Origin of the sequence: Brenneria izadpanahii (assembly GCF_017569925.1) — a bacterium.
Classification (GTDB): domain Bacteria; phylum Pseudomonadota; class Gammaproteobacteria; order Enterobacterales; family Enterobacteriaceae; genus Brenneria; species Brenneria izadpanahii.
Map to the genome: position 1 here is coordinate 746848 of NZ_CP050854.1, position 230686 is coordinate 977533.

At 54.2% G+C, this 230686-nt stretch carries 194 protein-coding genes, 6 pseudogenes, 1 CRISPR repeat array and 1 riboswitch (2 of these 202 running past the window's edge); of the genes and pseudogenes, 108 read left to right on the forward strand and 92 right to left on the reverse strand.

Going from position 1 to position 230686, the window contains the following annotated elements:
- The 3 genes from pdxA to lptD form a co-directional block, all read right to left on the reverse strand.
- A protein-coding gene (gene pdxA, locus HC231_RS03340) for a 4-hydroxythreonine-4-phosphate dehydrogenase PdxA (protein ID WP_208229718.1) crosses the window boundary here: on the reverse strand, positions 1 to 284 show its start. 718 nt of this gene lie to the left of the window's left edge; the window shows 284 of its 1002 coding nt (coding positions 1-284); the start codon lies at positions 282 to 284; the stop codon falls past the left edge of the window.
- Complete coding sequence (gene surA, locus HC231_RS03345; protein WP_208229719.1) at positions 284 to 1579, reverse strand: peptidylprolyl isomerase SurA; 1296 nt, start codon at positions 1577 to 1579, stop codon at positions 284 to 286. The genes pdxA and surA overlap by 1 nt, the downstream gene beginning before the upstream one ends.
- A 97-nt stretch (positions 1580 to 1676) precedes the next feature.
- Positions 1677 to 4037, reverse strand: coding sequence for an LPS assembly protein LptD (gene lptD, locus HC231_RS03350; protein WP_246494675.1), 2361 nt, complete (start codon positions 4035 to 4037; stop codon positions 1677 to 1679).
- Between the two features lie 186 nt (positions 4038 to 4223).
- Between lptD and djlA the strand changes: the two genes are divergently transcribed.
- The gene (djlA, locus tag HC231_RS03355) at positions 4224 to 5090 is read left to right on the forward strand and encodes a co-chaperone DjlA (protein ID WP_208229721.1); all 867 of its coding nucleotides are present in this window, start codon (positions 4224 to 4226) and stop codon (positions 5088 to 5090) included.
- 104 nt (positions 5091 to 5194) lie between these two features.
- Here djlA and rluA read toward each other — a convergent pair whose 3' ends face one another.
- From rluA to HC231_RS03375, 4 genes are all read right to left on the reverse strand, one after another.
- Entirely contained in the window at positions 5195 to 5848 is a 654-nt protein-coding gene (gene rluA, locus HC231_RS03360; protein ID WP_208229722.1) for a bifunctional tRNA pseudouridine(32) synthase/23S rRNA pseudouridine(746) synthase RluA, read from the reverse strand.
- 156 nt (positions 5849 to 6004) lie between these two features.
- Positions 6005 to 8908 (reverse strand): RNA polymerase-associated protein RapA, encoded by a 2904-nt coding sequence (gene rapA, locus HC231_RS03365; protein ID WP_208229723.1) that lies wholly within the window; start codon positions 8906 to 8908, stop codon positions 6005 to 6007.
- Positions 8909 to 9298: 390 nt separating this feature from the next.
- Complete coding sequence (locus tag HC231_RS03370; RefSeq protein WP_208229724.1) at positions 9299 to 11665, reverse strand: DNA polymerase II; 2367 nt, start codon at positions 11663 to 11665, stop codon at positions 9299 to 9301.
- Positions 11666 to 11795: 130 nt separating this feature from the next.
- Entirely contained in the window at positions 11796 to 13382 is a 1587-nt protein-coding gene (locus HC231_RS03375) for a sensor domain-containing diguanylate cyclase (protein WP_208229725.1), read from the reverse strand.
- 800 nt (positions 13383 to 14182) lie between these two features.
- Here HC231_RS03375 and HC231_RS03380 point away from each other — a divergent pair.
- From HC231_RS03380 to HC231_RS03405, 6 genes are all read left to right on the forward strand, one after another.
- On the forward strand, positions 14183 to 15247 hold the full coding sequence (locus tag HC231_RS03380) for an ABC transporter substrate-binding protein (protein ID WP_425490548.1): 1065 nt from the start codon (positions 14183 to 14185) through the stop codon (positions 15245 to 15247).
- A 228-nt stretch (positions 15248 to 15475) separates the two neighbouring features.
- Entirely contained in the window at positions 15476 to 16375 is a 900-nt protein-coding gene (locus tag HC231_RS03385) for a branched-chain amino acid ABC transporter permease (protein ID WP_208229727.1), read from the forward strand.
- Positions 16376 to 16434: 59 nt separating this feature from the next.
- Positions 16435 to 17418 carry a branched-chain amino acid ABC transporter permease gene (locus HC231_RS03390; protein WP_246494785.1) on the forward strand — a complete coding sequence of 328 codons (984 nt, stop codon included), beginning with the start codon at positions 16435 to 16437 and terminating at the stop codon, positions 17416 to 17418.
- Entirely contained in the window at positions 17408 to 18187 is a 780-nt protein-coding gene (locus HC231_RS03395; RefSeq protein WP_208229729.1) for an ABC transporter ATP-binding protein, read from the forward strand. Before HC231_RS03390 ends, HC231_RS03395 begins: the two co-directional genes overlap by 11 nt.
- A complete protein-coding gene (locus HC231_RS03400; RefSeq protein WP_208229730.1) occupies positions 18180 to 18875 on the forward strand; it encodes an ABC transporter ATP-binding protein in 696 nt (231 codons plus the stop codon). The genes HC231_RS03395 and HC231_RS03400 overlap by 8 nt, the downstream gene beginning before the upstream one ends.
- A 288-nt stretch (positions 18876 to 19163) precedes the next feature.
- Positions 19164 to 19934 (forward strand): DedA family protein, encoded by a 771-nt coding sequence (locus HC231_RS03405; RefSeq protein WP_208231203.1) that lies wholly within the window; start codon positions 19164 to 19166, stop codon positions 19932 to 19934.
- A gap of 50 nt (positions 19935 to 19984) precedes the next feature.
- Here the strand turns inward: HC231_RS03405 and ilvN (HC231_RS03410) are convergent, their stop codons facing one another.
- From ilvN (HC231_RS03410) to HC231_RS03450, 9 genes are all read right to left on the reverse strand, one after another.
- On the reverse strand, positions 19985 to 20278 hold the full coding sequence (gene ilvN / locus HC231_RS03410) for an acetolactate synthase small subunit (protein WP_208229731.1): 294 nt from the start codon (positions 20276 to 20278) through the stop codon (positions 19985 to 19987).
- A gap of 4 nt (positions 20279 to 20282) precedes the next feature.
- The gene (gene ilvB / locus HC231_RS03415) at positions 20283 to 21947 is read right to left on the reverse strand and encodes an acetolactate synthase large subunit (protein ID WP_208229732.1); all 1665 of its coding nucleotides are present in this window, start codon (positions 21945 to 21947) and stop codon (positions 20283 to 20285) included.
- Positions 21948 to 22061: 114 nt separating this feature from the next.
- Positions 22062 to 22166, reverse strand: a complete 105-nt coding sequence (locus tag HC231_RS24300) for an ilvB operon leader peptide IvbL (protein ID WP_208229733.1) — start codon at positions 22164 to 22166, stop codon at positions 22062 to 22064.
- Positions 22167 to 22281: 115 nt separating this feature from the next.
- Positions 22282 to 22962, reverse strand: coding sequence for a fumarate hydratase C-terminal domain-containing protein (locus HC231_RS03425; RefSeq protein ID WP_208229734.1), 681 nt, complete (start codon positions 22960 to 22962; stop codon positions 22282 to 22284).
- On the reverse strand, positions 22938 to 23891 hold the full coding sequence (locus HC231_RS03430) for a fumarate hydratase (protein ID WP_208229735.1): 954 nt from the start codon (positions 23889 to 23891) through the stop codon (positions 22938 to 22940). The genes HC231_RS03425 and HC231_RS03430 overlap by 25 nt, the downstream gene beginning before the upstream one ends.
- Positions 23891 to 25663: an L-aspartate oxidase gene (locus HC231_RS03435; protein ID WP_208229736.1), complete on the reverse strand. Its 1773-nt coding sequence runs from the start codon at positions 25661 to 25663 to the stop codon at positions 23891 to 23893. The genes HC231_RS03430 and HC231_RS03435 overlap by 1 nt, the downstream gene beginning before the upstream one ends.
- Before the next feature lie 2 nt (positions 25664 to 25665).
- The gene (sdhC, locus tag HC231_RS03440; RefSeq protein WP_208229737.1) at positions 25666 to 26022 is read right to left on the reverse strand and encodes a succinate dehydrogenase, cytochrome b556 subunit; all 357 of its coding nucleotides are present in this window, start codon (positions 26020 to 26022) and stop codon (positions 25666 to 25668) included.
- A complete protein-coding gene (locus tag HC231_RS03445; protein ID WP_208229738.1) occupies positions 26019 to 26354 on the reverse strand; it encodes a succinate dehydrogenase/fumarate reductase transmembrane subunit in 336 nt (111 codons plus the stop codon). Before HC231_RS03445 ends, sdhC begins: the two co-directional genes overlap by 4 nt.
- 2 nt (positions 26355 to 26356) lie before the next feature.
- Positions 26357 to 27076 (reverse strand): succinate dehydrogenase/fumarate reductase iron-sulfur subunit, encoded by a 720-nt coding sequence (locus tag HC231_RS03450; RefSeq protein WP_208229739.1) that lies wholly within the window; start codon positions 27074 to 27076, stop codon positions 26357 to 26359.
- 872 nt (positions 27077 to 27948) lie between these two features.
- Between HC231_RS03450 and HC231_RS03455 the strand changes: the two are divergent.
- Positions 27949 to 28901 (forward strand): annotated as a pseudogene (locus HC231_RS03455) (ABC transporter substrate-binding protein).
- Positions 28902 to 29189: 288 nt separating this feature from the next.
- Here the strand turns inward: HC231_RS03455 and adhE are convergent.
- The 5 genes from adhE to sgrR form a co-directional block, all read right to left on the reverse strand.
- Positions 29190 to 31871 carry a bifunctional acetaldehyde-CoA/alcohol dehydrogenase gene (gene adhE, locus HC231_RS03460; RefSeq protein ID WP_208229740.1) on the reverse strand — a complete coding sequence of 894 codons (2682 nt, stop codon included), beginning with the start codon at positions 31869 to 31871 and terminating at the stop codon, positions 29190 to 29192.
- 974 nt (positions 31872 to 32845) lie between these two features.
- Entirely contained in the window at positions 32846 to 33511 is a 666-nt protein-coding gene (gene thiQ, locus HC231_RS03465; protein WP_208229741.1) for a thiamine ABC transporter ATP-binding protein ThiQ, read from the reverse strand.
- A complete protein-coding gene (gene thiP / locus HC231_RS03470; protein WP_208229742.1) occupies positions 33495 to 35105 on the reverse strand; it encodes a thiamine/thiamine pyrophosphate ABC transporter permease ThiP in 1611 nt (536 codons plus the stop codon). The genes thiQ and thiP overlap by 17 nt, the downstream gene beginning before the upstream one ends.
- Complete coding sequence (thiB, locus tag HC231_RS03475) at positions 35081 to 36067, reverse strand: thiamine ABC transporter substrate binding subunit (RefSeq protein ID WP_208231204.1); 987 nt, start codon at positions 36065 to 36067, stop codon at positions 35081 to 35083. The genes thiP and thiB overlap by 25 nt, the downstream gene beginning before the upstream one ends.
- A gap of 94 nt (positions 36068 to 36161) precedes the next feature.
- A riboswitch (TPP riboswitch) is annotated at positions 36162 to 36280 on the reverse strand.
- A 42-nt stretch (positions 36281 to 36322) separates the two neighbouring features.
- Entirely contained in the window at positions 36323 to 37981 is a 1659-nt protein-coding gene (gene sgrR / locus HC231_RS03480; protein WP_208229743.1) for an HTH-type transcriptional regulator SgrR, read from the reverse strand.
- 90 nt (positions 37982 to 38071) lie between these two features.
- On the opposite strand from sgrR, the gene sgrT reads away from it, so the two are divergent.
- A complete protein-coding gene (sgrT, locus tag HC231_RS03485) occupies positions 38072 to 38236 on the forward strand; it encodes a glucose uptake inhibitor SgrT (protein ID WP_208229744.1) in 165 nt (54 codons plus the stop codon).
- A gap of 99 nt (positions 38237 to 38335) precedes the next feature.
- On the opposite strand, the gene phnE (HC231_RS03490) is transcribed toward sgrT, so the two are convergent.
- From phnE (HC231_RS03490) to phnD, 4 genes are read right to left on the reverse strand one after another with little or no spacing between them, the layout of a single operon-like run.
- The gene (gene phnE, locus HC231_RS03490) at positions 38336 to 39154 is read right to left on the reverse strand and encodes a phosphonate ABC transporter, permease protein PhnE (protein ID WP_208229745.1); all 819 of its coding nucleotides are present in this window, start codon (positions 39152 to 39154) and stop codon (positions 38336 to 38338) included.
- The gene (gene phnE, locus HC231_RS03495; protein WP_208229746.1) at positions 39154 to 39960 is read right to left on the reverse strand and encodes a phosphonate ABC transporter, permease protein PhnE; all 807 of its coding nucleotides are present in this window, start codon (positions 39958 to 39960) and stop codon (positions 39154 to 39156) included. Before phnE (HC231_RS03495) ends, phnE (HC231_RS03490) begins: the two co-directional genes overlap by 1 nt.
- Positions 39960 to 40796, reverse strand: a complete 837-nt coding sequence (phnC, locus tag HC231_RS03500; RefSeq protein WP_208229747.1) for a phosphonate ABC transporter ATP-binding protein — start codon at positions 40794 to 40796, stop codon at positions 39960 to 39962. Before phnC ends, phnE (HC231_RS03495) begins: the two co-directional genes overlap by 1 nt.
- A 54-nt stretch (positions 40797 to 40850) precedes the next feature.
- Positions 40851 to 41813, reverse strand: coding sequence for a phosphate/phosphite/phosphonate ABC transporter substrate-binding protein (gene phnD, locus HC231_RS03505; RefSeq protein WP_208229748.1), 963 nt, complete (start codon positions 41811 to 41813; stop codon positions 40851 to 40853).
- Positions 41814 to 42238: 425 nt separating this feature from the next.
- On the opposite strand from phnD, the gene HC231_RS03510 reads away from it, so the two are divergent.
- Positions 42239 to 42739 (forward strand): P-loop NTPase family protein, encoded by a 501-nt coding sequence (locus HC231_RS03510; protein ID WP_208229749.1) that lies wholly within the window; start codon positions 42239 to 42241, stop codon positions 42737 to 42739.
- A gap of 118 nt (positions 42740 to 42857) precedes the next feature.
- Here HC231_RS03510 and leuD read toward each other — a convergent pair whose 3' ends face one another.
- From leuD to leuL, 5 genes are all read right to left on the reverse strand, one after another.
- Entirely contained in the window at positions 42858 to 43460 is a 603-nt protein-coding gene (gene leuD, locus HC231_RS03515; RefSeq protein ID WP_208229750.1) for a 3-isopropylmalate dehydratase small subunit, read from the reverse strand.
- A 13-nt stretch (positions 43461 to 43473) separates the two neighbouring features.
- Positions 43474 to 44874 (reverse strand): 3-isopropylmalate dehydratase large subunit, encoded by a 1401-nt coding sequence (gene leuC / locus HC231_RS03520; protein ID WP_208231205.1) that lies wholly within the window; start codon positions 44872 to 44874, stop codon positions 43474 to 43476.
- A gap of 2 nt (positions 44875 to 44876) precedes the next feature.
- A complete protein-coding gene (gene leuB / locus HC231_RS03525) occupies positions 44877 to 45968 on the reverse strand; it encodes a 3-isopropylmalate dehydrogenase (protein WP_208229751.1) in 1092 nt (363 codons plus the stop codon).
- Entirely contained in the window at positions 45968 to 47548 is a 1581-nt protein-coding gene (leuA, locus tag HC231_RS03530) for a 2-isopropylmalate synthase (protein ID WP_208229752.1), read from the reverse strand. Before leuA ends, leuB begins: the two co-directional genes overlap by 1 nt.
- Positions 47549 to 47639: 91 nt before the next feature.
- On the reverse strand, positions 47640 to 47723 hold the full coding sequence (leuL, locus tag HC231_RS24305; protein ID WP_208231206.1) for a leu operon leader peptide: 84 nt from the start codon (positions 47721 to 47723) through the stop codon (positions 47640 to 47642).
- 257 nt (positions 47724 to 47980) lie between these two features.
- Between leuL and ilvI the strand changes: the two genes are divergently transcribed.
- From ilvI to def, 5 genes are all read left to right on the forward strand, one after another.
- Entirely contained in the window at positions 47981 to 49699 is a 1719-nt protein-coding gene (ilvI, locus tag HC231_RS03540; RefSeq protein ID WP_208229753.1) for an acetolactate synthase 3 large subunit, read from the forward strand.
- A gap of 2 nt (positions 49700 to 49701) precedes the next feature.
- Positions 49702 to 50193 carry an acetolactate synthase small subunit gene (gene ilvN / locus HC231_RS03545; RefSeq protein ID WP_208231207.1) on the forward strand — a complete coding sequence of 164 codons (492 nt, stop codon included), beginning with the start codon at positions 49702 to 49704 and terminating at the stop codon, positions 50191 to 50193.
- Positions 50194 to 50566: 373 nt separating this feature from the next.
- Entirely contained in the window at positions 50567 to 51571 is a 1005-nt protein-coding gene (cra, locus tag HC231_RS03550; RefSeq protein ID WP_208229754.1) for a catabolite repressor/activator, read from the forward strand.
- A gap of 83 nt (positions 51572 to 51654) precedes the next feature.
- On the forward strand, positions 51655 to 52887 hold the full coding sequence (locus HC231_RS03555; protein WP_208229755.1) for a DUF2075 domain-containing protein: 1233 nt from the start codon (positions 51655 to 51657) through the stop codon (positions 52885 to 52887).
- Between the two features lie 2 nt (positions 52888 to 52889).
- Positions 52890 to 53411 carry a peptide deformylase gene (gene def / locus HC231_RS03560; protein WP_208229756.1) on the forward strand — a complete coding sequence of 174 codons (522 nt, stop codon included), beginning with the start codon at positions 52890 to 52892 and terminating at the stop codon, positions 53409 to 53411.
- 28 nt (positions 53412 to 53439) lie between these two features.
- On the opposite strand, the gene HC231_RS03565 is transcribed toward def, so the two are convergent.
- Positions 53440 to 53913 carry an L-alanine exporter AlaE gene (locus HC231_RS03565; protein ID WP_208229757.1) on the reverse strand — a complete coding sequence of 158 codons (474 nt, stop codon included), beginning with the start codon at positions 53911 to 53913 and terminating at the stop codon, positions 53440 to 53442.
- Positions 53914 to 54806: 893 nt separating this feature from the next.
- On the opposite strand from HC231_RS03565, the gene mraZ reads away from it, so the two are divergent.
- The 16 genes from mraZ (at position 54807) to lpxC (ending at position 72630) form a co-directional block, all read left to right on the forward strand.
- The gene (gene mraZ / locus HC231_RS03570; protein ID WP_208229758.1) at positions 54807 to 55265 is read left to right on the forward strand and encodes a division/cell wall cluster transcriptional repressor MraZ; all 459 of its coding nucleotides are present in this window, start codon (positions 54807 to 54809) and stop codon (positions 55263 to 55265) included.
- 2 nt (positions 55266 to 55267) lie between these two features.
- A complete protein-coding gene (gene rsmH / locus HC231_RS03575; protein ID WP_208229759.1) occupies positions 55268 to 56209 on the forward strand; it encodes a 16S rRNA (cytosine(1402)-N(4))-methyltransferase RsmH in 942 nt (313 codons plus the stop codon).
- Positions 56206 to 56526 carry a cell division protein FtsL gene (ftsL, locus tag HC231_RS03580; RefSeq protein WP_208229760.1) on the forward strand — a complete coding sequence of 107 codons (321 nt, stop codon included), beginning with the start codon at positions 56206 to 56208 and terminating at the stop codon, positions 56524 to 56526. The genes rsmH and ftsL overlap by 4 nt, the downstream gene beginning before the upstream one ends.
- Before the next feature lie 23 nt (positions 56527 to 56549).
- Positions 56550 to 58313: a peptidoglycan glycosyltransferase FtsI gene (locus HC231_RS03585; protein WP_208229761.1), complete on the forward strand. Its 1764-nt coding sequence runs from the start codon at positions 56550 to 56552 to the stop codon at positions 58311 to 58313.
- Positions 58300 to 59787: a UDP-N-acetylmuramoyl-L-alanyl-D-glutamate--2,6-diaminopimelate ligase gene (gene murE, locus HC231_RS03590; protein ID WP_208229762.1), complete on the forward strand. Its 1488-nt coding sequence runs from the start codon at positions 58300 to 58302 to the stop codon at positions 59785 to 59787. Before HC231_RS03585 ends, murE begins: the two co-directional genes overlap by 14 nt.
- Complete coding sequence (gene murF, locus HC231_RS03595) at positions 59784 to 61145, forward strand: UDP-N-acetylmuramoyl-tripeptide--D-alanyl-D-alanine ligase (protein ID WP_208229763.1); 1362 nt, start codon at positions 59784 to 59786, stop codon at positions 61143 to 61145. Before murE ends, murF begins: the two co-directional genes overlap by 4 nt.
- Positions 61139 to 62221, forward strand: coding sequence for a phospho-N-acetylmuramoyl-pentapeptide-transferase (gene mraY, locus HC231_RS03600; RefSeq protein WP_208229764.1), 1083 nt, complete (start codon positions 61139 to 61141; stop codon positions 62219 to 62221). Before murF ends, mraY begins: the two co-directional genes overlap by 7 nt.
- A 3-nt stretch (positions 62222 to 62224) precedes the next feature.
- Entirely contained in the window at positions 62225 to 63541 is a 1317-nt protein-coding gene (gene murD / locus HC231_RS03605) for a UDP-N-acetylmuramoyl-L-alanine--D-glutamate ligase (protein ID WP_208229765.1), read from the forward strand.
- Positions 63541 to 64743 carry a cell division protein FtsW gene (gene ftsW / locus HC231_RS03610; protein WP_208229766.1) on the forward strand — a complete coding sequence of 401 codons (1203 nt, stop codon included), beginning with the start codon at positions 63541 to 63543 and terminating at the stop codon, positions 64741 to 64743. Before murD ends, ftsW begins: the two co-directional genes overlap by 1 nt.
- Positions 64740 to 65831, forward strand: coding sequence for an undecaprenyldiphospho-muramoylpentapeptide beta-N-acetylglucosaminyltransferase (gene murG / locus HC231_RS03615; RefSeq protein ID WP_208229767.1), 1092 nt, complete (start codon positions 64740 to 64742; stop codon positions 65829 to 65831). Before ftsW ends, murG begins: the two co-directional genes overlap by 4 nt.
- 66 nt (positions 65832 to 65897) lie before the next feature.
- Positions 65898 to 67358 (forward strand): UDP-N-acetylmuramate--L-alanine ligase, encoded by a 1461-nt coding sequence (gene murC, locus HC231_RS03620; protein ID WP_208229768.1) that lies wholly within the window; start codon positions 65898 to 65900, stop codon positions 67356 to 67358.
- Positions 67359 to 67366: 8 nt separating this feature from the next.
- Complete coding sequence (locus HC231_RS03625) at positions 67367 to 68287, forward strand: D-alanine--D-alanine ligase (protein WP_208229769.1); 921 nt, start codon at positions 67367 to 67369, stop codon at positions 68285 to 68287.
- Position 68288: 1 nt separating this feature from the next.
- The gene (gene ftsQ, locus HC231_RS03630; RefSeq protein ID WP_208229770.1) at positions 68289 to 69140 is read left to right on the forward strand and encodes a cell division protein FtsQ; all 852 of its coding nucleotides are present in this window, start codon (positions 68289 to 68291) and stop codon (positions 69138 to 69140) included.
- Positions 69137 to 70393 carry a cell division protein FtsA gene (gene ftsA, locus HC231_RS03635; RefSeq protein ID WP_113864971.1) on the forward strand — a complete coding sequence of 419 codons (1257 nt, stop codon included), beginning with the start codon at positions 69137 to 69139 and terminating at the stop codon, positions 70391 to 70393. Before ftsQ ends, ftsA begins: the two co-directional genes overlap by 4 nt.
- 68 nt (positions 70394 to 70461) lie before the next feature.
- Entirely contained in the window at positions 70462 to 71610 is a 1149-nt protein-coding gene (gene ftsZ / locus HC231_RS03640) for a cell division protein FtsZ (protein WP_208229771.1), read from the forward strand.
- A 102-nt stretch (positions 71611 to 71712) separates the two neighbouring features.
- Positions 71713 to 72630 carry a UDP-3-O-acyl-N-acetylglucosamine deacetylase gene (lpxC, locus tag HC231_RS03645; RefSeq protein WP_208231208.1) on the forward strand — a complete coding sequence of 306 codons (918 nt, stop codon included), beginning with the start codon at positions 71713 to 71715 and terminating at the stop codon, positions 72628 to 72630.
- A 12-nt stretch (positions 72631 to 72642) separates the two neighbouring features.
- Here the strand turns inward: lpxC and HC231_RS03650 are convergent, their stop codons facing one another.
- On the reverse strand, positions 72643 to 73170 hold the full coding sequence (locus tag HC231_RS03650; protein WP_208229772.1) for a DUF721 domain-containing protein: 528 nt from the start codon (positions 73168 to 73170) through the stop codon (positions 72643 to 72645).
- Positions 73171 to 73198: 28 nt separating this feature from the next.
- Here HC231_RS03650 and secM point away from each other — a divergent pair, with 28 nt between their 5' ends.
- The 3 genes from secM to mutT all read left to right on the forward strand — a co-directional run bounded on the left by secM (position 73199) and on the right by mutT (position 77038).
- Positions 73199 to 73711: a secA translation cis-regulator SecM gene (gene secM, locus HC231_RS03655; RefSeq protein ID WP_208229773.1), complete on the forward strand. Its 513-nt coding sequence runs from the start codon at positions 73199 to 73201 to the stop codon at positions 73709 to 73711.
- 97 nt (positions 73712 to 73808) lie between these two features.
- The gene (gene secA, locus HC231_RS03660; RefSeq protein WP_208229774.1) at positions 73809 to 76511 is read left to right on the forward strand and encodes a preprotein translocase subunit SecA; all 2703 of its coding nucleotides are present in this window, start codon (positions 73809 to 73811) and stop codon (positions 76509 to 76511) included.
- A gap of 131 nt (positions 76512 to 76642) precedes the next feature.
- Entirely contained in the window at positions 76643 to 77038 is a 396-nt protein-coding gene (mutT, locus tag HC231_RS03665; RefSeq protein ID WP_208231209.1) for an 8-oxo-dGTP diphosphatase MutT, read from the forward strand.
- Positions 77039 to 77081: 43 nt separating this feature from the next.
- On the opposite strand, the gene yacG is transcribed toward mutT, so the two are convergent.
- The 4 genes from yacG to HC231_RS03685 form a co-directional block, all read right to left on the reverse strand.
- Positions 77082 to 77279, reverse strand: coding sequence for a DNA gyrase inhibitor YacG (yacG, locus tag HC231_RS03670; RefSeq protein ID WP_208229775.1), 198 nt, complete (start codon positions 77277 to 77279; stop codon positions 77082 to 77084).
- Positions 77280 to 77367: 88 nt separating this feature from the next.
- The gene (zapD, locus tag HC231_RS03675) at positions 77368 to 78120 is read right to left on the reverse strand and encodes a cell division protein ZapD (RefSeq protein ID WP_208229776.1); all 753 of its coding nucleotides are present in this window, start codon (positions 78118 to 78120) and stop codon (positions 77368 to 77370) included.
- The gene (coaE, locus tag HC231_RS03680; RefSeq protein WP_208229777.1) at positions 78113 to 78739 is read right to left on the reverse strand and encodes a dephospho-CoA kinase; all 627 of its coding nucleotides are present in this window, start codon (positions 78737 to 78739) and stop codon (positions 78113 to 78115) included. Before coaE ends, zapD begins: the two co-directional genes overlap by 8 nt.
- A 289-nt stretch (positions 78740 to 79028) precedes the next feature.
- Positions 79029 to 80606, reverse strand: coding sequence for an alpha-N-arabinofuranosidase (locus tag HC231_RS03685; protein ID WP_208229778.1), 1578 nt, complete (start codon positions 80604 to 80606; stop codon positions 79029 to 79031).
- A gap of 430 nt (positions 80607 to 81036) precedes the next feature.
- Here HC231_RS03685 and HC231_RS03690 point away from each other — a divergent pair, with 430 nt between their 5' ends.
- Positions 81037 to 82077, forward strand: coding sequence for a GMP reductase (locus HC231_RS03690; RefSeq protein WP_208229779.1), 1041 nt, complete (start codon positions 81037 to 81039; stop codon positions 82075 to 82077).
- 67 nt (positions 82078 to 82144) lie between these two features.
- On the opposite strand, the gene hofC is transcribed toward HC231_RS03690, so the two are convergent.
- The 4 genes and pseudogenes from hofC to nadC form a co-directional block, all read right to left on the reverse strand.
- Complete coding sequence (gene hofC, locus HC231_RS03695) at positions 82145 to 83350, reverse strand: protein transport protein HofC (RefSeq protein ID WP_208229780.1); 1206 nt, start codon at positions 83348 to 83350, stop codon at positions 82145 to 82147.
- Positions 83347 to 84791, reverse strand: a pseudogene (gene gspE, locus HC231_RS03700) (type II secretion system protein GspE). Before gspE ends, hofC begins: the two are co-directional and overlap by 4 nt.
- 2 nt (positions 84792 to 84793) lie before the next feature.
- Positions 84794 to 85240 carry a prepilin peptidase-dependent pilin gene (ppdD, locus tag HC231_RS03705; protein WP_208229781.1) on the reverse strand — a complete coding sequence of 149 codons (447 nt, stop codon included), beginning with the start codon at positions 85238 to 85240 and terminating at the stop codon, positions 84794 to 84796.
- A 293-nt stretch (positions 85241 to 85533) separates the two neighbouring features.
- Positions 85534 to 86424, reverse strand: coding sequence for a carboxylating nicotinate-nucleotide diphosphorylase (gene nadC, locus HC231_RS03710; protein ID WP_208229782.1), 891 nt, complete (start codon positions 86422 to 86424; stop codon positions 85534 to 85536).
- Between the two features lie 421 nt (positions 86425 to 86845).
- Between nadC and ampD the strand changes: the two genes are divergently transcribed.
- Together ampD and ampE are read left to right on the forward strand one after the other, a co-directional pair.
- Complete coding sequence (gene ampD / locus HC231_RS03715; protein WP_208229783.1) at positions 86846 to 87421, forward strand: 1,6-anhydro-N-acetylmuramyl-L-alanine amidase AmpD; 576 nt, start codon at positions 86846 to 86848, stop codon at positions 87419 to 87421.
- Positions 87418 to 88272: a beta-lactamase regulator AmpE gene (gene ampE / locus HC231_RS03720; RefSeq protein ID WP_208229784.1), complete on the forward strand. Its 855-nt coding sequence runs from the start codon at positions 87418 to 87420 to the stop codon at positions 88270 to 88272. The genes ampD and ampE overlap by 4 nt, the downstream gene beginning before the upstream one ends.
- 73 nt (positions 88273 to 88345) lie before the next feature.
- Here ampE and HC231_RS03725 read toward each other — a convergent pair whose 3' ends face one another.
- Complete coding sequence (locus HC231_RS03725) at positions 88346 to 89704, reverse strand: amino acid permease (RefSeq protein ID WP_208229785.1); 1359 nt, start codon at positions 89702 to 89704, stop codon at positions 88346 to 88348.
- Positions 89705 to 90364: 660 nt separating this feature from the next.
- Here HC231_RS03725 and pdhR point away from each other — a divergent pair.
- From pdhR to HC231_RS03755, 6 genes are all read left to right on the forward strand, one after another.
- A complete protein-coding gene (gene pdhR, locus HC231_RS03730) occupies positions 90365 to 91129 on the forward strand; it encodes a pyruvate dehydrogenase complex transcriptional repressor PdhR (protein ID WP_208229786.1) in 765 nt (254 codons plus the stop codon).
- 199 nt (positions 91130 to 91328) lie between these two features.
- On the forward strand, positions 91329 to 93992 hold the full coding sequence (gene aceE, locus HC231_RS03735) for a pyruvate dehydrogenase (acetyl-transferring), homodimeric type (RefSeq protein WP_208229787.1): 2664 nt from the start codon (positions 91329 to 91331) through the stop codon (positions 93990 to 93992).
- 14 nt (positions 93993 to 94006) lie between these two features.
- Positions 94007 to 95881 (forward strand): pyruvate dehydrogenase complex dihydrolipoyllysine-residue acetyltransferase, encoded by a 1875-nt coding sequence (gene aceF, locus HC231_RS03740; protein WP_208229788.1) that lies wholly within the window; start codon positions 94007 to 94009, stop codon positions 95879 to 95881.
- A gap of 271 nt (positions 95882 to 96152) precedes the next feature.
- Complete coding sequence (gene lpdA / locus HC231_RS03745) at positions 96153 to 97580, forward strand: dihydrolipoyl dehydrogenase (protein WP_208231210.1); 1428 nt, start codon at positions 96153 to 96155, stop codon at positions 97578 to 97580.
- Between the two features lie 418 nt (positions 97581 to 97998).
- A complete protein-coding gene (locus tag HC231_RS03750; protein ID WP_246494678.1) occupies positions 97999 to 100290 on the forward strand; it encodes a hypothetical protein in 2292 nt (763 codons plus the stop codon).
- Positions 100291 to 100470: 180 nt separating this feature from the next.
- Positions 100471 to 101643: a dienelactone hydrolase family protein gene (locus tag HC231_RS03755; protein WP_208229789.1), complete on the forward strand. Its 1173-nt coding sequence runs from the start codon at positions 100471 to 100473 to the stop codon at positions 101641 to 101643.
- A 108-nt stretch (positions 101644 to 101751) separates the two neighbouring features.
- On the opposite strand, the gene HC231_RS03760 is transcribed toward HC231_RS03755, so the two are convergent.
- The 4 genes and pseudogenes from HC231_RS03760 to HC231_RS03775 form a co-directional block, all read right to left on the reverse strand.
- Entirely contained in the window at positions 101752 to 102180 is a 429-nt protein-coding gene (locus HC231_RS03760; protein ID WP_208229790.1) for a hypothetical protein, read from the reverse strand.
- A 64-nt stretch (positions 102181 to 102244) separates the two neighbouring features.
- Complete coding sequence (locus HC231_RS03765) at positions 102245 to 102817, reverse strand: hypothetical protein (RefSeq protein WP_121590030.1); 573 nt, start codon at positions 102815 to 102817, stop codon at positions 102245 to 102247.
- 23 nt (positions 102818 to 102840) lie between these two features.
- Positions 102841 to 103326, reverse strand: a pseudogene (locus tag HC231_RS03770) (Hcp family type VI secretion system effector).
- A gap of 294 nt (positions 103327 to 103620) precedes the next feature.
- Positions 103621 to 104607 carry a helix-turn-helix transcriptional regulator gene (locus HC231_RS03775; RefSeq protein WP_208229791.1) on the reverse strand — a complete coding sequence of 329 codons (987 nt, stop codon included), beginning with the start codon at positions 104605 to 104607 and terminating at the stop codon, positions 103621 to 103623.
- Between the two features lie 383 nt (positions 104608 to 104990).
- On the opposite strand from HC231_RS03775, the gene HC231_RS03780 reads away from it, so the two are divergent.
- Positions 104991 to 107279 (forward strand): TonB-dependent siderophore receptor, encoded by a 2289-nt coding sequence (locus tag HC231_RS03780; RefSeq protein ID WP_208231211.1) that lies wholly within the window; start codon positions 104991 to 104993, stop codon positions 107277 to 107279.
- 342 nt (positions 107280 to 107621) lie between these two features.
- Entirely contained in the window at positions 107622 to 108488 is an 867-nt protein-coding gene (locus tag HC231_RS03785) for an alpha/beta hydrolase (protein WP_208229792.1), read from the forward strand.
- Positions 108489 to 108535: 47 nt separating this feature from the next.
- Here HC231_RS03785 and HC231_RS03790 read toward each other — a convergent pair whose 3' ends face one another.
- Positions 108536 to 110155 carry a methyl-accepting chemotaxis protein gene (locus HC231_RS03790; RefSeq protein ID WP_208229793.1) on the reverse strand — a complete coding sequence of 540 codons (1620 nt, stop codon included), beginning with the start codon at positions 110153 to 110155 and terminating at the stop codon, positions 108536 to 108538.
- A gap of 487 nt (positions 110156 to 110642) precedes the next feature.
- Here HC231_RS03790 and acnB point away from each other — a divergent pair, with 487 nt between their 5' ends.
- Positions 110643 to 113240, forward strand: coding sequence for a bifunctional aconitate hydratase 2/2-methylisocitrate dehydratase (acnB, locus tag HC231_RS03795; RefSeq protein WP_208229794.1), 2598 nt, complete (start codon positions 110643 to 110645; stop codon positions 113238 to 113240).
- 304 nt (positions 113241 to 113544) lie between these two features.
- Positions 113545 to 114615: an alkene reductase gene (locus tag HC231_RS03800; RefSeq protein ID WP_208229795.1), complete on the forward strand. Its 1071-nt coding sequence runs from the start codon at positions 113545 to 113547 to the stop codon at positions 114613 to 114615.
- A gap of 110 nt (positions 114616 to 114725) precedes the next feature.
- On the opposite strand, the gene HC231_RS03805 is transcribed toward HC231_RS03800, so the two are convergent.
- From HC231_RS03805 to fepB, 4 genes are all read right to left on the reverse strand, one after another.
- On the reverse strand, positions 114726 to 115535 hold the full coding sequence (locus HC231_RS03805; RefSeq protein ID WP_208229796.1) for an ABC transporter ATP-binding protein: 810 nt from the start codon (positions 115533 to 115535) through the stop codon (positions 114726 to 114728).
- A 36-nt stretch (positions 115536 to 115571) separates the two neighbouring features.
- The gene (gene fepG / locus HC231_RS03810) at positions 115572 to 116606 is read right to left on the reverse strand and encodes an iron-enterobactin ABC transporter permease (protein WP_208229797.1); all 1035 of its coding nucleotides are present in this window, start codon (positions 116604 to 116606) and stop codon (positions 115572 to 115574) included.
- 11 nt (positions 116607 to 116617) lie between these two features.
- Positions 116618 to 117622 (reverse strand): Fe(3+)-siderophore ABC transporter permease, encoded by a 1005-nt coding sequence (gene fepD / locus HC231_RS03815; protein ID WP_208231212.1) that lies wholly within the window; start codon positions 117620 to 117622, stop codon positions 116618 to 116620.
- 245 nt (positions 117623 to 117867) lie between these two features.
- Positions 117868 to 118884: a Fe2+-enterobactin ABC transporter substrate-binding protein gene (gene fepB, locus HC231_RS03820; RefSeq protein WP_208229798.1), complete on the reverse strand. Its 1017-nt coding sequence runs from the start codon at positions 118882 to 118884 to the stop codon at positions 117868 to 117870.
- A gap of 113 nt (positions 118885 to 118997) precedes the next feature.
- On the opposite strand from fepB, the pseudogene HC231_RS03825 reads away from it, so the two are divergent.
- From HC231_RS03825 to yacL, 3 genes and pseudogenes are all read left to right on the forward strand, one after another.
- Positions 118998 to 119588 (forward strand): annotated as a pseudogene (locus HC231_RS03825) (Rpn family recombination-promoting nuclease/putative transposase); the annotation flags it as partial.
- Positions 119589 to 119633: 45 nt separating this feature from the next.
- Positions 119634 to 119822 carry a hypothetical protein gene (locus tag HC231_RS03830; RefSeq protein ID WP_208229799.1) on the forward strand — a complete coding sequence of 63 codons (189 nt, stop codon included), beginning with the start codon at positions 119634 to 119636 and terminating at the stop codon, positions 119820 to 119822.
- A gap of 130 nt (positions 119823 to 119952) precedes the next feature.
- The gene (gene yacL / locus HC231_RS03835; protein ID WP_208229800.1) at positions 119953 to 120315 is read left to right on the forward strand and encodes a protein YacL; all 363 of its coding nucleotides are present in this window, start codon (positions 119953 to 119955) and stop codon (positions 120313 to 120315) included.
- A 118-nt stretch (positions 120316 to 120433) separates the two neighbouring features.
- On the opposite strand, the gene HC231_RS03840 is transcribed toward yacL, so the two are convergent.
- The 5 genes from HC231_RS03840 to HC231_RS03860 form a co-directional block, all read right to left on the reverse strand.
- A complete protein-coding gene (locus tag HC231_RS03840; RefSeq protein WP_208229801.1) occupies positions 120434 to 121312 on the reverse strand; it encodes a metal ABC transporter substrate-binding protein in 879 nt (292 codons plus the stop codon).
- Between the two features lie 40 nt (positions 121313 to 121352).
- Positions 121353 to 122207, reverse strand: coding sequence for a metal ABC transporter permease (locus tag HC231_RS03845; RefSeq protein WP_095835636.1), 855 nt, complete (start codon positions 122205 to 122207; stop codon positions 121353 to 121355).
- Positions 122204 to 122908, reverse strand: coding sequence for a metal ABC transporter ATP-binding protein (locus HC231_RS03850; RefSeq protein ID WP_208229802.1), 705 nt, complete (start codon positions 122906 to 122908; stop codon positions 122204 to 122206). Before HC231_RS03850 ends, HC231_RS03845 begins: the two co-directional genes overlap by 4 nt.
- Before the next feature lie 292 nt (positions 122909 to 123200).
- Complete coding sequence (locus HC231_RS03855; RefSeq protein ID WP_246494679.1) at positions 123201 to 124802, reverse strand: ABC transporter substrate-binding protein; 1602 nt, start codon at positions 124800 to 124802, stop codon at positions 123201 to 123203.
- A 20-nt stretch (positions 124803 to 124822) separates the two neighbouring features.
- On the reverse strand, positions 124823 to 125191 hold the full coding sequence (locus HC231_RS03860; RefSeq protein WP_208229804.1) for a hypothetical protein: 369 nt from the start codon (positions 125189 to 125191) through the stop codon (positions 124823 to 124825).
- Positions 125192 to 125748: 557 nt separating this feature from the next.
- Between HC231_RS03860 and HC231_RS03865 the strand changes: the two genes are divergently transcribed.
- Entirely contained in the window at positions 125749 to 126906 is a 1158-nt protein-coding gene (locus HC231_RS03865) for a metallophosphoesterase (RefSeq protein WP_208229805.1), read from the forward strand.
- 297 nt (positions 126907 to 127203) lie between these two features.
- On the opposite strand, the gene ssb1 is transcribed toward HC231_RS03865, so the two are convergent.
- The gene (gene ssb1 / locus HC231_RS03870; RefSeq protein WP_208229806.1) at positions 127204 to 127734 is read right to left on the reverse strand and encodes a single-stranded DNA-binding protein; all 531 of its coding nucleotides are present in this window, start codon (positions 127732 to 127734) and stop codon (positions 127204 to 127206) included.
- Positions 127735 to 127968: 234 nt separating this feature from the next.
- Here ssb1 and uvrA point away from each other — a divergent pair, with 234 nt between their 5' ends.
- From uvrA to cas6f, 9 genes are all read left to right on the forward strand, one after another.
- A complete protein-coding gene (gene uvrA, locus HC231_RS03875; RefSeq protein WP_208229807.1) occupies positions 127969 to 130806 on the forward strand; it encodes an excinuclease ABC subunit UvrA in 2838 nt (945 codons plus the stop codon).
- Positions 130807 to 130831: 25 nt separating this feature from the next.
- Positions 130832 to 131251, forward strand: coding sequence for a secondary thiamine-phosphate synthase enzyme YjbQ (locus tag HC231_RS03880; RefSeq protein WP_208229808.1), 420 nt, complete (start codon positions 130832 to 130834; stop codon positions 131249 to 131251).
- 408 nt (positions 131252 to 131659) lie between these two features.
- Positions 131660 to 133333, forward strand: coding sequence for a methyl-accepting chemotaxis protein (locus HC231_RS03885; protein ID WP_208229809.1), 1674 nt, complete (start codon positions 131660 to 131662; stop codon positions 133331 to 133333).
- Positions 133334 to 133950: 617 nt separating this feature from the next.
- Positions 133951 to 134931 (forward strand): type I-F CRISPR-associated endonuclease Cas1f, encoded by a 981-nt coding sequence (gene cas1f, locus HC231_RS03890; RefSeq protein ID WP_208229810.1) that lies wholly within the window; start codon positions 133951 to 133953, stop codon positions 134929 to 134931.
- The gene (gene cas3f / locus HC231_RS03895; protein WP_208229811.1) at positions 134928 to 138197 is read left to right on the forward strand and encodes a type I-F CRISPR-associated helicase Cas3f; all 3270 of its coding nucleotides are present in this window, start codon (positions 134928 to 134930) and stop codon (positions 138195 to 138197) included. Before cas1f ends, cas3f begins: the two co-directional genes overlap by 4 nt.
- Positions 138198 to 138633: 436 nt before the next feature.
- A complete protein-coding gene (csy1, locus tag HC231_RS03900) occupies positions 138634 to 139953 on the forward strand; it encodes a type I-F CRISPR-associated protein Csy1 (protein WP_208229812.1) in 1320 nt (439 codons plus the stop codon).
- On the forward strand, positions 139950 to 140897 hold the full coding sequence (gene csy2, locus HC231_RS03905; RefSeq protein ID WP_208229813.1) for a type I-F CRISPR-associated protein Csy2: 948 nt from the start codon (positions 139950 to 139952) through the stop codon (positions 140895 to 140897). Before csy1 ends, csy2 begins: the two co-directional genes overlap by 4 nt.
- A 17-nt stretch (positions 140898 to 140914) precedes the next feature.
- Positions 140915 to 141919 carry a type I-F CRISPR-associated protein Csy3 gene (gene csy3 / locus HC231_RS03910; protein ID WP_208229814.1) on the forward strand — a complete coding sequence of 335 codons (1005 nt, stop codon included), beginning with the start codon at positions 140915 to 140917 and terminating at the stop codon, positions 141917 to 141919.
- A 10-nt stretch (positions 141920 to 141929) separates the two neighbouring features.
- Entirely contained in the window at positions 141930 to 142484 is a 555-nt protein-coding gene (cas6f, locus tag HC231_RS03915) for a type I-F CRISPR-associated endoribonuclease Cas6/Csy4 (protein WP_208229815.1), read from the forward strand.
- Positions 142485 to 142613: 129 nt separating this feature from the next.
- A CRISPR array of direct repeats spans positions 142614 to 143901; the repeat unit is 28 nt; unit sequence GTTCACTGCCGTACAGGCAGCTCAGAAA.
- 185 nt (positions 143902 to 144086) lie between these two features.
- On the opposite strand, the gene HC231_RS03920 is transcribed toward cas6f, so the two are convergent.
- The 4 genes from HC231_RS03920 to HC231_RS03935 all read right to left on the reverse strand — a co-directional run bounded on the left by HC231_RS03920 (position 144087) and on the right by HC231_RS03935 (position 148576).
- A complete protein-coding gene (locus HC231_RS03920) occupies positions 144087 to 145493 on the reverse strand; it encodes a glycoside hydrolase family 30 protein (RefSeq protein ID WP_208229816.1) in 1407 nt (468 codons plus the stop codon).
- Positions 145494 to 145847: 354 nt separating this feature from the next.
- Positions 145848 to 147041: an amino acid aminotransferase gene (locus HC231_RS03925; protein WP_208229817.1), complete on the reverse strand. Its 1194-nt coding sequence runs from the start codon at positions 147039 to 147041 to the stop codon at positions 145848 to 145850.
- Between the two features lie 186 nt (positions 147042 to 147227).
- Positions 147228 to 147842, reverse strand: coding sequence for a YitT family protein (locus tag HC231_RS03930; RefSeq protein WP_208229818.1), 615 nt, complete (start codon positions 147840 to 147842; stop codon positions 147228 to 147230).
- Positions 147843 to 148096: 254 nt separating this feature from the next.
- Entirely contained in the window at positions 148097 to 148576 is a 480-nt protein-coding gene (locus HC231_RS03935; protein WP_208229819.1) for an Lrp/AsnC family transcriptional regulator, read from the reverse strand.
- 363 nt (positions 148577 to 148939) lie between these two features.
- Between HC231_RS03935 and HC231_RS03940 the strand changes: the two genes are divergently transcribed.
- Complete coding sequence (locus HC231_RS03940) at positions 148940 to 150325, forward strand: amino acid permease (protein ID WP_208229820.1); 1386 nt, start codon at positions 148940 to 148942, stop codon at positions 150323 to 150325.
- 39 nt (positions 150326 to 150364) lie between these two features.
- Positions 150365 to 151129, forward strand: coding sequence for a transporter substrate-binding domain-containing protein (locus tag HC231_RS03945; RefSeq protein ID WP_208229821.1), 765 nt, complete (start codon positions 150365 to 150367; stop codon positions 151127 to 151129).
- Between the two features lie 65 nt (positions 151130 to 151194).
- Here HC231_RS03945 and alr read toward each other — a convergent pair whose 3' ends face one another.
- Both alr and dnaB read right to left on the reverse strand, forming a co-directional pair.
- Positions 151195 to 152274, reverse strand: coding sequence for an alanine racemase (alr, locus tag HC231_RS03950; protein ID WP_208229822.1), 1080 nt, complete (start codon positions 152272 to 152274; stop codon positions 151195 to 151197).
- Between the two features lie 96 nt (positions 152275 to 152370).
- Complete coding sequence (gene dnaB / locus HC231_RS03955) at positions 152371 to 153777, reverse strand: replicative DNA helicase (RefSeq protein ID WP_048637554.1); 1407 nt, start codon at positions 153775 to 153777, stop codon at positions 152371 to 152373.
- A 149-nt stretch (positions 153778 to 153926) separates the two neighbouring features.
- Here dnaB and HC231_RS03960 point away from each other — a divergent pair, with 149 nt between their 5' ends.
- Complete coding sequence (locus tag HC231_RS03960) at positions 153927 to 154916, forward strand: quinone oxidoreductase (RefSeq protein WP_208229823.1); 990 nt, start codon at positions 153927 to 153929, stop codon at positions 154914 to 154916.
- Between the two features lie 546 nt (positions 154917 to 155462).
- Here HC231_RS03960 and HC231_RS24310 read toward each other — a convergent pair.
- On the reverse strand, positions 155463 to 155618 hold the full coding sequence (locus tag HC231_RS24310) for a hypothetical protein (protein ID WP_183092097.1): 156 nt from the start codon (positions 155616 to 155618) through the stop codon (positions 155463 to 155465).
- Positions 155614 to 155823, reverse strand: a pseudogene (locus HC231_RS03970) (DUF4158 domain-containing protein); the annotation flags it as partial. The gene HC231_RS24310 and the pseudogene HC231_RS03970, both read right to left, overlap by 5 nt.
- Positions 155824 to 156193: 370 nt before the next feature.
- On the opposite strand from HC231_RS03970, the gene HC231_RS03975 reads away from it, so the two are divergent.
- Both HC231_RS03975 and HC231_RS03980 read left to right on the forward strand, forming a co-directional pair.
- Positions 156194 to 157630: a radical SAM protein gene (locus HC231_RS03975; RefSeq protein WP_208229824.1), complete on the forward strand. Its 1437-nt coding sequence runs from the start codon at positions 156194 to 156196 to the stop codon at positions 157628 to 157630.
- Between the two features lie 4 nt (positions 157631 to 157634).
- Entirely contained in the window at positions 157635 to 158243 is a 609-nt protein-coding gene (locus tag HC231_RS03980) for a LysE family translocator (RefSeq protein WP_095835646.1), read from the forward strand.
- Between the two features lie 296 nt (positions 158244 to 158539).
- Here HC231_RS03980 and pspG read toward each other — a convergent pair whose 3' ends face one another.
- The 3 genes from pspG to HC231_RS23825 all read right to left on the reverse strand — a co-directional run bounded on the left by pspG (position 158540) and on the right by HC231_RS23825 (position 160794).
- Positions 158540 to 158761, reverse strand: coding sequence for an envelope stress response protein PspG (gene pspG, locus HC231_RS03985; protein WP_208229825.1), 222 nt, complete (start codon positions 158759 to 158761; stop codon positions 158540 to 158542).
- Positions 158762 to 158962: 201 nt separating this feature from the next.
- Complete coding sequence (gene dusA, locus HC231_RS03990) at positions 158963 to 159961, reverse strand: tRNA dihydrouridine(20/20a) synthase DusA (RefSeq protein WP_208229826.1); 999 nt, start codon at positions 159959 to 159961, stop codon at positions 158963 to 158965.
- Between the two features lie 629 nt (positions 159962 to 160590).
- Positions 160591 to 160794, reverse strand: coding sequence for a YnfU family zinc-binding protein (locus tag HC231_RS23825; protein WP_343073012.1), 204 nt, complete (start codon positions 160792 to 160794; stop codon positions 160591 to 160593).
- Between the two features lie 302 nt (positions 160795 to 161096).
- On the opposite strand from HC231_RS23825, the gene HC231_RS03995 reads away from it, so the two are divergent.
- Positions 161097 to 161228 (forward strand): entericidin A/B family lipoprotein, encoded by a 132-nt coding sequence (locus HC231_RS03995; protein WP_121589180.1) that lies wholly within the window; start codon positions 161097 to 161099, stop codon positions 161226 to 161228.
- A gap of 253 nt (positions 161229 to 161481) precedes the next feature.
- On the opposite strand, the gene HC231_RS04000 is transcribed toward HC231_RS03995, so the two are convergent.
- Positions 161482 to 162414, reverse strand: a complete 933-nt coding sequence (locus HC231_RS04000) for a LysR family transcriptional regulator (RefSeq protein ID WP_208229827.1) — start codon at positions 162412 to 162414, stop codon at positions 161482 to 161484.
- Between the two features lie 280 nt (positions 162415 to 162694).
- Between HC231_RS04000 and lysA the strand changes: the two genes are divergently transcribed.
- The 5 genes from lysA to HC231_RS04025 all read left to right on the forward strand — a co-directional run bounded on the left by lysA (position 162695) and on the right by HC231_RS04025 (position 171442).
- On the forward strand, positions 162695 to 163957 hold the full coding sequence (lysA, locus tag HC231_RS04005) for a diaminopimelate decarboxylase (protein WP_208229828.1): 1263 nt from the start codon (positions 162695 to 162697) through the stop codon (positions 163955 to 163957).
- Between the two features lie 1653 nt (positions 163958 to 165610).
- On the forward strand, positions 165611 to 166456 hold the full coding sequence (gene licT, locus HC231_RS04010) for a BglG family transcription antiterminator LicT (protein ID WP_208229829.1): 846 nt from the start codon (positions 165611 to 165613) through the stop codon (positions 166454 to 166456).
- Positions 166457 to 166568: 112 nt separating this feature from the next.
- Positions 166569 to 168488, forward strand: a complete 1920-nt coding sequence (locus HC231_RS04015; protein ID WP_208229830.1) for a beta-glucoside-specific PTS transporter subunit IIABC — start codon at positions 166569 to 166571, stop codon at positions 168486 to 168488.
- A gap of 10 nt (positions 168489 to 168498) precedes the next feature.
- Positions 168499 to 169971, forward strand: coding sequence for a glycoside hydrolase family 1 protein (locus tag HC231_RS04020; protein ID WP_208229831.1), 1473 nt, complete (start codon positions 168499 to 168501; stop codon positions 169969 to 169971).
- A gap of 73 nt (positions 169972 to 170044) precedes the next feature.
- Positions 170045 to 171442 carry a glycoside hydrolase family 1 protein gene (locus tag HC231_RS04025; protein ID WP_208229832.1) on the forward strand — a complete coding sequence of 466 codons (1398 nt, stop codon included), beginning with the start codon at positions 170045 to 170047 and terminating at the stop codon, positions 171440 to 171442.
- 363 nt (positions 171443 to 171805) lie between these two features.
- Here HC231_RS04025 and HC231_RS04030 read toward each other — a convergent pair whose 3' ends face one another.
- Positions 171806 to 172687 carry a LysR family transcriptional regulator gene (locus HC231_RS04030; protein ID WP_208229833.1) on the reverse strand — a complete coding sequence of 294 codons (882 nt, stop codon included), beginning with the start codon at positions 172685 to 172687 and terminating at the stop codon, positions 171806 to 171808.
- 120 nt (positions 172688 to 172807) lie between these two features.
- Between HC231_RS04030 and HC231_RS04035 the strand changes: the two genes are divergently transcribed.
- The 4 genes from HC231_RS04035 (at position 172808) to HC231_RS04050 (ending at position 178660) form a co-directional block, all read left to right on the forward strand.
- A complete protein-coding gene (locus HC231_RS04035; RefSeq protein WP_208229834.1) occupies positions 172808 to 174340 on the forward strand; it encodes an MFS transporter in 1533 nt (510 codons plus the stop codon).
- A 235-nt stretch (positions 174341 to 174575) separates the two neighbouring features.
- A complete protein-coding gene (gene aas / locus HC231_RS04040; RefSeq protein WP_208229835.1) occupies positions 174576 to 176732 on the forward strand; it encodes a bifunctional acyl-ACP--phospholipid O-acyltransferase/long-chain-fatty-acid--ACP ligase in 2157 nt (718 codons plus the stop codon).
- Positions 176729 to 177940, forward strand: a complete 1212-nt coding sequence (gene lplT / locus HC231_RS04045; RefSeq protein ID WP_208229836.1) for a lysophospholipid transporter LplT — start codon at positions 176729 to 176731, stop codon at positions 177938 to 177940. The genes aas and lplT overlap by 4 nt, the downstream gene beginning before the upstream one ends.
- A gap of 264 nt (positions 177941 to 178204) precedes the next feature.
- On the forward strand, positions 178205 to 178660 hold the full coding sequence (locus HC231_RS04050; RefSeq protein ID WP_208229837.1) for a GNAT family N-acetyltransferase: 456 nt from the start codon (positions 178205 to 178207) through the stop codon (positions 178658 to 178660).
- Between the two features lie 27 nt (positions 178661 to 178687).
- Here HC231_RS04050 and HC231_RS04055 read toward each other — a convergent pair whose 3' ends face one another.
- Complete coding sequence (locus tag HC231_RS04055; RefSeq protein WP_208229838.1) at positions 178688 to 180637, reverse strand: glycoside hydrolase family 3 protein; 1950 nt, start codon at positions 180635 to 180637, stop codon at positions 178688 to 178690.
- Positions 180638 to 180889: 252 nt separating this feature from the next.
- Here HC231_RS04055 and HC231_RS23830 point away from each other — a divergent pair, with 252 nt between their 5' ends.
- Complete coding sequence (locus HC231_RS23830) at positions 180890 to 181168, forward strand: hypothetical protein (protein ID WP_246494680.1); 279 nt, start codon at positions 180890 to 180892, stop codon at positions 181166 to 181168.
- Between the two features lie 81 nt (positions 181169 to 181249).
- Here the strand turns inward: HC231_RS23830 and HC231_RS04065 are convergent, their stop codons facing one another.
- From HC231_RS04065 to HC231_RS04095, 7 genes are all read right to left on the reverse strand, one after another.
- Positions 181250 to 181378: an entericidin A/B family lipoprotein gene (locus HC231_RS04065; RefSeq protein ID WP_208231213.1), complete on the reverse strand. Its 129-nt coding sequence runs from the start codon at positions 181376 to 181378 to the stop codon at positions 181250 to 181252.
- A gap of 280 nt (positions 181379 to 181658) precedes the next feature.
- On the reverse strand, positions 181659 to 182795 hold the full coding sequence (gene hemW, locus HC231_RS04070; RefSeq protein WP_208229839.1) for a radical SAM family heme chaperone HemW: 1137 nt from the start codon (positions 182793 to 182795) through the stop codon (positions 181659 to 181661).
- Positions 182788 to 183381, reverse strand: coding sequence for an RdgB/HAM1 family non-canonical purine NTP pyrophosphatase (gene rdgB / locus HC231_RS04075; RefSeq protein WP_208229840.1), 594 nt, complete (start codon positions 183379 to 183381; stop codon positions 182788 to 182790). The genes hemW and rdgB overlap by 8 nt, the downstream gene beginning before the upstream one ends.
- 16 nt (positions 183382 to 183397) lie before the next feature.
- Positions 183398 to 183688: a DUF167 family protein YggU gene (gene yggU, locus HC231_RS04080; RefSeq protein WP_208229841.1), complete on the reverse strand. Its 291-nt coding sequence runs from the start codon at positions 183686 to 183688 to the stop codon at positions 183398 to 183400.
- Positions 183685 to 184239: a YggT family protein gene (locus tag HC231_RS04085; RefSeq protein WP_208229842.1), complete on the reverse strand. Its 555-nt coding sequence runs from the start codon at positions 184237 to 184239 to the stop codon at positions 183685 to 183687. Before HC231_RS04085 ends, yggU begins: the two co-directional genes overlap by 4 nt.
- A gap of 47 nt (positions 184240 to 184286) precedes the next feature.
- Positions 184287 to 185108, reverse strand: coding sequence for a pyrroline-5-carboxylate reductase (proC, locus tag HC231_RS04090; RefSeq protein ID WP_208229843.1), 822 nt, complete (start codon positions 185106 to 185108; stop codon positions 184287 to 184289).
- A 68-nt stretch (positions 185109 to 185176) separates the two neighbouring features.
- Entirely contained in the window at positions 185177 to 185890 is a 714-nt protein-coding gene (locus HC231_RS04095) for a YggS family pyridoxal phosphate-dependent enzyme (protein WP_208229844.1), read from the reverse strand.
- A 20-nt stretch (positions 185891 to 185910) separates the two neighbouring features.
- Between HC231_RS04095 and HC231_RS04100 the strand changes: the two genes are divergently transcribed.
- Entirely contained in the window at positions 185911 to 186906 is a 996-nt protein-coding gene (locus HC231_RS04100) for a type IV pilus twitching motility protein PilT (protein WP_208229845.1), read from the forward strand.
- A 58-nt stretch (positions 186907 to 186964) separates the two neighbouring features.
- Here HC231_RS04100 and HC231_RS04105 read toward each other — a convergent pair whose 3' ends face one another.
- Positions 186965 to 188026, reverse strand: coding sequence for a YopJ family acetyltransferase (locus HC231_RS04105; RefSeq protein WP_208229846.1), 1062 nt, complete (start codon positions 188024 to 188026; stop codon positions 186965 to 186967).
- On the opposite strand from HC231_RS04105, the gene HC231_RS04110 reads away from it, so the two are divergent.
- The 7 genes from HC231_RS04110 (at position 188025) to HC231_RS04140 (ending at position 196833) form a co-directional block, all read left to right on the forward strand.
- Positions 188025 to 188300 carry a hypothetical protein gene (locus tag HC231_RS04110; protein WP_208229847.1) on the forward strand — a complete coding sequence of 92 codons (276 nt, stop codon included), beginning with the start codon at positions 188025 to 188027 and terminating at the stop codon, positions 188298 to 188300. The genes HC231_RS04105 and HC231_RS04110 overlap by 2 nt on opposite strands.
- A 233-nt stretch (positions 188301 to 188533) precedes the next feature.
- Complete coding sequence (locus tag HC231_RS04115) at positions 188534 to 190144, forward strand: ABC transporter substrate-binding protein (RefSeq protein WP_208229848.1); 1611 nt, start codon at positions 188534 to 188536, stop codon at positions 190142 to 190144.
- A gap of 55 nt (positions 190145 to 190199) precedes the next feature.
- Complete coding sequence (locus HC231_RS04120) at positions 190200 to 191657, forward strand: aminoacyl-histidine dipeptidase (protein ID WP_208229849.1); 1458 nt, start codon at positions 190200 to 190202, stop codon at positions 191655 to 191657.
- 89 nt (positions 191658 to 191746) lie between these two features.
- Positions 191747 to 192460, forward strand: a complete 714-nt coding sequence (locus HC231_RS04125; RefSeq protein WP_208229850.1) for a FadR/GntR family transcriptional regulator — start codon at positions 191747 to 191749, stop codon at positions 192458 to 192460.
- The gene (locus HC231_RS04130) at positions 192447 to 193625 is read left to right on the forward strand and encodes an aminotransferase class I/II-fold pyridoxal phosphate-dependent enzyme (RefSeq protein WP_208229851.1); all 1179 of its coding nucleotides are present in this window, start codon (positions 192447 to 192449) and stop codon (positions 193623 to 193625) included. Before HC231_RS04125 ends, HC231_RS04130 begins: the two co-directional genes overlap by 14 nt.
- A 281-nt stretch (positions 193626 to 193906) precedes the next feature.
- A complete protein-coding gene (locus HC231_RS04135; protein ID WP_208229852.1) occupies positions 193907 to 195472 on the forward strand; it encodes a PTS transporter subunit EIIC in 1566 nt (521 codons plus the stop codon).
- A gap of 11 nt (positions 195473 to 195483) precedes the next feature.
- Positions 195484 to 196833, forward strand: coding sequence for a class-II fumarase/aspartase family protein (locus HC231_RS04140; RefSeq protein WP_208229853.1), 1350 nt, complete (start codon positions 195484 to 195486; stop codon positions 196831 to 196833).
- Positions 196834 to 196980: 147 nt separating this feature from the next.
- Here HC231_RS04140 and HC231_RS04145 read toward each other — a convergent pair whose 3' ends face one another.
- Together HC231_RS04145 and HC231_RS04150 are read right to left on the reverse strand one after the other, a co-directional pair.
- On the reverse strand, positions 196981 to 198528 hold the full coding sequence (locus HC231_RS04145) for a BglG family transcription antiterminator (protein ID WP_208229854.1): 1548 nt from the start codon (positions 198526 to 198528) through the stop codon (positions 196981 to 196983).
- 347 nt (positions 198529 to 198875) lie between these two features.
- Entirely contained in the window at positions 198876 to 200432 is a 1557-nt protein-coding gene (locus HC231_RS04150; protein ID WP_208229855.1) for a methyl-accepting chemotaxis protein, read from the reverse strand.
- A 521-nt stretch (positions 200433 to 200953) separates the two neighbouring features.
- On the opposite strand from HC231_RS04150, the gene HC231_RS04155 reads away from it, so the two are divergent.
- The 13 genes from HC231_RS04155 to HC231_RS24315 all read left to right on the forward strand — a co-directional run bounded on the left by HC231_RS04155 (position 200954) and on the right by HC231_RS24315 (position 212112).
- A complete protein-coding gene (locus tag HC231_RS04155; protein ID WP_208229856.1) occupies positions 200954 to 201646 on the forward strand; it encodes a glutamine amidotransferase in 693 nt (230 codons plus the stop codon).
- A gap of 103 nt (positions 201647 to 201749) precedes the next feature.
- Positions 201750 to 202145 carry a type II toxin-antitoxin system RelE/ParE family toxin gene (locus HC231_RS04160; RefSeq protein WP_208229857.1) on the forward strand — a complete coding sequence of 132 codons (396 nt, stop codon included), beginning with the start codon at positions 201750 to 201752 and terminating at the stop codon, positions 202143 to 202145.
- Complete coding sequence (locus tag HC231_RS04165) at positions 202135 to 202464, forward strand: helix-turn-helix domain-containing protein (RefSeq protein WP_208229858.1); 330 nt, start codon at positions 202135 to 202137, stop codon at positions 202462 to 202464. Before HC231_RS04160 ends, HC231_RS04165 begins: the two co-directional genes overlap by 11 nt.
- Before the next feature lie 415 nt (positions 202465 to 202879).
- On the forward strand, positions 202880 to 203707 hold the full coding sequence (gene nifH / locus HC231_RS04170; RefSeq protein WP_208229859.1) for a nitrogenase iron protein: 828 nt from the start codon (positions 202880 to 202882) through the stop codon (positions 203705 to 203707).
- A 196-nt stretch (positions 203708 to 203903) separates the two neighbouring features.
- On the forward strand, positions 203904 to 205472 hold the full coding sequence (gene anfD, locus HC231_RS04175) for a nitrogenase iron-iron protein, alpha chain (protein WP_208229860.1): 1569 nt from the start codon (positions 203904 to 203906) through the stop codon (positions 205470 to 205472).
- A gap of 11 nt (positions 205473 to 205483) precedes the next feature.
- Positions 205484 to 205834: a Fe-only nitrogenase subunit delta gene (gene anfG / locus HC231_RS04180; RefSeq protein WP_208229861.1), complete on the forward strand. Its 351-nt coding sequence runs from the start codon at positions 205484 to 205486 to the stop codon at positions 205832 to 205834.
- Positions 205835 to 205846: 12 nt separating this feature from the next.
- The gene (gene anfK / locus HC231_RS04185; RefSeq protein ID WP_208229862.1) at positions 205847 to 207235 is read left to right on the forward strand and encodes a Fe-only nitrogenase subunit beta; all 1389 of its coding nucleotides are present in this window, start codon (positions 205847 to 205849) and stop codon (positions 207233 to 207235) included.
- Positions 207214 to 207717: a hypothetical protein gene (locus tag HC231_RS04190; protein WP_246494681.1), complete on the forward strand. Its 504-nt coding sequence runs from the start codon at positions 207214 to 207216 to the stop codon at positions 207715 to 207717. The genes anfK and HC231_RS04190 overlap by 22 nt, the downstream gene beginning before the upstream one ends.
- 38 nt (positions 207718 to 207755) lie before the next feature.
- Positions 207756 to 208262, forward strand: coding sequence for a pyridoxamine 5'-phosphate oxidase family protein (locus HC231_RS04195; protein WP_246494682.1), 507 nt, complete (start codon positions 207756 to 207758; stop codon positions 208260 to 208262).
- Positions 208263 to 208290: 28 nt separating this feature from the next.
- A complete protein-coding gene (gene anfO, locus HC231_RS04200) occupies positions 208291 to 208911 on the forward strand; it encodes a Fe-only nitrogenase accessory protein AnfO (RefSeq protein ID WP_208229863.1) in 621 nt (206 codons plus the stop codon).
- 285 nt (positions 208912 to 209196) lie between these two features.
- A complete protein-coding gene (locus HC231_RS04205; RefSeq protein WP_246494683.1) occupies positions 209197 to 210807 on the forward strand; it encodes a sigma 54-interacting transcriptional regulator in 1611 nt (536 codons plus the stop codon).
- Positions 210808 to 210810: 3 nt separating this feature from the next.
- A complete protein-coding gene (locus HC231_RS04210; RefSeq protein ID WP_208229864.1) occupies positions 210811 to 211965 on the forward strand; it encodes a sigma 54-interacting transcriptional regulator in 1155 nt (384 codons plus the stop codon).
- Between the two features lie 45 nt (positions 211966 to 212010).
- The gene (locus tag HC231_RS24315) at positions 212011 to 212112 is read left to right on the forward strand and encodes a hypothetical protein (RefSeq protein WP_208229865.1); all 102 of its coding nucleotides are present in this window, start codon (positions 212011 to 212013) and stop codon (positions 212110 to 212112) included.
- A 149-nt stretch (positions 212113 to 212261) separates the two neighbouring features.
- On the opposite strand, the gene HC231_RS04220 is transcribed toward HC231_RS24315, so the two are convergent.
- Positions 212262 to 212483 (reverse strand): helix-turn-helix domain-containing protein, encoded by a 222-nt coding sequence (locus tag HC231_RS04220; protein WP_208229866.1) that lies wholly within the window; start codon positions 212481 to 212483, stop codon positions 212262 to 212264.
- A gap of 7 nt (positions 212484 to 212490) precedes the next feature.
- Entirely contained in the window at positions 212491 to 213054 is a 564-nt protein-coding gene (locus HC231_RS04225; protein WP_208229867.1) for a DUF2975 domain-containing protein, read from the reverse strand.
- Positions 213055 to 213594: 540 nt separating this feature from the next.
- Here HC231_RS04225 and nsrR point away from each other — a divergent pair.
- The 4 genes from nsrR to HC231_RS04245 all read left to right on the forward strand — a co-directional run bounded on the left by nsrR (position 213595) and on the right by HC231_RS04245 (position 217924).
- Positions 213595 to 214020, forward strand: coding sequence for a nitric oxide-sensing transcriptional repressor NsrR (gene nsrR, locus HC231_RS04230; RefSeq protein WP_208229868.1), 426 nt, complete (start codon positions 213595 to 213597; stop codon positions 214018 to 214020).
- 41 nt (positions 214021 to 214061) lie between these two features.
- Positions 214062 to 216524, forward strand: a complete 2463-nt coding sequence (gene rnr / locus HC231_RS04235) for a ribonuclease R (protein ID WP_208229869.1) — start codon at positions 214062 to 214064, stop codon at positions 216522 to 216524.
- 199 nt (positions 216525 to 216723) lie between these two features.
- The gene (gene rlmB / locus HC231_RS04240) at positions 216724 to 217455 is read left to right on the forward strand and encodes a 23S rRNA (guanosine(2251)-2'-O)-methyltransferase RlmB (protein ID WP_208229870.1); all 732 of its coding nucleotides are present in this window, start codon (positions 216724 to 216726) and stop codon (positions 217453 to 217455) included.
- 70 nt (positions 217456 to 217525) lie between these two features.
- Positions 217526 to 217924: a DUF350 domain-containing protein gene (locus tag HC231_RS04245; RefSeq protein ID WP_208229871.1), complete on the forward strand. Its 399-nt coding sequence runs from the start codon at positions 217526 to 217528 to the stop codon at positions 217922 to 217924.
- Positions 217925 to 217990: 66 nt separating this feature from the next.
- On the opposite strand, the gene bsmA is transcribed toward HC231_RS04245, so the two are convergent.
- Positions 217991 to 218296 (reverse strand): biofilm peroxide resistance protein BsmA, encoded by a 306-nt coding sequence (gene bsmA, locus HC231_RS04250; RefSeq protein ID WP_208229872.1) that lies wholly within the window; start codon positions 218294 to 218296, stop codon positions 217991 to 217993.
- Positions 218297 to 218589: 293 nt separating this feature from the next.
- Between bsmA and HC231_RS04255 the strand changes: the two are divergent.
- The 6 genes and pseudogenes from HC231_RS04255 to rplI form a co-directional block, all read left to right on the forward strand.
- Positions 218590 to 218889 (forward strand): annotated as a pseudogene (locus HC231_RS04255) (peptide chain release factor-like protein); the annotation flags it as partial.
- 213 nt (positions 218890 to 219102) lie between these two features.
- Positions 219103 to 219867, forward strand: coding sequence for an esterase (gene yjfP, locus HC231_RS04260; RefSeq protein WP_208229873.1), 765 nt, complete (start codon positions 219103 to 219105; stop codon positions 219865 to 219867).
- Between the two features lie 236 nt (positions 219868 to 220103).
- The gene (gene rpsF, locus HC231_RS04265) at positions 220104 to 220496 is read left to right on the forward strand and encodes a 30S ribosomal protein S6 (RefSeq protein ID WP_208229874.1); all 393 of its coding nucleotides are present in this window, start codon (positions 220104 to 220106) and stop codon (positions 220494 to 220496) included.
- Between the two features lie 5 nt (positions 220497 to 220501).
- Positions 220502 to 220822, forward strand: a complete 321-nt coding sequence (gene priB / locus HC231_RS04270; RefSeq protein ID WP_208229875.1) for a primosomal replication protein N — start codon at positions 220502 to 220504, stop codon at positions 220820 to 220822.
- Between the two features lie 4 nt (positions 220823 to 220826).
- A complete protein-coding gene (rpsR, locus tag HC231_RS04275) occupies positions 220827 to 221054 on the forward strand; it encodes a 30S ribosomal protein S18 (RefSeq protein ID WP_048637617.1) in 228 nt (75 codons plus the stop codon).
- A 41-nt stretch (positions 221055 to 221095) separates the two neighbouring features.
- Complete coding sequence (rplI, locus tag HC231_RS04280; RefSeq protein WP_208229876.1) at positions 221096 to 221548, forward strand: 50S ribosomal protein L9; 453 nt, start codon at positions 221096 to 221098, stop codon at positions 221546 to 221548.
- Positions 221549 to 221668: 120 nt separating this feature from the next.
- Here rplI and HC231_RS04285 read toward each other — a convergent pair whose 3' ends face one another.
- Complete coding sequence (locus HC231_RS04285; protein ID WP_246494685.1) at positions 221669 to 222247, reverse strand: OapA family protein; 579 nt, start codon at positions 222245 to 222247, stop codon at positions 221669 to 221671.
- A gap of 229 nt (positions 222248 to 222476) precedes the next feature.
- Between HC231_RS04285 and bamJ the strand changes: the two genes are divergently transcribed.
- The gene (bamJ, locus tag HC231_RS04290) at positions 222477 to 223097 is read left to right on the forward strand and encodes a BamJ family beta-barrel-assembly machinery protein (RefSeq protein WP_208229878.1); all 621 of its coding nucleotides are present in this window, start codon (positions 222477 to 222479) and stop codon (positions 223095 to 223097) included.
- A 164-nt stretch (positions 223098 to 223261) separates the two neighbouring features.
- Here the strand turns inward: bamJ and HC231_RS04295 are convergent, their stop codons facing one another.
- The 8 genes from HC231_RS04295 to HC231_RS04330 all read right to left on the reverse strand — a co-directional run.
- Positions 223262 to 225004: a nitrilase-related carbon-nitrogen hydrolase gene (locus HC231_RS04295; protein WP_208229879.1), complete on the reverse strand. Its 1743-nt coding sequence runs from the start codon at positions 225002 to 225004 to the stop codon at positions 223262 to 223264.
- 151 nt (positions 225005 to 225155) lie between these two features.
- Positions 225156 to 225788 carry an ANTAR domain-containing response regulator gene (locus HC231_RS04300; RefSeq protein ID WP_208229880.1) on the reverse strand — a complete coding sequence of 211 codons (633 nt, stop codon included), beginning with the start codon at positions 225786 to 225788 and terminating at the stop codon, positions 225156 to 225158.
- The gene (locus tag HC231_RS04305; RefSeq protein WP_208229881.1) at positions 225778 to 226944 is read right to left on the reverse strand and encodes a transporter substrate-binding domain-containing protein; all 1167 of its coding nucleotides are present in this window, start codon (positions 226942 to 226944) and stop codon (positions 225778 to 225780) included. The genes HC231_RS04300 and HC231_RS04305 overlap by 11 nt, the downstream gene beginning before the upstream one ends.
- A 66-nt stretch (positions 226945 to 227010) precedes the next feature.
- Positions 227011 to 228003 carry an acetamidase/formamidase family protein gene (locus HC231_RS04310; protein ID WP_208229882.1) on the reverse strand — a complete coding sequence of 331 codons (993 nt, stop codon included), beginning with the start codon at positions 228001 to 228003 and terminating at the stop codon, positions 227011 to 227013.
- Positions 228004 to 228058: 55 nt separating this feature from the next.
- Positions 228059 to 228781: an ABC transporter ATP-binding protein gene (locus HC231_RS04315; RefSeq protein ID WP_208229883.1), complete on the reverse strand. Its 723-nt coding sequence runs from the start codon at positions 228779 to 228781 to the stop codon at positions 228059 to 228061.
- The gene (locus HC231_RS04320; protein ID WP_208229884.1) at positions 228781 to 229503 is read right to left on the reverse strand and encodes an ABC transporter ATP-binding protein; all 723 of its coding nucleotides are present in this window, start codon (positions 229501 to 229503) and stop codon (positions 228781 to 228783) included. Before HC231_RS04320 ends, HC231_RS04315 begins: the two co-directional genes overlap by 1 nt.
- Positions 229500 to 230558, reverse strand: coding sequence for a branched-chain amino acid ABC transporter permease (locus tag HC231_RS04325; protein WP_208229885.1), 1059 nt, complete (start codon positions 230556 to 230558; stop codon positions 229500 to 229502). The genes HC231_RS04320 and HC231_RS04325 overlap by 4 nt, the downstream gene beginning before the upstream one ends.
- Before the next feature lie 9 nt (positions 230559 to 230567).
- Positions 230568 to 230686 carry the end of an ABC transporter permease subunit gene (locus HC231_RS04330; protein WP_208231217.1) on the reverse strand. It continues 745 nt past the right edge of the window, so only the last 119 of its 864 coding nucleotides appear in the window; its start codon lies beyond the right edge, outside the window — the gene reads right to left on this strand; it ends in the stop codon at positions 230568 to 230570.

Below are 230686 nucleotides of genomic sequence, written 5' to 3' on the forward strand. Positions count from 1 at the left end.
CTGACGTTAAGCTGACCGGCCACCGTGGTCGCCCGGGTGGGGATCGACAGTACCGTCAAACTCCCCGCCTGTTGGGGACGGGCGGGCTGCCCTGGCTGGTAGTATTGCAACGTCAGCGGCAAATGCAGTTGCAGCGCGCGGCTCAGCAGCAGGTCGGGATCGGCGCACACCACCAATTCAACCGGCCACGACTGCTGCGCCAGCGTAATTACCAGATCCGGGCCGATCCCGGCGGGTTCGCCGGGAGTAATCACAACACGCTGCGTACCGCTTTCAGTTTGCATTAGTCATTTGCGCCATCAAGGATTTTAACGTAGGCCGCGGCCCGCTGTTCCTGCATCCAGGTTTGCGCTTCCTCGGCGAATTTCCGGTTAAATAGCATCCGGTACGCGCGTTCTTTCTGCGCGGCATCGGTTTTATCAACCTGACGAGTATCCAACAACTGAATCAGGTGCCAGCCGAAAGAAGAGTGCACCGGTTGGCTGATTTCGCCTTTTTTCAGTTTCAGCAGCGCGTCACGGAAAGCCGGATCGTACATGTCGGGAGACGCCCAACCCAAATCGCCGCCCTGATTGGCGGAGCCGGGATCCTGCGACAGCTGTTTGGCCTGAGAAACAAAATCGGCGCTGCCGTTTTTAATCTGCTGGGCGACTTCTTCCAGTTTCGCCTGCGCCTGGCTGTCCGTCATCACCACTGATGGTCTCAGCAGAATGTGGCGGGCATGAAATTCGGTGACGGACACGGTTTGATCGCCGCCGCGAATATCGTTGACGCGCAGAATATGGAAACCGACGCCGGAACGAATAGGCCCGACAATTTGTCCTTTCTGGACCTGCATCAGCCTTTCAGCAAACAGCGTCGGGATCTCTTGCAATTTACCCCATCCCATTTGTCCGCCGTTCAAGGCCTGGGAATCGGCGGAATAGGCGATGGCCAGCTTGCCGAAATCGGCGCCTTCGTTGAGCTGTTTCACCAAGGATGCCGCCAGATTTTCAGCTTCGTCCACCTGTTGCTGGCTGGGATTTTCCGGTAGCGGAATGAGAATATGGCTTAAGTTCAGTTCGTCGTCTTCGCCGGTTTGGTTGGCAATCTGTTTCGCCAGCGCATCGACTTCCTGCGGCAGCACGCTAACGCGGCGGCGAACCTCGTTATTACGCACCTCGGCGATCAGCATTTCTTTACGGATCTGCTGGCGATAGGTGTTGTAGTTAAGACCTTCATAAGCCAGCTGGCTTTTTAAATCGTTAAGCGACATGCGGTTTTGCGCCGCGATATTGCTGATGGCTTGATCCAGTTGTTCGTCTGTAACCTGGATACCCATTTTTTGCGCCATTTGCAGAACGATGTTATCCATAACCAGACGATCGATGATCTGGTGACGTAACGTGGCATCGTCCGGTAATTGCTGACCGGCATGTTGCGCATTCAGCTTGACGGACTGAAATAGACTGTTTACGTCGCTTTCCAGTACAACGCTGTTATCTACCACTGCTGCGACTTTATCAACCACCTGTGGTGCTGCGAACGCGGTAGAGGCCGTTAGTGCCAATCCGAAAATAAGCGTTCTCCAGTTATTCATACCTTTCCCATTTATCTCATCCGCAAGGCGGGTTAAAAGTTTCATTGACACAGCCTGCCTGCCGCATTTGTAACGTTGCCGCATTCCGCCCTATGTATCAGAACGCACGTTGGTAAGGCAAAATGCCTGAACGCAGCATTTTTTCGGAGCCCAGACTGTAGTTATTGCTTAAACCACGTAACTCGATATTAAACGACACCTTATTATCGTACACGCTGTTGGCGGTGGCGCTATTCCAGTCGGTGATCTTACGTTCATAGCCGATGCTGACTGCCCAACAGCAGGTGTTGTATTGCACGCCAATCAACTGGTTAGCCGGCTGATTGGCTTTGGTGTCATAGTAATAGGCGCCCACAACGGCCCAACGGTCGGCGATAGGCCAACTGGCCATAACGCCCACCTGAGAGATCCCCTGCTGAAAACCGGGGTTCTGCACGTTTGGCAACATTGCGCGAATATATTGGGGGCTGGCGTAGCGGTAGTTTAACTGTACCAGACGCTCCGCGTCTTTACGGTATTCCACCACGGCATCACCCAACGCCACTTCGTTGATACGGGCGTCGTACTGCAATCCTCCCCGTAGACCCCAATTGTCGTCAACCCTCAGATAAGAATCCCCGGCCCATACCATGCTGCCGTTATCATTGTTTTGGTCGAGCGTCATATTACTGTCGCCGGTACGGGGGCGATCAAAGTAATAGATTTGACCTACGGAGGCATTAAAACGTTCAACCAATGCATCATCATAAATGCGGGATGTTACCCCGGTTGCGATTTGGTTGGCGGAAGCAATGCGATCCAGGCCGCTGTAGCTACGGTCGCGGAACAGCCCCGAGTAGTCGGACTGCAACAATGTCGAATCATAGGTATGAATGCTGCTTTGATTGCGATATGGCACATACAGGTACTGCGCCCGCGGTTCCAGCGTCTGGGTATAGCCTTGCGACCAGTTCATTTCACGCTCGAACACCATCTTGCCGTCCACTTTGAACTGCGGCATCACGCGGTTTACCGAGCTTTTCAGATCGTTTTTGGCGCTGTCGGTGACCGAGGCATCGGCCTGATAACGATCGATTTTGGTCTGTTGATAATGCGTCGCCAACAGCTTGGCTTCGGTGTTCAGGCTGCCCCAGCGGTTGGAGAGCGGCAGGTTTAACGAGGGTTCAAAATGCAGACGCGTCGCTTCCGGCCGGTTAGCGTTAATATTGGTGAATTTTACCGCCTGACCATAAAGCTGCATATCAAACGGGCCGATATCATTCTGATAATAATTGATATCGAGCTGCGGTTCGGCGCGGTAGACGTCCCGGCTGTTTGCGCTGGAAAATACCTGGAACTGTTTGGTGGATAGCGTGGTGTTCCAATTTTGGTTGGCATAACCCAGACTGAATTTCTGCGTGGCGTAACCGTCCGTGGTCGAACCGTAAGTGGAGTCCAGATCGGTGAAGTAGCGATCGTCGCTGACTTTGGTATAGTCGGCGTTGAAACGCCACACCTGATCCATGACGCCGTTATGCCCCCAATAGAACAGCCAGCGGGTGGCGTTATCGTCGTCCGGGTAGTCTTTGGCGTATTTATTGTCGCTGGGAAGCCAGTCAAGTTCTATTGTCCCGCGGCCAGGGGAAGTCAGGTAACGGAATTCGTTCTGCCATTGCATGCCGCGTTTGGTTTGCAGGTGCGGCGTAATCGTGGCGTCGAAGTTCGGGGCGATATTCCAGTAGTAAGGGGTGATGAGCTCAAAGCCGTTGCTGCTGCCGTATTTGGCGTTGGGGATCAGGAAACCCGAGCGCCGCTTGTCGCCAATGGGCAATTGCAGATAAGGGCTGTAGAAAACCGGGACATTGCCGATCTTGAAGCGGGCATTCCAGATTTCGGCAACCTGCTCTTCACGATCCTGAATCACTTCCGAACCAACGACGCTCCAGCTATTATCTCCCGGCAGGCAGGATGTGAAGGAGCCGTTTTCCAAAATGGTATAGCGGTTGTTATCGCGTATTTTCATTTTGTCGGCCGCGCCGCGCCCTTGACGGCCGACCATCTGATAGTCGCCTTCATACACATCGGTATCTTTGGTATTGAGGTTCGACCAGGCTTTCGGACCTTTCAGGATGACTTGGTTATCATCATAGTGCACATTGCCGGTGGCGGTCACGGTGCGGGTGGGCGTGTTTTGATCGCCGGATTCGATCTGGTTAAGTTCCACATGCTCGGCGGTCAGGATGCTGTTGCCCTGTTCGATATTCACATTGCCGAGGAAGCGGGCGTTCTGCGGATAGTCGGCTTCGGTTTTATCGGCCTGAATATGAACGGGCAATTGATTTGGCTCGCCCGTTACCAGCGGCCTGTTGTACATGGGTACGCCCAGCATGCACTGTTCGGCGAGATCGGCCAGCGATTGTTGACTGTATAGCGCCGACCAAACCAAAGTGGCCAGCAGAGTTGGGAAACTTTTTTTCATACGCTGTATCGGATGTTCCGTTATCAGAGGCATCATGCCGGCAAACGGTCAGAGACTATATTAGTCGCCAGCGTTGCGCCAGTGTTAAATCCCCACTGTTTTATACGCGCTGCCGTTAGGTGCAAAGATAAATGACGGGTATGATAAAGCAATTTTTAGCCGACGGCATGAGGATTTGAGGAGTATATGCGGTATTGGGGAAAGATGCTGGGGCTTATCCTGGGGATAATGTCTAACGGCGGCATCTGGGGAATACTTATGGGATTGCTGATGGGCCACTGGGTCGACAAGGCCAGGGCATTGCGTCGCCGCAACTTTTTTTCCGCCCAGTCCACCCGCCAGTCGCTGTTTTTCCTCACCACTTTTCAGGCGATGGGGCATCTAACCAAATCCAAGGGACGGGTAACGGAAGCCGATATCCGCATCGCGACCAAAATCATGGATCGGCTGGAGCTGTTTGGCGAAGCGAGAACGGCGGCGCAACAGGCGTTTCGCGAAGGCAAAGCCAGCCATTTCCCATTGCGTCTTAAGCTGCGGAAATTGCGTGATGCCTGCCTCGGCCGTTTTGATTTAATTAAGATGTTTCTGGATATTCAACTCCAGGTCGCGCTTGTCGACGGGGCGCTTCATCCGAACGAAAGACGTTTGCTGTATGTCATCGCCGACGAACTTGGCGTGAGCCGCGAGCAGTTCGAGTTTTTTCTGCGCTCGATGGAGGGCTCCGCCAATCGGTCCGAATCCGGCGCCAAGCAAGGCGGGAAGTCTTATCAGCGCCGCAGCCAGTCGTCTGGCGGCCACTCTTACGGCGGTCATCGGCAGCCGGCCGCGCCGCGCGGGCCGACGCTGGAAAGCGCCTGCCGTACGCTGGGCGTCAGCCGCAGCGATGATGCGACGACGATTAAACGCGCCTACCGTAAGCTGATGAGCGAGCATCACCCAGACAAACTGGCGGCGAAAGGGCTATCGCCCCGAATGATGGAAATGGCGAAACGCAAGGCGCAGGATATTCAGGCCGCCTACGAATTGCTTAAAAACGTCAATCAATTTAAATAGTTATTTCCTTTTCCCTTTCACGTTTCCCTTTTCAATCGCTTTTTATCTCCATGCCCGCTCATTTGGCCCGAACCGTTTATCGCGCCGGCGTGATTAGCAGACGCTTAGAAATCCGCTTCACAGCGAAAATGCATGGGCGTTTTGAATTCAGGATGCGTGATGCGCAATTCTTGCGCATGGAGCAACAGGCGCGGCGCCAGGGCTTTGGCTTGCGGATGGGCGTAGAAGCCGTCGCCCAGAATCGGGTGGCCGAGGGCCAGCAGGTGGACGCGCAACTGATGGGAGCGCCCGGTGATCGGCATCAGCTTGACGCGCGTGGTCCCATCGCTATCGCGGGATAGCACCTGATATTCGGTTTGCGCTGATTTACCCTGTTCAAAACAGACTTTCTGTTTCGGACGATTCGGCCAGTCGCAAATCAGCGGCAGGTCGATTAATCCTTCGTCGCATTCCATTAATCCCCATACGCGGGCAACGTAGGATTTTTTGGGTTCGCGTTCGCGAAACTGGCGTTTTAACTCACGCTCGGCGGCTTTGGTCAGCGCGACGACGATGACGCCGCTGGTGGCCATATCCAGACGATGAACGGACTGGGCGTCAGGGTAATCCGCCTGAATACGGCTCATTACGCTGTCTTGGTGTTCCGGCGCGCGGCCGGGCACCGAGAGTAAGCCGCTGGGCTTATTCACCGCCATGATGTGCCGATCCTGATACAGAATATGCAGCCAGGGGTCGGTGGGGGGATTGTAAGGTTCCATCGCTACTGCCTTTCTCCAGGCTATTGATCACGTGTGATGCTTTATCGCCACCCTACGGATTCCCCTTTGTCAGAGGCGTCGTGGCGCGCAATATTCGCTTTTCTCCCTCCCCTGCGAAGGGGAGGGACGGGGTGGGGTTAATCAATAAAAATACGCTTACTGATGCGTGACCACCACCAGACGGATCGCATCTAAACGCCAGTTTGCCTGATGAAGATTGGTTAATACCTGCTCGCGCTGGCTTTCCAGCGCGCTCAACTCATCTTCACGAATATTCGGGTTCACCGCCTTGAGCGCTTCCAGACGTTCCAGTTCATGGCGTAGCCGCCGATCGGCCTGATTCTGGGCGTCGGCGATAAGCTGGCGGGCCTGGGCCTCCACCAGCGGTTCAGCCTGTTGCAGCATGGCATGAACATCAGCCTGTACGGCGTTCACCAGTTTGCTCGACGTATGGCGGTTCACCGCGTTGAGCTGGCGGTTGAAGCTTTCGAACTCCACCTGTCCGGCCAGATCGGTTCCTTTACGGTCCATCAGCAAGCGGATTGGCGTCGGCGGCAGGAAGCGCGTCAGTTGCAGGTGCTTCGGCGCCTGCGCTTCCACCACGTAGATCAGCTCCGCCAGTAGCGTACCGACCGGCAATGCCTTGTTTTTCAACAAGGATACGGCGCAACTGCCTATATCGCCGGATAGAATCAGGTCGAGTCCGTTGCGGATCAGCGGATGTTCCCAACTGATAAACTGCGCGTCTTCGCGGGACAGCGCCTGTTCGCGATCGAAGGTGATGGTACAGCCGTCCTGCGGCAGGCCGGGAAAATCGGGCACCAGCATATGATCGGAAGGCGTCAGGATAATCAGGTTGTCGCTGCGATCTTCCTGATTGATGCCCACGATATCGAACAGATTAAGCGCAAAGGTGACCAGATTAACGTCGTTGTCCTGTTCGGCAATGGCCTGAGCCAGCAATTGCGCCTGTTCGCCGCCGTTCGAGTGCATCTCCAGCAGACGATCCCGGCCTTGCTCAAGCTGCTGTTTCAACTGCTCATGCTGCTGCCGGCAAGCGCGGATAAATTCATCCAGTCCCTGCTGTTCGCCCTGCGTGGTTAACCGTTCGATCAATTGATCGTAATGGGCGTCGTAAATGGCGCGGCCGGTCGGGCAGGTGTGCTCAAAGGCGTCCAACCCTTCATGATACCAACGCACCAGCAGCGCCTGAGCGGTATTCTCCAGATAAGGGATCATGATCTGGATTTGCTGTGTCTGGCCGATACGATCCAGACGGCCGATACGTTGTTCCAGCAGATCGGGATTGAACGGCAGATCAAACATGATCAACTGGCTGGCGAACTGGAAGTTACGGCCTTCTGAACCGATCTCCGAGCAAATCAGCACCTGCGCGCCTTCTTCTTCGGAAGCGAAATAGGCGGCGGCGCGATCGCGCTCCAGAATCGATAACCCTTCGTGGAATACGGCGGCGCGAATGGCTTCGCGGGTACGCAGCACCTGTTCCAACTGTAGCGCGGTCGCGGCCTTTGCACAGATCACCAGCACTTTTTCGCCACGGTTGGCGGTCAGATAATTGAGCAACCACTCGACGCGGGGATCAAAATTCCACCAGGTGGCGTCATCCCCTTCCAACTGCTGATAAATCTGTTCCGGATACAACATGTCGCGCGCGCGGGCTTCAGGCGCTTTTTTCGCGTTCATAATGCCGGAAACCTTGATGGCCGTTTGATACTGGGCGGGCAAAGGCAGGCGGATTTGATGCAGAACGCGCTGCGGGAAACCTTTCACGCCCTGACGGGTATTACGGAACAGCACGCGGCTGGTGCCGTGCCGATCCATCAGCATGGCGATCAGTTCCTGACGCGCTTTCTGGTTATCTTCGCTGTCGCTGTTAATCGCTTTCAGCAGCGGCTCGATATCCTGTTCGCCCAGCAATTCGCTCAGCGCATTGAGCTCGGCGGGGGCGGCTTTTTCTCCAGACAGCAGGGAAGTCACCGCATCGGCAACCGGACGGTACTGGCGCTGTTCATCAACAAATTCACGGTAATCATGGAAGCGATTCGGATCGAGCAATCGCAGGCGGGCGAAGTGGCTCTGCTGCCCCAATTGTTCCGGCGTGGCGGTAAGCAGCAACACGGCCGGGATATGCCGGGACAGTTTTTCGACCGCCTGATATTCCGCGCTGGGCGCATCCTCGCTCCAGGCCAGATGGTGGGCTTCATCCACCACCAGCAGATCCCAATCGGCATTTACCAGTTGCTCGAAACGCTGCGTATTGCGCTGCATAAAGCTCAGCGAACAGATAACCAGTTGCTCTGTTTCAAAGGGGTTGCTGCTGTCCAGCTTCGCTTCGGTATAGCGTTCATCGTCAAACAGAGAAAACAGCAGGTTGAAGCGGCGCAGCATTTCCACCAGCCACTGGTGTTGCAAGGTTTCCGGCACGATGATCAAGACGCGTTCGGCGCGGCCGGCCAGCAGTTGCTGGTGAATAATCATCCCGGCTTCGATGGTTTTGCCCAGGCCGACTTCATCGGCCAGCAATACGCGAGGCGCGTGGCGTTGTCCGACTTCGTAAGCAATATGCAGCTGATGAGGGATCAGGCTGGCGCGCATGCCGCGCAGCCCGCCCCATTGCTGAAGCGCTTGTTCGTGCTGATTTTTGCGCGCGCGGTAGCGCAGAGCAAAGCGATCCATGCGGTCAATCTGACCGGCAAACAGGCGATCCTGCGGTTTGTTAAACGTCAGTTTGCTGTCCAGCAGAATTTCACGCAGTTCGGCCGGCGCGTCGTCGTCCAGACGCCGGCCGATATAGACCAGCAGGCCATTCTCATCGCGTACGTCCTCTACCTTGAGCTGCCAGCCTTCGTGACTGGAGACGGTATCGCCGGGGTTAAACATGACGCGGGTGATGGGGGCATCGCTACGGGAATAGAGTCGGTTTTCACCGCTGGCCGGGAAAAGCAGGGTGACCATGCGGTTATCGACGGAAACCACCGTTCCTAATCCAAGTTCGCTTTCCGTATCGCTGATCCAGCGCTGACCAAGTGTAAAAGGCATAAATTCTTTGCTCGATTTTTGTCTGTGTCGGGATTGTTTCAGGCCATACTTGCGGAATATCAACCACGCATCTTATGCGGCGTTACGATATTCCGGCTTGCCATTCCTGCGTTCACTTCGTCATTCCTGCGAAGGCAGTATCGCGCGAGGCTTCAGAATCCGGCCCCCGCGTTCTCGATAACGACGGCAGGAATGGAGCCTGCGCAGAGATGTCATTGGCGGTACACGGGAATGACTATGGTGATAAATACTGTCATCGCTCTGATGTGTTTTCGGCATCTTTCCGCCAATGAAAACTCATGCTGAAGATGCCAATCTAGAAAGGGCGCTATGGTAATGGATGGCGGCGCGTTCGTCACCTGATCAAACGCCTTGAACTGATGCAGATTATCAAAATAGTCCCATCTGACCGGTAACCAGCGTAGAAAAGTCATCGTGCAAAAAGGGGAGAATGGCATCGGCCACCGGCTGTAGCTGGCGCTCCACATAGTGTTGGTAATCCAGGGGCGAATGCTGAGTTTCCAGCGGTTCCGGCCCGTTGGTGGTGATCACGTAGCTAATCCAGCCGCCATTTTGATATTGCAATGGCCGTCCTTGCCGGCGGTTATAATCATCGGCGATTTTGGCGGCTCTGGCGTGGGGCGGCACGTTGCGCTGATAGTCGTCAAGGCGGCGGCGCAGCCGCTTACGGTAGATTAGCAGTTCATCAAATTCGCCGTTCAAAGTTTTACTGACGTAGTCCCGCAGCCATTCCTGATAGGGTTTCTGTTGAAAGATCAGCAGATAGAGCTGCTGTTGAAACTGTTGCGCCAGCGGCGTCCAGTCTGTTCGCACGGTTTCCAGCCCTTTGAACACCATTTTCTCCTCCTGAGACGTCGCAATCATACCGGCGTAGCGCTTTTTGCTCCCTTGTTCCGCTCCGCGGATGGTCGGCATCAGAAAACGGCGGAAGTGCGTTTCAAACTCCAGTTCCAGAGCGCTGGTCAGCCCGTGGGTTTGGCGTAAATGTTTCCGCCACCATTGATTCACCAGCCCTACCAGCGAGTTGCCGATACGCGCGGCTTCTTCTTCCGTATGCGCGCGTTTCAGCCACACGAAAGTGGAGTCGGTATCGCCATAGATCACCTGATAACCCTGCGCTTCGATCAATTCCCGCGTTTTCAGCATGATTTCGTGACCGCGCAAGGTAATGGAAGACGCCAGCCGGGGATCGAAAAACCGGCAGCCGCTGGATCCCAGTACGCCGTAAAAGGCGTTCATGATGATTTTCAGCGCTTGCGACAGCGGTTTATTGTTGGTGCGTTTGGCGGCTTCGCGTCCCTGCCAGATATGTTCGACAATCGCCGGCAGACAGTGATGCTCGCGGGAAAACCAGGCGCCGCGGAACCCTTCGACGGCGTGCCGTTCGTCAGGGTGCGACATGCCGACGGCCAGACCGACCGGATCGATCAGAAAGGTACGGATGATCGACGGATACAGGCTTTTGTAATCCAGCACCAGCACCGAATCGTACAAGCCGGGACGCGAGTCCATCACAAAGCCCCCCGGACTGGCCTCCGGCGCGATTTCTCCCAGATTCGGCGCCACATAGCCGATACGGTGCATGCGCGGCAGATAAAGGTGGGTAAACGCCGCCACCGAGCCGCCGCTGCGGTCGGCCGCCAGGCCGGTCACGCTCGCGCGTTCCAGTAAAAAAGAGATCAGCGAGGTTTTGGCGAAAATACGCGTCACCAGTTCGCAATCTTGCAGGTTATAGCGGGCGAGGGCGGGTTTATCTTCGGCGAAGCGGCGGTCGATTTCGTCCATTCGCTGATAGGGCGTATCGATGGCCTTGCCTTCGCCCAATAACGATTGCGCGACGAATTCCAGGCTGAATGAGGCGAAGTTCCAGGTCGCTGATTTCAGCGCTTCGATTCCGTCAATGATGAGACGGCCTTCCGCGCCGGCGAAAAAATGCCCCGCCCTGAAGCCGTGTTCCCGCCACTCCATTTCCGTATTGTTGCGCCCCAGCCGCAAGGGGATTCGGTAGCGTTCGGCATGTTTTTGTAATACTCGCAGGTCGAACTGCACCAGATTCCAGCCGATGATGGCGTCAGGATCGTGCCGTTGCAGCCAATGGTTCAGCTTTTCCAGTAACTGCGGGCGGCTGGCGACATACTCCAGTGCGAAATCGTCAGCGTCGTCGGCATGGCCGTTTTCCGGCCCAAGCATATAAACCTGGCGCTGACCGCAGCCTTCCAGACCGATGCAGTAAAGTTCGCCGTGGCGATTGGTTTCGATATCCAGCGAAACCAGCTTGAGGTTGGGACGATAATCCGGATTGGGCTTCATGCGCACCTGGGTCAGCAGGTTTGATGAGGCGGGTTCGCCGCTCAGCCAGACTGAAGCGGTAATAAAGCGCTCCATAAGAAAACGGTCGGGCGGGCGGATATCCGCCTCGTAAACCTGAACGCCGCCTTCGCGCAGTATCTTTTCCAGCTTCAGAAGCTGACGGTATTGAGCGCAATACAGCCCCAGCAAGGGCTGGTGATGAAAGTCCTGTAAGGGCAGCGGCCGTAATTGCCAGTGCTTCTCATGGCGCAGCAGCGCGGCGGCCAGGGCCTGCTGCGGAGCTGGAATAAACGCGACGGCCTGCTGCACGGGCAGGCGGGCCTGTAGCGGACCATCATCGGTCGCCAGCCAAAATTCCACCTGCGTGCCTGCGGGAGTATCATGCCAGTGGCGGGTAAGGATAAAGCCCTGACGCGTTTGGGTCACTAAAGCCGCCTTCTTTCATACGCAATAATGAGATAAAGTATGGTTATTTATACAGTGATTGTCCAGCCGTTTGCGAACATCCCTGTCGGCTGGCGAAAAAGAGGCTGCCGCGGTTATTAAAGAACATCGCCTATCTTATTAAGGCCGGCGTCGGGGCGGCGATCACCCGGTTGCGTCCTTCCTGTTTGGCTTTATACAGCGCTTCATCCGCCATTTTAAACGCGTGTTCCATAGTGACGTCGTTCGTGCCCGGAGCCCACTGCGCGACGCCGAGAGAAATGGTGATGTTGCCGACCGACGGAATAGTCGCTTCCTGCGTCGCGCTGCGCAGGCGTTCCGCAATGCATACCGCTATTTTCATATCGGTATCCGGCAATAAAATCAGAAATTCCTCCCCGCCGTTACGGCATAAAATATCGCTTTCCCGGGAGCTGGAGCGAATGATCTGAGCCAGGTATTTTATGACGCTATCGCCGATATCATGGCCATAGGTGTCGTTAACGCTTTTGAAATGGTCGATATCCAGCGAGATGATGGCGAAGTTTTTCTGGCCGAGCTGCCAGTATCGCAAAATGCCTTCCAATCCCCGGCGGTTGAGCAGGCCGGTCATCGGGTCGGTTTGCGCTTCAGAGCGTAGTTGGCCGATTTTCTTTTGCAGCAGATCGATGCCGATCAGCAAGGCTTGTTTAAGCTGCGTGGCTTCAAAATACCAGGCATGAATTTTCCTGATATCGTCGGAAACGGTCAGCGAATCCATTTTATTGGCGCTTTGCGCCAGCAGCCACAGCGGCTGGGCGATGAATCTAGCCAGCAGCCAAACGCAGAATATCGTTAGAATCGCCAGGGGCAGGGTGTGGCGCAACACGCTCATCATCAGGCTATCCAGGGGTTTTAATGTTTCCCCGGTTGAGCGCACCACCACCACTTCCCAATGATTCGCGGGAACCACGGCGTATCCGACAAGCACTTGTTCACCCTGGCTATTGGTTAGCTTCCGGCTACCGTTGCTGTAGGTGTGGCTGTCAATTATCGGACTATGGCTGAGAACCTCTCCGATCCGGGCGGAATCCTTGTGGTACAGGATTTTTCTATAGTGGTCGGTAACATAGATGTAAGAACCGTCCCGATAATAGTGTTGGTCAAGCAATGTGTTGAGAATACTGGGTTTTTCCAGGTGGATGGAGCCGCTGATAAATCCTTTGTAGCGCCCGTCCCGGGTAAATATCGGCGCTGAGATCAGTACGATCAGGTTATTGGCCACGGAAACGTAAGGTGAACTGATCAGCGGGCTTTTTTCCTGTAAAGCCTGCCTCACGCCGGCCGTGGTGACTTTTTTCCCCACCCATTTAGAGATATAGGGGAAACTTGACTTGAGTACGCCATGTTCATCCACGATAGACACGGTGTTAAAACTACGGCTCTGCGATCCGATACGCTTGGTTTCCTGGTTCAGAGCGTCGCCGTCATCCATTCGGCTTGCGACCTCGCCGGCGCTGTAAGCCAATTGTTGCAACGATTCTTTGAAGAAAACATCGGTTGTGGCCGCCATCTTCGCGGCGTAAACGCGATTAGCCTCCAGAGTATTATCGATCAGAAGCTGACGTTGTACGTGGTAACTGGCATAAAGACTGTTGCATAGCATGATTAACGCGCTTGTAACGGCCAACAGCAATATCAGCCGGCGTAATCCGATGTGATGGAATAGTTTTAATGACATTATTTCGTTTTAGCAGATCGGGGCAGTGATGAGAAATGGCCGCTATCATAGGTGCAGATGCATAGCCTGTAAAATAATTATCCCGAAAACTATTATTAATGTAATTATATTATTGAATATTACATGTCATAACGACGGATAACCTTAGGTGTTGAGTTCAGTATCTATGGCGCGGTTAAAAGCGCGTGTTCGGGGAATCTGAAACCAGCGAAAACTTATTATAGCCACCTCACGGAAGAATTATAAATTTTTCTACAACTTCCTAATTATACAGATATCCTGGCCGACGTTTTTTAGCATAAAAATTGGCTAATTACATGTTTAAAGAAATTATCACTATAAAAACAGTCTACAGGGATGTTTGGGTAGAATATAAATAATACCCGATGCTTATAACGGGGGCGCAGCGCCAATCCGCGGTGGGTGACTGATTTACTTATAGAATTTTGTCATTCGCGCCAACGCACTTTTTAAAAGCAACGGCGAAACAAATTGGTGCATTCCATTTCCCATCTTCTCTTCTCTGCTATTTCATTCGCCGGAATAAATCAATTTTTCTTTTATTTATTAAATCGTTAAAGATAATTTAATCGTTTTGGCACATTTATTGCTGAATTTTATTCGGCCAACAGAATATATCCCTGTGGCACTTCTTGGACTCTCACAATCAGGCATACGGCTTTATCCCACTACTGGGATTTGAATCTCTCATTATTAAAGAGGCGATCATGAATAACAAAATTGTCAGGATAACTGTAGCAGCAGCATTTGTTTCCTCAGTCATCTGCGCCGGCAACGCAATGGCGGCTGAAGTGAAGATCGGGGTGGTTCTGCCTTTGAGTGGTGCGCTTAGCGGTTATGGGCAGCCTTCTCAAAAGGGGGTTGAGCTGGTGAATAGCATGGAATCGACGCTGAAAAACGGCGATACGGTCAAACTTGTTATTATTGATGATAAGAGCGATAAGGTTGAAGCGGCTAACGCCATGCAGCGGCTGGTTTCCAGCGATAAAGTCGACGCGGTGATCGGCGAGGTGACTTCAACCAATACCATGGCGATGACCAAAATGGCGGAAGATACTAAAACGCCGCTGGTCTCTCCAACCGCAACCAACGACCGCGTTACCCGCAACCGTGAATACGTCAGCCGCGTATGCTTTTCCGATAGTTTTCAGGGCGTGGTGGGAGCCAACCTCGCATCACGTGATTTAGGCGCTAAAACCGCCGCCATCATGTTCGACAGCAGCAACGATTACTCCGTCGGTCTGGCGAAATCCTTCCGCACCCAGTTCCTCAAAAACGGCGGCACCATTCCGATCGAAGTTCAGGCTCCCGGCGGCAGCAAGGATTTCAAGGCCCAGCTTTCCACCATCAAGGCTAAAAACGTCGACATGATCTATATGCCGATTTATTACACCGAAGGCGCACTGATTGCGGTGCAGGCCAAACAGCTGGGTCTGAAGGTGCCGGTCGTCGGCGGCGACGGTCTGGCGGCCGACCCGGTATTCTTTAAGCTCGGTCAGGATGCGGTTGAAGGTTATATGACCACCGACTACTACTCGCCGAATGCGAAAGAACAGACGCCAGAAGGCGAGAAATTCATTAAAGCCTGGGAAGCGAAATATAAGGAACCGACGCATACCTGGGGGGCAATGACGGCCGACGCTTACAAAATGATCGTCAACGCGATGAATCAGTGCAGCGATCCAAAAGACCGTGTTTGCGTTAATGAGAAAATCCGCGCCACCAACAACTTTGAAGGCATTACCGGCACCTTGACGTTGAAAGATGGTGATGCAATCCGAAACGCCGTTATCAATGAAGTCAAAGATGGACAATTGGCCTTTAAAACGGTGGTTAATCCTTAAGTTATCTCCTTCATTTTTCAAGTCGCAGCGATGCAGGCTCCCTTAACTTACCCGGCTCCGGTGCGGAGCCGCTGTAAGCCGCGTTTGGGCCTGTTTGTTCTCCCGTCGCCTGCGCGCCGGGAGAGCGCCGCGCCTTGAGAAAACCGCCGGGAGCCTCGGCCCCCGGAGGCGGGCGGGATAGTCCGCATAAATCTATTGGGTAGAGCAAGGTAAATAAGGATTGAATTTATGGATGCTGCCATTTTCCTTCAGCAAGTGGTTAACGGCATGAGCCTGGGCAGTATGTATGCGCTGATTGCCATCGGTTACACCATGGTGTACGGCGTATTACGACTGATCAACTTTGCTCACGCCGATATTATGATGGTCGGGGCGTTTCTGGCGCTGTTCGGCTCAACCACCTTTGAGCTGCCTTTCGGCGCGGCTATTTTATTCGCTATTCTCTTCTCGGCTTTGCTGGGCGTCTGTATCGATCAGATTGCCTATCGACCTTTGCGTCAGGCCTCTAAAATTTCCATGCTGATTACCGCGATTGGCGTGAGTTTCTTTCTGGAGAACCTGTTCAACGTGCTGTTTGGCGGAAGCCCGCGCTTCTTCGCCGCTCCCGAATTCTTTAATCAAACCGTTTCATTGGGCAGCATCATTATCACCAATGTGGCCTGGCTGGTGCCGTTGGTTACGCTGGTATTGCTGGGATGCATTCTTTTCATCCTGTACCGGACGCGGCAAGGGATGGCGATTCGCGCGGTCGCTTTCGACGTCAACACCGTTCGCCTGATGGGGGTGGACGCCAACCATATTATTGCTTTTGTCTTTGCTTTGGGCAGTTCGCTGGCGGCGCTGGGCGGTATTTTCTACGCCACCAGCTATCCGACCATCGATCCGTTAATGGGGATACTTATTGGCCTGAAGGCGTTTGCCGCCGCCGTGTTAGGCGGTATCGGCAGCGTAACGGGGGCGGTGATCGGCGGCTTTATACTGGGATTTACCGAAGTGGTCGCCGTGGCGGTATTCCCGGAACTGGGCGGATATAAAGATGCCTTTGCGTTTATGTTTTTGATCCTGGTTCTGTTATTCAGACCGGTAGGCATTATGGGTGATGAAAGACTGGAAAGGAGCCGTTTTTGATGAGAATGCCAACAAACTCATTTTCGCTGCTAATAGGCTATATCGGGTTATTTGTCATCATGCTTCTGATGCTGTTCGCGCTACAGAATGTTTTTGACGATTATATTATCCGTATTGTCTGTAATATTTTTATTTTTATGATCCTGGCGGTGAGTTATAACCTGATTAACGGCGTAACCGGTCAGCTTTCACTCGAACCCAATGGTTTTGTCGCCGTCGGCGCTTATATTACCGCGCTGCTGTTATTAAGCGCGGATACTAAAATGGATATGTTCGAGATGGCGTCTCCCAGCCCGGTGATCCTGGCCGTACATACCACTTTTTTACCGGCGTTGATTATCAGCGGCATTTGCTCCTCGATACTGGCGGTATGTCTGGCGTTTCCGGTTTTCCGGGTGCGGGGCGATTATCTGGCGATTGTCACATTGGGCTTCGGCTTTATTATTAAAATCCTGGCGATTAATAATCCGCAGTTCACCAATGGCGCGATTGGTTTGAATGAAATTCCCCAGGCCAGCCATATGCTGTATTGGTGCGGATTTATCGCCTTAATCGCCGTGCTGCTTATTTTGCAAATCGTCTATTCGAAATACGGGCGGGCGATGAAAGCCGTTCGCGATGATGAAGATGCGGCGATTGCGATGGGGATTAATACCTTCAAAATTAAAACCTGCGCTTTTGCCACCAGCGCTTTCTTAGAAGGTATCGGCGGGGGGTTATTGGCGTCGCTGTTGACGATTATTTCTCCCGATCTGTTTGATTTCATGCTGACGTTCCAACTGCTGATCATCATCGTTCTAGGCGGGCTTGGCAGCACCACCGGCGCTATTTTAGGGACCGTGGTGGTGGTGGGAAGCGGCGAGTGGCTGCGTTTCCTCGATCAGCCGTTAAGTTTCTTCGGCGAGGATTTGGGATCGTATCCCGGCTTGCGCATGGTCGTATTCTCATTGGTGTTGCTCATTATTATGTTGTTTGCCCGTGAAGGGTTATTGGGTAAACAGGAGATTTGGGAAGTTAATAGGAAGCGCCGTTATGGAAAATAAACCTATCCTCAGCGTGGATAATATCATCATGCAATTCGGCGGATTGCGCGCCATTGATGGTGTTAGCTTTACGCTTAATCAGGCTGAAATATTCGGTTTGATTGGTCCGAATGGCGCGGGAAAAACCACGTTATTTAATGTTATTACCTCAAACTATAAACCGACTTCGGGAACGGTAATGTTGGGTAATGAAAAAATTACCGGATTAAAACCGAACCTTGTGGTTAATCGCGGTATCGCCCGTACCTTCCAGAACATTCGTTTGTTTAATTCGATGACGGTACTGGAGAACGTATTAATCGGTTTCGATCGCTCGATTCATTATTCTTTTATTGAAGCGGCATTGCATATGGGGCGGTTTTTCTCGGCGGAAAAACGGGCGAAAGCAAAAGCGATGGAGATCCTTGAATATATCGGTATCGCTGAACATGCCGAGGCGCTGGCGAACAACCTGAGCTATGGGAATCAGCGTAAAGTGGAGATCGCCAGGGCATTGGCGACTTCGCCGACCTTGCTGCTGTTGGATGAGCCCGCGGCTGGTATGAACCCCAGAGAAACGAATGAATTGGCGCAGCTGATTTTTAGAATGCGTGAGGATTACAAGTTAACGGTTTTACTGATTGAACATGATATGTCTTTCGTTAATACCCTGTGCGAGCGGGTATTGGTGCTGGATTATGGTAAACCGTTATTCAGCGGCGCTACCTATGAGGCGATTAATAATAAAGAGGTGATTGCCGCGTATCTTGGAGATGTCGATTATGCTTAAGGCCGAGGATCTACAGGTATTTTATGGATTGATTCAGGGATTAAAGGGGATCGACATCGAGGTGAATAACAGCGAGATCGTTACGCTGATTGGCAGTAACGGCGCGGGGAAAACCTCAACGCTGAACGGTATTATTAACCTGGTGAAATCGACCGGGCAGGTCAATTTCCTGAATGAAGATATTTCCAACAGCCTGACGCATCAGATAGTCAGGAAAGGGCTGGCGCTGGTGCCGGAAGGACGCAAGGTTTTCACCAACCTGACCATTGAAGAAAACTTGCGTATGGGGGCGTACAACAACCCGGTTAATTTCAACTATCTGAAAGATAAAATGTACACGCTGTTTCCGCGTTTGAAAGAGCGTCGTAGCCAACTGGCGGGGACGATGAGCGGCGGCGAGCAACAGATGCTGGCGATCGCCAGGGCGTTGATGAGCGAGCCGGTGTTGCTGATGCTGGATGAACCCAGCCTGGGGCTGGCGCCGAAGATCGTTGGCGAAATGTTCAATATTATTAAGCAATTGCAGAAGGACAATATTACCATCCTCCTGGTTGAACAGAACGCGACCGCCGCCTTGAAGATCGCCGATCGCGCCTACGTGCTGGAGAACGGCAAGATAGTCCTGAAAGGAAACGCGAAGGAGATTCTGGCCAACCCCGAAGTGAAGAAGATGTATTTGGGGGGATAAATCCTCCTAACCCATCGTCCCTTACCGCGTATGCCCGGCCATCCGCGCCGGTTGCCCCGCCGTCCCCGCGCAATCGGCGGGGTCGACGGGGGCTCGGCGTTGCCGAGATTTCCGGTTGCTCGCCCCATCCTGGGGCTGGCCTTCGGGCCGCCGCAAGCGCCATTCAAAAACACTCCCGATGTTTTTGTGCGCGGCAATGGCGAAGTCTATGTATATGAAAATGACCTGTTGACGGCCGCCGCCAAGATCCAGACAATCCTCTTTTTCATCAAGAGCGGGCAGGAATCTATGGAAGCATGGCTGGATCATCTGGTGACGCAATCATTAACCTATGCGCTGATCGCGGTCATGCTGGTCGCTTTTCTGGAGTCTCTTGCGGTCGTGGGACTATTGCTGCCGGGGACGCTGATGATGGCGACGCTGGGGGCATTGATCGGCAGCGGCAAACTGGGGCTGTATCCGGCGTGGGGCGTGGGAATTATCGGCTGTCTGCTGGGCGACTGGATCTCTTACTTTATCGGCCGGAGCTTTAAGACGCGGCTGCATCAATGGTCTTTCCTGAAAAAACATCAGACGATGCTGCGCAAGACGGAGCATGCGCTGCATCAGCATCATATCGCAACGGTGCTGATTGGCCGCTTTGTCGGCCCGACGCGTCCGCTGATCCCGATGGTTGCCGGCATGCTGGAACTGCCGCCCTATAAATTCGCGTTACCGAACATTATCGGCAGCCTGACCTGGCCGCCGCTGTACTTTTTGCCCGGCATACTGGCCGGCGTCGCCATTGATATTCCCGCCGCAACCAATAGCGCCGGTTTCAAATGGCTGCTGCTGACGGCGGCGTTGCTGGCGTGGAGTGCGGCGTGGCTGTGCTGGCGCTGGTGGCGGGGCGATAAGCGCAAGAAAAGCGACTGGTTCAGCCGGCGGCTGCCGATGCATCGTTTACGCTGGGTTGCGCCGCTGTCGCTGACGGCGGCGGGAGTCAGCCTGATACTGCTGATACAGCATCCGTTAATGCCGGTTTATCGCCATCTGTTGTGGCAGGTGCTGAATGGGTGATATCCAACGAGAGGGCGGGAATATCGCTCGCTCCTCTCGTTCGTATCCCGCTAGCGGTAAAACTCCGCTACCTGCTCGAAGATTCGCATTTCATCGCCGTGACGGCGTACCTGAAGAACATCCTCCAGTTTTTCCACCTGACTGATCATCTGTTGCAGGCGCCGATCGTTTTGCACCAGCAGCCAGATCCGGCTTTCGTCGCCGCTCGCCAGCGGCATACATAAGATCCCTTCGACGTTAAATGCGCGGCGGGCAAATAATCCGCACACGTGGGACATCACGCCGGGATGGTTGCGCACCGAGAGTTCCAGCGTCACCTGGTTTGAAGTAGATTGATTCGGCATGGTATTAGTCTCCAATCATATCGATGTTGGCGGCGCCCGGCGGCACCATCGGATAAACTTTTTCATTCGCGTCAATGAGCACATGGATCAACGCCGGACCAGGGCGGTTCAACGCTGCGGAGAGCGCCGCGCAAGGATCTTCCGCGGCGTTCAGATCGCAGGTGGCGAAGCCGAAGCCGGCGGCGATAGCCAAAAAGTTGGTGCGGTAAGGATAATCGGCCGCAAAGATACGCTGCTGGAAGAACAGCTCCTGCTGTTGGTGCACCAGGCCAAGAGACTGGTTGTTCATCAGGATGATTTTAACGTTCAGTCCGGCTTCCGCGGCGGTCGCCATTTCCTGAATATTCATCATCAGGCTGCCGTCGCCGGAAAAGCAAATCACGGTGCGTTCAGGTTCGGCCAGCGCCGCGCCGATGGCGGCGGGCAGACCGAATCCCATGGTGCCCAATCCGCCGGAGGTCAGCCACTGGCGCGGCCTGCGCAATGGGTACGACTGTGCGACCCACATCTGATGCTGTCCGACGTCGGTGGCGATAATGGCGTCATCGCTCAGCGCCTGAGCGGCGGCCCGTATCAGCCCGTAGTGGCTCAGCGGGTTGTCCGCGTCCGGCATATTGAAAGGAAACTCGCGCTGTAGCGCATTGACCGCATCAAGCCAGACGCCGCGCCGGCGCGGTTCGATCAGCGGCAGCAGTTGCTCCAGCGCCTGTGCGACGTCCGCGTTCAAGGCCACGTGAGGCTGCCTGATTTTGCCCAATTCAGCCGGATCGATATCTATATGAATAATGCCGGCCTGCGGACAGAACTGCTCGGCCTTGCCGATTGCGCGATCGTCAAAGCGCGCGCCCAGCACAATTAACAAATCCGCCTGTTGCAGGATCAGATTGGTTGATCGTGCCGCGTGCATGCCCAGCATACCCAGCGACAGCGGATGATCGGCCGGCATGGCGCCTAATGCCATCAGCGTCATGGTGGTGGGCAAACTGGCGCGTTCCGCTAACTGGATCGCCTGCTGGTGCGCCGACGCGTTGATGACGCCGCCGCCCAGATAGAGTACCGGACGCCGGGCCGCGTTGATCATGGCGGCGGCCTGCTCGATTTTCTGCCGATCGATAGCCGGCGGGGGCGTGTTCTCTCTTATCGGCGGAAGTTCATCCAATTCGATTTCTGCGGTCTGCACATCTTTGGGAATATCAATCCATACCGGACCGGGGCGGCCAGACTGGGCGATGCGAAACGCCTCGGGAATAACGCGCGGCAATTCCCTGATATCCCTGACCAGATAGTTGTGCTTGGTTACCGGTATGGAAATGCCATAGGTATCCACTTCCTGAAAGGCGTCGGTGCCGATCATGCAGGAGGACACTTGCCCGGTGATGCAAACCAGCGGAATGGAGTCGAGTTTGGCATCGGCGATAGCGGTCAACAGGTTGGTGGCGCCAGGTCCGCTGGATGCCAGACACACCGCGGCGCGTCCGCTGGCTCGCGCCATACCCTGCGCCATGAAACCGGCGCCCTGCTCATGGCGAGCCAGTACATGACGGATGGTTTTACTTTGGCCGAGCGCGTCGTAAAGCGGCAGAGCGGCGCCGCCGGGAATACCTGCCACGGTTGTGATGCCCTGTTGTTCAATCAGCCGGATAATCAGCTGAGCTCCTGTATAGCGCATGATCGTATCCTTCATCGGGGCCGGTGCGGGTTTCGGAGCGGGGAAGGCAGAAACAAGAAACCCCGCTCGGCTTGCGCCGGCGGGGTTTGGGAATCTTATCTTGATTCGGACCCGTTACGGCGCGTTGCCGACGACCACCACGACGACCACGCGCACGACGACGACCGCGTCAACGTGCGCGGTGCTTAGTAGTGCTGAAGTGGAAGAGGCGTGTCTCACGGAGTACCTTTATCAAGTTTGGGTGTAAACGGCATTATCTAAACACGTTTAACCGACAGGGAACAAGCCCCAATGTATTAAAAAGATAAAAATCGGCGGCGGCTCACATTTGCTATCACATCAGTTCTTCTTTGCGATCGTCGGATTCGCCGTAGCGGTGCAGTATGGGCGGCGGTAGTCCGTGATAAAGAGAGGCGAGTCCGGCGTTGATAATCTGGTTTTGTTGGTCAAACAGCGAGTTGCCGTGCAGATCGCTTTCGACGATAAAGGGACCGAACGCCTCCGTTTCGAACAGCCACAAGGCCTGGGCGATGCCGAGCTCTTCAAGCCAGAAAACGTCGATAACGCGTTTTATCCCTCGTCCCAGCAGCGCGCCGGTGCCGTAGCCCACCGTGGTCAGGTAGACCGCCCCTGCCGGCGCCAGCACCTGCCGATATTGCTCCAGCGGCATGCCGCCTTTCCCCAGGATAATGTTGCTGCCGCTGAGTTTGATCCAGGCGGCCATCCATTTAGCGAAACGGAAGCTGGCGGTCGCCGTTACGGCGCCGATCTGGTAACCGCCCGCCGCATCCGGCGCGGCGGCGGGCGAACAGTGGAAATTGACGCGGCTGATGGCCGGCAGATCGACCGGCAGCGAGCGGCCTTCGGTCAATATCCGGTTATAGACGCCTTCGCGCGCCGTATAGACCGCGCCGCTCAGGTAAACCACGGTACCTGGGGTCAGACTGGCGAGATCCCGGTCGGAAACCGGCAATGTCAGATAAACAATATTCAGATCGTCGTATTTTCCGGCCATTCAACCGTCTCCCGGCGCATGTAGGGGGTGAACCATAAAGGATTGGTGCGATAGCTTATCGCGCCGCTGGCGTGAATACGCGCCGTTGCGCGGCGCGAAGCCAGACAGAAGGTATGGACGCTGACCGGCATCCCGCCGGTATGGGTGTAGCCGACTTCGATATGGCAATCCGCCGCCATCGACGAACCGCTAAAGCCCATCGCTCCAATGCCCAGCGTATTAGCGAGCGTTTGCAGTTCCAGCTCCAGTTCGGCGATGCGCGGATCGGGATTGCGATCGCCGATAATGCGCAGGCAGGCCGCCTGCTTGCCCAGTTGCATACAGGTATCTTTCGAGCCGCCGATGCCGATGCCCACGATGGCGGGCTGACAGGCAAGCCCCCGTTTGCCGAAGGCGATAAGCGTATCCAGCACAAAACGCTTAATGCCGTTAATTCCGTCGCCGGGGAACAACATGCGATAGTCGGAGCCGAATAATCCCCCCTTATGCACGGTGGTTATTTCGATCCAGTCCGCGTCAGGTTCAAACGACCACTCAATTTCCGGCGCGTTGATCCCGACGTTATTGTTATGCTCGGTCCGCCACAGCGGGTGCACGCGGTTGGGCCGCAGCGGGATGGTTTGGGTCGCTTGCGCGGTGGCCCGGCGGACGGCCCGCTCCACGCCGATAAAACCGCTCTCTACGCTGGCCTCGTTGCCCACTTTGATGTAGTAACGGGGAAGCCCGGTATCGGCGCACATGGGGCGCCGATCCTGCCCCGCCGCTTGCCAGTTTTCGATCATGGTGTCCAGTACGAAACGCGATAGCTGACTGCTTTCCGTGCGCCGCATCGCCTGGATTCTTTGCCGGTAATCCGGCGGGATATCAATCGCCGCGCGTTTCATTATTTCGCCCGCGGCGGCTTCAATGCGTTCGATGGCGATAGTCATTACGATGCCTCCTGTCCTGCGGGCGCTCTCTGGCGCGCATCGGCGGGCGTTTCGCTCAGCAGCGACTGTCCCGGTTTTACCCTGGTAAATGAAACCGGCACCATCTCCAGCGACAGATGAGCGCCGTCGCCGGATGCCTGAATACTGGTGTAGCGGGTATGGTTGAGATCGCCGGTTTCAGGGAAGTCTTCCCGGAAGTGGGCGCCGCGGCTATCGTTGCGGGCCAGCGCCGCAGTGGCGATAACGCGTGAAATAAGAAGCTGGCTGTCGAGATTCAGCCAGTCGTGCCAGCTCAGATTATACTGGCGCAAACCGTCGCGAACGCCGATGCCGGCCATTTCGGCGGTATGATCGTCGAGCGCGTCGAGGCCGCGCCGGATCCCGGCATGGGTGCGCAACACGCCAATGTCGTTCCACATGGTTTCCGCCAACGCGTCGCGCAACGGGGTCAACGCGCCGGCCGGGCGGGAAAAGGGCGCTTCGACGCGGGCAATCGCGCGATCGATACTCGCTTGTTCCGGCGCGCGCCAGCTTGCCCCCCGTTTTACCCGCGCGGCCATGGATTCGCCGGCAATGCCGCCGAAAACCGTCGAGCAGGCGACGCCGTTGCCGCCTAAACGATTAGCGCCGTGCACGCCGCCGCTGTCTTCTCCCGCGACATAAAGACCGGGAACCGCCGTGGAGCAATCGGCCTCGAATTCGATGCCGCCCATCAGATAATGGGCCGTGGGGACGATTTCGACGCTGCCTCCGGCCAGGTCGAAACCGCAGTCGGCGCAGCGGTTGACCATGCCGGGGAAGGTTCGGCGAACCGCATCCTCTCCCAGGTGCTTCATCTGAATAAATACGCCGCCCATCGGGCCGGTTCGCCCCGCGCGCATTTCCGCGTAAATGCCGCGGCTGACCACATCACGCGTGGCGCGCTCCCCGCGCGCATCGTAGCGCTGCATAAAACGTTCGCCCAGGCCGTTGAGCAGATAGCCGCCCGCGCCGCGCAAGCCTTCTTCAAGCACCGTTCCCGTCATTCGGGTATCCGGGCCGCCGAGCAGCCCGGTTGGATGGAACTGCACCATTTCCATGTCGCGCAGCTTCAGACCATAGCGCAGCGCCATCGCCAGCCCGTCACAGGCTTTTTCGCCGGAAGGCGTGTGGTAACGGTACATGGTGGGGCCGGCGCCGGTGGCAAGCAACACCGCCTTCGCCTGAATAAAACGGTAGGCGCCGCGGCGTATATCGATAAACAGTACGCCGGCGATGCCCGAACCGTCCGATGCCGGGATCAGTTCTATCGCCCGGTGTTCTTCCAACTCCCGTACGCCGGCGACCCGCACCTGTTCCATCAGACGGTTAATGATCTCAATGCCCGTCAGATCCGATTTGTGTACGGTGCGATCAAACGTCTGACCGGCGAACGCTTTTTGATGCAGCGTGCCGTCGGGATTACGGTCGAAAAAACAGCCCAGCTCATTCTCCAGTTCCTGGACGCGTTCAACGGCGCCTTCGACCAGACGCCATACCAGATCCTGGCGCGGCAGCCATTTGCCGCCGTTGATGGTATCCATAAAGTGGCGTTCTACGGAGTCGCCTGCCGCCAGCGCCACGTTATAACCTCCCTGTACCATGCGGGTACAGCCGCTTTTCCCCAGCAGCCCTTTGGTGGCGACGATGACTTCCAGCTCCGGGGCGGCCTGTCTGGCATGCAGCGCGGCAAACAGACCCGCGCCGCCGGAGCCCAGAATCAGGATATCGGTTTTCAGCGACTCAATTTGCATACTCAGAGCACTCCCAGAAGAAACGCCGCGCCGACGGCGAGGGAAAACGCGCTTCCCCAGCCGAGCCAGTTAAGGCGCGTGGCCCGGATACTGCTCCAGTCCAGGCACTCCAGCGCCAGCAGACGCAGGCCGAAGCAAAAATGCAGGCTAAGCAGCATCACCAGCCCCCATTCGGCGGCTTTCACCAGCGGGTTATCGCTGAACCGGATAAATCGTTCCAACTGCGCCTCGCTTTCCAGCGCCAGACCCAGCACCAGAAAGTGAACCGGCAAAAACAGGGCGAGCAACAGCCCGGACAGGCGGTGTCCGACAAAAGCCAGCCAGGATTTATGATGATGAAAAGACTGTATTTTTATCATGTCGCTACGCCTCCAACGGCGATTACCGCGCGGATGCCCAACAACAACAGCAGCAGACTAAAGCTCAGGCTAACCCAGCCCGCGCGGCGGTAGGTAAGTCCGGCCCATTCGATCAGCACGCTGCGTACGCCGGCCAGCGCGTGGAGGGCGGCGCAAATGACGAAGCCGGAATAGAAAAAAATCCAGCCCCAGCTTCCCTGCGTTCTGCCCAAAATCGCCGAGGCGCTCAGGCCGTGATGTACGGCGTAGATCATCACCCCAAGGTGGATGAGCACAAAGGGGATCAGCAACAGGGTGGTGAGGCGCTGTAGTATGAATAGGAACCGTTCCATGGCTACTCCTTTAGGAACCACTGGAACAAGGTGACTTTTTTCAGACCGGCGATGCTGCGAGTGGGGCTAAGGCCGATAGGACAGCACTGTATGCAATTCCCCTCGGTATGGCAGGCGCTGATGCCGCCCGCCGATCCAACCCGTTTTTTAACGTAACTTCTGTTGGCGTGCCGTTCATCGTTAATCTGCGTCCAGGCGCGGTTAAGCGCCGCCGGGCCGAGATAACTCTTATCCCATGCCACAACATCGCAGGCGGCATAGCAGATAGCGCAGTTGATGCACTCGATGGCTTCACTGGCGCGCTGGCGCGGCGCGCTTTGCGGATCGACGCGGGCCGGCGCCTCGGTCCGCGTGGTTGAGGCGTGAAAATCGCCGCCCGCCGCTTGCCATTTAGCAAAGAATTCGCGCATATCCACCACCAGGTCTTTGATGCGCGGCAGATTCCTCAACGGCGCCAGATGCAGCACGCCCTGTTTTTCGATGCGGCTGACGTGCGTGCGGCAGGCCCAGCGGGGAGAACCATTGACCATCATGGCGCAGGAGCCGCAAACGCCGACCCGGCATGAAAAACGATAGGCCAGAGAGGGGTCGATACGTTGCTGAATCTCCGTCACCACATCAAGCACGGTTTGGTTGTCGCGCCAGGGAACAAGATACGTGGCGTCGGCGTCATGCCTATCGCCGCGTGATATTTTTACTGTTAGGTGTTTTTTAATGTCCATTCTTTTTCTGATTTATATTCTCCTGTTCTTAACGGTAAGCGAACAGGAATAAACGACGATGATAACCGGCTTGATTACCAAACTTTAATATTACGCGGCCTATAGCATGTTGATTGCTATTATGTTGCTTGTGTTTATTACCTGTTTTCCGGCTGCATATGATTTGATGCCTGTTTATTTTCCCAATGAAGGATGAATAGCAGGCTATTAGAAATTGACTATACATGCATAAAAAGTGTGGTTAACAATAAAATATAGATAAGTAAAATCAAAAAATAGAAATAGATGCGTGTGATATTAAATGTGATCGGGGTTGCACTTTATTGTCTTGTCGGCGCTTGCAATAGTGTTGGTATTTTTATTGATTTAAAATCAATTGTTTAAGTTTGTTTTTTTTCTGCCGCTTACGCGATTTTCCGATATGGCGGGACGATTGTTCAGGCTGAATTGAATCATCATGGTTAATGTAATGGGTTTTTATAACTAAATTCATTAGAAAAATAAAAGTTATTTTTATGATCGCCGGATACGCATAGCTTATTCCAAAATGCTATTTATTAATAAGCGGTGAGTTATTTATTCTCTTCCTGATATCGGTAGTCTATGCCACGGGGAATAACCGTCTCCTGCCGTATGGCGTTATTACGATAAAATGAGTATCTCATTATTTTCATTTTCCGGAAAAGCAATTTCCTTCTTAGTCGTTACCGACGCAGAAGAAAACAGGGCTGATTAAATTATTATTTAACTTTCGTTAACAGGTACTGTCCATGAAAAACAACAGCAATAATACCGTTAATCCGGCTAAGCGTTTACATAATAAGGTATTGAGTATCGCCACGGCGTTCAGCCTGCTGCTTGTCGGGCTGGGAATGCCGGCGTATGCGCAGGCGGAGGGGCATTTACGTATCGCCCAGCAGTTTGGCATTGTCTACCTGTTGTTGAATGTCGCGCAGGAAAATAAGCTGATTGAAAAGCACGGCAAGGCCGAAGGGCTGGATATCAAGGTGGAATATCTGCAACTTTCCGGCGGCTCGGCCGTGAATGACGCGCTGCTCTCCGGTTCGGTTGACATTGCCGGCGCCGGAATCGGGCCTTTGTTTACCATCTGGGATCGCACCAAGGGCCGTCAGAATGTCCGCGCCGTCGTGGCGACTGGGAATTTCCCTTACTATCTGATCAGCACTAACCCAAATATAAAAACCATTGCCGATTTTACCGATAAAGACCGTATTGCCGTGCCGGCCATCAGCGTATCGGTGCAATCGCGTTTCCTGCAACAGGCGTCCGCAAAGCTATGGGGGATAAGGAATATAACCGTCTCGATAAGTTACAGGTAGCCGTGCCCCATCCGGACGCGACCGCCGCCATTATTAGCGGCGGTACGGAAATCACGGCGCATTTCGGCAATGCGCCGTTCCAGGAACAGGAACTGGCCGGCAACCCCAATGCGCACATCGTGCTTAACTCCTACGATGTTTCCGGCGGCCCCTCTTCTCCAGTGGTGCTGTATTCCACGGAAAAGTTCCGCAAGGAAAACCCCCGCACCTATCGCGCTTTCGTGAACGCCATTGCGGAAGCGGCGGATCTTGCCGCCAACAATCCTGATGCGGCGGCCGACGCCTTTATCAACATCACAAAGTCTAAAATCGATCGTCAACTGTTGCTCAGCATTCTCAAGAGCCCGGAGACGAAGTTTACCGTTACGCCGCGCAATACGCTGCAGCTTGGCCAGTTCCTGCATCAGGTCGGCGCCATTAAAAATAAACCGGAGACGGTGCAGGATTATTTCTTTGAAGATCCGCACGTGGCGTCCGGAAGCTGAGGCGAATCTGAGTATTTCCCGTTACCTGTCAGAGGGAAAAAGATCGGAATAGGCAAGTTCTCAAACGAGGCGTAGGCGGGTTTTTACTTTGGCTGGAAGCCGATTGGACGGCGCTGGCGGGTAAATATATTCCTCATCTTGCGGCTGGAATTTGCAGTAAGACGGAACGGCATGAATATCCAGACTGATTGGCGTCTGTCCATTCCTGCCGTATTCGCCGGACGAGGGCTCAATGCTTTTTCAGCATGTGAGCCCTCCAGGGTTAGCGGTCAGCCTACTTGGTCGTCGTCAGTTCTTTGCTTTCCCCTTTTTGCCATTGGTGGTGGCTTTAGGCCCATCGGCCTGCTTAGATGCGGCGGGGGTATTGCTATAGGCGCGGCCGTAGTAGGTATCCAACAGGATCTGCTTCAGTTCGGAGATCAGCGGATAACGCGGGTTGGCTCCGGTACACTGGTCGTCGAACGCGTCTTCGGACAGCTTATCGACCTTGGCCAGAAAATCCGCTTCCTGCACGCCGAAATCGCGAATGCTGGCTGGAACGTCCAGCGCCGCTTTGGTTTCTTCCAGCCAGGCCAGCAGTTTGTCGATTTTCTGTCCCACGTCGTCGCCAGGAGCGCTGAGGGCAAGATAATCAGCAATTTCCGCGTAGCGTTTGCGAGCCTGCGGATAGCCGTATTGGCTGAATGTCGTCTGCTTGGTCGGTTTATCGGTCGCGTTATAGCGAATGACATTACAGATCAGCATGGCGTTGGCCAGTCCGTGCGGAATATGGAATTCGGAACCCAGCTTATGCGCCATGGAATGGCACACGCCCAGGAAGGCATTGGCGAAAGCGATGCCGGCGATGGACGCCGCGTTGTGAACCCGTTCGCGGGCAACCGGATTTTTTGCCCCTTCCTGATAGCTGGCGACCAGATAGCCATGCAGCAGTTTCAGCGCCTGCAGTGCCTGGCCGTCGCTGAATTCATTGGCCAGCACCGACACATAGGCTTCCGTTGCGTGAGTGATCGCATCCAGGCCACCGAATGCGCACAGCGATTTAGGCATACTCATGACCAGATCGGCGTCCACGATCGCCATATCCGGGGTTAGCGCATAGTCCGCCAGCGGATATTTCACTCCGGAGGCATCGTCGGTCACCACCGCAAACGGCGTGACTTCGGAACCGGTGCCTGAGGTGGTGGGAATGCAGATCATCCGCGCTTTTATCCCCATTTTCGGGAACGTGTGGACACGTTTGCGGATGTCCATAAAGCGCAGCGCCAGATCTTCGAAGCGGGTTTCCGGATGTTCATACATAACCCACATCAGCTTGGCGGCATCCATCGGCGAACCGCCGCCCAGCGCGATAATGACGTCAGGGTTGAACGCATTAACCTGCTCGGTTCCCTTGCGGACAATGCTTAGCGTCGGGTCCGCCTCTACTTCAAAGAACACTTCAGTGGCGACGCCCTGTTGTTTCAGACGCGAGATCACCTGATCGGCATAACCATTATTGAACAGGAAGCGGTCGGTCACGATAAAGACGCGTTTGGCGCCGTCGCGCACGACTTCTGCCAGCGCGACGGGAAGCGAGCCGCGCCGGAAATAAATGGATTTTGGAAGTTTATGCCACAACATATTTTCCGCTCGCTTGGCTACGGTTTTCACATTGAGAAGATGCTTGGGCCCCACGTTTTCCGAGACGGAGTTGCCGCCCCAGGAGCCGCAGCCCAGCGTCAGCGATGGCACCAGCTTGAAGTTGTACAGATCGCCAATACCGCCGTAAGAGGTCGGCGAGTTGATCAGCACGCGGGAGGTTTTCATCCGTTCGCCGAAATACAGCACCCGATGGGCATGATTATCCTGATCGGTATACAAGCAGCTGGTGTGGCCGATACCCTCCATATTGAGCAGTTTTTCAGCGATATCGACCGCCTCGCTAAAATTCTGCGCCCGGTATAGCGCCAGCGTGGGAGACAGTTTTTCGTGCGCGAAAGGTTCGGTTTCGTCCGCCTTGGTAACCTCGCCGATCAGCACTTTGGTATCCGGTGGGACGCTGATCCCGGCCATTTCGGCAATTTTCACCGCGGACTGGCCAACGATAGCTGCATTTAACCCGCCGTTCTTTCTCAGGACACTTCCTACGGCCGCCAGCTCATCGCCTTGCAGAATATAGCCGCCCTGATCGAGGAAGTTGGCGCGAACGTCGTCATAAATACTCTTGACGACGATGGCGGATTGTTCGGATGAACAGATCATGCCGTTATCGAAGGTTTTTGACATCAGAATAGAGGCGATGAAGCGTTTGACGTCGGCGCTTTCATCCACCACTACCGGCGTGTTGCCGGGACCGACGCCTAACGCCGGTTTGCCGGAGCTATAGGCGGCTTTGACCATTCCTGGTCCGCCGGTGGCGAGAATCATGTTGATGTCGGGGTGGTGCATCAACTGGTTGGTCAGTTCAATGGTCGGTTCGGTAATCCAGCCGATGATATCTTCCGGAGCGCCGGCGGCGATCGCCGCTTTCAGGACGATTTCCACCGCCTTGTTGGTGGAGTTTTTCGCGCGCGGGTGCGGCGAAAAGATAATGCCGTTACGCGTTTTCAGGCTGATGAGCGCTTTGAAAATCGCGGTAGAGGTTGGATTGGTGGTAGGCACGATGCCGCAGATCAGACCGACGGGAGCCGCGATCCTGATCGTGCCGTAGGCGTCGTCTTCAGACAGGATGCCGCAGGTTTTCTCGTTTTTATAGGTATTGTAGATGTATTCGGATGCGAAGTGGTTCTTAATCACTTTATCTTCCACTACGCCCATACCCGATTCTTCCACTGCCATTTTCGCCAGCGGAATGCGGGCGGCGGCGGCGGCAAGCGCGGCGGCGTGGAAGATGTTATCCACCTGCTCCTGCGTATAATCGGCATAGATAAGTTGGGCCTTTTTCACCCGGGCAACCAAGGAATCAAGATCATCAATTTGTGCAACGGTCATGGTGGTCTCCAATTAAGCAATATATCTGCCAGGGGCTTTCCCTGAATAAGGCGGCAAGAACCCACGAGCCTAATACCTGACTACTGACGCATCGCGTACTCTTGCCTGGGCTTTTGCTTCCACCTCTACGGCATTGGATGCCGAGAGAAATATATTCCGTATCAAATTGGTGACTTTGATTGAGATTGATAACAAACGTATTGATGGCGATTCTGTTAACTGATTGCCCTTTATTTCGGGCGGAAATTAACAATAGCACGCTAATTATTTGATGTTTGCTATTGCTAATAGAGATAACATCAGAGAAAAACAGATCTTTTATTATCAATCTCTATCAAAGTAATATGTTTAATTTTTGTTAATGATATTTTACTTTATGTGATAATTTATTCTGCTGCCAACATTGATATCGCTTTAGCTGCTATGTGACAATAGAAAAATAGGGTTAGAAATATGGATTTATACCCGTTATGTTGCAAGTTGCAGCGGCGTTGGTTTTATCGCTCGCCCCATCCAGAGCCTGGTTCGTAAAGGACTGATGCTTCGCTCTGTTCAATACGGCAACGATTTGTCCTGCATCGTGAAATCTATTGGGTATAACGAATAAAATCAAAAACGTTCTTATTATTTCCAATTAAAGACGGCGGTTTTGTTACTGCTATTTGTGATGATGATCTCATGATTATGTCAGGTGATAATCATGATTACCTATATTGATTATTTGTTAGCATATTTTATTTTTTGTTGTGTTTCACGCATCAATTTAAAGTTTTTGCCAGAATAACCGGATAGATCACAATATGGTGTGGAGTGTGGTTTGCTGATATCAAAAAATAGCGTTTTTATTTCATTCTGAATTCTCGATTATCTTTTTGGCGCGTATTCAAACGAAAATCAGAAGTGACGCGCCATACTTCAAGTTGCGTGCGCGCAGGCCGCCTTCCTGCAACCCGAATTATTGAGAGTATAGTCTATTATCGCGGGCGAACGGATTGATTCAGCGGGCGATTGTCGATAATGCAGCCCTCATTAACGGTCACCGCCCGGTCGGCGATGTACTCCGCATCATCCAGATTGTGCGACACCATCAGCAGCGTGAGCCGACGTTCGTCGCAGACCTTTTCCAGCAGTTGCAGCATCTCCTGGCGCAAGGCCGGATCGAGCGCGGAAAACGGTTCATCCAGCAGCAAAATAGGCTGACGGCGAACAAGACAGCGGGCCAGCGCGGCGCGCTGCCGCTGACCGCCTGAAACCTGAGACGGCAGGCGATGGAGCAGCTCGGTTAACCCGACCCGATCGGCAATTTTTATCAGCGTTTCCCGCTGTTCGTCATTAAGCCGCAGGCCGGGGTTCAGCCCTAGCGCGATATTCTTCTCGATGGTCAAATGGGGGAAGAGATTGTTTTCCTGAAACAGAATGGATACCGGCCGCTTGGATGGCGGAGTATCGCGGTGATTTTTCCCGTTCAGACGCAATTCACCGCTATCGGCCATCAGAAAACCGGCTATCAGATTCAGGAGCGTGCTTTTTCCCGCGCCGCTGGGGCCGAGAATCGCCACGCGTTCCCCAGGCTCGACCCGTAAATCAAAACGCATGGGAAAATCTTGATAGAGATAGGTCAGTTTATCGAGAAAGATCATCGCGATCCGCCAGTTTTTCAATCAGGGTGAACAGCGTGAAGCAGAGCAGCATCAGTAACAGTGCGGTAACGGCACCATCGACGCTGCGATAGGCTCCAATTTGCTGATAAAGGTAAAAAGGCAAGGTGCGGAACTGCTCATTGCCGAATAGCGCGATAACGCCAAAGTCGCCGATGGACAGCACGCTGGCAAACGCCAGCGCCTGGGCCAGCGGCTGTTTCAGCGCTTGCAGCTCAATAATTTTCAGCCGTTGCCAGCCGCGTAGATCCAGCGACAGGCAGAGTCGATTATAGCGTTCGGCGACATCCAGCATGGGATTTTCCAGTATTTTGAGCGCATAGGGGATCGCCATCAGCGCGTTGGTCATCACCACCAGCCCATAAGGCGATTCCGGCAACCCCACGGTATTGTTCAGCAACAGGAAAAAACCGGTTGCCAGCACAATGCCGGGCATGGCGAGGATCAGCATTCCGCTCAGGTTCATCAACTGACCATAGAACTGCTGGCGGCGTAGCTTGAGTTCCCGGCTGCTCCATAGCAGCATCATCGTCAGGATGATGCAAATAACGCCCGCCGCCAACGCGATACGCAGCGAGGTAAACAAGGTTTTCCATAGCGCCGGCTGTTGCAGTACCGTGAACAGAGACCGGTTGACGCCGTCTACCACGACGGCCAGCAACGGCGGCACGATCAGCAGTAATGCCGCGCCGATCAGCAGCGTATCGCATACCCGGCTGAACAGGCTGTCCTGCGGGTTGCGCCACGCCAGTTGCTGAGTGCTGCCGACCGGCAGCACTCGGCCTAGCCGCTGGCTCAGCAGCACCAGCCCAAGACAGCACGTCATCTGAATCAGCGCCAGCAACGCGGCGCGCGACGGGTCGTAATCAAAGCTCAGCGCCTGGTAGATCGCCAGTTCGATGGTGGTCGCCCGCGGTCCGCCGCCCAGCGATAGCACGGTGGCAAAGCTGGCGAAACAGAGCATGAAAATAAGCGCGGCGACCGGCGGGATCTGCCTGCGCAGCCAGGGCCATTCGACAATACGAAAATGCTGCCAGCCGTTCATCCCCAGTTGGGCCGCCAACTGACGCTGTTCGGTGGCGATGTTTTCCAGCGATTGCAGCAGCAGGCGGGTCGCCAGCGGCAGGTTGAAAAAAATATGCGCCAGCAGAATGCCCTGCAGCCCATAGGGTGAAAAATGGTATGGCAGGCCAAAGATCCCCAGCAGATGCGCCAGCCATCCCTGACGGCCATATATGCTCAACAGGCCGAAAACCGCCACCAGAACCGGCAGCACCAGCGTCATGGCGCATAAGCGCAATAGCAGGCGATGACCGGGAAAGCGTCTGCGGTAAAGCGCCCTGGCAAGGAAAATCGCCGGCATGGTGGACAGCAGGGCGGACAAAAACGCCTGCCAGAAAGTAAAACGGATAACATGCCACAGATAGCCGTCATGCCAGAGCATTCGCCACTGGTTCTCCGGCGCCTGTAGCCACAATGCGCCGAAGGCCAGCGCAGCTACCGCGATCAACAGTAGGGTGGCCAGCAATCCCGGCCACAAACTTCCGGCGCTTAACGGCTGACGGCTTGTTGCCATGCCTGGATCCAGTTATTTCTCTGTTCCGCAACCTGCTGCGCGCTGTATTGCAAGGTTTTCTCAGGAAGGGCGAGACTGGCGAATCCGGCCGGCAGATCGGTTTTGATCGCCGGATACATCCAGTTGGTGGTCGGGATCGCCTGTTGGAAGGCGGGCGTCAGGATGAACTGCATAAAGCGTTGCGCCAGCGCCGGATTTTTGCTGGTCGCCAACTGCCCGGCGACTTCGATTTGCAGATAATGTCCTTCGCTAAAGTTTGCCGCGGCGTAGTTGTCTTTCTTCTCTTCAATGATGTGGTATGCCGGAGATGTGGTGTAGCTGAGCACCAGATCGGCCTCGCCTTTCAGGAATAATCCATAGGCTTCGCTCCAGCCTTTGGTCACGGTAACCGTTTTTTTAGCCAGTTTTTGCCATGCCTGCGGAGCCTGGTCGCCATATACTTTCTGCATCCATAGCAGCAGCCCTAATCCCGGCGTGCTGGTGCGCGGATCCTGATAAATTATTTTCCACGGCTCCGTACTGTCGACCAGTTCATGCAGGCTTTTGGGCGGATTTTTCAGGCGGTTTTTGTCATAGACGAATGCGAAGTAGCCATAGTCATAGGGAACGAACGTCGTATTGTCCCAGCCGCCGGGGACATCAACGACGGCTTTGGCATCCAGATTGTGTTTGGCGAATAATCCGGTCTGTTCCGCCGCCTGCAACAGGTTGTTATCCAACCCCAGAATGATATCCGCTTTGCTGTTCTTCCCTTCCATTCGCAGACGGTTCAGCAGCGAGGCGCCGTCTTCCAGGGCGACAAAATTCAGCTCGCAGCCGCACTCTTTTTCAAACGCCGTTTTAATAACCGGCCCAGGCCCCCATTCGGAAGCGAAAGAATCATAGGTGTAAACCGTAAGCGCCGGTTTGGCGAATGAGGAAGCCGACACCAGCAACAGGCAGGGAAGGATTTTTTGCAGGATTGACGCTGAACGTTTGAATAACGGTTGTTTGAGTAATGTGATATTTAACACTTTGCACTCCTGTCATCATAGGGTGGCAAAGGTCTTTGAGTCAGCGATAAACACTCCCAAATCCCTTCGCCGGTATTAACCGGATCAGGTTCGACGGGTATTTTCTCAGCGAAAAACGTGTCGCGTAGGCGTTAAACGTTTTCCGCACCCCGTTGAGAACGCCCCTATTGTAAAGACTTATGGCAGGCGGCGAAAGTGAGACGCTTAGTTTTCCGGCGGCGCGAACCAGGCGGACTTAAAGTCAAACCACCCCAGGGTGTTCATACGGATGCCTCGCATACTGCGTTGCCCCTGAAGTTGCAGCCAGTTGTGAAACAGCGGATGTAACTGACAACTGCCGATAAGTTTTTCACTCCATTCCGCTATCGGCAGCGCTTTGCTGCGCCACAGGCCGGCGTCCTCATGCAGATCTTCATTAAGGCAATGCTGGATCAGCGGTTGCTCGTAAAATATGGCGAACAGCGAGAACTCCAGCGGCAGGTAGCAGTTGTTGCTGCACAGCCAGATATCGCTTTCCGCTTCGCCCCGATACCACTCTTCGTAACTGACCCTCTGTAACTCGAGCTGCACGCCTTGTTCCGCCAGCACCTTTTTCATAAGGTCGCCAATTACCTGATATTCAGGGTGTTCCCGGTAGAGCGTCAGGGTAATGCGCCGCAGATCCTGGGGCTTCTCCTGGGCGTCGACATGGCCGCGGTGATGCCAGCGCGGGAGCAGGCCGTAGGCTGGCGACCAGTCGCGCTGATGCGAAACATCCGTATGACGGAGCAGGGCGATCGGATTGAATATCTGGCACAGCCAGCGGCGCACCTCCAGCCGGCTAGCCTGCGCCGAGCGGGTGTCAAACAGCAGGAAATAGCAGCCTTCCTCCATGCGGCTTTCCAACTGGTTATGAGATGAATCATCCGATTCCAGATGCAAGGAGCAGGGATACATCTCGGTTGCGTCGGGAATAACCCAGATGTTGACCTCGTCAATCAGCGCCCGATAGCCGAAATAGTCATCGAACGCTTTGATTTTTAATTGATTATCGTTGTTGCGCGTTACCGCGTAAGGACCGGTTCCGATAGGCTGCCTGGCGAAATCGGGCAGGGTTCGCCACTCCTCAGGCAGAATCATCGCCGGAACGCTGCCGAGCAGCCAGGGCAACCAGTCGTCGGGGCTGCTCAGGCGGACATCAATCACAAACGGCATAGGGGAAGTCACCTTCTCAATATGCGAAAACAGCGGGAATTCGGTGAGCCGGGTAAGCGAGGTGATGACATCCGCCATAGTGAGTTCCCGTCCGTGGTGAAAACGAATGGAAGGGCGCAGATAAAACCGCCAGTGCAGCGGCGACAACATTTGCCAGTGATGGGCTAAATCGGGTTTTAGTTCCCCGTTTTCCTCATTTATGTTGGTCAGCGCGCTGAATATCTGGCGGGCAATATGCATTTCCGAACGGCGCAGCGCCGAGCCCGGCAGCAGATTGCGCAGCGGGCGATAATAAAGAATACGCAGGATATGTTTGCCCTGACGAAAGCTGCGGCCAAGATGCGAAAGCAGCATCTGCCGTACGGTTTCCTTATCGCCCACCAGTTGTACCAGTTGGTCGATGCGGTCCTGCTCCAGCAGATCTTCGGCCCGCTGCTGCTGCAGCGCCAGCCCGGTGTAAATAAAGGTCAGTTGTGAGCGCTTACTCCGACCGGCCTCCGCCTGCCAGATAAGCCACCCTTGTTTTTGCATGGCGCCGAGCAGCGAGCGGATATGGCGGCGAGAACAGCTTAATACCCCAGCCAGCTCTTGCAGCGTCGTTTCGGTGGTCTGCCCTTGATAGCGCTGCCACAGGCGAATGAACTGTTGTTGCAGACGAGATGAAGACATAAAAGAGGAACTCCCGGCGCTAAAGTCATCAATTTATCTTTCCTTATATTACGTTGATACTTTCATTCAATGAAAGCGGGGAGGTGGATTATGAAAGTTTCATCATTGTATCGGTTCTATCAGACCTATCTTTCTACGACCAAAGCCAAATGGTTGCGCGGCGTGTCCGCGCGGCAGCGAATCGAACTATTGCAGCAGGCTACGCAGTGGCAAATAGAAGATATGTCGGAAGAAGAGTACCGCCACTGGATATAACACCAGGTTCCGGGTAGACAAACATTCTGAGTAATGGTGCTATTTCACCAGCCAGCGAAACTTTCCGCTGGCTTTTTTTTCGCCTCAGGCTTCGTCCGTTCAGGTTATGGCCTTTCTTACCACCGCCGACACCCATTCCGACACCACGACGGTCAGCAGAATCACCAGAAATATTATCGTGATTTGCGGCCATGCCAGCATATTGAGCGAAGATTGAAGGTTAAGGCCAAGGCCGCCGGCTCCCACCAGGCCGAGAATGGCGGATTCGCGGATATTGATGTCCCAGCGGAATACGGTAATGCCAAACAGACTGGGCAGAATCTGCGGGACAATGGCGTAGTCAATGACCTGTAGCTGACTGGCGCCGGTCGCCATAACGGCTTCGACCTGCGTTTCATCTATCTCTTCGATCGCTTCATACAGCAGTTTTCCAATAAAACCAATGGAACGCAGCGCGATGGCGATAGTTCCGGCCATCATGCCGGGACCGAGTATCGAAACCAGCAGCAGCGCCCAGATCAATGAGTTGATGGAGCGTGACGAGACGATGATCAACAGCGCGATAGGGCGAATAAACGCTGCCGCCGGGGTGGTGTTGCGCGCCGCCAGAAAAGCGATGGGCACGGCGATAAGGGTGCCGCCCAGGGTGCCGAGCGTCGCCATATTCAGCGTATCCCACAGCGGAATAAGCAACTGCGGCAAATATGACCAGCGCGGAGGGAACGCGCGCGCCAGAATATCCTCGCCCTGGGCCGGCGCGTCGTAGACAAATGACCAAATGGTATCTTGGGTCATTAACTGCCAGCAAAAGAGGAAGAAGGCGGTAAGCGCCAGCCAACCCGCCCATTGCAGCAGTTCCGCGCCGGTTGTCTGATGACGCCATTCGGGGGACGGTGTTTTCGTCTTGAAGTCTGACATTATTGGATCCGTTTGCGGATAAGACTGGAAAAGTATTCCGCCGCCATAACGATGGCGATGATGATGATCAGGATGGCGCTGGCGCTATCATATTCGTAGCGGTCGATTGCCGTATTCAGCGTAGCGCCGATGCCCCCGGCGCCGACAATGCCGATGACGGCGGATTCGCGGAAATTGATATCGAACCGATAGAGCGAAAGCCCGATCAGCCGCGGCATCACCTGCGGTTGCACCGCATAGTTCAGCAGTTGCGGCCATGACGCGCCGGTCGATCGGATCGCTTCGATCTGCGCGGCGTCGGTTTCTTCAATATCTTCCGCCAGCAGTTTGGCGATAAAACCGATAGTGGCGAACGCCAACGTCAGGAATCCGGCGAACGGGCCGAAACCAAACATGGCCACCAGCAGGATGGCGATGATGATTTCCTGAAAGGCGCGCGAAACGGCGATAATGCTGCGGCAAATCATATAGATCGGCATCGGCGTCAGGTTGCGTGCGGCGCCTACCCCAATCGGAATCGAAAGCAGAATACCGACAATCGTCGCGCATACCGTCATGGTCAGGCTTTCCTGAAGGCCGGGAAGAATATCGCGCCAGCGTGAAACGAAATCCGGTTGCAGGAATCCCTGCAAGAAGCGCCAGCCCCGGTCAACACCTTCCCAGACGCGCCGCCAGTTCACTTCCATGGAGGAGAGCGCGGCCAACAGGTAGAGCGCGCATCCGCTATAGGCGAATCCGCGCACGGTTCTATTGCGGATAAAGCGGGGCGGCCGCCGCCAGGTAGTGGGGTGAGTTGTGGTAGTCATTACAGGCTCTCGACCATTTTTCCGGCAGGAAGATCCATATGGGCCGAAGGTTCCCCGGCTGCGTCATCCTTCGCCTGCTGGCGCATCGCCGCCCAGTCTTCTTCACCGTAAATGTGCGTCAGCGCGCTGTTGTCCAGCCGATCGGGCGATCCGTCAAAGACAATCTCTCCGGCGCGCAGGCCGATGATCCGTTCGACGAAATTCTGCGCAAGAACCACATCATGAATATTGATGATGGCCGGCAGCCCGCGTTCCCGGCAAATCTCGCTAATCAGCCGCATAATCTGCCGGGACGTTTTAGGATCGAGCGATGCCGTCGGTTCGTCGATCAGCAGCAGCTCAGGATCTTGCGCCAATGCGCGGGCGATGCCGACGCGCTGGCGCTGACCGCCTGACAGGGCGTCGGCGCGCTTGTCGACATGTTCTGACAGCCCCACCCGTTCCAGCAGCGCAAACGCATTCGCCACATCCTGCGGCGGATAACGGCGGAAAAAGCTGCGCCAGAAGGGCACATATCCCAAGCGGCCGGATAGTACGTTTTCCATCACGGTAAGCCGTTCGACCAACGCATATTCCTGAAAAATCATGCCGATACGCCGACGCAAAATCCGCAGCCGGGTACGCGAAATGTCGGTAATCTCTTCATTTTTCAGAAAAATACGGCCGTCGCTGGGTTCGACCAAACGGTTGATGCAGCGAATCAGCGTCGATTTACCCGCGCCAGAGGGACCAATCAGCCCGATAATCTGCCCGGCAGGCACCTCCAGGCTGACGTTTTTCAGCGCGTTATCGCCGGCGCGGTAAGTTTTGCTCAGGTTAGCGATGCGTAGCATCATGACCTCCGATACAGGTGGTGAGGCTGGCGTAGGCCAGCCCATCTTCATGTCGGGTCATTTGCATGTATAGGTGACGCCGTTGGCTTCATCTATCTGGCGAATTACCTGCCAGGTATCCTTGAAGGTGATGGGAATGAACGCTTCCTGCGGCGGCTCGGAGTGCTTGAACTCTTCAAGCAGTTTCGATCCTTCCCACTGGTAAGTGAAAAACGCTTTCTTAATCTTTTCCTGTAGTTCCGGCGTCAGGTTATGCGCCATGCCGTAACCGGTGGTGGGGAAAGTCTGGGACTTGTAGATCGACTTAACCTGATCGGCTTTCACCACGTCGCGCGCGATCATGCGGTTCAACACGGAGTTGGCGACGGCGGCGGCGGGGTAGTCATGGTTGGCGACGCCGAGGATGGAGTTGTCGTGCTTGCCGGAGAATACCGGTTCAAAGTCTTTGCCCGGCACCATTTTATATTCGGCTTTGAGAATTGCGGAGGGCGCTTTGTATCCGGAGTTCGAGGTTTCGGAAGTGAAGGCCAACTGTTTTCCTTTAATGTCCTCAACCTTTTCGATACCGGAACCCGGCCAGGTGATGATCTCCATTTCGTAGCCGAAAGCGCCTTGTTTGGAAGCCATCATCGCAAAGGGGTGGAAACCGGCGCAGGCTACGGCAATCGGGTTGCCGCCGGTATTGAATCCGGCCACATGCAGGCGGCCTGCCCGCATCGCTTCTATCTGCGCGGCATTGGACTGTACCGGGAAGAACTGAACCTTTTTCCCGGTCACGTTTGCCATATGATCGAGGAAGCCCTGCCAGATATCGGCGTACACCGCAGGATCTTCAACCGGGGTGTAGGCGAAGATCAGCGTATCGGGATCGACCTGCAGTTTCTTATCTGTCGGGGTATCGGCGACCATATCGCCATCCGCGTCGGTATAACGACTGTCCAGTTTGAATTCCGCCTGGGCGGGAAGGGCAAATGTGACTATAGACAGTGACAGCGCCAATGCTGCGTAACGCATTTTCATGACGTTCTCCATGTAGCCAGAAGTTAAATAAATTAAGTCGTAACAAGTTAAAGCTATCGATATTGGGTAAATTTAATCAGGGTGATTATTCGGCAGGTTTAATACGACTCGGTGATCGTTTAGCGACAGTTCTATGACAAGGGGCGGGGCTGAAAAGGGAACCTAACCGTTGAAAAGGATACATAGAGCCCAACTCTATGGCGTATGGATAAATTATGGGACTGTGCGTATCGAAATTTTCCGCATCCGATTTTATGCCCGCTGGCGTTGGCGGCGCGGCGGGACGTTCAGGCGTTTGCGGCAATTGTAAATCGTGGTCTGACATTGTATCGAATATCAGAAATCCGGATGACGACAGCAGGGTAGATGCGCTGATCAATATGATAGGAGTGATCTATGAGGCATCAAAAACGCTTCGCGAGCGAATGAATATTATCGATCGCGAGGGCGGGGTCGCCCTGCGCATTGTGCCTGACGGCGATATCCAGCATAGTTTTGGACATGCGGAGACGCTCATTGCGCAGCGGGAAGCGGTAATTGCGCAATCCACGGCGCAAAATGTGAAAGGCGGTCATTTTCGTCCGCTGAACATCATGCTGGTTGAGCTGACCAACATGAGCCGCGCCAATGACTTCCAACGGGTTATGACAAAATTCGATCGGGGCTATTGCAGTGTGGAAAGGGCCGCACATGATTTAGAGCAGGTTGAATATCAAACCACGCTGAATATGGGCCGATATTACAAAGAGGCGAGATCGGTTATTCAGAACCTGGATTACGGCGCTCCCTCTTTATGGTATTTGCAGGCAAACGGAGACGCATACTATCCCACCTTTGAGGATTACTTTATTAACATGTGCGATAGCGGACATACCGATGCTTACAGAAACAATTTGCATAAAATTATGAATGAGCGCTCTGCGTAAGGCGGGTGTTCCCCGGCTCTGGTCAGCCTGTTACCGGAGGTATTCAGCGCGGGTTATCGGACAAGATATCATTCCGCTCGCCGTCGATTCGGCGGGCGGAATGATTGTCAGATGACGATCAGTGGAGGAAAGACGGCTGTTTCAGTTCATAATCGGCGATGGCCGATTCGTGCTGCAACGTCAGTCCGATGCTGTCCAGTCCGTTGATCATGCAGTGGCGGCGGAAGGCGTCGATTTCAAACGGATAGCTTTTACCGCCGGCCAATACGGTCTGATTCTCCAGATCAACGGTGAAAGTCATGCCTTCTTCACCTTCGACCAGTTTGAACAGCGTATCAATATCCTCTTCGCTCAGCGTTACCGGCAACAGTTGGTTATTGAACGCGTTGCCGTAAAAAATATCGGCAAAACTCGGCGCGATCACCACCTTGAAGCCGTAATCGGTCAGCGCCCACGGCGCATGCTCGCGCGAAGAGCCGCAGCCGAAGTTTTCCCGCGCCAGCAGAATACTGGCGCCTTTATAGCGCGGCTTATTCAGCACGAAATCAGGATTAGGCTGTTGGCCGGACTCATCCAGAAAACGCCAGTCGTTGAACAGGTGCTGACCGAAACCGGTACGCGTCACCTTTTGCAGAAATTGCTTGGGAATAATCGCATCGGTATCAACGTTAGCGGCATCCAGAGGAACCACCAGACCAGTATGTTGAGTAAATTTAGTCATGTCGGCTTCTCTCTTAATTCAACTCGCGGATATCGGCAAAACGGCCGGTGACGGCGGCGGCGGCGGCCATCGCCGGGCTCACCAGATGCGTGCGTCCCGCGCGGCCCTGCCGGCCTTCGAAGTTACGGTTGCTGGTGGACGCACAGCGTTCGCCGGGGTTCAGGCGATCGTTGTTCATCGCCAGACACATGGAGCAACCGGGTAAACGCCATTCGAAGCCGGCTTCGATAAACACTTTATCCAGCCCTTCCAGTTCGGCCATGGTTTTTACCGGGCCGGAGCCTGGCACCACGATGGCCTGCACGCCGTCGGCGACTTTACGCCCTTTGGCGATTTCCGCCGCCGCACGCAAATCTTCGATACGCGAGTTGGTGCAGGAGCCGATGAACACTTTATCGATCGCCACCTCGGTCAGTTTGATGCCGGGCTGCAAATCCATATACGCCAGCGCTTTGGCGGCGGAAGCGCGTTCTACCGGATCGCTGAAGGATTCCGGCGCGGGGATCGTCTCATTGACGGCAATCACCTGGCCGGGGTTGGTTCCCCAGGTTACCTGCGGGGCGATATCGGCGGCGTTCAGCGTAACCACCGTGTCGAAAACGGCGTCGGCATCGGATTTCAGCGTGCTCCAGTAAGCGACGGCCGCATCCCAGTCCGCGCCTTTAGGCGCGAACTGACGTCCTTTCAGATAGGCGAACGTCGTTTCGTCGGGCGCGACCAAACCGGCCTTGGCGCCCATTTCAATCGCCATATTGCACAGCGTCATACGGCCTTCCATGCTCAGAGCCTGAATAGCTTTGCCGCAGAATTCAACCACATGGCCGGTGCCGCCTGCGCTGCCGGTTTTACCGATAATCGCCAGTACGATGTCTTTAGCGGTAATGCCCGGCGCGGCATCGCCGGCGACTTCAATCTTCATGGTTTTGGCGCGGCCCTGTTTCAGGGTCTGCGTAGCCATCACATGTTCAACTTCCGACGTGCCGATGCCGAAGGCCAGCGCGCCGAACGCGCCGTGCGTGGCGGTGTGGGAGTCGCCGCAGACGATGGTCATGCCCGGCAGCGTCATACCCTGTTCAGGGCCGATGACGTGAACGATCCCCTGATACGGGTGATTCAGGTCATACAACTGTACGCCGAATTCAGCGCAGTTTTTAATCAGTTCCTGCATCTGGATACGGGCCATTTCACCACAGGCGTTGATATCTTTGGTCTGGGTGGAGACGTTGTGATCCATGGTGGCAAAGGTTTTACCCGGCTGACGCAGTTTGCGCCCTTTAGCGCGCAGGCCGTCAAAGGCCTGCGGCGAGGTCACTTCATGCACCAGATGACGGTCAATATACAGCAAGGGCGTTTCATTCGGCGCTTCGTAGACGACATGCGCATCGAACAATTTTTGATATAACGTCTTACTCATCATCACGCCCCTTGTGCCACAAACCGGGCGATGATGTCGCCCATTTCATCGGTGCCGACCGCATTGCCTGCGCTGGCCAGATCCGCCGTGCGATAGCCTTCGGCCAGCGCCGTGTTAACCGCTTTTTCGATAGCGGCGGCGGCATCATCAGCCCCCAGGCTGTAACGTAACAGCAGCGCCAGAGACAAAATCTGCGCAATCGGGTTGGCGATATTTTTACCTGCGATATCCGGCGCTGAACCGCCAGCCGGCTCGTACAGACCAAAACCCTGTTCGTTCAGGCTGGCGGACGGCAGCATGCCCATCGAACCGGTGATCATGGCGCATTCGTCGGACAGAATGTCGCCGAACAGGTTGGAGCACAGCACCACGTCGAACTGTGAAGGATCTTTGATCAGCTGCATGGTGGCGTTGTCGATATACATATGCGACAGCTTCACGTCAGGGTAGCTTTTAGCGATTTCATTGACGATTTCACGCCACAGGATGGAGCTTTGCAGTACGTTGGCTTTGTCAATGGAGGTGACGATGCTGCGACGCTTACGGGCTGATTCGAAAGCGATATGGGCGATACGCTCAATCTCGAAGCGGTGATAAACCTCGGTATCGAATGCGCGTTCGTACTGACCGCTGCCTTCGCGGCCTTTCGGCTGGCCGAAGTAGATGCCGCCGGTCAGTTCACGCACGCACAGAATATCGAAGCCTTTGGCGGCGATATCGCCGCGCAGCGGACAGAAGGCTTCCAGCCCTTGATACAGACGCGCCGGACGCAGGTTGCTGAACAGGCGGAAATGCTTACGCAACGGCAGTAACGCGCCGCGCTCCGGCTGTTCGTTCGGGGGCAGATGTTCCCATTTCGGACCGCCGACGGAACCAAACAGGATCGCATCGGCCTGTTCGCAGCCGGCAATGGTTGACTGCGGCAGCGGCATACCTTGACGGTCAATGGCAATGCCGCCCACGTCGTATTCGCTGGTGGTAATGCGCATATCGAAACGTTGACGTACTGCTTCCAATACTTTGTGGGCCTGAACCATCACTTCCGGGCCAATACCGTCTCCGGGTAAGACGGCAATATGGTAACTCTTTGTCATCACACTGTTTCCTGACTATTTTGTTGTTTGCTGTTGTGCTGCTGCAGACGTTGAATTTCTTTTTCTACCTGCTGAGCGCGTTTGATATTGTTCAGGACGTTCACCATCGCCTGAGCAGAAGATTCGACAATATCCGTCGCCAAGCCGACGCCGTGGAAACGGCGGCCCTGATAATCCGCTACGATATCTACCTGACCCAGCGCATCTCTGCCTTGTCCTTTGGCGGTCAGTTGATATTTAACCAGTGAAACCTGGTATCCGGTGAGACGGTTAATCGCCTGATAGACGGCGTCGACCGGGCCGTTGCCGGTAGCGGCTTCGGATTGCGTTTCATCGCCGCACTCCAGTTTAACCGATGCGGTCGCCATCATGCTGGAACCGGATTGTACGCTGAAATAGTCCAGACGATAAAATTCCGCGTCTTCTTGCTTATTGTTGATGAACGCCAACGCTTCCAGATCATAATCGAAAACCTGACCTTTTTTGTCTGCCAGTTTCAGGAATTCGGCGTACAAATTATCCAGGTTGTAGTCGCTATCTTTATAGCCCATCTCTTCCATGCGGTGTTTCACGGCGGCGCGGCCGGAACGCGAGGTCAGATTCAACTGTACTTCTTTCAGACCGATGGATTCCGGCGTCATGATTTCGTAGTTTTCGCGGTTTTTCAGTACGCCGTCCTGGTGGATGCCGGACGAGTGGGCAAACGCGTTTGAACCGACGACCGCCTTATTGGCCGGGATCGGCATGTTGCAAATCTGGCTGACCAGTTGGCTGGTGCGATAGATTTCCTGATGATTGATATCGGTATGAACATTCAGGATGTCATGACGGGTTTTTATCGCCATGATCACCTCTTCCAGCGCGCAGTTGCCGGCGCGTTCGCCGATGCCGTTCAGCGTGCCTTCCACCTGGCGGGCTCCGGCGTGAACCGCCGCCATCGCATTGCCTACCGCCAGCCCCAGATCGTCATGGGTGTGAACGGAAATGATAGCCTTATCGATATTGGGCACGCGCTCGTACAGAGAAGCGATGATATTGCCGAATTCATGGGGCATGGTATAGCCGACGGTATCCGGAATGTTGATCGTGCGGGCGCCGGCGGCGATCGCCGCCTCCACGACCCGGCTCAGATCCGCAATCGGCGTACGGCCTGCGTCTTCGCAGGAAAACTCGACGTCGTCAGTGTAGTTGCGCGCGTGTTTGATCATATAGATGGCGCGTTCGATAACGTCATCCAACGTACTGCGCAGTTTGGTGGCGATATGCATCGGCGAGGTGGCGATAAAGGTATGGATGCGGAATGCATCCGCCACGCGCAGCGCCTCGGCGGCCACGTCAATATCCTTTTCTACACAGCGAGTCAGTCCGCAGACCCGGCTATTTTTAACGTGACGGGCGATAGTCTGTACGGATTCGAAATCGCCGGGTGAGGAAACCGGAAAGCCAACTTCCATTACGTCGACGCCCATTCTTTCCAGCGCCAGCGCAATCTGGAGCTTCTCTTTCACGCTCAGACTGGCCTGCAGAGCCTGTTCTCCGTCACGTAATGTGGTATCAAAAATAATCACTTGTTGGCTCATCGGTTTGATTCCTTATCGTATTTACTTGGCGCCCGGCGAGTAAAAAAAAACCCGCGCATCGGCGCGGGTTTTTTTATTGGATGGTTTGAAATCAGTTCTGAATTCCGCCCACCGGCATACCGCGCAACGTAGATGCGTTTAGTAGTAGGCCTAGTAGGAAGGAGTAGTTGAACATGATGTCTCGTCATCTGAAATTGATTCGCTGGCTCTATTGGTACTTGATTTGCAGGGTTATGTCAATATTTGATTTCTTCCGATGCGGGGCAACCGAACGCTAAAACCCCCGCCTGGCGCGTTGTGCGCGCCGTCAAATAACATTGCGGTTTTGAACGATAACGGTAGACTGCTGCCAATTAACAGTATTAAAACAAACGCGGGGATCTCCCCGCCGATATGAAGCGTCCCTGTTTTTTGAACAAAAGAGGCAAACCCATGGAGATGTTGTCAGGCGCCGAGATGGTGGTCCGATCGTTAATCGATCAGGGCGTGAAACATGTGTTCGGCTATCCCGGCGGTGCGGTGCTGGATATTTATGATGCCTTGCATACCGTTGGCGGTATTGAACACATTTTAGTCCGCCATGAACAGGGCGCGGTGCATATGGCCGACGGCTATGCGCGTGCTACAGGCGAAGTCGGCGTTGTGCTGGTGACATCTGGTCCCGGCGCCACCAACGCGATTACCGGTATCGCTACCGCCTATATGGATTCGATCCCCATGGTGGTGCTTTCCGGCCAGGTCGCTACGTCCCTGATTGGCTATGATGCTTTTCAGGAGTGCGACATGGTGGGAATTTCCCGCCCGATAGTGAAGCACAGCTTTCTGGTCAAGCAGGCGGAAGATGTTCCGACCATACTGAAAAAAGCGTTTTATCTGGCGTCCAGCGGCCGTCCCGGCCCGGTGGTGGTGGATTTACCGAAAGACGTTATGAACCCGGCCAATAAGCTGCCTTACATGTATCCCGATCACGTCAGCATGCGTTCATACAATCCGACGGTTCAGGGGCATAAAGGTCAAATCCGGCGCGCGTTGCAAACGCTGCTGACGGCGGAAAGGCCCGTTATCTACAGCGGCGGCGGCGTCATCACCTCCGACAGTCATCAGGAACTGCGGGCGCTGGCGGAAAAACTCAATTTGCCGGTCGCGACTTCGTTGATGGGATTGGGCGGCTTCCCCGGCACGCATCGTCAATGTTTGGGCATGCTCGGCATGCATGGTACTTATGAAGCCAATATGGCGATGCACCACGCCGATGTGATTTTTGCCGTCGGGGTTCGTTTTGACGATCGCACCACCAATAATCTGGAAAAATATTGCCCTGACGCCACGGTGTTGCACATCGATATCGATCCGGCGTCGATTTCCAAAACCGTTTCCGCGGATATTCCGATCGTCGGCGACGCCAAGCAGGTATTAACCCTGATGCTGGAACTGCTGGCGCAGGATGACGCTCAGCAGCAGTTCGACGCGCTGCGCGACTGGTGGCAGAATATCGAGCAATGGCGGGCCCGCCATTGTCTGAAATACAGTCAGGATGGCGATAGCATAAAACCGCAGGCGGTAATCGAAACCCTATACCGCTTGACGAAGGGCGATGCTTATGTGGCCTCGGACGTGGGGCAGCATCAGATGTTCGCCGCGCTTTACTACCAATTCGATCTCCCGCGCCGTTGGGTTAACTCCGGCGGCCTGGGCACTATGGGATTCGGCTTGCCCGCCGCGTTGGGCGTCAAGCTGGCGCTGCCGGAAGAAACGGTGATCTGCATAACCGGCGACGGCAGTATCCAGATGAATATTCAGGAACTCTCTACCGCGCTGCAATATGGTTTGCCGATTGTGGTGGTTAACCTGAACAACCGTTTCCTCGGCATGGTGAAGCAGTGGCAGGATATGATTTATTCCGGTCGTCACTCCAGCTCGTATATGGAATCATTGCCGGATTTCGTCAAGCTGGCGGAAGCCTATGGCCATATCGGTATTTCCATCGACACGCCTGACGAGTTGGAAGGCAAGCTGGCGCAAGCGTTGGCGCAAAAACATCGTCTGGTGTTTGTGGATGTCAAAGTGGACAGCAACGAGCATGTTTATCCCATGCAGATCCGCGGCGGCGGGATGGATGAAATGTGGCTAAGCAAAACGGAGAGGACCTGATCATGCGGCGGATTTTATCGGTATTACTTGAAAATGAATCGGGTGCATTGTCGCGCGTCGTCGGCCTGTTCTCTCAGCGCGGCTACAATATCGAAAGTTTGACCGTTGCGCCCACTGACGATCCGACGCTGTCGCGTATGACCATTCAAACGGTCGGCGATGAAAAAGTGCTGGAGCAGATAGAGAAGCAACTGCATAAGCTGGTGGATGTTTTACGCGTCAGCGAACTGGGGCAGGGTTCCCACGTTGAGCGTGAAATCATGCTGGTGAAACTGCAGGCTACGGGCTATGGCCGTGAAGAGGTCAAACGTTGCGCGGAGATTTTCCGCGGGCAGATTGTCGATGTCACCACCTCGCTTTATACCGTGCAGTTGGCGGGAACCAGCGACAAGCTGGATGCGTTCCTTAACGCGGTTCGTGAAGTGGCGGAGATTGTGGAAGTCGCGCGTTCGGGGATCGTCGGCGTATCCCGCGGCGATAAAATCATGCGCTAGGCTATTTTTTCGCGGTTTTTTCGTTTAAGAGGCCCGATAATTGCGTCGGGCCTCTTAATTTTTTCCGTCGATATCTTATATATACCCATAGATTTCGAGATGCGGGAAGGCGGCGACGCAGAGAATCCCCGGCGGCTTATGCCAGTAAGTGACCGGGGTGAGCGAGGAAAGCCAACGCGCCTGCAACTTGAAAGATGAAGGGTATATCATCCCATAGACGACGGCGTTCGGACGGGCGGTACTCTGAAATATTAAGCATATATGATAAAAGCTGTTGCTGTTCGGGGTTGTCTGCGGTTAGATCTACGCCATATCCATGATGAGCTTATGGTCATAGCTCTACTTAATTTATCCGGCTTACTAAGGGGTTATCGTGAAACTGGATGAAATTGCGCGTCTTGCGGGTGTTTCACGCACTACAGCCAGTTATGTGATCAATGGAAAAGCAAAACAGTATCGCGTTAGCGATAAGACCGTTGAAAAAGTCATGGCAGTGGTCAGAGAGCATAATTATCATCCCAATGCCGTTGCTGCCGGGTTGCGTGCCGGACGCACGCGTTCCATTGGGCTGGTTATTCCCGATTTGGAAAATACCAGCTATACCAGGATAGCCAATTATCTGGAGCGTCAGGCCCGGCAGCGCGGATATCAGCTGTTGATCGCCTGTTCTGAAGATCAGCCTGATAACGAGATGCGCTGCATCGAACATCTGCTGCAACGTCAGGTTGATGCCATCATCGTGTCAACGGCGCTGCCGCCTGAACACCCGTTCTATCAGCGCTGGGCGAAGGATAGCTTGCCGATTATCGCGCTGGACCGGGCCTTGGATCGCGAACACTTTACCAGCGTGGTGGGCGCCGATCTTGAAGATGCCGAAATGTTGGCGCAGGAACTGAGAAAAATTCCGGCCGAATCGGTGCTTTACCTGGGCGCTTTACCTGAACTCTCCGTCAGTTTTCTGCGTGAGCAGGGTTTTCGCCAGGCCTGGGCCGGCGATCCTCGTGAAGTTCATTACCTGTATGCCAATAGCTATGAACGCGCGGTGGCGGCTACGGTATTTGCCGAATACCTTAAAGATCATCCGATGCCCAAGGCGTTATTCACCACAGCCTTCCCGCTGTTGCAAGGCGTGATGGATGTGACGTTGAAAATGAGCGGGCGCTTGCCGAATAATCTGGCAATCGCCACCTTTGGCGATAATGAACTGCTGGATTTTCTGGAGTGCCCGGTTTTATCCGTCGCCCAGCGTCACCGTGAAGTGGCCGAGCGCGTGCTGGAACTGGTATTGGCCAGTCTGGACGAGCCGAAAAGACCGAAGCCGGGGCTTAACCGTATCCGCCGCAACCTCTATCGCCGGGGTTCGTTAAGCCGCCGTTAACACCGCCGGTTATTGCGCCATATGACGGGAGAGTATGGCGCCTGCTTGCAATGGACCGCGACATTCATAAATCAGTAAGTAACATGTCAGAAATTAATCAGGCCAGCTTCAAGCTATCGCCGGGAAAAAAACTTTCGCAAGAGCAGAGCGCCTTAAAACGCAGTATCGAGGCATTCCTGAATACTCATCGGCGCGATCAACACGCTTTCTTTGTTATTCATGGCGAAGCCGGCACCGGCAAAAGCGTTTTATTGAATTCCATCTTTTGCGATCTGCAAACTCACGCCCGTCTGCAGCCGCAACATCCCCTCTACGGCAGCGAAAACTATCTGCTGGTCAATCATCCCGAAATGCTTAAAGCCTATAAAAATGCGACGGATAATCAGCCGAGCCTGAGGAAAAAGGACTATGAACGGCCAACCACGTTTATCAACCGCATGGATAAACGCGGCGTAGCGGCGGATATCGTTCTGGTTGATGAAGCGCATCTGCTGCTGACCCGGCGCGATAGCTATAACCACTTTTTTCAGGACAATCATCTGGATGAGATTATTCGTCTGTCCCGGATTGTGGTTCTGGTTTTTGATGAACAGCAGGTGCTGAAATTCAAAAGCCTGTGGAGCGAAAGCCAGCTATCGCGCATTATGAACCGATGGCCGCATGAGGTTTACGTGTTGCAACATCAGTTCAGAATGCGCGCCAATGAGGCCGTTCAACATTGGATCCGCCGTTTTTGCCAGCGGCAGCTATTACCTTTGCCAGTCGCTGACAGCGGAGACAACGCTTTCGAAATCAGGGTATTCGATGATGCGCAGGCGATGTATGACGCTGTAAAAGAGAAAAATGTTTGCAGCGGGTTGTCGAGAATGCTGTCAACTTACGACTACCCATATCGGCTGGACGGGCAGGATTATTTTATTGAGGAAGGGCGATTCCGTTTGCGCTGGGATCGCTCAAAGCCCAACGAACGATTGCCGTGGGCGGAGCGCGCAGACACCATTGATGAAGTGGGATCGGTCTATACCGTTCAGGGGTTTGATCTGAACTATGTCGGTCTGATCCTGGGGCCATCCGTGGCGTGGGATGAACAGCGAGGAGCGATTACGCTCGATCCCGCCAGATACGAGGACAGCGCCGCCTTTCAGGGCAAGGCCCGGATAGATGATAGCGAGGCGGTGAAAGAGCGCATCATGCTCAATGCCATCAATGTGTTGATGACTCGCGCCATCCATGGTCTCTATCTTTATGCCCATGATGTAAAACTGCGTGCAAAACTCATGTCGCTACAGAACAAGTCGCGAATTCAAGGGAGATAACGATGACCGCAACTGAGGTACTCTGGATCGACGACCAGAGAATGAAACAGGTTTCCCATTCTGTCGATGCCATTGATGATAGCGTTAAGGCGGTGGTCGAACAGATGTTTGCCGTCATTGATGAGATGAAGGATTCCGGGCTTGCGGCTATTCAGCTCGGCATTCCGCTGCGTATTGTCGTGATAGATATGCCCGATGAGCATGGTAAACGCCAGCGTCTGGCTTTGATTAATCCGCAGATAACCGAATTTTCGCCAGAGAAAACCTCGCACCTGGAGCTATGTTCTTCCATTCCTGGGCATCCTATGCCGGCGGAACGCTCAAAACGGGTGAAAGTGGCATTTCTCGATCTGGAAGGCTGCACGCAAGAGATTGACGCCGGCGGGGAGTTCGCCGTGTGCCTGCAACATGAAATCGATCATCTGGACGGCCTGTCGCTTATCGATAATCTGTCTGATCTGAAGCGTAACCGCCTTAAGGCGCAGCTTGCAAAACAGCGCCGTAAGACGGCCTCACGTCAGTGAGGCCGGTTATCTGGGTACATGCGGGGAATTAATTCGGCTGCCGCCTGTTGGTATGATGAAATTGAGCGGGTAGCGTCACTCTGAATAACCGGCGGCAGTATTCCAGGAAGTAGCCATACAGCACGCCCATCGCCATGGAAACAACCGCATTGCTGGCAACGGCGGTCAGTATTTGTGACGAGTCGGCCCCGATATACCAAAGAATGGCAAGATAAACCGGAGACTGAAAGCTGACATACGCGAACAGGTCGGCAAGGTTGCGTATCAGGAAATGTGCGGAGGTATGGCGTTTAGCCATGCCAAGCACCCAATCGCGGTAAAGCCCATAGGGCCAGGCAATAACGATATTGACCGGAATGGACAGCAGACGCGAGGAGAACGATTGTTCAAGACTCATGCCAGATAGCCCTACTTCAATCACCATGCCGGTGATAAAGCAGTAAATGACCAGCGCAAAGGTATCTGCGGTCGCATTACGTAATCGTGATGTAGGGGAACACATACCAACCCACTCCAGTTTTAGGCGCGAATCGAACAAAAATCAGAGTAAAGATTAAGTTCTGGTTTTTTGTTTTGCTTTTTAAATTTCGAGTAGTGTACATCACTGCTATATCGCTTAATAAGTAGCTAAAAATATTTATTTTTGACCTTTCGGTCAGCTTTCTCGCTATTTTATTTTTAGCAATTCAGGGAATCGCTAGTTTATGGCGCGATGATTATTAAAGTCTTTATTAAACAATTGGTTATTGTTTTTCTTGCCCCGGTCGCGCATGCATATAGGCGTATTAATGAAAAGGGATAATGTGAGGATGATAATAAATAACCGGAATAGGCTATCCCGCTTTTAACAACCGTGGTCAGATGTTAAAAAGAGATAATTAATCTGTTTATATAAACAGTGTTTTTATTTCCTCTGATCGAAAAGTTGGCGGAGGGGAAACGTAAATTAAGATCTATCCGGCGATTAATAAAGAAGCGATAGCGGGGGATAGCAAAAATGTGACGTTGAGCAAAGGTTGCCGATAGCGGTATAATTGCGCCCATGAGCGCAGGCCTTGTCAGGTCAGGCCTGAGGCGAGATAAGACTATTCTGGAAATATTTATATTTGGTTTCAGTCTGTGACATTAAAAATAATTATCTGATGCGGATTTATTGCTATATCTTGATGAAAAGTTATTTCCCGAGTGAATTTTTCTTAAATTTTCATGACGTTAATCTTTATTAATTATCCAACCTTATTTTTTTTACCCTCATGCCGGCCTCAATTCATGCAGAAATAATTCCAAAGCACACCCGCTCTGGCTTGACAAGGTTTTCATACCCTCCGTACACTCTTCAATGTGGGAATTTGTGGGATAAAGTGGTGAAAAAGGTTATGAAGGGGTAACTCAGGAATGTTTCGTGGGGCTACGCTGGTTAACCTCGACAGCAAGGGGCGGCTCGCCGTACCTACTCGTTATCGGGATACGCTGAACGAGGAATCGCAAGGTCAAATGGTCTGCACCATTGATCTTCATCAGCCGTGCCTGCTGCTTTACCCCCTGCCTGAGTGGGAAATTATTGAACAGAAGCTCTCTCGTCTGTCGAGCATGGTTCCCGCCGAACGCCGTATTCAGCGTTTGCTGTTGGGGCATGCCAGCGAGTGTCAGATGGATAATGCGGGGCGTTTATTAATCGCCAGTACGTTACGGCAACACGCAGGTCTTACAAAAGAAGTGATGCTGGTCGGACAGTTCAACAAGTTTGAGCTGTGGGATGAACAGACTTGGTATCAACAGGTCAAGGAAGATATCGACGCAGAACAGTTGGCTCAGGAACCGTTATCTGAGCGATTGCAGGACTTATCACTATAGTCATGCCGGAAAATTATAAACACACAACCGTACTGTTGGATGAAGCCGTTAACGGCCTGAACATCCGCAGCAACGGAATCTATATAGACGGTACTTTTGGCCGTGGCGGCCACTCTCGCCTTATTCTTTCCCAATTGGGGCCGGAAGGACGTTTACTGGCTATCGATCGCGACCCTCAGGCTATTGAGGCCGCCAAAGCGATAGACGATCCGCGGTTTTCTATTATTCATGGCCCGTTTTCCGCGCTGGCCGACTACATGGCAGAACGCGATCTTACCGGTCGTATCGACGGCGTGTTGCTGGATTTGGGCGTATCTTCGCCGCAGCTTGACGATCCCGAACGCGGTTTCTCATTTATGCGGGACGGTCCGCTGGATATGCGCATGGATCCCACCCGCGGGGTTTCGGCGGCGGAATGGTTGATGAACGCGGAAGCGGAAGATATCGCCTGGGTATTAAAAACCTTCGGTGAAGAGCGTTTCGCCAAGCGTATTGCCCGCGCCATTGTGGAACGTAACCGCACGGAGCCGATGACGCGAACCAAAGAACTGGCCGAATTGATTGCCGCCGCCAGTCCGATTCGCGAAAAGCACAAACATCCGGCGACGCGCAGTTTCCAGGCCATCCGAATTTATATCAACAGCGAGCTGGAAGAGATTGAGCAGGCATTGAACGGCGCGTTGAGCGTATTGGCTCCGCATGGCCGACTGTCGGTCATTAGCTTCCATTCGCTGGAAGACAGAATCGTGAAGCGCTTTATTCGTCATCAGAGCCGCGGTCCGCAGGTGCCGGCGGGCATGCCGTTGACGGAAGAACAACTTCGCAGCCAGGGCGGGCAGACGCTTAAGTCGGTAGGAAAAATGATGCCTTCGGCTGAAGAAGTGGCTGAAAATCCGCGGGCTCGCAGCTCGGTCCTGCGGTTTGCCGAGAGGTTGCCGGCATGATAGGCAATGAGCGTCACGGCCTGGTCGGGGTTATTGGCGAGGATCTGCTGCGTAACGCCAAGATCCCGGTGTTGCTGATGATCGCGGTGTTGATTTCTGCGGTGTTTGTCGTGACGACGGCGCACAAAACGCGTTTATTGACCGCAGAACGAGAACGGCTACTACTGGAGCGAGATGCACTGGATATTGAATGGCGTAACCTGATTTTGGAAGAGAATTCGCTAGGGGATCATAGCCGCGTTGAGCGGATCGCGACGGAGAAACTGCAAATGGGGCATGTTGATCCGTCACAGGAAAATATTGTGGTCAAGCAATGAACTAAACAGGCGTCCAATTAAGCATGAAAGCAGCCCGTATAGGAAGATTAAAACGCCAGGAAGACCAAGCCAGCTTTGTGAGCTGGCGTTTTGCGTTGCTCTGCGGCTGCATCCTGCTGGCCATGGTCGGGCTTATGGTTCGCGCTGCTTATCTTCAGGTGATCAATCCCGATAAGCTGGTTCGTGAAGGCGACATGCGTTCCCTGCGCGTGCAGGAAGTGCCGACGGCCCGCGGCATGATTAGCGATCGCGCGGGGCGTCCTCTGGCGGTCAGCGTGCCGGTAAACGCGGTCTGGGCCGACCCGAAAGAATTGAACGATCATGGCGGCATCACGCAGGACACGCGCTGGAAAGCGCTTTCCGACGCGCTCGAAATTCCGCTGGATCAAATGGCCGCCAAGATTAACGCCAATCCCAAAGGGCGTTTTGTCTATCTGGCGCGCCAGGTTAACCCGGCGATTGGCGAATATATTCATAAGCTGAAGCTGCCCGGCATTAACCTGCGTCAGGAGTCCCGTCGCTATTATCCTTCGGGCCAGGTGACTTCCCATTTGATCGGCTTTACCAATATTGACGGTCAGGGCATTGAAGGCGTCGAAAAAAGTTTCGATCGCTGGCTGACCGGGCAGCCGGGCGAACGAACCGTGCGTAAGGATCGGTTTGGCCGGGTGATCGAAGATATCTCCTCCGTTGACAGTCAGGCCGCGCATAATCTGGTGTTGAGCATAGACGAACGTTTGCAGGCGCTGGTGTACCGCGAACTGAACAACGCCGTGGCGTTTAACAAAGCGGAATCCGGTACGGCGGTATTGGTTGATGTGAACACCGGGGAAGTGTTGGCGATGGCGAACAGCCCGTCTTATAACCCCAACAACCTGTCCGGCACGCCTAAAGACATTATGCGCAACCGCGCCATTACCGATATTTTCGAACCCGGCTCTACGGTGAAGCCGATGGTGGTAATGACCGCGCTGCAACGCGGGGTGATAAAAGAGAACAGCGTTATCAATACGCTGCCGTATTACGTTAACGGCCACGAAATCAAAGACGTGGCGCGTTACAGCGAGTTGACCCTTACCGGGATCCTCCAGAAGTCGAGTAACGTCGGCGTTTCCAAGCTGGCGTTAGCGATGCCTTCCTCTGCGTTAGTCGATACATACTCTCGTATGGGGTTAGGGAAAGCGACCAATTTGGGGTTGGTCGGAGAAAGCAGTGGCTTATACCCGCAAAAACAACGGTGGTCTGACATAGAGAGGGCCACCTTCTCTTTCGGCTACGGGCTAATGGTAACACCGTTACAGTTAGCGCGAGTCTACGCCACCATCGGCAGCTTCGGGGTTTACCGCCCGTTGTCGATTACCAAAGTTGATCCGCCGGTCGCGGGCGAACGCGTGTTTCCTGAAGCGTTGGTGCGTACCGTGGTTCATATGATGGAAAGCGTCGCTCTGCCCGGTGGCGGTGGTACCAAGGCGGCCATTAAAGGCTACCGGATTGCAATAAAAACCGGGACGGCGAAAAAGGTCGGGCCGGATGGTAAGTACATCAATAAATACATTGCCTATACGGCGGGCGTCGCGCCAGCCAGTAACCCACGGTTTGCTCTGGTTGTTGTCATCAATGACCCTCAAGCCGGCAAATATTACGGCGGTGCGGTTTCGGCACCGATATTTGGCGCCATCATGGGGGGAGTTCTGCGCACGATGAACGTAGAACCGGACGCATTGCCCTCAGGTGACAAAAATGAGTTTGTAATTAATAGAAAAGAGGGTTCAGGTGGCAGATCGTAATTTGCGCGAGTTATTAGCGCCGTGGGTGCAGGGCGCCCCGGCCTGTGCGCTGCGGGAAATGACATTAGACAGCCGTAATGCGGCTGCCGGGGATCTGTTTGTCGCCGTCGTCGGCCACAAAACAGATGGACGGCGCTATATTCCGCAGGCAATTGCGCAAGGCGTGGCGGCGATTATCGCCGAAGCAGAAGATGAAGCCTCCGATGGTACGGTGCGCGAAACGCATGGAGTCCCGGTGGTTTATCTCAGCAATCTGAACCAGCGTCTTTCCGCGCTGGCGGGACGTTTCTATCAACAGCCAGCCGAAAAACTGCAGCTGATTGGCGTGACCGGCACCAATGGCAAGACGACGACGGCGCAGCTATTGGCGCAGTGGAGCCAGGCATTGGGCGAAACCAGCGCGGTAATGGGTACGGTCGGAAACGGTTTGCTGGGACGCATAGTCCCGGCGGAAAACACCACCGGCTCGGCAGTGGATGTACAGCACGTTTTGCGGCAACTGGTTGATCAGGGCGCGACGTTCGCCGCTATGGAGGTATCCTCGCATGGCTTGGCGCAGGGCCGCGTCGCCGCGCTGCCGTTTTCCGCCGCGGTGTTCACTAATCTGAGCCGCGATCATCTTGATTATCATGGCGATATGGAACATTACGAAGCGGCTAAATGGTCGCTGTTCGCCGATCACCGTGTAGGCCAGATGATTATCAATGCGGATGATGAAGTCGGCCGCCGCTGGCTGGATAAGTTGCCCGACGCCGTCGCCGTTACCATGGAAAATAATCTGATTCCCGGCTGTCGCGGGCGCTGGCTGAAGGCTACCGGCGTCGACTATCACGATAACGGTACGGTTATCCGTTTTGATTCCAGTTGGGGTCATGGCGAGATCGAAAGCCATCTGATGGGGGCATTTAACGTCAGCAATTTGTTATTGGCGCTGGCAACGCTGCTTTCGCTTGGTTATTCCTTGAGTCAACTGGTCGGCAGCGGTTCGCACCTGCAGCCCGTGTGCGGCAGGATGGAAGTTTTTCATGCCGCAGGCAGGCCGACGGTAGTGGTGGATTACGCCCACACCCCGGATGCGCTGGAGAAAGCGCTGGAAGCGGCTCGGTTGCACTGTGACGGACAATTGTGGTGCGTGTTCGGCTGCGGCGGCGATCGTGATAAAGGTAAGCGCCCGCTTATGGCGGGAATAGCGGAGCAACTGGCCGATCGCGTGGTGGTGACCGACGATAATCCGCGTACTGAAGAGCCGGCCGCCATTATCAACGATATCTTATCCGGCCTGCTGGATGCAGGACGCGTCCAGGTTATTCATGGCCGCGCCGAGGCCGTTACCAGCGCCGTCATGCAGGCGAAAGAGAATGATGTGGTGCTGGTTGCCGGCAAGGGCCATGAGGATTACCAACTGGTTGGCAATCGCCGTTTGGACTATTCGGACCGTATTACCGTCGCCCGTTTGCTGGGGGTGATCGCATGATTAGCGTTTCCCTGCAGCAGATAGCTTCCGTGCTGGACGCTAAATTGATTGGCGAAAGCGTCGAGATTGACGAGGTTTCAACCGATACGCGCAAGCTGAAAGCCGGGTGCTTGTTCGTCGCTTTAAAGGGCGAAAAATTTGATGCGCATGACTATGCCGAAGAGGCGTTAAAGAACGGCGCCGCTGCGTTTTTGGTCAGTAAGCGCTTACCTGTTAATGCGCCGCAGCTGTTAGTGAAAGATACCCGTTTGGCGCTGGGAAAACTGGGCGGCTGGGTAAGAGAACAGTCAAATGCCCGCGTAGTGGCGTTGACCGGCTCTTCCGGCAAGACGTCCGTCAAGGAAATGACCGCCGCGATCCTGCGTCAATGCGGCAATGTTCTTTATACCGCCGGCAACTTTAACAATGATATCGGCGTACCGTTAACGCTATTGCGTCTGACGCCTGAGCATCAGTTCGCCGTCATTGAATTAGGCGCTAATCATATCGGCGAAATTGCTTATACCGTCGATCTGGTGCGTCCGGAAAGCGCGCTAGTCAACAATCTTGCCGCCGCACACCTGGAAGGCTTCGGCTCTCTGGCCGGCGTGGCCCAGGCGAAAGGCGAGATCTTTGCCGGTCTGCCGGCTGATGGCGTGGCGATTATTAACGCGGACAGCAACGATTTTCCGCACTGGCAGACGATGCTGAACCATAAAACGCTATGGCGCTTTTCACCGCAGGCAGCCGGCGATGTCGATTTTTTTGCCTGCGACATAGAAGTGCTTGCCCAGGGGACGCGGTTCAATCTGCATACGCCGTTCGGGCAGGTTGACGTGATGCTGCCTTTGCCGGGGCGTCACAACGTGGCGAATGCGTTGGCGGCCGCCGCGCTATCCATGTCCGTTGGCGCGCCCCTGACGGCGGTTAAAGCCGGTCTGGCGCAGCTTAAGGCGGTGCCGGGACGGTTGTTCCCGATCGAGCTGGCGGAAGGGAAACTGCTGCTGGATGACAGCTACAACGCGAACGTCGGTTCCATGACGGCTGCGGCGCAAGTGCTTGCCGAAATGCCGGGATACCGCGTGATGGTCGTTGGCGATATGGGAGAACTGGGCGAAGAGGCGCCGGAGTGCCATCGTCAGGTGGGGGAAGCCGCGCGCGCGGCAGGCATCGACAAGGTATTAAGCGTAGGGACGTTAAGCGAATTGATTGGCCGAGCGAGCGGCAATGGCGAACATTTTCAGGATAAAGCCGCACTGGTTTCACGACTTGGCGCGTTGGTATCTGAACACAAAATAATAAGCATCTTGGTTAAAGGTTCACGGAGCACTGCGATGGAGCAGGTAGTACGCGCATTACAGGAGAATGCAACATGTTAGTGTGGCTGGCCGAGCATCTGGTCAAGTTTTATTCCGGCTTTAACGTCTTTTCTTATTTGACGTTCCGGGCCATCGTCAGCCTGCTGACCGCATTGGTGATTTCTTTATGGATGGGGCCGCATTTGATCGCCTGGCTGCAGCGGTTGCAGATAGGGCAGGTGGTGCGTAATGACGGGCCAGAGTCGCATTTCAGCAAGCGGGGAACGCCGACGATGGGCGGTGTGATGATTCTGGCCTCCATCACGGTTTCGGTGCTGATGTGGGTGAATCTCGCTAACCCGTATGTCTGGTGCGTACTGGTTGTATTGCTGGGTTATGGCGTGGTCGGATTTGTTGACGACTATCGCAAAGTGGTGCGCAAAGATACCAAGGGGCTGATTGCGCGCTGGAAATATTTCTGGCAGTCGCTGATTGCGCTGGTGGTGGCGTTTGTCATGTATTCGATCGGCAAGGACACGCCGGCAACCCTGCTGGTTGTGCCGTTCTTTAAAGACGTTATGCCGCAGTTGGGGTTGCTCTATATCGTGTTGGCCTACTTTGTGATTGTCGGGACCAGCAATGCGGTGAACCTGACCGATGGTCTGGACGGTCTGGCTATCATGCCGACGGTGTTTGTCGCCGCGGGATTTGCCTTGGTCGCCTGGGCGACGGGGAATATGAATTTCGCCGGTTATCTGCATATTCCTTATATCCGGCATGCCAGCGAGTTGGTGGTTGTGTGTACGGCGATTGTGGGCGCAGGACTCGGATTCCTGTGGTTCAACACCTACCCGGCACAGGTTTTCATGGGCGACGTGGGTTCGCTGGCGTTGGGCGGCGCGTTGGGCACGATCGCGGTGTTGCTGCGTCAGGAATTTTTGCTGGTGATTATGGGCGGCGTGTTCGTGGTGGAAACGCTGTCGGTCATTTTGCAGGTGGGATCCTTTAAGTTGCGCGGCCAGCGTATTTTCCGCATGGCCCCGATTCACCATCATTATGAACTTAAAGGGTGGCCGGAACCGCGCGTGATTGTACGTTTCTGGATTATTTCGCTGATGCTGGTGCTGATTGGCCTGGCAACGCTGAAGGTACGGTAAGATATGGTGGACTATCAGGGTAAAAAAGTCGTCATTATCGGGCTGGGGCTAACCGGTCTCTCCTGTGTTGATTTCTTTCTTGCGCGCGGCGTGACGCCTCGCGTGGTGGATACCCGTGTCAGTCCGCCCGGATTGGATAAGTTGCCGGAAAGCGTGGAGCGCCATCTCGGCGATCTCAACGAAAATTGGCTGATGGACGCCGATTTGATCGTGGCCAGTCCGGGCATCGCCTTGTCTACTCCCATACTGTGCGATGCCGCGGACGCCGGAATCGAGATCGTCGGAGATATCGAGCTGTTTTGTCGTGAAGCCCAGGCGCCTATCGTGGCGATTACCGGCTCCAACGGTAAGAGCACGGTGACGACGCTGGTCGGAGATATGGCGCGAGCCGCCGGCTGGCAGGTCGGCGTGGGGGGGAATATCGGTCTGCCCGCGCTGCAATTGCTTCAGCATGAATGTCAGCTCTATGTGCTGGAACTGTCGAGCTTTCAACTGGAAACGACCAGCAGTTTACAGGCTGCGGCGGCGACCATTCTGAACGTGACCGAAGATCATACCAACCGTTATCCGCTTGGTTTGCAACAGTATCGCGCCGCTAAGTTACGTATTTATGAAAACGCTAAAGTGTGCGTGGTTAATGCGGACGATGCGCTGACGATGCCAATTCGCGGCGCGGATGAACGCTGCGTTAGTTTCGGTGTCGACGTCGGCGATTACCACCTGAACCGTCAGCAGGGGGAAACCTGGCTGCGAATTAAGGGCGAGCGGGTATTGAACACCCGGGAAATTAAGCTGGTGGGGCAGCATAACTACACCAATGCGCTGGCCGCTCTGGCTTTATCCGACGCTGTCGGCATTCCCCGTTCGTCGGCGTTAACCGCACTGACCGCCTTTACCGGACTGAAGCATCGTTTCCAACTGGTTTGGGAAAACAATGGCGTGCGCTGGATCAATGACTCCAAAGCCACCAACGTCGGCAGTACCGAAGCGGCATTAAACGGCTTGCAGGTCGAGGGCACCTTGCACCTGTTATTGGGGGGAGACGGCAAGTCCGCCGATTTCTCGCCTCTGCTGCGTTATTTTCAGGGCGACAACATCCGGCTTTATTGCTTCGGCCGCGATGGCCGGCAACTGGCGGCGCTACGGCCTGAAATCGCAGAAGAAACGGAAACAATGGAGCAATCCATACGGCTGATAACGGAGCGCGTAGCGCCCGGCGACATGGTTTTATTGTCGCCCGCCTGCGCCAGCCTCGATCAGTTCCGCAGTTTTGAACAACGGGGCGATGAGTTTGCCCGCTTGGCGGAGGAACTGGGCTGATGCGGTTCTTTGGGCTGGCATTTATCGAACGTCTAAAACACTGGGTTATGGGATCGCGGGAAAGCGATTCGCTGAGCCTTGTGCTGTACGACCGTACCCTGGTGTGGCTGACGTTCGGGCTTGCCGTCATCGGCTTTGTGATGGTGACGTCGGCTTCGATGCCGATTGGACAACGTCTGGCGGACGATCCTTTCCTGTTCGCCAAACGAGATGCGCTCTATCTGGGGCTGGCCTTTGCATTATCTCTGGTGACGCTGCGCATTCCCATGGAGATTTGGCAACGTTATAGCCCGATACTGCTGCTGGCGGCGATGCTGCTGCTGCTGGTCGTGCTGGCGATCGGCAGCTCGGTCAACGGGGCGTCGCGCTGGATAGCGCTGGGGCCGCTGCGTATTCAGCCCGCGGAGTTATCCAAACTGGCGCTGTTTTGTTACCTCTCCAGCTATATGGTGCGCAAAGTCGAAGAAGTGCGTAACAATTTCTGGGGATTCTGTAAGCCGATGGGCGTGATGGTGGTGCTGGCCGTGCTGCTGCTGGCCCAGCCGGATCTGGGAACGGTGGTGGTGCTGTTTATTACGACGTTGGCGATGCTGTTTTTAGCCGGCGCGAAACTGTGGCAGTTCCTGGCCATTATCGGCTGTGGTGTTTTCGCCGTCTGCCTGCTGATTATCGCCGAACCTTACCGTATGAGGCGTGTGACTTCCTTCTGGAATCCGTGGGAAGATCCGTTCGGCAGCGGCTATCAGTTGACGCAGTCGCTGATGGCGTTCGGCCGCGGCGAGCTATGGGGGCAAGGGCTGGGCAATTCGGTGCAGAAGCTGGAATATCTGCCGGAAGCGCATACCGACTTTATTTTCTCCATTTTAGGCGAAGAACTCGGCTATATCGGTGTGGTTTTGGCGCTGTTAATGATATTCTTCGTCGCTTTTCGTGCGATGTCTATCGGGCGGCGGGCGCTGGAGATTAATCAGCGTTTTTCAGGTTTTTTGGCCTGTTCTATCGGCATCTGGTTCAGTTTTCAGACGTTGGTAAACGTCGGCGCGGCGGCGGGCATGCTGCCGACCAAAGGGCTGACGTTGCCGCTGATCAGTTACGGCGGTTCGAGTCTGCTTATTATGTCGACGGCCATCGTTTTATTGTTACGTATTGATTTTGAAACGCGTCTGACAAAAGCGCAGGCGTTTACGAGGAGTGCCAGATGAGTGGCGAAGGAAAGCGTTTGATGGTGATGGCCGGCGGCACGGGGGGGCATGTTTTCCCCGGACTCGCCGTTGCGCACCATCTGATGGCTCAAGGCTGGCAGGTGCGCTGGTTGGGCACCGCGGATCGTATGGAAGCGGATTTAGTGCCCAAACATGGCATTGAAATTGATTTCATCCGTATCTCCGGGCTGCGAGGTAAAGGGTTGAAGGCGCAGTTAAGCGCGCCGCTACGCATTTTCCAGGCCGTTCGTCAGGCGCGGGCCATCATGCGGCGCTATCGGCCTGACGTCGTGCTGGGGATGGGCGGTTATGTTTCCGGTCCCGGCGGTTTAGCCGCCTGGTTGTGCGGCGTGCCGGTGGTGCTGCATGAACAAAATGGCATCGCCGGGCTGACCAACCGTTGGCTGTCGCATATCGCCAAAAAAGTGTTGCAGGCCTTTCCGGGGGCGTTTCCGAAAGCGGAAGTGGTCGGCAACCCGGTAAGAACGGATGTGCTGGCTTTACCCGCGCCGGAAACGCGTCTGGCCGGACGTAGCGGACCGGTGCGAGTTCTAGTGATCGGCGGAAGTCAAGGGGCGAGAATCCTTAATCAGACGCTGCCGGGCGTCGCCGCGAAGTTGGGCGACAGCGTTACGATTTGGCATCAGGTGGGGAAAGGCGCGCAGGATGAGGTTCAGCAGGCTTATCGGCAGCTTGGGCTGACGCAGCATAAGATCGCTGAATTTATTGATGACATGGCGGAAGCCTATGCCTGGGCAGACGTGGTGGTTTGTCGCTCCGGCGCGCTGACCGTCAGTGAAATCGCCGCGGCCGGATTGCCGGCGCTGTTTGTCCCTTTCCAGCATAAGGATCGCCAGCAATATTGGAATGCTCTGTCGCTGGAAAGAGCGGGAGCGGCGAAGATTATCGAACAACCACAGTTCAATGTCGCATCTGTGAGTGAGGTTCTGGCTGGCTGGGATCGCGCCACGTTGATGGCGATGGCGGAAAAGGCCCGCTCGGTGGCGATTCCCGATGCGACGGAGCGCGTGGCGGAGGTGGTGATCGCCGTAGCAGGCGGGCGAACCGGCCACGTGGTTCATAGCTGATTAATTAATACAGTACGCCGGACGGCTCGGCCGTTCGGGGATTAAACAAGGTAGCGATAGAAAAAAGTGAATACTCAACAACTGGCGAAACTGCGTTCAATCGTGCCCGAGATGCACCGCGTCCGGCACATCCACTTTGTCGGCATCGGTGGCGCCGGCATGGGCGGTATCGCCGAAGTGTTGGCTAATGAAGGTTATGAGATAAGCGGATCCGATCTGGCGCCGAACGCCGTGACTCAACAGTTGAGCGAGTTGGGGGCGCAGATCTATTTTCACCACCGGGCTGAAAATGTGCTCAATGCCAGTGTCGTCGTGGTTTCCAGCGCAATTTCCGCCGATAACCCGGAGATAGTGGCGGCTCATGAGGCGCGTATTCCGGTGATTCGTCGGGCGGAGATGCTGGCGGAGTTGATGCGTTTTCGCCATGGCATCGCGGTGGCGGGAACGCATGGCAAAACCACGACGACGGCCATGGTCGCTAGTATTTATGCCGAGGCCGGGTTGGATCCGACGTTTGTGAACGGCGGTCTGGTTAAGGCGGCGGGCACGCATGCGCGTCTGGGCTCCAGTCGTTATCTGATTGCGGAAGCGGACGAAAGCGACGCGTCTTTCCTGCATTTGCAGCCGGTGGTGGCGATAGTAACCAATATCGAAGCCGACCATATGGATACGTATCAGGGTGATTTTGAAAACCTGAAACAGACGTTCGTTAACTTTTTGCACAATTTGCCGTTTTACGGGCGGGCCGTGATGTGCGTGGACGATGATGTCATCCGTGAGCTGTTGCCCCGGGTCGGACGTCATATCACCACCTACGGGTTCAGCGATGATGCCGACGTGCGCATCGCCAGCTACCGGCAGACCGGCGCGCAAGGACACTTCACGCTGGCGCGCCTGGACAAACCGCTGCTGAATGTGACGCTGAACGCTCCTGGTCGCCATAATGCGTTGAATGCGGCCGCCGCTGTCGCCGTAGCGATGAATGAAGGCATTGATGATGAGTCGATTCTGCGGGCGCTGGAACGGTTTGAAGGTACCGGCAGGCGGTTTGATTTCCTGGGCGAATACCCGCTGGAGCTGGTTAACGGGCAAAGCGGCAGCGCCATGCTGGTGGATGATTACGGCCACCATCCGACCGAAGTCGACGCCACAATCAAGGCGGCGCGCGCAGGATGGCCGGACAAACGTCTGGTGATGATTTTTCAGCCGCACCGTTATACGCGTACTCGCGACTTATATGATGACTTCGCTCATGTTCTGTCGCAGGTGGATGTTTTGTTTATGCTGGATGTTTATCCGGCAGGCGAATCGCCGATTCCCGGCGCGGATAGCCGCTCGTTGTGCCGCACCATCCGCGGACGCGGTAAGATTGATCCGATTTTGGTCACCGATGTGGATACCTTACCGGAACTATTGTCACAGGCGCTACGCGACGGAGATTTGGTCTTGGTTCAAGGCGCCGGCAATATCGGCAAATTGGCGCGGAAACTGGCTGATTCCAGGCTACAGCCACAGATAAGTGAATGAGGAACATCATGACTGAGAAAGTTGCCGTATTGCTTGGTGGAACCTCTGCCGAACGTGAAGTGTCGCTGCTTTCGGGTCAGGCGGTGCTGGAAGGTTTGAAAGAAGCGGGGATCAATGCTCACGCTGTCGATACGCGCGAGTTTCCGGTAACGCATCTGAAGGACGAAGGATTCACTAAGGTTTTCATCGCGCTGCATGGGCGTGGCGGTGAAGACGGCACCCTGCAAGGTTTGCTGGAGTTTTTACAACTACCCTATACCGGCAGCGGCGTGATGGCGTCTGCGCTGACGATGGACAAACTGCGCACCAAACTGGTGTGGCGGGCATTAGGGTTGCCGGTATCGCCTTATGTCGCCCTGAGCCAGCAAGAGTTTGCCGCCGCCGGTCAAGATGAGCTGTCGGTGAAATTCGCCCATTTAGGCATGCCGCTGATTGTAAAGCCAAGCCGCGAAGGGTCCAGCGTCGGTATGAGCAAGGTGAGCCAGGACGGCGAATTACGGGCGGCGTTGGAAGAAGCGTTCCGCCATGATGACGAAGTCCTGGTCGAAAAATGGCTCAGCGGCCCGGAGTATACGGTCGGTATTCTTGGCGATGAAGTTCTGCCTTCTATTCGTATTCAGGCCGCGGGCACATTTTACGATTATGAAGCGAAATATTTGTCGGATGATACGCAGTACTTTTGCCCAAGCGGTTTGTCGTCCGAAAAAGAGCAGGAACTGGCGGAGCTATCGATGGCGGCCTATCGCGCGCTGGATTGCAGCGGCTGGGGCCGGGTGGATCTGATGATGGACAGCGACGGTTCCGTCTATCTGCTGGAGGTGAATACTTCGCCGGGAATGACAAGCCATAGTCTGGTGCCGATGGCGGCGCGGCAACACGGTCTGACCTTCTCGCAACTGGTTGCCAGGATTTTGGAGCTGGCCGACTGATATGTCGCAGGCAGCGCTGAATACACGCGGACGGGATCCCGAATTGAGGGGCGCGCGTCGCAGTAACGGAGGCCAATTGGCGGGATTGATTTTCCTGCTGATGGTAGTAGGAACGATCGTCTGGGGCGGTTGGATGGTAGTGGGATGGATGAAAGACGCTAGTCGTCTGCCTCTGTCCAAAATGGTGGTGACGGGAGAAAGGCAATACACCACTAATGACGATATTCGTCAGACGATTTTAGCGCTGGGTTCGCCGGGAACGTTTATGACACAGGATGTGAACGTGATCCAACAGCAGATTGAACGTTTGCCGTGGATCAAACAGGCCAGTGTTCGTAAACAGTGGCCGGATGAATTGAAGATTCATCTGGTTGAATATGTTCCGGTTGCGCGTTGGAATGACCTACTGATGGTTGATGCCGAAGGGAATTCTTTCAGCGTGCCGGCCGAGCGCATCGGCAACCGTAAAATGCCGTTATTATACGGCCCGGAAGGCAGTGAAGTAGAAGTTCTGGAAGGCTATCGGACCATGAGCCAGGCGCTGGCCGCAGGGAAGTTTACCCTGAAAATGGTGGCGATGAGCGCCCGGCACTCATGGCAACTGGGGTTGAGTGATGATACTCGTCTTGAATTGGGACGGGACGATCGGGCCCGGCGCCTGGAGCGCTTTATTGAGCTCTATCCGCTGTTGCAACGCCAGGCGCAGAGCGATAGCAAACGTATCAGCTATGTCGATCTGCGTTATGACTCTGGCGCGGCGGTAGGGTGGGGACCGGCATTTATTGATCAGCAGCAAGACATTGATCAGCAACAGAACAGTAATCAGAATCAGGCACAGGCTAAACAACAATGATCAAGTCGACGGACAGAAAACTGGTAGTTGGGCTGGAAATCGGTACGGCAAAGGTGGCTGCGCTGGTAGGGGAGGTTCTGCCCGATGGCATGGTCAATATTATCGGTGTAGGCAGTTGCCCGTCACGCGGTATGGATAAAGGCGGCGTTAACGATCTTGAATCGGTCGTCAAGTGCGTTCAGCGTGCGATTGACCAGGCTGAACTGATGGCGGATTGCCAGATATCTTCGGTATATCTGGCGCTTTCAGGCAAACATATCAGCTGTCAGAATGAGATAGGAATGGTGCCTATTTCGGAAGAGGAAGTCACGCAGGAGGATGTCGAAAGCGTGGTGCATACCGCCAAGTCGGTACGCGTGCGCGACGAACACCGCGTTCTCCATGTGATTCCGCAGGAATATGCGATTGATTACCAGGAAGGGATCAAAAATCCGGTGGGGTTATCCGGCGTGCGTATGCAGGCGAAGGTCCACCTGATTACCTGCCATAACGATATGGCGAAGAATATCGTTAAGGCCGTAGAACGTTGCGGCCTTAAAGTGGATCAACTGATTTTCGCCGGTCTGGCATCCAGCTATGCCGTACTGACGGAAGATGAGCGCGAACTGGGCGTGTGCGTCGTGGATATCGGCGGCGGAACGATGGACATCGCTGTTTATACCGGCGGCGCCTTGCGGCATACCAAGGTTATCCCTTATGCGGGTAACGTGGTAACCAGCGATATCGCCTACGCTTTTGGTACGCCGCCGACGGACGCCGAAGCGATAAAAGTCCGCCACGGATGCGCATTGGGTTCGATTGTCAGTAAAGATGAGAATGTTGAAGTCCCCAGCGTAGGGGGACGGCCGCCGCGTAGTTTGCAACGGCAGACGCTGGCGGAAGTGATTGAACCGCGTTACACCGAACTGTTGAATTTGGTGAACGATGAACTTTTACAGTTGCAGGAGCAGTTACGTCAACAAGGCGTCAAGCACCATCTGGCGGCAGGCATCGTACTTACCGGTGGCGCCGCGCAAATAGACGGCCTGGCGGCCTGCGCGCAGCGTGTGTTTCACACCCAGGTGCGTATCGGGCAGCCATTAAATATTACAGGTCTGACAGATTATGCGCAGGAACCCTACTACTCCACGGCGGTCGGGTTGCTGCATTACGGCAAGGAGTCTCACCTGGGCGGTGAGCATGAAGTCGAAAAACGCGCTTCAGTAAGCAACTGGTTCAAAAGAATCAATAGCTGGCTGAGGAAAGAATTTTAATTTTATCAAAGAGATCATTTAGCACAGTTTATGATCTCGAAGTTACAGGCACAAAGCGGAGAGAAACTATGTTTGAACCAATGGAATTAACCAACGACGCGGTGATAAAAGTCATCGGCGTCGGTGGCGGTGGTGGCAACGCTGTCGAACACATGGTGCGTGAACGCATCGAAGGCGTCGAATTCTTTGCTGTGAATACGGATGCTCAGGCATTGCGTAAGACAGCAGTGGGCCAAACGATTCAGATCGGAAGCGGCATCACCAAAGGTTTAGGTGCCGGTGCGAACCCTGAAGTCGGCCGGAACTCGGCGGAGGAAGACCGTGAAGCGCTGCGCACCGCGCTTGAAGGCGCCGACATGGTGTTTATCGCCGCAGGCATGGGCGGCGGCACCGGTACGGGCGCCGCGCCGGTTGTTGCTGAAGTCGCGAAAGACCTGGGGATCCTGACGGTCGCCGTCGTAACCAAGCCTTTCAACTTCGAAGGTAAGAAGCGTATGGCTTTCGCGGAACAGGGGATTGCCGAGTTGTCTAAGCATGTCGACTCCCTTATCACCATTCCGAACGATAAGCTGTTGAAAGTTCTCGGCCGCGGCATCTCCTTGCTGGATGCGTTCGGCGCGGCGAACGACGTCTTAAAAGGCGCGGTTCAGGGTATCGCCGAGCTGATTACGCGTCCTGGTTTGATGAACGTTGACTTTGCCGACGTGCGCACCGTGATGTCGGAAATGGGTTATGCCATGATGGGATCGGGCGTGGCGCGTGGCGAAGACCGTGCGGAAGAAGCCGCTGAAATGGCAATTTCCAGTCCGTTGCTGGAAGATATCGACCTGTCTGGCGCGCGTGGCGTGTTGGTTAACATCACGGCTGGCTTCGATCTGCGCTTGGATGAGTTCGAAACGGTAGGTAACACCATCCGTGCATTCGCTTCTGACAACGCTACCGTGGTTATCGGTACGTCGCTTGATCCGGAAATGAACGACGAACTGCGCGTTACCGTGGTCGCTACCGGCATCGGCATGGACAAACGTCCGGAAATTACCCTGGTGACGAACAAGCAGTCTCAGCCGGTTATGGATCATCGCTATCAGCAGCACGGCATGACGCCGCTGACGCAGGAAAAACCTGCGGCCAAGGTGGTTAACGATCAGAACCCGCAGACCAATAAAGAGCCAGATTACCTGGATATCCCGGCGTTTCTGCGTAAGCAGGCGGATTAATACCGCCGTATAACGTTGGAATCTCCGCTCTTTGTGCTAAACTGTACCACCGAGCCTAGTGTATGCTAGGTCGGTAGGTTCAGTAACATGCGAGATAAAATGATGATCAAACAACGTACATTAAAACGTATTGTTCAGGCGACAGGGGTCGGTTTGCATACCGGCAAGAAAGTTACCCTGACCATGCGTCCTGCACCGGCAAATACCGGGGTCATCTATCGTCGCACTGACTTGAATCCACCGGTTGATTTTCCGGCTGATGCCAAATCCGTGCGTGATACCATGCTCTGTACTTGCCTGGTTAATGAGCATGACGTGCGTATTTCTACGGTGGAGCACCTTAACGCTGCGCTTGCAGGGTTAGGCATTGACAATATTGTCATTGAAGTTGACGCACCGGAAATTCCGATTATGGACGGCAGCGCCAGTCCCTTTGTCTACCTGCTGATGGATGCGGGTATCGAAGAGCTGAACAGCGCCAAGAAATTCGTGCGAATCAAACAGCCTGTACGGGTTGAGGATGGCGATAAATGGGCTGAGTTGACTCCGTTTAACGGTTTCAGCCTGGACTTCACCATCGATTTCAACCACCCGGCTATTGATGCAGGCTCTCAGCGTTATCGCCTGGACTTTTCTGCCGATGCTTTCGTGCGCCAGATAAGTCGTGCGCGTACCTTCGGTTTTATGCGTGATATCGAATATCTGCAGTCTCGCGGGTTGTGCCTGGGCGGCAGTATCGATTGTGCGATAGTGGTAGATGATTATCGCGTGCTGAACGAAGACGGGTTACGTTTCGAAGATGAGTTCGTGCGCCATAAAATGCTGGATGCCATCGGCGACCTGTTTATGTGCGGCCATAACATCATCGGCGCCTTTACTGCGTTTAAGTCAGGACATGCCTTGAATAACAAACTGTTGCAGGCAGTGCTGGCCAAGCAGGAAGCGTGGGAATACGTCACGTTTGAAGACGATGCGGAAATGCCGTTGGCATTTAAAGCGCCGTCGACCGTATTGGCTTAACGCTTAAGATCGTTACTTCTTAGTGCGACTGGTTTTACTGGTACTCTCTCCGGCCAGTGAGGCCAGTCGTTCTAGTATTTTGCGTAATTTCTCCGGGCTGTGGCTCGCTAATCCCCTCAAGGTTTCCGCACTTTGTTCGCTTAACTGACGTAATGGCTTTTGATCTGCCTGTTCAGGGGCGGTGATCTCACGGTTTTTCACTATTTCATGTCCTTTTGCGGCGAGCGCTGGATTAATCCTGATGTCGATTGAGGCCAATGATGGTAATATTTGGGCGCGTAATGCCGAGAGTAATGCTGGTTGTTCATAACGTAACCGCATCAACCAGTTAGCGTTGGCGGTTTCCAGCACCAGCAGCCCTTGCCGATAGTTGGCGACGCGGCACCAGGGATGCAACTGTGCGGGAAGTATTCCGCGTACAGCCCGGTTAAGTTTTAATAACGCGATAGCGCGCTGCTGCACATCACGCAGCGGTCCAGCACCCGCACCTGATGCGCTATCAAACAGAGATTCCAGTGATTGTGGGCGGCTATCACGCATAAATCAGGCTCCGACGGACGTTAAACTAGTGATCGGTATTCTAAATCGTTGGCGACAATTTGGCAGACGTTATTTCTGGCCGCATCTCTTATTGGGGATGGTCGCGGCGAGTCTTGGCTTGCCGAGCAGTCTGAATGCGTCGCAGAAGATTGTTCCGTTATCTGATTCTGCTTCCAGCGTCAGCCGTCAGAATAGTGCATCACTCAGCCTTACTGATTTGGTGGCGTTGAAAGAAGCGCATCGCCGATCTTCTTTTGGCGTGGATTACTGGCACCAGCATGCCATTCGTACGGTAATACGTCATCTTTCTTTTGCACTGACCGCGCCGCAACAGATAAACGCACAGCAGGATGATGACTTACCTTCGCATTCTCTGGTGTTATTGGATACGCTGAATGCGTTGTTAACGCGCGAAGAAAAACCACCAACCATTATTCGCCGTACAGGGCGATTATCCTCTTTTCCAGCAACACACCATCAGATAGGGATCTGGCTGGCCCAGGTTCGCGGCATTCGCGCCGGCCCATATTTCCATCGTTGAAAAATATTGATTCCTAATTAATAGCTGCAGGATTTTCCCCAGTTTTTTGATGTTGTGCAGCCACTGGATGAGTGGCGTTTGTGAGATTAAATTTATTATGGTCATGAATATATTAACAAAAATTTTTGGTAGCCGTAACGAACGTACCCTGCGCCGCATGCGCAAGAAAGTCGATATTATTAATCGTCTGGAACCCGATATGGAAAAGCTTTCAGACGAAGAGCTGAAAGCGAAAACCAATGAATTCCGTGAACGTCTGAAAAAAGGCGAATCGTTGGATAGCCTGCTGCCGGAAGCTTTTGCCGTGGTGCGTGAATCCAGTAAACGCGTGTTTGGTATGCGCCACTTTGACGTTCAGTTAATCGGCGGGATGGTGTTGAATGAACGCTGTATCGCTGAAATGCGCACCGGTGAAGGTAAAACGCTGACGGCGACGCTGCCTGCTTATCTCAATGCGCTGACCGGGCGAGGCGTTCATGTCGTGACGGTGAACGATTATCTGGCGCAACGCGACGCGGAAAACAACCGCCCGCTGTTTGAGTTCCTGGGGCTGACTGTAGGTATTAACCTGCCAGGGATGCCGGCGCCGGCTAAACGCGAAGCCTATGCCGCGGACATTACTTACGGCACCAATAACGAATACGGTTTTGACTATCTGCGCGACAATATGGCTTTCAGCCCGGAAGAGCGTGTGCAGCGTAAACTGTATTATGCGCTGGTGGATGAGGTCGACTCCATTCTGATCGATGAAGCCCGTACGCCGCTGATTATCTCCGGCCCGGCGGAAGACAGCTCTGAACTTTATATCCGCGTTAACAAAATTATTCCTCATCTGATCCGTCAGGAGAAAGAAGATTCGGACACCTTCCATGGCGAAGGCCACTTTTCTGTCGATGAAAAATCGCGTCAGGTAAACCTGACGGAACGCGGCCTGGTGTTGGTTGAAGAGTTGCTGGTGAAGGAAGGCATCATGGACGAGGGCGAGTCGCTTTATTCGCCGGCCAACATTATGCTGATGCACCATGTTACCGCCGCTTTGCGCGCTCACGTGCTGTTCGCTCGTGACGTGGACTACATTGTGAAAGATGGTGAAGTCATCATCGTGGATGAACACACCGGCCGTACCATGCAAGGACGCCGCTGGTCCGATGGTTTACACCAGGCGGTGGAAGCGAAAGAGAATGTCGCTATTCAGAATGAAAACCAGACATTAGCGTCAATCACCTTCCAGAATTACTTCCGTTTGTATGAAAAACTGGCCGGGATGACGGGGACGGCGGATACGGAAGCCTTTGAATTCAGCTCGATTTATAAGCTGGATACCATCGTTGTTCCGACCAACCGTCCGATGATCCGTAAAGATTTGCCCGATCTGGTCTACATGACGGAACATGAAAAAATTGACGCCATCATTGAAGATATCAAAGAGCGCTCGACGAAAGGACAGCCGGTACTGGTGGGTACGATTTCCATTGAGAAATCAGAGGTCGTTTCCCAGGCGTTGAATAAAGCCGGCATTAAACACAACGTATTGAACGCTAAATTCCACGCCATGGAAGCGGATATCATCGCCCAGGCGGGGCAGTCGGGATCCGTCACGATCGCTACCAACATGGCTGGCCGCGGTACGGATATTGTACTGGGCGGCAGTTGGCAGGCTGAAATCGCGCAGCTGGAAAACCCGGATGAGGCGCAGATTGCTGAGATTAAAGCGGAATGGCAAAAACGCCATGATGCGGTATTGGCTGCCGGCGGTTTGCATATTATCGGTACCGAGCGTCATGAATCCCGTCGTATCGATAACCAGCTGCGCGGTCGTTCCGGCCGTCAGGGGGATGCGGGCTCTTCCCGCTTCTATCTGTCGATGGAAGATGCGCTGATGCGTATTTTTGCCTCCGACCGTGTTTCCAACATGATGCGTAAATTGGGTATGAAACCCGGCGAGGCGATTGAGCATCCCTGGGTGACCAAGGCGATTGCCAATGCGCAGCGTAAAGTGGAAAGCCGCAACTTTGATATTCGTAAGCAACTGCTTGAATATGATGATGTCGCCAATGACCAGCGGCGGGCGATTTACTCCCAGCGTAACGAACTGCTGGATGTTTCCGATATCAGTGAAACCATCAACAGCATTCGCGAAGATGTCTTCAAAGTGACGATTGATAGCTATATTCCGCCGCAGTCGCTGGAAGAGATGTGGGACGTTGAAGGTCTGGAGCAGCGTCTGAAAAATGACTTTGATCTGGAAATGCCGATTAAGGAATGGTTGGATAAAGAGCCAGAGCTGCATGAAGAAACGCTGCGCGAACGTATTTTCCAACAGGCCGTCGAGGTTTATCAGCGCAAAGAAGAGATTGTTGGCAGCGAAGTGATGCGCAACTTTGAGAAAGGCGTTATGTTACAAACGCTGGACTCCCTGTGGAAAGAGCATCTGGCGGCAATGGACTATCTGCGTCAGGGTATTCACCTGCGCGGCTATGCGCAGAAGGATCCCAAACAGGAATATAAGCGTGAGTCTTTCGCCATGTTCGCCGCCATGCTGGAATCGCTGAAATATGAAGTGATCAGCACGCTGAGCAAGGTTCAGGTCCGTATGCCGGAAGAGATCGAGGCGCTGGAGCAGCAGCGTCGTGAAGAAGCTGAACGTCTGGCTCGTCAGCAGCAACTGAGTCATCAGGAGGAGGTCAGCCAGGATAGCGGCATGCCTGTTCAGGTGGATCGCAAAATCGGTCGCAACGATCCATGTCCTTGCGGATCCGGGAAAAAATATAAGCAATGTCACGGCCGTTTACAGAAGTAACTGAGCGTTGAATTGAGTCATAATGTAAAGGGAAGTGCTGACAAACCCTCTCTTCCTGATTGGGCAACGCAGGCTACTTTGTCGATAGTCTGAGGCGGTCGCAGGCCGCCTTTTACTTGGTGGGACGTATGATGGAGCAAAAGCAGTTATCCGTTGCGGTGGGCATCATTCGCAATGCTGAGCAAAAATTTTTTATTGCCCGTCGGCCGGTAGGGGTTCATATGGCCGGTATGTGGGAGTTTCCCGGAGGAAAGGTTGAAGCGGGGGAGACCCCGGAGCAAGCGTTGATTCGCGAGTTGCGCGAGGAAACGGGCATTGAGGTGGAAAATCCGCAGCCGTTAAACAACAAAACCTTTTCTACGCCCGAACGCATGATTACGCTGCATTTCTATCTGGTGGAGCATTGGCGGGGAGAGCCGTATGGCCGTGAAGGGCAGGCATCTCGCTGGCTGAGGGCCGATGAATTGCTGGAAGATGAGTTTCCGCCAGCGAATGCGGAAATGATCCGCTGGTTGAAATCTCATTGAGCGTTAACGTTAGACCGCTGAAAAGCGGTCGTTATGCGGCTCCTTACCGCTGAGATTCACTCCACTCTTCGCTATCTGAAATGATATCGTCGCTGGGGATACGCTTTTCTTCATCCGCCCATTCCCCCAGATCGATAAGCTGACAGCGTTTGCTGCAAAACGGGCGATAAGTGCTTTTTTCGCTCCATTCGACTGGTTTTTTACAGGTCGGGCATTTTACGATGAGCACGTCATTATCCATAGGGTTTCTCCTATACCTTTTATCTTTCAAACAGTAGCGTTGAAATCTATGGGGTATACTCTAACTAACTGTTTATAAATCATATTAATTAACAACAGGCCAACTCAAACGTCAGGCGAGGCGGGATCTGTCCGTTCTCGCTATCCAACGATAGGAAACGGATGGCGTAGCGCGTTTTATAACCCGATATTTGCGGGTAAAGCTGGTGGGCCAAATCGATACGTAAGCGTAAAAGCTCGGCGTCCGACGCATTATCCTGAAAGAAGCCGTTTAGACTAATCTGCGGACGAAAAGTCGCGGAATGACGAATCAATTCCAGCACCATAGTCAGTGATTTCTTTAACGGCGACAATGAATTGAGCCAGCCGGAAACCAATTGCTCGCGCTGCTCCTGCGGCTGATAAAGCCAGATATGCAGGGTAGGCAAATCGAAACTGCAACAGCCGCCCGGAATGCTGATCCGTTGACGGACCATGCCGATCAGACGATCTTCGCGCAATATTTGCCCCATCCTCGGCGCCGCCATCAGTTCGGTTGACTGCTCTTTTAACTGTCGGCGTAGAGAGTGGATCCGCTCCATATCAACGCCGGGAACATCGCTCCATTGCAGTAACTTTTGCTGCTGGCGTTCCAGTTCTTTCAACAGTTCAGTCCGAACATCTCCGCGTTCTAGGATGTCCATAAGGTCGGCAACGGCGCGGAAAAACGTCATCGCGCTTCCCATATCAATCAGGGAATGGTTATGGTGCAATTGCTGTAGCAGCGACTCGATACGCAACCAGGTACGCATTTTTTCGTTTAGCGGATGTTCAAATAAAATGGTTGAGGAAGCGTCACTCATGCTTAGTAATCCTGTTAGCGGCTGAGGCGGCGAGCTCAAGATAACGTTGATGCAGTTCAGCAACACGTGAAGCAAGCTCTCTTTGGCTACGGTTATTATCAATAATATCATCGGCATGGGCCAGACGTTGTTCGCGAGTCGCCTGGGCCGCCAATATGTTTTCTGCCTGTTGACGGCTAACGCCGTCTCGGGCAAGCGTGCGTTCAAGCTGGGTATCCCGGTTCACATCGACAACCAGAACACGTTGCGCATATTGTTGCAAACCGTTCTCTATCAGTAATGGCACAACCCACAATACATAGGGAGCGGTGATTTGTTGAAATTGAGACTGCGTTTCCGCATGAATCAACGGGTGCAACAGATGATTCACCCATTGTTTCTCCTCCGGGGAGGAAAAGATTTTTTGACGCAGCGCGGCGCGATTCAAAGAACCATCGGCGTTAAGGATACTATCGCCAAAGCGCTGCCTGATCGCCTCCAGGGCTGGGGTTCCGGGTTCAACAACCTGACGCGCAATGACATCCGCATCAATGATGTCCACCCCAAGTTTAGAGAACTCATCGGCTACCGTGCTTTTCCCACTGCCGATGCCACCGGTTAAGGCTACGATATAGGTCATATGCCGATTTTTAAAGTTAATGGATAAATTTATCTGATTTTATCCCAAACAGGGAAGTTTTGCGCGTGGAATAAAACGGCGGAAAGATAGACGGACGCCAGTATGGCCGCGGCTTCCGGCGAGGTTCAAATCAATATGCCGCCTCACCGCTATCGTCGTCATACTTCAAGTCGCGTGTGAGCAGGCTCTGTTACTCGGCCCATCCATGGGCCCCGTCCCGTTAGGGCTGCCGGCAGCGCGGCATATTGAACGCTTCGGCAAAAAATGGTGTGAGGCGATTTAGTCCCATTTACTCCAGGCTCACCACCACCACTGATTTGGCAGGGATTTTCAATGCCAGTACCGAGCCGTTAATCTTGCCATCTTGATAGTTGACCGGATGAATAACTTCAGGCTGGCCGGGAATGTTGTGCGCATCCATGACCGCGCTGGTCAGTATTTCACCGGAAACAGACTTCGCTTTAAGCGATCCCAGGTTGATGGATAGATCATAGCCTTCGCGCAGGTTCATGTTGGCGACGCCTATATATATCTTGCCGTCCTTCGCCCTGGCGGCGGAAACATTGAAAGCCGGGAACGATTTGCCGCCGTAAGTCAGCTGCGGCGCCTTCACATCAAGCGGGATAGCGGTAGAATCCTGGAACGGCACATACATCTTGAAGGCATAATAGGTCGGCGTCAGCGCGATCTTGTCACCTTCGGTCAGAATCATCGCCTGCAGTACATTGATGGCCTGAGCGATGTTGGTCATCCGCACGCGCTCGGCATATTTATGAAAAATATTGAAGTTGGCGGCAGCCAGAATACCGTCGCGCAGGGTGTTTTGCTGGAACAGATGACCCGCATAGGTGCCGGGCTCAACGTTATACCAAGTGCCCCATTCGTCAACGAACAGACCGATGCGTTTTTGCGGATCGTTCTTATCCATAACGGCAATATGCTGCTGCAGCACATCGTCCATGCGCAAGGTTTGCTGGAAAATCGCGTTCCACTGCTCTTCAGGGAAACCCGTCGCGCTGGCCTGATTGCGGTTTACCCACTCGCCCGTCAGTACCGTGTAGAAATGCAAAGAGATTGCATCCATATGAAACGCGGCGTTTTTCATGACCACGTCAGTCCAGTGGGTATCATCGTTATTCGCGCCGGAAGCGACGCGCTGCGCGGTGTTGTCATTGCCTTCATGGAAATTGAGGCCGTCTTTATGGAAAAAAGATCCCCAGCGGTGCAGCTCATTGGAATAATACTCCGGCGTCATATTGCCGCCGCAGCCCCAGCTTTCATTGCCGATGCCGATAAACGGCACCTTAAACGGCTCGTCGCGGCCATTGGCGCGGCGCTCGTTAGCCAGACTGTCCTGCTCCTTGGAAGTTAAATATTCGATCCATTCACGCATTTCCGTCGGCGTGGATGACGCGACATTAACTGAAATATAGGCGTCCGCGCCGACCTGCTCGGCAAAGTCGAAAAACTCGTGGGTGCCGAAGGCGTTATTTTCCAGACCGCCGCCCCACCAGTTATTTTTGCGCACCGGGCGTTTATCGCGCGGTCCTATGCCGTCACGCCAGTGATATTCGTCAGCGAAACAACCTCCCGGCCAGCGCACGACCGGCACTTTGATCGCTTTGAGCGCTACGACGACATCGTTTCTGATGCCGCGCGTGTTCGGAATGGGGGAGTCGGGGCCGACCCAGATGCCATCGTAAATGCCGCGCCCCAAATGTTCAGAAAACTGGCCGTAGATATAACGCGATATCTGGGGGCCGGGCTGTTCGGCTTTCAGTGTCGCTTCGATGCGGCTCTCTGCGACGGCGCTCGACATCAACCCCGCCAATCCCATCATTAGTACCGAAAGTTTCATCTTTCTCATAATCATCCCGTAATAATATTTAAGATAAAAAAAAACCTGAGCGAGCCTCTTGTGAGAGCCCACTCAGGTTTTGCCTGGTCGATAACCAGTGACAATCCGGTGTTATATCAGGGGTAAAGATTATAGAGATTAACCGGATGGCGATATAGCGTACGTCACATTTCCGCCCTCGCCATCCTTAATATTAACGTTTCAGACGTCATATATTCACTCCGGCGGCTTGTCTGAGGTTTGAGTCTGTAGTCGGCGTTACAAGCCGTGATGATGGCCGGGGGCGCCCGCTAAATATTCATCGTCGCCACTTAAGAAAGTAAATTCACACTCTTGTCGCAGGATTATTCCCGCGTATGATAACGTCACTGGATATGGCATTAATTTCGCCGATCACAATTTTTGCGAACCATCGCCACTAACCAGGAATTCGAACCTCATGCGTATTGAAGAAGATTTAAAGTTAGGTTTTAAAGACGTTCTCATCCGACCTAAGCGTTCTACTCTCAAAAGCCGTTCCGACGTTGAACTGGAACGTCAATTCACCTTTCTCCACGCCGGGTGTGACTGGTCAGGTGTGCCGATTATCGCTGCCAATATGGATACCGTAGGCACATTTCGTATGGCGGAAGCATTGGCATCCTTCGACGTATTAACGGCGGTCCATAAACATTATTCACTGGAACAATGGACGGCGTTTGTTCAGCGTTCATCCGCATCTGTGTTACGCCACGTTATGGTGTCGACCGGCACCTCGGAAGCCGATTTCACCAAACTGAAGGAAATTCTGGCTCTGTCATCGGAGCTGAAGTTCATTTGTATCGATGTCGCCAATGGCTACTCGGAACACTTTGTCACGTTTTTGCAAAAAGCGCGCGAAGCCTGCCCGGATAAAGTTATTTGCGCGGGTAATGTGGTGACCGGGGAAATGGTCGAAGAGCTGATTTTGTCCGGCGCGGATATCGTGAAGGTCGGCATCGGACCGGGTTCGGTCTGCACCACCCGAGTGAAAACGGGCGTTGGCTATCCGCAGCTTTCCGCTGTGATTGAGTGCGCCGATGCCGCGCATGGACTGGGCGGACAGATAGTCAGCGACGGCGGTTGTACTGCGCCGGGCGACGTGGCCAAAGCCTTTGGCGGCGGTGCGGATTTCGTCATGCTGGGCGGTATGCTGGCGGGACATGATGAGTGTGAAGGCACTATCGTTGATGAGAATGGCGAAAAAATGATGCTGTTCTACGGCATGAGTTCCGCTTCGGCGATGGAGCGCCATGTCGGCGGGGTCGCAGAGTATCGCGCCGCCGAAGGCAAAACGGTTAAACTGCCGCTGCGCGGCCCTGTTGATAACACCGTGCGCGATATCCTGGGGGGATTGCGTTCCGCCTGTACTTATGTCGGGGCTTCCCGTCTGAAAGAGCTGACCAAACGTACCACGTTTATTCGCGTTGCCGAGCAGGAGAACCGCGTTTTCAATAACTAATTTGATATCAGCCGTCCGCGGATTTTGACGGCTGTGATGGCATGGATAGTTGATGATATTGGCCGGTTTATGCGCCGGCCAATACGTTGCCCAGTTGAAAAATCGGTAAATACATTCCAATCACCAGCGCGCCGACCATTCCCCCAACAATCAACATCATCGCCGGCTCCATCGTTTGCATTAGCGTTTCCGCCTGCTGTCGCGTTTTTCTTTCATACCATTGCGCCAACTGCATAAACAACGCATCTAATTCCCCGGTTTCCTCGCCGACGCGGATGAGTTGCCGGCAAGGCGCTGGAAACAGCGTCGCATATCGTTGTGTTGCGTCATGAAGAGTAACGCCCTGTTGGATCTCCGTTTGAATTTGTTGGATGGCGTTCTGATAAACGGGGTGGCGGATCGTGGCGGCCGCGTCTAATCCCGCCGGCAATGTGAGTCCCGCGCGCTGCGTCATCGACAGTATATTAAATATCTGACACAGACAGTTGCCCCGAATCAGATTAGCGATGACCGGCAATTTTAGTAGCCAGGCCTGCTCTTTTTCCCGCCAGAATGGTCTGCGCCGCCGTAGGTCGAAATAACCCGATAACGCAGCGAATACGAGAATAAGCCCGGTCAAACCATAATTGCGGATCCCATCGGCCAGATGCAGCAACTGCTGGGTAAACCAGGGAAGCGGCGTATCGAAAGAGGCATACAGGCTGGAAAACTCCGGTAATACCAGGGTTAGCATCAGTACGCTGACCAGCGTCGCGATGATCAATACGAAGCAGGGGTAGCGCAGCGCTTTGATTACCTTTTGCTGTAGCAGGGATTTCCCTTCCTGTTGCCGGGCTAACTGGAGGCAGCATTCATCGAGATTTCCTGTTAATTCGCCTACGGCGATCAGTGAACGATAGATGACAGGAAAGATATGCGGATATTCCGTCAACGTTTCAGACAGTGCTTTTCCTTGCGCGATCCGGGCGCCGATCTCTTTTAATATGCAGCGCCAGGCGGGCCGTTGATGCTGTTCAGCCATCAGCTTAATGGCTTCCAGCAGCGGCAGACCCGCGCGTAAAAGCATGGCTAATTGCTTGATCAGTTCGCTGAGCTGCTCTCCTTTCCAGTAACGAGGTGACAGAAACTGACCTGTTCTCAATGACAAGGGTTGATACCCTTGAATAATCAAACGGGTATAGGCCTGTTGCCGGTAGGGGCTGATGATCTCTCCGTGGACCAATATCCCTTCCTGGGTGATGGCCCGCCAGTGATATAAGCGCTCCCATTTCATTGCGCAGTCTCCTGATTTTGGATGCCTGCGCCGACAATGCGATAGATCTCTGTTATTGACGTTACCCCTTCATTGACCAGAGATAAACCGGCTGCAAGCAATGTGGTCTGGCCGGACTCCCGCGAGAGCTGAGTGAGTTGATTGTTGTTCGCGTTATTGGCCAGAGCTTGCTGTAACTCGGGTGTGACGACTAACAGTTCATAGATGGCGACACGGCCGTAATAACCGGAAAAGCAGTGATTACAGCCTGCGGCCTGCCAGTTGTTCAACGGGCCGCGCCACAGTTCCGCTGGCAGGCGGGCAAGGGGGCGGCCTGGGTTTTACAATGGGGACACAGGCGGCGCACCAGGCGTTGGGATATCACCAGCTTCAGGGCCGCGGCGAGCAGATAGCCGGGGATGCCCAAATGGCTTAGCCGGGTCAGGGTTTCCACCGCGGAGTTGGTATGTAGCGTCGACATCACCAGATGCCCGGTTTGCGCGGCTTTAACGGCGATTTCAGCGGTTTCGGCATCCCGGATTTCGCCGACCATGATTACATCGGGATCCTGGCGTAACATCGCCCGCAATATCCGGCTAAAATCCAGATCGGCTTTAGGGTTGATCGCCGTCTGGTTAATCCCCGGTAGTGGAATTTCAATGGGATCCTCCACGCTACAGATGTTGCGGCTGACGTTATTCAGCCAGCGTATGGCGCTGTACAGCGTAACGGTTTTGCCGCTGCCGGTGGGGCCGGTCACCAGAATCAGCCCCTGCGGCGAACTGAGCGCCTGGATCAGGCGGGCCAGATCGATGTCCGAAAGCCCCAGCTTATCCAATGCCAGCTCTTGCCGCTGAGTTTGCTGTATCCGCAGCACCACTTTTTCTCCATGTTGTACTGGCAATGTCGAAATACGTAGCGAATAGGCCTGCTGATCCAGCGTGATGCTGAATTGGCCATCCTGCGGCAAGCGCCGCTCAGCGATATTCAGCTTACCCATTATTTTCAGCCGGGCGGTAATGCGCGCGGTCAGCCCAACCGGCGCGGCCGGGATTTCCTGCAATACTCCGTCAATGCGCAAGCGGACGCGATAATAAGTCGCCAACGGTTCCAAATGAATATCTGATGCGCGACGCTGAATCGCCAGACGCAAGGTCTGATTAATAAAATGAACCGCGGGCGTATCGTCGTCATGGATATGGTCGTCCGGCTCCGTATGGTAATCCTCCGCCGGCTCCTCAACGGCATTTACCGGGCTGAGCTGTTGTTCCAGCTTCGCCTGTGGCCATTGTTCTATCAGAATCTGGCGGTTGCTGGCGAAACGCAGCGCGGCAATCATTTCCGCCGTGGGCGGGCCATTTACTGCCACCGACAAGGTCTGTTCATCCATGTTCAGGAGCAGGGCGTGATAGCGTTGGCACAGTATCTGTAATTCATTGGCGAGATGCTCTGCGTCAACCATCGTTAACCTGCCGTATCATCAAAACGGAAAACATCCTGACAGGCGGATTGCAGGTTGTCCGCATTACTCTCGGTAACGCAATTTTTTGTCCAGCGCGGCGTGCTGGTTGCGGTATCCCATTCGGGGGTCAGTATTACGCTCAGCCCTTGTAACGTAGATTGTCCGGTTAAGGTGATAACGCCTTGACTAACACTTACCGCGCTGACATAGCGCGAGGACTGACTGGCGGGAATCCCCTGTTTCCCTGCATTACAGCTAGAGAAAGCCGCATTTCCCAGCCCGCAAAGATCGACGGCGGTTTTATATGACGCCATCGTTTGCAGCATATCGGTCATCGCCGCTTTTTGCAGATATCCCTGATAAGCCGGTACGCCAATGGCGCTGAGAATGGCGACAATCGCGATGACGATCATCAATTCAACCAGCGTAAACCCCTGTTGTTTACTCATAGATATTTCCCTGTCGTGGTCGGTATATCGACAAGATAGAAAAAGAGCCGGCAGTTGGCGACAGGGGCGGGTTGAGGCGGGAATCCGGCGCGAAAAAAAGTTGGTGATTTGCTGATTATTGAATATTTTTTGCGAGCCGTTCCGCAATAGCGAAAGTGATTCGGCGCAGTGGAAATACCAGGAGAGGAGAGCGTTATAACGCGGGGATGCGTCTCTTAAGACGAAACGCTCTATCTACTGATAAACGATGCCGCTCAAGCGCCTGGACGATAAAACCGCCAGGCAAATTTCACTTAGAGGAAACGCATCGACAGGTCCAATGCGCGGACATGTTTGGTCAATGCGCCGACGGAAATGTAGTCCACGCCGGTTTCTGCGTAATCGCGCAGCGTCTCTATTGTTACATTGCCTGATATTTCCAGCAGGGCGCGGCCTTGGGCGATCTTCACCGCTTCACGGATTTTATCCAGACTGAAGTTATCCAGCATAATGATGTCCGCTCCGGCATCCAGAGCCTGTTGCAATTCATCCAGTGATTCCACTTCCACTTCTACCGGCACATCGCTACGCAGCGAAAAGGCTTTCTCCACCGCCTGTTTGATAGAACCGGCTGCAACGATGTGATTCTCCTTAATCAGGAAGGCATCGGATAAGCCAAGCCGGTGGTTATCGCCGCCGCCGCATGACACGGCATATTTCAGCGCAGTTCGTAGCCCCGGCAACGTCTTACGCGTATCAAGCAGCCGGGTACGGGTGCCGGCCAGTATAGCGACGTAATGGCTGACCTCGGTCGCCACGCCGGAGAGCGTTTGCAGAAAATTCAGCGCGGTACGTTCACCCGTTAAAAGTTGTTTGGCGGGGCCGGTTATGTCGCACAAGGTTTGGTTGGGAGAGATAGCATCGCCATCGGCAACATGCCAGGTAATGGACGTTGCCTCGCCAAGTTGGGTAAAGACTTCCTCAAGCCAGCGTTTACCGCAGAAGATACCGGCTTCACGGGTGATAATACGGGCATGGGCCTGAATATTATCCGGTAATAATTGTGCGGTAATATCTTGAGAGGCATCGACAACGCCGCCCAAATCCTCACGTAATGCCAGTTGAACGCTGGCGGGAATATCCTGTGCGATACGATTGAACAGCTCGATTTGGCGCTGTTCCTGACTGTAGCGGCGTGTTGTCATTACAAAAACTCCGACGGGGATCCGGGGCTATATGCTATCTTGTTTAGGGGATGACATCCAGAATGGATATTCATTATAATTCAATTAATTAGATGTGTTAGGCGCGTTTGCCGCCATCAGCCGGAAAGGCGCGGGCTTTATTTTCGCCGGAGACGTCATCGCGCAAGACGATGATGGCGTCGGCGTCTGAGGATTGGCGTAGGAAGCGGTTATCCGGTAAGCAAACGATCGCCGGTGGTCAAGGCGGTTTATCATGTTGCGCCAATGAGCAGGGAAAGCCATAAACCTTTTATATCCAGTTGGTTAGGTATGATGTCGAGAAACATGGTAATCTGTGGCGGAAAGGTTTTTTGTTAAACATTGTTCCAATTAACAGTACCTTATTCAGCCCGGCAAACGACAAGATGCGAGGTTATCGCCGATGCTTTTGGAAAATGGCTGGTTATCTGAAGTAAAACACATACCTTCCCCACACTATGATAGTCGCCCCAACGATGAAGCTCCTTCTCTGCTGGTGATCCACAACATCAGTTTGCCGCCGGGGGAATTCGGCGGTCCTTACATTGATCAACTATTTACCGCGACGCTGGATCCGGCGGCGCATCCTTATTTTGCCGCTATCTGCCATTTACGGGTTTCTGCGCACTGCCTGATTCGCCGGGATGGGGAAATTATTCAATACGTTCCTTTTCATCTGCGAGCCTGGCATGCGGGCGTCTCTGTTTTTGAAGGACGTGAGCGGTGTAACGATTTTTCAATTGGCATCGAACTGGAAGGAACGGATACGTTACCTTTTACTACAGAACAATATTCTCAACTGGCGGCGATAACCCGGCTGCTGATTGACGCTTATCCTATTACGCCGTCGCGAATTACCGGACACAGTGATATTGCGCCCGGCCGTAAAACCGACCCTGGCCCGGCTTTTGATTGGGATCTATATCACCGCCTGTTGCAGGAAAACTGGATAAAGAACGAAGGGAGTATAAAACGATGACGCTATTTACATTGTTGCTGGTATTGGCGTGGGAGCGTCTGTTCAAACTGGGTGAGCATTGGCAGTTGGATCACCGTCTTGAAGCCGTGTTTCGCCGTCTATCGCCCCCTTCTTTATTTCAAACCCTGTTCCTGACGCTTTGCTGCATGGGCGCTGCGGCCATCCTGTTATGGCTGGCCGATGGGCTTTTATTCGGTCTGGCTCTACTCGTGCTGTGGATTGTTATCTGCCTGATGTGTATTGGCGCAGGGAGCGTTCGCCGGCACTATCGCCGCTATCTGCAATCGGCCCAGAAGGGGGAGCTCGACGCCAGTCAGGAAATGGCCTCGGAGCTGGCGTTAATTCACGGTTTACCCGTAGGGGCCGGAGAACAAGAACGGCTGAAAGAGCTTCAAAACGCTCTGCTATGGATTAACTTTCGGTTTTATTTGGCGCCCTTGTTTTGGTTTACCGTAGCCGGTCCCTATGGCCCTGTCGCTGTGGCGGGCTACGCTTTCTTACGCGCCCGGCAGACCTGGCTGGCGCGTCGTAACACGCCGCTGGAGCGCGCGCAATCCGGCGTTGATTCATTGCTGCACTGGCTTGACTGGATCCCGGTGCGCCTGGCCGGCGTGGCTTATGCTTTGTTGGGACACGGCGAGAAGGCTTTGCCGGCATGGTTCGCCTCGCTTGGCGACTACCGCAGTTCGCAATATTGGGTTCTGACTCAGTTGGCGCAATATTCGCTGGCGCGCGAACCTCATATCGATCCCGTCGAAACGCCAAGGGCGGCGGTAGCGCTGGCGAAGAAAGTTACGTTGGCGCTGGTGGTCGTGGTGGCTTTACTGACGATTTATGGCGCGCTGGTGTGAGTGTTATCGCGGCAGAAATAAATGAAAAACGGCCGATAAATATCGGCCATTTGCGTATCCGTCGGATGAAACCTTAACGGTTTTGGTTTTTCTGTTTGATGTAGTAGCCAATCCCCAGAATGATCAACCATACCGGTATCAGCAAGACTGATATCCGTATGCCCGGCGTCAGGTACATCACGACCAGCACACCCGCCAGGAACAGCAGACAGATATAGTTGCCCAGCGGATAAAATAGCGCCTTATACTTGGTTACCGTGCCTTCGCTATCTTTCTTCGCCCGGAATTTCAAATGGGCGAGACTGATCATGGCCCAGTTGATCATCAGTGCGGAAACCACCAGCGACATTAATAATTCAAACGCTTTACCGGGAATCAGATAGTTGATCAGTACGCAGAACGCGGTAGCCAGGGCGGAAACGCCAATGGCCACCACAGGAACGCCGCGGCTATCGACCTTGCGCAGTACTTTAGGGCCATTGCCCTGTCTGGACAGGCCGTACAGCATGCGGCTGTTGCAATAAACGCAGCTGTTGTAAACCGACAGCGCGGCAGTCAGCACCACAATATTCAGCACGGTCGCCACCACGTTGCTGTTCAGTTCATGGAAGATCATCACGAAAGGACTGCCGCCTTCCACGACTTTGCCCCATGGATAAAGCGACAGCAGGATGGTCAGCGAACCGATATAAAAGATCAGAATACGGTAGATAACCTGATTTGTGGCGCGTGGAATACTCTTTTCCGGATTATCCGCTTCTGCCGCCGTGATCCCGACCAGTTCCAGCCCGCCGAACGAGAACATGATCACGGCCATCGCCATCAACAGCCCGGTCGTGCCGTTCGGGAAGAAGCCGCCCTGCGCCCATAGGTTAGTGACCGTCGCTTCCGGGCCGCCGGTGCCGCTAATCAACAACCAGCCGCCAAACACGATCATGCCGATAATGGCCGCCACTTTGATGATGGCGAACCAGAATTCCATTTCACCGTAAATTTTGACGTTCGCCAGATTAATGGCGTTAATCACCAGAAAGAAGACGGCGGCGGAAACCCAGGTGGGGATATCGGGCCACCAATACTGTACATAGATTCCCACCGCGCTGAGCTCGGCCATGGCGACCAGTACATACAGAACCCAATAGTTCCAGCCAGAGGCAAAACCGGCAAAGTCCCCCCAGTACTTATAAGCAAAATGGCTGAAAGAACCGGCCACCGGCTCTTCTACCACCATTTCCCCCAGTTGACGCATGATAAGAAAGGCGATCAGCCCTCCGATGGCGTACCCTAAAATAACTGACGGTCCAGCCATTTTTATCGTTTGAGCAATTCCGAGAAAAAGCCCGGTACCCACCGCGCCACCCAGGGCAATCAACTGAATATGACGGTTTTTTAAGCCACGCTTTAACGTTCCGTCTTGTTGTTGACCATCCATTAATTTAACCCTCTAGCCCATTGTTAACAAAAACGTACTGCCTCCTGAAAAAGCGCAGCGTATTTGTGTGGTTACGTTCGTGTAATTTTATTTTTACGATAAAGCGCTAACTATTACTTCTACACCTCTATCGTTTGTCAGAGAATAGTGGCAAGCAAAAAAGATTGCACTGATTTCTTGATGGGCTGTGAAGAAAAACCATAACCGCATCAATGCCTCACTCGTGGGCCGGCCATTCCGATCGTCAGGGCGCGTTTTGGCGCTTCGTTCTTTTATCCTGTTTTTTTACCTTTCCGTCGTTAACTTGCCCAATTGACCGAGATAATGGTTCGCGGAAATGGCGTCCACCTAAAGTCAAATTGAATAAAAAATTAAATTATATGAATTAAAATTCACATTTTTTGATGTTTAAACGGTTCAGCATCGTCCGTTTTTCGTTTCATGAAAGTTAAAACATAAAGAAGGGAATTAATGGTAATACCGCCGATGTACTATCACTTTGCCTTACGCGTTTCGTGCATTTGTTAAAATCTGGGGGGATTGGTGATTTTACTCAACGTCCTTATGGACAGAAGGTGAATAATTTGTTACTTTAGCGTCACGTTTTTGAAATTGGTATTACCAATTGACTCCGCGCCTTTTCGCAGAGATGAATCAACCATGGCATACAGCAAGATCCGTCAGCCCAAACTATCAGATGTGATTGAGCAACAACTGGAGTTTCTGATTCTTGAAGGAACTTTACGCCCCGGCGAGAAACTGCCCCCGGAGCGTGAACTGGCCAAGCAGTTCGATGTCTCCCGCCCTTCTCTGAGAGAAGCCATTCAACGCCTGGAAGCCAAAGGATTACTTTTGCGCCGTCAGGGCGGTGGTACTTTCGTACAGGCCAATCTATGGCAAAGCGTCAGCGATCCGCTGGCGGCGCTATTGAGCAATCATCCTGAATCGCAATTCGATCTGCTGGAAACCCGTCACGCGTTAGAAGGCATTGCCGCTTATTACGCCGCGCTACGCGGAACCGAGTCGGATTTGCAGCGTATCCGGGAGTGTCATGCGGTTATTCAGCAGGCCAGGGATGCCGGTGACTTGGAGGCGGAATCGGAAGCGGTTATGCAGTATCAGATAGCCGTAACGGAAGCGACCCATAATGTGGTGTTGTTGCACCTGCTGCGCTGCATGGGGCCGATGCTTGAACAGAATGTAAGACAGAATTTTGAATTGCTTTATCTAAGCCGGGAAGTGCTGGCGCAGGTGGGCATTCATCGCGCCGGGATTTTTGAAGCGATTGTCGCCCGCGAGCCTGAGAGGGCGCGCGAAGCATCACATCGTCATCTGGCGTTTATTGAGGAAGTACTGCTGGATCTTAACCGGGAAAATAGCCGACGAGAAAGGTCATTACGCCGGCTCCAGCAACGCAAGGATTGAGCGTCCTTATACCCAATAGATTTCAAGATGCGGCCAATGCGCCGGCAACCTGAAGGATGGCGGGAATTCTTTGGACTCTGAATGCGGCGACTACGACGACGAGCCTGTCTTCGTGTGTTTTTACTCAGATTTCAGTTGGGCAGAGCACAGGAAGACAGGCTCCAACAAACTAACTTATTAGAGAAGATAAGGAATAACCATGTCAGATCGTTTAAATAATGACGTGGATCCGATCGAAACCCGCGACTGGCTGCAGGCGATCGAATCGGTCATCCGTGAAGAGGGTGTTGAGCGCGCTCAGTTCCTGATTGATCAGGTATTGAGCGAAGCGCGTAAAGGCGGAGTGAGCGTTGCTGCCGGCAGCGCTGCAAGCCAATACATCAACACCATCGCAGTAGAAGATGAACCGGAATATCCAGGCAATTTGGATCTGGAAAGCCATATTCGTTCAGCAATTCGCTGGAATGCGGTAATGACGGTGCTGCGTGCTTCGAAAAAAGATCTGGAACTGGGCGGTCACATGGCTTCTTTCCAGTCTTCCGCAACCTTCTATGAAGTGTGCTTTAACCATTTCTTCCGCGCGCGCAATGAACAAGACGGCGGCGATCTGGTTTACTTCCAGGGTCATATCTCTCCCGGCGTTTATGCCCGCGCCTTCCTTGAAGGCCGCCTGACCGAAGAACAGATGAACAACTTCCGTCAGGAAGTGCACGGTAAAGGTTTGTCTTCTTACCCGCACCCGAAACTGATGCCGGAATTCTGGCAGTTCCCGACCGTTTCCATGGGCCTGGGGCCGATTGGCGCTATCTATCAGGCTAAGTTCCTGAAATACCTTGAGCACCGCGGCCTGAAAAATACCTCTAAACAAACCGTTTACGCTTTCCTGGGCGACGGTGAAATGGACGAACCGGAATCCAAAGGCGCGATCACCATCGCCACCCGCGAAAAACTGGATAACCTGGTCTTCGTTATCAACTGTAACCTGCAACGTCTTGATGGCCCGGTTACCGGTAATGGCAAGATCATTAACGAGCTGGAAGGCATCTTCGGCGGCGCCGGCTGGGAAGTGATCAAGGTTATCTGGGGCGGACGCTGGGACGAACTGCTGCGTAAAGATACCAGCGGCAAACTGATCCAACTGATGAATGAAACCGTCGACGGCGACTATCAGACCTTCAAGTCCAAGAACGGCGCCTATGTCCGCGAGCACTTCTTCGGTAAATATCCGGAAACCGCTGCGCTGGTGAAAGACTGGACCGACGATCAGATCTGGTCGCTGAACCGTGGTGGCCACGATCCGAAGAAAGTCTACGCCGCGCTGAAAAAAGCGCAGGAAACCAAGGGCAAGCCGGTGGTTATTCTGGCGCATACCATTAAAGGTTATGGTATGGGCGAAGCGGCTGAAGGTAAGAACATCGCTCACCAGGTTAAGAAAATCAACATGGAAGGCGTGCGTTACTTCCGCGATCGCTTCAATGTGCCGGTCAGTGATGAAGACGTCGAAAAACTGCCGTTCATTACTTTCGATAAAGATTCCGCAGAGTACAAATATCTGCATGAGCGCCGTCAGGCGTTGGAAGGCTATCTGCCTACCCGTCAGCCGAAATTCAGCGAACAGCTGGAATTGCCGACGCTGGAAGACTTCGGTCCTCTGCTGGAAGAGCAGAACAAAGAGATCTCCACCACCATCGCTTTCGTTCGCGCCCTGAACGTGATGCTGAAGAACAAGTCGATCAAAGATCGCCTGGTTCCGATTATCGCCGATGAAGCGCGTACCTTCGGTATGGAAGGTCTGTTCCGTCAGATCGGGATTTACAGCCCGAACGGTCAGCAGTACACCCCGCAGGACCGCGAACAGGTCGCCTACTATAAGGAAGACGAGAAAGGCCAGATCCTGCAGGAAGGGATCAACGAACTGGGCGCCGGCGCATCCTGGCTGGCGGCGGCAACGTCCTACAGCACCAACGACCTGCCGATGATCCCGTTCTATATCTACTACTCGATGTTCGGTTTCCAGCGTATCGGCGACCTGTGCTGGGCGGCGGGCGATCAGCAGGCTCGCGGCTTCCTGATCGGCGGGACTTCCGGCCGTACCACGCTGAACGGCGAAGGTTTGCAGCATGAAGACGGCCACAGCCACATTCAGTCGCTGACTATTCCGAACTGTATTTCTTACGATCCGGCCTATGCTTACGAAGTCGCCGTCATCATGCATGACGGTTTGCATCGTATGTACGGCGAAGCGCAGGAAAATATTTACTACTACATCACCACGCTGAACGAAAACTACCACATGCCTGCCATGCCGCAGGGTGCGGAAGAGGGTATTCGTAAGGGTATCTACAAGCTGGAAACGATTGAAGGCAGCAAAGGCAAAGTACAGCTGCTGGGCTCCGGTTCTATTCTGCGTCACGTGCGTGAAGCGGCGCAGATCCTGGCGAAAGACTACGGTATCGGTTCCGATGTCTTCAGCGTGACCTCCTTCACCGAACTGGCTCGTGATGGTCAGGATTGCGAACGCTGGAACATGCTGCACCCGACCGAAGAACCGCATATTCCTTATGTGGCCCAGGTTCTGAGCGATGCGCCTGCCGTAGCGTCAACCGACTACATGAAGCTGTTCGCTGAGCAAATTCGCAACTTCATTCCGGCCAGCGATTACCGCGTGCTGGGAACCGACGGTTTCGGACGTTCCGACAGCCGTGAGAACCTGCGCCACCACTTTGAAGTGGATGCGTCTTACGTCGTGGTTGCGGCCCTGGGTGAATTGGCCAAACGCGGTGAAATCGATAAGAAAGTGGTTGCTGACGCGATCGCCAAGTTCGAAATCGATGCAGATAAAGTTAACCCGCGTCTGGCATAAGAGGTAAAGATTACATGGCTATCGAAATCAACGTACCGGATATCGGTGCAGATGAAGTTGAAGTCACCGAAGTGCTGGTGAAGGTGGGCGACAAGGTCGAAGCTGAACAGTCGCTGATCACCGTAGAAGGCGATAAAGCCTCTATGGAAGTGCCTTCCCCTCAGGCCGGTGTGGTAAAAGAGATCAAAGTTGCTGTCGGCGATAAAGTTGAAACCGGCAAACTTATCATGATTTTCGATTCCGCCGACGGCGCGGCCGATGCCGCGCCCGCCAAGGCAGAAGAGAAGAAAGAAGACGCCAAGCCGGCGGCGGCGGCCGTCGCCAGCAAAGAGGTTAATGTACCGGACATCGGCGATGATGAAGTTGAAGTCACCGAAGTGCTGGTTAAAGTCGGCGACAGCGTCGCAGCCGAACAGTCGCTGATTACCGTTGAAGGCGACAAAGCGTCAATGGAAGTGCCGGCGCCGTTCGCGGGCGTGGTTAAAGAGATCAAAATCAGCACCGGCGACAAAGTGAAAACCGGCTCGCTGATTATGGTATTCGAAGTCGCTGGCGCCGCACCCGCACCGGCTGCGGCGAAAGAAGAAAGCCAGGCTGCTCCGGCCGCCGGCTCCGCGTCTGCGGCGAAAGACGTCAACGTGCCGGATATCGGCGGCGACGAAGTGGAAGTGACCGAAGTGCTGGTCAAGGTAGGCGATAAGGTTGCCGCCGAACAGTCGCTGATCACGGTTGAAGGCGACAAGGCTTCGATGGAAGTGCCGGCGCCGTTTGCCGGTACGGTAAAAGAGATCAAAATCAACACCGGCGACAAAGTGAAAACCGGCTCGCCGATCATGGTCTTTGAAGTCGAGGGCGCAGCCCCGGCCGCCGCGCCCGCCGCCAAGCAGGAAGCCGCCGCCCCGGCGAAGAAAGCCGAAGCCGCGCCTGCCGCGAAAGCGGAAGCGAAAGGCGAATTCGCCGAAAATGACGCTTACGTTCACGCGACGCCGGTTATCCGCCGTCTGGCCCGTGAGTTTGGCGTTAATCTGGCCAAAGTGAAGGGCACCGGCCGTAAGGGCCGCATTCTGCGCGAAGATGTGCAGGCTTATGTGAAAGAGGCGGTTAAACGCGCCGAGTCGGCGCCGGCCGTTAGCGGCGGCGGTCTGCCGGGCATGCTGCCTTGGCCGAAGGTGGACTTCAGCAAGTTCGGTGAGATTGAAGAAGTCGAACTGGGCCGTATCCAGAAAATCTCCGGCGCCAACCTGAGCCGTAACTGGGTGATGATTCCGCATGTTACCCATTTCGACAAAACGGATATCACCGATCTGGAAGCGTTCCGTAAGCAGCAGAACGTAGAAGCCGAGAAGAAAAAACTGGATGTGAAGATCACCCCGGTTGTTTTCATCATGAAAGCCGTTGCCGCTGCTCTTGAGCAGATGCCTCGTTTCAACAGTTCGCTGTCCGAAGACGGTCAACGTCTGACGCTGAAGAAATACATCAACATCGGCGTGGCGGTTGATACGCCGAATGGTCTGGTGGTTCCCGTGTTCAAAGATGTGAACAAGAAAGGCATCGTCGAACTGTCTCGTGAACTGATGACGATCTCCAAGAAAGCGCGCGACGGTAAGCTGACCGCAGGCGAAATGCAGGGGGGATGCTTCACTATCTCCAGCATCGGCGGCCTCGGCACGACGCATTTCGCGCCGATTGTCAACGCGCCGGAAGTCGCTATTCTGGGTGTGTCTAAGTCGGCGATGGAACCGGTCTGGAATGGTAAAGAGTTTGTGCCGCGTCTGATGCTGCCGATATCTCTGTCCTTCGACCATCGTGTCATTGACGGTGCTGATGGCGCTCGTTTTATTACCATCATCAACAACATGCTGTCTGACATTCGTCGTCTGGTAATGTAACCGTAAAGGCTGGCCTTGCGGCCGGCCTTTTTGTTAACGTCAGTGTTGCTAACAATATTATGCAGCTAAAGATCCAGATAATGGGTTTAGGTGCTTAAATGTTATCAGGCGGCACTGTTGAGACACTATTCATTTGCTGGCAATTTGCAGGTTGTTAACAATTATGTAAACTGCTGGCGATGAAAGCGTCCCGGCGGATGAAAGGCGTACTTAAATTAACTCGCCATAAGAAAGTCGTCTGGCCGCCGGACAAACAAAACATGAGGTCATGATGAGTACTGAAATTAAAGCTCAGGTGGTGGTACTTGGTGCCGGCCCTGCAGGTTACTCGGCTGCATTTCGTTGTGCGGACTTGGGCCTGGAAACCGTGCTGGTAGAACGCTACTCCACGCTGGGTGGGGTATGTCTGAACGTGGGTTGTATCCCTTCCAAAGCCTTGCTGCACGTTGCTAAAGTGATTGAAGAAGCGAAAGCGCTGGCAGAGCACGGCATCGTATTCGGCGAGCCTAAAACCGATATTGATAAAATTCGTCTGTGGAAAGAGAAAGTTATCACTCAGCTGACCGGCGGCCTGTCCGGTATGGCGAAGGCCCGTAAAGTCAAAGTGGTTAACGGTCTGGGTAAATTCACCGGCGCCAATACGCTGGTTGTCGACGGCGAAAACGGCCAAACAACGATTAATTTCGAAAACGCGATTATTGCCGCCGGTTCCCGTCCGATCCAACTGCCGTTTATTCCGCATGAAGATCCGCGCGTATGGGATTCCACCGATGCGCTGGAGCTGAAAAGCGTGCCGGAGCGTCTGCTGATCATGGGCGGCGGCATCATCGGTCTGGAAATGGGGACCGTGTATCATGCGCTTGGTTCTCAGATCGACGTGGTGGAAATGTTCGATCAGGTGATCCCGGCCGCCGATAAAGACATCGTCAAGGTCTTCACCAAACGCATCAGCAAGCAGTTTACCCTGATGCTGGAAACCAAAGTGACCGCGGTAGAAGCCAAAGAAGACGGTATCTACGTCACGATGGAAGGCAAAAAAGCGCCGGCCGAACCGCAGCGTTATGATGCGGTGCTGGTGGCGATCGGCCGCGTGCCTAACGGTAAGTCGCTGGATGCCGGTCAGGCGGGCGTTGAAGTCGACGATCGCGGTTTTATCCGCGTCGATAAGCAGATGCGCACCAATGTGCCGCATATCTATGCGATTGGCGACATCGTCGGTCAGCCGATGCTGGCGCACAAGGGCGTGCATGAAGGCCACGTCGCCGCTGAAGTTATCGCCGGTAAGAAGCACTATTTCGATCCGAAAGTGATCCCGTCCATTGCCTATACCGAGCCGGAAGTGGCCTGGGTCGGCATGACCGAGAAAGAAGCGAAAGAGAAAGGCATCAGCTTTGAGACGGCGACGTTCCCGTGGGCGGCGTCCGGGCGCGCCATTGCTTCCGACTGTTCGGATGGTATGACCAAACTGATTTTCGACAAAGAGACGCATCGCGTTATCGGCGGGGCGATTGTCGGTACTAACGGCGGCGAGCTGTTAGGTGAAATCGGTCTGGCGATTGAGATGGGTTGTGACGCGGAAGATATCGCGCTGACCATCCATGCTCACCCGACGCTGCATGAATCCGTTGGTCTGGCGGCTGAAATTTATGAAGGCAGCATCACCGACCTGCCGAACCCGAAGGCGAAGAAGAAAAAGTAATTTTGTTCGCGTTCAAACCGCATGAATCTAATCCGGCGCCGTAAAGGCACCGGATTTTTTTTTGCCGCTGTCGGTTACCGGCGATGGGAGCAATGTTCTTTCTCATTCTCCGCCGGCAACAAATAGGCGCGATCGGAGCCGGCCCTCGTTTTACCGCGGCCTGAATTGCAGCGAAGTTTGACTGGCGAACGGCGGGAAACATGATGGTTGCTGACGCTGGTTTCTGATATGTTTAGCGCAATTGTCCGCAGCTATCTGGTTGAGAACGCGGCATTTAATCTGACGGGCGAACGTAGAAAGGCGATTGCTGACGCAATCTCGTTATAACAGCCTTCTTGATAACATAATTTCGCTGACGAATGACTGACCTTGGCATGCTTTGCGCGCAGAGATCGTTTTAGTTTACAGGGATACGGAGATGAAAAGGTATCTGGGCGTTATCGTGCTGGCGTTATGGGCATCGGTATGCAGCGGTAAAGGCACGCTGACGGAAGGCGTGTATCTGATTGATGATATCCAGGTGGTATTTGACAATAACAAGGCGCTCGGTGAAGGGGACGCGTCATTTCAAAAAAGCATCGTCGGACAAATCAAAAGCATCAAAGACAACGCCTATTTCAATTTTATGCCGACGGAGGTGATTTATTATACCCCTGACGGAAAAGCGACCGAGAATATTAAAGCCGCAAGGGTACAGCTAAACGCCGTTTGGCATACGATAAAGGTCGATGGGGAAGACACGATTCGACTGGTTTCCGATAAAAAATTGGCCTGCGCGTTTTATGACTGCCAAATTACCCTGGTATTGAAAAAAACCACCGCTCAGGCGCCGGCGTTAATCAAGATCAAACAGCATCTCGACGAGAGAGAAAAAGCCTATCAGGCGCGGCTTGTTGAGGAAAAAGACACGTTTAATCGTGTACCGATGGACGATTTTCCCGGCATTCCGTTTTCTCCCGCCGAGAATTTCACTATCAAGCTGCCGTTTAAAATTTACGACAAGATAAAACTGTGGGAGTTTGGCATTTATATCCGCAGGATGGAGCGGCTCCTGATCAACCGAGAAAATAAAAATACGCGGATCTACTCCTATCATGACCGGCAGCATAAAACCGACTTCGACCTGTTTGTCGTTAGCGGCAAAAAGAGCGATTTCAACCTGGCTTCATGGCTGAAATATAAGCATGGAATACTGTTTCAATCGGACCACGGCGCCGCGTATTATAATGAGAGTAAACAGCTTGAAACCGTTTATTTTCAATATGATGAGGTTGGCCAGCGTTACTTTTTCGGGCTAGCGAACGCCGAGGACGTGACGCAGCTCGCCAGAGCGTTTGCCGTGCTGCGAACCATGGATGTTCGCTACCGCGGCGCCCAGGCGCTCTCTATGCGTGATGTGGCGTTATCTCAGCAGGCGCTGGAAGAAAAATATGGAATCAAGATCGCTGACGAACTTAACGCCGCCGATTTGCAGGAAACCATTTGGAAAGAAATCGATCTGCGCATGGCGAAGCCTGAACGTTTTATCAAACGGGAATTGAAACGTATCCGCGTAAAGTTTCCGTCAGACTCCTTGCACTATGATATTTATTTTTCCGTCACCACCCAATCAATACCTGAACTGATGGCCGAAATCAGGCAAATCGTCCCGAAAGGTGAACAGCTAGGCGACGTATTTATTTACGGTAACAGCGCATTCCATGGCTACGAATACAACGTTAATGTCGGAGAGGGACTCAGGTTGCAGTTTATGGTGCCTCATGACGCCGGAACGCCTTTAGAGCGACTGATGTTTCTGCATGTGTTGCAACAGCTTGACCTCAGCCGTTTTCCGGCCATTGCCGGCGCAGAGAGAAACAACCTATTTAAGTACGACAGTAAAACCTATGCTTCTCCCCAACCGGAAGATCGCTATTTTAGTCTTGATATCGGCCTGCTTGATGGTCAGGGAAATTTGATCATCAGCCAGCCTGATGATGGCGTTTTCGAGTTTAAAGAAACGCCTCCTTATATACTGGCCATCAGGTCTAAAACCGCGGAAGAAGGCGACGGCGGCAAGAAACATGGCGTGTGGGTGTTTGATGAAAAAGGAAAACTCCTTCATCAGACGCTGGAGTTGGAAGGCATTGTTGAACAGCGGCTCGCGATTAGCGGCGACGGCAAAAAGCTGGGGTTGTACGATCTGAAAAATCAGCAATGGCGGTTGCAGCCGGCGTATGAAGAACTCAGTTGGCACAACGGCGTGTTTCTTGCTTCCCATATCAAAATTGAAGCCACAGGTAGCATCGAAGTAAGAAAGCGCATCGCTGAGGATTTACTTGATAAAGACGGACGGGTATTGGCAACGGGCCACTTTATTACGGTGGCTGATGATAGGGATCGCGTTATCGTTACCGGAGAAAAAAAGGTCAGCCTGATGGATAAGCAGGGTAGGGTTCTGCTAACGCGTAGCGGCGACGACTTGGAGTATGTGTCTGAAATTAATGCCTATGCGCTGAAAGTATCCGACTCTGCCGGTAAGCATAAACGGGTAGGGATAATCAGCGAGCAGGGGGAAATCATTCTTCCCGTGGAATACGGCGGATATCTGGTATACGACGGCCGCCTTGAAATGTCGTCGCCAGACTTTACGCGTGTTAGCCTGTTCGAGGTCGACAAGATTAAAGATTGGCGCAACCACCAGCCGCTGCGGGCAATCCCCTTTCCCTGATTAAGATTAATCGGTTATTTTTATTGCGGAGTTCCTTCTGGCGGCTTGCGTGAATTCGCATTGAGGCCGCCGGGATTTTTCAGCCGGTTGCGCGGAATGTGGCGGCTGCCCGGTTATTTGTTGTTCAACGCTTTACAATTTTGTCTCAAAGAAAAACAACGCATTATCTTTGGGGCTATTATGACGTACATTTCACGACGAGCGCCGTTCTGGTTGCTGGCGGTCAGCCTGTTCACTCCTTCACTTATGGCGCATGACATGACGTATCAAACTTCGGCGGTGACGGATGATGCGTTGCCGGTGTTTTATCCTCAGCTTAAACAGCGTATGACTTATCCGGATTCCTGGCTGGTGAGCGAGCATGTTCGCTTCGAAGACTGGAAGCACCATGCTCGTCAGACGCTGCGCGCTTTACTGCTGACGCCCGATTCAACCCGCGCTTTCGCGCCGCAGCCGCTTGCCCGGCAGGATCGCGGCGGCTATCTGGCTGAGAAGGTCGCGTTTAATCTGACGGATGAAAGCCGGGTCAGCGCATTGCTGTTGACGCCTAAAACGCCCGGACCTCATCCGGCGGTGATCCTGCTGCACGATCACGGATCGAAATTTGATATCGGCAAAGAGAAAGTGATCAAACCGTGGGGAAATGAACAACAGCTTGTTTCCGCGCAGGCATGGGCGGATAAGTTTTTCTCCGGACGTTTTATTGGCGATGAGCTGGCGAAACGCGGCTATGTGGTACTGGCGGTAGACGCGCTGGGCTGGGGCAATCGCGGGCCGATGCAATACGAACGGCAGCAGGCGCTGGCGAGCAACTTCTTCAATCTGGGGCGCTCATTGGCGGGGTTGATGGCCTATGAGGATATGCGGGCCGCGGACTTTCTGGCATCGCTGCCGCAGGTGGATGAAGCGCGTATCGGCGCGGTCGGGTTTTCCATGGGCGCGTACCGCGCCTGGCAGCTGGCGGCGCTGTCCGACAAGATTGCCGCTACGGCGGCGGTATCGTGGATCGGCACCTATAGCGGGCTGATGACGCCGGGTAATAACGTGCTGCGCGGCCAGTCGGCCTTTTATATGCAGCATCCCGGACTGCCCGCGCGCCTGGATTTTCCTGATGTCGCCAGCATTGCCGCTCCCAATCCGATGCTGCTTTTCAACGGCGCCGCGGATAGCCTGTTCCCGATCGGTTCGGTGCAGCAAGCGTATGACAAAATGCATCGCGTCTGGCGCTCGCAGCAGGCGGACGCCAAACTGGAAACCAAACTCTGGCCGCAACGGGGTCATGTATTCGAGCAAGAACAGCAGGAAGCCGTGTTTAGCTGGCTGGATCGCTGGCTCGTCCCGGCGGAGGACTAATGTCGGGGGCCGAATCCCGGCCCCGTTATAATTTCAAAAATATACGCGAATTTCGGTATGCCATATTCAATTTCTTTGCGACCACGCCGCCGTGATTTCTCGCCGCGGCTAATTATCCCAGCGTTTACGGCAGGTATCGCTAGCCAACCACGTTTTTTTTGCGGCGTCATCGCGGGATGAGAGGTTTTCCAGACAAATCAGACCGTAGCCATCATGCGTATCCACGATGCCGATGCCGACGGCGTCATTAACGCCGGCGTTAATGCGCTCCCATTCCTGCTTTGACAGGCGCAACGACACTGATTTACCCGTCAACGCGGCATCACTGCTGCTTAACACTTTTCCTTCAACCAGCACCGGATCGGGATAGCCGGAAATTAGCGATGGCGAACGCGTGACTGACGAGGAAAGTTTATGATCCGCTTCAACGTTTTTAATCTGAATTACTGCCTTTCGGCTGGGCAATGCCGTTTCCACACCTTTGAACATGGCGTTTTCCGCAGTGATCTCAATTTTTTTGCTAAATAAAAAGGACATGCTGGCTCCTGAATACGCGGTAAGCAGTAAGGCGAGTATCGCCGGTGTTAGCAAACCTCTCGCGCTATTGTACTTCAACATAATACCTATCCTTATCCGGCGTGAATCCGACATAGCCGGAATAGGAACGCGTCAATCCTTTTTTTACCGCGACAATTTGCCGATAAAGTTGGTCGGGCGTATCAAGGCCGGAAATCTCCGAAGGCAGGATGCCCGCCTTGACGAAGGCCAGGCTCGCATGCGTGGAGCAGTTATTCCCCACGATATTAAATGTATCGGGATGATTCTTTATATCATTCCAGGCGGCGTCGAACAGTGTGGCTTCAGCACTGGAAACCCCCACTAGCAGGACGGTGGAGACAAGATTGTAGCGCTTGGCCTCATTCGCATCGATATAGTATGGCCTGCCGTACGCTTTTGAGGAAAAGTCTTCGTAGGTCAGCACATACCCCTCCATTCCTAAACCCACGGTACCGAATGAGTTGGAATATCCTTCACCGCGGCCATAGAAGCCAATTGGCGCTCCGTTGCTTAAAATACAATCGGCATGTTGTTCCAACAGTCCGGGAGTATGTTCAGCGCTATTTTTCCCCCGAACTACCATCCCCACTTCATTTTGCAGGAAAATAGGTTCCATAATATGTATTTCCCTGAGGTTGATTAGCCGGTGATTTTGTTTTGCTTGATATCGAAGCCCATCGCAACTTCTGCGCCTTTACCTCCGTTGGACTGTTGCTTCCAATAGTGTGCTTCAACAGCGGATGCTTGAAATTTATAGGTCACCAGCATCTGACTGCCATTGGAACCGCCAATATTTACATCCGTGATCAGCGCGTTTTTCAATACGAAGGTGGCGAATTCCATGGCGCTGCCGCCGCTGGCCTTGCAAACGGAAACTTTGACGTTATTGATATGCTGACCGATTGATCACATTTTCAGCATGGTCGGCATTGCATTATCGATAGCGGTAACGATGTTCAAATCGCGAAAACTTACACGACCGGAACCACCTCCACCACCGCGCGTCGTATCGGTATTTTGAGATGCTCCCCAGGAACATGAAAACACGTCGATCCAACCTTCATGCTGCGACTCTGCGCATTCACCGGCAACACCTTCGACGTAGAGATAAATAGCATTAGACATAAAAAATCCTTTTAGCAGAAATAGAAAATGTTATTCGATATGAAAACGGCGAGACTATCGAAATTCTATGATTCTCACGAGAGAGCAAGCGAGTCATACTTTATCGGATTAGCATGTAGACAAAAAATGAGCTGGACAGAAAATCCTGACATTGAGAAAAATCTTAGTTGAAATCAGCGATGTAATCGGATTCGGTCAATGAGAATTGATCATATGACGATAAGGGACGCGCTTACGATGCCTCTCGTTGCGGTCGCCCTGAATATCACAAATCTGAAGCGAACGGCATTCGCCTCAGAAACGATCCTTGATCTGTCCCGGCGTAATGCCAAACGCGCGGCGCAGGGCGGTAGTAAAGTTGGCCGTGCTGTTATATCCGGCGATGCTGGCGGCCTGGGAAATACCGATGCCGTCTTTTTGCAACGCCAGCATGGCGCGTTGCAAGCGGCAGTTTCTCAGGTATTCAAACACGGTCAGGTTGAATGTCTGGCGAAAATGGCGTTGCAGCGTGCTTTCACTCATATTGACGCTTTTGGCGATTTCAGCGATGGAAAGCTGGTCGGCGCTTCCGCTTTCCAGCATATCCCTGACCTGATGGACGCGGTGATGAATGCGCAGGTTAACGCCGGATGCGGTTTTATCCTGTATCGCGTGGTTGGTAAGCGAATCGAAGGCTTCGATAATCAGCATCATGCACTGGCTTTCCAGGTACAGACGCTGCAACGGCGTATGGCAGGGGCCGGCATTCAGAATCTGCCAGGCGATGGCCAGCGCCTGGCGCGACGGAGTCCATAAATGGGTGGAAAGATGGGTCTGCGTGAAGTCATAAATGGCCTGCCAGTCGTTGACGCTATCCAGCAGGTTGCCGTATAGCCATTCCCGGCTAAAGGTGAGCGAAACGGTGCGCTCGTATTCATCTCGTTTGCCGTTGCGGCTAAACTGCGTGGGCTCGGTCAGCGAAATCAAAGAAGCCGGCTGATGACTTCCCAAATGTAACGGCTTTTCATTATAGGTAATGTGCGCGACGCCGTTTACCACGATAGCCAGCTTTATCGCCCCATTCAGTACGCTCTGCGTTTTCATATTGTGCAGGTTGATCACATCCGCCGTATGCAAAATCAGATCGCGATTCAGCCGTATCACATCGAAACTGCCAAACAGCACGGGAGTATCGTCAATCAATCTCGATCCAAGCAGGCGATAGTTATTCGAGACTAGACTCGACTGCTGAACGATGTGATTCTTATAAATCGATTTCGATGACGGCACATGATTTTGCATGATTCCCCCTTATATTGTCTGGTTATCGTCCGTCATTTTGCCGTTTTTGCAAAACAATTTGCTGTTTGCACAAAACCAGTCCTAAAAAACAAATGTAACAATGACTGAGCAAAACTGGTAATGCAAATACTTCTCAGTAGCATTTTTTGTTGATGGTCAGCAAAGCGCGGGCGGGAATCTCTGTCCGCGTGAGCGCTTTTCGGCACGGGCCGCGGCGGTTTGGCAGAACGCTGGCAGACGTCTCCCCGTCCGGTAATCGCCCAATGATACGGCAGGCTTTTCTCCACAAAGTATGGAACCGTAATAAATGGAGCCTGCCGGTAGCTGCGCCAGTCAACATCCGCCGTCTTTCACGTTATGGTTCTACAGAGTGATTTTAAATGATGAGATTACCACCGCGTCACTATCTGGCGACACTTATTGGATTGAGTTTTTCGACAACACCTTTCATGGCATGGGCGGAAACGCCGGCTGCCGATACGGCCGCTACCCAGCAAACCGCTGGCTCCGACGACACAATTGTGGTGACCGCCGCTGAGCAAACGCGGCAGGCGCCGGGCGTATCGACGATCACGGCGGAGGATATCAGCAAACGCCCGCCGGCCAACGATCTGTCCGAACTGATCCGCACTATGCCGGGGGTCAATCTTACCGGGAATTCCACCAGCGGACAGCGCGGGAATAACCGGCAGATCGATATTCGCGGCATGGGGCCGGAAAACACCCTGATTCTGGTGGACGGCAAACCGGTTTCCAGCCGCAATGCCGTGCGCTATGGCTGGCGCGGCGAACGCGATACCCGCGGCGACACCAACTGGGTGCCGTCGGATCTGGTGGAACGCATCGAAGTGCTGCGCGGCCCGGCGGCGGCGCGCTACGGCAACGGCGCGGCGGGCGGGGTGGTGAATATCATCACCAAACAGCCGACGAAAGAGTGGCACGGCAGTTGGAACACCTATTTCAACGCGCCGCAGCATAAGTCCGAAGGGGCGACGAAACGCACCGATTTCAGCCTGATGGGCGGCCTGACCGATAGTCTGAGCCTGCGTCTGTACGGCAACCTCAACAAGACGCAGGCGGACGCCCGCGATATCAATGAAGCGTACAAATCGGACCGGACAGGCAGTTACGCCAGCTCCGTGCCGGCCGGCCGCGAAGGGGTGCGCAACAAGGATCTCAACGCGCTGCTGCGTTGGGATATCACCGCACAGCAATCGCTGGAATTTGAGGCCGGCGTCAGCCGGCAGGGCAATATTTACGCGGGCGATACCCAGAATACCAACAGCAATGCGCTGGTGGTCGGTAATTATGGCCGTGAAACCAATCGCATGTACCGGCAGAACTTCTCCGTGACCCACCGCGGCTATTGGGATAACGGCGTCAGCTCCACCTCCTATCTGCAATATGAGCGCACTCATAATACCCGCATTGCGGAAGGGCTGGCGGGCGGGGTTGAAGGTATCTTCGATACCACGGCCCCGAACGAATACCGGACCATTAAACTGGATACTCTGACCGGCCACAGCGAGGTGAATATCCCGTTCGAGGCGTATTTCAATCAGACCGCCACCCTTGGCATGGAGGTATCGGATCAGCGCATGAAGGATCCGACCTCCACTTCCTATGACATCTCGTCGATCGGCGCTATCGCGGGCTATCCCAGCAACAACCGCGACAGCAATATCGATGCGCAGATCTTCTCGCTGTTCGCCGAGGACAACGTAGAACTGACGCAAAGCACCATGCTGACGCCGGCGCTGCGTTTCGATCACCACAGCATTGTGGGGAATCACTGGAGCCCGTCGTTGAACCTGTCGCAGGGGCTGGGCGAGGATTTCACCCTGAAAATGGGTATCGCCGCCGCTTACAAAGCGCCCAACCTCTACCAGCTCAACCCTAACTATCTGCTCTACAGCAGAGGGCAGGGGTGCTATCTGATTAACGGCGCCAGCAATAACTGCTATCTGATCGGCAATGAAGATCTGAAAGCGGAAACCAGCATCAATAAAGAGATCGGCATCGAGTTCAATCGCAACGGCTACCAGGCCGGCATCACCTACTTCCGCAACGACTACCGCAACAAGATCGAAGCCGGGTTGACGCCGACAGGCACCAGCACCAACGGCGCCACCAACATCTTCCAGTGGGAAAATATTCCCCGGGCGCTGGTGGAAGGGCTGGAAGGCACAGTGAATATCCCGGTAACGGAAACCCTCAAGTGGAACAACAATATCACCTGGATGTTGCGTTCGAAGAACAAAACCACCGGAGATTATCTGTCCATTACCCCGGAATTTACGCTGAATTCATCGCTGGACTGGCAGGCGACCGAGGATCTTTCTTTCCTGGCCGATCTAACCTGGTACGGCCGGCAGAAACCGAAGAAGTACAACTATCGCGGCCTTCCCGCCTCGGGTGACGAGCTGACCGAACTCAGCCCGTACGCCATCGTCGGCCTGAGCTCCACCTACCGGTTCAACAAGAATATCAGCGTGACCGGCGGGGTGGATAACCTGTTCGATAAACGGCTGTTCCGCAAAGGCAACGCCTCGGCCGGATGCACGGTGGCGGCCGACGGCACCTGTAGCGCCATTACCATCGGCGGCGCCGGGGCAGCCACTTACAACGAGCCGGGCCGTACTTTCTTCGTGAGCGTGAATACCTCGTTCTGACGGATGTAAAGGCGGCGCGAAACGTCAGTGTCGATTGTTTCCGGTGCGGGTCTGTCGCCCCACCGGATTTTTTTATGGCCCGCCATCCATTGCGGCCGCCCTGCGGGCCGTCGCAAACAACGTTAAAAAAACATTTTCAATACAGGCTGAGGACAAAGCAGGCCGATGGCCGCCATCCCTGTGTGGTAGCGGAGATCTTATTGTTCTGATTAATAGAGGAATCCTTCCTGTTCGGGTGTGGTTGGTTTGTAGATTGGGGGTTATCATCAACCTTGATGTCTTTTGTCGAATGTTTTTTGTCGGTTGCCGGCGGGCATAATAAGAATAAATACCGGAGGAAGCGTGTATCAGTTACGCAATACTCGTGATGAGATGTTTGCTTCGACCGCATGCGGGCGCTACCGCGTGATGTCGTTTTGCCCTGAGGGCGCGCCGCCGCCGCAGGGATGGCCGATAATCTATATCTTGGACGGCGCCCGTTATTTCCCTGCCGCCGTGTCGCTGGTGGATGCGCTGGCCGGCCCGCGCTGCGGCATGGAACCGGGTATTATCGTCGCCCTTGATTACGATGGCCCGACCCGGCGCGAGCGCGACTATCGTCCCGCCGTGGAACGCATCGTGCCGGAAGCGGACCCTCGGGGCGGTTATTATCCGGCCGGTATGGCGGGGAACGCGGCAGGATTTCGCCGCTTTATGCTGGAGGAGTTAAGACCCTTTATTGCCGGCAGATATGCGGTCGATAGCCGGCGTGAAGCGTTATTCGGTCATTCTTACGGCGGTTTGTTTACCGTCGATACGCTGTTCGCCTCGCCAAACGCGTTTCAGCATTTTTATGCCGCCAGTCCATCGGTCTGGTGGAATGGCGGTTACCTTATTGAGCAGGCCGGGGCGTTTCTTGCCGGCGACGGATTACAGACGATGCGGCCGGCCAGTCTGGCGTTGTCGGTGGGAGAATATGAACAGTCTCTGGAACGATGGGAGCTGGATTTGCCCGACGAGCAGCGCCAGGTTTTGCGCCGGCATCGTAATCAGCGGCGGATGGTCGATGGAATCCGGGAACTTGCCTGGACGTTGCAGAATCGTTCGCCGAATTTACGCGTAACCCTGGATATCTATCCGGAACAGTCGCATCAGTCTGTTCCGTTGTTCGCCCTACAGCATGCGTTGCGCACTCATTTCCGGCCGGACTATTCCGCCAACGGGCGATAATATCAGGCCTTCCGGCCGGTTATCATCGCCCGCGATGGATGCTTTTTTCAGGATACTGTCGCGGCCAGTTGCGGCATCGTTTGCGCATCTGACGGCGTTTCGCCGCGCGCCTGATCCTGCTCCAACTGGAAAATAGCGACGGCCTGCATCAGTTGGCGGGCCTGCTCTTCCAGTGAGGCCGCGGCGGCGGCTGACTGTTCCACCAGGGCGGCGTTCTGCTGCGTCACGCTGTCCATCTCCGTCACGGCCTGGCTGACCTGGCTAATCCCTTGGCTCTGCTCGTCCGAGGCGGCGGCGATCTCTTCCATCAGGTCGTTAACCTGTTTGATGGACGCGATCACATCATCCATCACGCTGCTGGTACGCGTCACCTGTTTGGCGCCGGCATCCACGCGATTAACGGATTCCGCGATCAGCCCTTCAATTTCTTTCGCGGCCTGAGCGCTTTTCTGGGCGAGATTACGCACTTCGCCCGCCACCACGGCGAATCCGCGTCCTTGTTCGCCGGCGCGAGCGGCCTCGACGGCGGCGTTCAGAGCCAGGATATTGGTTTGGAAGGCGATGCTGTTGATCATGCTGGTGATTTCGTTGATTTTGCGCGAACTGGTGGCAATGCTGTCCATGATCTCACCGAGTTCGCGGCCCATTTCCCAACCCTGTTTCGCGACCGAGGTCGCTTTTTCCGCCAGCCCGGTAGCCTGATGCACATTGTCGGTATTATGTTTCACCGTGGTGCCCAACTGTTCCATGCTGGCGGCGGTCTGCTGCAGCGCAGCGGCCTGCTGTTCGGTGCGCGAAGAGAGATCGTTGTTGCCCGCGCTGATCTCCGACGTGCCCTGATAGATGGAATCCGCGCTGCTGCGGATGGTGCTTACCGTCATTTTCAGGCTTTCCTGCATTTCCCGCAGATAAGGAATTAACTGGCCGGCATCGTTACGGCCGAAATCGTCCAGCGAGCAATCCAGTTTTCCCTTAGCCAGCGTGCGGAAGTGATCTTTGATCAGCGTCAGCGGCTTTACGATATAGCCGGTCAGGTAGCGGTCGGTCAGCAGCAGAATAATAATGCCTGCCGCCATCGCCGCGATCAGAATTTTTTTACACCAGTCGACCAGCGTATACACATGCTGCACGGTGCTGTTATCCGATGCGATGTTCTGATAATTGCCGGCCGCGGTAATGAACGCTTCGTTCAATGCCTGGAAATCATCGCGAAACAGCCGGCGGTACTCGGCGAATCTTTTTTCCAGCAGAGACGCCATCATCGGCTGCAGTCCTTGTTCGATCAACTGGCTCCACGACGTCACCACTTCATCGACAATGCGCCGATCGATATTCGTATGCGCCTGGCTTTTGAATTTCTCAAGATTTTCCTGACTGCTTTTCAACGCTTCGTTAGCCGATGTCACGGTGGCGTCGATATCATCCAGCTTGCCGCTTTGCATCAGCGTCATTGCGCGGTTGATGCGGATCACCGATCGCAGCGCCTGGTCGGTGCCGCTCGTTAGAGTGTTTAGGGATTCCACCTGCGTATTGCCGAGCGTCAGATAATGGGTGGCCTGATTAAGCGACGACAACGTAAACCATGACACTCCGCCCCATAACAGCAGAAAAAGACTGAGAATAACCAACAAAACCTTTCTGATCGTAACATTCCGTAAAAAGGACATATGCACTCCCAATGGCGTTGATATCAACCTGCCCATTAGGAAAATATCGGCCACCGGGGGAATAGCTTGTATATCGATTTATTATGGAGTTCAGGCTGTTACCCGCTGCGTCTTTCAAGCCTCAGGCGCATAGGCCGCATTTTGAAATCTATTGGGCGCATCTCATTCCATTTGCGCATTGCTGTCGCGTTGGATTTCTTCGGCCGCTTACTGACAGAGCCATAATCTATGGTCGGTTTTACTGCTAACATGTTAATCTTCGGTCGTTAGGCATTATCGAATTGACGTAATACCCGTCGGTTAAAACAATCATAATGTTGCCGTTATGTTAATTAATTAACAATCGATTCAAATTCTGATATGCTAACGAGGCTAGACCGGGCACTCTCTTACCTTACCTCCACAGGCTTATGATACAGGCATGGACATTAGAATCAGGAACAAGAGCACCGGGCATAATGAAGACAATGAGAGCGAGGAGAAAGTCGTGCTAGAAGAATATCGTAAGCACGTAGCCGAGCGGGCTGCACAGGGGATCGTTCCCAAGCCGTTGGATGCCACGCAGATGGCGGCGTTGGTTGAGTCATTAAAACATCCGCCGGCTGGCGAAGAGGACGTTTTACTAGACCTGCTGATTAATCGTGTTCCCCCTGGCGTAGATGAAGCGGCTTACGTTAAGGCCGGCTTTCTGGCGGCCATCGCCAAAGGCGAAGCCTCTTCTCCGTTGATCGGCCCTGAGAAGGCCGTTGAACTGCTGGGCACCATGCAGGGCGGCTATAATATTCATCCGCTGATTGACGCGCTGGACAGCGAACAACTGGCGCCGATTGCGGCCAAGGCGCTGTCTCACACGTTGCTGATGTTCGATAACTTTTATGACGTGGAAGAAAAAGCGAAGGCCGGTAATGCCTATGCCAAACAGGTAATTCAATCCTGGGCCGATGCCGAGTGGTTCCTTTCCCGCCCTGAACTGGCGGAGAAAATTACCGTTACCGTATTCAAGGTGACCGGTGAAACCAACACCGATGACCTCTCTCCTGCGCCTGATGCCTGGTCGCGTCCGGATATCCCGCTGCATGCGCTGGCGATGTTGAAAAACGCCCGTGAGGGGATTGAGCCCGATCAGCCCGGCGTGGTCGGACCGATCAAACAAATCGAAGAACTGAACAAGAAAGGTTTTCCGCTGGCCTATGTCGGCGATGTGGTCGGTACGGGTTCTTCCCGTAAGTCCGCCACCAACTCCGTATTGTGGTTCATGGGCGACGACATTCCCTATGTGCCGAACAAGCGCGGCGGCGGCGTAGTGCTGGGCGGTAAAATCGCGCCGATCTTTTTCAATACCATGGAAGACGCCGGCGCGCTGCCGATCGAGGCGGACGTCAGCGATCTGAATATGGGCGATGTGATCGATATCTATCCGTATAAGGGCGAGGTTCGTCGCCATGATAGCGGCGAGATACTGTCGACCTTTACGCTGAAAACCGATGTGTTGCTGGATGAAGTGCGCGCCGGCGGCCGTATTCCGCTGATTATCGGCCGCGGGCTGACGTCAAAAGCGCGTGAATCGCTGGGGCTGCCGTCGAGCTCCGTGTTCCGCATCGCCAAGACCGTGGCCGAGAGCGATAAAGGCTTCTCGCTGGCGCAGAAAATCGTGGGACGCGCCTGCGGCGTTGCCGGTATTCGCCCGAATGAATATTGCGAGCCGAAGATGACCTCCGTCGGCTCTCAGGACACCACCGGGCCGATGACCCGTGATGAACTGAAAGATCTGGCCTGCCTCGGCTTCTCCGCCGATCTGGTGATGCAATCGTTCTGCCACACCGCCGCGTATCCGAAGCCGGTGGACGTGACCACCCACCATACGCTGCCCGACTTCATTATGAACCGCGGCGGGGTGTCGCTGCGTCCGGGGGACGGGGTGATCCACTCCTGGCTCAACCGTATGCTGTTGCCGGATACCGTCGGCACCGGCGGCGATTCCCATACCCGTTTCCCGATCGGCATCTCTTTCCCGGCGGGCTCCGGGCTGGTGGCGTTTGCGGCGGCGACCGGCGTAATGCCGCTGGATATGCCGGAATCCGTGCTGGTGCGTTTTAAAGGCAAGATGCAGCCGGGCATTACCCTGCGCGATCTGGTGCATGCGATCCCGCTGTATGCGATTAAGCAAGGGCTGCTGACCGTTGAGAAAAAAGGTAAAAAGAATATTTTCTCCGGTCGTATTCTGGAAATTGAAGGTCTGCCGGATTTGAAGGTTGAGCAGGCGTTCGAACTGACCGACGCCTCGGCGGAGCGTTCCGCCGCCGGTTGTACCATCAAGCTGGATAAAGCGCCGATTATCGAGTACCTGAATTCCAATATAGTGCTGCTGAAGTGGATGATCTCGGAAGGCTATGGCGATCGCCGTACCCTGGAGCGCCGTATTCAGGGCATGGAAAAATGGCTGGCCGATCCGCAACTGCTGGAAGCCGATGCGGATGCCGAATATGCCGCGGTGATCGACATCGATCTGGCGGAGATCAAAGAGCCTATCCTGTGCGCGCCGAACGATCCGGACGATGCGCGTCTGCTGTCCGAGGTGGCCGGCGAGAAGATCGATGAAGTGTTTATCGGTTCCTGCATGACCAATATCGGCCATTTCCGCGCCGCCGGCAAACTGCTGGATAGCCACAAAGGACAGTTGCCGACCCGCCTGTGGGTGGCGCCGCCGACCAAAATGGATGCCGCGCAGTTGACCGAAGAGGGCTACTACAGCGTATTCGGCAAGAGCGGGGCGCGTATTGAGATCCCCGGCTGTTCGCTGTGTATGGGCAACCAGGCGCGCGTGGCGGACGGCGCGACGGTGGTGTCAACCTCCACGCGCAACTTCCCGAACCGTTTAGGCACCGGCGCCAATGTTTATCTGGCATCCGCGGAACTGGCCGCAGTGGCTTCGCTGCTGGGCCGTCTGCCGACGCCGGATGAATACCAGGCTTACATGGATCAGGTGGATAAAACCGCGCTGGACACCTATCGCTATCTGAACTTCGACCGTTTGGACCAATACACGGAAAAAGCGGATGGCGTGATTTTCCAGACGGCGGTGTAAATTCATTTTCGTTGTGCTCGAGCCGCGCGTACCCGCGGCTCTACGTGTCTTTATCAGCAGGCTTCTGAAATCATCAGAAGCCTTTTTTATGCGTTTTGCTCAGTCAGCCCTGTTGGGATAGTGCTGCATATGACGAAGTATTATAATTTTTTGTTATTGAATTAGTTATTAATTGTATAGATACATCGCACGCAATGTTGCGAGTTTCTTGAGTAATTAGTCCATCATAGAACGTGTTGGCGGCAATTTTTTATCCGCCCATAACCTTGCATTTAATGTGGTTTAAGCCTTAAGGAAAAACGCTATGCCAAGTTTGTTTGATCCTATCGAGATTGGCGCTATCAAGTTATCCAATCGTATCATTATGGCGCCGCTTACCCGTATGCATGCCGTCGACCAACGTATTCCCAGTGCGTTGTCGCTGGAGTATTACGTCCAGCGGGCCAGCGCCGGTATGATCTTGACCGAAGCCACCGCCGTAACGCCGAAAGCGGTAGGGTATCCCAATACGCCCGGCATTTGGTCGGAACAGCAGATCGAAAGCTGGAAAAAGATTAATGACGCGGTGCATCAGGCCGGCGGAAAAATGGTTATTCAGCTATGGCACGTCGGGCGCATTTCCGATCCGATTTATCTGGATGGCGAATTGCCGGTGGCGCCCAGCGCGATTGCGCCGGAAGGCCATGTCGCCACCATCCGTCCGTATAAACCCTATGTGGTGCCGCGCGCGCTGGCTACGGGAGAGGTGGTCGGTCTGGTGGCTGATTTTCGCCAGGCGGCGGAGAATGCCAAACGCGCCGGTTTCGACGGGGTGGAAATCCATGCCGCCAACGGTTATCTGTTCGATCAGTTCCTGCATGACGGCTCCAATAAGCGGACGGATCAATATGGCGGCTCCATCGCCAATCGCGCCCGTTTCCTGCTGGAAACGGTGGACGCCATCCTCGAAGTGTGGCCGGCGGATCGGGTGGGAGTACATCTGAACACCATGTCCGATACCCATTCCATGCAGGATTCCGATCCCAAGGCGCTGTTCGGCTACGTGGCGGAACAGCTGGATGAGCGGCGTCTGGCGTTTATTTTCGTGCGTGAAGCGTTGCAGACGCCGGTGCGCATTCTGCCGCTGATCCGCCAACGTTTTAGCGGCGCAGTGATCGCCAATGACGGTTTGACGAAGGAGTCCGCTGAAAAGCTGATTGCCGAAGGGGAAGCCGACGCGGTGTCTTTCGGCCGGCAGTATATCGCCAACCCGGATCTGGTGGCGCGTTTCCGTCTCAATGCGCCGCTGAATGCGCTAAATAGCGATACCATTTACAGCGACGGCAGTACCGGATATACCGACTACCCCACGCTGGAGCAAACCCTCGGCCGCTAATTCGCCTACCCGCTTCTCTGACCGGCCGCCACTGGCGGTCGGCTTCACACTCTCCGCCATAGCGATATCGCCCCCGCGGCCAATTCACCGCCGGGAGGCGTGTTTGGGCGTCAAGGGAGCGCGTCCGGCACCGGGTGGTAACGTCCGCAAGGCACAATCAGCGGCGTGCGGGATACCGGATCGTCGATGATGATGCAGGACATGCCGAATACCTGTTTAATCAGCTCGGCGCTGATGATATCGGCGGGTTTTCCCTGCGCCATAATCTTCCCGGCCTGCATGACAATCAGATTGTCGGCGTAGCGGCAGGCCTGATTCAGATCGTGTAAAACAGCCACCAGCGTGCGGCCGTGCTGCTGATGAAGATCGCGAAACAGATCAAGCAGGTCGATCTGGTGCGCCATATCCAGCCAGGTGGTGGGTTCGTCCAGCAGCAGCAGCGGCGTCTGCTGCGCCAGCACCATGGCTATCCACACCCGTTGGCGCTGCCCGCCGGATAGCTCATCCACGCTGCGTTCGGCCAGTGAACCGACGTTGGTGGCAATCATCGCCTGTTCCACCGCTTCCTGGTCCGCGCTGTTCCACTGGCGCAGCAGACTCTGATGCGGATAACGTCCGCGCGCCACTAGATCCGCCACGGTGATGTTGTCCGGCACGATGGCCTGTTGCGGCAGCAGGCCGATTTGTCGCGCCAGCGCTTTGGTGGGAAGGTGATGAATGTTTTTGCCGTCCAGCAGCACTTCTCCCGAAAGCGGTTTTAACAGTCGGCACAGCGCCCGCAGCAGGGTGGACTTGCCGCAGGCGTTAGGGCCGATAATCACGCTGAATTGATTATCCGGGATCGTGACACTCAATGCTTCCGCGATGACTTTTTTATCGTACGCGAGCGTGAGATTGGTGGCGTGCAAGAGATGCGTCATCGATGTTTTACTCTGCAAATGATTAACAATGGATGATTAGCTGCGCGCTTCACGGATCAGCAGCCAAATCAGATAAACGCCGCCGATGCTGACGGTCACCGCGCCAACCGGAAGCTGAATGTCGGCAAATGCGTTCTGGGCGATGATATCCGCCGTCAGCAACAAAATAGCGCCCACCATCGCGGCAGAAAACAGCGGCGTCGCGCTGGATCGGGTCATGCGCCGGGCGATTTGCGGTGCGGCAAGGGCGATGAAAGTGATCGGGCCGGCGGTGGCGGTGGCGACGGCGGTCAGGATGATGCCGAACAACATCAGCCACAGGCGGCTGGCTTCGGCGTTCACGCCCAGCGCCCTGGCGCTATTATCGCCCATTTCCAGCAGTTGCAGACGTTTGCCCATCAGCAGCGCGGCGGCGATCGCCGTGGGGATCAGCAGGGTGGCGGGCTGGGCTTTTACCCAGGTCATGCCGTTCAGCGAGCCGGTTGCCCATAGCTTCGCCGTCATGGCGCTTTCCAACGAACCGGTAATGATAAGCCAGGTATTCAATGCCGTCAGGATCGCGCTGACGGCAATACCGACGATAATCAGGCGAAAGCCGATGATGCCGCCGCGCCATGCCAGCAGATAGACCAACGTCGCGGTAACGATGCCGCCCAGCATGGCGCCGCTGGCGATCTGATAGTAGCCGCCATGCAGCAAAATGATGGTAATCAGCACGCCGCTATAGGCGCCGGTGTTAAAGCCAATAATATCCGGGCTGCCTAGCGGGTTACGGATAATCGACTGAAAAATCGCGCCGCTTACGCCCAATCCGGCCCCCAACAATAGCGCTGCAACCGCTCGAGGGGCGCGCCACTGTGTAATGACGGTGACGGCGCTGAATTCTCCATGTCCGGCGAATGCCCGCCAGACATCCAGCGGTGATAACCGCAGGGTGCCGATACTGACCGCCAGGGTTATCAGCAACAGGCTCAACAGCAGCAACATACCGTTAATGATGAGTATGCGCAGCGGCAGACGGCCATAAATATTTCCCGACCGGCCTCGAAGGTATAGCGTTCTGGTGATCATCTCGCGTTTCCTTACACTTTACGCCGGCGAACCAGCCAGATCAGTACCGGAGCGCCGATGAAAGCGGTCACAACCGACACCCGTAATTCACCAGGAACCAGTAAACGACCGATAATATCGGCGCATAGCAGCAGTACCGGCGCAAATAACAGGGAATAAATCAGGATCCAGCGTTGATCCGGCCCCGCCCACCAGCGGGCGATATGCGGGATCATTAGCCCGACAAAACCAATTGGTCCCACCAGCGCGGTGGCGGAGCCGCACGTCAGCATAACGGCCACAACCGCAATCGAGCGGATGAATACCACCCTGGTGCCCAGCGCGGTGGCGATATCTTCGCCCATACTGAGCGCATTCAGCGAGCGGGATGCGAACAGCGCCAGTCCGCAGCCCAGTAAAATAGTGGGGGTGACCAACGCAATATGACGCATGGAGCGGATATCCAAGGTGCCGGCCTCCCAGATGCGCATCTGATCAAAAGCATCGGGATTCAGCAGCGAGATCGATGAGGTAATGCCGGTCAGCACGGCGCTTAATGCGACGCCGGCCAGCGTTAAGCGAACGGGATTGATGCGGCCGCCGCTGAGCGTGCCGATAAGCCACACGATCAGACTGGTCGCCAGTACGCCCAGCCAGGCAAAACCAAGCCAGGCGGCCATGCCGTTGATGCCAAAACAGGTAATGCCGATCACGATGGCGAAACTGGCTCCGGCGTTAATGCCGAGGATCCCCGGATCGGCGAGCGGGTTACGGGTTAGCGCCTGTATCACCGCGCCCGCGCCGCCAAGCGCCATGCCGGCGATAATGCCCGCCAGCGTTCGCGGCAGCCGGGCGTCAAGAATGATGGTGCTGTCCGCGCTGTTGATCTGTCCGGTCAGGCTCATCCAGACCACCTCCGGCGCAATAGATTTGGCTCCTAACATCAGACTGGCGATAGCGATGACGGCGATAATCAGCAGACACGCCACAATACCGGGCAAGCGCCTCATGTGATTGAGGCTGGAAAAATTCGACATGCTATTGGCGGTTTCAAAATGGGGACGGTGACATGACATCCTCAATGAACACTCCCTTCATCAAAGAATGAATATAATAATTATTATCATTAGTGTGACTGTGCCGCCATGTTAGCATGCGCGGCTTATCAAATACATTGACGTAAACCCGGTGTTACGCGGGATCGCCAGCTTTGCCGACGAGCCGCGCGCCAGACGGCTTTTCCCGATGCCGGTCGCTGGGGCCGGCATCGGGGATGCGTCGTTTATGGCTTGTGGAACTGACGTTCAATGCTATCCAGCATATTGCTGGCGCTGTAATAATCCAGCCGGAACGTGTCCAATCCCATGGCCCATACCTGATCTTTAATCACCGGCTCCAGGTGGCTAAGGAAAGGATTTCCTATCACTTTATTGACCGTTCTATTATCTGCGGCGAACAGCAACAGCGACTTGCCGTTAAGGCTGGCGGCCATGTTTTCGCCGGAAATCTGCACGATATCCTGCCGTTTGCCCTGTGAGGTTCCCGTTTTGATATCGGCGGGAAGCGTCGCGAGCTGGAAGCCCAGTTCGATCAATAGCTGCCCTTGCGCCGATGCCGCGGTACAGAGATTGACGCCGCGGCCATCCTCATAATACACCAGCGCCGAAACGGGCTGCGGCGGCAGTTGGATAGCCTGTTTTACGGCGAGCACCCGCTGCTCGAACTGGCTGACGACGCGCTGCGCATCGGCTTCATGGCCGGTGGCTTCACCGAGCTGTTGCGTCAGCTGTTGCCAGCTTTTATCGCCATAATCAATGACCAGCGTCGGAGCGATAACCGACAATTGTTCATACAGTTTGAGCGCCGAATCCCCGCCGGTGGCGGCAATGACGATCAGATCGGGCGCCGCCGCCGCGACGGCCTCGGCATTCGGTTCAGAGATATAAAGCGGTTTTACGCCGCGCTCTGCCGCCAGATGGCTCCATTGCAAGAAGAAGCCCTGATTATCCGCCATCATGCTGCGGGGACTGGTGGCGCCGGAGCCAATCAGCGGCGCATTGATGGCGAGCAGCGTACCGCTGAGGGTCACGCTGGTGGAGACGATCCGCTGCGGCGGATGTTGCAGCGTCAGCGGCCCCTTAAGTGTTTGTATGGTCCGCGGCCAGCCGTCATGACGCTGAGCGGTGGAAGTCTGCGGCGATGTATCCTGTGTGTCGCAGCCGCTGATAAGCATGCCGGCGAACAAACTGAAAACAAGCGCCACTATTTTGTGAATATGCTGCTGACCTTTGCCTTGCATAGCCGTCTGGTTCCCCTTTCCGGACTTCGAGTGACCGATGTGGTAAAGGAGGTTAACGGTAATACTTCTCATATACAATAACCTGTGGCGACATCATGAAAAACGGCTCCCTTTATCAAGGGGAGCGATGCCCGTATCCGTACAGTCTGCGCTGGCTGGATGCGTTAGATGACTTCGAATTGGCGGCGCAAATTTACGGCAATGCTTTTACGCTGATCGACCTTACCGTTATTCCCGATGAGGAGATTAAAACCCACCGGCGGGCAGCGTTGCTGGAGTTGGTGCAAAAACATATCCGTACGCGGGACATGCTGGAACTGGCGCGGGATATCGGGTTATTATTTGAGCGCTGGCAGGTGCCGCTGGCGCAGAAACGGGCATTGCTGTATTACATCGCGCAGACCGGCAATACATCCAGACCAGCCGATTTTATCGCGAGGGTGGCGGAGCCGTTGTCAACGGATCGGGAGGAGATAATGACGATTGCACAGCAGCTGAAGCAGATTGGATTTGAAGAGGGGTTGCAGGCCGGGGTCATACAGGGAAGAGAACAGGGCATCGAGCAAGGTATTGAACAAGGAATGAAAGCCAGCGCGCGGCAGATTGCGCGCCAGTTACTGCTGACCGGCATGGCGCGCGAGCAGGTTCAGCAAATCACCCAGCTTTCCGACGAGGATATGGCGCAATTGGCGGCTTCCCGGTAGTGAAAAGCCATATCACGACGCCACGAACCCGTATTTCCTTATTAAATGATTGAGACGACTATCGGGGCCAACGGCAAAGCGTTGCGCCAGCATGCGAATCCGGCGCAATCTTCCCGATCGCCGGATAACCTGATATCGTTCAACGCGTTTCTGATACCGGTAGGGTTGATGACCGCTCGTTGGCGCTTTTACGCCCGGCGTGGCGTGCGTTTCCTGCAGCATCGGACGGCATGACCTGTATCAACCGGCAGCGCTTTTTGACTTCTTATGCCCGCCATTCGTGACGTTATGACGGGTATATCACTGTGGTATGGCAGGAGGGAGATTACACTGAAAGACAAGCACTATCACTGAGGATGGCATCATGGACTATGAATTCTTGCGGGACGTTACCGGTCAGGTAATGGTACGAATGTCGATGGGACATGAAGCGGTCGGCCACTGGTTTAATGAAGAGGTCAAAGGGCGGTTGGCGCTATTGAACGAAGTGGAGGAAGCGGCGCGTTCGGTAGCGGGAAGCGAAAGAGAGTGGCGGAAAGTCGGACACGAATACACGCTATCGCTGAATGCCGAGGAAGTGATGATTCAGGCCAATCAGTTGGAATTCGTGGTTGATGAAATAGAAGAAGGCATGAGTTACTACGATGAAGAAAGCCTGTCGCTGTGCGGTCTGGAGGACTTTCTCAATCTGGTGGCGAAATACCGCGAGTTTGTGCAGCAGCGATGAGCGGGCAGGCATCGTTCAGCGCTCGGCTGTTTAGCTGGAGGAGGCTGCCCGTCCATATCCGATGTTGCGATGGGCCATTATGCGGCGGCCAGCCCGAAACCGGGCCGGCGCGTTGCGGTTACTTCATGCCGGCGGCCATGGCGTCGACATTGTGTTTAAAGGCCGCGGTGTAGGTGGCGGCAGGGCCGGAGGCATCGGTTAAGGATTCCGGATATAACTCTCCGCCGGGTTGGGCGCCGCTGGCGTTGGCGATCTGTTTGACCAGACGGGAGTCGGTCTGGTTTTCAATGAAGTAGATTTTTATCTTCTCTTCTTTTATCTGATTAATAAGCGAAGCCACTTTTTTACTGCTGGCTTCCGACTCGGTGGAGTAGCCCACCGGCGACAAAAATTTTACGCCGTAAGCCTGGCTGAAATAGCCGAAAGCGTCATGGCTGGTCAACACCTTGCGTTTTTCCTGCGGAATATCGGCAAAGGTTTTTTTCGCGTAGCGGTCCAGTTCCTGTAACTGCTGGATATAAGCCTCTCCCTGCTGGCGGAAGTAGTCGGCGTTCTGCGGATCGACGGCGGCTAACGCATTTACGATGTTGCGCGCATAGATCACTCCGTTGCCTATATTGTTCCAGGCATGGGGATCGGTTTCGATTTTGCCGTCTTCTTCCATCTGTAGCGTTTTAATCCCCTCAGAGGCGGTGATCACCTTTCCCTGATAGCCGGAAGCGGTAATCAGCCGATCCATCCATCCTTCCAGCCCCAATCCGTTGACGAAAACGACATCGGCCTTAGCCAGCGTTTTGCTGTCTTTGGGCGAGGGTTCAAATTCATGCGGATCGCCGTTCGGCTCAACCAGATCGGTCACCGTGATGCGATCGCCGCCGATATGGCTCACCATATCGCCCAGCACCGAGAAACTGGCGACCACTTCCAGATTTTTGGCCATAGCCAGCGGACTGAGCAGCAAGCCGGATAATGCAATTGCGAGTATTGAACGTTTCATTTTTTCCTCATCACAAACCATAAGCACCATAAACAACGAATCAGCGGCGCGTGCGTAACATGCCGCCGTTTTGACCGAAACAAACCGAAAAACAGAAAAATAGCGTGATAGTCAGAATAATGGCCGGGCCGGCGGGAAGGTCGGCATAATACGACCAGATCAACCCAATCAGGCTGGCTATCATGCCGAGGACAATCGCCGTCGCCAGCATGATGGGAAGCCGCTGGGTCCAGAAACGGGCGCAGGCGGCCGGCAGCATCATCATGCCAACGGCCATCAACGTACCCAGAAGTTGAAAACCGGCGACCAGATTCAGCACCACCAATGACAAAAACAACGCGTGGATCAGCGCCCGATAGCGGCCTGATGCGATGCGTAAAAACGTGACATCGAAGGATTCGATAACCAGCGCCCGATAAATGACGGCAAGCACGATAAGGGAGCAGGAGCCGATAAGGGCGATGTCGACCAGCGCGGATCGATCGATAGCCAGAATGGAGCCGAATAGCACATGCAGCAAATCGATACTGGAACCGCGCAGCGAAACCAGCGTCACGCCCAGCGCCAGCGAACCCAGATAGAAACCGGCGAAGCTGGCGTCTTCTTTCAATTCCGTCCGGCGGCTTACCAGACCGGACAGCATCGCGACCGCCAACCCGGCGATAAATCCGCCGATCCCCATCGCCAGCAGCGACATGCCGGAAACCAGATAACCGATCGCCACGCCGGGCAATACGGCATGGGAAAGCGCATCGCCGATCAGGCTCATTCTTCTCAGCAGCAGAAAACATCCCAACGGAGCCGCGCTTAACGTCAGTGAAAAACAGCCAATCAACGCCCGGCGCATAAAGCCGAATTCGGCAAACGGCGTACTGATTAAATCGAATAACATCATGAGACCACGCTCCGCAGAGGCGGGAAGGTTTGCTCTTTCGGCCCGCCGGATAAAATAGACCGGCTCGTTCCCCAGCGATGACCGCCGTTGGCCAATTGCAGTACCTGCGGGAAATATTCTTCAACCAAATCCAGATCGTGCAGGACCGCCAGGATGGTGCGGCCTTCCTCATGTAACCGTTGGATGATCCCCAGTAGCGCCTGGGTCGTTTGGGTATCAATACCGGTAAACGGTTCATCAAGCAGGATAATGGGAGACTGCGTGAGCAACAGACGGGCAAACAAAATACGCTGTAACTGCCCGCCGGACAGCTTGCCGATATGTTGATGGGCGTATTCCGCCATGGCGACCGCTTCAAGCGCCTGCATCGCCTGGTTCCGCCACTTGGCGCTGATGCCGCGCAGTATGCCGCGGTGGGGCAAACAGCCCATCAGCACCAGATCGTAGACGCTGATGGGAAATTGCCGATCAAATTCGGAGAGCTGCGGCAGATAGCCAATCGCGCTTTTTCCGCTTTCGGCAATGCAAAAGGAGCCGGAAAGCGCAGGCAACAGGCTGGCGAGCGTTTTCAGCAGGGTCGATTTTCCACTGCCGTTGGCGCCGATAATCGCCGTCAGCGATCCTTGATTAAAGCACCCGCTCAACGTCCCCAACGGAGGTTGCCCCCTGTAGCCGAAAGCGAGCTCGCGTAATGTAATCATGGCAACATCACCGCCCAGCCAACCAGCAGCCACAGTAGCGACAGCAGCGCTAATACCAGCAGCATTCGTTTTGATGCGGAGAGGGAGTATAGGCTTGTCATCGTAATCCGCTTATTGATTAAAAATGTTATGATATAACATATCAAATAAAGGTGAAGGGGAAAGAGGTAAAAAAATTTTTCAACCGAAACTTGCTGACTGAAATGGGCCGGGAAAACGCGAGGTGATTAGCCGCTCAGTGATGAGAAAGCCCCTGAATCCAAAGCGGTTCAGGGGCGGCAGGACAGCGGAATTACTTGAGAACAACGTGGTTGAAGCGATGCAAACCCAGCGGATCGACGCTATAACCCGCGACGTTGTCGCCGATCGCTTCATAAATGATCGAATGGGCGATCGGCAGGAACGGGATCTGTTGATGCATGATCTCCTGGGCCTGTTCATACAGTTTGCTGCGTTCTGAACGAGCGGAAACCTGTCCCGCCTTGAGGATTAGCCGATCAAAATCCTTATCACACCAGCGGGCCCGGTTGGTTCCCGATTTCACCGCGGCGCAGCTGGCCAGGGCGGAAAAGGTATTATCGGGGTCGCCCATGATATTGGTGCCGCCGTATAGCATGGCCTGATGTTCCCCCCGACCGGAGCGCGCCAGATATTCACCCCACTCGTAGCTGACGACGGTGGTTTTTACCCCCAACTTTTCCCAGTCGCTCTGGATCATTTCCGCCATGCGGCGGGCATTTGGATTGTAGGGGCGCTGAATCGGCATTGCCCATAGTTCAACGCTGAGGCCGCCGGCGTAGCCCGCTTCGGCCAGCAAGGCTTTCGCCCGGTCAATGTCATAAGGCGCATCCTTTATCCCGGCGTTGTGCGACCATAAGGCCGGTGGGATCAACGTCGTGGCGTTGACCGCATGCCCTTGATAAATCGCCGCTAAAATATCCGGCTTATTGATCGCCATTGATAGCGCCTGCCTGACTTTCAGATTATCAAAAGGCGCTTTTTCCACATTGAACGCCAGATAGCCCACGTTGAGGCTGGGTTTTTCCAGCAATTTCACCTGCGGATTCTTTTTAATCTCATCCAACTCGGCCAGGTTGGGGAAGGCCATAACCTGGCACTCATTTTTTCTTAACTTCGCATAGCGAATCGACGCATCCGGGGTGATGGAAAACACCAGCCGGTCGATTCCCGGCTTTTCCCGCCAGTAAGCGGCAAAGGTTTTATATTGAATCTGGGCGTCTTTGTTATAGTTGATGAACTGAAAAGGGCCGGTGCCGATGGGAATAAGATCGATTTGCTCCGGTTTGCCGGCCGCCTGCATTTTTTCCGCGTATTCGGCGGAATATATCGAAGTCAGCGGTAATGTCAGCAGCGATAGAAAAGAGGCGCGCGGACTGTTCAGCGTGAAGCGAATGGTTAAATCATCTAACCGATCGATGCTGGCGATCAGGTTTTCCTCACCGGCTTCGAAATAGGTGTGATAAAGCGGGTAACCTATTTTGGATATGCCATAAAACGGGTGCTGGCGATCCTGCTGGCGCATAAATGAAAAGATAACGTCGTCCGCATTCAGTTCGCGCGTTGGTTGGAACTGTTTATTGCTGTGAAACTTGACGTGCGGACGCAGATGAAAGGTGTAGGTTTTTCCGTCTTCGCTGATTTCCCAGCTTTGCGCCAGCGCGGGCTCGATGTCCGTCGTACCGGGTTTAAATTCGGTCAACTGTTCATAAACGGTGGCGGACGTGGCGTCAAAGGTGGTGCTGTCCGCGCCCAGCGACGGATTAAAACTGCTGGGCGAACCTTCGGAACAGAACACCAGCGTTTTTGCCGCATAGGTGGGTAAAGCCAGCGCCAGCATGAATGCCGCCGGTAGCAATCTGGTGAATTTTTTCATATACATTTCCCGGTTAAAGATCAGCAGAAGGTGTAGTCATGCACGGAAATGTGCGTCCGCAACGTATTCACGTAGGCTTTGCGTTTCTGTTGCGCCTCCGGCGTGCCGTCAAACAACATCGCGGCCTCGGCCATTCTTTCCGCAAACGTCTGGCGCTGATGTTCATCTGTAAACAGAAAAACGCGATGAAGGCGCCTGCTGTTTTCTGTATCATCCGGGCGCAGCGTCAGAACCTCCCGAAAAACGTCTTTCTGGTGGGCATCTCTGTCGATAGTTTCTACAACCTGGGTTAAATAATCGTTGTAGTCCTGCTCTTTACCTGCGATTAACTCAAAGGTAAATACACGGATACATTTAGCCTGGTTCATAATAAAGTTTTCAATTGACATAATAAGACTCTCGTTATTTCATTGTTCCGAATGCAAACTATCCCACGATGAATAAAAAGCGCATGCTACGCTTGATCAAATAAATCAAGGTCAAAACAATAAACCTTATTTTGTATCTAAGCGAAATGTATTCGAAATATGTATGGATGGGCCGCAATGAAGGCGAATAAATAATAAGAATTAAATATGAATGTTTATATCTTGACGCCGGCCATTAATATATTTCATAGCCTGGATAATTCGAGTTGCAGGAAGTCGGCAATCGAGCGAATCTCCAGGAGCTTATTTAAGTAAGCGACGGCAGCCCGCTGACGCCAATACGGATGTCTGGGGGCAAAAGCATACCGTTAATCGTTCCTGTCACCGAGACGACATATTGCCTTCATACGGCCTCATTATCCTCAAATATGCGATAGGACGAGACATTCTCTTGCCATCGAGAGTGCCTGAACCTACAGCGATCGCGCGTAAACGGGGTAAGAGATTGATAATGACGCATTGTTATTTGCACCACACTGCCCGCGTTTCCATCCACTTAATGATTCGGGAGTGTTTTGATGAAATTTTCCAGACAACTTCATACCATGCTGCGCGTCTGTGGCGTAGTGGCATTGATAGGTAGCTGGTCCGCTCATGCGGAAAAATTCACCGTAGCAGTCATTTCCGATACTCAGAACTATACCGACGTAACGCTGCCGCAGCCGCGCGGCGTTAATACCTTCGTGCAGCAAATGCAGTATTTGGTCGATACCCGTAAAGAGAAGAATCTGGTCTTCGTCACCCATATCGGCGATGTGGTGCAACACGGCGATGGCCGCTTCCGCACCGGTATGATCGGCCAATATACGCTCTGGGATACGCGCACCGAGTGGGACTACGCCAACCTGGCGCTGTCGGTGCTGAACGACGCCGGCATTCCTTTCAGCGTGGTGCCGGGCAACCACGACTATGACAACTACTCCTGGTACAAAAGCCACGGCGGTCCCGGCGCGAGCCGTCCACTATCGGGCGGCAGCGTCTGGAACATGTATTTCGGCCCCGATTCCCGCTTTTTCGCCGGGAAAACGTGGTATGGCGGCGCTTACAATAACGGTATGAACAGCTATCAGATATTCAACGCCGGCTCAATGCAGGTGCTTCACCTTGCTCTGCAAATGGAACCGACGGCCGAGGATCTGGCGTGGGCGCAGCGCGTACTGGATACTCATCCTACGCTGCCCGTCATTGTCACCACGCACGAATGGCTCGACCCGAATTTTACCGGGGAAACAACGCGTTCCAACGACTATGACGCTTATTTCTCCGGCACCGACCATCTTCCCCCGGATAGCGTTTGGGATGCTTTTATTCGTAAAAACAAACAGATATTTTTATTGTTAAGCGGCCATGACTGGACGCCCACCGTTACCGGCGTATCGCAAGGACAGAATCTGCGTACCGATAACAATGACGCGGGTTACCCGGTCTATCAACTGGTGCAGGACTATCAGGGCAATACCATCGGCCCGGATGGTAAGCCGGGCTCCGCCAACGGCGGCGCCGGATGGCTGCGGTTTATCGAGTTCGATACCGAAACCAAAAAGATGCATTTTTACACCTATTCGACGCTGCTTGATAAATATGCCGGCCGCAACGGCGAGTCCACTTTCGGCGTTGCGCCGGGTTACTCGGATTTCACACTTGATTTCCCGCCTCAGCTAGTAACCGCGCAGTGACGGACGCGATGTTCGGATCACGCCAGGCAAAGACGTTGCGCCGCATCCGGCGGCGCAGGGTTGGCTAAAACGTGCGGCGACGCCCGGTCAGCGTGGAAAATATTACCTGGCGGGGCGTTTTCAGCGCTACGGGGGGATATGTGGGCGTCTGGCGTCGTTTTATCCATTAAACCCGCAACATAAACGAGCATAAAAAAAGTTTACAGGGCGTGTTGCATCCGCTGTAAACTTTTTAAGCAATTGTTTGATTTAAAAGTATTTAACCATCAAACATTACATTCCGGTCTATGGTATTTCTTAAAACGGAATATCGTCGTCGAAGTCCATCGGCGGTTCGTTGCTTGCCGCCGGCGCGCTGCTCTGGGCCGGATGCTGCTGTTGAGCGGCATTGCCGCTGAACTGGTTGCCGCCCTGCGGCTGCTGGGGTTGGCCCCAACCGCCGGATTGCTGTCCGCCGGCCGGCGCGCCGCCGGCGCCCTGACGGCCGCCCAGCATCTGCATGGTGCCGCCGATATTGACGACCACTTCGGTGGTGTAGCGATCGACGCCGGATTGGTCGGTCCATTTACGGGTTTGCAGTGAACCTTCAATGTAAACCTGAGAGCCCTTGCGCAGGTATTCGCCGGCGACTTCGGCCAGCTTGCCGAACAGCACGACGCGGTGCCATTCGGTTTTCTCTTTCTGTTCGCCGGTTTGCTTATCACGCCAGCTATCGGACGTGGCCAGTGTGATGTTGGCGACAGCGCCGCCATTCGGCATGTAGCGAACTTCCGGGTCCTGCCCCAGATTTCCGACAAGAATCACTTTATTAACGCCTCTGCTGGCCATGCTCGTCTCTCCTGATGAATCAATTTATATAGAGTATAAACGATCGATTTTAGCATGATAAAAGTATCTATCATACCTGCGAGACCGAATCAAAAATGAATGTAAGGATTACAACGATTGCGCTTGATACTGGATATCCATTCAGCTTTTTTTGTGCCATAATTGCACGTTTCGAACCGGTTGTCTCCGTCAGTGAGATGATGCAAAACTGTATTTATTCCGGGAAGCGTGTGAATGGATAATATCGAAGTTCGTGGTGCCCGTACTCATAATCTCAAGAATATCAATCTGATAATCCCTCGCGACAAGCTGATAGTGATCACGGGATTATCCGGTTCAGGCAAATCATCGCTGGCATTTGACACCTTATATGCCGAGGGGCAACGGCGTTACGTTGAATCGCTCTCGGCCTATGCCCGTCAGTTTTTATCGCTGATGGAGAAGCCGGACGTTGATCATATCGAAGGGTTGTCGCCTGCCATTTCCATTGAGCAGAAATCAACCTCCCATAACCCGCGTTCCACCGTCGGCACGATCACTGAAATTCATGATTACCTGCGTTTGCTGTTTGCCCGCATCGGTGAGCCCCGCTGTCCTGAGCACGATGTTCCGCTGGATGCCCAGACGGTCAGCCAGATGGTGGATAACGTGCTGGCGCAGCCGGAAGGCAAGCGGTTGATGCTGCTGGCGCCGATTGTGAAGGATCGTAAGGGCGAGCACAGCAAGACGCTGGAAAATCTGGCCACGCAGGGCTATATCCGTGCGCGTATTGACGGCGAAGTGTGCGATCTTTCCGATCCGCCGAAGCTGGAATTGCAGAAAAAACATACCATTGAAGTCGTTATCGACCGTTTTAAAGTGCGGGACGATCTGGCTCAGAGGCTGGCGGAATCGTTTGAAACGGCGCTGGAATTATCCGGCGGCAGTGCGGTGGTGGCCGATATGGACGATCCGACCGTGCCTGAACTGCTGTTCTCCGCGAATTTCGCCTGTCCGATATGCGGTTACAGCATGCATGAGCTGGAGCCGCGCATGTTCTCGTTCAATAACCCGGCCGGCGCCTGTCCGAGCTGCGATGGCCTGGGGGTTCAGCAGTTTTTCGATCCTGCCAGGGTAGTGCAGAACGGAGAGTTATCCCTGGCCGGTGGCGCCATTCGCGGCTGGGATCGCCGTAATTTCTACTATTTCCAGATGCTGCGCTCGCTGGCGGATCACTACAAATTCGATGTCGATGCGCCGTTCGACAGCCTGAGCGAATCTGTGCAGAAGCTGATTCTGTATGGTTCAGGTAAGGAAAACATCGAGTTTAAATATATCAACGATCGGGGGGACACCTCGGTGCGCCGTCACCCGTTCGAAGGGGTGCTGCATAACATGGAGCGCCGTTACAAAGAGACGGAATCTAGCGCGGTGCGCGAAGAACTGGCGAAATTTATCAGCAATCGTCCTTGCGCCAGCTGCGGCGGCACGCGTTTGCGTGAGGAAGCGCGCCACGTGTATGTCGAACAGACGACGCTGCCGGAAATTTCCGATATGAGCATCGGCCATGCGATGGATTTCTTTCGGAATATGAAGCTCAGCGGCCAGCGGGCCAAAATAGCCGAAAAAGTATTGAAAGAGATCGGCGATCGGCTGAAGTTTTTGGTCAATGTCGGGCTGAATTATCTGTCGCTGTCGCGTTCCGCGGAAACGCTGTCCGGCGGCGAGGCCCAGCGTATCCGCCTGGCAAGCCAGATTGGGGCCGGATTGGTCGGGGTGATGTACGTGCTGGATGAACCCTCTATCGGGCTGCATCAGCGTGACAATGAACGCCTGCTGGAAACGCTGATCCATCTGCGCGATCTGGGAAATACCGTGATCGTGGTTGAACATGACGAAGATGCGATTCGCGCCGCCGACCATGTTATCGATATCGGCCCCGGCGCGGGAGTGCACGGTGGTCAGGTGGTCGCGCAGGGGACGATGGAACAGATTATGGCGGTGCCGGAATCGTTGACCGGTCAGTTCCTCTGCGGAGTGCGCAAGATTGAGGTTCCCGAACATCGCGTACCGGCCGATCCAACCAAAGTGCTGAAGCTGATTGGCGCCAGGGGCAACAACCTGAAAGACGTTACGCTGACGCTGCCGGTGGGGCTGTTTACCTGTGTGACCGGCGTCTCCGGATCGGGGAAATCCACGCTGATTAACGACACCTTATTCCCGCTGGCTCAGCGCCAGCTTAACGGCGCTACGCTGGCCGAGCCGGCCGCCTACCGTGATATCCAGGGGCTGGAGCATTTCGATAAGGTGATCGATATCGATCAAAGCCCGATTGGCCGCACGCCGCGTTCTAACCCGGCGACCTATACCGGTATCTTTACCCCGATTCGTGAACTGTTCGCCGGCGTACCGGAATCACGCGCCCGCGGCTATAACCCGGGACGTTTCAGCTTTAACGTGCGCGGGGGGCGTTGTGAAGCCTGTCAGGGGGACGGCGTGATTAAAGTCGAAATGCACTTTTTGCCGGATATTTATGTGCCGTGCGATCAATGTAAAGGGAAGCGCTATAACCGCGAGACGCTGGAAATCAAGTATAAAGGCAAGAGCATTCATGAAGTGCTGGATATGACCATCGAAGAAGCCCGCGAATTCTTTGATGCGATTCCGGCGTTGGCGCGCAAACTGCAAACCCTGATCGATGTCGGCCTGTCCTATATTCGTTTGGGACAATCGGCGACGACGCTGTCCGGCGGCGAAGCGCAACGCGTGAAGCTGGCGCGTGAACTGTCGAAACGGGGCACCGGGCAGACGCTGTATATTCTGGATGAACCCACCACCGGTTTGCACTTTGCCGATATTCAGCAGTTGCTGGCGGTTTTGCATCAACTGCGCGATCAGGGCAATACCATTGTGGTTATCGAACATAATCTGGATGTGATTAAAACGGCGGACTGGATTGTCGACCTGGGGCCGGAAGGCGGCAGCGGCGGCGGTGAAATTCTGGTGGCCGGTACGCCGGAAACGGTTGCCGAATGTGAGCAGTCACATACGGCGCGTTTTCTGAAGCCGATGCTGGCGCGTCAGCCAGCGTAACGTTTACCGGTAAGCGGAGGTTGCTATGTGGATACAGCATGAAATTCGTCTGAAACCTAAAGCCAGAGGCTTTCATTTGATTACCGATGAAGTGCTCGCTCAGGTCGGCGAGCTACGGCAAATCAAAGTCGGTCTGATGCATGTTTTTATCAAGCATACCTCGGCGTCTCTGACGATGAATGAGAATGCCGATCCTACCGTACGACAGGATTTTGAGCGTTTTTTTAATCGTCTGGTGCCGGAAGATGAGCCTTATTACCGTCATGTTGATGAAGGCAGCGACGATATGCCCGCCCATCTGAAGGGCAGCCTGTTAGGGAGCAGCCTGACGCTCCCTATCAGCAACGGACGGCTGAACGTCGGTATCTGGCAGGGTATCTATTTATGCGAACACCGTAACCACGGCGGCAGCCGTACTTTGGTTATTACCCTACAGGGGGAGTAGCGCTACATTATTAATGCCATTGATTACTATCATTCAGATAATTGTTTATTTTTACATGTTTTTTTAGCGAGCAGTAAAGATATGCCGGATCAGGCCGATAGAACAGATGGCACTTGGGTGTGACTGTTGCGGATGGATTCGAAGAAGAATAATGATATCTGATTAGGTGTTTAACCGGATATTCCTTACGTTGGTTTCTTAGATAGAGACCAGATCTAAGCTATTTTCTTCAGACTGAAAATATTATTTTTTGAATCTCAGCGGTATTGATTTTGTCAGCGTTACTGTTTTTGTATTTCTCTATGTTATTCATGGCGATCGCTCTCCTTTCATATCTGCCCATCTTGTTGACATCCCTCATGTGTTGTTTTTTGAGATAGTTTATTTTTTATGGAATTAGGGGGAGATATGCGTTTATCTGACTGGAAGATCGGTACACGTTTGGTGGCCTGGTTTATTCTGCTCGTCACTATGATTTGTTTTGTTTGCTTGATCTCGATTTCCCGGTTATCTGGTTTTTATGATAATGCTCGGGGCATCGTTGAAAACATTTATCCACAAACCGTGGACTCAAACCGATTGATTGATAATGTCAACGCCGGGGTATTGGCGTATCAGAAGCTATTGGTGGTTAAAGGGGAAGATAAAATCAAAGCGGTACAGGATGAGATTACCGCCGTATCCGCTGATATTGTCGCGTTAATGGATAAAATAGAAGCCACTGCGACCGATCCCGCCGCCCAGAAAATCATGGATGAGATTAAACAGTACCGGGCTGATTTTAAAAATTCAGGGCAGAAAATTATCGATTTGGCAGGCGCGGGCTATCAGGAAGCGGCCATTACTGAATTCAACACCAACACGGATAAGGCCCAGAGCAACTACCGGACCGCCATCACGAAACTCATCGATTATCAGGATAACGCCATGTCCGCCACGATTAGCGAAATGGCGCGGACCTATAGCTTTAGCCGTTGGTTGCTGCTGGGAGTTCTATTCGGTTGTATCGTATTTGGCAGCATGATTGCGGTGGTGATGACGCGCAGCATAACGTTACCGCTTAATCAGGCTTTGCAGGTGGCCAACAACGTTGCGAAAGGCGATCTGACGTCAAAAGTTGAAGCGCATGGTAAAGATGAAAGCAGCCAATTGCTGCAGGCGCTGGAGCATATGAATATTAGCCTGCGGGAGATCGTCGGTCAGGTACGTGAAGGGGCGGAGTCAATTACCACCGCGTCTTCCCAGATTGCGGCGGGTAACCAGGATCTGTCTGCGCGTACGGAGGAGCAGGCCAGTTCGCTGGAACAAACGGCGTCCTCTATGGAAGAGTTGACGTCGACCATTAAAAATACCGCCGATAATACTCATCAGGCTACGGAGATCGCCAATAAAGCGTCGGATTCGGCGCAGCGCAGCAGCGCGGTGATGACTTCTGTGACGCAAAAAATGCGCGGGATTCGGGACTCTTCCCAGCGGATGGCGGAAATTATTGGCGTGATTGACGGTATCGCTTTCCAGACCAATATTCTGGCGTTAAATGCGGCCGTTGAAGCGGCGCGCGCTGGCGAACAGGGGCGTGGATTCGCCGTGGTGGCGGGAGAAGTTCGTTCCCTGGCGCAGCGTAGCGCCACGGCGGCGAAAGAAATTAAAGATCTGATTGATGATTCCGTCGGGAAAATTCATGAAGGGATGCAGTTGGTGGATAACGCCGAAGAGAATATCAGTGACCTGACGACACATGTCCTGGACGTGAACGCTATCATTGGCGAGATCGCGCAGGCCAGCAATGAACAAAGCGATGGCATCAATCAGATCAATATTGCCGTAGGGCAGATTGATAGCACTACGCAGCAGAACGCCGCGCTGGTTGAAGAGTCCGCCTCGGCGGCGCTTTCGCTGCAATCTCAGGCCAGCATCCTGGCGGAGTCGGTGCGCGCGTTTAAGCTGGGCGATACATCCACGTTTTCCCAGGTAGCGAATACCGTTATTCCGGCTCAGGCCGCCGCGTTGCCCGCCGCTAATAAATTAGCGGCGGCAGCGACGAAAACGACGGATAATTCACAGGACTGGACATCGTTCTGAGTCTGAACGAAGCCATTTCCTTGCGAAGAATGACATCGTTTCCCTGAGAAACTCTTTCCGCTTTTAAACAACAAGCGCCGCCTAAAAGGCGGCGCTTTGCTATCTACTGCCTGTACGGCGGTGAACCTGGATAACGGCCGTTTTGCCCTGAGCGTTCATTTCTGAGCTGCCTGTGCGGCGGTAAACTCCTCGATCCTCAACATCCACCAGTCGCTGTATTTCTGAGCTGCCTGTGCGGCGGTAAACCGTTGCCCATCAACACTAATTGATTGGTTTTGAAAGAACAATCGTTAAACTTCTCTGCAGACCCTTTTTTATTCTGTTTTATATAACTAATTGAATTTATTTAAAATAAATAAAATCCCATAAAAAGGGGAGGACGCGAGAGCCTTCTTTCTGTAAAAAGGGAAGTCGGTATTGTCGATTTGGGCATTTCATTCTTCGATGATATATCTGAACGCTATCAGATATCCGTTTTTTCTATTTTAATTAAAATATTGCTATCGATATTCTCTTTTCTATATTTAATCGTGTACCAACATCTTGTTCGAGAAATAATTTCTAACGTATAAAAATACATCATCAATTTTTAAATATATTTTTCAGGATTGTTGCATATGGATAACGCATTCAGCCCCTCTGATCTAAAAACTATTCTGCATTCAAAGCGTTCTAATATTTATTATCTGCAATATTGCCGCATTTTAGTCAATGGCGGACGAGTCGAATACGTTACCGATGAAGGGAAGCAGTCGTTGTATTGGAATATCCCTATCGCCAATACCAGCGTCATTATGCTGGGAACCGGAACATCCATTACTCAAGCGGCGATGCGTGAATTTGCCCGTGCGGGCGTGATGGTCGGTTTTTGCGGCGGAGGCGGAACGCCGTTGTTTGCGGCAAATGAAGTGGACGTGGATGTTTCATGGCTAACGCCGCAGAGTGAATATCGGCCTACAGCGTATTTACAAGATTGGGTGAGCTTTTGGTTTGATGATGAAAAACGCCTGGCCGCGGCGGTTGCTTTTCAAAAGGTACGAATTACACAGATTCGTCGTCACTGGCTGCATAGCCGCATGGAGAGAGAACAAGGGTTTATGCTGAGCAATGACAGGCTATTAGCCTTGCTCGATCGTTATGAACAAAATTTGTCTCAGTGCGCCGATAGCAACGATCTTCTGGCGCAGGAGGCGGTGATGACCAAAGCGCTGTATAAGCTGGCGGCTAATGCCGTTAATTATGGCGAGTTTGTCCGTGCGAAGCGGGGCGGCGGGGTCGACCTGGCAAACCGCTTTCTCGACCACGGTAATTATCTGGCCTATGGATTGGCGGCGGTCGCCACCTGGGTTATCGGCTTGCCGCATGGACTGGCCGTGTTGCATGGTAAAACCCGACGTGGCGGATTGGTATTTGATGTCGCGGACCTGATTAAAGATGCATTGGTATTACCGCAGGCCTTTCTTGCGGCAATGGCTGGGGATGATGAGCAAGAATTTCGCCAGCGTTGCCTAAATGGTTTTCAGCAGGCAGAAGCGTTGGATGTAATGATTGACGCCCTGCAAACCGTTGCCAGCCAATTAAGTCAGGTCGGCCGATGAATATTTTGCTGGTTTCCCAATGTAATAAACGGGCGTTGACAGAAACACGACGAGTATTGGATCAGTTTGCCGAGCGCAAAGGCGAGCGAACCTGGCAAACGGCAATTACGCTGGAGGGCTTGAATACCTTACGCAAGCTGCTGCGTAAAACGGCCCGGCGTAATACCGCGGTGGCCTGTCACTGGATAAAAAGCGCTAACCGGACGGAGCTGCTATGGATTGTAGGCAATCTCCGCCGCTTTAATGCCCAGGGGGTTGTGCCAACCAACGCCACCGAACGGGATATTCTAAAAGCGCAGGATGAAAATCAGTGGCACAGTATTGAAGCTATCGCTTTGCTGGCCGCCATCGCCGGGTTGTTTCATGACTTTGGCAAAGCCAATTCGCTATTTCAGCAGGGGCTGCGCGGCAAAGGAAAAACCTTCCAGCCCTATCGGCATGAGTGGATTTCACTGCGTCTGTTTCAGGCGTTTGTCGGCGATGGTGATGATGCCGGCTGGCTTAACGCGCTGAGTCATATTGATATTGCCGATGAGGCGGCGTTACTTCAACGGCTGCAAAAAGATGGATTAACCCCATTTAGCAATCCTTTTAAAGCGTTGCCGCCGCTGGCGACGGTCGTGGCCTGGCTGATTGCGTCGCATCATCGTCTGCCTGCTTATCCGGCAACCAAAAATCATACCGTTCCCCCGCAACTGGAAGAGGCGGATAGCTGGCTGACTCATCAGCTAACCGCCGAGTGGAACTCCATCAATATGACTCGGAATGACTGGTGCGAACAGGATAAACGGTCGATCTGGCATTTTCCGCACGGTACGCCGATACGCAGCGAAACGTGGCGCGGTAAAGCGCATAAGTTTGCCGACCGGGCGCGGCAGTTGGGTTCGCTGACGCAGTTCGGGGCGCTCAGTCAGCGCTTTACCAGTCATCTGGCGCGTTTGGTCCTGATGCTGGCTGACCACCACTATTCATCGCTATCGCCGACCGCAGGCTGGCAGGATGCCGGCTACGCCGCAGTTGCCAACACCGATCGCCAGAGCGGGGAAATGAAACAGATGCTGGACGAGCACTGTATCGGCGTGGGGCAGAATGCCTTACTGCTGGGGCGCAGCCTGCCGCAAGTGAGAAAAACGTTACCTTCCATCACCCGGCATAAAGGGTTTAAGCAGCGTACTACCCACGCTAAATATCGTTGGCAGGATCGCGCATTTGACGTGGCCTGCGCGCTGCGCGAGCGCTCTGCGGAACGAGGTTTTTTCGGGGTAAACATGGCCTCGACCGGCTGCGGTAAAACTTTCGCCAACGCCCGTATTATGTACGGCTTGGCGGACGAAAAGCAGGGCTGCCGCTTTTCCATTGCGTTGGGGTTACGCACGTTGACGCTGCAAACCGGCGACGCGCTACGGGAAAAGCTGACGCTACAGGATGATGATCTGGCGGTGTTGATCGGCTCACAGGCCGTGACGCAACTGCATGCGTTGAACCGCGAAACCGCTGGCGTGGCCGAGCGTTCGGGCAGTGAATCCGCCGATACTTTATTTGCGGAACATCAGTATGTCAGCTACGACGGCAGTCTGGATGACGGACGCCTTAGCGCCTGGCTGAGTAAAAATCCCGCGCTGCATAAATTGCTTAGCGCGCCGGTATTGGTATCAACCATCGATCACCTGATGCCCGCCACCGAAGGCGTGCGCGGCGGCAAACAGATTGCGCCCATGTTGAGGCTGTTGACCGCCGATCTGGTGTTGGATGAACCGGACGACTTCGATATTGACGATCTCCCCGCGCTGTGTCGTCTGGTGAATTGGGCAGGGATGTTGGGATCCCGTGTGTTGCTCTCTTCCGCTACTCTGCCGCCGGCGTTGATTCAAGCGCTATTTAACGCCTATCGTAGCGGACGGACCGACTTTCAGCAGGCATGGGGTAAACCGGGAACGCCCGTTGACGTTTGCTGCGCCTGGTTTGATGAACATGGCGCGCGGCAAAGCGACCATCAGACGGGTAAAACCTTTAAGCAAGCGCATGAGGCATTTGTGGCGGCGCGGGTAGAGAAACTGCAACAGGCTCCGGTGCTGCGTTTGGCTGAGTTGATACCGGTTTCGGCGGCCGGCGCCAAAGCCGATGGCGTGATCGCCGGCGTGGCGGAATGTCTTCATCAATCCATGATCACGCTGCACCAGGCGCATCACCAGACACATGCGTCAGGTAAAAGCGTATCGCTGGGGCTGATTCGGATGGCGAATATCAATCCGCTGGTCGCCGTGGCGCGCGCGCTTTTGGCAACGCCGTCGCCTGATGATTACCACATCCACTACTGTGTTTATCACAGCCAGCATCCGCTGGCGATGCGTTCTTTTATCGAACGGCGGCTGGACGCTTCGCTTACGCGTTATGAGTCCGAGATGTTATGGCAAATAGCGGAAATTCGGCAGGCGCTGGAATGTGGACGTGAACGTCATCACCTGTTTGTCGTGCTGGCGACCTCTGTGGCGGAGGTGGGGAGGGACCATGATTACGACTGGGGGATTGCCGAACCCAGTTCTATGCGTTCGCTGATCCAGCTTGCCGGGCGTATTCAACGGCACCGCCGGCAGGAACCTGCTGCGCCAAATCTGCATGTTTTGCGTCAGAACGTAAGGGCGTTGCGGGGCTGTTATCCCGCATACTGCCGCCCCGGTTTTGAGGCTTTCGATACCTTGCTCGATAGCCATGACCTGCGCGATTTATTGCAGGATGAGGAGTATCAGTCTATCTGCGCCATCCCGCGTATTCAGCAGCGCCCGCAGCTTAAGCAATCGCTGAGCCTGGTGGATCTGGAACACTATGCGCTGCGTAGAATGCTGCAGGGCAAAAAAAGTGACACGGATAGGTTCTACGCTGCCTTATGGTGGAAAACATCGGCCGACTGGTGCGGTGAACTGCAACGCCGTAAGCCGTTCCGCCAGTCGTCGCCGGATGAACAGCACTATTTATGGATAGCCGAAGAGGGGGACGAGCCTGAGTTCAAAATGCCCGACGACGGCGTAAGCGGCTGGAAAGCGAGCTATGTTTTTCAGCCGGTATCCGTTACCTGCGCCAAAGGCGTTGGCAGTTGGCTGACCGTGGACTATCAGGATATTTATGCGCAACTGTCGGAAAAGCTGGATATGGAGCTCAGCGCCATTAGCCAGCGGTTTGGCGAAATCAACCTGCCGGTACGGGATGCAGAGAAAAACGAAAGGTGGCTATGGCACCCGCTGCTCGGGGTGTTTGGCGCACTCGACTGAGTGCGCCGCTACCTGTGCGGTAGTTACAACTTAAGGAATACCAATAATACATATTTCTAAACTACTTGTTCAGCAGTGACCGTATCATAAAATTTCTAAAAATTTAAAGCCATTTATTTAAATAATACAAATTATACATAGGTATTGATCACTTGTTGTTCTAGCTATAAGATATCAACCATCGAAGCTGATTTAACTAAGTGATGGGGATGACTATGAAACGAGAAAAATTCAAAACGCTGTTTTGTGTAACCTTTATTCTGGCATTCACATTTTTCAGCAAACCAATAACGGTTAATACGCACAATGCGCGTCAATTTATCCAAGGCCAACAACAGTTTTCAATACTTTCACTAACGTTCAATGATCGTTTTTTTTAATAAGGTAATCTTCTTATTTGGGTAGAATTGCCTAGCCTATTATCAAGGAGTTGCACATGGAAGGGGACGGACTAAGCCGGTTTATTATCGGCTATATCGAAAACCGCAAACGCCTTAAACTTGATGCTGCGGAGAAAAAGTTTGCCGGCGATGCGCATGCGTTGGCGGCGGAAGTGCAGGAGATTAATGCGCGCTATCAGGTTCAGACCTGGCTGACCGATGCGGCTTCCCGCGCAGGACAGATAAGCCTGGTCACGCATGCGTTGAAGTTTACCCACAGCGACGCCAAAGGCAGCAGCGTGTTCAGTACGGCTTCCGCCGAGGAAAAACCGGAATACCTTTCCACCGCCGCGCTGAAGCAGCCGGAGGTGGACGCGGTAGGAAATGCCGCGGCGCTGGACGTGGCGAAACTGCTGCAAACCGAGTATCAGGGCGATTCGCTGGCATCCGCGTTACAGCGTGGCGATGATTCCGCGCTAGCCGCCCTGGCGGACGATCCCCGGCAGTTAGCGCAGTGGATCAACGGCTTTAAGCAAGCGTTAACGGATAAACAGCCCAGTTCTCACAAGCTGGCAAAGCAAATCTATTTTCCCTTATCGGATACGCCCGCCGACGGCCAGTATCACTTAATTAGCCCGCTTTATTCCTCCTCACTGGCGCAGGCGCTATATCAACGCATTACGCCTACCCGCTTTGGCGATGAAGCCAAAGCCATACGTCAGGCCAGAAAGGAGAAGCGCTGGCATGATGCTATCGACGTCTCCTATCCCAATCTCGCCGCACAAAACATGGGGGGAACCAAGCCGCAGAATATCTCGTTTCTTAACAGTGGGCGTCGCGGCAAATCATACTTATTGCCCTGTGCCGCGCCTGCATGGGAACGCGTATCCAAACCGCCGCTTCTGCATAAATCCATTTTTCGCCCCCGGGGCGAGTTTGCCTCTCTTGCTTATCCATTAGTTCGGCAGATGCAGCAATTTCTGCTCAGCGTGAGATCCGTCAGCAACACGATGGAAATCCGCCAGCAGTGTTGGGCGTATGCCGACAGCATTATCGATAGCCTGTTTAACTATGTGGCCGCCGTGCAGAACCTGGAGGCGGGCTGGAGTGGTGATGAAGCATGCGTGTTGAAGCGTTCTCAGCAGCTTTGGCTCGATCCCTATCGGGGCGAAACCGACCGGGATTTTAAACGTGAACGGGAAAGCGAGGATTGGAGAAAAGAGGTTGCGCATGACTTCGGCGTTTGGCTGAACCGTCAATTAGAGCATGAGCAATTGCGTTTTAGCGAGGTTGAACGGCGCGAGTGGTCGACGGCCAATCTGTTTAAGCGCCGGATGCGGGAACTGGAGTTCGAACTGATGGAGGCGATGCGATGAGCGCTCTGATTATCCTGCGTCATGTCAGTGTGGAAAATGCTAATGCGATAGCCGGGTTGACCTACGGTTTTCCGGCCATTACCCATTTTTTGGGATACGCCCACGCGCTTTCGCGTCAACTGCGGCAAAGTCACGCGCTAACGCTGCATGGCTGCGGCGTTATTTGCCACAAACAGCAGCTTCACGCTTACGGTTCCGGCTGGGAACGCGCTTTTGCCCTTACCCGCAATCCATTAACCAAAGAAGCGAAAACCGCGGCGTTCAATGAAGAGGGCCGAATGCATATGACGGTTTCTTTGCTGATTGAATGTCGCGGCGCCATCCCCGATGGCGATGAAGGGGCGCGTGCGCTGGCGGCGCACTTATCCACGCTATGCGTAAACCAGCGGCTGGCCGGTGGCGTTATCACCGATATTCGCAAAATCGACGTGATGGCTTTTCCGCAAAACGGCCCGCAAACCCGCCGTGTAATGCGTCGCTTACTGCCCGGCTACGTATTGCTGGATCGCAGCGAACTGCTGAAAAATCACTTTGCGCAACTAAAGCTCGATAATCCGGATGCTGAAATGCTCGACGCCTGGCTGGATTTCGCCGCGATCAAGATGGCCGCCGTCGCGGATAACGACAATCGCGACCTGGTTGAGTGGCGTTATCTGCCGAAGCCGGCGCCAGGTTATTTGGTGCCGTTGATGACCGGCTATCGGGCTATCTCGCCGTTGTATGCCCCCGGCGCGGTGGACAAAACCCGCAACCCGACAACGCCATTCTGTTTTGCCGAGTCGATCTACGGTATTGGCGAGTGGCGAGGCGCACACCGTATTGACGACTTGCAGACCGTGCTCTGGCGTTACCACTATCACGACGGCTGGTACCAGTGTTGCAGCAAGATCCCTGTAGCACCTGAAACCTATGATGACGATGAATTTAACGATGACGACGAATAACGGAAAAGGATTTAATCATGGCTAAAGAAACCATTAAGACAGCATCGGTGCTGGCGTTTGAACGTAAGCTGGCCAACTCGGATGCGCAAATGTTTTCCGGTAACTGGGAGCAATCTTCAGGCTGGCAACCGATAGCAATCAAAGAAAAAGCGGTGCGCGGCACCATATCCAACCGTTTGAAAAACGCACTGACGAGCGACCCGGCGAAGCTGGATGCCGAAATTCAAAAAGCTAACCTGCAACGCGTTGACGTGGCGGCGCTGCCTTTTGATGCGGATACGCTGAAAGTCAGTTTTTCACTGCGCGTGCTGGGGAATCTGGCGACGCCTTCCGTGTGTAACGATCAGGCGTATCAGGCTGAACTGTCGCAGGTGATCGATGGTTATATCGCCGAATCGGGTTTTGGCGTACTGGCGGGGCGCTATGCGGAAAATCTGGCTAACGGCCGTTTTTTATGGCGTAACCGCGTGGGGGCCGAAGCGTTGAGAATAAAGGTAACGCAGGGAGAAAAGAGCTGGACGTTTAATAGCGAAGCGTTCTCTTTGCGACAGTTCAGCACGCCAGAGGGCGATTTGGCACAGTTGGCAACCGCTATCGAACGTGGACTGACGGGCGAGGCATCGGCTTTTTTCACTGTAGAGGCGTTTGTGCGTCTGGGCGCGGGGCAGGAGGTCTTTCCTTCGCAGGAGCTGGTGCTGGATAGCAGCAGTAAAAAAAGCAAAATTCTGTATCAGGTGGACGGCATCGCCGCCCTGCATTCACAAAAGGTGGGTAATGCGCTGCGCACCATTGATGACTGGTATCCCGATGCCGCCGAATTGGGCTTAGGGCCCATTGCGGTAGAACCCTATGGCTCGGTCACCAGCCGGGGAAAAGCGTACCGTCAGCCAAAACAGAAAATGGATTTTTACACCTTGCTGGATAACTGGGTGACCAAGGGAAATGCGCCGGAGAAAGCGCAGCAGCATTACGTCATCGCTACGCTGATTCGTGGTGGTGTGTTTGGCGAGAAAGGGGAATAAGGATGCGGGTATGGATCACTATCTAGAGATACGGGTATTGCCCGATCCTGAATTCACCGCAGCCGATTTGCTTAACGCGCTGTTTGCCAAGCTGCATCGGGCGTTGGGGCAAAGGGGAAAGGGTGATATCGGCGTAAGTTTTCCCGATGCGGGCAAGACGCTGGGGAACATAATTCGTATACATGGCTCCGCTGCGGCATTAACTGACTTACAGAATCATGCCTGGTTGAAAGGATTGCGGGACTATACGCAAGCCAGTGAGATTCTGCCGGTTCCTGCCGACGCTAAATTCCGCACGGTACAGCGGGTGCAGGTGAAAAGCAGCGCCTTGCGTTTGCGGCGTCGTTCGGTAGCCAAAGGGTGGCTGACGGAACAGCAGGCGGAGGAAAGGATTCCCCTTACCTGTGAAAAGCGCTCTACCTTGCCGTTTCTACAGTTAAAGAGTTTGTCATCCAGACAAATATTTAAACTGTTTATTGCGCAAGGGCCGATTCAGAGTATGCCGGTGATAGGAACGTTTAGCTCATTTGGGTTGAGCGCGACCGCAACTGTCCCCTGGTTTTGACCCTTTTTTTTCGGTCAATCTTAACCTATTGATTTTATATAAGGTTGACCGAAAACTTGGAAAAAGGGTTTTTGCGTTATAAATGTATTTTTTCTTTAACAATCAGGTAAACGCGGTTATTTTCTAACAGTTCACTGCCGTACAGGCAGCTCAGAAATGAACCATCAAAATAAAATAAAGCCCCAATTAGTTCACTGCCGTACAGGCAGCTCAGAAAAGGTCGTCGGCGTACCGGCCGAGGATATGACAGTTCACTGCCGTACAGGCAGCTCAGAAAAGGAGATGAACTCCGGCGAAAGACCTTCTACTGTTCACTGCCGTACAGGCAGCTCAGAAAGCCATGTGGACCGCCGCGACCCCGTTATTCCGGTTCACTGCCGTACAGGCAGCTCAGAAAGTTGTTTATCAACCACCGCGTTTGCGCTCCGAGTTCACTGCCGTACAGGCAGCTCAGAAAATCAAATTGCCGGGCAAATACGCGGAGACGTTGTTCACTGCCGTACAGGCAGCTCAGAAATGGTGCGTTCGTTACGCCTCCGCCTGCAAGTGGTTCACTGCCGTACAGGCAGCTCAGAAAGTTAACGACGCGCTTCAAACCGACGGCGCCGCGTTCACTGCCGTACAGGCAGCTCAGAAATAACGACGCTGTGGACGATTTACGTAAACGGAGTTCACTGCCGTACAGGCAGCTCAGAAAACGGGGGATTTCAATAAAAATGATGTTGAGCAGTTCACTGCCGTACAGGCAGCTCAGAAAATGCAGATCGTGTGGCTATAAACACTCAATTTGTTCACTGCCGTACAGGCAGCTCAGAAAACGCAGAACCTGATGGCCACGATCAGCAGCGAGTTCACTGCCGTACAGGCAGCTCAGAAACGGAACTGGACGCCACGCAGAACCTGATGGCCGTTCACTGCCGTACAGGCAGCTCAGAAATTGAGCGTTCACAGAAAATTCTGGAATCTCGAGTTCACTGCCGTACAGGCAGCTCAGAAATATCAAAATCGACCACAACGTGGGCGTTTCGTGTTCACTGCCGTACAGGCAGCTCAGAAATAACAGCAATATCAACATAATCAGGTCGATTAGTTCACTGCCGTACAGGCAGCTCAGAAACTGTGATTTAGCGATGTGAAACAGGTCTTGTTGTTCACTGCCGTACAGGCAGCTCAGAAAGTGCGGGCGGCCGTGCAGGGTCTTGAACTGGAGTTCACTGCCGTACAGGCAGCTCAGAAAAGGCAATAACGCCACCGCCCTCAATGAAGAACGTTCACTGCCGTACAGGCAGCTCAGAAAGTTACCTGCAAAACACAATGCAAAAACCCGTAGTTCACTGCCGTACAGGCAGCTCAGAAATGGTGGTTATACCGTGCCGCCGACAGCAGCATGTTCACTGCCGCACAGGTAGCGTAGAAAGGTTCAGGATTCGGCAGGCGGTGGGGCTTCGGCCCACCGCCGTGCCGGCACATTACCTGGTTCCTTTCTTTCGGACCGCGGTAAACCGCTTTAAATCTGCGCCAGTTTGACTTATCGCCCCAGTCGCTCGATTTTCATCGGCTCCTGGGGATCGGTTTTGTTGCCGTCTTTCTGTGTTGTGAAATCTATTGTGAGATAACAAAACTGCTAATAGTCATCATCGGTAGTTTTACTTTAAACATTTTGTCGTTGAACTTGTATCTCATCTCTTTTTCCGAATAGGTTTGGTTAGCCGAAACGACCACAATTTCGCCGTTGGGATTTTTAAAAGCGAGCGTACCTTCATCGTTGTGGATATCTAACACCTCTGCGCCTGGTTTTAATAATGCGCTGAAATGCTTCAGGACATAATATTCAAAGTTATATTTGACGGTGGTCTGCATTCTATCAATGGAGATCAGGGAGTTTTGTTTCCAGCCCCAGGTGCTATTACCGCTGGCATCCAGAATCATATTCCAGTAAATGTATGCGCTGGCGCCGTTATCGAGATAGGTCTTAATCAGGCTGAAGGTATAAAAGCCGGAGAAGATATCATTTTCGCCTTTGCCGCATTCTGATTCGGTCTGGACGATTTTTACTTCAGGATAACGTTTATGGGTTTCAGCAATGGCATATTTGCCGTCCCACTGGTAGCCGATGCCGCCTATTTTATTTCTTAACGCCGGATCTTCCAACGTGGGTTCGGCGTAGGCTTTATAATCGCCGTAATTGATTGTTCCCAGCCAGGCTTTGGCCGTCTGCCGATCTTTATCTAACTGCGGGATCAGATAATCCCGCAGGAAATCCCGCATTTCTTCCCCATTCCATAAACTTGATGGAAAATCCTGACAGGCGGCGGGTTCGTTCTGGAGATGCAGCGCGTTAATGTTGACGCCTTCCTGTTTGTAGGCGGAGAGAAATTTTGAAAAATACAGCGCATAGGCTCGTTGAACTTCCGGCGTCCATATCAGGTGGGCGTCGTCCTTCATACCGCGGCATCCATAATGCTGATTAACCTTCATCCAGGCCGGCGGCGTCCAGGGGGAGGCAATAAACGCCAGGTCGGGTTTATATACCAAAGCCGCTTTTATATAAGGCAACAGATATTTTTTATCCCGCTCGATGGAGAAGTTTTTCATGGCGAAATCATTAGGAGTATCATTCAGTGAATAATAATCCATTGAGAAGTCATTAGCGCCGACAGGTATCCGTCCGAGGTTGAGATTCAGTTCCTTGTCGGAAAATAGCGATTTAATGATCTCCTGTTTTTTATTTTCCGGCAGGGCGGAAATAGCATCCCAACCTTTCTCATTAAATGTTCCGCCAAAACCCTCGAATTTCTGCCGCGTTTTTTTTATATCGATATCGATTACTCGATAATCGCTGTTGTCGAACTTCTCCCACGCTAAAGCGGGCATTTTTTCCCAGCTGACAATGTCATTTTTTTGTTCGTTAAAACCTGATTGTATCCATGTCACGTTGTTGGCCATTGCGGCGGCGGGAGTCAATAGCGCCATGACAAAAGCCAGGTGGAGCCGATGGTGGTTCATCATTTTTTTTCCTTTTCTGATTAATCGCTATTAAGCTGTTTTTGGAGCAAAAAAAAACCTAACCACATAACGAACACCATTCGTTATGTGGTTAGGTTTTGCCTGACGCCGAAAATCAGTAACAATCCGCATGACACTTTTATCCTCTGTTAGTCGGGATTTCAAGTTAATGCGCAAAAGGTGTGAGCGGGCTCGACTAAATTATTATTCGCTTATGCAGCAAGGGCGTGGGTATCCGCTTTCTGAACGAATACGCTGTAACCGGTTTGACGACGTAAATACGCCGCACCGCTATGTTCACGGCCAAGACGGTAAAAATGGAGAGGTAAGAGCCGCCGGACGGCGGCTCTGCAACGCTTACTGAATGGCGGCGAAAGCGGCGGCGACGCGTTGGACATTGCCGTGGTTCAGGCCGGCCATGCACATGCGGCCGCTGGCGATCAGATAGACGCCAAACTCTTCGCGCAGACGATCGACCTGCTCCGGGCTAAAGCCGGTGTAGCTGAACATGCCGCGCTGGGTCAGCAGGTAATCAAAGTTGCGCGCCGGCAGCGCTTCTTTCAACGCGGCGACCAGCGTTTGACGCATTTCCAGAATACGCGTGCGCATCTCTTCCACTTCAGCGCGCCAGCTGGCGTTTAGTTCGGCGTCATTGAGCACTTTAGACACCACCTGCGCGCCGAAATTCGGCGGCGAGGAGTAGTTGCGGCGAACGGTCGCCTTCAACTGGCCCAGTACGCGCAGTGCGGTTTCGGCATCTTCACAGACCACGGAAAGCCCGCCCACGCGTTCGCTGTACAGCGAGAAGATTTTAGAGAATGAATTGGCGATCAGCGCCGGAATGCCGGCGCTGGCCACTGCGCGAATGGGGTAAGCATCCTGATCGATGCCATCGCCAAAGCCCTGATAGGCGATATCCATAAACGGAATCAATTCACGGCTGATTAGCACTTCGATAACGCGATCCCACTGCTCGTTGGTCAGGTCGGAACCGGTTGGGTTATGGCAGCAAGGATGCAGCAGCACGATGCTTTGCGCCGGCAACTGTTGCAACGCGGCCAGCATGGCGTCAAATTTCACGCCCAGGCTGTCGGCGTCAAAATAGGGGTAGGTATGCACCTTGAAACCCGCGCCGGAGAAGATCGCAATATGGTTTTCCCAGGTCGGATCGCTGACCCATACCTCAGAATTCGGGAAGTAACGCTTCAGAAAGTCGGCACCCACTTTCAGCGCGCCTGAGCCGCCCAGCGTCTGGATGGTCGCAATGCGATTGGCGGCGATCGCCGGATGTTGTGCGTCAAACAGCAGATGCTGAACCGCCGTGCGGTATGACTGCAAACCTTCCATCGGCAAATAAGAGCTGGCGCTCTTGGGCTGTTGTTCCAGATAGTCTTCGGCGGCGCTGACGGCGCGAAGCTGAGGAATAATATTCTGTTCGTCGTAGTACAAACCGATACTCAAATTTACCTTGTCCGCGCGCGGATCCTGTTTGAACTTTTCCATCAATGACAGAATCGGATCGCCAGCATAGGCATCAACTTTTTGAAACACAGTATAACTCTCCTGGATATATACCCTTCATCTTTCAAGTTGCAGGTGCGTTGGCTGCGTTTGCTCACCCGAATCACTTACTGAAGTAAGCTCATCGGGATTCACGCACTTGCCGCCTTCCTGCAACTCGAAATCTATTGGGTATAGTAAATGGGCATCGGGTAATACGGTCATGATTACCGGCCGTCAAACCGCGTAGCGGCCGGGACGATGATTCATCGCAATAATCAGGTTCAGAATGGTCGCTCCCAGTATTGAAGCAATCAGCATAGGTATGCTTACCACGAACAGGGAAGCCAGTACAATCACAATATCTACCCCCATTTGCAATTTCCCGGCGCGGATCCCGTATCTGTCCTGTAGATAGAGCGCCAGGATGTTCACGCCGCCCAGGCTGGCCTTGTGGCGGAACAGAACGATGAATCCCAGACCCATAATAACGCTGCCGAATAGCGTGGCGTAGAACGGATTAAGTTTATCCATATGAATGAACAGCGGATGGAGGTCGGAAAACAGGGAAACCAGCGCCACGGCAAAGAACGTTTTGATGGTGAATTTCCAGCCCATACGACGAATAGCCAGATAATAGAACGGCAGATTAAGCAGGAAAAACGCCGTACCGAAGGAGATATGCGTCAGGTAATGCAGCAGAAAAGCCATACCAGCCGTGCCGCCGGTCAGCGCGCCGGACTGACGTAGCAAAACAACGCCAAAAGAAACCATCAGCGTGCCAATCAAAATGGCCAGAATATCTTCCAGCGGAGTGTGTGATAGTTTGTCTGTGGTAATAACGTTATCCATGATGGCGGCTCAATAGGTAGTCAATAGAGTAAAAAATCAATAAACACAGCGGAATCAAGCAAGAATCACACCATATAACGCTTTGATATGGCCGGTTACCGGTAGGGATAAGAGTAACTTATTGAATTATAAGAATGAAAAAATGCTCGGATATTGCGTTAAATGGCTTTGTTTTGCTTATTGCGTGCATATTTTATTGATTGATGCATAAAACAGTCAAATTATTGCACCAATAGGAAGCGGGCTGCCCTGGATCAGGGCAACGTCGGCAGTTCTGGCGTCATCAAGCCATTCTCTTTGAGACGATTGAGCACCACAGAGGTTTTCAGATGCGCCACGCTTTTATTCTGCGACAGAATCTGGCTGATTAAGGCGCTTAATCCCGGCAGGTCCGCTACCGCCACCTTCAACAGATAGTCGGCATCGCCAGTAGTTTTATAGGCGTCGATGATGGCGTCCACTTCCCCCAGCATCCGGTGGAAACTTTCGACATATTCGTTGGTATGGTTAATCAGCCGCACTTCAATCAACCCCAGGCACTCCAGCCCCACGGCATTGGGGGAAAGACGGGCGTGATAGCCAAGAATGAGTTGAGCCTGCTCCAACGCCACACGGCGGCGGGAGCACTGGGATGCGGAAAGCCCGACCAGTTCGCTTAATTCCTGATTAGTCAGACGCGCATTGGACTGTAATAGCGTCAGGATTTTCAGATCAAAGTCATCAATATGATACATAGCTCTCTCTAAACGGCGCCAAATAATCAAGATCACAGACTAGCAGCTTTTTCTCCCGCTTTGTCGATGGTCAACGGCTATGAACAATAGCATGAGCGGAAAAACCCGCACCATTATGGATCGCCATCATGCGTAAAAAGCCCTTCATAATTCATTTTCATGCATTAAATGGTTATTTAATGCGCAGTATAAACATATTAAGTCATTTTATGCATGAATTGTGATTTTTTGAAAAATATAAATTATCTGTTTTTTCATTGAGTTATTCCGTTCGCCGACCGGTGGTATCGACAACTCGGCCTCAGTTGGCCTGATAGTTGCTACGCCGGTGAGCAGTTTTTTACTTCTTGTCGGGATAAACATATGGACACACAGCAGTCAGACGGCCAATTGAAAAGAGGCCTGAAAAACCGTCATATCCAACTTATCGCGCTGGGGGGCGCAGTCGGCACCGGTCTTTTCCTGGGGATTGCGCAAACCATTAAAATGGCTGGGCCGTCAGTATTGCTCGGCTATGCCATTGCCGGGGTTATCGCCTTTTTCATTATGCGCCAGCTAGGAGAAATGGTGGTGGAAGAGCCGGTGGCCGGTTCATTCAGCCACTTCGCACATAAATATTGGGGCGGTTTCGCCGGGTTTATGTCCGGCTGGAATTACTGGGTGCTTTACGTGTTGGTCAGCATGGCCGAGTTAAGCGCGGTCGGCATCTATGTTCAATATTGGTGGCCGGATATTCCTACCTGGGTATCGGCGGCGGTATTTTTCGTGGTGATTAACGCCATCAACCTGGCTAACGTTAAAGTTTACGGCGAGATGGAGTTCTGGTTTTCCATCATCAAAGTCGCGGCGATCGTCGGCATGATTCTGTTCGGCGGCTATCTGCTGATCAGCGGCACCGGCGGGCCGGAAGCCAGCGTGACCAACCTGTGGCGGCACGGCGGTTTTTTCCCCAACGGCATCAGCGGCATGGTGATGGCGATGGCGGTGATCATGTTCTCCTTCGGCGGTCTGGAACTGGTGGGCATTACGGCCGCCGAAGCTGATAATCCCGAAAGCAGCATCCCACGTGCCACCAATCAGGTGATTTATCGTATTCTGCTGTTTTATGTCGGCGCGCTGGCGGTGTTGCTGTCGCTTTATCCGTGGCCGAAAGTGGTCGAGGGCGGCAGTCCTTTCGTTTTGATTTTCCATGCGCTGAACAGCGATATCGTCGCCACCGTGTTGAATCTGGTGGTGCTGTCGGCCGCGCTGTCGGTATATAACAGCTGTGTTTATTGCAACAGTCGTATGTTGTTTGGTTTGGCGAAACAGGGCAATGCGCCTCAAGCGCTGCTTAAGGTGAATAAGGGCGGTATTCCGCTGATGGCGCTGGGCGTGTCGGCGCTGGCGACGGCGCTGTGCGTATTGCTTAACTACGTTATGCCGGGCAAGGCGTTTTCACTGCTGATGGCGCTGGTGGTTTCCGCGCTGGTGATCAACTGGGCGATGATCTGCATTACCCATTTGAAGTTCCGTATGGCTAAAAAACAGGCGGGAGAAAACACGCGGTTTAAAAGCCTGGGCTATCCGCTGACGAATATCGTCTGCCTGCTGTTTCTGGCCGGTATCCTGGTTGTGATGGCGATAACGCCGGGGATTCAGATTTCCGTCTGGCTGATCCCGTGTTGGCTGCTGGTGTTGGCGGTCAGCTATGTGGTTAAAAAGAAAAAAAATACGGCGTCTGAGTTGGTTGTGAAGGCCGATTGTTGACTGTTGCATCAGTCTTATTCAATGTTGCGGGGAAATACGATGAGAAAGTGGAGTTTACTTGTGCTGTTGTTGATTGCCGGGGGCGCCAGCGCGCAGTCTCACCTGGATAAGGTGTTGGATCAGGGCGTGCTGAACGTATGCACCACCGGAGACTACAAACCTTATACCTACCTGCGTGACGACGGGCGCTATGAGGGGATTGATATCTCGATGGCCGAATCGCTGGCGCAAAGTCTGGGCGTAAAGGTAAATTGGGTTAAAAGCACTTGGAAGACGCTACTACCGGATTTACAGGCTGGTAAGTGCGATATCGCGATGGGCGGCATCTCCGTGACCCTGGCGCGGCAAAAGGCGGCATTCTTCACCACGACGCTGGATGTGGATGGCAAAATCCCGCTGGCGCGCTGTGAGAATAAAGACAAGTACCAGACGATTGAGCAGATTAATCAGCCGTCGGTCCGTCTGATTGAACCGGCGGGCGGCACCAATGAGGCTTTCGCGCATAAATATCTGCCGCAGGCTACGTTGATACTGCATGACAACGTGACCATTTTTCAGCAACTGGTGGACAAAAAAGCGGATGTAATGGTGACGGAAGCATCGGAAGCGCTGTTTCAGCAGAAGCATTACCCGGAACTGTGCGCGATTAACCCGGATAAGCCGTTACAGTATGGTGAAAAGGCCTATATGCTGCCGCGCGACGATATAGCCTGGAAGGCGTATGTCGATCAGTGGCTGCACCTGAGCAAAGCCAGCGGCGAGTACCACAAGATTGTCGGCGAGTGGCTGGCGGTCAGCCCGTAGCGAACATAAAAATTGTTATCGGAGAAGGACAGGAGCCACTGTGGACGGCTCCTGTTGTCTGCCTGTTATTCGTCGACATATTCCAGCTTAGCGCGCTGTGTTAAACGCGTGATTAATTCATAAGCGCTAATGCCGGTATGCGCGGCGATCTTCTCGACGGGCAAGACATCGCCCCACAGGATCGCCCGATCGCCAACCTGATCCTGGGCGTCCGGCCCGAGATCGACCGTAATCATATCCATTGAAACCCGCCCGGCCAGCGGCACTTCGCGGCCGTTTATCCACACCGGCGTGCCGGCGGGAGCGCTGCGCGGATAGCCGTCGCCGTAACCGATAGCGACGACGCCCAGTCTGGTATCGCGCTCGCTGGTCCAGATGCCGCCATAGCCGACGGGTTGCCCCGCCTTATGCTCGCGTACGGCAATCAGGTGGGAAGTGAAGGTCATGGCCGGTTGTAAACCGAAATCGGCGGCGTACTCGCTATCCGTCGGCGATACGCCGTACAGCACGATGCCCGGACGAATTTGATCGCGGTGCGCCTGCGGCCACAGCAGAATGCCGCCCGATGCGGCGATGGATTGGGAGCCGGGTTTGCCTTGCGTGAAGGCGTCAAAACAGGCCAACTGGCGTTCCGTGGTGTCGACTTGAGGTTCGTCCGCGCGGCAAAAATGGCTCATCACGTTCACCGGTTGCACCACATTGTGGCATTGCGTCAGCCGCTGGTAGAAGGCTTCGGCGTGCTCCGGCAATACGCCGAGACGGTGCATGCCGGTATCGAGTTTCATCCATACGCGGATTGGATGCGGCAGATCGGCCTGTTCCAGCGCCGCGAGTTGTTCCACGCTGTGAACGGCCGTTTCAAGGTGGTGTTCGGCCAACAGCGGAAGGTCGTCGGCGGAGAAAAAACCTTCTAGCAACAGGATGGGTTTGCTGATGCCGGCCGCGCGTAGCTGCAGCGCTTCGGTGAGCCGGGCGACGCCGTAGCAGTCGGCGTGGCAAAAGGTGTGAGCAGATTCAATGAGTCCGTGGCCGTAGGCATTCGCTTTTACAACGGCAACCAGGCGGCACTGTGGGGCCAGTTCGCGGATCCGTTGCAAATTGTGACGCAAAGCGCGGCGATTAATGACGGCGGTTGCCGTTTTCATTCTGTGTCCTTAGCGCATGATACCCTTTATCTTTCAAGTCACCGGGCGTGTCGCCTGTCGGCATCTTGAAATGTACGGGGCATCTATCATCGTGCATTATTCATCATCGTATTGTGGTCCGGCGTAATTATCAAAGCGCGACCACTGCCCGTTAAAGGTCAGCCGAACGGTACCGATAGGACCGTTACGCTGCTTGCCTAAAATAATTTCAGCTATGCCTTTCATGTCGCTATTTTCATGATAAACCTCATCACGGTAGATAAACATAATCAGGTCGGCATCCTGTTCGATGGAACCGGATTCGCGCAGGTCGGAGTTAACCGGCCGTTTATCTGCGCGCTGTTCCAGACTTCGGTTAAGCTGGGACAACGCCACGACAGGGACTTGCAATTCTTTTGCCAATGCTTTGAGCGAGCGGGATATTTCGGCAATTTCCAGCGTACGGTTATCGGACAGCGACGGCACGCGCATCAATTGCAGATAGTCGATCATGATCAGACTCAGACCATCGTGCTCACGAAATACCCGGCGGGCGCGGGATCGAACCTCGGTGGGCGTCAGCCCGGAGGAGTCATCGATATACATATTGCGTTTTTCCAGCAGGATCCCCATGGTGCTGGAAATACGCGCCCAGTCTTCATCATCCAACTGGCCGGTACGAATACGGGTTTGATCCACGCGCGACAGCGACGCCAGCATACGCATCATGATCTGATTGCCGGGCATTTCCAGGCTGAAGATCAGCACCGGTTTATCCTGCATCATGGCGGCGTTTTCGCACAGGTTCATGGCGAAAGTGGTTTTACCCATTGAGGGCCGCGCCGCCACAATGATCAAATCCGATTTTTGCAGACCTGCGGTTTTCTTATCCAGATCCTGATAGCCGGTCGATACCCCGGTAACGCCGTCGTGCGGTTTTTGATAAAGCTGTTCGATACGGGAAACGGTATCTTCCAGAATACGATCGATACTTTTCGGGCCTTCGTCTTTGCTGGCGCGGTTTTCGGCGATCTGGAAAACGCGGGATTCAGCCAGATCGAGCAGATCTTCACTGCTGCGCCCCTGCGGATCGTAACCCGCATCGGCGATTTCGTTGGCGACGGAGATCATTTCGCGCACTACGGCGCGTTCCCGCACGATATCGGCATAGGCGCCGATATTGGCGGCGCTGGGGGTATTTTTAGCCAGTTCGGCCAGATAGGCGAAGCCGCCCGCCGACTCCAGGGAACCTTGCTGTTCAAGCGATTCGGACAGGGTGATCAGGTCGATCGGCCTGCTCATTTCCAGCAGACGTTGCATCTCGGTGAAAATAAGACGGTGGGCCCGATTGTAGAAATCATTGGCGACAACGCGCTCGGCAACGTTGTCCCAGCGTTCATTATCCAGCATCAGGCCGCCCAATACCGACTGTTCCGCTTCCAGCGAATGTGGCGGAAGTTTTAAACCTTCCATTTGGCGATCGCGGGGTTCGTTCGATTTATTGGTTGGTCTTTTTTCTGCCATGAAACGAGTTCTTTACCGGTTGATTTACGATTAAGGAAGGGGGCATTGTATATCTGAATGCAACGAATACGCACTATATACGCACCATATATGCACTACCATACCCACATGATGATATTAAAGATGGTTCATATGAGGAAATAAATGATATGGCAAAACGTATTCAGTTCAACAGCCACGGCGGTCCGGATGTTTTGCAATACGTCGATTTTACCCCGACCGATCCCGCCGCGGGCGAGGTTCAGATAGAGAATCGCGCAGTCGGCGTTAATTTCATCGATACCTATATCCGCAGCGGATTGTATCCGGTCGCGAGTTTTCCTTCCGGGTTGGGTACGGAAGCGGCCGGCGTGGTGACCAAAGTCGGCTCTGGCGCCGGGGTGATTAAGGTCGGCGATCGGGTGGTTTACGCTCAGTCGGGGTTGGGAGCCTACAGCGATATACATAACGTAGCGGAAGAGAGAGTCGCCATCCTGCCGAATGCCATTAGCTTTGAGCAGGCGGCGGCGTCTTTCCTGAAAGGGCTGACGGTGCACTACCTGCTGCGTCAGGTTTATGAAATCAAACCGAACGAAACCTTTTTGTTCCACGCCGCCGCGGGCGGAGTCGGGTTGATTGCCTGCCAGTGGGCGAAGGCGTTGGGCGCTAAACTGATTGGCACCGTTGGCTCTGATGAAAAAGCGCAGCGGGCAAAGCAGGCGGGCGCCTGGGAAACGATTAATTACCGCACGGAAAACATCGCCGGGCGGGTGGCCGAACTGACCGGCGGCGAGAAGGTTGCCGTCGTTTATGACTCGGTGGGTAAAGATACCTGGGAAGCGTCGCTGGATAGCTTGAAACGTCGTGGGCTGATGGTTAGCTTTGGCAATGCGTCTGGGCCGATAACCGGCGTGAATCTGGGCATACTGAACCAGAAAGGGTCGCTGTATGTTACCCGTCCGTCGCTGCATGGCTATGTTACTACCCGGAAGGAACTGGAACAGGCCAGCAATGCGCTGTTCTCCATGATTGCCAGCGGTGCGGTTACCGTTAACGTGCCGGACAGCCAGAAATTTGCGCTGGCGGATGCGCAGAGCGCGCATCGGGCATTGGAGAGCCGCCGCACCCAGGGATCCAGCCTGCTGATCCCCGGTTTGTAATCCGCCGCGTCCAACAAAGCAAAAGGCCTCCTGTCGGAGGCCTCAGACTGCTGACAAAGCCCCTAATATACCTCTGTCATCCTTCACGGCCCCAGCGCGGTCATTCCCGCAGTAGTAGGCGGGAATCTCCTGCTGAAACCGTAAACAGCCATTGGCTGATTCCCGCCTACGCGGGAATGACGGGTTTGGGAAGGTTTGTCATCAACCTCAGGCCTCCTGTCGGAGGCCTTTGCCGTGACGCTTATTTCATCAAGCTGCATGTAGGGTACAGCGGATATCGCATGGGGCGCCATTGTGCCGAGTGGCGATTATTTTATTTCCCAGACGATGATGAAATCTGTTTGCCTTGTTGTGTTGAACCGCCCGTTTTGCAGGCAATGACGATCTACACGCTATCTTTGCAAGGCAGATAAAAACGTGGCGTCATCCTAGCAGCCACGATGGTGAAAAAATATCTGCTGGCGCACAATTTTGCACTCTGCCTTGCAATTTTTGACGTCTCGCCCGATTGTTACCTGTAACGGCTCGTCATCCATTCTTTTGGGCTCACAATAACTGCTCAACATCTGTCTGATAAGGCTGATGTAACAACACCGGCGTGCTCTGGACGCTATCGGTCACCGGTTTGAGGTTACTGCCGGACAGGGCGCAGATGGGTAAGTTCAGTTGCAGAGCCGATGCCTGGATATGGTCAGCCCGCACCGCCGTTTTTTTTCAGATAGCAGAGAAGAACGGCAAAACAAAAACGGCTGGCGGGTTTGCGGTGAGCATTGATAAGAGCCAGATCACGTTCGCTGAAATATGCCATTCGGGTCAGCGTTAATTCATCGTCAGCTAATGCCAGTAATAATTCTCTTACCGACAGTGAAAGAATCTTCCCCTTGTTATAATAATTTTCCTCGTTAATTATTCGGCATGATATTTTTAATGGTAATGGTTATAGCGTAAGGGTACACTCTGTATAATAAATAGATTCCCATGTCCAAACTGATACTTTTTGCAACCTATGCAGAACTAGCATTGTTTCACGCGCTTGCAGCATATTCTTATTCAAACAACTTTTTCAAATTAATACTCTACAATTCCCCCTCCACGCCCCCCCCGCAAAAAATATCATTTCAAATAATATAAAAAAAAGGAATAAAATTATTTAAACTGAGTTTAATGCACCACAAAAATAAATACCCATAACTTAAATATGGTGTTACAAATAATTATGTCATTACCGCAATGACATTTGAGACTTAGTAACAAACAATCTTAGATAGGGATGTCATATGCTATTAGGTACTAGTTTTACCAAGCTTGCAGAGAACAACGTAGACTACTGGATGAAGCCCGATGCCACACTGAGTGCTAAGCAGGTAGAAGAGCAACTCATTAACCTCAAATGGAATGAAGATTCCAATTTACAGATTTATATCCACGTTCCTTTTTGCACTCAGAAATGTAGCTTTTGCGCGTTCTCTGGTGGTAATTCGCTGGCGTTTGAGGAAGCGCGGGACTATGCGAATCTGGTTATTACTCAACTAGACGATATTTACGAAAGAACCGGGCTCAAGAGCAAGAAGATTGACACTATTCACATTGGCGGAGGTAGCCCTGACCTGCTTAATGATCAGATTGGCCTAATTTTGCTGTATCTGGTTAATCTGCCTGGCTTTCATACCGAGACTGAAATAGCAGTGGAGTTTTCTCTTTACAGTGTGCGCCCTGAGTTTCTGGAAGCGCTAGGAAAATATCCTGTAACAAAGGCCTCCTTTGGAGTGCAGATTCTTAACCCGACAATCCGCAAATACATTAAGATGCCACAGCGTCTACGCAAGTTCGATGAGGTAAGTGCACAACTACGCAAAACGATTCCAGTTGTAAATGTGGATTTAATGACAGGCTTCCCAGAACAGTCACTTGATGATGTTATGAGCGATCTGGAATATTTCATTAACCATCCGTCGATTAACTGTATTAGTTCCTATCTTTTCAGTCAGGGATCGGCACCGGCATTCATAGCTGATGTTTTAGCTGGACACATCCCTACACCTCCCACAGAGGAACATCACGCTAATCTCCGATTACACACATTTTCAACGTTGCAGCGTCATGGCTGGCGACGTTACGGGACAAATACATACATTGATATTTCAGACGTACCTGTACAAGATCTGCAGAAAATCAAAGGCAATGAATGTTTGGGTGCTCATGCTTACAATGATTTCCTCATTGCGGTAGGGGCTTCTGCAGTCGGTTATTTTCCTGGCTTAAGGGTGGAAAATAAAACCAATCTTGACGACTGGATCAACGACGTTAAGCGAGGAAGATTGCCGTATGATCTCTTTAAGTGCTCACTGGATAAGCAAAAGGATATGGCTTTATGGGGTTTTCCTCTCAACTATCACGGTTTAAAAAAGTCGGTCTATGAAGACCTCGTGCGTGAGGGAATCATTGACCAGACACAGCAGGATGCTTTCAGAGACTTTATTTCACAAGGTCTGATACGTCTAGGTTCAGATGGTGTTTATAACCTCACAATCACCGGCGAAGTCTTTCAGGGGCATATAGTGAAGGGACTAAAGAAACAGCGTGATCAAAGCGTTATTTCTGAATACATTCAGGAAGGCCGCAAACTGGCAGAGTTGGCGGCAAGTGGCGTTATTACAGTTGAGAACGCGTTAAATAACCGGCAGCAAAGCATACTCAAAAAGACTGAGGAGTGAGACCATGCAAACCGGTCTGTTATTCACCTACTGCAGCACTATTTTTATAGCTTCGATGATTCCAGGCCCTTCTATGATGCTGGCTATGTGTGTAGGTCAGAAAAGAAATGGTTTTATGCTGGGGAACGTGGCCGCGTTAGGTAACGTTACAGCATCCGTGATTCAGGCTCTGATTTCACTTGCGGTGATCTACACCATTGGCGATGTGAGTGAGAATTTGATGAAGGTAATTAAAATTGCCGGTGCAGTTTATATCATCTATATCGGTGTAAGACTTTTTATGGCTAATGGAATTGATGGTGGTGACGTTGGTGATCAAAAAAGCAGAGTTATTTCCACATTCACTCAAGGCTTTATTTTTGCCATTGCTAACCCAAAGGCTATTGTGTTTTTTGTAGCATTCTTCCCATCTTTCATCGACGTCAAAATTTCGATACTTAGCCAAGCATTAGTTATTTTATTTCCTATTGCGGCAATTGCTTATGCGTGTTTTTTGAGTTATGTCCTGGCTGGCGGGCTTTTAAAGAAGATGTTTGCGAATAATGTCTATGTTAGCCGGTCTTTTGCTCTGGGTATCATATGCACCGGCGTTAGTATCTTTTTTCTGCGGTAGTACTGTCGGATAAGCACAGCCAGTTGTCTGACTGTGCTCTCCTAAGAACGGAGTGCGACTTTCACCGTACTCCGCTCAAACCTCTCAAAGGCATTTATTGTTACCCGGCAAGGCTTCTCATCACGCTGTTTTCACATATGGGCTTACCATGTTCCGTATATCTTGTGTGTCAGGTTAGCTGCCTACTGGAATGCGGAGGGCATATCGATCACGAGAAGATAGCCCCATAGTCTTCTAGCCACCCTCATTGCCTTTTGGCCACAGGGTGTTAACCACTTCCACTGCTTACCGGCCTGTCAGCGATAATAACGCACCGGTTTTTGCTGGAAATGACGCCACAGCCAAACAACCGCTACCGCCAGCAAGAGCCAGGGCAGTACTTTTATCGCTATGACGAACAGCCCTCCAACCAGCATGAAAACAGCGGCGATAAACAGAGCGGCAAGAACGCCTAACAGTGACACGCCGGTCACCATCAGCATGATAAAAAACCCGATAACGAAGAAAATCTCCAACATGGCGTGCTCCTGTGGTGGCTGGTATCTATTTTTATTGTGATAGATCGACAAACCGTGAGGACTATCCCGACGGTTGTCATACTTACCAAAGTCATTACAAGAAGCGTGCCAGATTTTATCGCCGATAACTGATTGATTTATCAGCGATGAGAAAAAGAGAGAACATGCAGGGTTGGTCAAAAAGACCAACTGTTGGCTTTTTTAAGCTGCGGAATGATTAACTAATGCCAGCGCTTGCGCCACCACGCGGGTATCCGCCCCAGGCTTATGGGCGTTTTCGCTTAGGTGACGACGCCACTGGCGCGCGCCGGGTACGCCCTGAAACAGACCGAGCATATGGCGGGTGATATGGCCGAGCGAGGCGCCAGCCGATAATTCGCGTTCGATATAGGGATACATCGCTTCGACGACGGCAACGAGCTGCGGATCGGCCGTGGACGAATCGAATAGCTCACGATCGACCTGCGCCAGAATACCGGGGTTTTGGTACGCCTCCCGCCCCATCATGACGCCATCCAGATGCTGCAGGTGCGTTTTGGCGTCCGCCAGCGTTTTCACGCCGCCGTTAATGGCGATGGTCAGCGCCGGGAAATCACGCTTCAGTTGATATACGCGCGGATAATCCAGCGGCGGAATCTCACGGTTTTCTTTGGGGCTCAGCCCGGACAGCCAGGCTTTACGGGCATGGACAATAAACGTGTCGCACCCGCCGCGTTCGGCAACGGTTTGGATAAATTCGCACAGAAATTCATAGCTGTCGCGATCGTCTATGCCAATGCGGGTTTTTACCGTCACCGGAATGGAGACCCGATCTTTCATCGCCTTGATGCAGTCCGCCACCAGGGGTGCCTCCCCCATCAGACAGGCGCCGAACCGGCCGTTCTGTACCCGATCGGACGGGCATCCGACGTTCAGGTTCACCTCGTCATAGCCGCGCTGTTCCGCCAACCGCGCGCAGCGCGCTAGCGCCTGGGGATCGCTGCCGCCCAACTGCAACGCCAGCGGGTGCTCTTCCTCGTTGTAGGCCAGATAGTCCCCTTTACCGTGAATAATGGCGCCGGTAGTGACCATCTCGGTGTACAGCAAGGTCTGGCTGGTTAGCTGGCGGAGAAAATAGCGGCAGTGCCGGTCTGTCCAGTCGAGCATCGGCGCAATGGAGAAACGTTGGAGGCGGTATTTCTGCGGATTATCAGTATTCATGCTTGTTTTGGCTGGTTTTTTCCGAGGTTATATCTTTGATGGTTCTGTCGAATTTTCGCTTTATCCACACCTTTGCATCGCTGCCATTGCATGGGATCGGAAAGGGAAAGACAATGTCGCCGCCTACTATAACATAGAGAAACGCTCGCGTGACGATGCGCCGTGCGGCCTGCGTCAGATGCCGGGATGGAAAAGGAACGATTTGAACCCACGGAACGATAACGCTTTGTTGCGCAAAGAGAGGTATCACGAGTGTATAATAGAATGTTCTCTATGGAAAAAACGTATATGGAATAGTCTGTTATGGCTATTTGGATATTCTTTTTTTCATCACGAGCGAAATAAGAACATGAAATAGCAGCCATAACGGTTTTTAACACGAAGTGACGCATTATTATAAGCTGCTGGCATATATTGGAAAAAACTGTTGATGAGGAAATAAAGGCGGTTAGGAGAAAATTAGTGATTTTACTTTTTTGTCCTCATCTTGATGTAATACTGACGATCGCTCTGGTTAATATTGAGCGATATTAAGCGGATATAGAATTAACCATGTTAAATAGAAAACTAAAGACATGAGGCAACCTTCTGTCTGCATGACTTTTCCTGACGCTTTTCTAACAAAATACTTATGAATTCTTTTTAAGATCTTTATCTAAAACTCTTTGAAAATAATGGCCGCAGTGCGGACAAATCATAATGATATTTTTACGAAATCTGCTTTGATTCTGTTCTGATGCCTGGGCGCATTTGGGGCAGGTGACTTCAATTGATGTGTCACGAAACATCTTGAGGCTATTGAAGATAAACATATGTTTTACCAGTAGATGCATGGGTAGTGATTATAGGCCATTTTTAGGGTAATAGCTCGTATTGGTTTATTTATTATTCGTTTTTGCGCGGAGAGTAAGGCGGCGGTAAAAATTTTTATCGCTGGCGAAATGTGGAAATAAAAATAAGTCTATGATGTGTTGGATAATTAAATGACGCGATAGAAAAATCCGGCGGCATAATTTTATTGACGTTATTAAATAGCCGAAAAATATCGCACGATAGCCAATATACGACTACGCTTAAACAGGTGTCTTTTATCACCAGGAAGCTTATTTTCACTAAGAAGGAACTATTTATGTCTATGTTCAAGAAAAGTCTTGTCGTTATTTTTTCCGCGTTACTCTTATCCGCCGTTGTTGGGTGCAATACCACGCGCGGCGTAGGGGAAGATGTTGAAGCGGGCGGGAATGCAATACAGCGCAGCGCGCAGTAAACGCGCTGCGTTTTCTGCGCCGGGAGCGAGCTATACCGCTCTCGCTAAAAGCCTCATGATTAATTTCACCGTAATAGTTTGATTTTTTGACTCTCACCGAGTTTGTTTGCTAATAAGCATGGTAATGCAATCACCATCCCCATTCTCCGAATGGCCGCGTAATATGCATATCCTCCACCGCGGGAGGAATACATGACTAAATCATTCAACCTCGGCCATCCGCCCAAATAGCCAAAAGAAAAGACGGACAGGGTTAAGCTAACCCTGGCTGCAATACCTGCCGTAAGCGCTCGGGAATATTTTCCGCATACTGTTGCAACTGTTCGATAAAGGTATCAACCAGCGCGGAGGCCGGGCGGTGCAGCGGACGAATCAGGCTGACGGTAAAGGGCACATCGATGCTGAAAGGGCGTACCACAACGCCGGAAGCGGCGTAGTCCAGCGCGGTCAACGGATTGACAATCGAGATGCCCACGCCCGCGCGCACCATGGCGCAGACCGACGCCGCGCTGTGCGTCTCCACTACCATCTGGCGGGAAACGCCTTCCTCCCTAAACAGCTTATCCAATAGTTGGCGATAGCCGTCGGCGCTCGACAGGCTGATAAAAGGTTCAGCGGCGAAATCGGCGGGGGAAAGCGTCGTTTTCGCCGCCAGAGGATGGCGGGCGGGAAGGACGCACACTTCGTTGAGCATCATCAGGGTCTGACGCTCCGTACCCGCGGGCGTCGCGCTATTTTCGGTCAGCCCCAGATCGTGGCGTTGGGCGGACAGCCACTCCTCCAACAGCGGCGACTCCTGCGGAATAATGTGCAGGTTGAGCGACGGATAGCGGGCCAGCAGCGGTTTGCACACGTCCGGCAGCAGCGACTGCGAGAATACCGGCAGACAGGCGATAGAGAGCTGAGCCTGCTGAAAACGGCGGATATCCGCGGCGGCGTTGACGATCCTGTCCAATCCGTAATAAGAGCGTTGGACTTCTTCAAACAGCTGCAAACCCTGAGCGGTGGGATAAAGCCGCCCGCGCAGGCGTTCAAACAGCGTCATCTGTATCAGCTTTTCAAACCGCGCCAGTTCGCGGCTGACCGTTGGCTGCGAGGTGTTCAGCAGCGCCGCGGCTTCTGTCAGATTGCCGGTAGTCATCACCGCATGGAAAATTTCAATATGCCGTAGGGATATTGCCGCCACGTTACCTCCCTCACCAAGATGCCTCAAGCTATATCATAAATGAATAGAGTCCGCTTAAAACGATATTTGTTTACCAGATAAGAAAATATTACCTTGGCATTCATTTACACGCTTTGGCAAAACACATTCACGGCCGCCGCCTAATGCTCCCTGTCATCCCCGCCGGCATGGCAATGACGGGAGAACGGCCTGACTACGGATGCTCAGCACGGCATCTGCGCAGGCGGGGAGCCGTGAATGACGTTATTTTGTCAACAGCGTTATTCCCGAAGGAAACACGATGCCACACGATCTGAATGACGCCTCTCATGCGCTGAATGCGCAAAATCTGCGCGAGTTACCCGCTCGTTTCGGCTGCCCGGTCTGGGCTTATGATGCGCAAACCATTATTGATAACATCGCCAAACTGCGCCGGTTCGATACCATCCGTTTTGCGCAGAAATCCTGCTCCAATACGCATATTCTGCGCCTGATGCGTCAACAGGGGGTCAAAGTGGATTCCGTGTCGCTGGGGGAAATCGAGCGGGCGCTGGCGGCGGGGTTCGAGCCGGGAACCGACGAGCATCAGATCGTCTTTACCGCCGATCTGTTGGATCGCCCGACGCTACAGCGGGTAACGGAGCTTAATATCCCGGTTAACGCCGGATCGGTGGATATGCTGGAGCAGCTTGGAAAACAGTCTCCGGGACATCCGGTGTGGCTGCGCGTGAATCCCGGCTTTGGCCACGGCCACAGCCAGAAAACCAATACCGGCGGCGAGAACAGCAAGCACGGCATCTGGTATGGCGATTTGCCGCAGGCGTTGGCGCAAATTCAACGTTATCAGTTGAAGCTGGTGGGCATTCATATGCATATCGGTTCCGGGGTGGATTACGACCATCTGGCTCAGGTCTGTGAGGCGATGGTGCGGCAGGCGATTGCGCTGGGCCACGATATCGAGGCGATTTCCGCCGGCGGCGGCCTGTCTATTCCTTACCGCGACGGCGAAGAGGCGATCGATACCGAACACTACTATGGTTTGTGGAATCAGGCGCGGGAAAGAATTGCGGCCCATCTTGGGCATCTGGTCACGCTGGAAATCGAGCCCGGCCGTTTTCTGGTGGCCGAGTCGGGTGTGCTGGTGGCCGAAGTGCGGGCGGTGAAGGATATGGGCAGCCGTCACTTTGTGCTGGTGGATGCCGGTTTTAACGATCTGATGCGTCCGGCGATGTACGGCAGCTATCACCATATTTCGCTGCTGCCGGGCGACAACCGCGATATCCGTCATGCGCCGCTGCGCGACAGCGTAATCGCCGGGCCGTTGTGCGAATCGGGCGATGTTTTCACCCAGCAGGCGGGGGGCGGCGTTGAAACGATCGCGCTGCCGCAAGCGCAAGTGGGCGATTATCTGGTGTTCCACGATACCGGCGCTTACGGCGCTTCCATGTCATCCAACTACAATAGCCGTCCGCTGTTGCCGGAAGTACTGTTTGAGCAGGGGCAACCGCGTTTGATCCGCCGCCGCCAGACCCTGGAAGAGCTGTTGGCGCTGGAACAGGTTTAACCATAGCGCGGCAAACCGGCGCACCCTAACGTTCACCTGTTTGCCGCAGTGATGATCACCCCGAAAAAGGCGCAAGGATGAACATCTTTCACGATGTTTTCCGTATGGCATGAACAATCTTCTCAATGATGACAACGAATACCAGCGCCACAACACTATTAACGGTCAGTGCCGTTATCAGCAACGCGAAGTCGTAATCACTGCCAGTGCATTGAATGGATAATCCCCGGCACATCCGATCAATGGACATAAGAATGCTATCGGCCGTTGGGAATAGCTGAGTGGTCTATGAATGAACATTCCGCGCGGTTGGTAAACGGCATGTCGCCACTGAAAACCTCAAAAGCGCCGATGCCTGGGCATTGTAGATAAAGCTTCTTCCTGTCGGTTGAAATCTGGTCGAGATCGAGTAAACAATTGATCATAATTCCCTTTCCTTACGCTATCCATCTAATTTTAAACCGGATATCACTCTTTTAGCCCGATCTTGTCTCAGAAATGCGCGGTTATCGCCATTTTTTACCGTTGCAGATGTGCGTCTCTCTTATTGACTAGGCCGAGATATTCCCGCCCTGAACCTGCATGTTGATATCCAATTGGCCGCCGGTGGTCAAGGTTAAACTCCGACCGGCGAGGGTTGCCGTACGATTGAGTATTCGTGCGGCTTTGAGTGCGTCTGCCTCGCTGGCGAAAGTAACTTGGGAATCATAAAATTTAATTAACTGTTACCATGTGGTGAAGTGCAATACAGAAAGTGAAACCGTAGTTTTTTCTAGTTTGAAATGACAGCGTAAGTGTGAGTTTATTTCATAATCAAGGCTATTAATTATAGGCCTACCCATTATTCGATTCCTTTTCATATCCATTGAAGCCAATAAAATGCGGGCTATCATACTGGTGAAAAAATATTATGTAATTATCTAAACAATTAACTATTTTTTATGATAAGTCTTGTTTGCGGATGAAGAATGCCACGCTAATCTTCTTGCCGTAGTTGCGTTATGCGCGTGTGGCGATGACGGCGAAGAACAAGAGAAAGCTATATCGGCGGCGGCCTAAAATATCCGGCATTTTCGACACGGTTATATCATCAAAAGCTGTAATGCATATCATTAGCGCCGCTTTATTACATGGCGCCGAAGATATTTACAGTTGGTTTCATTTAGAGCAGAACTCTTTCGATTAGGGGCTGGTTTCTTTCGTCCGGCATCTTTAGAGTATCAAGTCCCAGAGGTATTGATTGGTGATATATCAATGTGCTCTGTACATTGAAGCATTTGATTACACCAACCTACGCGGATGCGTAGGTTTTTTTTTGCCTCTTTTTTTATTTTACGGGCCGTCTGGCTCGTCACTTCACTTTCTTCGCTTTGGGTATTGATTCGCCGGGGAGTTTACGGATTTCGCCGTTGTTTAATTTTTAACCAAACATTACTTGCATCACAAATAGAAAAGAAACTCGTTTATTCCCTTAGCGCCTAATTGACCGTTTAAATAGCCGGTGCTAATTTCTTCCTATGCATAAGGCTTGTTACCGTTCGGCGGGCAAAACTTAAGTGCGGATACTCAACGTATGTATTACATGACTGTATTACATACCCGTTAGGTCTGTATTTTAGTTTTGCCCGTTTTTTATTTAAGGGGACAAGGGTGATGAAGATAAGGCAGATCCTGAATAATAATGTCGTCAGCGTTTTGGACGAGCAGGGGCAGGAGCTGATCTTAACCGGTTGCGGGCTGGGCTTTAATTCAAAAAGCGGCCAGCAGGTGGACGAATCACGCATTGAGAAAATATTTCGTTTACAGGACAACGCCATTTCCGCGCGTTTTAAGGATCTGGTCGATCAGGTATCGCTGGAAGTATTACAGATCACCGACGACATCGTCGAGATGGCGAAAGCCCAGTTGCAACAAAAACTTAGCGAGGGCATCTATGTCACTTTGGCCGACCATCTTAACTTCGCGCTGCAGTGTCAACAGAACGGCGTCACAATCCAGAATCCGCTGCAGTGGGAAGTTCGCCATTTTTATAAAGACGAGTACGCGGTAGCTGAAAAAGCGTTGGAACTGGTGTTTGAACAGCTTCAAGTGGTATTGCCGGAGTCCGAAGCGTGCAGTATTGCGCTGCATATCGTCAATGCTGAATTGAATGACAATATCGGTAATATAAAACAGATTACCCAGCTGATTTATCAGGTACAGAATATCGTTAAATATTATTTCCGTGTTTCGCTGGATGAATCCGGTTCTAATTATCAGCGTTTTATTACCCATGTTAAATTTTTTGCCCAGCGGGTGATTGACGGCGCAACGCTGGAAAATGATGATGGCGATTTATTTAATATGGTGCAACAGCGTTATCAAAAAACATTAGGCTGCGTTGAGTATATCAGCGCTTTTATCAATAAAAATTATCAACACAACATGAGCAATTCGGAGAAACTCTATCTGACCATACATATTGATAATATGATCCATAGTTTACACCATTCCAAATAGGCTTGTTACTGTTAAATCAGGCAAACCCCAGAGGAAACAAAGCGCCGCGGTAAATACTACCGTGCGGTTGTTGATGAAATCTTGCGATTTCTTTCTGGAAAGAGGAATAACCATGAATTATCAGGACTCGGCAAAACGGATCGCTGAATTAGTGGGCGGAGAAAAAAATATTCAGCACGTTTTCCATTGTATTACCCGCTTACGTTTTCAGTTACGGGATATGGCTCAGGCCGATAAAGCCGCGCTGCAACAGCTTGACGGGGTTATCGGCGTTAATATTGCCGGCGATCAGTTTCAGGTGATTATTGGCAATGAGGTCGCGGATGTTTATCGCGCTATTATTCAACGCTATCCCGCATTGTCTCAGAAAACGGATAATCCGCAGCAAGGGGAAAAACGTAATCTGATTTCCACCATGCTGGAGTCGCTATCCAGCATCTTTTCACCGATTATTCCGGCGATTGCCGGCGCCGGGATTCTAAAAGGGGTGCTGTCGCTGTTTATCGCGTTGCAGTGGGTATCGCCGACCAATCAAACCTATTTGATCCTCTCCGCCATCAGCGACGGCGTGTTCTTTTTCATTCCGCTGGTGCTGGCATTCAGCGCGGCCAATAAACTGGGTTGTAATCCGTATGTGGCGGTAGCGCTGGCCGCCACGTTGTTTCACCCTACGCTGCTGAAACTGTTCCAGCAGGGCGGTCCGGTTGCATTTATCGGGCTGCCGGTGTCGCCGGTGTCCTATTCGTCGTCGGTGATCCCGATTCTGCTGGCGGTGTGGCTGATGTCATACGTTGAGCGCGCCATCGACCGAGTTATGCCGGGCATGCTCAAGACGATGTTTGTCCCGCTGTTTACGCTGCTGATCGTCGCGCCGATTATGCTGATAGCGATTGGACCTCTGGGGATCTTTGCCGGTAACTATCTGTCGACCGGGGTAGTTTGGCTGGTGGAAAACATGGGACTGCTGGCCGGGTTGATTCTGGGCGGCACGCTTTCCCTGATTATTATCACCGGTATGCACTATGTGCTGATCCCTATCGTGATTAATAACATCAGCAAGATGGGATTCGATCCGTTAAAAATCATCTTTTATGTCGCCAATCTGGGGCAGGCCGGGGCGGCGTTCGGCGTGTTCCTGCGCTCGCGGAACAAAAAGGTGAAATCCCTGGCGTTATCCACCAGTCTCACGGCGGCGATGGGGATCACCGAACCCGCCATGTACGGCATCAATATCCGCTTCAAACGGCCGTTCGCCGCCGCGTTAATCGGCGGCGCCTGCGGCGGCGCTTTCGCCATGTTCTTCGGGGTGAAAACCTATGCCTATGCATTGAGCGGCCTGCCGGGATTGCCCGCGCTGGTCGGCCCCACTTTCCTGTATGCGCTGGCGAGCCTGGCTATCTCCTTTACCACCGCGGCGATCGCCACCTGTCTGCTGGGGTTTGAAGATCCGGCCGAGCAGTCGGAGCCGGATCTGCCGGCAAGCGCTGAAGCGCCAACGGTATTGGCCGGCAAACCGGTGCTGGCGGGGCAAACCGTCGGCAGCGTAAAACCTTTGCTGCTCAGCCAGCGCGAAGAACGGCTCTTTGCGCCGATAGACGGGCGAATGGTGTCCCTCGATCACTTAAGCGATCCGATCTTCGCCGACGAGATGTTCGGCAAGGGCATCGCGGTTTATCCCGCCAACGGCGAACTGGTATCGCCGGTTAACGGGCGGGTGGAATCGGTGTTTGAAACCGGTCACGCCCTGGCGCTGAAAAGCGATACCGGCGCGGAAATACTGATTCACATCGGCATTGATACCGTAAAACTCGGCGGGCGGCACTTCACCCGCCATATTCAGCCGGGGCAGATGGTGGAAGTGGGCGATCCGCTGGTGAGTTTCGATCTGCCGGCGCTGCTGGAGGAGGGCATCGATCCCAGCGTGATTGTGGTCGTCACCAACACCGAATGTTATGGCGAGGTCAGCTCGCTGGTCGAGGGCGACGTCCATTCACGCGAAGCATTTCTGAAACTGACCGCCGCAGCGGCATAAGGGCGACAACATGACCTTTTCAAAGCAATTTCCTGATGATTTTCTCTGGGGCGGAGCAACGGCGGCCAACCAATTGGAAGGCGCCTGGAATGTAGGCGGCAAGGGGCTTTCCGTTTCCGATGTCTACACCTTTGACAGCAGAACGCCCAAAGAACGCTGGCTCGATCAGTGGTTATTCATGACCCGCCGCCAGGTGGCGGAGGCGCAGGATCCCAATAGCGCGAAATATTATCCCAAGCGCAAAGGCATCGACTTTTATCACCGCTATAAAGAGGACATCGCGCTGTTCGCCGAAATGGGCTTCAAGTGTTTCCGCATGTCGATCGCCTGGACGCGCATCTTTCCGCGCGGCGATGAAACCGAGCCGAACGAGGCGGGGCTGGCGTTTTATGACGATGTGCTGGATACCTTGCTGGCGCACAACATTCAGCCGATCGTCTCCCTGTCTCACTATGAAATGCCGCTGTGCCTGGTGACGGAATACGGCGGCTGGCCGAACCGTAAGCTGGTGGATTTCTACGTGCGCTTCGCCGCCACGGTATTCGAACGTTATCGGCATAAGGTGAAATACTGGATGACGTTTAACGAGATCAACTGCGTGAAGCATCACCCTTATGTCAGCGTGGGCGTGATTGAGGAGGACCATCCCCATCTGGAGCAGGACAAATATCAGGGCGCGCACCACCAGTTCGTCGCCAGCGCGCTGGCCACCAAAGCCTGTCACCGGATTATTCCCGGCTCCCAGGTGGGCTGCATGATCAGCTATCAGATGCTGTATCCCCACACCTGTCACCCGGACGATCTGCAAGCCTGTGAAGAGCAGCAGCGGGTATCGCTGTTTTTCAGCGACGTGCAGGCGCGCGGCTACTACCCGGCCTATACCGATCGCATGCTGGCGGAAAAGGGCGTGACGCTGAACAAAGAGCAGGGCGATGACGAGATCCTGCGCCAGTATCCGGTCGATTTCGTGTCATTCAGCTACTACATGTCCAGCACCGTCAGCGCGCGCCCGGAAGCGCTGGAGGGCGTCACCGGCAACTTAATCACCGGCGGCATCCGCAATCCCTATCTGCCCAGCAGCCAGTGGGGCTGGCAGATCGACCCGAAAGGGCTGCGTCTGGCGCTGAATCAGCTCTACGACCGTTATCAGAAGCCGCTGTTTATCGCGGAGAACGGGCTGGGCGCCGTCGATACCGTCAATCCCGACGGCAGCATCGACGACGATTACCGCATTGACTACCTGCGCCAGCACATTGAACAGATGAAAGAGGCGCTGGGCGATGGCGTCAAACTGTTCGGCTACACCTGGTGGGGGCCGATTGACGTGGTCAGCGCGGGAACGGCGCAGATTTCGAAGCGCTACGGCTTTATCTATGTCGATCAGGATGATGACGGCAACGGCACCCAGCGCCGTTCGCGCAAGAAGAGTTTTCACTGGTATCAGCGGGTTATCGCCTCCAACGGCGAACAACTGGCGGATTGAAAAAATAGGCGCGCGGCGGGCTGACAACACCTGCCCGCCGCCTCAATGCTGAATGTGATGATGAGGTATTCGTATGGCAAGTTTTCCGCATGATTTTTTGTGGGGTGGGGCGATAGCGGCCAATCAGGCCGAGGGAGCATGGAATGAAGACGGCAAGGGGCCGTCCATCGCCGATGTGGTGCGCGGCGGCGTAATCGCCGGACAAGCGGATGAAGCGATCGATCCGAACCTGTACTACGCCAGCCATCAGGCGATCGATTTTTATCATCGCTACAAGCAGGATGTGGCGCTGTTCGCCGAAATGGGTTTCAAGTGTTTTCGCACCTCGATCGCCTGGTCGCGCATCTTCCCGCAGGGGGATGAGGCCGAGCCGAATGAAGCGGGTCTCCGCTTCTACGACGACCTGTTCGACGAACTGCTGAAATACGGCATCCAGCCGGTGATCACGCTGTCGCACTATGAAACGCCGCTGGCGCTGGCGACGCGCTACGGCGGCTGGGAAAGCCGCAAGCTGGTGGCGTTTTTCAGCCGCTACTGCGAAACAGTATTCCGCCGCTACCGGCATAAGGTGAAATACTGGATGACCTTCAACGAACTGAACAATATGAACCGCATGTCGTTCGCCACCGGCGCGGTACGGCCGACGCAGGATCGGTTATTGCAGGCGGTTTATCAGGCCAACCATCATATGTTCGTGGCTAACGCCATCGCCAATAAGCTATGCCACGAGATCATTCCTGACGCGAAGATTGGCTGCATGCTGTCGCTGAGCACCGTTTATCCTTATCGCTGTCATCCGGATGATGTATTCGAAACCTATCAACTGCGCCGCCGCTCGCTGTTTTACGCCGACGTGATGATGCGCGGGGGCTATCCGGCGTACAGCCAGCGTATGTGGCGCGACTATGATATTCAACTGACGATGGAGCCGGGCGATCTGGAACTGCTGGCGGCCTATCCGTCCGACTATCTGGGTTTCAGCTACTATCGCAGCGCTACGCACAAAGCGGGCGAACTGGTGCTGTCGGATACCGGCGGCATCACCGGGCTGGAAAATCCCTATCTGGAGAAAACCGCGTGGGGCTGGCCGATCGACGCCAAAGGGCTACGGCTGGTGTGCAATGAGCTGGCGGATCGTTATCAGAAGCCGCTGTTTATCGTGGAAAACGGCTACGGCGGCGCGGATACTCCGGCGGCGGACGGCACTATTGAGGATGACGAGCGCATCAGCTACGGCCGCCGGCATCTTCAGGAAGTGGCGGAGGCGATTGCCGATGGCTGCGATATTATGGGCTACACCTGGTGGGGGCCGATCGATATCGTCAGCGCCGGCACCGGGGAGATGAAGAAACGTTACGGCTTTATCTATGTCGATAAAGACAACGACGGCAACGGCACGCTGGCGCGTTCGAAGAAAAAGAGCTTTGACTGGTATAAGCAAGTCATCGCCTCTAACGGTAAGTTGCTTTGACGCCTGGCGTCAGACATTGAAAGGACGTCATCCCCGCTCAGATCTGTCTTTTAGTCACAATTGTTTATGTGGGTGTAGAGACAGTTTCGTGCGCCAGAAGACTGCCATTTTCATGCCACCTCGTAGCACGCGCCCGACATAGGGGGCCCAAACGCCGGCCCCCTATGAACCCCGGCTTCCGGCTAAATTATGCCGCTGCGCGGTGCCTTCGTCGGTATCAGGCTTAACGGACCGCTTGCGACACGTTCCCGACGTGGCGCAAGCTTTCGCCGCGTCCGTGCGGCTCATCCTAAGCCTGCTATCTCCTCAGCATAATTTTTTACGCCGGGTAACGGTCAATCCCGCCAGCGCGGATAAACCCCCTTACCCCAGAACCTGTTTTTCCGTCAGAAAATCAATAAATACCCGTACTTTCGGCAACATATGGCGGCTGCTCGGCCACACGACGGAAAACTTGCCGCCTTCTTTCAGGTAAGAAGACAGTACGGATACCAGTTGGCCGGCGTCCAGATAGCGGCGCACGATAAATTCCGGCACATAGGCAATCCCCAGCCCTTGCAGCGTAGCCTGCAACAATGACTCCAGATTATTGCTGCTGAGCGCCAGCGGCAGCGCTATCGGCGCATCGCTGCGGATATCCCATTCCTGCCACTGGCCGTTCGAGGGAAAGCGGTAACGCAGGCAGGCATGATGCTGCAAGTCCGCCGGGGTATGCGGCCGCGGGTTGAGGGCGAAATACGCCGGACTGCCGACAATCGCAAAGCGAAACGGTCCAAGACGGCGCGACATCAGTTGTGAACTGACCAGTTCGCCGCTGCGGATCGCAATATCAAAGCCTTCGTCAATCACATCGACCATGCGGTCGCTGAAATCAAAATCCAGCTCTACGCCGGGGTAACGCCGCCGGAATTCCGGCAGGTGCGGCAGCAGCATACGATAGCCAATCGCCGGCGCGGTGATGCGTAATTTACCGCGCGGCACGGCGGATATTCGCACCAGTTCCTGCTCGGCTTCCTCCACCTGCGCCACAATGTGCTGACAGCGTTCGAAGAACAACTGGCCCTCGTCGGTCAGGCTGATGCGCCGGGTGCTGCGATTGAACAAACGTACGTTGAGCTTTTCCTCCAGCCGCGCCACGCTTTTGCCGACCGCCGAGGCGGAAATGCCCATTCGTTCGGCCGCAGCGGCAAAGCTGTGGCTTTGGGCCGCTCGCACAAACGCCAGTAATCCATTGAGATTATCCATGGTTCTTTCTCTGTCTATTAGAGCGTTTTAGTCCTTAATCATCGGACATTAAGCCTGTTTCCGCCATATTGCCGACATTTTATCATTTTTAGCTCATGTTATTTATTCAGGGAAAAGCCTATGCAACCTTCATCCACTTATCCGGCGGGCAGTCTTCGCGTCCTGATAACCGTGTGTCTGGCCGGTCTGATCCTGCCAATCAACTTCGTCAGCGGCGCCGTCGCCACGCCGGCTATCGCTCATGAGCTAGGCGGCAGCGCACAGGCGCTAAGCTGGATCACCAATGCCTTTATGCTCAGCTTTGGCTGCTTCCTGATGGCCGCCGGTACGCTGGCCGATGAATTCGGCAGAAAAAGGGTGTTTATCAGCGGCGTGGCGCTGTTCGCCCTGCTGTCTTTATTGCAGGCTTTCAGCAACAGTCTGTTGTGGATCGACCTCCTGCGTGCGGCTCAGGGCGTTGCCGCCGCCGCCGCTCTGGCCGGCGGATCCGCGGCGCTGGCGCAGGAGTTCGAGGGCCATGCGCGAACCCGCGCTTTTAGTCTGCTCGGTGGCAGCTTTGGCATCGGACTGGCGTTCGGCCCCTTGCTTGCCGGCGTTTTGATCGCCCATTTTGGCTGGCGCGCGGTATTCTTCACCGCCACGCTGATTGCCGCGCTTTCTCTGCTGACCGGCGCCGCGAAAATGCGGGAAACGCGCAACCCGCAGGCGTCGGGGATCGACTGGCCGGGAACCCTCTCGTTTACCGCGATGCTGGCGCTGCTAACCTGGGCGCTGATGGCGATCCCCCAACAGGGGTTGCGGAGCGTGATGGTGCTGTCGCTGCTGGCGGGATCCGCCTTATTACTGGGCGTGTTTATCCAGGTGGAACGGCGCGTGGCCCATCCGATGCTGGATCTCTCGCTGTTCCGCTTTTCGCGTTTTATCGGCGTGCAGGCGCTGCCGCTGGCGACGGGCTTTTGTTTTGTGGTGTTGCTGGTGCTGTTGCCGATGCTGTTTATCGGCGTCGCCGGATTGAGCGAAGCGCGCGCCGGGCTAATGATGATGGCGTTATCGCTGCCGATGCTGATTGTCCCCTTGCTGGCCGCCTGGCTAACGCGCTGGGTATCGCCCGGAACCCTGTGTACCGCCGGGCTGGCGATCGCGGCGCTAGGGCTTGGCTGGCTGAGCCTGGCGGTGAAGGCGTGGAACGTGCCGGGAATGATTGCGCCGATGCTGGTTATCGGCATAGGCACCGGACTGCCGTGGGGATTGATGGACGGGCTATCGGTCAGCGTGGTGCCGACATCGCGGGCCGGTATGGCGACCGGGATTTTCAGCACCACTCGCGTGGCGGGGGAAGGGATTGCGCTGGCGATGGTGGGCGCGATCCTGGCTTCCTTTACCCATACGGCGCTGGCGGCACGTTTCGTCAGCGGCGATATCAGCCAGGCGGCGCAGCGTCTGGCGACGGGCGACATGCTACAGACGCAGCGCCTGTTGCCGCAGGCCGGTACGGCGCAGCTTCAGCAACTTTACGCCGCCGCCCTGCATCCCTTGCTGTTATGTCTGATGGCGATCACGCTGCTGTCCGCGCTGGTGGTGTTTTTCTCGCTACGCGGGCGTGAACCCCGTCCAGAGACCTCGGCGTCATGTCAAAAGGATCCGTCGCCCTAGCCAGTCCAGAAACCCCGTCCTGCTGCGGCAAACCGGTTTCTCCGGCCTGCCGCACGCCTGCGTGTCGCTATCTGTCGCATCAGGCTCCGTTCTTTCATAATTCCATTCCGGCGCTGGAAAATACGAACTATCCTAATAAGTTACGATATCGGACGCCATATTCGGTTATTCTGGCGATAAGCAGACCCCTATAGTATTTTGAACGCAGATATTCATCGGGCTATTAGGAGAAAGCATGATTTATACCCTGTTGCGTTGGGTGCTCAGGCGACTGTACCGCATACGGATTGAAGGCGACGGTCGTAATTTTCAGCAGTCTAAACTGCTGATTACCCCTAACCACGTATCCTTTCTGGACGGCGCGCTGCTGGCGCTGTTTCTACCGATCAAACCGGTATTTGCGGTTTATTCCACGATTACCGATCGCTGGTTTATGCGCTGGCTGAAGCCCTACATTGATTTTGTGCCGTTGGACCCGACCAAACCGCTTGCCATCAAGGGATTGATCAAGGTGATTGAGAGCGGCCGCCCGGTGGTGGTGTTCCCGGAAGGCCGTATCACCGTGACCGGTTCGCTGATGAAAATCTATAGCGGCGCCGCGTTTGTAGCGGCGAAATCCGGCGCGACCATTATTCCCGTGCGGCTGGACGGCGCGGAATTCACCCCGTTCGGGCGTCTGGCCGGCGTCTTTAAGCGCCGCTGGTTTCCGCAGATCACCATAAAATATCTGCCGCCCGCCACGCTGCCGATGCCGGAAGCCAACAGCGCCAGGGAGCGCCGCATTCTGGCGGGAGAGCATCTGCATCAGATCATGATGCACGCCCGTATGGCGAGCCGCCCGCAACACACGCTGTATCAGGCCTTTCTGGCCGCGCAGACCCGCTACGGTCGCCGTTCCGGCTCTATTTCGGATATTTCGTTTAAAGAGGACAGCTATCAGGGATTACTGAAAAAGTCGCTGGGCGTATCGCGCATCTTGCAGCGCTTTACCTGCGAGGGGGAGCACGTCGGCATGCTATTGCCGAACGCCACGATTACGGCGGCGGCGATCTTGGGGGCGTCATTGCGTAACCGGGTGCCGGCGATGCTGAACTACACCGCCGGGGCGAAAGGGTTGCAAAGCGCCATGAAAGCCGCCGCGATTAGAACCATTGTGACGTCCCGCCAGTTTCTGGAAAAGGGCAAGCTGACCGAGTTGCCGAAGCAGGTCAGCGATGCCAACTGGGTCTATCTGGAAGATTTGAAAGATACCGTCACGCTGGCCGATAAGCTGTGGATCCTGTTTCATCTGCTGTTCCCCGCCCAGGCCATGCTGGCGCAGCGGCCTGACGACGCGGCGATGATTCTGTTTACTTCCGGTTCCGAAGGGAGTCCGAAAGGCGTGGTGCATTCCCATGACAGTCTGCTGGCGAACGTTGAACAAATCCGTACCGTGGCGGATTTCACGCCGCGCGACCGTTTCATGTCGGCGCTGCCGCTGTTTCATGCCTTTGGTTTGACCGTGGGGTTGCTGACGCCGCTGATGACCGGCGCACGGGTGTTCCTGTATCCCAGTCCGCTGCATTACCGCATCGTACCGGAGCTGGTGTACGACCAGAACTGCACCGTGCTGTTCGGCACCTCCACTTTTCTGGGGCACTACGCGCGCTTTGCCCATCCGTATGACTTCGCCCGCCTGCGCTACGTGGTGGCCGGAGCGGAAAAACTGTCGGAGGGCACGCGTCAAATCTGGCAGGACAAATTCGGCATTCGCATTTTGGAAGGCTATGGCGTCACGGAGTGCGCGCCGGTGGTGGCGATTAACGTGCCGATGGCGGCGAAAATCCATACCGTCGGACAATTGCTGCCGGAGATGGAATCGCGGCTGATGACGGTGCCGGGCATTGAGCGCGGCGGACGTTTGCAACTGCGCGGGCCGAATATCATGAAAGGCTATCTGCGCGTTGAGCGTCCCGGCGTGCTGGAAACGCCGGCGGCGGAAAATGAGCAGGGCGAGCTACAGGCCGGCTGGTACGATACCGGCGATATTGTCGAACTGGATGAAAAAGGCTTCTGTACCATCATCGGCCGGGTAAAACGCTTCGCCAAACTGGCCGGCGAGATGGTGTCGCTGGAGAGCGTCGAACAACTGGCGCTAAGCGTGTCGCCGCAGGCGCAGCACGCCGCCAGCGCCAGGAGCGACAGCAGTAAAGGGGAAGCGCTGGTGCTGTTTACCACCGATAGCCAGTTAACCCGCGATCGCCTGTCCGCTCAGGCGCGCAGCAGCGGCGTGCCTGAACTGGCGGTGCCGCGCGATATCCGCTATGTGAAAGCATTACCGTTACTCGGCAGCGGCAAACCCGATTTTGTCACGCTGCGCGAGATGGCCGAACAACCGGAGCAGGTAGAATGAATCAGACGCCACAACCTGAAACGCGGCTGCTGTCGCGCGGCATGAACGCCGTCATCATCGCGCAGTTTTTTTCCGCGTTTGGCGACAACGCGCTGTTATTCGCCACGCTGGCGCTGATCAAAGTGTTGGTCTATCCCGACTGGAGCCAGCCGTTTCTGCAAATGGGCTTCGTGGCCGCTTACATCATTCTGGCGCCGTTTGTCGGCCAGGTGGCGGATAGTTACGCCAAAGGCCGGGTGATGATGTTTGCCAACGGCCTGAAGTTACTGGGGGCGCTGGTTATCTTTATCGGCGGTAATCCGTTTCTGGGTTATACGCTGGTGGGCGTGGGGGCGGCGGCCTATTCGCCGGCCAAATACGGCATTCTGGGGGAGATCACCCACGGCGGCCAGTTGGTGAAAGCCAACGGTCTGATGGAGGCCTCGACCATTGCCGCGATCCTCACCGGATCGGTGGCGGGGGGCGTGCTGGCGGACTGGAACCTGAACGCGGCGCTGGCCATCTGCGCGGTGGCCTACGGCATCGCGCTGGGATCGAACATGCTGATCCCCCGCTTGAAGGCGGCGCGTCCCGGTCAGTCCTGGAGACCGGCCCGCATGACGCGCAGTTTCTTTTCGTCCTGCCGGGTGCTATGGCGCGATGGCGAAACCCGCTTTTCGCTGCTCGGCACCAGTATGTTCTGGGGAGCCGGGGTAACGCTGCGCTTTCTGCTGGTGCTGTGGGTGCCGCTGGCGCTGGGCATAACCGATAACGCCACCCCGACGTTGCTCAATGCGATGGTGGCGGTGGGGATCGTGTTGGGCGCCGGCGCCGCCGCCAAACTGGTGACGCTGAAAAACGTGCGGCGCTGTTTGCCCGCCGGCGTGCTGATCGGCGTGGCGGTGGTGATTTTTACCCTTCAGCACAATCTGATCGGCGCCTATGCGCTGCTGGTTTTGCTTGGCGCGCTGGGCGGTTTTTTCATCGTGCCGCTGAATGCGCTGTTGCAGGATCGGGGCAAGGAGAGCGTCGGCGCGGGCAATGCCATCGCCGTGCAGAATCTGGGGGAGAACGCGGCGATGCTGCTGATGCTGGGGCTCTATTCGCTGGTGGTGAAACTCGGCGTATCGGTTATCGCTATCGGTATTGGCTTCGGCGCATTATTCGCGTTCGCCATCGGACTATTGTGGCTATGGCTGATTTTCGCCAACCGCCGGGCGCGTTTATAAACACGCATGCCGCGGCGCGTTGCTTAAGCGAACGGCATAAGCCGCGACTTTGATGACAAGCCTCCCGGTTCTAACCTCACCCCAACCCTCCCCTTGCCAGGGGAGGGAGCAAATCCGGCGATTTTAATGCGCGAGCGCCTCCTCCCGACAAAGGGGCAGGGCGGGGTGAATTAATGGCGAGGCTTCGAACTTTGTCAGCAATCTGACGGCCTAAGCCGTTAGGATAAGCGAATGTATTGAAATGACGGCGGGATAGAGGCGGGTATGAATCTGATATGGCATGACTGGCGGGTCGATGACCTGAATGTTTATTCGCTGCATGACATTCTGGCGTTACGCAACAAGGTATTTATCGTTGAGCAAAACTGTCCTTATCAGGATCTCGACGGCCGGGATCTGGCCGACGGCAACCATCATATTACGGCCTATCATAACGGCAGGCTGGCGGCTTATGCGCGGCTGCTGGCGCCTTCTCCGGCCAAGGATGCCGTCACCATCGGCCGGGTAATCGTCGCGCCTGACGTCAGGGGGATGCATCTGGGACATCAGCTGTTGGAGCATGCGCTGATGGCCTGCGCCCGCCACTGGCCGCACAAGCCGCTTTATCTCTCCGCGCAGGCGCACTTGCAGGATTTTTACGCCGGTTTCGGTTTCGTCGCCACCGGCGATGTATATGACGAAGACGGTATCCCGCATATTGATATGCGCAATACCGTTTAGGTTCGCGTGTTGTTTTATGGCCGAGTCTTATCGCAGTCCGAATCCCGAAAAATAGAGCGGCGCCGGCGAATCGTGGGGCACATCGCCGCGCTGTTGCTCCACCGCCTCCATTGATGAGGGCAGCTCGAACGGCAGCCGGGCGGTATAGACCCTGTCGTCCAGCAGCGAGCGCAGCAGCACCTCGTCGCGGACGCCGAAATTCCCCAGCAGCACGGCGGCCTTATCCTCAATCGCGGTCAGGATCGCCGGACGGTCAAGATAGACGGTCACCACCGTAGGCACGCGACGGGCCGCGGCGAGGATCGCCCGGTACTGCGGATCGTTCGGCTTGAAGTCCAGCGCGCCCTCGTGGTACATGGCGCCGAAGAAAAAGTTCTTATGCGGCTGTTCATAAGGGGCGTTGACGCGCACCAGCGCCACCTCCGCCTGTTCCGGGCGATCGACGACCGTCAGACCGGCGTCCTGCGCCGCTTTGCGGCTCATCCCCCAAACATAGACCTTGGCGCCTGGCTTCAGCGGCAGTACGCCATCCCGTTTTTTCAACAGCACCAGCGAGTCGTACTGCGCCCGATCCGCCTGCCTCTTCGCCTCCCCATCGTTCAGCACCCGCTCCGCCTGTTGCGGATCGACAAACGGCGCCTCGAACTGGCCTAACAGGAATTTCTGTTCCAGGATGCGCAGCACCGATTGGTCAATGCGCGCCTCCTTCAGCTTGCCCTCGCGCACGGCCTGCACGATGATCGACGAGTCGTCCACGCCGCCGAATTGATCCACACCGGCCTCGACGGCCTTAATGAAGCGCTCCGCCACCGACAGGCGCTCCACGCCCCAGGGGATGCCGATGTCCACGCCGGGTTTTTCACCGGGCGGATAGCCCGTTACGCAGGTGCCGGCGCAGTCGGCGGTGATCAGCCAATCGCTGACGATCACCCCGCGAAAACCGTATTCGCCGCGCAGCACGTTCTGTAGCAGGAATTTGTTGAAGCCGGCCCCCACCTGTTCGATGGCGGTGCCTTTATAAACCGCGTCCTTCAGGATGGGATAGGTCGGCATCACGCCGGCGACACCGGATTCGAACGCGCCGGTGAAAGGATAAATATGCTGCTCCAGCGCCTGCGCATCTTTAAACGGCGCGAATCTGCCGTAGTAGTGGTGGCCGTCAAATCCCTTGTCCGATGCGCCGTATCCTACCCAGTGCTTCACCACCGCGCCGACGCTGGCGCTATTCAACCCCTCGGTTCCGTTCTGCATCCCGGCGACGTAGCCCCGCACCATTTTTCTTACCCGTTCCTTATCGTCGCCAAAGGTGCCGTCGATGCGCGACCAGCGCGGCTCCGTAGCCAGATCCGCCACCGGCGACAGCGCCTGGGTGATGCCGACGGAGCGGTACTCCTGGCGGATGCGGTCGGCGTAATGCCGGATCAGCTCCTCGCTGCCGATGGCGGCCATCCCCGGCGGGGCCGGCCACTGGGAAAAACCGGCGGGCGACGGCGCGGCGTCTATGGCGTATGTATAGGTATTGCGCGGATCGACGCTGATGGTCAGCGGGATCCCCAGGCGGGAGGCTTCGGCGATCTCCTGCAACAAATTATTCTGCCGGGCGAACTCCGCGGGCGCGGCCTCGTTCAGACGGGTAATGAGGCTGTTCACCTGTTTCTCCGCCACCAACCGGCGGTTGGCGTCCAGATCGTAGGCGGCGCCGCGGCCGATGGGATCTCCGGCGGAGGGGGCGGAAGCGTGCATCATCATGCCGGCCTTTTCCGGCAGGGTCATGCGGGACAGCAGATCCCGCGCCCGCTCTTGCGCCGGCAGACGCCAGTCCTCATAGGGCGATAGCTCGCCGTCGCGGTTCAGATCGCGGAATTGCAGCCCATCCCGCTCGATGATTTTTCCTTCGCGCCAGGTTAGCGCCGGTTGCGCCATCGCGGCCGGTACGGCGCAGCATAGCATCCCTAACGACAGCATCGTTTTCTTCATATACCCATCCTTTGTCTGATAAGCGATAAAAAATTTTCGGCAGAAAAAAACGCCGATTGCGGCGATCCGCCCAAAAAAAAACCTAAACGCCGCGACGCATCGTTCCCCGCCGGGGAGCAATACATCGAGAGGTTTAGGTTTTGCCTGAATAAACCCTGCGACTGGAAATCTACTGGGTATAAACAGTTACAATCCTGACGCCGTCCGGTGCGGACGGCCTGAGTGACTATAGCAATCCGGCAAAGGAAAACCGTGAACGCATTCACGATCCGCCCCGCGCTCAATATGCGGGTGGTTCAGGAGGCGCGACGTATACCGCGCAAACCATCAAACAGCTGGCGGCGTCGCTGGGGGTTTAACGATGAAGCCTACTTTACCCGTTTTTTTCATAAGCATACCGGCGTCAGTCGGAAGCAGTTCCGCGAACTGGCGGCGCAGCAAATCACTTTGTCGGAGGCGTCGCCCGACAACGCTGCGCTGGAGGATGAGTCGGCGCAAGAGCAAGAGGATGACGACATGAGAACGGTATAATTAGCGGAAATGCCGGGAGGTTAAAAAAGCCCCCGGAGAGCGTCGTCTTCCGGGGGCTTCTGTCTGGCGCTCAATATGCCGTTAACTGGCTGAACTGGAAATTTTACTGCCCAGTTTTTCCACATCCTGACCAAAACCGCGCGCGGTGTTGCAACCGCTCAATACCGCTGCCATTAGCAGTGATGCTATGAGTAATTTCATTAATTTCATCGTCGTCACCAGCAGATTCAACATGCGTACACTTTGTCATAACCGTACGCGAAAATTCAATCTCAGGAAGCTGAAAACGCTGACATTTATCAAAATGTTCTCACCGGAGTCGGCGCGTGACCCGGCGGCGCTTTCATCGCCCCCGGTTTTGCTATATCCATTCAATATTGCGCACCGCGTCTTGCGGCGTCAGCTTAATTCTTTTGTTGTTCCGCCCGCATTTTATCCCGGACTTTTTGCAGAAACTCATCGCGATTCCATTCCTGCGGCTCCCCGCGAGTTAATCCGTCAGAAACAGTTCCAGCAGCGAATTCAGGAACAGCTTGCCGTGTTCGGTAATTTGCCAGTGGTCGTCGGTTTCATGCAGATAACCCTGCGCCAACGCCCGATCCAACTGCGGGCGGATCACGCTTTCATTCAGCCCGGTGTAGGCGGTGAAATCGGCTCGCGGGGCGGCTTCCAGCAGGCGAAAACGGTTCATAAAGAACTCGAAGGGACGATCCTCGTTGACGACGTCATGCCGTTTATCCAGATAATCGCCCCGCATATAGCCGCGCGGGTGGCGGGTTTTCACCGTGCGCAGAATGCGCCCGTCGCTGAAGGTCAGCTTGCCGTGCGCGCCGCAGCCGATCCCCAGATAATCGCCAAAGCGCCAGTAGTTCAGATTGTGTTGACACTGGTAGCCCGGTTTGGCGTAGGCCGAGGTTTCATATTGCCGGTAGCCCGCCGCGTTCAGCAGCCGGTGGCCCTGCTCATAGATATCCCATAGCGCATCGTCGTCCGGCAGCTTGGGCGGGCGGGAGCCAAACAGCGTATTGGGTTCGATGGTGAGCTGATACCACGACAGGTGCGGCGGGTTGAGGGCGATCGCCTGGCGCAGATCGTCCAGCGCCTCGTCCAGCGATTGGTCGGGCAGACCGTGCATCAGATCAAGGTTAAAGCTGCGTAATCCCAAACCTGCGGCCAGATGCGCGGCGCGTTTGGCTTCTTGCGGGCCGTGAATGCGCCCCAGCCGCGCCAGTTTTTGCGGGTTAAAACTTTGCACGCCAATCGAAATGCGATTGATGCCTGCGCGCTGATAGCCGCTGAAGCGATCGGCTTCTACCGTGCCGGGATTGGCTTCCATGGTGATTTCGGCGTCCGGCGTTAACGGTAAACGCGCCCGCACGCCATCCAGCAGCGATTGCATCGCCTCGGCGCTCAGCAGGCTGGGCGTGCCGCCGCCGATGAATATCGAATGCAACGGCCGATCGCCCGCCAGCGGCAGATCGGCATCCAGATCCGCCAGCAGGTGGCCGACATATTCCTGATGCGGAACATCGCCTTTCAACGCATGGGAGTTGAAATCGCAGTACGGGCATTTTTGCACGCACCAGGGAATATGAATGTACAGGCTGAGCGGCGGCAGCTTAAGCATTACGCAGGGCATCCAGCAGTAAACGCAGCGCCTGGCCGCGGTGGGAGCGCGCGTGTTTTTCTTCGCGCGTCAGTTGCGCCGCGGTTTTTCCCAACTCCGGCACAATAAAGATCGGATCGTAGCCAAAACCGCCGTCGCCGGCAGGTTCCCGCGCCAGCGTACCGCTCCAGCTGCCGTGACACACCAGCGGGGTGGGGTCTTCGGCATGGCGCAGATAAACCAGCACGCAGTGGAAGCTGGCGCCGCGCTGTTCATCAGGGACGTCTTGCAGCGCGAGCAACAGTTTGTCCAGATTTTGCTGGTCGCTGGCGTCAGTACCGGCGTAGCGCGCCGAGTAGATCCCCGGCGCGCCGTCCAACGCATCCACCGCCAGACCGGAGTCATCGGCGATTGCCGGCAGACCGGTGATGCGGGAGGCATGACGCGCCTTCAGAAGCGCATTCTCAATAAAGGTCAGGCCCGTTTCTTCCGCGGAATCCACCCCTAGCTCGGTTTGCGCTACGATATCCAGACCAAAATCCGCCAGCAGACTGGCGAGTTCGCGCACTTTACCGGGGTTGCCGGTAGCCAAAACCACTTTTTGCATATGTTTTCCTGCGTGTTTATTCAATGAGTTCCGCGACTTCCGCCGGGATGTGTTGCGGATTGACGATTTTAATCTGTTTATGCCGGCCGAGTTCGCCTTTTTCGATGATGACCAGACTCTTGGCGACCCGGAATTGTTTGGCGAGGAATTTAGTCAGATGGGCGTTGGCCTGGCCGTCGACCGGCGGTGCGGTCACGGCGACTTTCAGTTCGTCGCCGTGCAGCCCGACAATCTGGTCGCGGCTGGCTTTCGGCTGAATATACAGCCGAATCACCAGGTCGTCATCTTGTCGTGTGACGGCGCTCATAGCAGGAACCACAGGCCCGGAAACAGATCCATACCCAGATAATTGAACAGATACAGGATCAGGATCACCGCCATAGCGGAAAAGTCGATGCCGCCCATCACCGGAATAATCCGGCGAATCGGCGCCATAAACGGCTCCGTCAACTGGTGCAGCAGATATTCGATCGGGCTGCGGCCCTGGCTTATCCAACTCATCAGCGAGCGAATAATCACGATCCAGAAGATCAGATAACCGGCGGACTTAAGCAGGGAGAGCAGGCCGACCAGCAGGTTCATCGGGCTGAGCGACAGCGCGCCGACCTGAATCAGCAGCAGCAGCGGATATTTGATGGTGGTCAGAATAAACGCCAGTAATAAGGAAGCGCTGTCAATCGGCCCCAGTGAAGGAAGGATCCGGCGCAGCGGCCCGACAATCGGCTGAGTGATTTTGACCACGAACTGCGAGAGGGGGTTATAAAAATCACTGCGTGACCACTGCATCCAGATGCGCAACAGTAGAACTATTACGTAGAGGTCGATCAGTGTTTTGACCAGAAAAGTCAGGGTAAGCATAGGTACGTCGGTTCCTTAATAAATGGGATGATGATGAACGTTTTCAATCAGAACAGCTTTTCCATTTCCTTCGCGCGCTCAACGGCGGCCTGCATGGCTTCTGACACGGTTTGCGTCAGTTGGCGTTCGTTGAATACCCGTAATGCCTCGGCGGTGGTGCCGCCTTTAGACGTCACATTTTCGCGCAGGGTCGACAGCGGAGTATCCGGGCTGGCTTCCACCAGCGCCGCCGCGCCGGATGCGGACTGCTGCACCAGCAGACGCGCGGTTTCGGGATCGAATCCCTGGCGGATGGCCTCCTGCTGCATCGCCTCCATAAACAGGAAGAAATACGCGGGCGCGCTGCCGGCGGCGGCGATCACGCCGTTGATATCCTGCTCGTTTTCCACCCAGCATACTTTACCCACGCTTTTCATCAACTCGGCGGTAAACTCGCGATCGGCGGCGCCGACGGCGGCGGGGGCATACAGTCCGCTCATCCCTTTTCCCACCAGAGAAGGGGTATTGGGCATAATCCGCACGATATTCAACGCCTCTCCCAACAGCGCCTGAAAACGGGCGATATTGACGCCGGCGGCGATAGACAGCACCAGCTTACCGGTGAAATCCACCTGTTGGCGCAAAGGGTCGCAAACGCTCGCCATCATCTGCGGTTTCACCGCCAGCACAATCACATCGGCGTCTCTGGCGCTTTGTACGTTATCCGCGCTGCTGGTCACGCCATATTGGGCCGCCAGCGCGTCGCGGCGGGTGCCGGATGGCGCGCACACGCTGATATTCCGGGCGGGATAACCTTTATCAATTAATCCAGCGATAATGGCCTGCGCCATATTGCCTGCGCCAATAAACGCTATTTTACGTTGTTGCATCTAAGCTCTCACTGATTTCTTGTTCTGTTAATCGTTGTCGATGTGGCTGGCGATGCCGCGGCAGCGGATTATTTCTTCGATGCCGAATAGTCCCGCGCGCCGAAAATGGCGGTGCCGATCCGCACCAGCGTACTGCCCGCGACGATGGCGGCGCGCATATCATCAGTCATACCCATCGATAAAGTGTCGATATGAGGATAGTGTAATGCCAATTGTTGAAACAGATCATCCATTTGCCGGAAAACGGCTAGCTGACGCTGGTAGTCTGTTTCCGGGGCCGGAATGGCCATTAATCCGCGCAGACGCAGATTCGGCAATGCCGCCACGTCGGCCGCCAACGCGGATAATTCTTCAACCTTAATGCCGGATTTGCTCGGCTCGTTGCTGATATTGATTTGCAATAACACGTTCAGCGGCGGTAATGACGCCGGGCGCTGTTCGCTCAATCGCTGGGCGATGCGCAGACGATCCACCGTATGGAACCAGTCGAAATTTTCGGCCACCAGCCGGCTTTTATTCGACTGTAGCGGACCGATAAAGTGCCATTCCAAATCTATTTCCGGTTTGTTTTCCCGAAAGTAATGGATTTTGTCCACGCCCTCCTGCACATAGTTTTCGCCAAAGGCGCGCTGCCCGGCGGCGATGGCTTCTTCGATAGCGGTCACAGGTTTGGTTTTGCTGACTGCAAGCAGCTTAATTTCTTCTGGTGTTCGTGCGCAGTGCTGTGCGGCGGCGGCGATTTGCCGCCTGATGTCCTGTAGGTTCTGCTGGATAGTCGTCATAGTAATTCAGGAGATTATCGATGAATGTGGATGAATGGGTGTCGCTTAGTGTAAAGCATAATGCCTCGGATCTGCACCTGTGTAGCGGACATCCGCCGGTGTTGCGCGTTGATGGTCAGCTACGCGCGGAAAATACCTTACCACGTTTGCGCGCCGAGCAACTGGAACAATGGTGTTCCGCTTGGCTTGACGCCCCCCAGCTACGGCAACTGCGGCAATCGGGGCAGTTGGATTGCGCTCTGATGCTGGCGGAAGGACAGCGCCTGCGGGCGAATCTGTTCCGCCAGCGGCTGGGATTCTCCGCCGCGCTGCGCGTCATACCGTCAACCCACCCTTCGTTAACCACGCTGCGCGCGCCGCCGATCCTGTCCGAGCTGCTTGAGAAGCCCGATGGCCTGATTTTACTGACCGGCGCCACCGGCAGCGGGAAATCGACCACGTTGGCGGCGATGATTTCGGCGCTGAATCAGAGCAGCCGCCGGCATGTGATCACGCTGGAAGATCCGATCGAGTTTATCCATAACAGCCGGCAGTGCCTGATCCAGCAGCGTGAAATCGGCCGGGACAGCATATCGTTTGCCGACGCCCTGCGCGCCGCGCTGCGCGAAGATCCCGACGTGATTTTGCTGGGGGAACTGCGCGATACCGAAACGATCCGCCTGGCGTTAACGGCGGCGGAAACCGGACATTTGGTGCTGTCCACTCTACATACCCGCAGTGCGGCGCAGGCGGTGGATCGGCTGGTGGATGCGTTTCCCGGTGATGAAAAAACGTTCGTCCGCAGCCAATTGGCCGCGTGTTTACAGGCGGTGATTGCGCAACAACTGCTGCCGATGGCGCAAGGGGGCAGGGTGGCTCTGTTTGAAGTGCTGACGGCGACCTCCGCGGTCAGTAATCTGATCCGGGAAGGGAAAAGCCACCAGTTGCCCAGTCTGATCCAGAGCGGCGCTCAGGCCGGCATGCAGACGTTTGAACAGAGCCGTCAGCAACGTATTCGGGAGGGGGTGCTGTCTTGACGCTTTCCACGTTGTCTTGATGGCGGCGCGCTTCTGGATCGTTTGGATCTCCGCGGCTTCAGCGTCGGCTGCCCAGCCACTGCAACGTATCTCTGGCGAAGGCCATACGCTGATCTTCGATAGCCGTATTGTAGGTTACGGCCTGAGGAATCCCATGGTTTTCGTAGGCAACGCGCGTATTGAGGTTTTTATTGAAATCATGGCGTAAGGTATTTTTTATCGGTTCCGGCAACGAATTGAACACGCTCTGCGACGTCGTCAGCCGATAGAAGTCGGCTGGCAGTTCGTGTTTAAATTTTCGCGTCACAAACGTATCCCTATTGCTTTTGTCATAATCGCCATCGTCAATTTTGGCATAGTTGCGCTGGTGAAATTGATTCATCGCCTCTTCACTCGACGCCATTGCTTTCACATCATGCAGAGAAAAAATTTTGCAGCCGGAAGGCGATTTTTGAACCGAGGTGAATAACACCGTTAACGCGGCGTCATGGTCGGTGATATGTTCCGCAATGTCAGAGTCCGTAAACGCAGAGGCATAGGCGTCCACCACCACCAGCGAGATCTTATTATTTTTCTTCTCCGCTTCCACCGCCACGCTATGCGGCGTTTCATTAGGTTCATCATCATCCGCAATGTTCATCACCGCACGCCATTTGGTGTCGTTGTCCATCATACGCAGCGCATTTTTCAGTTCGTCGCCATTGGTCGCAGAAATACTCAACAGGCCGATCTGTAGATGATGTTTATCGTTTTGCGCCATGATGAGATATTTTTGCAGGGCGCTTTCTTCCGTTCTGACATTCGGCTGAATTGCATCACTAGCGTGACTCGCCAGTTTATTCAGATAGTTGTTCAACTGCTTTGTTACCTGCCGCGGGTTATAGCCTTCAGATGAACGGAGAGCGAGGCCGAGGTGGCTAAACCGCGCGCCCAGGCCGGCGGACGCTTCTTTGCGGGCGCTCATGTAAGGATAAACCGCGCGTGCCGGCTGCGAAGAGGAGGATTCTTGCGGCCCGCCCGACGATTCGGCGGCGGAAGTGGCGGAAGATGAGGCGGCGTTCAGCGAGCCGGAGTGCGATGGATGAGAAGCGGTAAAAGAGGTGATAAAGGGAATTCGCATGGTAATGGTTCAGCGTATTAAGACGGATACTTTCTGTGTGTTGGTCTTCGCGATCGGTTCCCGCAACGTTTTAAGCGCGATGCGATGTCATTTTTCAATTAGCGGCATTGTTGTACCTATCTGGGGCGCGATGATCAATTTTGGCGCATCTAATGCACCATTGCCGCACAAGGCCTTTTGCCGTCATTTTTATAACCAACTGAAAAAGATAAATAAAAAAACATGGCACCCATGTTGCTTACTCAATTTCGCAGTTGTTGAGTTGTTGGACTGATTTTGTGAGATGACGTTTTTTTAATTTTACCGCCGGTTCCGGCATCAGGGGTTTCATGCGGTGATGCCGTTCACCTGGCTGGGATTGCGCTTCGGTTGAGCTCGTTCGCGGGTGCCGGCGGCGTTTTATCAGGGAGATATAACGATGAGGTTCCAGCAGAGATGCCCACGTTATGGTCGTCCCATCGTCTCGCGTTTTAAACCAACGGCATTCGTTTCTACTAAGGGGATTGTATGAGATTGGGTAGCAGAAAATCGAAGTGCGCAGTAGCGTTGTCCGCTTTTTTGGCGTCGTTAGCCATGATGCCGGCATTGCAGGCCAAAACGCTGGTCTATTGTTCCGAGGCCTCGCCAGAGGGGTTCAACCCGCAGTTGTTCACCACCGGGGTAACGAACGATGCCAGCGCCAATCCCATTTACAACCGGCTGATTGATTTTAAATATGGTACGACCGAACTGGCGCCGTCATTGGCCGAGCGTTGGGAGATCAGCCCGGACGGCAAAACCTATACGTTTTACCTGCGCAAAAACGTGAAATGGCAAAGCAACAAAGCCTTTACGCCCAGCCGGGATTTTAACGCCGATGACGTGATATTCAGCTTTATGCGCCAGAAAGACGCCGCATCGCCCTGGCACGGCGTATCTGGCGGTAACTATCCCTATTTTACCGGGATGGGAATGGATCAGCTGATAACCAGCATCGCCAAACTTGATGATTACCGGGTGGTCTTTACGCTGTCTCACCCGGAAGTGCCTTTCCTTTCCGATATCGCCATGGGGTTTGCTTCGATAACCTCCGCCGAGTATGCCGATAAAATGATGAAGGCCGGCACGCCGGAAAAGCTGGATCTCGATCCTATCGGCACCGGCCCGTTTCAACTGGCGCAGTATCAGAAAGATTCGCGCATTTTGTTTAAAGCCTTTGGCGATTATTGGGGGGGTAAAAGCAAAATCGACCGTCTGGTGTTCACCATTACGCCGGATGCATCGGTGCGCTTCGCCAAATTGCAGAAAGATGAATGCCAGGTCATGGTTTCACCCAATCCCGCCGATATTCCCGACATCAAGAAAGCCGCGCATGTCACTTTGCTGGAACAGGCCGGACTGACGACGGGCTATCTGTCGTTCAACGTGGAGAAGAAACCGTTCGACAACCTGAAGGTGCGTCAGGCTTTGTCGCTGGCGGTGAATAAACCCGCGATCATCGAAGCGGTTTATCAGGGAACCGGACAGCTGGCAAACAGCCTGATCCCGCCGTCAATGTGGGGCTATAACCCCGATAAGCACGGCAGCGATTACGATCCCGTCAAGGCGAAGGCGCTGCTGGCCGAAGCCGGATATGCTCAGGGATTTTCCACCGATCTCTGGGCGATGCCGGTACAGCGTCCCTATAACCCGAATGCGCGACGCATGGCTGAAATGATCCAGGCGGATTGGGCGGCGATTGGCGTGACCACCAAAATTGTGACTTATGAGTGGGGCGAATATCTTAAACGCGCCGCCGAAGGCGATCATCAGAGCATCCTGATTGGTTGGGGCGGCGATAACGGCGATCCGGATAATTTCTTCAGTCCGTTATTCAGTTGCGCATCCATTAACGGCGGCGCTAACTATTCACGCTGGTGCGACAAGTCGTTTGAGTCTTTGATTACGGCGGCGCGCAGCGAACCGGATCATGCGCAACGCGTCCGTTTATATCATCAGGCGCAGGATGTGATGGCGCAACAGGCTCCGGCGATTATGATCGGTCATTCAACGGTTTATGAACCCATCAGCGACAAGGTGAAAAACTATATGATTTCCCCGGTCGGCGGTCACCGCTTCGAACAAGCCGACCTGGATTAACGTTAGTGCCGGCCGAGACGCTCGGCCGGCCATTTTTTGAAAAGGCAGAAACCCAATGGGCTCATTATCACATTTGTCTCCGCAACCGCTGTGGGATCGCTTTGCCGATATCTGTTCCATTCCGCATCCTTCGTATCATGAAGAGCAACTGGCGCGCTATCTGGTTTCCTGGGCGCAGGAGAGAGGGCTGGCGGCCAGGCGGGATAGCGTAGGCAATGTCTTTATTCGCAAACCGGCGACGCCCGGCCGGGAAAACCGGGTTCCGGTGATCCTGCAGGCGCACCTGGATATGGTTCCCCAGAAAGCGCACGGCAAACAACATGACTTTACCCGCGATCCGATAGAGCCCTATGAGGATGATGGCTGGGTCAAAGCCAGACAAACAACGTTGGGCGCAGATAACGGCATCGGTCTGGCTTCCATACTGGCGGTTCTGGAGTCGCCGGACGTGGAGCACGGTCCGCTGGAAGCGTTGCTGACCATGACCGAAGAGACGGGCATGATCGGGGCGAAAGGGCTTGAGGCGGGCTGGTTGCAGGGCGATATCCTGATCAACACCGATTCCGGCACGGAAGGTGAAATCTATATGGGCTGCGCCGGCGGGGTTGATGCGATCGCCCGCCTGGCGGTGGGGCGCGAACCGCGCAGAGAGGGAGACGGCACGCTGGAACTGTCGATTGACGGGCTGGTCGGCGGCCACTCCGGCGGCAATATCGCGCTGGGGTTAGGCAATGCCTATAAGCTGATGGCGCGTTTCTTATATCAATACGCCGACGCATCCGAAGCTCGTCTGATCGCCCTGGCGGGGAATAAAATGAGGAATGCGATTCCGGCGCAGGCGAACGCCCGGCTGTCTGTTCCAACAGCCAGACTCAGCGCGTTCAAACAGAGCGTTGACGCATTCCGTGACGTTATCGTCCGCGAGTTGAAGTGTGCGGAACCGAATCTGACCGTTTCACTGACCGAGTGCGACGATGGCGAAGCGCCGCTGGATTTGCCTTCCCAGCAGCGGATGATTGCATTGCTGCGCGCCATGCCGCACGGGGTGATCAGAATGAGCGATACGTTTGAGGGCGTGGTGGAAACCTCGCTCAACCTGGGCGTCGTCGAACTGTCCGCGTCGCAGGTGGAAATCAACTGCCTGGTGCGTTCATTGCTGGACAGCGGTAAAGACGATGTCGTGGATACCCTTGGCGCGCTGGCCCGGCTTGCCGGCGCGGATTTCCATACCGAAGGCGCCTATCCCGGTTGGGCGCCCGATCGGCATTCACGGATTAAGGCCATTACCGAACAGTGCTGGCAACGGCTGTTTGGCGGCATGCCCAGCATCAAGGTGGTGCATGCGGGATTGGAATGCGGTTTGTTCAAACAGCATTATCCATCGCTTGATATGGTTTCTATCGGCCCGACCATGCTGGGAGCGCACTCTCCGCAGGAGAAGGTCAATATTGCCAGCGTTGGACGCTACTGGACTTTGCTCACTGAAATGCTTGATGCTATTCCGCAACGCTAAAGGAAGCCCCTACGGTATGGATGCTAACCTCATCGCTCCGTCGTCTTCCCGCTATGTCAACCGGAGAGTTCCCGTAGAGGAGTGTCGTGATGAAACAGAAAGTCAGGCTTGAGCCGATCGTCGTCCAGCGCAGCGATTCGCTGGTTCTGGATGCGCTAACGCGTTATGTCGCGCAAACGGGAACCGCCGTGGGCGAGAAACTTCCCTCGGAACAATTGCTGGCCGAAGAGCTGGGGGTTAGCCGCAATACGGTGCGGGAAGCGTTAAAACGCTGGGAAACGTTGGGCATTATTACCCGCAAAAAGGGCAGCGGCACCTTTTTGCGCGCCAACGTTTCCATGAACGATAGCTTCTTGTCGTTGCGCTTCAAGAATGATGCCGAGAACATGCTGCACGCCCTTGAAGTGCGCCGCATTATCGAATGCCAAGCCTGTGCGCTGGCGGCGGTGCGCGCCACAGAAGACGATCTCTCGCAGATCGGGCTGCGGCTTGAGGATATGGAACGGGTGCATCTCAGTATCGGCACCGCCGGGGCGGAAGACTGGCTATTCCATGCGGCGATCTACCAGGCCGCCCATAACCCGCTGCTGCTGAAAATCATCGAGGGGCTTTACGATACTTTGCACGCCTTTTTTGAGTCGCCGCCCGAACAGGCGTTGTTCAGCGACTCTTTTCCTTTGCACCGTACATTGTTTGACGCAATCAGACATCGGGATCCGCAGCAGGCCAGCCTGATCAGCCAGCAGATCCTGGATATAACAGAACGTGATTTAAAGGACATAATTAATAATGCAGCACGATAAACCAGAGAACGATAGCGCCAGGGTAAATTTGCAAACCCGGTTGATGCACGAACCCCGCCATGACAAGGGGGCGATCTCGCCGCCGATTTACCAGTCTTCACTGTTCAGCTTCAGTGATTACGACACCATGATTGAACGCTTTCGCGGCGAAAGCGATCATCCGCTCTATTCCCGTATGGATAACCCGACGGTGCGGGTGTTTCAGGAAAAAATGGCCGCGCTGGAAGGCGGCGAAGCCTGCGTCGCCTTTAGCAGCGGAATGGCCGCTATCAGCGGCACGATACTGAGCGTGGTGCGTCCGGGCGATAAAATCGTCTGTGTTAAACACATCTATCCCGATGCCTATCGTTTTATGCGCGGATTTTGCCACGACTTTTCCGTCGAAACCGTGTTTGTCGATGGCGAATCGCTGGAAGAGATCGACGAAGCGCTGAACGGCGCGCGCCTGCTGTATCTGGAAAGCCCGAGCAGCTGGGTGATGACCGAACAGAACCTGGCCTCGATCGCCAAGCTGGCAAGGGCGAAAGGCGTGACCACCGTGATTGATAACAGCTGGGCCTCGCCGATGTATCAGAAACCGCTGGCGGCGGGGATTGATATTGTGGTGCATTCCGCATCGAAATATATCAGCGGCCACAGCGATGTGGTCGCCGGGGTGGCGGTCGGCAGCCAGCGGCATATCTCGGCCATCACGCGCACGATTTCGCCTTTTCTTGGCGGCAAGCTGTCGGCCAATGAAGCCTGGCTGTTGCTGCGCGGCTTAAGAACGCTGCCGTTCCGCATGCGCCAGCACTGTGAAAGCGCGCTGGCGCTTGCCCGCCGGCTATCCGCGCATCCTCAGGTGCTGAAGGTCAATCATCCGGGGCTGGCGCCGTCGGACATCTCTTCGCTGACCGGCTATAGCGGCTTATTTTCGTTTGAGCTGGATGAAGCGGTGGATATCCCGCGTTTCTGTAATCAACTCCAACTGTTCAGCATGGGGGTGAGCTGGGGCGGATTTGAAAGTCTGGTGATGCCGGCGATCTCGGTGCTGAATCAGGCCGGCGAATTCAACTCGGCCATTGATTTTGGTATTTCGCCGCGTTTGATCCGCATTTCCATCGGCCTGGAAGATACCGACGATCTGTGGCGCGACTTACAGCAGGCGATTGCCGGGGCGCTGTAATCGGCTAGTCATACCAAAATAACGGGGATCCCGGTGAATTCGCGCCGGGATCCCCGCCATCCTGCCGCCTTTTGCTGCAGAAATATTCGGCAAAGCGATTTATGGAGGCGCGCGGTAACAGCGATGTAGCCGAATACATAAAAATAATTTTTAGAATTGTGAGTAATGTCGTTATTTTTCAGGGGCAAATGATGAGCTTTAAATAGGCCGTTATTTGACCTTGATGGCGGGATTGCCGTTAGTGTTCTATAGACCTGTAAATCCACACCAGGGATCTTATTATGAACGCCAATTTTAAAAACGAAATACAAACATTTGGACGCTCACTATTATTACCCATTGCGGTATTAGCCCCCGTTGGCATGTTGATGGGTATTTGCAGCGCGTTGGGACAGGCTTATATGATCGATAAGCTGCCCTTCTTAGGAAATGTTTACTTTAAGGCAATTCTTTCATCCGTTGGTTTAATTACCAGCGTCGTATTTCAAAATATTCCGCTATTGTTCGCTATGGGCGTTGCCTATGGCATGTCAAAAAAAGAAAAAGGCATCGCCGTTTTTTCATCCGTGATTTCCTATCTGACATTGCTCATCTCCATGCATGTTCATTTAAAGCTGATGGGACAATTGGCCGGCGAGGATATGGCCTTTGTCGGGCAGGGCATGGTGCTGGGGATTCAGACGCTGAAAATCGAGGCGCTGGGCGGTATTATCGCCGGTTTACTGGCGGCTAAAGTGACCGACCGTTATTACCGCCTCCAACTGCCGCTGGCCTTTGCGTTTTTCAGCGGTAAAAAATCCGTCGCGATTTTATCGATAGCCTTCACCATTCCCGTCGGATTGCTGATTCCCTTTATCTGGGATGTGTTTACCGCGGGAATGAAGAGTATTTCGACCATAATGATGGCGCCCCATATCGGCGCGGGGATCTACATGACGCTGAACCGGCTGTTGATTCCTTTTGGTTTGCATCATGTTCTAAGTTCCACGGTGCGCTTTACCGAGGCGGGCGGCACCTATTTAATCGACGGCCAAACGTATATCGGCATTTTGCCGGCGATGAATAAAATTCTGTTTGAGTTGGGGCCGAATCATCCCGCCTGGAATGAATTTATGCCGACGCTGTCGAGTTATCTGGCTTCGTCGCAAATGCTGACTACCTTATTCCGCGTACCGGCTATCGGGCTGGCGATGTATCACATGGCGTATTTCAAGAATAAGAAATTCGCCAAAGGCATGATTCTGACCGTGGTGCTTACCGCGTTCCTCGGCAATATTACCGAGCCGCTTGAGTTCTCCTTTCTGTTTATCGCGCCAAAACTGTTTATTGTCTATTCGGTGCTGTGCGGTTTATTAACCATACCGCTGCAAATATTAGAAGTCTCCATTGGTTATATCCGAGGAACGATTTTTGATTTCGGCATTTTTGGTCTGATGTATGAAAATACGCACTGGGTCAATTTGATTTTACTCGGCAGTATTAACTTTGTGGTCTTCTATTTCTTCTTCCGTTGGGCAATCGGCAAATTCGATATAAAAACGCCAGGGCGTGAAAAAGAGATAGCGGACAGCACCCTGTTAAATAACAAAGAATATGACAAAGTGGCTCAACTGGTGATTGAAGGGCTGGGGGGCAAAAGCAATATCAAACGGGTGGAAAACTGTGTTTCCCGTCTCCGCGTCGATCTGCACAATCAGAAACTGCTGCAGATGGCGTTGCTTAAAGATGCCGGCTCCATGGGAACATTTATTCCGTCCAGCAACCATGTTCATGTTGTATTCGGGCCGCATGTGGAGTTTGTCCGTAACGCGGTGGATGATGTTTTAGCCGGAACCAGGCCAGATTAAGAGGGACAGACATGCGCGCACTGTACGATTCAAAAAGCAAAACCATCGATCATAAAGGGATGAAAGATCTGTTCACTCATGAGGCGAGGGTGCAGTCATGGCTCGATATAGAAGCCGAACTGGCGCTGGCGCAGGCAAAGGCGGGGATAATCCCGCAGGCGGCGGCGCAGAATATTGCGGCCAACTGTAAGCTGGAACGTATTGATTTGGCGGAGATCGATCGTCTATTGCAGCAGATCGGCCACGGTTTTGTTCCGGTGATCAAAGTGCTGGTCAATGCCTGCGACGCGGAAAGCGGCAAGTATGTGCACTATGGCGTGACGACACAGAATATCCAGCAAACGGCGCATCTGTATCTTGCCAAGCAGTTCCATCAAAAGCTGATGCAGTTTGTCGACGGCGTGTTGCTCAACCTTGCCCGGCTGGCAACGGAGCATAAAGACACGCTGATGGCGGGCCGCACGCACGGTAAACATGCGTTGCCCATCACCTATGGCTATAAGGTTTCGGTGTGGATTTATGAACTGTTGGGCGCGGTCGAGCGCATGCAGGAAGCGGAAAAACGGGTCTTCACCGTGATGATGGGCGGCGCGGTCGGCGCTTTCCATGCCACCGGCGAGCCGGGGCGCAGGGTGCAGGATCTGGTGGCGCAGGCGTTGGGCATGCACTCTATGCCTATCCCTTCCCGTAATGCCAGAGTGTACCGGGCCGAATATATTTCGAATCTGTGCCTGTTGGCCACCACGCTGCATAAAATTGCCGAAGAGGTTTATCAGACCTCCAGCGAAGAGTTCGGCGAGGTTTCCGAAGCCTTCGCCAAAGGAACGGTCGGCAGCAGCACGATGCCGCAGAAGGTCAATCCCAAGCTGGCGAAGGGGATTATCGCCAATGCGCAGAAACTGTATGCCGTGCTGACCTCGTCGCTGTATGTCTGTCCGCGCCCGTTTGAAGCGGATAGCTCGGCCTACTTTATCTTTGATGCCAACCTGCAGGAGAGCATGGAGCTGATGGCCGAAATCATCCTGCGCGCCGAAGAGTTGACCCGCACGTTGGTGATCAACAAGGCGCGGATGCGGCAGAACGTGATGCTGACTCACGGGCTGATCAACAGTGAAAAAATCATGATGAAGCTGGTAGACAAGCTGGGCAAGGATCCGGCGCATGAGCTGGTCTATCACATGGCGATGCGCAGTACCCATGAAAATATTGAATACCGCGAGGTGCTGGCCAATGACCCGGTTATCGCGGCGAATTTCAGCGCCCAGGAGATCGCCGAACTGCTGGACCCCGCGGCTTATACCGGATTATGCGCGCGGCTGGCGGAAGAGATGGCCGAACAGGTGTTTCAGCGCCTATCGTGATTTTCCGGGCCGGTTAACGCTTTCCGGCGGTGATTAAAAAGGGGGAAGCCCAGCGCAGGGAAGACGTTTCGCGCCGGGCTTCCCCTGGCGTGGTGTTCTTTAACGATTCGCATGACGCCGTTTCCCTTTGGGGCCGCGAGAGAGTCGTCAGATAAAAAAATCGGGGTAGCGCTGTTCCAGCCAGCGGCGGCGCTGTTGTTGATCCATCTCTGCGGTTTCTTGCAAAAATGCCTCAAGCGGAATCTTCTTTTTAGCCCGCGACAGGCCGCGTTGGCTTAATAGGGCGATATCATCCCGGGTAAGGTAGAAATTCACTTTGATATAATCCAACCGATAGTATTTCAAATAATTGGATATTTTATTGGTGAAGGTAATCAATAAATCGCAGGGTAACCGATCCAGACGCTGCAATTCATTGATGTTGACGCAGTCGATAATATCGATATGGAAATGGGATTTTAACACCTCTTTGAAATATCCCACTTTGCTTTCAGATGAATTGGTCACGATGATGACGCGTTTTTTCGGCTCGCTGTAGAGGCGGTTTTGCAGTTCATATTTTTTCAAAATCAAAACCAGCGTCGCCAGATGGATGGGCGAAAATATGGTTTGGTAATGCTGTTCAATCGGCGCGGTAGCCTGACAGATGCCGTTATATAACGAGGCATAACGAGTCTGGACATCGTGCAGTTTTTTATCATCAAAATAGAGGTTGAATTTATTCTGGACGATAGCCGAATAAATAAACTGGTACAGTTCGGCGAAGAAGGGATGGATATTGTGAATTTGCGCCCGTAATAACGGGGATATTGCGCGGCATAATTGTCGGACATGCCGGATCAGCGTGGGATCGTACACATTGAACGGCCGCCGGGTAAAGGTCAGTGATGAAATAAGCAAATTCAGAAACTGGTTTTCATCGTGCTGTTCCAGCAGTGAAAAGTCCAGCGACTGGATAAATTCAAGCCGCCGGCCGTGCGGTATCACATGCCCTCGCCGGATACGGTGCAGGGCGATGCTCATATAAACCAGAAAATATTTTTTGCTGTTATAGCCCAGTTGCGCCACCGGCTCCAACCTTTGCCGGTAAAGGCCGGCGACGGTTTCTATTTCATCTGCGCACTGCGTTAAAAACTGCGCCGCAATGGATTTATTGATCGGCTCATTCGCTTTGTGGGGAACCAGACGATGGTCTTCGTCAACTTCTACGGTTTTTAGAATAATTAAACAGATCGCGATACGCAGTAAAATTTCGTCGCCATCCAGCCGCGAGCCCTGCCTGGGAATACTGGCGATGGTTAGATGGTTGGCGTATAAAAAGCCGAGCAGCGCCTGATTATCATTTTTCAGCGTAGTCGGGCTAACGTGGAATTTCCGGTAATATTCGCCTTTATTCACCACATCCTGTAGGCACAGCGCCACACTGAGATCTCTGATACGCTCCTCCGCCGTAGTGATATAACGGTTGAACTGAATATGTTCGAGAAAATCAATATATTCCCGATAACTCATGGCGGTGGTAATAAACTGATTATCAATATGCAGGTGATAATCAGGCCGGAGCTGTTCGTTGATCTCTTTCATAGTCCGTTTCAGCGTGGATAGCGTCTTGGCAAACTTCGTTATGGCTTCTTCAATCGCCAGCGGGCTGTGTTCCTGCACATATTTCAGAAAGGTGAGATCAAAACTGTTCATTCATGTACTCATGGGGGGAGATTAAGAGCCTATACCAGCGGACGTTATTGGCGGCCGCCGCTAATGCGGCCTGATACTTAAGGATAATTCGCCAACGCTATTTTGCCCTATATTCCAGGAATAAAAACATGATGCAGGCCGGATAATGGAAATTTGAGTTATTTTCTTACGTGGAATAGCGTTTATTGGCGGCGTTTTTTTCAGATTTCCCGCGCCGGAATATAATAATCAACCCTTTCAAACTTGTTGGTAATTGTTATGGCGACCGCCTGCTATTTCATGCGTTTGAAACCGTGTGGATTACTCTTTCAGGCATCCGGGCGGGCGGCCCGGATGCCGTCGCACCGCTACACTTGAAACAACGACATTGAACGGATCAACTGCTGTGACTGTTCTTCCAGCGATTGGGTGGTGACGGAGAACGATTTTACCAACTGGGTGTTTTGCTGCGCCGCCTTATCGATTTGCGTGAAGGCGATATTGACCTGCTCGATGCCTCGGTACTGCTCCTGCGTGGCGTTGGAGATATTTTTCATCAGTTGGGTGATGCGCATGATCGCGCCATCCATTTCGTCCATGGTTTCGCCGGCCTGTGAAGCCAGTTCCAGCCCTTCGGAAATGCGCGTTTTCGAATCGGTGATCAGGGTGCGGATCTCTTTGGCCGCTTGCCCGCTGTGCTGCGCCAGATTGCGAACCTCTCCGGCGACGACGGCGAATCCCCGCCCTTGTTCGCCCGCGCGGGCGGCTTCTACCGAGGCGTTCAGCGCCAGAATGTTGGTCTGGAAGGCGATGCCGTCAATCACGCCGAGAATGTCGTTAATCCGTTTGGCGCTGGCGTCAATCTCCTGCATTTTCTCAATGACATAACAGACCGATTCGCTGCTCAGGCCGCTGATGTCGGCCACGTTATTGGCCAGTTGATGCGCCTGTTCCGCATGTTCGGCATTATTTTTCACCGTTGCGCTCAGCTGCTCCATACTGGCCGCCGTTTGCTCCAGCGAGGCGGCGGACTCTTCGGTTCGCTGGGAAAGACGGCTATTTTCTTCAAAAAGTTCGCGGCTGCCGCGATCGATCTGGGTACTGGCGTCACGCACCTGTCTGACGGCATCCAGCAGCGCTCCCTGCATGCGGCCGATCGCATCGTTCAATCGTCCCAGTTCGTTATTTCCCCCCAGCATCACACGGCAGGTCAGATCGCCCGTCGCCACGCGCTCCAGTTGTTCAATCGCATGATCCAGCGGTTTTAACAGCATGTGTCGCAACGCAAGCCAGGCAAGGCCGACCAGCGTGACCGATAGCAGGCAGGAAATAGCGATGAGCAGCAGCATTAGCCGTTCATTGCGCTCGGATAACGCCAGCCGCTGTTCAGAGAGTTGCTGGGCGTAGAGGCGAAAATCCCGGATGGATTTATCAAAGGCGTCGCTTAGCGGTCCAAGCTGTTTTTCCAGGACGTCGTAATACTCGTCGGTATACTGTTTTTGCAGTGAACTGAGCATCGGCTTCATGCCCTGCTCAAGATAGATCTGATAGGTTTTCTGTACTTCCTGCGCCAGCGCGTGTCTTTGGGTATCCGGCTCGACAGACGCCATCACCAGATCGATCTCTTTCTGGGATTGAAGCAGGTTATTTTCCACCGAGCTTGTTTCTTTCGCCCCGTCGTCAAGCAGCCCGCTTTCAATTTTTCGGACGGCCAGCGCAGCCGATGCCCTGGCTCTCAGCGTCAGGTTATAGCCGCTCATCAGGCTGCTCAGTTCTGTTCCCTGAATTTTATTCAGCGACAGAAGCGCCTCTTTATCTTTTTTAATTGCCAGAATGCCCATACCGCTAACAATAAGCAGTAATAGGGTGGTTAAGAGTAATAATGTCAACAATCCAGCGCGAATAGAGATATTTTTCAGTCCCATTGTTTCCTTTTCCTTGTGTGTACAACATAAAGAGGCAAAAGCTGTAAACCTTGCGGTCTTGTTAAAACTCAGGTTTCCTTCGAGACCATTACTCAAACGGAACATCACAGAAAATACGGGGTTAGTGCGGCGCGAGCATAACCGATGCAGGTAAAGCCATAATAAAATTAGTTAGATAGGGCAATGCAGACTACCCGGATAACCGGGTTTATCGTCTGTCCGTTAGGATGCGGGGGACAGGCGTTAAGCTTTAATTTCATCTTTTACACTCCGCCTAACTAAAAATCGGCCTAAAAACGATAACCATTAGGGCAAGATGATAGATATTTTACAGTTTGGATTTTTTGACTGGGAAAAACAGTGGGGCCGCGCTTTTCATTGGCCTTCAGCGATAGAAAATTCGTTTTATAAAAGGCGTCGTCGGTTCTGGCAATATACATATCGCCAAACCACGATAGTCGGTCGAATCAACTGATGGCCGATTGCGGCGACCGGTCCGTTCTTTCTTGGGAGATTGACTGATGAAAACAGCGCTGGCTTTACGTCATGTTCATTTTGAAGATTTGGGCATTCTTGAATCGCTATTACCCGATTATGGCTATACGTTTCGTTATCTCGATCCGGCGGTCGATGATTTGTCATCGGTAAATCTGGATGACTGCGATTTGCTGGTGGTTCTGGGCGGGCCGATTGGGGCTTTTGACCATGAGACCTACCCTTTTCTAAACGCGGAGTTAACGCTGATTCGCCGACGTCTGGAGAGCAAAAGGCCCATTCTGGGGATCTGTTTGGGCGCTCAGTTGATGGCGCGGGCATTAGGCAGGCATGTCGGGCCGATGGGGGTGAAAGAGATTGGCTTTAGTCCATTGAGCTTAACCCCGGCGGGCGAATGCTCGGTGCTGTCGCCGCTCGCCGGGGCGCCCGTTTTGCACTGGCACGGCGACCGTTTCGAGATACCGGACGGCGCGCGCTTGCTGGCGGAAACGCCGGTTTGTCCCCACCAGGCTTTCGCGCTTGGTGATTATGCGCTGGGGTTGCAGTTCCATCTGGAGGTGACGCCCGGAAATCTTGAACACTGGCTGGTCGGACACGCTTGCGAACTGGGGCAGGCCGGCATCGATCCGCGTGTTTTACGCGCCCAGGCCGCCGAGTGCCGCGGAATACTCGCGGAGGCGGCGCGTCAGGTATTCGGCGGTTGGCTGGCGCGGCTGTAAATGCGTTACGAAATACTCCGTCTTACCATAGCCATTGAATGGCGCTTGAAAAAAATGCCGTAATCATTACTATATTTCGCATCACAGGGATAGACTGGAGCTAATGGATTTGGCTATATATACAACGAAGCTATTTGACCGAAAAATGAAGAAAGAAGATGTGACTGACGTTGATCTATGTCAGGCTGCGGCAGACGTGATGAACGGTGATTTCGAGGCGGATTTAGGCGGAGGCGTATTAAAAAAGCGTCTGGCTCTACAGAGTGGTAAAAGTGGTGGCGCGAGATCCATCATCTTCTTCAAAAAAGGAAGTAATGTATTTTTTTTCGATGGCTGGAGAAAAAACCAAATCACTAGGAAAGGCGCAAAAGAAATCGAGGAAGACGTGCTCAAAACCTACAAGGACTTCGCAGAGGTTTTTCTACAGTATGATGCTGCAATGATCACCAGACTGAAGAAAGTAAAGCAATTAAGAGAGGTAAATTGCGATGGCTGCTAACCTGAAAGAACTACAGGCATTGGCGCAGGAACTGCATGAGCACGGTGCGATGCCGGACGAAACCATGTCCAGGATTAATGCTCGGGTCAAATCGCGGGAACTGCGTGAACGCATAGCCAAGGTTCATATAATGACGGGAACGCAGATTAAATCGATGCGTGAACGTTACGGCATGTCGCAGTCAACGCTGGCTTACACGCTGGGGATGTCGGTTGAAAGCGTATCAAAGTGGGAGCGGGGAGAAATTCAGCCCAGCGGCCCGGCATTGCGCATCCTCAATACCATTGACGCCAAAGGCCCGGAAGTTTTTGTGTTATAACAGCCGAATCAACGCAACATCTCTTTTATGGGACTTTTTGCCGGCCTCACGCGCCGCCCGATTTTTAACGTCTGTTTATCCGATGACGTAAAAACGTATCCGGGCAAGCAGGCGTTTTTCCGCCCGCGTCATTTTTCACATCCAGGAACGATCCTGAATAAAAATGTACGTTAATGAACGAAATTATATTAACCACCCAGAGATAACCCAGCTTTCACCTTCCTTTTGGCTCATGACGCAAAAATAAATAACGCCTCATAAGGCGATGAATCATCGGCCTTATTGGGCTGCGCGTCTCTTCGTATTCCTTTTTCTTATTTATATTTCCCGGCGTTGGCACACCCCTTGCTCTGTTGGTAATGAACTAGGGCATAGCAGACTTTGCTGTTTAACACTCATTGAGTAGAGGTGTGTGATGACGCGTAAATTAGCGATTTACGGTAAAGGTGGAATTGGTAAATCAACAACCACACAAAATACCGCGGCGGCGTTGGCGTATTTCCATAGCAAGAAGATTTTTATTCATGGCTGCGATCCAAAGGCGGACTCCACGCGTTTAATATTGGGCGGTAAGCCTCAGGAAACGCTGATGGATGTATTACGCGATCAGGGCGCCGAGAAAATTACCAATGAAATGGTGGTTAAAAAAGGCGTGTTTGATATTCGCTGCGTGGAATCCGGCGGTCCGGAGCCGGGCGTCGGCTGTGCGGGACGCGGCGTGATTACCGCCATCGACCTGATGGAAAATAATAAAGCCTATACGGAAGACCTGGATTTTATTTTCTTTGACGTCCTGGGGGACGTGGTGTGCGGCGGGTTCGCCATGCCTATCCGCGACGGTAAGGCCCAGGAGGTGTATATCGTCGCCTCCGGCGAAATGATGGCGATCTACGCGGCGAATAATATCTGTAAAGGGCTGGTTAAATATGCCAGACAGAGCGGTGTGCGCCTCGGCGGTATTATTTGTAATAGCCGTAATGTGGATGGCGAAAAAGAATTTCTTGAGGAATTTACCGCGGCCATCGGTACCAAAATGATCCATTTTGTGCCGCGCGACAATATTGTGCAAAAGGCCGAATTTAATAAAAAGACGGTAACGGAATTCGATCCCGAAGCTAATCAGGCAAAAGAGTATTGCGAATTAGGCCGCAAGATTATTGAAAATACCGATCTGGTTATTCCGCGGCCGTTAACCATGGATCAGTTGGAATCTATGGTAGTTAAGTATGGTCTTTCCGATTAAGTCTACCCGCCATACTTCAAGTTGCATGTGCGTTGGCCGCACTCAGTCACCCGAATCACTGACTTGAGTAAGCTCATCGGGGTTCCTTCGATTGCCGCCTTCCTGCAACTCGAATTATTTAGGGTATATCTATGGTGAATAAAAGACCGTCTGGCCGTATTGATAATATTTATTCATTAAGCGTGGGGAATGTATTATGCCTTACCATGAGTTTGACTGTAGTAAATGTATTCCTGAAAGAAAACAACACGCCGTCGTAAAAGGTCCGGATGAGGATTTAACCTCGGCGCTGCCGCTGGGATATTTAAATACCATTCCGGGGACGATTTCAGAACGCGGCTGTGCCTACTGTGGCGCGAAACATGTTATCGGCACGCCGATGAAAGATGTTATTCACATCAGCCACGGTCCGGTCGGGTGTACTTATGATACCTGGCAGACCAAACGCTATATCAGCGATAACGATAATTTTCAGCTTAAATATACCTTCGCCACCGATATGAAAGAAAAACATATCGTATTCGGCGCGGAAGGGGTGCTGAAGAAAAATATTATCGAAGCGTTTGACGCCCACCCGACGATTAAGCGGATGACCATTTACCAGACCTGCGCCTCGGCGCTGATCGGCGACGATATCGCCGCGGTCGCTCAGGACGTGATGGATGAGCGGCCCGATGTGGATATTTTCGTCTGTAACTCGCCGGGATTCGCCGGTCCCAGCCAGTCCGGCGGGCACCATAAAATCAATATCGCTTGGATTAATCAGAAGGTCGGCACGGTAGAGCCGAAGATAACCAGCGACCACGTAATCAACTACGTCGGCGAATACAATATTCAGGGCGATCAGGAAGTGATGGTCGACTATTTCAAGCGCATGGGCATTCAGGTGCTTTCCACCTTTACCGGCAACGGCTCTTATGACGATCTGCGCGCCATGCACCGTGCGCATTTGAACGTGCTGGAGTGCGCCCGCTCGGCTGAATATATCTGTAATGAGCTGCGGGTTCGCTACGGCATTCCCCGGCTGGATATCGACGGATTCGGTTTCGGCCCGCTTTCCGATTCATTGAAAAAGGTCGGCCTGTTTTTCGGCATCGAAGATCGGGCTCAGGCGATTATTGATGAAGAAACGGCACGCTGGAAGCCGGAGCTGGATTGGTATAAAGCGCGGCTGAAAGGCAAGAAAGTCTGCCTGTGGCCCGGCGGCTCGAAGCTCTGGCACTGGGCGCACGTTATCCACGCAGAGATGGGCGTCGAAGTGGTGTCGGTATACACCAAGTTCGGTCATCAGGGGGATATGGAAAAAGGCATCGCCCGCTGTGAAGCCGGGGCGCTGGCCATTGACGATCCCAATGAGCTGGAGTCGCTTGAGGCGATGTACAAGCTGAAGCCGGACGTGATTTTTACCGGTAAACGGCCGGGCGAAGTGGCGAAGAAAATCCGCGTGCCCTATCTCAACGCCCATGCCTATCACAACGGTCCGTATAAAGGTTTTGAAGGCTGGGTGCGTTTTGCCCGCGATATCTATAACGCCATTTATTCGCCGATCCATCAACTGGCCAAACTTGATATCAGTCAGGATGAAATCCCGACCGAGCAGGGTTTCGTCACCGCCAAGATGCTTTCCGATCCCGCGCTGAGCGACGAGATCCGCAATGCGCCGGATCTGCGCGAATACAGCGGCGGTTTTGACAGCGTTTCCAAGCTGCGCGACCGCGAATATCCGGTGTTCGCCGCGCAATCCGCCGTTGCGGCTGAAGAGTAAAGGGGGGCGTTATGGCTAATTCGGATGAGTCGAAGATTGACGCGATGGTGGACTACATCATGAAAAACTGCCTCTGGCAGTTTCATTCACGGACCTGGGACCGGGAAAAGCAAAACGCCGGCATTCTGCTGAAAACGCAGCTGCTGCTGTGCGACGAACCGGTCGATCTGAGCACGCCGGCCGATCGCTGCTATTGGGTGGACGCGGTGGTATTGGCCGATGCCTATAAAGCGCGTTTTCCCTGGCTGCTCGAAATGGATAAAGACGCGATCCGTGCGCTGATGAAGGCGCTGCATGAGCGGATGGACTATTTGACGATCGAGGGATCGCTTAATGCGGAACTTACCGATCAACGCTATTAGAAGGTGGCTGAAATGTCTTGTGAATTGAAAACCAAAGATCGCGTCGGCGTGATTAACCCGATCTTTACCTGTCAGCCTGCCGGGGTGCAGTACGCCAGTATCGGCATCAAGGATTGTATCGGCATCGTGCACGGCGGGCAGGGGTGCGTGATGTTTGTGCGTCTGCTTATTTCTCAGCATTTGAAGGAAAGCTTTGAAATCGCCTCGTCGTCCGTGCATGAGGACGGTGCGGTTTTCGGCGCGCTGGACAGAGTCGAGCAGGCGGTTGATGTCCTGCTGATGCGCTATCCCCATGTGAAGGTGATCCCCATCATCACCACCTGCTCAACCGAGGTTATCGGCGATGATGTGGATGGCGTGGTCATCAAGTTGAACGAAGGATTGTTGAAGGAGAAGTTTCCCGATCGCGAAGTCCATCTCATTCCGATCCATTCGCCCAGCTTTGTCGGCAGCATGGTCAGCGGCTACGATGTGGCGGTGAGGGATTTTGTTAAATACTTTGCCGAAAAAAGCGCGCCGAACGGCAAGCTGAATGTGATCACCGGCTGGGCCAATCCTGGCGACGTCACCGCGATTAAGCACTTACTGGCGGAAATGCAGATAGAAGCCACCGTGCTGTTTGAGATCGAGGATTTTGACTCTCCGCTGATGCCTTCCGGCAATACGGTTTCGCACGGCAACACCACCATTGAGGATTTAACCGGCACCGCGAATGCGCTTGGCACCATCGCGCTGAACCGCTATGAAGGGGGCAAGGCGGCCCGCTATCTGGAAGAGAAATTCGGCATACCGACCATTATCGGGCCTTCTCCCATCGGGATCCGTAATACCGATACTTTTCTGCAAAATCTCAAGCAGATGACGGGAAAACCCATTCCGCCCTCGCTGGTGCGCGAACGCGGCATCGCCATTGATGCCTTAACCGATCTGGTGCATATGTTCCTCGCCGATAAACGGGTGGCGATTTACGGCAACCCCGATCTGGTGATTGGTCTGGCCGAGTTTTGCCTCGATCTGGAAATGAAGCCGGTACTGCTGCTGCTGGGGGACGATAACGCCGGTTATGAAAGCGATCCGCGCGTTCAGGCGCTTCAGGAAAAGGTCGATTACGGCATGGAGATCATTACCAACGCCGATCTGTGGGAACTGGAAAAGCGCATTACTCAGCAATCGCTTGAGCTGGATCTGATCCTGGGCCATTCCAAAGGTCGCTTCACCGCCATTGATAATCAGATCCCGATGGTGAGGGTGGGCTTCCCGACCTATGACCGGGCCGGATTGTACCGGCATCCGGTGGTGGGCTATGCCGGCGCCATTTGGCTGGCGGAGCAGATGGCGAATGCGCTGTTCACCGATATGGAATACAAGAAAAACAAAGAATGGATTCTGAACGTCTGGTGACGGCGGAACGCTCTCATCTTCCCCGCCGCCAGCGTCGGGGAAGATCGTTTTCCTCTTGGTTTGAACGGGGTGCCGCTATGCCAAAATATATTTTTGAAACGGATGAGAAACGATTCGCGCGCTGCTATCAGGATGCGCAGTGTTATCACCGGCGGGCCGAGCTGTTTGCCGGGCAGCAGCAGTCGCCCAGTCTGGTGTTTAACGTGGCCGCAATCGCCGTAGAGAACTATCTGATCGCCCTGTGCGCGCGCTATGGCGAGATGCCGTTCAATCACAATTACAGCAGCCTGCTTGCCTCGGTGAATGAGGCGATGCCGCAGCCGCTGTCCCCGGCGCTCTGCGACGGCATTCGCTATCTGGACAATATTTTCGGTATCTGTTCCGTAGACAACTATCACCACGGCACGCCGGATGACGCGGATAAAGAGGCGATTTTAGCCATCTGCAACGCGCTTGCGATGCAGCTAAAGGCGGTGGAATAGGGCACCGGGTTTTTCTCGCAAAATAAACAGGAGCAATCATGGCGTTCAGCAGCGCAATATTGGCGCAGAACTTCCCTCACGGCGAGATGCGCCGCGAGGATCGGGAAATTACCGATCCTGCGGAAATCGAACAGATCATTCAGGCGTCAAAGGTGATGTATCTTGCGCTGTCCTGTGACGATCTTCCTTTTCTTGTTCCGGTGTTTTACGCCTGGGACGGCCACGCGCTCTACTTTCACTCCGCTAAAAACGGCACCAAGATCGATATCATGAAGAAAAACAGCAAGGTCTGTTTCGCCATTTCTGTCGATCATGGCGTTATTGAAGATGAACTGGCCTGTAATTTCGAAGCCCGGCATCGCACGGTGATCGGCTTTGGCGAAACCGTATTCATTGAGGATGAACAGGAAAAAATCGCCGCGCTGGATCGCATTGTGGCGCGTTTTACCGACAAGACATTCAGTTATCCATCCGCCAATCTTAAATCCACCAGGGTGATACGCGTCGACATCCTTTCCGTTAAAGGCAAAAAACACGGGTTTTAAACCTGACCACGAACCATTCGGGGGGCTGATGAAAATTGCCGTTTTTATTAATCAGAATGGGAATATCGCGCCGTTGTTCGAACCGGGCAAAGTGAAACTCTTTTCCCGCTGCGATGATCGCTGGCAGGCGGCCGGAGAGATCCCCTTTACGCTGAACTATGATATGTCCTTGAGCGAGATCCGAACGCGGACCTTAACGCTGCTGGAAGAGATGCCGGGCTGCCATCACTTTGTGGCGCGGCAGATCCAGGGGGCGTTGCTCGCCTGGTTTGACGGCATGGGCGTGACCATGTGGCAATTTACCGGCATACCGGAGGATTGTCTGGCGGTGATTTATTCCTCGGTAAAGCAGGTTCAGCGGGCTACCGCGGTTCCCGCCGCCGCGGAAACTTTTATTCAGGCAGGCGAGCGGGACGGGGAATACCATATTGACCTGATCGCGGCGCTGGCGGGCGATGCCCGGCTGACATCAAAACAGCTACTGATCCCTTTTTTGCAATCCCATACCTTTACCCGGCTGAATGTGACCTGCGATCACCTGCCAAAATGGTTCGAACAGAAACTGCCGGCGTTAAATCTGGCGGTTGACGTTGAAAAGCAGCGCCAGGGACGTCTTTGCGCGGTGATCCACCCCAACGCCGTAAAGTAAATAGGCGGGATCGGCGTATCCATTTCGTTTGTACCAATGCGTACATTACTCCGGCGACAGTGTGCCCTTCGGAACAATTTTACGGCGCGGTTTCAATCAATAAATTAAAAATATTTATAAATCAAATAAATAAAATCGCGCTATGAGCAATGAAGATGGCTTTCATTTTGCAACACTGTTAATCCGGCCTGAAGCGACGTCATCAAATCATATAACCGTAGGAAAAGAAGCAGGGCGCTTGGGCCGGGGGATGCATTAACGGTTATCTCTTCCGGAGAAAAAGCCATGCGTAGCAGAAAAGAAAATATGACGGTCGCAGGTATAGAGCGGAGTGTTTTAAAACCGCTGTCGTTTACCTGTTTGCTGGGTGAGTGCCGTTCCGAGTTGCTGCCGCTGCTTTCCGAAGTCAGTAAAGTGGTCAGCGCGGAAGGTTCGCTGTCCAAAACCTTAAAGCTGGTGCTTGAGTTGATGAAACAGCACCTTCAGGTGACCCGGGCGATGATCAGCCTTTATGACGCCAGCTGCGATCAGATCTTTATCCATGAAAGTTTCGGCTTGTCTAAAGAAGAGGCCGAGAAGGGCGTCTATTACCCCGGCGAAGGCATCACCGGGAAAGTGGTGGAAAACAAACAGCCGATTATTGTGCCGGATATCGCCGACGATCCCCGTTTTCTGAACCGTACCGGCAGCTGGGATAAAAACGAGGATCGCAACCTGTCGTTTATCTGCGTTCCCATTATCCGCGGTATGAAAGTCATGGGAACGATCGGCATTGAACGCCGCTACAACAACGACCAACTGCTCTATCTGGATCTGGAAGTTCTGCGGATTATCGCCACCACCACCGCGCAGGCGGTTGAGCTGCATCTGTTGGAACGCGCGCATAAAAAAGTGCTCAGGGATCAGGATTCGCTGCTAAAGCGTACGCTGCGGGAAACCTTCAAGCCCACTAATATCATCGGTAATTCGCGGGTGATGCAGTCCGTTTATCAACTGATTGAGAAAGTCAGCCATGCCCGCACCACCGTATTGATCCTGGGCGAAAGCGGCGTCGGCAAAGAGCGCGTCGCCAGCGCGATCCATTACAACAGCCCCTGCGCCAACGGGCCTTTTGTCAAATTTAACTGCTCCTCGCTGCCCGAAGGCATCATCGAAAGCGAACTGTTCGGGCATGAAAAAGGGGCGTTTACCGGCGCGACGTCCCGGCGGGCCGGGCGTTTTGAAGAGGCGGACGGCGGCACCATCTTTCTGGATGAGATCGGCGAACTGACGCCACTGGCGCAGGCAAAGCTATTGCGCGTATTGCAGGAGCGCTGTTTTGAGCGCGTGGGCAGTAATGAAACCATCAAGGTGAACGTGCGCATTCTGGCGGCGACGCACCGCAATTTGCCTGAAATGGTCGCCAACGGCGCGTTCCGCGAGGATCTGTATTATCGCCTGAATGTGTTTCCGATCACCATTCCCCCATTGCGCGATCGCGGCAACGATATCCTGATTCTGGCCGATCATTTCAATGCCCATTTCGCCAAAGAGCTGGGGATTGATGTGCCGACCATCGCCACCCCCGCTTTGAATCTGCTGCTGAGCTATAGCTGGCCGGGCAACGTGCGTGAACTGGAGAACACCATGGAGCGGGCCGTATTGCTGGCGGATGAAGGCTTCATTCATAGCTACCATCTGCCGATTAATCTGCAACCGGTGCTGCTGGGGGAAACCGTGACCGGTCTGGAAGCGCAGTTGGCGAGAATCGAGTACGACATCATCGTTGAATCGCTGGCGCGCAATCAGGGAAATATTTCCCGCACGGCGGCGCAGTTGGGTATGACCCGGCGGGCGCTGAGCCTGAGGATGGAAAAATATCAGCTGAATTATAAAGCGTACCGGAGCGGAAATTAGCGTATGGAAAATACCAAACGCGCCAGTCCCGGACATGCGGAGGAGGAGGCTTTCCCGCGCTCCGGCGGCGGAAGATCGAAAAAGAAGCCCCATTCGGTACATGAGGTTAGCCGGATTATTACCCGTTCGTTCGCCATGAAGCGGGTGATGGAAAAGGTGGCGCGCTTTGCGCCGACGCTATCGCCGATATTGTTGCGCGGCGAACCCGGAACCGGCAAGGATGTTATCGCCAGGGCCATCCATGCGCAATCGACGCTCCGCCGCCGCGCGTTTATCAAGTTAAGCTGCGATTATTCCAATGATGAGCAGGCGATCATGGCGCTGCTAGGGAGCGATGAAAGCGGGAATCAGCATCCGGGGGCTATCTCTCTGGTTAACGACGGCACGCTCTTTTTAAGCGAAGTCGGCCTGTTTTCATTGCGTATGCAAAAGTGCCTGCTGCGTCTATTGCAGGAAAAAGAGTACATGCCGCTAGCGGGAAGCCGGGCGCTGCCCTGCAAGATGCGGCTTGTTTGCGCGACGGAAAGAAATCTTGAACAGATGGTCGCCGCCGGCGACTTCTTGCCGGAATTATATTACCGGCTGCATGTCGCCACCATTGCGTTGCCGGCGCTGCGCGATCGTCAGGAAGATATTCCCGAACTGGTCAATTATTTTTTCGAACGCTTTAACCGCGTGAATAACCTGAATCTCTCGATGACGGAAACCGCCCTTTCCCCGCTCTATTTATGTAACTGGCCAGCCAACGTGCGCGATTTGGAAAATTGTCTGGAATATGCCTCGCTGCACCGCGAAGGGGATATCATCAATCAGCTTCCCTGCCTGACCGAACGCTGCATGCGGCAGAAATTGAATTTGAAGATCAGCAACTATATGCAGAGCGCCGCCGAGGAACCCGCCGTTGCGCCAGAGCCGGCCGCCGCGGAGTTTGATGCTCCGCTACGCTGGGAGCCCTGCGCGACGTTACCGCACGTCGTGATGCCGATAGCCGGCGGATCCGGCGGCTACGATGCAAGTGATGAGATTCGCCATCGCATCATCGCCGCGCTGGAGAAAAGCGGCTGGGTTAAGGCTAAAGCCGCGCGTTTATTAAATCTCACCCCCCGGCAGCTCTCTTACGCGCTGCAAAAGCTACAGATAGAAGTGAAAAAGTTTTAACGCCGATAGCGCGACGGCGGCTGCCGTTACACGAAATAGTAACGTTTGGCAGGGAAAACTCTCTGTTTTTGGCCTTCATTCGAGATACACAAAAAGGCGATCGGTGCTTACATCGAAAAATATTACTACAACTCATTTGAGTCATAGCCCGAAAAACATTCTAGTGGTGGCGCGCCTACATTACGACATACGCAATAGTTGTTGCCGATCGCCGGCTAGAAAAAGGCAAGACGGCGATCGGCAACTCATTGGGTGGGGCGCTTGTCTGACCCGCGAAGGGCTGTATGCTGTGAATGCTATAGCGCATCTTTTTCATCGCGGGTATAGGTCAGAATATCCGCAGGCTGGCAATCCAGGTACTGGCAAATCGCCTCCAGCGTGGCAAGCCGGATACCCTTTACTTTCCCTTGTTTAAGCAGAGACAGGTTCTGTTCTGTTATGCCGATGGCCGCCGCCAGATCCTTTGATTTGACCTTTCTTCTGGCGAGCATCACATTCAATGTTATTTCAATAGGCATCTTCGGCTCATACAAATTGCTGATTTTCATTATTGATTTCACTTGCCTGGCGCAAAATACGCGCGATCACGATGACGCACGCCGACAGGAAAAGAGCGACGACCCCCGAGGAATCAAAACTCAGCGATAGCAGTCGCTGGCCTGAGGGTTCCCGCATGGTAAGCCATAAACTCAGCAAAGGCTCGCAGACGATGTTCAGCGCCACCCAGATAGCGACAGAGCGCCCCATTTTTTCCATACAGGCGGAAGACGACGGCGAGAAGTAATCGTCTGCAGCATAGTTTTTGAACAAAGCGCGCAGATTTAATAACCCCACGGTCAGCATCAGCAACGGAATACTGGACAGTAAAATCGCGCCCAGCTTTTGCCATAAGGGGTAGGTCGTCAGATCTAAGCCAGGAATGGAAATCATCCGGTCGGAAAGATAGAAGGCAAGGCCAGCCCCGCCTTCAACGGAAGCTAACTGCGGAAAAAGCCATACGGCTGCATTCAGAGCGAGCATAACAATGACTAACCCCAGGGTGAGCGCCGCCATACGGTGACTGACAACAGCCAAACGATCAAGAGCCATGAGAAACCTCCAGGATGAGTGAAAACTGAATTTTAGTATTTAATTATCGTAAAACGATAATTTATTATCTTTTTATATGCATTTACCCAAAAATGCAACCAGTGTATTTCTGTGTTTAGCGTTTTTAGGCCAGGCAGCGGAAGCCTAACCCATCAGGACTATTTCACTTGCCATTTTGAACTCGGGCTGTGTCAACTAGCCTACTGGGATAGGTTTTTAGGTTGTTCGTTGGTTACGTACTCAACGGCAATGATGGCATTTATTATTGCAATGGCTGTTGTTATTGCTATTTTTGGTCTAAATCGATCTAAACTGCTTCGCAAAATAGTCGTTCGCTTGAAGGGAGTTCAGTCCGCGTTGCGTGATGGTCTGTCACTGATATCCAGCATGCTCTGTCGCTTTAATTAGCCGTAGTGTTTGCAACTGGTTTATTATCTTCAATATTGCGTATTTGAAACGTGGAGTCGGAACCGTCTGACTCGTTTTTCAAAACGCATTTGTCACGTTGGGCAACGATACCTGAAGGTATCTAAGGTACATGTGCAGTTAACAAGTTTTACGGATTATGGCTTACGGGCGCTGGTTTATATGGCGTCGTTGCCGGACGGGGAAATGACCAGCATTTCAGAAGTGACTGAAGTGTATGGCGTCTCTCGTAATCATATGGTCAAAATTATCAATCAACTTAGTCGGGCAGGGCTTGTTATGGCCGTGCGAGGTAAGAATGGCGGGATCCGCCTGGGAAAACCCGCGGCGTCCATCCGGATTGGCGATGTCGTACGTGAGCTGGAACCGCTCTCGTTGATTAACTGCGGCGATGAGTTTTGCCACATTACGCCGGCCTGCCGATTGAAGCAGATACTCCAGCAGGCGGTGCGGAACTTTCTGCATGAGCTGGACCAATACACGCTGGCCGATTTGGTCAAAGAAAATCCCCCACTTTACAAATTATTGTTGGTTGAATGATACCTGTTCAGCCTCCTGCTGATGACAACGGAGAAACCGCAATGTCACAAGACCCATTCCTGGAACGAGAAGCAGAAAAATACGAGTCTCCCATTCCTAGCCGTGAATATATTCTGGCCCATATTGCCAAACGAGATACCCCGATTAAGCGGGAAGAACTGGCGGCCGATCTACAGTTAACCAGCGATGAGCAACTCGAAGCGCTGCGCCGCCGTCTGCGGGCGATGGAACGCGACGGCCAATTGATTTTTACCCGCCGCCAATGCTACGCCCTGCCGGAAAAACTGGATTTGCTGCGCGGTACGGTGATCGGCCACCGCGACGGCTATGGCTTTCTGCGCGTGGAGGGCCGCAAAGACGACCTTTATCTGTCCGCGGAAGAGATGAAACGCGCCATTCATGGCGATGTGGTGCTGGCCCAGCCGCTGGGCGCCGACCGCAAAGGGCGGCGGGAAGGCCGTATCGTCCGCGTGCTGGAACCGCGTACCGGGCAGATCGTCGGGCGCTATTTTGTCGATGCCGGCGTCGGTTTCGTCGTCCCGGACGATAGCCGTCTCAGTTTCGACATTTTGATTCCGAAAGAAGATATCAACGGCGCCCGGATGGGCTCCGTGGTGGTGGTGGAACTGACTCAACGCGCCACGCGCCGGACGAAAGCGGTGGGGAAAATCGTTGAGGTGCTGGGCGATACCATGGGAACCAGCCTGGCGGTGGATATCGCCCTGCGTACCCATGATATTCCGCACACCTGGCCGCCGAAAGTGGAAGAACAGGTGAAGGATCTGGCGGAAGAGGTGCCGGAAGAGGCGAAAAAAGGCCGCATTGACTTACGCAAATTGCCGTTGGTGACCATTGACGGCGAAGACGCGCGTGATTTTGATGATGCGGTGTACTGCGAGAAGAAACGCGGCGGCGGCTGGCGGCTGTGGGTGGCGATTGCGGACGTCAGCTATTATGTGCGTCCGAATACGCCGCTGGATCACGAAGCGCGCGCGCGCGGTACGTCGGTCTATTTCCCGTCGCAGGTGGTGCCGATGCTGCCGGAAGTGCTGTCTAACGGGCTCTGTTCGCTTAACCCGCAGGTCGACCGTCTGTGTATGGTGTGCGAGATGACCGTTTCGGCGCAGGGAAAACTCTCCTCATATAAATTTTATGAAGGGCTGATGAGCTCACATGCTCGTCTGACCTATACCAAAGTGTGGAGTATTCTTCAGGGCGACGCCGAACTGCGCGAGCGCTATAAGCCGCTGGTGGGCGGGCTGGAAGAGCTGCACCGGATGTACAAGGTGCTGGACCAGGCGCGCGAAATTCGCGGCGGCATCGCCTTTGAAACGGAAGAAGCCAAATTCATTTTCAACGCCGAGCGCCGCATTGAACGGGTTGAATCCGTGGTGCGCAACGATGCGCATAAGCTGATTGAAGAGTGCATGATTCTGGCGAATATTTCCGCGGCGAAATTCGTGGAGAAAAATGAGGAGCCGGCGTTATTCCGCGTCCACGATCGGCCAAGCGAAGATCATGTTCTGGCCTTGCGCAGCGTGCTGGGCGAACTGGGGCTGACGTTGAAAGGCGGTATGAAGCCGCAGCCTAAAGATTATGCCGCGTTAATGGTGGAAGTCGCCGATCGTCCCGACAGCGAAATGCTGCAAACCATGCTGCTGCGCTCGATGAAGCAGGCGGTCTACGATCCGGAAAACCGCGGCCACTTTGGTCTGGCGCTCGCTTCCTACGGCCACTTTACTTCGCCTATCCGCCGCTATCCGGATTTGGCTTTGCACCGCTCGATCAAGTATCTGCTGAGTTCCCGTAAAGAACGCTGGACGCCGACCGGCGGCTGGCACAGCGATATGAACGAGATGCTGCAACTGGGGATGCACTGTTCGATGACGGAACGCCGGGCCGATGAAGCGACCCGTGACGTGGCCGACTGGCTGAAATGCGACTTTATGCAGGATCACGTCGGTGAAGTGTTCACCGGGATTATCTCCAGCGTGACCGGTTTCGGGTTCTTTGTGCGTCTCAACGATCTGTTTATCGACGGGCTGGTGCATGTCTCCACGCTGGATAATGACTACTATCGTTACGATAATATCGGTCAACGTCTGATCGGCGAGTCGCGCGGTCAGGTTTATCGCCTGGGCGATGAAGTGGAAATTCGTGTTGAAGCCGTTCATATGGACGAACGTAATATCGATTTCGCGCTGGTTTCCAGCGCGCGCAAACCGCGCGGCGAGGGTAAGACGGCGCGCGAACGGGCGAAGAAAGCGGATAACCGGGAGGCCAAACCGGCTCGCCGCCGCCGTAACGCCGCTAAGCCGGCGGCGAATTTCGAACCGGATTCCTCCTTCCGTAAAGAGGGCGATCGTAAAGCCAAACCGGCCGCCGGCAAATCCAAGCCGAAAAAGAACGCTGATAAAGCCAAAAAGAACGCCGAGAAAACGCGTAAGATTGCGGCGGCCACCAAAGCCAAACGCGGGAAGAAGAAGCCGTCCGCCGAGTCATAATCTCTGCGCGGACGTTGACGCCCCGGACGATTTGGCATTAATGGCCCCTAAGCCGCCCCTTGCCAGAGGCGGCGGCGATTGATTAACGTTGCCAGGGCTGCTCTCTCTCCTGGCAAGGGGCGGGGTTAGCACCGGAAGGATTGTCATCAACCATTAACGGTCGGACGCCGGCCGTTTATGATTAATTTAAAGAGTATCAATGAGCGAAATTATTTACGGTATTCATGCGGTTAAAGCATTACTGGAACGGGATCCGCAGCGCTTTCTGGAGGTTTTTATCCTGAAGGGGCGTGACGATCGCCGCTTGCATCCGCTGATTACTGAACTGGAATCGGCGGGCATTGCGATTCAGATGGCCAACCGCCAGTGGCTGGACGGCAAAGTGGAAGGCGCCGTGCATCAGGGTATTGTCGCCATCGTGAAAGAAGGGCGTCAGTATCAGGAGAACGATCTGCCCGTTTTGCTGGACGGTTTGGAGCAGCCTTTTCTGCTGGTGTTGGATGGCATCACCGATCCGCATAATCTGGGCGCCTGTCTGCGCAGCGCCGATGCGGCCGGGGTGAATGCGGTGATTGTCCCGCGCGATCGTTCCGCGCAGCTTAATGCGACGGCGAAAAAGGTCGCCTGCGGCGCGGCGGAAAATGTTCCGCTGATCCGCGTGACCAATTTGGCGCGCACGTTGCGGCTGTTGCAGGAGCACCAGGTCTGGATCGTCGGTACGGCGGGCGAAGCCGATCACACGCTGTATCAAAGCAAACTGACCGGCCCGCTGGCGCTGGTGATGGGCGCTGAAGGCGAAGGCATGCGCCGCTTGACCCGAGAACATTGCGATGAATTAATCAGCATCCCGATGGCGGGCAGCGTATCTTCGCTGAACGTATCCGTCGCAACGGGGATCTGTCTGTTTGAAGCGGTGCGGCAGCGCAGCTGACGCATACAATTACGGTTATCAGCGCCCGCGCGATAGGCGGAATAACGGCAACCTAAAGGAAAGTTACGGCATGACGATGGTTAACGCTTTACTGGCTTTTGCTTCTTACTTTTTCATTGGTTTTGTCATGGTGTTGGCATTCCTGTTCATTTATACCCGCGTCACGCCGCATGACGAATGGACGCTGATCAAGGCGAATAATAGCGCGGCGGCGGTCGGCTTTGCCGGCGCGTTGATTGGCTATGTCATTCCGCTGGCCAGCGCGGCGGTGAATTCGGTCAGCCTGCTGGATTACATCACCTGGGGGATTGTGGCGCTGGCGATCCAACTGCTGATTTATGGCGCCGTGCGCCTTTATCTGCCGGGTCTTAGCCGCCATATTCAGAATAATGAGGTCGCATCGGGCGTTTTCCTGTGTACGGCTTCATTGGGCGGCGGGATTCTCAATGCGGCGTGCATGTCCTATTAATCGCCCCGGCTGGAAGTAATGCTTTGACCACGGGGTATAACATCACGGTTATTACCCCGTAAAGCATCAGCGGTACAACACCGCGCGAGAAATCCAGACGCCGGGAAATTTCCTTTTTTCCGTTTTCATCACGATCGTGTAGTAGCGCGCCCCTTTTTCATCCGCCTGCCGCTGAATGGCCCGGTCCGCATCATCCGGGCTGCCGTTTACGGTCACCGATGCCGTGCCGATTTTTGTCAACGTGGAAGTTTGCGCGTAGTTAATTAGCTGCGCGCGTTCCGTCGGCGGCGGCGGGGGAACCGGCGTGCCTTGCACCACGCTGCAAGCGCAGAGAACGAATGAAACCATCGCCGTCAGAAAAGCTTTCAGCATAGCCTTTGCCTCATAGATTTATTTCCGTTCAGTGTAGCGCGCTTTGCCCGTTGAAAGTAACGGCCGACCGCGGGTTAAAAGCTGTTGCAGGCGATCATCCGCTAAAGTAATATGCCGCCGTTTTCTCATTCTAACTCACTGATACTGCAAGGATGCCGCCATGAAACATGATGCTTTGACGCTTTGCAGGCTATTCCAGGATTAATTCCGCACGACCCATTTTGGCGCTTTAGCCCGGCTTTTGGCCTGCCTCATTATTTTTTTAAATTGATCGGCAGGATTGATCTATGGGCAATGCCTTTCGCTTCGAAACGCTCAAGGCCTCGGGGCCGGGCGGCCAGCACGTTAACAAAACCGAATCGGCGGTGCGCGCGATGCATATTGCCAGCGGCATTAGCGTTAAGGTGCAAAGCGAACGCAGTCAGCATGCCAATAAGTGCCTTGCCGGCTATTGAATCGCCTGGCATTTGAAACAACGGGAACAGCAAAACGAAGCCGATTTGCGTTCCCAGCGTCGCAGATCCCATATCCAAATTGAACGCGGGAACCCGATAAGGGTTTTTATCGGCGAACGATTTGAATCCTCGCGCTAGCGGGTTGCCAAGGGAGAGGTTGACTCTCCCTTTTTATATCGTCAATTCATCATCAAGCCGCTTGCCTTCCTTCGCTGACATCGCGTTTTTTGGGTTATCGCAGACTTTGCGCTAAGCCATTGCGAATTTGTTTTTAAAGCGAGCCGAGTTTTGGTGCTATGGTGTTTGATGTAAGAGTTGATATTCAAAAACAAGATGATAGGTAGAGAGCACATGGTTGAGATTTCACTGGATACCGTTAATGGTATTGACGTTTTGCATGCCGTTCCAGGCGGTAAAAAAGACCTTCCTTTGCCGACCATTTTTTTCTTTCATGGCTACCTCTCGTCAAAAGAAGTTTATTCCTATTTCGGCTATGCGCTGGCCGCCGCCGGTTTCCGGGTGATTTTACCCGACGCCGCTATGCACGGGGCGCGTTTTGACGGTGATGAGGCCCGGCGGCTGAGCCGGTTTTGGCAGGTGCTTCAATCGAATATCGATGAATTGCCTGACTATGTGGAGGATTGCCGGCGGCGCGGATGGATCGCCGATCGGCGCATCGGCGTATGCGGCGCATCGCTGGGCGGCATGAGCGCATTAGGATGCATGGCGCGCTATCCGTGGATTTCGGCCGTGGCGGCTTTTATGGGATCGGGCTATTTTTCAACCCTGTCCCATTCGCTGTATCCTCCGCTTCCTGCGCATCACGCAGATGCGGACATGGTGCGGCGGCAATTGTCCGAGACGCTTGCCGAATATGATGCCTCCTCGCGGTTGGCGTCTTTGGCCGATCGTCCTCTGCTGCTATGGCATGGCGATGCCGACGAGGTGGTGCCCGCCGAAGAGAGCGCCCGGTTGTATCGGGAACTGAAACGGCGGAAGCTGGACGGCAACCTGACGTATCTGACCGAAGCCGGGGTGACGCATCGCATCACGCCGACGGCGCTGCGGGCGGGGGGCGATTTTTTCAGCCGTTATCTGCCGGCCCCGAATTGGTAATCGGCCGCAATATCGCGCGGGTATCGATATATCTTCATCGCCAGGCGATATAAAACAGCGCGCCGGCGCATCCGCTATGCCGCGGTTCTGTCTTTTTATACCGCGCCTTGCGTTTCCTCACGCGGGACACTATACTTACGCGTCATTTTTTCAGCCGCACACATAACACGTTCCTTGCTTCCATGGGCCGCGGTTGACCCTGACAGGAGGCTGAATAATCCGTAAGGAGCAATTCGATGCGTCATTACGAAATCGTTTTTATGGTTCATCCTGACCAAAGCGAACAGGTTCCGGGCATGATCGAACGCTACACTGGTGCCATCACCGGTGCGGAAGGTACGATCCACCGTCTGGAAGACTGGGGCCGCCGTCAACTGGCTTACCCGATCAACAAACTGCACAAAGCGCACTACGTTCTGATGAACGTTGAAGCGCCGCAGGAAGTGATCGATGAGCTGGAAACAAACTTCCGCTTCAACGACGCCGTTATCCGCAGCATGATTATGCGCGTTAAACACGCGGTAACCGAAGCATCTCCGATGGTGAAAGCGAAAGACGAACGCCGTGAGCGTCGCGAAGATTTCGCAGAATCCAACGATGATGCAAATTCTGGGGATTCTGAAGAGTAATTGTTGTGGTGACGACCAATCGTCTGGCGTTGTCCGGCACGGTGTGCAAGACCCCCATTCGTAAAGTCAGTCCTTCGGGTATTCCTCACTGTCAATTTGTGCTTGAGCACCGATCGACGCAGGAGGAAGCCGGATTTAACCGGCAAGCATGGTGTCGTATGCCCGTGATTGTCAGTGGACCAGCGTCACAAGCATTTACCCACAGTATAACGGTCGGCACGCAACTCACCGTGCAAGGGTTTATTAGCTGCCATCAAGGGCGCAATGGCCTGAGCAAAATTGTGTTACATGCCGAGCAGATTGAATTGATAGATTCTGGAGACTAGCCAAATGGCACGTTATTTCCGTCGTCGCAAGTTCTGCCGTTTCACCGCGGAAGGCGTTATCGAGATCGATTATAAAGACATCGCTACGCTGAAAAACTACATCACTGAAAGCGGCAAGATCGTTCCTAGCCGTATCACTGGTACTCGTGCAAAATACCAGCGTCAGCTGGCTCGCGCTATCAAGCGTGCGCGTTACTTGTCTTTGTTGCCGTACACTGATCGTCATCAGTAATCGGTCACTGTCCATTAACGAGACTTTGAGAGGATAAGGTAATGCAAGTTATTCTGCTTGATAAAGTAGCAAACCTGGGCAGCCTGGGTGATCAGGTAAACGTTAAAGCAGGTTACGCTCGTAACTTCCTGGTTCCGCAGGGCAAAGCCGTGCCGGCAACCAAGAAAAACGTTGAGTTCTTCGAAGCGCGCCGTGCTGAACTGGAAGCCAAACTGGCTGAAGTTCTGGCCGCTGCTGAAGCCCGCGCCGCCAAGATCACTGAACTGGCAACCATTACTATCGCGTCTAAAGCAGGCGACGAAGGTAAACTGTTCGGTTCTATCGGCACCCGTGATATCGCTGATGCGGTAACCGCGGCTGGTGTTGAAGTTGCTAAGAGCGAAGTTCGTTTACCGAACGGCGTTCTGCGTACTCTGGGCGATCACGAAGTGAGCTTCCAGGTACACAGCGATGTGTTCGCTACGCTGAATGTAGTTGTCGTTGCCGAAGCGTAATTAACGCTTTTGTTGACGAGTGAAACGCCGGCCTTGCGCCGGCGTTTTGCATTTCCGCCCCTTTCATTTTGAAATCCGGGGGCACTTTGAAATTTACGGGGTAGGGATCGCCGTCGATGGTTAACGGGAGCGGGTAAATCCGCCGTCCGCATTGCGGGTGAATCTGACCATCTGATTGCCGGTGGTTTCTATTTCCAGTTCCGCCACTGCGCCTTGCGCGTTCAACTGCAATTTCACTTCCTGACCGGCTCGCAGATTGCTGAGCGGTTTATCCTCTCCTTCCACCTGCGCCATGGCGAAAACGTCAGCCACCGGCAGATTGTTATCGCGAAATAGCTGCGCCAGCGTCTGACCGGAACTAATTTGATAGTTGCGCCAGGCGGTTTCCGTATGTTGCGGCGCGGGCTCGATCGGCGGAGGAGCAGGCCGGGCGGCCGGCGTTTGCGTTGCCGGCGGCCGGTTCTCGACAATTTCCGCCTGCATCGGCGCGGCTGGTTCAACCGTAACCGGCGTCGGTTGCGGGGAGGGGGCGGGAGGCGGGCTGTAAGGCCACAGCAGCGCGACCAGCACGATACCGGCTGCCACCAACATCCAACGGCGATGGAAGAGAGGAAGCGGCTCCATCCAACGGTAGCTATCGGGCAGATGCCAGATCTTCTTTAACGCGGCTTTAATCCGCTGACTGGATGATGATTGCAATGGGTTATTCTCCTCCCCAGCTTTGAATTTTAAGTATATACCCTTCATCTTCCAAGTTGCAGGTCTGTTGACTTCCTGCATTCTTAAATCTGACGGGTATTGATTTTCCAACCGCAATGACAGCGTTTATTCGCGCATAAAAGCGACATATTCGGACACAGGATTTTACCCTAATCTCTGGCGCTGTTATGCTGCGCTTTCGGTTTTTTACAGTTTAAAAGGAACATCCATGACAACCCCTTCTTATGATAGCGTCGAAGCGCAGGCAAGTTACGGCATCGGCTTACAGGTAGGTCAACAACTACAGGAATCCGGCCTTGCAGGGTTGATCCCTGAAGCGCTGGTGGCCGGTTTGCGCGATGCGTTGGAAGGTCACGCGCCAGTGGTTCCCGTGGATGTGGTTCACCGGGCCTTACGTGAAGTTCACGAACGCGCGAGCGCCGTACGCCGTGAACGTCAGCAGGCGCTGGCGGTTGAAGGACAACAATTTCTGGCTGAAAACGCGCAGAAAGACGGCGTGAGCAGCACCGAGTCCGGCCTGCAGTTTCGCGTATTGACGCAGGGCGAAGGCGAAATCCCTTCGCGTCAGGATCGGGTGCGTGTTCATTATACCGGCCGACTGATTGACGGCAGCGTATTCGATAGTTCGGTCGAGCGCGGTCAGCCCGCCGAATTCCCGGTCAGCGGCGTGATCCCCGGCTGGATTGAAGCCTTAACGCTGATGCCGGTCGGCTCCAAGTGGGAACTGTATATCCCCCATGAGCTGGCCTATGGCGAGCGTGGCGCGGGCGCATCTATTCCGCCGTTCAGCGCCTTGATTTTTGAAGTCGAGCTGCTGGAAATTCTGTAAAAAGGTTACGGAACTCGATGCGTTTGATGACAAACTGATCGAGTTCCGATCGGGGTACGCGGCGTAAAGCATCGCAGGCGTTACCCCATCGCCGCGCCCCTTGCCAAAAATCTAATATCGTCTGCCGCCGGCAACGCTCGTAACGCGTCTCATCCGATTGAAAACTAATCCTTATCAAGCAGCAGCGGCCGGTAATGATGAACCTGACGCATCGTCACCAGATCCTTGCGCCTGACCGGGTTGGTCGGCACCGGACTGCCCGCTAATGACGTGGTGTCGATGGTTAGGGTCGTGAAGCCCGGCTCCTGCCACAGCACCTGTTCATGCCGGGGAAAGGTGAAGGTTTCCGGCCCGAATATTCCGCTGTATCCGCCGCGCTGACCGTGCGGCTCCACGCTGTTGGCGAAGGCCAGATACAGGTTGTTTTCACCGGCGCGGGTGCGCAGCAAATGCCAGTGCAGGGGATCGGTCCCCACCGGGATCGGGTAGTTTTGCGGAACCTGGCTGCCGGCGTGGCCGCTGACGAAACCGTCGCCGAGCGCGGCGCAGCAGACCACGATGTCGCAGCCCATCAGCGTGAGAATACGGGCGGATTCGGGAAACAGCGCGTCATTGCCCGACAACAGGCCGATTCGTCCTAGCGCCGTATCGAATACCCGCCACCGTTCGCCCGCCGTCGCCCATGCTTGATAGGCCAGGGGCAGGTGCATCTGGCGGTAGTGGCCGATCAGGCCTTCCGGCCCCAGCAGCACTTGGGTGTTGTAATATTTATCCTGCTGTTTTTCCGCCATGCCGACGACCAGATAAACCCGCAGCGTCATGGCTAGCTGAATCAATGATTGCAGCGCGGGGGAGTCCAGCGTCTGGGCGTTCGTTTGCGGGGCGGTATGGCCGGTCAGCGCCATTTCAGGGAAAGCCACCAGTTCGCTATGCTGCTGCTCGACCGCCTCCCGCGTCAGCGCCACGATGCGGGCGAGATTGTCCTCAACGCGGTCGGCGGGGGAAAACTGGCAGACGCTAATCCGGCTCTGTTTGCCAGCGGGCAGGGGATGATGGCCGTACAGGCCGAAGAAATCCGCGGGGTTCCACAGAAAACTGTCGCTAAGCAGCGCGTGGTACTCCTGCGGCCGCCGCTGGGCGAACACCGGTTCGCCCAATACCTGGCGCCGGCGGCTGATCCGCACGTCAATTTCGCCGTAGGCGATGCCATCCCCGTTATCCACGACATCGACGATCGCGCCGTCCGGCGCGATAATCCCGCTGCCGCCGCTGAACTGTACGCCGCGCTCCAGCCCCCAGCGGTTGCTTTCCAGCAGATAACAGCTATTTTCCATGGCGCGGCTGATCCAATAGGGCGCGGGGGCGCGTTCCGCCAGCCAGTTGCTGACGTGACAGATAATATCCGCCCCGGCCAGCGCCAGCAGTCTGGCGGTTTCAGGAAAATGGATATCCATGCAGATCAGCATGCCGATCTTGCCGATCGGGGTATCGAAAACCTGATGCCCGACGTCGCCCGCCGCCGCCCATTTGGGTTCGGAGATATACGGGTGGCTTTTGCGGTGACGGCCGATCACCCCCTGCGGGCCGATCAGCAGCGCGCTGTTGTAATACAGTTGGGTGTCGGCGTCCACTTCCGGCATCCCCAGCACGATATAACACTGATAGCGCTGCGCCAGTTCGGTAAAACGCGCGGATGTTTCGCCGGGCGCGGTTTCCACCTGGGAGGCGATCTCCCGGCGGTCATACCAGCAGTAGCCGGTAGTCGCCATCTCCGGCGTGGTGATCAGTTTGGCCCCCTGACGGGCCGCCTGCTCCACCAGATCCAGCAGACGGGCGATATTGGCCTCTTTGGCGAACATCGCTGGTTCGAACTGGATGGCGGCCGCGAGAAAAGGAGCTATTGACATGACTAATCCTCACTAAACAGTTGATGTCGCCGCGACGGTCGGCGTCGCAGCATGAAAATAAAATTGCGGCGGCGGGCCGCTCGGCTTTTTTGCGACGCGCCATCCCCGGCCGCCGCCCTAACGGGCAATCGCTGGATGCGACGGCAAAAACTCATCCCGGAAGTTTTTTGACCGGCGCGGTCATGGAGAACACATCGTTGGCCTGGATCAGCACGCTGGACATCTCCTCTACCGTGATGCGTTTATCCATCGCCTGATGGCGCAGGATTTCGTAGGCGCGTTCCTCGCTGATGCCGTGCATCCGCATCAATATCGCTTTAGCTTCGCTAACCTGACGGATCCCCAGCATCTTCTTTTCCAGCCGCTCAATACGTTCCATCATGCGCTGGCGCTGCTGCCGGTGGTGCAGCGCCACCACCATCGACGAGAGCAGGCCGGACGCGCGGATCGGGGTGGTGATGGTGGCGCCGGCCCCCATGCTCAACGCCTGATCGATGAACGTCGGGTTTTCGTAGGCAATGATCGAAATCAGGGCGTGGCGAGAGTGATCCAGCCAGGGGACATCCGGCTCCGGCTGGTCTGACTGCGGGGCGAAGAAAATAAGATCGGCATCGGCGGGGAGCTGCTCCGGTATCGGCCAGAATGCTTTGACTTTAAATCCCATGCGCCGCAGATGGCGGGTCAGCGTTTCGCCATCTTCATCATCGGGATGCAGGACTACGCAACGGATCCCTCGGCTGAGGAGCAAAGCGGTGGTGCTGTCGCGGGAGTCATTACGGCGCATTGGGATACTCCACTTTTGTCAGTTTGGTGACCCAGTCTCCCTGAACCTGATTGGTCATATAGGGATCGGGCGCCACGATGCGGCGGGATTCCCGCACGATGGTGAATTGCCCGGCGGCGTCGGCCTTGCCGATGCGCGGATAAAGCCCGGTATGCTGGTTCAGCGGATCGATCCTGATTCGGCCCTGCGGCGCATCGAATTCGCTGCCTCGCAGCGCGGCGGATAAGCAAGGGATGGCGTCGCTGCCGCATTCCCGCACGGCGTTGGCGAACAGATGAACCTGGCTGTAGGTGGCTTCCCAGTTCATATCGGTAGTCAGATCCGGGCCGAATATCTGATGAAATTTATCCAGAGCGGCAAGGTTGGCCCGGGTTTGCAGGCTCTGAAAATAGGGCGAGGAGGTGAAGTGCCCCGCCGCCAGTTCGGCGCCCATTATGGCGATTTCGGTTTCGGAGGTGTTCAGACTGCCGATGGGCATCCGTTCGGGATCGAGCCCAACCTCATGATAGGCGCGGTAAAGGTAGGGAACGGTCTGGCCGATGACCGTGCTGAAGATGAAGTCCGGCTGTTTTTTGCGGATCTCTTCCAGCACCGGCAGAAACGCCTCATACGGCGCATTGAGATCGAGATAGCGTTCGCCGATCACCGCGCCGTCGTCCCGCTGCAACAGCAGTTCCTGCATATTGCGGTTGCATTCGTAAGGGAAAACGTAACGGGAGCCGATCATATAGACCCTGGCGCCGAAATGGCTGGTGAGGTAATCCTCCAACTGGACGCAGTTCTGGTTGGGCGCCGCGCCGCCGTAAAAGATGTTTTCGGAGAATTCGAATCCTTCGTATAGCTGAGAGTAAAACAGCAGCCGCTGGTATTTCTCCACAATGGGTGACATGGCTTTGCGGCTGCTGGAAGTGTAGCCGCCGAAGATCACGTTGACATGATGTTCGACGATCAGTTGCTCCGCCAGGGCCCGAAAGCGCGCATTGTCGGAGTGCGGATCAAGATGAATGGCCTGCAGCGGGCGGCCGTTGATGCCGCCGTCCTGATTGATTTCTTCGATGGCCAGGGCGGCGCCGCGCAGCTGCGATTGCTCCTGCGCGGCGGTCACGCCGCTGGATGAGTAGAGTAAACCGATAGTGATTGGTGTGGCCGACCCCATATGGACTCGCTTCATGTTAGTGACAATGCTTACCCCGGCGCGCATGCGTCGCAATGCCGGGAATCATTAATGCGCCAGCAGCGTTTTGTTGAGCATCGCGCCGACGGTGTATTTCGGGTCTACCATATTTCCCAGCCTGACTTTTCCGCACTGGCTCAGCAGCATGTACGCATCCCACTGCTCGAAGCCAAAATCCTCCACCAGCCAGTAGATGAGATCCCGGTAGGCGATGCGGGTGGCGTCCTCCAGCGGTCGGGCGCTGCCGATGCTCATGATGGCGGTGTCGTTTTCCATGCGCGGCCAGTTGATGGACCAGTTTTTGATCAGATCCACCTTGATGGTGGTGACGGAAGGATATTCCACCGCCGTTCCGCAGATTTCGCCGTCGCCCTGACAGGCATGGGCATCGCCGATAAACAGCCGCCCGCCCGGCGAACGCACCGGCAGATAGGTGATGCTGCCGGGGCCGATATCGGGAACGTCCATGTTGCCGCCGTGGTTATCCGGCGTCAGCGAGTTGATGGAGTCGATTTCCGGCGATACGCTCAGGGTGCCGATATGGGGTTTGTAAGGCAGCGTGTGGCGCTTGCTCCAGTAAACTTTTTCGCTGTCCAGCTTGATCAGGCGTACCTTTTCCGGCAGCGGATCGTTGAGCAGCGCCGTCAGATCGGTGCCCGTCAGCCCGCCGAAATGCGGGATCATGGCGCAAATGCCGTGCGGATCGTCCCCCCGCGGCAGCATCGATTCAATGTACACCGCCAGTACGTCGCCTTTTTCCGCGCCATTGACCATGATCGGGCCGTTCTGCGGGTTGAGAAACGGCATTTTCAGCAACTGGCTGGGAATATCCTGTTCGGACTGAATCGCCCCTTCAAAGGCGTCGCGGGTATCGACAATCACCCGATCGCCGGGCTCGATGGTTAATACCGGGGTGGAGTAGGGGCCGATGGTGTAGTGAAACTCTTGCTGCATCTCTTCGGTCAGATGGTGGGTGATCGGCTGACGCCGCGCGCCAACCCCGCGTTGGGTCATGATGGAATCTTCCAGCCATTTCTTCATCGGGTATTCCTCCGCGAAAAACGTTACCGCGCCGTTTGTGCGGCGCAGGTCAAGGTCACAGCGCCAGGTGACGGCGCATCAACAAATCGTCGGACAGTTGCTGATGGTTCAGGATTTCGACCACCCGGCCCTTATCCATCACGCAGCAACGCTGGGCGGCGCGCTGGATCATGGCGATGTCCTGTTCGACCAGAATAACGGCGACCCGCAGCTCGCGGGCGATGCGCGTCAGCGTGTCGGCGATAATGGTTACGATGGAGGGCTGTACGCCTTCCGACGGCTCATCCAACAGCAGGACTTTCGGCGCGCCGACCAGCGCTCTGGCTATCGCCAGCTGTTGCTGTTCGCCGCCGCTCATGGTGCCCGCTTTTTGCTTCAGCCGCTGGCGCAGAATGGGAAAATAGTCCAGCACCCGTTCCAGCAGGTCGCCGGCGAATTCCCGGTGTTCGCGCACGAACTGCATTCCCACTTGCAAATTCTCCGCCACCGTCAGACCGGAGAACACCTCGCGCCCCTGCGGCACATAGCCGATGCCCAGGCGGGCGCGGCGCTGCGGCGTGGCATGGGTGATGTCCGTCTCGCCCAGCAGAATGTGGCCGCGGCTGACGGCAACCGTCCCTATCAACGAACGCATCAGCGTGGTTTTCCCCACGCCGTTGCGGCCGATCACCCCCAGCACTTCCGCGCTATATAACTGGAGCGAGGCGCCATTCAGCACCAGCCCGCCGCCATAGCCGCCGGTAATGTCATTGACCTGCATTAGTACGTCGTCGCTCATCAGGCTTTCCCCAAATAGATATCCGCTACGTCATCCTGGGCCAGCACCGTTTCGGCTTCGCCGTCGGCAAACACCCGGCCCCCGTGCAATACCGTCACCCTGGATGCAATCTGCCGGATGAAGGTCATGTCGTGTTCCACCACCATCAAGGTCAGGCCGTCCTGCCGCATTTGTTTGATTAGCTCGCCGGTCAGGTAGGTTTCTTCCACCGACAGCCCGGCGACCGGTTCATCCAGCATCAGCAGAACCGGTTGCAGCGAAACCGCCATCGCGATTTCAAGCCACTGTTTTTTCCCGTGCGACAGGTTGCCGGCCAACTGACGGTATTCCCCGGTCAGGTTGAAGCGGTGCAGCAGTTCATCAATGTTCGCCGGCTGGTGGCGAACTTCCGGCCGTAGATGGCGCAAAGAGAGTTGCAGATGCTGCTCGACGCTGAGATCGGGGAAAATGCCGGGGATCTGAAACTTGATGCTCATTCCCATGCGAATGCGCTGAAACGGCGATAGCGCATTGAGCCGCCGGCCGAAAAAGCGGATCTCGCCGCTGGTCGGCGTGTGCTCGCCGGTCAGCAGCTTGAAGAAGGTGCTTTTCCCCGCGCCGTTGGGACCGATGACGCAACGGATTTCCCCCTGACGGATTTGCATATCGACCTGATTGATAACCTGCGCGCCGCCAAAGCGTTTGCCCAGCCCCTGCGTTTCCAGAATGATGTCTTGCGTCATTGGGCGTCCTCCGCGTTGCGTTCGGACGACGTCAGCCGGCGCAGCCTGTCGCCCAGCCAGGGCAGAATGCCGTTGGGCGCGGCCAGCACGACAAACAACAGGATCGCCCCCAGCAGAATCATGGCGTATTCGCTGCCGTAAACCGCCAGCCACTGGGAGAGCCAGACCAGCAGGGCGGTAATAACGATGGTGCCGAAGATATTTTTACGTCCGGCGGTAGCGACCCAGATAACCGGCATGGCCGCGGCCGTCAGTCCCATGGATGAGGGCGTGATGTAGGAGCCCCACAGGGTGTAGAGCACGCCGGACAGCCCCGACAGCGCGCCGCCCAGCACGAACACCAGCAACTGATAGCGGCGGATATCGATTCCCAGCATTTCCGCCCGGCGCGGGTTTTCGCGGATGGAGGCCAGCGTCAGGCCGAAACCGGAGCGCAATAAACGCCGCACGCCCCAGTAGACCAGCGCCAGCAGTACGATAATCAGGTAGTAGAAGGCGTTGCCCTCCAGCGTCAGCAGTTCGCCGTCCGGGCCGGGCAGCGCGAGCGGCGGCATGCCGGACATGCCGTTAAAGCCGTTCAGCCGCGCGCTGCCGATAGTCCACTGCGGTCCGGCGGTCTGCGACATAAAGGTTTCCAGCACCAGCGTAAAAGAGAGGGTGACGATGCCGATGAAAATGCCGGTTACGCCGCCGTAAAACATCATATAACCCAGCGCCGCCGCGACGGCCGCCGCCAGCAACAGCGCCAGCAGCAGTCCCGACCAGGTGGACAGTACGCCGTCGCCGAAATTCAGCGTCAACACGCCGTAGGCGTAGCCGGCCAGCCCGAAAAAGGCGGTTTGACCGAAAGAGAGGATCCCGCCGTGGCCCCACATGGCGGCCAACCCGATGGCGCAGAACGTCCACAGCAGGAAGTAGGCGAAATCGCCGATCGTGCCGCTGTCGACGCCCAGCGGGAGTAACAGGGCGGCCAGCAGGATAAGGCCCGCCGCCCACGGCGCGATCCGGCGTTTCCGCGCCGGGCTGATGGATAAATTAATGGATGATGAGGTCACTGTCGGCTCCTAGCGATGACGGGTAAACAGGCTGCCAACCCCGTTCGGCAGCAGGCGGATGACCAGCATGGCGGTAAGCAGCAGACCGATTTGTCCGGCCAGTTGCCCGTACCAGGCGTTTAGTCCGG

Excerpts from the sequence above, each read along its gene's own strand:
- dusA (WP_208229826.1), bottom strand. The coding sequence starts at position 159,961 with ATGAATACTGATAATCCGCAGAAATACCGCCTCCAACGTTTCTCCATT.
- coaE (WP_208229777.1), bottom strand. The coding sequence starts at position 78,739 with ATGACCTATATCGTAGCCTTAACCGGTGGCATCGGCAGTGGGAAAAGC.
- ftsL (WP_208229760.1), top strand. The coding sequence starts at position 56,206 with ATGATAGGCAATGAGCGTCACGGCCTGGTCGGGGTTATTGGCGAGGAT.
- fepB (WP_208229798.1), bottom strand. The coding sequence starts at position 118,884 with ATGCAAGGCAAAGGTCAGCAGCATATTCACAAAATAGTGGCGCTTGTT.
- yjfP (WP_208229873.1), top strand. The coding sequence starts at position 219,103 with ATGGTTGAGATTTCACTGGATACCGTTAATGGTATTGACGTTTTGCAT.
- ftsA (WP_113864971.1), top strand. The coding sequence starts at position 69,137 with ATGATCAAGTCGACGGACAGAAAACTGGTAGTTGGGCTGGAAATCGGT.
- HC231_RS03450 (WP_208229739.1), bottom strand. The coding sequence starts at position 27,076 with ATGGACATTAAAAAACACCTAACAGTAAAAATATCACGCGGCGATAGG.
- HC231_RS04205 (WP_246494683.1), top strand. The coding sequence starts at position 209,197 with ATGCGTAGCAGAAAAGAAAATATGACGGTCGCAGGTATAGAGCGGAGT.
- aas (WP_208229835.1), top strand. The coding sequence starts at position 174,576 with ATGATTTATACCCTGTTGCGTTGGGTGCTCAGGCGACTGTACCGCATA.
- lplT (WP_208229836.1), top strand. The coding sequence starts at position 176,729 with ATGAATCAGACGCCACAACCTGAAACGCGGCTGCTGTCGCGCGGCATG.
- HC231_RS03860 (WP_208229804.1), bottom strand. The coding sequence starts at position 125,191 with ATGTCAATTGAAAACTTTATTATGAACCAGGCTAAATGTATCCGTGTA.
- HC231_RS03760 (WP_208229790.1), bottom strand. The coding sequence starts at position 102,180 with ATGTCCTTTTTATTTAGCAAAAAAATTGAGATCACTGCGGAAAACGCC.
- rplI (WP_208229876.1), top strand. The coding sequence starts at position 221,096 with ATGCAAGTTATTCTGCTTGATAAAGTAGCAAACCTGGGCAGCCTGGGT.
- phnD (WP_208229748.1), bottom strand. The coding sequence starts at position 41,813 with ATGAAAATGCGTTACGCAGCATTGGCGCTGTCACTGTCTATAGTCACA.
- rdgB (WP_208229840.1), bottom strand. The coding sequence starts at position 183,381 with ATGCAAAAAGTGGTTTTGGCTACCGGCAACCCCGGTAAAGTGCGCGAA.
- ampE (WP_208229784.1), top strand. The coding sequence starts at position 87,418 with ATGACGCTATTTACATTGTTGCTGGTATTGGCGTGGGAGCGTCTGTTC.
- HC231_RS04160 (WP_208229857.1), top strand. The coding sequence starts at position 201,750 with ATGGATTTGGCTATATATACAACGAAGCTATTTGACCGAAAAATGAAG.
- HC231_RS03775 (WP_208229791.1), bottom strand. The coding sequence starts at position 104,607 with ATGCAAAATCATGTGCCGTCATCGAAATCGATTTATAAGAATCACATC.
- nadC (WP_208229782.1), bottom strand. The coding sequence starts at position 86,424 with ATGACAACACGCCGCTACAGTCAGGAACAGCGCCAAATCGAGCTGTTC.
- HC231_RS04300 (WP_208229880.1), bottom strand. The coding sequence starts at position 225,788 with ATGCGCCGTAATGACTCCCGCGACAGCACCACCGCTTTGCTCCTCAGC.
- HC231_RS04225 (WP_208229867.1), bottom strand. The coding sequence starts at position 213,054 with ATGGCTCTTGATCGTTTGGCTGTTGTCAGTCACCGTATGGCGGCGCTC.
- djlA (WP_208229721.1), top strand. The coding sequence starts at position 4,224 with ATGCGGTATTGGGGAAAGATGCTGGGGCTTATCCTGGGGATAATGTCT.
- ftsZ (WP_208229771.1), top strand. The coding sequence starts at position 70,462 with ATGTTTGAACCAATGGAATTAACCAACGACGCGGTGATAAAAGTCATC.
- cas3f (WP_208229811.1), top strand. The coding sequence starts at position 134,928 with ATGAATATTTTGCTGGTTTCCCAATGTAATAAACGGGCGTTGACAGAA.
- HC231_RS03790 (WP_208229793.1), bottom strand. The coding sequence starts at position 110,155 with ATGTCCTTTTTACGGAATGTTACGATCAGAAAGGTTTTGTTGGTTATT.
- HC231_RS04125 (WP_208229850.1), top strand. The coding sequence starts at position 191,747 with ATGAAACAGAAAGTCAGGCTTGAGCCGATCGTCGTCCAGCGCAGCGAT.
- licT (WP_208229829.1), top strand. The coding sequence starts at position 165,611 with ATGAAGATAAGGCAGATCCTGAATAATAATGTCGTCAGCGTTTTGGAC.
- dnaB (WP_048637554.1), bottom strand. The coding sequence starts at position 153,777 with ATGGCAGAAAAAAGACCAACCAATAAATCGAACGAACCCCGCGATCGC.
- HC231_RS03685 (WP_208229778.1), bottom strand. The coding sequence starts at position 80,606 with ATGAGAAAGATGAAACTTTCGGTACTAATGATGGGATTGGCGGGGTTG.
- HC231_RS03765 (WP_121590030.1), bottom strand. The coding sequence starts at position 102,817 with ATGGAACCTATTTTCCTGCAAAATGAAGTGGGGATGGTAGTTCGGGGG.
- HC231_RS03565 (WP_208229757.1), bottom strand. The coding sequence starts at position 53,913 with ATGTGTTCCCCTACATCACGATTACGTAATGCGACCGCAGATACCTTT.
- HC231_RS03855 (WP_246494679.1), bottom strand. The coding sequence starts at position 124,802 with ATGAAAAAATTCACCAGATTGCTACCGGCGGCATTCATGCTGGCGCTG.
- HC231_RS03650 (WP_208229772.1), bottom strand. The coding sequence starts at position 73,170 with ATGCGTGATAGCCGCCCACAATCACTGGAATCTCTGTTTGATAGCGCA.
- HC231_RS03945 (WP_208229821.1), top strand. The coding sequence starts at position 150,365 with ATGAGAAAGTGGAGTTTACTTGTGCTGTTGTTGATTGCCGGGGGCGCC.
- HC231_RS04035 (WP_208229834.1), top strand. The coding sequence starts at position 172,808 with ATGCAACCTTCATCCACTTATCCGGCGGGCAGTCTTCGCGTCCTGATA.
- leuA (WP_208229752.1), bottom strand. The coding sequence starts at position 47,548 with ATGAGCCAACAAGTGATTATTTTTGATACCACATTACGTGACGGAGAA.
- yacG (WP_208229775.1), bottom strand. The coding sequence starts at position 77,279 with ATGGATAATGACGTGCTCATCGTAAAATGCCCGACCTGTAAAAAACCA.
- HC231_RS04195 (WP_246494682.1), top strand. The coding sequence starts at position 207,756 with ATGGCGTTCAGCAGCGCAATATTGGCGCAGAACTTCCCTCACGGCGAG.
- HC231_RS03940 (WP_208229820.1), top strand. The coding sequence starts at position 148,940 with ATGGACACACAGCAGTCAGACGGCCAATTGAAAAGAGGCCTGAAAAAC.
- HC231_RS03800 (WP_208229795.1), top strand. The coding sequence starts at position 113,545 with ATGCCAAGTTTGTTTGATCCTATCGAGATTGGCGCTATCAAGTTATCC.
- hemW (WP_208229839.1), bottom strand. The coding sequence starts at position 182,795 with ATGCTTAAGCTGCCGCCGCTCAGCCTGTACATTCATATTCCCTGGTGC.
- bsmA (WP_208229872.1), bottom strand. The coding sequence starts at position 218,296 with ATGCTGAAAGCTTTTCTGACGGCGATGGTTTCATTCGTTCTCTGCGCT.
- anfD (WP_208229860.1), top strand. The coding sequence starts at position 203,904 with ATGCCTTACCATGAGTTTGACTGTAGTAAATGTATTCCTGAAAGAAAA.
- rnr (WP_208229869.1), top strand. The coding sequence starts at position 214,062 with ATGTCACAAGACCCATTCCTGGAACGAGAAGCAGAAAAATACGAGTCT.
- HC231_RS03920 (WP_208229816.1), bottom strand. The coding sequence starts at position 145,493 with ATGATGAACCACCATCGGCTCCACCTGGCTTTTGTCATGGCGCTATTG.
- mraY (WP_208229764.1), top strand. The coding sequence starts at position 61,139 with ATGTTAGTGTGGCTGGCCGAGCATCTGGTCAAGTTTTATTCCGGCTTT.
- HC231_RS04105 (WP_208229846.1), bottom strand. The coding sequence starts at position 188,026 with ATGCGAATTCCCTTTATCACCTCTTTTACCGCTTCTCATCCATCGCAC.
- HC231_RS04065 (WP_208231213.1), bottom strand. The coding sequence starts at position 181,378 with ATGAAATTAATGAAATTACTCATAGCATCACTGCTAATGGCAGCGGTA.
- HC231_RS04015 (WP_208229830.1), top strand. The coding sequence starts at position 166,569 with ATGAATTATCAGGACTCGGCAAAACGGATCGCTGAATTAGTGGGCGGA.
- surA (WP_208229719.1), bottom strand. The coding sequence starts at position 1,579 with ATGAATAACTGGAGAACGCTTATTTTCGGATTGGCACTAACGGCCTCT.
- HC231_RS04190 (WP_246494681.1), top strand. The coding sequence starts at position 207,214 with ATGGATTCTGAACGTCTGGTGACGGCGGAACGCTCTCATCTTCCCCGC.
- HC231_RS04050 (WP_208229837.1), top strand. The coding sequence starts at position 178,205 with ATGAATCTGATATGGCATGACTGGCGGGTCGATGACCTGAATGTTTAT.
- sgrT (WP_208229744.1), top strand. The coding sequence starts at position 38,072 with ATGAAAGTTTCATCATTGTATCGGTTCTATCAGACCTATCTTTCTACG.
- leuB (WP_208229751.1), bottom strand. The coding sequence starts at position 45,968 with ATGACAAAGAGTTACCATATTGCCGTCTTACCCGGAGACGGTATTGGC.
- HC231_RS03865 (WP_208229805.1), top strand. The coding sequence starts at position 125,749 with ATGAAATTTTCCAGACAACTTCATACCATGCTGCGCGTCTGTGGCGTA.
- HC231_RS03375 (WP_208229725.1), bottom strand. The coding sequence starts at position 13,382 with ATGTCATTAAAACTATTCCATCACATCGGATTACGCCGGCTGATATTG.
- HC231_RS03395 (WP_208229729.1), top strand. The coding sequence starts at position 17,408 with ATGGAAAATAAACCTATCCTCAGCGTGGATAATATCATCATGCAATTC.
- HC231_RS03585 (WP_208229761.1), top strand. The coding sequence starts at position 56,550 with ATGAAAGCAGCCCGTATAGGAAGATTAAAACGCCAGGAAGACCAAGCC.
- ilvN (WP_208229731.1), bottom strand. The coding sequence starts at position 20,278 with ATGCCGAATCAATCTACTTCAAACCAGGTGACGCTGGAACTCTCGGTG.
- proC (WP_208229843.1), bottom strand. The coding sequence starts at position 185,108 with ATGCAACAACGTAAAATAGCGTTTATTGGCGCAGGCAATATGGCGCAG.
- HC231_RS03555 (WP_208229755.1), top strand. The coding sequence starts at position 51,655 with ATGTCAGAAATTAATCAGGCCAGCTTCAAGCTATCGCCGGGAAAAAAA.
- HC231_RS04140 (WP_208229853.1), top strand. The coding sequence starts at position 195,484 with ATGCGCGCACTGTACGATTCAAAAAGCAAAACCATCGATCATAAAGGG.
- HC231_RS04320 (WP_208229884.1), bottom strand. The coding sequence starts at position 229,503 with ATGACGCAAGACATCATTCTGGAAACGCAGGGGCTGGGCAAACGCTTT.
- HC231_RS03975 (WP_208229824.1), top strand. The coding sequence starts at position 156,194 with ATGCTATTAGGTACTAGTTTTACCAAGCTTGCAGAGAACAACGTAGAC.
- murF (WP_208229763.1), top strand. The coding sequence starts at position 59,784 with ATGATTAGCGTTTCCCTGCAGCAGATAGCTTCCGTGCTGGACGCTAAA.
- lpdA (WP_208231210.1), top strand. The coding sequence starts at position 96,153 with ATGAGTACTGAAATTAAAGCTCAGGTGGTGGTACTTGGTGCCGGCCCT.
- leuC (WP_208231205.1), bottom strand. The coding sequence starts at position 44,874 with ATGAGTAAGACGTTATATCAAAAATTGTTCGATGCGCATGTCGTCTAC.
- HC231_RS03850 (WP_208229802.1), bottom strand. The coding sequence starts at position 122,908 with ATGATTACATTACGCGAGCTCGCTTTCGGCTACAGGGGGCAACCTCCG.
- def (WP_208229756.1), top strand. The coding sequence starts at position 52,890 with ATGACCGCAACTGAGGTACTCTGGATCGACGACCAGAGAATGAAACAG.
- rapA (WP_208229723.1), bottom strand. The coding sequence starts at position 8,908 with ATGCCTTTTACACTTGGTCAGCGCTGGATCAGCGATACGGAAAGCGAA.
- csy3 (WP_208229814.1), top strand. The coding sequence starts at position 140,915 with ATGGCTAAAGAAACCATTAAGACAGCATCGGTGCTGGCGTTTGAACGT.
- HC231_RS23825 (WP_343073012.1), bottom strand. The coding sequence starts at position 160,794 with ATGCATCTACTGGTAAAACATATGTTTATCTTCAATAGCCTCAAGATG.
- HC231_RS04295 (WP_208229879.1), bottom strand. The coding sequence starts at position 225,004 with ATGTCAATAGCTCCTTTTCTCGCGGCCGCCATCCAGTTCGAACCAGCG.
- HC231_RS04020 (WP_208229831.1), top strand. The coding sequence starts at position 168,499 with ATGACCTTTTCAAAGCAATTTCCTGATGATTTTCTCTGGGGCGGAGCA.
- csy2 (WP_208229813.1), top strand. The coding sequence starts at position 139,950 with ATGAGCGCTCTGATTATCCTGCGTCATGTCAGTGTGGAAAATGCTAAT.
- hofC (WP_208229780.1), bottom strand. The coding sequence starts at position 83,350 with ATGAAATGGGAGCGCTTATATCACTGGCGGGCCATCACCCAGGAAGGG.
- fepG (WP_208229797.1), bottom strand. The coding sequence starts at position 116,606 with ATGATCACCAGAACGCTATACCTTCGAGGCCGGTCGGGAAATATTTAT.
- HC231_RS03390 (WP_246494785.1), top strand. The coding sequence starts at position 16,435 with ATGCTTCTGATGCTGTTCGCGCTACAGAATGTTTTTGACGATTATATT.
- leuL (WP_208231206.1), bottom strand. The coding sequence starts at position 47,723 with ATGTTCAACTACTCCTTCCTACTAGGCCTACTACTAAACGCATCTACG.
- HC231_RS03425 (WP_208229734.1), bottom strand. The coding sequence starts at position 22,962 with ATGGCCGGAAAATACGACGATCTGAATATTGTTTATCTGACATTGCCG.
- lysA (WP_208229828.1), top strand. The coding sequence starts at position 162,695 with ATGCCACACGATCTGAATGACGCCTCTCATGCGCTGAATGCGCAAAAT.
- alr (WP_208229822.1), bottom strand. The coding sequence starts at position 152,274 with ATGAAAACGGCAACCGCCGTCATTAATCGCCGCGCTTTGCGTCACAAT.
- HC231_RS04315 (WP_208229883.1), bottom strand. The coding sequence starts at position 228,781 with ATGAGCGACGACGTACTAATGCAGGTCAATGACATTACCGGCGGCTAT.
- HC231_RS03400 (WP_208229730.1), top strand. The coding sequence starts at position 18,180 with ATGCTTAAGGCCGAGGATCTACAGGTATTTTATGGATTGATTCAGGGA.
- zapD (WP_208229776.1), bottom strand. The coding sequence starts at position 78,120 with ATGAGTGACGCTTCCTCAACCATTTTATTTGAACATCCGCTAAACGAA.
- leuD (WP_208229750.1), bottom strand. The coding sequence starts at position 43,460 with ATGACTAAATTTACTCAACATACTGGTCTGGTGGTTCCTCTGGATGCC.
- HC231_RS04245 (WP_208229871.1), top strand. The coding sequence starts at position 217,526 with ATGACGATGGTTAACGCTTTACTGGCTTTTGCTTCTTACTTTTTCATT.
- phnE (WP_208229745.1), bottom strand. The coding sequence starts at position 39,154 with ATGTCAGACTTCAAGACGAAAACACCGTCCCCCGAATGGCGTCATCAG.
- HC231_RS03960 (WP_208229823.1), top strand. The coding sequence starts at position 153,927 with ATGGCAAAACGTATTCAGTTCAACAGCCACGGCGGTCCGGATGTTTTG.
- HC231_RS03845 (WP_095835636.1), bottom strand. The coding sequence starts at position 122,207 with ATGATGTTATTCGATTTAATCAGTACGCCGTTTGCCGAATTCGGCTTT.
- thiQ (WP_208229741.1), bottom strand. The coding sequence starts at position 33,511 with ATGATCTTTCTCGATAAACTGACCTATCTCTATCAAGATTTTCCCATG.
- HC231_RS03980 (WP_095835646.1), top strand. The coding sequence starts at position 157,635 with ATGCAAACCGGTCTGTTATTCACCTACTGCAGCACTATTTTTATAGCT.
- phnC (WP_208229747.1), bottom strand. The coding sequence starts at position 40,796 with ATGATGCTACGCATCGCTAACCTGAGCAAAACTTACCGCGCCGGCGAT.
- HC231_RS04115 (WP_208229848.1), top strand. The coding sequence starts at position 188,534 with ATGAGATTGGGTAGCAGAAAATCGAAGTGCGCAGTAGCGTTGTCCGCT.
- HC231_RS04165 (WP_208229858.1), top strand. The coding sequence starts at position 202,135 with ATGGCTGCTAACCTGAAAGAACTACAGGCATTGGCGCAGGAACTGCAT.
- HC231_RS03725 (WP_208229785.1), bottom strand. The coding sequence starts at position 89,704 with ATGGATGGTCAACAACAAGACGGAACGTTAAAGCGTGGCTTAAAAAAC.
- HC231_RS03780 (WP_208231211.1), top strand. The coding sequence starts at position 104,991 with ATGAGATTACCACCGCGTCACTATCTGGCGACACTTATTGGATTGAGT.
- aceE (WP_208229787.1), top strand. The coding sequence starts at position 91,329 with ATGTCAGATCGTTTAAATAATGACGTGGATCCGATCGAAACCCGCGAC.
- bamJ (WP_208229878.1), top strand. The coding sequence starts at position 222,477 with ATGACAACCCCTTCTTATGATAGCGTCGAAGCGCAGGCAAGTTACGGC.
- uvrA (WP_208229807.1), top strand. The coding sequence starts at position 127,969 with ATGGATAATATCGAAGTTCGTGGTGCCCGTACTCATAATCTCAAGAAT.
- HC231_RS03435 (WP_208229736.1), bottom strand. The coding sequence starts at position 25,663 with ATGCAAATTGAGTCGCTGAAAACCGATATCCTGATTCTGGGCTCCGGC.
- HC231_RS04145 (WP_208229854.1), bottom strand. The coding sequence starts at position 198,528 with ATGAACAGTTTTGATCTCACCTTTCTGAAATATGTGCAGGAACACAGC.
- adhE (WP_208229740.1), bottom strand. The coding sequence starts at position 31,871 with ATGACCGTTGCACAAATTGATGATCTTGATTCCTTGGTTGCCCGGGTG.
- HC231_RS03445 (WP_208229738.1), bottom strand. The coding sequence starts at position 26,354 with ATGGAACGGTTCCTATTCATACTACAGCGCCTCACCACCCTGTTGCTG.
- ppdD (WP_208229781.1), bottom strand. The coding sequence starts at position 85,240 with ATGAGTAAACAACAGGGGTTTACGCTGGTTGAATTGATGATCGTCATC.
- HC231_RS03405 (WP_208231203.1), top strand. The coding sequence starts at position 19,164 with ATGGAAGCATGGCTGGATCATCTGGTGACGCAATCATTAACCTATGCG.
- murG (WP_208229767.1), top strand. The coding sequence starts at position 64,740 with ATGAGTGGCGAAGGAAAGCGTTTGATGGTGATGGCCGGCGGCACGGGG.
- yacL (WP_208229800.1), top strand. The coding sequence starts at position 119,953 with ATGGACTATGAATTCTTGCGGGACGTTACCGGTCAGGTAATGGTACGA.
- HC231_RS03430 (WP_208229735.1), bottom strand. The coding sequence starts at position 23,891 with ATGACTATCGCCATCGAACGCATTGAAGCCGCCGCGGGCGAAATAATG.
- csy1 (WP_208229812.1), top strand. The coding sequence starts at position 138,634 with ATGGAAGGGGACGGACTAAGCCGGTTTATTATCGGCTATATCGAAAAC.
- rlmB (WP_208229870.1), top strand. The coding sequence starts at position 216,724 with ATGAGCGAAATTATTTACGGTATTCATGCGGTTAAAGCATTACTGGAA.
- HC231_RS03935 (WP_208229819.1), bottom strand. The coding sequence starts at position 148,576 with ATGTATCATATTGATGACTTTGATCTGAAAATCCTGACGCTATTACAG.
- HC231_RS03385 (WP_208229727.1), top strand. The coding sequence starts at position 15,476 with ATGGATGCTGCCATTTTCCTTCAGCAAGTGGTTAACGGCATGAGCCTG.
- pspG (WP_208229825.1), bottom strand. The coding sequence starts at position 158,761 with ATGTTGGAGATTTTCTTCGTTATCGGGTTTTTTATCATGCTGATGGTG.
- HC231_RS04095 (WP_208229844.1), bottom strand. The coding sequence starts at position 185,890 with ATGACGACTATCCAGCAGAACCTACAGGACATCAGGCGGCAAATCGCC.
- HC231_RS03930 (WP_208229818.1), bottom strand. The coding sequence starts at position 147,842 with ATGGATAACGTTATTACCACAGACAAACTATCACACACTCCGCTGGAA.
- HC231_RS03380 (WP_425490548.1), top strand. The coding sequence starts at position 14,183 with ATGGCGGCTGAAGTGAAGATCGGGGTGGTTCTGCCTTTGAGTGGTGCG.
- sdhC (WP_208229737.1), bottom strand. The coding sequence starts at position 26,022 with ATGATAAAAATACAGTCTTTTCATCATCATAAATCCTGGCTGGCTTTT.
- HC231_RS04155 (WP_208229856.1), top strand. The coding sequence starts at position 200,954 with ATGAAAACAGCGCTGGCTTTACGTCATGTTCATTTTGAAGATTTGGGC.
- HC231_RS04310 (WP_208229882.1), bottom strand. The coding sequence starts at position 228,003 with ATGAAGAAATGGCTGGAAGATTCCATCATGACCCAACGCGGGGTTGGC.
- pdhR (WP_208229786.1), top strand. The coding sequence starts at position 90,365 with ATGGCATACAGCAAGATCCGTCAGCCCAAACTATCAGATGTGATTGAG.
- HC231_RS03750 (WP_246494678.1), top strand. The coding sequence starts at position 97,999 with ATGAAAAGGTATCTGGGCGTTATCGTGCTGGCGTTATGGGCATCGGTA.
- cas6f (WP_208229815.1), top strand. The coding sequence starts at position 141,930 with ATGGATCACTATCTAGAGATACGGGTATTGCCCGATCCTGAATTCACC.
- HC231_RS04210 (WP_208229864.1), top strand. The coding sequence starts at position 210,811 with ATGGAAAATACCAAACGCGCCAGTCCCGGACATGCGGAGGAGGAGGCT.
- ssb1 (WP_208229806.1), bottom strand. The coding sequence starts at position 127,734 with ATGGCCAGCAGAGGCGTTAATAAAGTGATTCTTGTCGGAAATCTGGGG.
- mutT (WP_208231209.1), top strand. The coding sequence starts at position 76,643 with ATGGAGCAAAAGCAGTTATCCGTTGCGGTGGGCATCATTCGCAATGCT.
- secA (WP_208229774.1), top strand. The coding sequence starts at position 73,809 with ATGGTCATGAATATATTAACAAAAATTTTTGGTAGCCGTAACGAACGT.
- rpsR (WP_048637617.1), top strand. The coding sequence starts at position 220,827 with ATGGCACGTTATTTCCGTCGTCGCAAGTTCTGCCGTTTCACCGCGGAA.
- HC231_RS03755 (WP_208229789.1), top strand. The coding sequence starts at position 100,471 with ATGACGTACATTTCACGACGAGCGCCGTTCTGGTTGCTGGCGGTCAGC.
- HC231_RS04120 (WP_208229849.1), top strand. The coding sequence starts at position 190,200 with ATGGGCTCATTATCACATTTGTCTCCGCAACCGCTGTGGGATCGCTTT.
- HC231_RS04100 (WP_208229845.1), top strand. The coding sequence starts at position 185,911 with ATGAATGTGGATGAATGGGTGTCGCTTAGTGTAAAGCATAATGCCTCG.
- sgrR (WP_208229743.1), bottom strand. The coding sequence starts at position 37,981 with ATGTCTTCATCTCGTCTGCAACAACAGTTCATTCGCCTGTGGCAGCGC.
- HC231_RS03885 (WP_208229809.1), top strand. The coding sequence starts at position 131,660 with ATGCGTTTATCTGACTGGAAGATCGGTACACGTTTGGTGGCCTGGTTT.
- ilvI (WP_208229753.1), top strand. The coding sequence starts at position 47,981 with ATGGAGATGTTGTCAGGCGCCGAGATGGTGGTCCGATCGTTAATCGAT.
- HC231_RS04305 (WP_208229881.1), bottom strand. The coding sequence starts at position 226,944 with ATGGGGTCGGCCACACCAATCACTATCGGTTTACTCTACTCATCCAGC.
- HC231_RS04025 (WP_208229832.1), top strand. The coding sequence starts at position 170,045 with ATGGCAAGTTTTCCGCATGATTTTTTGTGGGGTGGGGCGATAGCGGCC.
- anfK (WP_208229862.1), top strand. The coding sequence starts at position 205,847 with ATGTCTTGTGAATTGAAAACCAAAGATCGCGTCGGCGTGATTAACCCG.
- anfO (WP_208229863.1), top strand. The coding sequence starts at position 208,291 with ATGAAAATTGCCGTTTTTATTAATCAGAATGGGAATATCGCGCCGTTG.
- ilvB (WP_208229732.1), bottom strand. The coding sequence starts at position 21,947 with ATGCGCTATACAGGAGCTCAGCTGATTATCCGGCTGATTGAACAACAG.
- HC231_RS04150 (WP_208229855.1), bottom strand. The coding sequence starts at position 200,432 with ATGGGACTGAAAAATATCTCTATTCGCGCTGGATTGTTGACATTATTA.
- rsmH (WP_208229759.1), top strand. The coding sequence starts at position 55,268 with ATGCCGGAAAATTATAAACACACAACCGTACTGTTGGATGAAGCCGTT.
- HC231_RS04135 (WP_208229852.1), top strand. The coding sequence starts at position 193,907 with ATGAACGCCAATTTTAAAAACGAAATACAAACATTTGGACGCTCACTA.
- HC231_RS03690 (WP_208229779.1), top strand. The coding sequence starts at position 81,037 with ATGCGTATTGAAGAAGATTTAAAGTTAGGTTTTAAAGACGTTCTCATC.
- HC231_RS04030 (WP_208229833.1), bottom strand. The coding sequence starts at position 172,687 with ATGGATAATCTCAATGGATTACTGGCGTTTGTGCGAGCGGCCCAAAGC.
- rpsF (WP_208229874.1), top strand. The coding sequence starts at position 220,104 with ATGCGTCATTACGAAATCGTTTTTATGGTTCATCCTGACCAAAGCGAA.
- HC231_RS04110 (WP_208229847.1), top strand. The coding sequence starts at position 188,025 with ATGGTAATGGTTCAGCGTATTAAGACGGATACTTTCTGTGTGTTGGTC.
- lptD (WP_246494675.1), bottom strand. The coding sequence starts at position 4,037 with ATGAAAAAAAGTTTCCCAACTCTGCTGGCCACTTTGGTTTGGTCGGCG.
- ampD (WP_208229783.1), top strand. The coding sequence starts at position 86,846 with ATGCTTTTGGAAAATGGCTGGTTATCTGAAGTAAAACACATACCTTCC.
- HC231_RS03625 (WP_208229769.1), top strand. The coding sequence starts at position 67,367 with ATGACTGAGAAAGTTGCCGTATTGCTTGGTGGAACCTCTGCCGAACGT.
- anfG (WP_208229861.1), top strand. The coding sequence starts at position 205,484 with ATGGCTAATTCGGATGAGTCGAAGATTGACGCGATGGTGGACTACATC.
- HC231_RS03840 (WP_208229801.1), bottom strand. The coding sequence starts at position 121,312 with ATGAAACGTTCAATACTCGCAATTGCATTATCCGGCTTGCTGCTCAGT.
- ftsQ (WP_208229770.1), top strand. The coding sequence starts at position 68,289 with ATGTCGCAGGCAGCGCTGAATACACGCGGACGGGATCCCGAATTGAGG.
- HC231_RS03880 (WP_208229808.1), top strand. The coding sequence starts at position 130,832 with ATGTGGATACAGCATGAAATTCGTCTGAAACCTAAAGCCAGAGGCTTT.
- cas1f (WP_208229810.1), top strand. The coding sequence starts at position 133,951 with ATGGATAACGCATTCAGCCCCTCTGATCTAAAAACTATTCTGCATTCA.
- HC231_RS04085 (WP_208229842.1), bottom strand. The coding sequence starts at position 184,239 with ATGCTTACCCTGACTTTTCTGGTCAAAACACTGATCGACCTCTACGTA.
- HC231_RS04220 (WP_208229866.1), bottom strand. The coding sequence starts at position 212,483 with ATGCCTATTGAAATAACATTGAATGTGATGCTCGCCAGAAGAAAGGTC.
- murD (WP_208229765.1), top strand. The coding sequence starts at position 62,225 with ATGGTGGACTATCAGGGTAAAAAAGTCGTCATTATCGGGCTGGGGCTA.
- ilvN (WP_208231207.1), top strand. The coding sequence starts at position 49,702 with ATGCGGCGGATTTTATCGGTATTACTTGAAAATGAATCGGGTGCATTG.
- yggU (WP_208229841.1), bottom strand. The coding sequence starts at position 183,688 with ATGAGCGCCGTCACACGACAAGATGACGACCTGGTGATTCGGCTGTAT.
- nifH (WP_208229859.1), top strand. The coding sequence starts at position 202,880 with ATGACGCGTAAATTAGCGATTTACGGTAAAGGTGGAATTGGTAAATCA.
- lpxC (WP_208231208.1), top strand. The coding sequence starts at position 71,713 with ATGATCAAACAACGTACATTAAAACGTATTGTTCAGGCGACAGGGGTC.
- mraZ (WP_208229758.1), top strand. The coding sequence starts at position 54,807 with ATGTTTCGTGGGGCTACGCTGGTTAACCTCGACAGCAAGGGGCGGCTC.
- fepD (WP_208231212.1), bottom strand. The coding sequence starts at position 117,622 with ATGTCGAATTTTTCCAGCCTCAATCACATGAGGCGCTTGCCCGGTATT.
- HC231_RS03805 (WP_208229796.1), bottom strand. The coding sequence starts at position 115,535 with ATGACGCATCTCTTGCACGCCACCAATCTCACGCTCGCGTACGATAAA.
- rluA (WP_208229722.1), bottom strand. The coding sequence starts at position 5,848 with ATGGAACCTTACAATCCCCCCACCGACCCCTGGCTGCATATTCTGTAT.
- ftsW (WP_208229766.1), top strand. The coding sequence starts at position 63,541 with ATGCGGTTCTTTGGGCTGGCATTTATCGAACGTCTAAAACACTGGGTT.
- HC231_RS03995 (WP_121589180.1), top strand. The coding sequence starts at position 161,097 with ATGTTCAAGAAAAGTCTTGTCGTTATTTTTTCCGCGTTACTCTTATCC.
- HC231_RS04130 (WP_208229851.1), top strand. The coding sequence starts at position 192,447 with ATGCAGCACGATAAACCAGAGAACGATAGCGCCAGGGTAAATTTGCAA.
- HC231_RS03830 (WP_208229799.1), top strand. The coding sequence starts at position 119,634 with ATGATTGAGACGACTATCGGGGCCAACGGCAAAGCGTTGCGCCAGCAT.
- thiP (WP_208229742.1), bottom strand. The coding sequence starts at position 35,105 with ATGGCAACAAGCCGTCAGCCGTTAAGCGCCGGAAGTTTGTGGCCGGGA.
- phnE (WP_208229746.1), bottom strand. The coding sequence starts at position 39,960 with ATGACTACCACAACTCACCCCACTACCTGGCGGCGGCCGCCCCGCTTT.
- HC231_RS04055 (WP_208229838.1), bottom strand. The coding sequence starts at position 180,637 with ATGAAGAAAACGATGCTGTCGTTAGGGATGCTATGCTGCGCCGTACCG.
- aceF (WP_208229788.1), top strand. The coding sequence starts at position 94,007 with ATGGCTATCGAAATCAACGTACCGGATATCGGTGCAGATGAAGTTGAA.
- HC231_RS03510 (WP_208229749.1), top strand. The coding sequence starts at position 42,239 with ATGAATATTATCGATCGCGAGGGCGGGGTCGCCCTGCGCATTGTGCCT.